This window comes from Bradyrhizobium sp. 62B (assembly GCF_030272265.2).
Lineage (GTDB): Bacteria > Pseudomonadota > Alphaproteobacteria > Rhizobiales > Xanthobacteraceae > Bradyrhizobium.
Window position 1 is genome coordinate 1,081,276 of record NZ_CP092841.2, and the last position, 224,476, is coordinate 1,305,751.

Consider the following 224,476-nt stretch of genomic DNA (forward strand, 5'->3'; position numbering starts at 1 on the left):
CTCGTCGACATCGACGATACACAGCTTCATTCCCGCGCGCGCAAAGGCGACGGCAGCGGCAAATCCGATGCCGGACGCGCCCCCGGTGATCACGGCAACATTGTCTTTGACGATGGCGGGATGGGGCATGGTGCGTCTCCGCAAGAGGGATTTGCGCGAGCTATAACATGGCGGCTGCGCGACCCTGCACAAGTCGGCATGGGAGGTCCTCGTTCCGCGCTGCCTTTACGCCTATCCGGCACCGCGGTATCCTTCGACGCAACGATCCCGCCCAGATCGAACCAATCAATCATTTGACAGGGAGTGCAGCCATGGCTGTGTCGCAGGCTATTCCGATCACGCGCCATCCGTTCGCCAACGGGTCCTACAAGCAGATGCTGATCGACGGGAAATGGGTCGACGCAGCCTCGGGCAAGCGCTTCGAGACGCGCAATCCCGCAACGGGCGAGCTGCTCGCAACCGTCGCCGAGGGTGACAAGGAAGACATCGATCGTGCGGTCGCCGCCGCCCGCCGTGCCTTCGAAGGTCCCTGGAGCAAGGTCAAGCCGTTCGAGCGGCAGAACCTGCTCCTCAAGCTTGCCGACCTCGTCGAGAAGAATTTTGACGAATTGTCGCAGCTCGACACGCTCGACATGGGCGCGCCGCTCAGCCGCACCCGTGCCTATCGTCTGCGCGCCGTCGGCATGCTGCGTTACTATGCCGGCCAGACCACCGCGATCCACGGCGAGACCATCGAGAATTCGCTGCCGGGCGAAATCTTCTCCTACACGCTGAAGGAGCCGATCGGCGTCGTCGGCGCCATCATTCCCTGGAACGGGCCGCTCACCGCGACGATCTGGAAGATCGGTCCCGCGATCGCGACCGGCTGCACCGTGGTGCTCAAGCCTGCGGAAGAGGCGCCGCTGACCTCGCTGCGCATCGCCGAGCTGGCGATGGAAGCCGGCATTCCCCCGGGCGTCGTCAACGTTGTGCCCGGCTATGGCGAGACCGCGGGTGCCGCGCTCGCCTCGCATCATGACGTCGACAAGGTCGCCTTCACGGGCTCGCACGTCACGGGCCAGTCGATCATCCGCGCCTCCGCCGGCAATCTCAAGCGCGTCTCGCTGGAGTTGGGTGGCAAATCACCGGACATCGTGTTTGCCGATGCCGATCTCGATGCCGCCGTGCCGGGTGCTGCGATGGCGGTGTTCGCCAATTCCGGCCAGATCTGCAGCGCTGGCACGCGTCTGTTCGTCGAGCAGGCGATCTACGAGGAGTTCGTCGGCCGCGTCGCCGAGTTCGGCAAGAAGCTGCAGGTCGGCAACGGTCTCGATCCCAACGTGCAGATCGGCCCGCTGGTCTCCGAGCAGCAGCTCGAGCGCGTCACCGGTTATCTCGACATCGGCCAGAAGGAAGGCGCACGCGCTCTCGCCGGCGGCGGCCGGGTGACTGAAGGCGCCCTGTCGAAAGGCTTCTTCGTCTCGCCGACGGTGTTCGCGGGCGTCCAGGACAACATGCGCATCGCGCAGGAGGAGATCTTTGGTCCCGTCATCTCCGCGATCGCGTTCAAGGACATGGACGAGCTGGTCAAGCGCGCCAACAACACCACCTTCGGCCTCGGTTCCGGCCTGTGGACCCGCGACGTCAGCAAGGCGCATGCGGTTGCAAAGTCAATGCGCGCAGGTTCAGTGTGGGTGAACTGCTACCAGGCGATGGACCCGGCCGTGCCGTTCGGCGGCTACAAGATGAGCGGCTACGGCCGCGAGTCCGGCAAGCAGCATGTCGAGGAATATCTCAACGTGAAGGCGGTCTGGATCAAGACGGCGTAAGGGCGCGCTCTCGCGTTCCGCGAGGGAGGATATCTGCTTGGGGGCGGTACCTTTTCCGGTGCCGCCCCTCGCACTATGATCTGCATTCTTTCATACACATCCGGGGCCAGCATGAAATTCGAAGCGTTGTTTAAGCCGTTGCAGGTCGGTCCGTACAAGCTTGCGCATCGCGTCGCGATGGCGCCGTTGACGCGCATGCGGGCCGAGCGCGAGAGCTTTTCGCCGCGGCCGCTCAACGCCGAATATTATGCCCAGCGCGCGACGCCCGGCGGCCTGCTCATCGCCGAAGCCTCGCCGGTGCTGTCGCACGGCCGCGGCAACCCGGCGACTCCAGGCATTTATTCGCAGGCGCAGATCGACGGCTGGCGCAAGGTGGTCGATGCGGTGCACGCCAAGGGCGGCATCATCTTCCTCCAGCTCTGGCATGTCGGCCGCGTCTCGCATTCCTCGTTCCATGGCGGCGAGCTGCCGGTTTCGGCTTCGGCGATCCCGATCAAGGCGGCCGGGATGAAGGCGATGACGGCCGACGGCAAGATCTCCGACTATGAGACGCCGCGCGCCCTGGAGACCGAGGAGGTCAAGGGGATTGTCGAGGCCTTCAGGCAAGGCGCGAAGAACGCGCTCGCCGCCGGTTTCGACGGTGTCGAGATCCACGGCGCCAACGGCTATTTGCTCGAGCAGTTCCTGCAGTCGCGCAGCAACCAGCGCACCGATCAATATGGCGGTTCGATCGAGAACCGCGCGCGGCTCTTGCTCGAGGTCACGCAGGCTGCGATCGACGTCTGCGGCGCGAACCGCGTCGCCGTGAGGCTCTCGCCCCACGGCATCGCCAATGATTCCGGCGAGCCGGATCCGATGCCGCTCTACACGCATGTGGTGAAGGCGCTCGACAAGCTTGGCCTCGCTTATCTGCATTTCATCGAGCCGCGCTCCAGCGGCGCGGGCCGTGCCGACGTCCATTGGGAGAACGTGCCGTCGGCCATGGTGCTATTCCGACCGCTCTACAGCGGCGTGCTGATGACCGCCGGCGGCTTTACCGGCGAGACCGCGAATGCCGCGATTGCCGACGGCCATGCGGACATCATCGCGTTCGGCCGCATCTTCATCTCCAATCCCGATCTGCCGCGGCGCCTCGCGCACGGCTACCCGATCACGCCGTACAACCGCGCGACGTTCTATGGCGGCGAGGAGAAGGGGTATACGGACTACCCTGTTTATGACGAGCTGACGCCGGCCTGACCAGTCATTCCTGGGCGACGCGAAGCGTCGAGCCCGGAATCCATCTCACGTCCTGGCTTGCTGTTCGATGGATTCCGGGCTCGCGACGTCGTCGTGCCCCGCAATGACAAGCGTATATCGCGTACATGACGACGGAGAGACGTCCATGGCCAAAGCCGCAGCCGCCGCAGGGATCGCCACCGGCCAATGTCTCTGCGGCAAGGTCAGCTTCGAGATCGACACCCCCGCGCGCTGGGCGTGGCACGATCATTCCGCCGCGAGCCGCCGTGCCCATGGCGCGGCCTATGCGACCTATGTCGGCAGCTGGAAGAAACGCTTTCGCATCACGTCAGGGAAAACGGCGCTGACGCGCTACGAGGACAAGGCGACCAAGACCACCCGCAGCTTCTGCTCGCATTGCGGCACGCCGATCGCCTATGAGCGTCCGCGCGGGCCGCATATGGTCAACATCCCCCGTGCTCTGTTCAGAGAACGCACCGGCCGGCAGCCGCTCTATCACATCGGGATCGAAGAGCTGCAGGAATGGGCCTATACCGGCGAGCCGCTGGTGCCGCTGAAGGGCTTTCCGGGCGTGGTCTGGCAGCGCTCGAAAAAGAAAAAGCGCGCGGGCGGCGAGGATCCGTTCGGGCTGGGGCGTGAGGAGATGTAGCGCGAGCCGCGTTCAGCTCTCGTGCCCCGGACGCAGCGCAGCGCCTCCCCGGCGATGCACAGCATCGTCTGGTGCGGTGATGCCCTGCTGAGCCGGGCCCATGCGTCGGCGAGCGCTGCGTGAATTTAGGTCCCGGCTCTGCGCCGCACCGCTGCGCGCTGCTTCGCGTCCGGGACACCAGAGCGTAGTTTGCCGCATTCACGCAACGCAGCCATGAGCGCGCTTCCTTGCGCGCCTCGCAAGAATTCGGCCATCATGCCTTCCGTCCTTGCGGCAACGTCCGCTCCTGGAGGAAACATGAAGAACAAGATCACCGGCCGCTCCGCCTTTCTCGCGCTGCTCAAGGACGAAGGCATCACGCATCTGTTCGGCAATCCCGGCACCACCGAGCTGCCGATCATGCATGCGCTGAAGGACCATCCCGACCTCACCTATGTGATGGCGATGCAGGAGAGCCTGGTGGTCGCGATCGCCGACGGCTACAGCCGGGCCTCCGGCAAGCTCGTCGCCTGCAACGTCCATGTCGCGCCCGGGCTTGGCAATGCCATGGGCTCGCTCTACAACGCCCAGTTCACGGGCACGCCGATGATCCTCACCGCGGGACAGCAGGAGCAGGGCCACGGCCTGATGGAGCCCGTATTGTACGGCCCGCTCGTACGCATGGCCGAGCCGCTGGTGAAATGGGCGGTCGAGGTGACGCGGCTGGAGGATCTGCCGCGCATCGTGCGCCGCGCCGCCAAGGTGGCGATGACGCCGCCGACCGGCCCGGTGTTCATCTCGCTGCCAGGCGACATTCTCAACAGCGAGGCCGGCATCGACCTCGGCCGCTCCACCCGCATCGATGCGCGCGTCAAGCCGTCGGACGAAGCGCTGAAAGCCTTTGCCGCGCGGCTGCTGAAGGCCGAGCGCCCCGTCATCGTCACCATGGACGAGGTGGTGAAGAGCGACGCGCTCAAGGAGGCGGCCGAACTCGCAGAGCTGCTCGGCGCTGCCGCCTACCAGTCCTCGACGCCCTACGGCTCGCACTTCCTCTCGGAGAGCCCGAGCTTCGTTGGCACGCTCGCGCGCGTGCAGAAGGTCGCGCGCGATACGCTGGCGCCTTACGACCTGCTGATCGCGCTCGGCGGCGATCCGCTGCGGATGTCGGTCTATAGCGAGGTCGATGCGCTGCCGGACGGGCTCGGCATCGTGCAGGTCGGCCTCGTCGATTGGGAGATCGCCAAGAATTACGGCGCCGAGATCGCGCTGAAGGCGGACCTGAAGGAGACGCTGCGCGCGCTGATCCCGGTGCTGAAGGAGATAGGCGGCGCGACGCTCACGGGCCGCGCCAAGCAGCGCCTCGCCGAGCTTGCGCCGAAGAACTGGACCGCACGCCGTGCCGCGCTGGTCGAGCAGATCGGCAAGAGCGCCGGCCGCAGCCCCATCGATCCGGACTTCCTCGTGCTGCAAATGGTCGAGGCCATGCCGGAGAATGCCATCCTGGTCGACGAAGGCCTCACCTCGAGCCGCCAGGTCACGGCGCTGCGGCCGCATCGCGACCGCTTCGGCTATCACGGCCTTGCCTCCGGCGGCATCGGCTGGGGCCTGCCGGCCTCCGTCGGCGCCAGCATCGCCAACCCGGATCGCCCCGTGGTGTGCTTCTCCGGCGACGGCAGCGCGATGTATTCGATCCAGTCGCTGTGGACGGCGGCGCATCACAAGCTGCCGCTCAACGTCGTCATCGCCAACAATGGCGGCTACCGTATCATCAAGCAGCGCCTGCTGGCCTTCCACGGCGACGACAATTATGTCGGCATGGATTTCGTCGATCCGCCCGTGGATTTCGCCGGTGTGGCGAAGGCGCTCGGCTGCGAGGCGATCAGGATCAGCGACCCCCGTGAGCTGAAGGCGACTTTGGCCTCGGCGTTTGGCCGGCCGGGGACGAAGCTGATCGAGGTGATGGTGGACGGGAAGGTGTAGCCCCTCTGCTCCGCTGTCGTCTCGGCGCCCGTGCGCAATTGCGTACTAGGCCGGGACGACATCGAGGGGGTGCGACACCGGGGGCCTACCCCTTCTTTCCCACCCGATATCCCGCCGCCGGATGCGGTGCATCGAGCCTCGCGCGGCCGCCGAAGAGTTTTTCCCGCAACGTGCCCTTCGTGTATTCCGACTTGTACCTTCCGCGCCGCGTCAGCTCCGGCACCAGCATGTCGGAGATGTCCTCGAAATCGCCGGGTGAGATCGCGAAGGCGACGTTGAGGCCGTCGACGTCGGTCTTCTCGAACCAGTCCTCGATCTTGTCGGCGACGCTTTCGGGCGTGCCGACCACGACCGGGCCGGCGCCGCCGATGCCGACATGCTCGATGACGTCGCGCACGGTCCAGACGCGGTCCGGATCGCCCCGCGTGACGTTGTCGAGGGCGCTGCGGCCGGCATCGTTCTGCACGTGACGCACCTGCTGGTCGAGCTCGTAGCCGGAGAAATCGATGCCGGTCCATCCCGACATCAGGGCGAGCGCGCCTTCCGGATTGATGTGCGAGCGGTAGTCGGCATATTTCGCCGCAGCTTCAGCCTCGGTATTGCCGAGGATGATCGTCATCATGTTGAACATCAAAATCTCCGCCGGGTTGCGGCCGAGTGCGGCGGCTTCCTGGCGGATCGCAGCGACGCGCGGCGCGATGATCTTGGCCGACGGTCCCGACATGAAGACGCATTCGGCGTGCTTGGCTGCGAACTGCCGGCCACGCGGCGAGGTGCCGGCCTGGTACAGCACCGGCGTGCGCTGCGGCGAGGGCTCGCTGAGATGGATGGTGTTGTTGATGCGGTAGTTCGCACTCTCATGATTGATGCGGTGAACCTTGCTCGGATCGGTGAAGATGCCGCGCTCGCGGTCGCGCAGCACGGCGTCGTCCTCCCAACTGCTTTCCCAGAGCTTGTAGACGACCTCCATATATTCGTCGGCGATGTCGTAGCGGTCGTCGTGCCCGGTCTGCTTGTCCTTGCCGGCGCCGCGCGCGGCACTGTCGAGATAGCCGGTGACGACGTTCCAGCCGATCCGCCCTTCAGTGAGGTGATCGAGCGTCGACATTCGCCGCGCGAACGGATAGGGCGGCTCGAACGACAGATTGCTCGTGACGCCGAAGCCGAGATTTTGCGTGACGGCCGCCATTGCCGAGAGCAGCAGCAGCGGCTCGTTCGACGGCGTCTGCGCTGCGTTGCGCAAGGCCGCGTCAGGGCTGTTGCCATAGACGTCGTAGACCCCGAGCACGTCGGCGAGGAACAGCCCGTCGAAACGGCCGCGCTCCAGAGTCTTGGCGAGATCGATCCAGTAGGGCAGGCGATTATATTCGGCGGTGCGGTCGCGCGGATGGGTCCAGAGGCCGGGTGACTGGTGTGCGACACAATTCATCGCAAATGCGTTGAGTCTGATCTCTTTGGCCATGCTGGCTCCCCGGCGCCCTGTACTGAGCGCTCTTCGAATGGTAGATGTGCGCCCCGAACTTGACGCTCAACTTGATGTCCTACTTGGCGAAGTTCTTGCATATCGCTTGCGCTTGGCAAGGCCAAAATCAGCGGCGCTGCTGCGCTTGGCAAGCCAATCCCGGGGATGCAAGGACGAAATCCCAAGAGAAGTGCAAGGGAAGTGCAAGAGAACGACAAGAGAAGTACAAGCCAACCGCAAGAACTATCCAAGTCCCCGCCACTTTCGAAGGCCAGCTCGTATCGGGTAAGGTCCTTCGCCTCAACGTCTCGAAAAGCAAGTCATGACCAGAGCCGACGCCATCGCCCGCGCCCGTGAGGATTTTACATCAGGCGCCTTCCTCGCCGAGCTCGACCGCCGCGTCGCCTTCAAGACCGAGAGCCAGAATCCGTCACGCGGCCCCGAGTTGCGTGCCTATCTGGAACAGGAGATGCAGCCGGCTTTTGCCGCGCTCGACTTCACCAGCCGCATCGTCGAATCCCCGAGCGGCAAGGCGCCGTTCCTGTTCGCCGAGCATCACGAGAGCGCCTCAGTGCCCACGGTGCTGGTCTATGGCCATGGCGACGTCGTCGATGGGATGGAAGGCGAGTGGCGCGACGGCCGCGATCCCTGGCGCACCACGGTTTCGGGTACGCGCCTTTATGGCCGCGGGACCGCCGACAACAAGGGTCAGCACAGCATCAACATGGCGGCACTCCGCGCGGTGCGCGATGCCCGCGGCGGCAAGCTCGCCTTCAATGCCAAGTTCATCGTGGAGATGGGCGAGGAGATCGGCTCGCCCGATCTCGGCAAGGTCTGCGATCTCAACCGTGACGCGCTCAAGGCCGATCTGTTCATGGCCTCCGATGGGCCGCGCCTGTCCGCGGAACGTCCGACGCTGTTCCTGGGCTGCCGCGGCGGCATCCGCATCCATCTGGATGTGAATTTGCGCGACGGCGGCCACCATTCCGGCAATTGGGGCGGCGTGCTGGCCAATCCCGCGACCATTCTGGTCAATGCGATCTCAACGCTGGTCGACGGTCACGGCCGCCTCCAGCTCGACGCCCTGAAGCCGCCGCGCCTCACCAACCAGATCCGCTCCTATCTCGCCGACGTGCAGGTGTTGCCGAGTGCGGACGAGCCCGCGCTGGCCGAGAACTGGGGCGAGGAAGGTCTTTCGGCCGCCGAACGGCTCTATGCCTGGAATACGCTGGAAGTGCTGGCGATGTCGTCGGGCAATATCGAGAAGCCGGCCAACGCCATTCCAGGCCACGCCAACGCCGTGCTGCAACTGCGGTTCGTGGTCGGCACCAAGATCGACGGCCTGATCGACGCGATCCGCGCCCATCTGGTCGAACACGGCTTTCCGATGGTCGAGGTGCGGGCGGCGCAGAGCTTTGCTGCATCGCGCACCGATTTCGACAGTCCCTGGATCAAATGGGCGGCGGATTCGGTGAAAGAGACCACCGGCAAGACGCCCGCGGTGCTGCCGAATTTCGGCGGCTCGCTGCCCAACGACGTATTTTCCGAGATCCTGGGCCTGCCGACGATCTGGGTCCCGCACTCCTATCCCGGCTGTTCCCAGCATGCGCCCAATGAGCACATCCTGCTGCCTCTGACCGAGGAGGCCTTGACGGTGATGGCCGGGCTGTTCTGGGATCTCGGCCAGTTGCCAGGACCCCTGGCAAAACCCCGCTAAACTGAGCCGTTAACCTGAGCCTCGATCTCGCCGAAAGTCACATTCTAATCCAAGCCGATTTGTGCTTGCATCCCGCACGCATCATCCTGAAAGGGGACAAAAAAGTGAAACATTTCCGTAGCATTGGGCTCGCGCTCGCCGCGACTTTCGCCGTCAGCCAGGCTGGGGCCCAGGAGCTGACCGGCACGCTGAAGAACATCAAGGACACCGGCGCCATCACGCTGGGCTTCCGCGACTCCTCGATCCCGTTCTCCTATCTGGATGACAACCAGAAGCCCGTCGGGTTCGCGATGGACATCTGCTACAAGATCGTCGACGCCGTGAAGAAGGAGCTCAAGCTCGACAAGCTCGAGGTCAAGCTCAACCCGGTGACCTCGGCGACCCGCATCCCGCTGATGGCCAACGGCACCATCGACCTCGAATGCGGCTCGACCACCAACAACGCCGAGCGCCAGAAGCAGGTCGCCTTCACCAACACCCACTATCTGACCGCCAGCCGCTACGTCTTCAAGAAGTCGAGCGGTCTGAAGTCGATCGACGACCTCAAGGGCAAGACGGTGGTCTCGACCGCGGGCACCACCAACATCAAGCAGCTCACCGAGGCCAACGTCGAGAAGAAGCTCAGCGCCAACATCATCCCGGCCAAAGACCACGCCGAGGCCTTCCTGATGGTCGAGACCGACCGCGCGGTCGCCTTCGTCATGGACGACATCCTGCTCGCGAGCCTCGTCGCCGGCTCGAAGTCGCCGGGCGACTACGAGATCTCCAAGGATGCGTTCTCCAAGCCGGAGCCCTACGGCATCATGCTGCGCAAGGACGACGCGGCCTTCAAGAAGGTCGTCGATGCCGCGACCGCGGCGCTCTACACCTCCGGCGAGGCGCAAAAGATCTACGACAAGTGGTTCACGCAGAAGATCCCGCCGAAGGGGCTGAATCTCAACACCCCGATCTCGGCCGAGCTGAAGAACGAGTTCGCCAAGCCGACGGATTCGCCCAATCCGGACGACTACAAGTAAGATAAAACCTCGATCTTTCGATCGGGATCATGTCCGGCCACTCTTGACACAGGGGTGGCCGGACATTTGCATAGGCGCCGGGACATCCATAACTGGCGCGTTCGCGCGGGGCGCTCATCACGGGCTTGATCGTCGGGGTGATGCGCACGCTGCTGTCGAAAGGCGCCAACTGGTTCGGCTTCTGTTACGTCGAACTCTTCTGCAACATGCCGCTGCTGGTGCTTGCAAGGGGAGCCTACTTCCATCCCAAGCACAACATGTCCCTCTGCGCCGTTCATACCGAGACCGACATCGCCGCTGCGCTCGAGGCCGCGGAGCACGGCCTTGCAACGGTGGCGGCACTTTGAGAGGTCGGCCGTCAGCTGATGCTGTTCAATGCACGGCCGATGGCAGCAAAGATATCGGCGATCTGTTCCTCGGTATTGATCAGGGGCGGCGCGCAGCGACCGGTACCTCTGTTGTGGCGCGCTCCTTTGATACAACGTTCATAATCAGGTCGTCATTTGAAAGGCCCTCGGGCGATCTCTACGGACAAGTCCCCGGCGCCGGCGTGCGCTTGAGCGCGCGGCCGCTGGCCGCCGTCGTCAGTTGGCCGTCCTGGATCGCCGGCGCGCCGTTGACCAATAGCGTGTGCACGCCGACGGTCAGCTCGCGCGGGCGCACATAGTCCGCCTTCGGCGCGTAGCGGGCCGGGTCGAACACCACGACATCGGCGAAATAGTCCGGCCGCAGATAGCCGCGGCGGTCGAGCTTGAAGATGTCGGCCGACAGCCCGGTGGACTGACGGATGAACGTCTTCAAATCGATGACCTGGCGCTCCCTGACGTAGACGGCGTATTTGCGCGGAAAGGTGGCGAATTGCCGGGGATGGCCGTCGGTGCCGTCGGAGCCGGTGACGACCCATGGCTGCTTCATCACGAGGTCGACATCGCTGTCGATCATGTTGAAGGAAGCGATCGAGTCGCGCGGGTTGGCGCGCAGGATGCGCACCGCGGCGTCGACCGGCTCGACCTTCCACGCCTCGGCCATTTCCGACAGCCGCTTTCCCGTCCATTCCCGATCGACGCTGGTCAGCAGGATCGAGTCCGCGCCGCCGCGGCGTCGCAAATTCTCCATCATCTCGTCGCGGATTTTCGCCATCTGTGCCGCATCGTCGAAACGTTTGATCATCGCCGCATAGCCGCCATCGACCGCCCAGCGCGGCACCAGCGCCGCATCGAGGCTCGTGCTCGACGCCAGCCACGGATATTGATCCGCCGTCACCTTCTGGCCCGCCGCGCGCGCCGCCTCGATCAGGCGGATCACTTCCGGCACTTGGCCCTGCAGGTCGACGCCGAGCGCCTTCAGATGCGCAAAATGCACCGGCATCTCCGCCTCACGGCCAATCTGGAGCACCTCCTTCGCGGAATTCATCAGACCAATGGAATACGAGCTCTCGTCGCGCTGGTGGGTGTCGTAGATGCCGCCGCGGCGCGCGGCTTCCTTCGCCACCGCCACCACTTCCTCGGTCCTGGCAAAACTCTGCGGAGCGTAGAACAGCCCGGCGGAAAGGCCGATGGCGCCTTCGCACATCGCTTTGGCAACCAGCGCCTTCATGCGTTCCAGTTCATCAGGCGAAGGCGCGCGGGCATCATGGCCCAGCACCGCCTCGCGGACCGCACCGAAGCCGACATAGCTGACGATGTTGGTGCCGACCTTTTGCGCCTCGAGCTCGGCCTGATCGGCCGCGACGTTGGGCGTACCCCTGCCGTCGACGCCGATGAAGATGGTCGAAACGCCCTGCATCAGCCATGGCGCATTCAGCCGCTTGGCCGCATCGCCCGATCGGATATAGCTTTCGGGATGGGTGTGGACGTCGATGAACCCGGGCGCGACGATCATGCCCTGTGCGTCGATGCTGGCCTTTGCCGCCGGCGCGCCGGCATGCGGGCCGACATAGACGATCCTGTCGCCGCTCACCGCGACGTCGCCGGCGAACGGAGCCTCGTCGGCGCCGGTGTAGATCGTCCCTCCGCTGATGAGGAGATCGGCCGTGCCGGCGGCGATGGCAGCGGTAGTCGGGACGAGACCAAAGCAAATGGCGGCAAGAAGGGCAGGCAGGCATTTCATCTGAAAAGTCTCCGTCATGCGAGCAGCAGGCTAGTTCGCGTTCTCCCGGCCATCCAATGCAAGCTTTGCATTGGAGGCGCATCTCCCGGGCACCCAAAAAGCTCTTCCTCGCCAACAAAGCCGACCCTTGCGCTCATGGGGGACCTGTTCTGGGATCTCGGCGAGAAAGGGAAACGTACCTGACAGAACCGTCACGCCGCGCGCCGCACCGCAAACGCGCCGGCTTCAATCGCCGCCGGCCTGCCGTCGATCAGGTCAGCGGTGAGGCGGGCGCTGCCGCAGGCCAGCGTCCAGCCGAGCATGCCGTGGCCCGAATTGATGAACAGCCCGGAGAGCGGCGACCACCCGATGATCGGCCGGCTATCGGGCGTCATTGGGCGTAGCCCGCACCATGGCTCGACGTCGCCGTCAGTCGCCATCCCCAGCATTTTCGCCGCCGCGCGGCGCAGGATGTCGAGACGGCCCGGATCGAGGCTTGCATCGTTGCCGTCGAGATCGGCGATCCCGGCAACCCGGATCGCCGTGCCTTCGTCGCGCGCGAGCGGCGCGAACACCAGCTTGCGTTCGAAGTCGGTGACGCTGTGGCGAAGCGCGCTGACTTCGCCCGCGGGCTGCAGCGTGATGCTGTAGCCCTTGACCGGGTAGATCGGCAGGTAGAATCCGCAAGCTCTTGCAAAGGCGCTCGAGGATGCTCCCATGCAGAGAACGAAGCGGTCAGCTTGCACGCGTCCCTTAGCGGTGTCCACGCCAACAAGACGGCCGCCGGACCGGACCGGTCCGGTCACGGGCGTGTCGAGCAGCCACTCGACATTGTTTCGCTGTGTCAGGCGGTCGGCAAGCGCGGCGCAGAACGCGGCGCAATCGCCGACCTGTTCGGAGGCGGTGAAAATGCCGCCGGCGAGTTCGCGTGCTCCGAGCTTGAGCGCGGGCTCCAGTGCGAGGCACTCGGCCGGCGTGAGCACCTGCTGCGCATTATCAGCACCGGCCTTGCCGGTGACGGCGCTTCGTGCGGCGTCGAATTCGCTGGGCGAACGGAACAGCACCAGCTTGCCGGCGGTTCGCAATCCAAACGCGAGATCGAGCGTCTGCGACAGGCGTGTCAATTCGTCCCGGCTGATGGCGGCAAGCGCGAGCTGCGCGGCAACGGTGTCGCGCACGGCGGCCGAGCGGCAGGCGAGCAGGAAGCGAACGCCCCAGGATATCAGATGCGGATCGAGGCCGGGGCGAATACGCATCGGCGAGTCTCTGGCGACCAGCAGCGAGGGCAGCTTCAACAGTGTCGCAGGCGATGCCAGCGGGGTCACGAAGGCATAGGACAGCTGGCCGCCGTTGGCGGCGCTGGCGTCGGCGCCGGTCTCGGCATGGCGGTCGACGATGATCACGTCATGTCCGGCCTCGCTGAGGCACCATGCCGTCGTCAGTCCGATGACGCCGGCGCCGAGGACACAGATTTTCATGTAAGGACTCATTCTGGACTGTCGCCCGATGCGGCAACAGAGCCGATCGGGACGAGGAGTGGCGTTGCGGCCGCCAACCTAGGGCGGCCTGATCGCCCCCGGCGATGCCATGTCTGCATCATGCAAAACTTGCATGATGGACCCCGCCGTAGCACGCTGAAGCAGTCGGGCGGCATCGGGCGAATGCGGATCGGCGCATGAAAGGCTGGGATTTGAAGGGGATTGGGCGGGAATCGGCGTCGGAAGGCCCTGATGCAAAGCTTGCATTGGTCGGGCCATATGCCGCTTCGCTAGGTTGCGCGCCATGGGGCAACCAATACCGTGGCAGCAAGCATGGCCGGTCGACGCGCGCCGTTCTGCGCCGTCGGGAGCAGGGTATCGCGGGGAACCCGCCGCAGCGTCCGGCATCAAGACAGGTCGCGTGATGGAACTGCGCTGGCTGCAGGATTTTCTGATGGTGGCCGAGACCGGCAACTTCACCCGTGCGGCCGAGCGGCGCAACACGTCGCAGGCGGCGTTCAGCCGCCGCATCAAGTCGCTGGAGGCCTGGCTCGGCTTCGATCTGATCGATCGCAGCGTCTATCCGACGCAATTGACGCCGCAAGGCGAGCGCTTTCGCGAGCATGCCGGGGAATTGCTGCGGCAGATGCTAGACAGCCGCGACGAGCTTGGCGGCAAGCCGCTGCGCTCGCATGAGCACATCAGGATCGCACTGCCGTTCGCCATGGCGACGGCGCAGCTGCCGCAGTGGTGGCAAGCCTGGTCCGCCGAGCGGCGCATGAGCTGTTCGGTCGTGGTCGGCAACATCCATGATCTCGTCACCTCGCTGGTGTCGGGCAACGCGGACCTGATGATCTGCTATCACCACGCTCAGCAGCCGATCCATCTCGATCCGGATCGCTACGAGCGCGTGAGCCTCGGCACCGAGTATTTGCGGCCCTATGTCAGCGAGGCGCTGGCCGCCAGGGGAGGCATATCGCTGCCGGGCAAGGCGTCGCATCCGGTGCCGCTGCTGATGTATTCGCCCGGTGTCTATTTCGCGCGCCTGGTCGATCTCATCCTGGAGAATGCCCCGATCACCGGCCAGCGGCTGATCGAAAGCGACATGTCCGATGTGCTATGCGAGATGGCGCTGGCCGGACGCGGCGTCGCCTGGCTTACGGAAGGTACCGCCGCGGCGCATGGCCACAAGGGATTGGCGGCCATCGGGGGCAACAAGTGGGCGTTGCCGCTATCTTTAGTCGCATTCAAGGACCGGACGAATAGCCAGCGATCGCTAAATCTCTTTTGGTCCGAATTGCGCAGGAATAATGCGGCCCATGCCGCAGACGGGCGTACGGGGAAGGTTGCGAAAGGACCGGTCAAATCGCCTGCCAGGCCTTCGAGATCGAGTCGCTGAAGTATCGTCAGTCAATAACCAAAAGAGGGAGAACTTCGTGAAATACCGTCGGATAAGCTTCTGTCTGCTTGCTGGCGCGTTGTCCGCCGGGCCGGCGATGGCCCAGGAACTCACGGGAACGCTGAAGAACATCAAGGACACGGGCGCCATCACGCTCGGCTTCCGCGACTCCTCGATCCCGTTCTCCTATCTGGATGACAACCAGAAGCCCGTCGGGTTCGCGATGGACATCTGCTACAAGATCGTCGACGCCGTGAAGAAGGAGCTCAAGCTCGACAAGCTCGAGGTCAAGCTCAACCCGGTGACCTCGGCGACCCGCATCCCGCTGATGGCCAACGGCACCATCGACCTCGAATGCGGCTCGACCACCAACAATGCCGAGCGCCAGAAGCAGGTCGCCTTCACCAACACCCACTATCTGACCGCCAGCCGCTACGTCTTCAAGAAGTCGAGCGGCCTGAAGTCGATCGACGACCTCAAGGGCAAGACGGTGGTCTCGACCGCCGGCACCACCAATATCAAGCAGCTCACCGAGGCCAACGTCGAGAAGAAGCTCAGCGCCAACATCATCCCGGCCAAGGACCACGCCGAGGCCTTCCTGATGGTCGAGACCGACCGCGCGGTCGCCTTCGTCATGGACGACATTTTGCTAGCGAGCCTCGTCGCTGGCTCGAAGAATCCGGATGACTATGCCATCTCCAAGGACGCGTTCTCCAAGCCGGAGCCCTACGGCATCATGCTGCGCAAGGATGACGTGGCCTTCAAGAAGGTGGTAGATGCTGCGACGGCTGCCCTCTACACCTCGGGCGAGGCCGAGAAGATCTACAACAAGTGGTTCACCCAGAAGGTCCCGCCGAAGGGGCTGAACCTCAACACGCCGATCTCGGCCGAGCTGAAGAACGAGTTCGCCAAGCCCTTGGACTCGCCGAACCCGGACGACTATAAGTAAGATAACTTCGATCTTTCGATAGGAATCATGTCCGGCCACTCTTGACACAGGGGTGGCCGGACATTTGCATAGGCGCCGGGACATCCATAACTGGCGCGTTCGCGCGGGGGACACGTGAACTATAACTGGAACTGGGGAATCTTTTTCCAGCCGAACCCGATGGGCACCGGCACCTATCTCGACATGCTCTTGTCGGGCCTGGTGCTGACCCTCAAGACCGCGGCGCTGGCCTGGGTCATCGCGCTGATCACCGGCTCGCTCGTCGGCGTGATGCGCACGCTGCCGTCGAAGGGGGCGAACTGGTTCGGCTTCGCCTACGTCGAATTCTTCCGCAACATGCCGCTGCTGGTGCAGCTTTTCCTGTGGTTCTTCGTGCTGCCGGAATTGTTGCCAAAAGGCGCCGGCACTTGGCTGAAGCAGCTGCCGAAGGCGCCGTTCTGGACGGCGGCAATCGGCATCGGCTTCTTCATGTCGGCGCGCGTCGCCGTGCAGCTGCAGGCCGGCATCGGTTCACTGCCGCGCGGGCAGAAGATGGCGGCAACGGCGCTGGGCCTGACCACCGCGCAGGGCTATCGCTACGTGCTGCTGCCGATGGCGTTCCGCATCATCCTGCCGCCGCTGACCTCCGAGTTTCTCAACACCATCAAGAACACGGCGGTCGCCATCACCATCGGTCTGCTCGAGCTGACCGGACAGGCGCGCTCGATGCAGGAATTCTCGTTCCAGGTGTTCGAGGCCTTCACCGCCGCGACGATCCTCTATCTCCTCGTCAATGCCGTTGTCGTGACCGCGATGCGCTTCCTCGAGCGCTGGGTCGCGATCCCCGGCTACATCACGGGGAAATAAGCGATGTTCGCCAATCTCGATTTCGACGTCATCCGCCGCGCGCTGCCTTACCTGTTCTACGAGGGCATGACGTTCACGCTGACGCTGACGGGCCTCGCGGCCCTCGGCGGCCTTATCTTCGGCACGGCGCTCGCCCTGATGCGGCTCTCCGGCTTCAAGATCCTTGGCCGCATCGCCGGGGTCTATGTCGACTTCATGCGCTCGCTGCCGCTGGTGCTGGTGATCTTCTGGTTCTACTTCCTGGTGCCCTATATCGGGCAGTGGGTGACCGGCGCCTCGCGTCCGATCAGCGTTGGCGCGTTCGCATCCTCGCTCATCACTTTCATCATGTTCGAGGCGGCGTATTTCTCCGAAATCATGCGCGCCGGCATCCAGTCGATCTCGCGCGGCCAGCCGTCCGCGGCCAGTGCGCTCGGACTGACCTACGCCCAGACCATGCGCTACGTCGTGCTGCCGCAGGCGTTTCGCAACATGCTGCCGGTGCTGATCACGCAGACCATCGTGCTGTTCCAGGACACCTCGCTGGTCTACGTCCTGTCGATCACGGACTTCCTGGGTGCGGCGAGCAAGGTGGCGCAGCGCGACGGGCGCCTCGTCGAAATGTACCTGTTCGCAGCCGTGGTCTACTTCACCATTTCCTGTATCGCGTCCTTCGGCGTCCGCCGCCTGCAGGCGCGCATCGCCATCATTCGCTAGGGCTCCCCGCTCATGATCGAAATCAGCCACGTCAACAAATGGTACACGCCGAGCTTCCAGGTGCTGACCGACTGCACGACCAGCGTCACCAAGGGCGAGGTCGTCGTGGTCTGCGGCCCCTCGGGCTCGGGCAAGTCGACCTTGATCAAATGCGTCAATGCGCTCGAGCCGTTCCAGAGCGGCGACATCAGCGTCGACGGCACCAAGGTCAATGATCCCAAGACCAATCTGCCGAAGCTGCGCTCGCGCGTCGGCATGGTGTTCCAGCATTTCGAGTTGTTCCCGCACCTCAAGATCATCGACAATCTCTGCCTCGCGCAGGAGAAGGTGTTGAACCGGTCGCGCGACAAGGCGATGGCGAAAGGCATGCAGCTGCTGGACCGCGTTGGCCTCAAGGAGCAGGCGCAAAAGTTTCCCGCGAATCTGTCAGGCGGCCAGCAGCAGCGTGTTGCGATCGCCCGTGCGCTCGCCATGGATCCGATCGTCATGCTGTTCGACGAACCGACCTCCGCGCTCGACCCGGAAATGGTCAGCGAGGTGCTTGACGTCATGGTGGACCTCGCTCATGAGGGCATGACCATGATGGTCGTCACCCACGAGATGGGCTTTGCCCGCAAGGTGGCCAATCGCGTGATCTTCATGGACCGCGGCGAGATCGTCGAGGACGCGGCAAAGGAAGACTTTTTCGGCAAGCCGCGCAGCGACCGCGCGCAGAAGTTCTTGTCGAAGATCCTGTCGCACTGACCGGTCGTCGTCCCGGGGCGCGCGAAGCGCGAACCCGGGATCCATCAGGCCGCGTACGCGTAGCGAGATGGATTCTCAGGTGCGCAATTGCGCACCATAGCTCGTTGCTTCGCAACGCCCCGGAAAGACGAATAGAGGGTGATCCGTCCTTCTAACTGGCGTATAAGCGCGCCAATTCCCCATTTCAGTCCCCAGGAGACCTGCCTTGGACCCGCTCGCCTACGTCAACGGCTCATTCGTCCCGCTCTCGGATGCCAAGATCTCGGTCCTCGATCGCGGCTTCCTGTTCGCCGACGGCATCTATGAGGTCTCGGCCGTGCTCGACGGCAAGCTGGTCGACAACGCCTCGCATCTGGCCCGCCTGGAGCGCTCGGTCGGCGAGATCAAGCTTAAGCTGCCGGAGACGGTCGAGCGCATCACCGAGCTGCAGAAGGAGCTGATCGCGCGCAACAAGCTCGTGAACGGTCTCGTCTATCTCCAGGTGACGCGCGGCGCCGACAAGGGCCGCGACTTTCCGTTTCCGAAGGGCGACGTCAAGTCGAGCCTTGTGATGTTCACCTCGGAGAAGGACATCATCAACGCCGCCGCGGCGAAGACGGGTATCAACGTCATTACGGTGCCGGACATCCGCTGGGAGCGCCGCGACATCAAGAGCGTGGCGCTGCTCGCGCAGGTCCTGGCCAAGCAGGCCGCCGCCGAGGCCGGCGCGGGCGAGGCCTGGATGCTGGAGGATGGATACGTCACCGAGGGCGGTTCGTCCTCGGCGTTCATCCTCACCAAGGACGACGTCATCGTGACCCGCAAGAACTCCAACGCGATCCTGCCGGGCTGCACCCGCAAGGCGGTGGTGGCGCTCGCCGAAGAGCGCCAGCTCCGCGTCGAGGAACGTTCGTTCACCGTCGCCGAAGCGCTCGCTGCGAAGGAAGCCTTTGTCACCTCGGCGTCACTGTTCGTCCAGCCGGTGGTTGCGATCGACGGCAAGAAAATCGGCGACGGCAAGCCGGGCCCGATGGCCACGCGCCTGCGCGAAATCTACGTGGAGTTCGCCAAGGCGACGGCGGTTTAGGCCGCATAGGCAGCTATCGTAGGGTGAGCAAAGCGAAGCGTGCCCACGCATTCTTGCGACCATGAAAAGATGGTGGGCACGTCGCAAGTGCGGCTTTGCCCACCTTACGGCACCTTCGCTGGGGCCTACGCCGCCGACGCCTTCACCTTCACCGGATGAACCGCGCGGAACGCGATCGCGATCCTGTTCCAGGCGTTGATGGCGCCGATCAGCATGGTCAGGTTCACCGTCTCCTCCTCGGAGAACTGCGCGCGGACCTGCTCGTAGACATCATCGGGCGCGTGGGTCTGCGAGATCAGCGTCACCGCGTCAGTCCAGGCCAACGCCGCGCGCTCGCGGTCGGAATAGAGCGGAGATTCGCGCCAGGCATCGAGCAGGTAGATGCGCTGCTCGGTCTCGCCGCGCTTGCGGGCGTCCTCGGTGTGCATGTTGATGCAGAAGGCGCAGCCGTTGATCTGCGAGGCCCGGATCTTGACCAGCTCGATCAGCGATTTCTCGAGACCGGTAGACTGGATCTGCTCCTCCAGTGCCATCAGCGCCTTCATCGTGTCAGGGGCGGCCTGATAGAAATTCATGCGGGGCTTCATGGTCGTTCTCCTTGCTGGTGGGGTTGACGTCAGTGGGCGCCGCCGGCCGAGGTCTGGCCGGGCTTCTTCAGGAAGAGGACGGCAACCAAAGCCACGATCAGCGCCATGCCGAGCAGATAGAAAGTGTCGCTGAAGGCGAGGATGTAAGCCTGCTTCTGCACGGTATGTCCGATCGCGACATAGGCGCGATGCGCGGCGTCCGCGTGGTCGAGGATGCCGTGATTGACGAAATATTGCGTCAATTGTTCCAGCCGCGTCCGCGTCGCCTGCTCGAACACCGACACCGATTGCGTCAACACGTTGGAGTGATATTGCTCGCGCTTGGTCAGCACCGTTTGCAGCAGCGCGATGCCGACGGCGCCGCCGAGATTGCGCATCATGTTGAACAGCCCGGAGGCCGATCCCGCATTCTCCGGCTCGATGCCCGCGGTTGCGACCGCCGACAGCGGTGCCATCACCAGCGCCTGGCCGATCGCGCGGACGACATTGGGCCACAGCAGCTGGTCGGCGGCATAGTCGCTGGTCATAGTGATGTTCATGAAGTTCGAGCCTGCGAACAGCACGAAGCCGATTCCGATCACGAGCCGCGCATCGAATTTCTGCATCAGGCGCGGCACCAGCGGGATCAGCACCAATTGCGGCAATCCGGTCCATGCCAGCACCATGCCGATCTGCTCGGCGTTGTAGCCCTGGATGCGCGCCAGATATTGCGGCAGGATGAACACCGAGCCGTACAGCGCAATACCCAGCAGAAAGTTCGCGAGCATGCCGAACGCGAAATTGCGGCGGACCAGCAGGCGCAGGTTGAGCAGCGGCTTCTTCACCGTCAACTCGATGACCAGGAAGGCGGTCAGTGCGACGGCCGCGATCACTGAGAGCTTGACGATGAAAGGTGAGCCGAACCAGTCGTCCTTGTTGCCTTCCTCCAGCACGGTCTGCAGCGCCGATAGCCCGATCGCCATGGTGATGATGCCGGCCCAGTCGCCCTCAGCGAGCAGCGACAGCTTCATCGGTTTGGCCTCGAGCGCGTACCAGAGCATGCCGACCATGACCGCACCGGGGACGAGGTTGACGTAGAAGATGTACTCCCAGCCGAAATTCTCGGTGAGATAGCCGCCGATCGTCGGGCCGATCGCGGGGGCGAACGTCGCGGACAGCGCGAACAGCGCCAGGCCCACCGGCTGTTTTGCGCGCGGCAGCAGCGTGATGATCAGCGTGAATGCCATCGGGATCAGAACGCCGCCGGTGAATCCCTGGACGGCACGCAGCACGATCATCTGCGACAGATCCTGTGCCAGCGCGCAGGCCGCCGACAGCAGGAGGAACAGGATCGCGTTGGTGAGAAGATAGATTCGGATCGAGAACACCTGCGCCAGCCAGCCGGACAGCGGGATCACCACGATCTCGGCGATCAGATAGGAGGTCGAGATCCAGCCGCCGTCGTCGATGCCGGCGCCGATGGCGCCCTGGATGTCCGCGAGCGAGGCGTTGACGATCTGGATGTTCAGCACCGCCATGAAGGCGCCGAGCGTGGCGCCAATCACCGCGATCCAGGTTCTTGCGGACACCGCCGGCGCGGCGGGCGCAGCGGGGGCGGAGAGGCCGGCAGCAGCGTCGACGGTCGGTTGTAGCGTGCTCATGGCTTCAACCCCCGTGCGCGCGGGAGGTGTTGTCGGCGAGGCGCTTGGCCGTTTCGCGCGCGGCCAGCACGGCCTGCTTGGTGTCCACGGTCGGCACCGCCGACATGCCCGGGCGCAGCAGGCCGGCGAGACTGTGGTCGTCGAGCACGATCTTCACGGGGACGCGCTGCACGATCTTGGTGAAATTGCCGGTGGCGTTGTCAGGCGGCAGCAGTGCGAATTCGAGCCCGCTTGCCGGCGACAGGCTGTCGACATGACCCCGCAGGGTCTTGTCGCGGAAGCTGTCGATGTGCAGTTCGACCGGCTGTCCCGGCCGCACATGCGTGAGCTGGGTCTCCTTGAAGTTCGCGATGACATAGACCGCGTCGAGCGGCACCACCGCCATCAATTGCGTACCGGCCTGGACGTATTGCCCAACTCGCAAGCTCCGGGCGCCGACCGTGCCATCAACCGGCGCGTTGATCTCGGTGTAGGACAGGTTCAGCGCCGCCTGCTGCGCGACCGCGCGGGCCCGCGCGAGCTGAGCGGTGGCCTGCGCGCGCTGGGTGGTGAGCACGTCGATCTTGCGCTGTGCGGCCAGAAGGCCGAATTTCGCGTGTTGCGCTTGCGCGCTGCTGGCGCGCAGCGCCGCGTCGGTCTGCTGCGCACGCTGGATCGTGCCGGACCCTGACTTCATCAGGTCGTCGTAGCGGGCGCGCTCCTCCTGCGCGAATTTCAGATTGGCGTCGGCCGCAGCGACATCCGCCGTGCTCTGCTCGATGACCGGTTGCTGCAGTTCGAGCTGGGCATCGATGTTGCGCACCGAGGCTTCGGCGGCGGCGACGTCGGCCTTGGCCTGGTCGAGCGCGGTCCTGAAGTCGCGGTCGTCGATCCTGGCCAGCGTCTGGCCCGCCCTGACCCTCTCGTTGTCGGCGACGAGCACCTTGGCGATGTAGCCGGAGACCTTCGGCGCGATGATCGTGGAATCCGCCTTCACATAGGCGTCGTCGGTGGATTCCAGGTAGCGGCCGGTTTTCAGGTAGTCGTAGCCGTAGTCGCCGGCGACCGCGACGCCGATCGCCAGCGCCAGGCCGATCGCCGCTCGCCTGATCGCCTGACGGGACGGGTGCAGGCTGATTTTTCCATTTGTTTCAGGGGCATAAGAAGCGTTCGACATGGCATCCTCGGATTTCCCGGACGCCCGTCTGAACGGTGCGCCGCTGGTATCTGCAAGATGTGCTGTCCCGTTCGTTGTGATAATCTCTGAATTTATGGAAGCATTATCCAGCAGGAACGGATAATCGGAGCCATGGATCGCTTCACCGGCCTTACTGCGTTCGTCCAAGTGGTTGAAAACGGCGGCTTTTCCGCCGCCGCTCGCCGGCTCAACATGTCGACGACCATGGTGAGCAACCACGTGCAGGCGCTGGAGGACCGGCTCGGCGTGCGCCTGCTCAACCGCACCACGCGGAAGGTGAGCCTCACCGAGATCGGGAAGGCCTATTACGACCGCTCGACCCAGATCCTGGCCGATCTCGAGCAGGCCGACGATATCGCGAGCGAATTGCAGTCGGTGCCCCGCGGCACGTTGCGCGTCCACGTCGCCACGCACATGGTGCCGTTCGTCGCGCCTGTCGTGGCGAAGCTCCTGTCGGCCTATCCGGAGCTCAAGATCGATCTGCGCATGGGCGAAGCCGAGATCGACCTCATCGAGGAAGGCTATGATGTCGCCTTGCGCATGACCTCGCCGCCCGATTCCAGCCTGATCGTCCGCAGCCTCGCGACCTGGCGCCATGTGCTGTGCTGCTCGCACGATTATCTCGAACGGCACGGTCGCGTGCAGAAGCTCGATGAGCTCAGCGCGCACAATTGCGGCCGTCATCTGAACTACCCGTTCGGCGACGATTGGCGCTTCCTTGATCGCAAGGGCACGCCGGCATCGGTGCGCGTCTCCGGCAGCTTCATCACCAACAGCGGCGAAGCGTTGCGGAAGGTGGCGCTGGAAGGCGCTGCGGTCTGCCTGATGGCCGGGTTTCTCGTTCGGGACGATCTCGAAGCCGGTCACCTCGTTCGGCTCTTGCCCGAATATCGGCCGGTCGAGATGTCGATGAACGCGGTCTATCCGCACCGCCATCATCTGTCGGCGAAGGTCAGGACCTTCATCGACATGCTCGTGCAGCACAGTGCCGAGCAACAGAAGCTGATCAATCCGTATTCCTGAGGCCGCTCACCGGCGACGCCTTGTCGCTGGGAAGTGAGTTGACATCGCCAAGGCATCTGGAAAAATACAACTTAAGATATGAGTGATCTATTTTGGCCGAGTTGGCTCGGCCCGATCCTGTTTCTTCGATGTGATGTTTTGCACATGCCGGCTTTCCGGCTCTGCTTCTCAAGCTCTGCTTTGCTCGGCGCATCGGCAGGCGGCAAGCCGATCGGCGTTCGATTGCGTGAGCTTCGCAGGGGTCGGCGGCATCATATTGCGGTGAAGCCGGACCTGGCCACATCTGAACCGGCAAACGCTGATCGGAGGCTTCAATGACCCTCGCCAGGACGGGATGGATTGCGACTTTGCTGCTCGGGCTCGTGGCGACGGGCGGTATGCAGCCTGCTCTTGCTGCGGCCGACGATGCGTGGCCGGTCACGAAGAGACTGCTCGGCGAGGACGGCGGCAAGTCCAAGGATGTCAGTGGCATCGCCTGCACAACCACGGAAGGGTTTCCCCGGTCATGCCTCGTCATCGACGACAATCTCCAGGACGCCCAGTTCATCGAATTGACCGACGGCGAGCTTGTGGCCCGCAGCCCGGTCAAATTGATCGACAACACGTTCGATGGCAAAGCACTCGAACTCGACGGCGAGGGCGTCGCCTTCTCCAAAGGGGAATATGAGTACTTTTACGTCATCGGCTCGCATGGGCATCCGCGGGACAAGAAGCACAAGCTCGATCCCAAGGCAGATGCCGCGAAGATTCAGGCGAAGATCGCCGCAAACAGCCAGATCGTCCGGTTTCGCACGACGGGAGCAGACGGCAATGTGTCGAGCCTCGAGCGTACGCCGCGGCTACGAGACGTGATCGCAAGCGATCCGGCTCTCCGCCCGTTCATGGACATGCGGCTGGAGGCCAACGGGCTCACGATCGAAGGCGTGGCGATCAAGGACGACCGGACCCTGCTGGCCGGGTTTCGGGGCCCCGTGCTGAACGGCAAATGCGCCGTCGTTCTGTCGGTCGAGCTGACTTCGTTGTTTGGCAAAGGAAATAGCACGGACCATCGCCTGTACCGGCTGCCGCTCGGCGACGGTCGTGGCGTGCGCGATCTCGCATCATTCGGGGACCGCATTCTTGTCTTGGCGGGTCCCGTTGCCGACGGACCCGGAGCCTATTCCGTTTATGCGTGGGACGGCACGTCGGAGTCCGTCGAGCTGCTCAAGGACTTGCCGTTCGATCCGGAGCGAAAGCCGGAGGGGCTTCTGCCGCTGGACAAGACGTCATCCGGATTGCGTGTCCTGATCATGTTCGACGGCGACAAGGAAGGCGCGCCCACCCCGATCGAAATATCGGGATCGGGCCCGCGATCTTCATCCTGTCCAGCCAGCTGAAGCCGCGCCCCTTGGTATTAGAGGTAGAGATCTCACCGGCGCCGCGTCAAGCAGTAGCACGCATCCTCGCCGGTGATGGCGTGTGGAGTTTGCCAAACAGCCGCTCGACCTCCGTCTTCGTCGTCCCGATCGCGCTGTCCTTGACCGGGCCATAACCGCGGATCTCCATCGGCGCCTTTGCAATGGCGACGAGATCCGGAAGACATGCCGCATCGAGCTCGGCGAGCATCCGTTTGATCAGATTTTCATACCACGCGATCAGCTCGCGCTCGGTACGCCGCTCCGCAGTATAACCGAACGGATCGAACGGCGTTCCGCGCAGCCCCTTCAAGCGCGCGAGCATGGCCAGCGGCATCTGGATCCACTGGCCGAACGCACGTTTGCGCGGACGTCCACGTGCGTCGCGCTTCGAGGGGAGGAATGGCGGGGCGAGGTGATATTGCACGCTGAAGCCGTCCTCAAATTCACGCTTGAGCTCGTCGAGGAAGCCGCTTTGCATGTGCAGCCGTGCCACCTCGTATTCGTCCTTGTAGGCCATCAGCTTGAACAGCGCGCGGGCGACGGCCTCGGTCAGGGCTTCGCTGTTCAGGGCAGCCTCGGCGCTGCGAACGCCGGCGATGGTCGTTCGGTAGCGTTCCGCATAGGCGCTGTCCTGATAGGCGGCGAGAAAGTCGGCGCGGCGCTCGATGATCTGGTCGAGCGTCTCGACCTCAGGCTGTTCGCTCGCCTTTGGCAGGAAGTCGGGATCGGAAGCGGCAATGCGGCCCCAGGCAAAGGCCTGCTTGTTGCGCTCGACCGCGACGCCGTTGAGCTCGATCGCGCGCAGCAGCGCCTGCAATGAAATCGGGACCAGGCCGCGCTGCCAGGCAAAGCCGAGCATGATGATATTGGCATAGACGGCATCGCCGAGCAGCCGTTCGGCCAGCGCGTTGGCATTGATCGTGCTGAGATTGTGCTCGCCGATGACCCGGCCAATCGCACGCAGGCGGGCGGCGGAGGCGAGATCTGCGTCGCGGAAGCGGACCACGTCGCCGGTCGGCATCTCCGCGGTGTTGACCGCGGCGCGCGTTCCTCGGCGATAGGTGCCCGATGCCTTTGGCGAAGAGCTGACGACGAGATCGCAGCCGATCAGCGCATCGGCCGCGCCCTGGTCGATGCGCACCTGGTGCAGGGCCTCGGGACTTGGTGCGAGGCGAATATAGCTCAGCACGGGCCCGAACTTCTGCGCAAAGCCGGTGAAGTCCAGCACCGAGACGCCACGGCGTTCGAGATGTGCGGCCATGCCGATCAGTGCGCCGACCGTGATCACGCCGGTACCGCCGACCCCGGTCACGAGCAGGTCGTAGGGACGGTCGAGCGTTGCGGTCGCGGGCAGGGGAAGCGTGGCCGCACGGCCGACCGCGTCGATCTGGCTCGCGGCCTTCTTCCGGCGCGTCGCGCCTTCGACAGTCACAAAACTTGGGCAGAAGCCGTTGAGGCAGGAAAAATCCTTGTTGCAGGACGACAGGTTGATCTGCCGCTTCCGGCCGAACGGCGTCTCCTTCGGCTCGACGCTGAGGCAGTTGGATTCCACCGAGCAGTCGCCGCAGCCCTCGCAGACGAGATCATTGATAAAGGCGAAGCGCTTGGGGTCGGCCATCGCGCCACGCTTGCGTCGGCGCCGCTTCTCGGTGGCGCAGGTCTGTTGATAGATCAGCACCGACACGCCGGGAATATCGCGCAGCTCGCGCTGCACGGCATCCATTTCCTCGCGCGGATGGATGGTGACGCCGGCTGGCAGGTCGGCGAGCGCAAACTGTGCGGGATCGTCCGACACCAGCGCGATGCGCGTCACGCCTTCGGCGCGAACGCTGTGCGCGATCGCATGCACGCTGACGGGACCGTCGACCGGCTGGCCGCCGGTCATCGCGACGGCATCGTTGAACAGGATCTTGTAGGTGATGTTGGCCTTGGCCGCGATTGCCTGCCGGATCGCCATCGAGCCGGAATGGTAGTAGGTGCCTTCGCCGAGGTTCTGGAAGATGTGCTTGCGGCCGGTGAACCGCGACGACGCCGCCCAGTTCACGCCTTCACCGCCCATCTGGATTAGCGACGAGGTCTCGCGGTCCATCCAGCTCGCCATGAAATGGCAGCCGATGCCGGCCAGCGCCTTCGATCCCTCGGGCACCTTCGTCGATGTGTTGTGCGGGCAGCCCGAGCAGAAATACGGCGTGCGCGTCGCGCCGGGGACGTTGATGGTGCGTGCCGCCTCCGGCATCAGCGCGGCGGCGCGTGCGGCAAGATTGAGACCGGGAAACATCGGGTCGAGCCGGCGCGCCAGGACGCCCGCCAGTGCGCGCGGCGACAATTCCCCGATCCAGGAGATCAGCCTAGCCCCGGTTTCGTCATGCTTGCCGACCATGCGCTCGGGCTTGCTGCCGGGGTAGTCGTAAAAATATTCCTTGAACTGGCTCTCGATGATGCCGCGCTTCTCCTCGACCACCAAAATCTCGCGCTTGCCTTTCACGAAGGCCATGGCGTCATGCAGCGCCAGCGGCCAGACCATGCCGACCTTGTAGATGTCGATACCGATGCTGCGGCAGGCGGCTTCATCGAGGCCCATCAGGCGCAGCGCTTCCATCAGGTCGAGATGCGCCTTGCCCGTGGTGACGATGCCGTAGGTCGCATCCTTGATGTCGTAGATGTGACGGTCGATCGGATTGGCCTTGGCGAAGGCGTAGACTGCGTGCTTCTTCGCCTCCAGCCGCTCCTCGATCTGCGGACCCGGCAGATCGGGCCAGCGGTAGTGCAGTCCATCAGGCGGCGGCGTGAAGTCAGGCGTGCGGAAGGCGCGCGGCGGGCGCAGCGCGACGGAGGCGCCTGATTCCACGATTTCCGAGATCGCCTTGAAGCCGACCCACATGCCGGAGAAGCGGCTCAGCGCGTAGCCATATTCACCAAACTCCAGATACTCGCTGACGCTGGCCGGATGCAGCGTCGGCATGAACCAGCTCATGAAGGCGACGTCGGATTGGTGCGGCATCGAGGAGGAAACGCAGCCATGGTCGTCGCCGGCAACGACCAGCACGCCGCCATGCGGCGAGGAGCCGTAGGCATTGCCGTGTTTCAGTGCATCGCCGGAACGATCGACGCCGGGGCCCTTGCCGTACCAGAGTCCGAACACGCCATCGACCTCGCGGTCGCCCTGCGTCTCCACCTGCTGCGAGCCGAGCACTGCGGTCGCCGCGAGATCCTCGTTCACGGCGGGCAGGAATTCGATGCGGTCCCGCTTGAGACGCTCCTGGATCCGCCACAGCTCGAGATCGACGCCGCCGAGCGGGGAGCCGCGATAGCCGGAGATGAAGCCGGCGGTGTTGAGCCCCGCGGCACGGTCGCGCCTGATCTGGTCGAGCGCGATGCGGACGATGCCCTGCGTGCCCGTGAGGAAGACGCGGCCCTCTTCGCGGTCGTAGCGGTCGGAAAGCTCATAGGTGTCGAGTGACGGAATGGCGTCCATGGCAGACCTCGCGCGGCACCCTGCCGGAATGGTGGAAGGGTATGCCCGGAGCGCTGGTAGTTCTTACCTATTTTCTCGAACGGGAGCCGATTTCTGGTAGAATTTCTCGTAACGTGGTGAAATCTGGTAGATTTAACTGAATTGGGAGAGCTCCATGATTGAAGACCAGGACACCCGGATTCTCGCTCATCTTCAGAAGGATGGTCGTGCCACCAACCAGCAACTGGCGGATGAGGTCGGCATGTCGACCTCGGCCTGCTGGCGCCGGGTCCGCGCGCTGGAGGAGGCCGGCGTCATCCAGGGCTATGCGGCGCTGGTCGCGCGCGAGCAGGCCGGCTTTGCGATGTCGGCCATCCTCCACGTCTCGCTGGAGCGGCATGACGCGAAGTTCGTCGACGAATTCGTCGCGCGGGTGACGAAGCGGCGCGAGGTGCTGGAGTGCTTCGCGACCACGGGCGACGCCGACTATCATCTGCGCGTCGTCGTGCAGGACATGGCGGCCTATAACCGCTTCCTCGACGAATTCATGTTTCGCATCCCCGGCATCCGCTATGTCCGCAGCAATGTGGTGCTGAAGGAGATCAAGTCGAGCGTGGCGCTGCCGTTTTGAAGGAGGTCTCGCAGGGTGGGCAAAGGCGCCCTTGCGCCGCGACCACGATCTCTTGACGCGTCGAAGAAAGGCGTGGGCAAGCTTCGCATTGCCTACCCTACGGCACCGTTGCTTACCGCTCCTCCCGCACAAATCGATTCCGCAACGTCCCGACGCCCGTGATGTCGATCTCCACGACATCGCCGTGCTTGATGTCCGGCGAGGCGCCGTCGGTGCCCATCCAGATCACATCGCCCGGCCACAAGGTAAAATACTTGGTCAGCTCGACCAGGAACGGCACCACGCCGAAGATCATGTCGCCGGTCACGAAGCGGTTGGTCTCCTTGCCGTTGACCCGAACCACCGTTTCCATCTTCGCGAGATCCGCCTCGGTCTCGATCCACGGGCCCATCGGCTTGAACGTGTCGGCGTTCTTCGAGCGCCACAGGCTGCGGTCGGCCTTCTGCCAGCTTCGCTCGCTGACGTCGTTGCCGATGGTGTAGCCGAACACGCAATCCATCGCGTTTTCTTCGGTGAGATGCTTCACCTTCTTGCCGATGACGACGACGAGCTCGCCTTCATAGTGGATCTTCTCCGTCGCAAAGGACGGGATCACCACGTCCTCGTCATGCGCGATCAGCGCATTCTGGGCGCGATAGCCGATCTCGGGGCGGTCTGGCACAGCCGGTACGGTGCCGGCCTTGTCGGCGGCCTCCTTCAGGTGCTTCAGATAGTTCAAGCCGACGCAATAGAAGGTGCGGGGGATCAGCGGCAGCTCGATCTTCACATCCGACAGCGCATGCGTGCGCGACGAGCGCTGCCATTCACCAAAGGGCTCGCCCTCGACCGCGACGACCTTGTCGCCCTCGATGATCCCCCACGAGGTCTTGCCCGCAGCCGTGAATTTCAACCAGCGCATGCTGTGTCCTCGTCGTTATTCTGCGGCATCGCGCGGCTGCACCTTCCAGGCGCCGGCCGCCGGCCGCTTCAGTCCGAGATTCTCCCGCAGCGTCTTGCCGCGATAATCCTTCTGGAACAGGCCGCGGCGCTGCAGCTCGGGCACGATATGCTGGACGAAATCGGCGTAGGAGCCAGGGACGTAGGTTGCCGCGATGACAAAGCCGTCGCAGCCGCGCTCGACGAACATTTCCTCGAATTTGTCCGCGATCTCCTTGGGGCCGCCGACCATCGCGTCCTGGACCTGGCCGCGGCCGGAGAAGGTGACGAAGTCGCGCGCGCTCGGATTGCTTTTGCCCGAAGCTTTCAGCACGCCGTCGCGGATGCCCAGAATGCCCTGCATGCTCTTCAGCTCGTCCGTCGTCAGCGGCTCGTCGAGATCCTTGGAGGCGAAATCATAGTTGAGGGCTTCGGCGAGCAACGACAGCGCATCGATCTGCAGCGGCAGCTTGTTGATCAGCGCCATCTTGTCCTCGGCCTCCGCCTTGGTCGCGGCGCAGACCGGCGTCGTCAGATTGCAAAGGAACATCTGGTCGGGGTCGCGGCCGGCCTTGGCGGCCTCGTTGCGCACGGCGGCATAGCCGTCCTTGGCGGCCTGAAGATTGCGCGCAGCAGTGAAGATGACTTCACCCCATCGCCCCGCAAAGCGCTGGCCACGGCCGGATGCGCCGGCCTGGATGATCACGGGGTGGCCTTGGCTCGAGCGCGGCACGGTGAACGGCCCGCGCGACTTGAAGGCCGGTCCCTTGTGGTCGAGCCGCTTCACCTTGGTCGGATCGGCAAAGCGGCCGGTCTTCTTGTCCATGATGAGCGCGCCGTCCTCCCAGGTGTCCCAATGACCGAGCACGACCTCCATGAACTCGTCGGCCTTGTCGTAGCGGGAATCATGTTCGGGATGGGAGTCGCGCCCCATGTTGAGGGCTTCGCCGTCGTTGAGCGAGGTCACGACGTTCCAGCCCGCGCGCCCGCCGGACATCAGGTCGAGCGTCGCGAACCGGCGCGCGACGTCGAACGGTTCGTAATAGGTGGTCGAGCAGGTCGCGCCCAAGCCGAGCTTCTCGGTGACCATGCCCATCGTGGTCAGCACGATCAGCGGATCCATCTTCACGCAGCGGATGCCGTATTCGACGGTGTGGGCGTGGTCGTTGCCATAGCGGTCCGGCATCGCCAGGCGATCGTCGAAGAAGGCCATGTGGAACTTGCCGGCTTCGAGAATTCTGGCGATCGCCTGATAATAGTCCGCCGACATGGAATCGTCGCGCGAGTCCGGATGCCGCCAGGAGCTCGGCAAATTGGTGCAGTTCTGCGCCTGGAGGAAGCCGACCAGGACCATCTGTCGATTCATGCTGCTGTTCTCCATTCCGTCAGGCCAGATCGAGCACAGTGTCGAGCCGGTAGTCCCGCGCCAGCGCTCGCAGCTTCTCCCAGGTGGCATCCTCGATCTCGATGCCGTCGCGCAGGCGCTGCTGCTCGCGCAGGCCCTCGATCTCGCCGGGATAGTAGACGCCCGTGCTGCCCTCGGACGGCGGCGTCGATTTCAGATAATGCGCGAACTCGGTGACCTCGCGCTTGAACTCCGCCAGTTGCCGGAACGCGGCGACGTTGAACACCGCCATGAAGCATCCGTCATTGTGCCGCCCCGTCGGCTCGACGCCGAAGCCGAGACCGGTCAGCAAGCCGCACAGCACCTCGACCATGGCGGCGAGGCCGCTGCCCTTGTAGCCTTCGGTGCCGCCGAGCGGCAGCAGTGCGCCGCCCTTGCGGTATTGCGTGGGATCGGTGGTGTGCCGTCCCTCGGCGTCGATGATCCATCCGTTTGGAATGTCCTCGCCGCGCGCGACCGCAAGCTGGATCTTGCCGGCCGCGACCGCCGAGGTCGCCATGTCCAGATAGAACGGCGCATCGAGATCGGACGGCACCGCGATCGAGATCGGGTTGGTGCCGAGCCGCGCCTCCTTGCCCCCGAACGGCGCCACGTGCTTCGGCGAGCGGCCGGAATCCGCCGTCGCGATCCCGATCATGCCTGCGCGCATCGCCATCAGGGGATAGGCGGCAAGGCGGCCGACATGGCTCTGCCGGAACACGGTGCACGCCGCGACGTTCGCCGTCTTGGCCTTCTCGATCGTCAGCGCCATCGCCTTGGCGTTGACGTGGAAGCCAAAACCCCAATGACCGTCGATCACGGTCGTGGTCGGCGATTCCTGGACGATGGTCCATTCGGCGCCGGGAACGATGTGGCCGGCCTTGATGCGGTCGATATAGGTGGGAATAGCGATGACGCCGTGGGAATCGTGGCCGGCGAGATTGGCGTTGACGCAACCGCTTGCGACGGCGTCCGCCTCTTCCTCGGAGGCTCCGGCGGCGCGGAGCAGGGCGGCGCTGACGCGCGTGAGGCGATCGGCCTTGACGATCGGCATGGCGTTCCCCGAGGTTCGTGCCCTTGGCGGGCGCTGGTTGTTAAGGCCATCGTCTCAAAGCGCGGCGGCGATATCAATCTCCCGTAAACCAATACAGGGCTGCAGATTCGTAAAGAGAACGCGCCTTTGGTCGAAGACCCGTCCCGCGCGGCGGTATTTTCGGCAGTTTGGCGCATCCCGTTCGCAGCTCGTTCACTTTGATTGACGGTTTGCGGCGCGCAATAACGACCACTTAGGCGATGGCCGTTCATAAAGTCACCCGGGAGAAACTGGCAGAATGCCCGGGAGCTGAGATCGTGCCGACGACACTCGCGCGCACCTTTGCGGCGTTGAGCGCCATCAACGAAGCGATTCTCTATGCGAAATCGCCGGACGAGCTGTACCAGAAGGTCTGCGACGCCGGGTTTTCGAGCGGGGACTTTTTGGCCGTGGCCGTGTTCCTGGCCGAACCGGACGGCCGTCTGTTGCAATTCGCCGCCGGCTGCGGCGACGACATCCCGCGCCTTCGCTCGATCGTCATCACGACGGAAGCCGGTACACCCGAGGGATCTGGGGTCGGTGGCGAGGCGTTTCGCGACCAGAAGCTGTGCGTCAGCAATGATTATCTGAACGATCCGCGCTCGCTGGCGTGGCGCGAGGGCGCGGCTTCGGCCGGCATCGGCGCGGCTGCCGCGCTGCCGCTGCTCTGCAACGGCAAGAGCGTCGGCGTGCTCTACGTGACCCGCCGCGAAGCCGGCTCGCTGAACGAGCAGATGGTGTCGCTGTTCGAGCGCATGTCGGCGAACATTTCCTATGCGCTGGATAATTTCGCGCGCGCGACCGCGCAGAAGACCACCGAGCGGGCTGCGCGGCGGCTCAATCGCATGTTCGGCGCGCTTAGCGCCACCAACGAAGCCATCCTGCGCGCCAAGACCGAGCAGGAGCTGTACCAGCTCGTATGCGACGCTTCCGTCCACGGCGGCAAGTCGCTGGCGACCATCGTGCTGCTCCGCGAGCCGGATTCCCACTGGATGAAGCCGGTCGCCGCCACTGGACAGAACCTGGAGCTCGTCACCCAGGCACGCTATTCAGTCGACCCGGATAATCCTTTTGGCAGAGGCATCTCAGGCGAGGTGTTCCGGACGCAGAAGGCCATCGTCGAGGACGACCTCGCCAGCCGCACCAGAGGCCCGCCCTGGGAGCAGGCTAACGTCAATACCGGCGTCGCCGCCTGCGTGGTCGCGCCCCTGGTCAAGCGCGGCGAAAGTGTCGGCGTGCTGTTGTTCTTCATCAGCCGCTCCTGGGCCAAGGACGAGGAGATCGTCGCGCTGCTGCTGCGCATGGCCGAGAACGTCTCGTTCGCCATCGAGAATTTCGGCCGGGAGTCCGAAAAGGCCCGCATCTCGGCGGAGGAGGAACGCCTGGCGCGCATGTATGCCGCGCTCAGCGCGACCAATGAAGCGATCATCCGGGCGACATCGCGGGCCGAGCTGTTCGATCTCGTCTGCGAAGCCTCGGTGCAAGGCGGCAAGTTCGGTTCGGCTACGATCGCGCTCGCTGAGCCTGCCTCCGAGCTGCTGCGCGTCGTCGCCTCCGCGGGACCGAATTCCGATGAGGTGCGCAGCCTGAAATTTGCGACGACGGACAAGGTGCCGGAAGGACGAGGCCTGACCGGCACGTGTTTCCGCACCGGAAAGCCGTGCCTGACCAACGACCTGCTGGCCGACGACCGCCTCAAGCCGTGGTACGACAGCGCGCGCCGCACCGGCGTCAAGTCCTCCGCGGCGCTGCCGTTGCTCAACGGTGATCATACCGAGGGCGTATTCCTGTTCAATTCCCTGGAGATCGGCACGTTCACGCCCGAGCTGGTCGAACTGCTGGAACGTCTTGCGCGCAACGTGTCATTCGCGATCGCAAATCTCGACCGCGCCGAGGAAAAAGCGAAGGCCGACAAGCAGCGAAACCGGCTGAGCGGCATGTTTGCGGCGTTGAGCGCCACCAACGAAGCCATCATGCGTGCCGAGACCCGCGAGGAGCTGTTCGACGTCGCATGCCAGGCAGCCGTGCTGGGCGACATGTTCGCCTCGGCGACGATTGGAATCATCGACGAGGCATCCGAACTGGTCCGGGTCGTCGCCGTGAAGGGGCGGCTCCAGGAGCGGATGGTCGGGCGCACCTGCGCGATCTCCGCAGATCACCCCGAGGGCCAGGGAATCATCGGAATCTCGCTGCGGACGTGCCGGCCGAGCGTCATCAACGACTATATGCACGACCCGCGCTCGGTACATTGGCGTTCCAAGGCCGTCGAGGACGGCACTCGTGCCGCTGCCAGCTTCCCGCTGCTGCGCGACGGCCGCAAGCCGATCGGCATCCTGCTCTTCCTCGCGCCGGAGGAGGACACATTCACGCCCGATCTGGTCGAGCTGCTGGCCCGTCTTGCAGAAAACGTCTCGTTCGCACTCGACAATTTCGAGCGTGCCGAGGAGAAGGCCCGCACCGAGGCGCAGAAGGAGCGCCTGAGGCGCATGTTCGCGGCGCTGAGCGCGACCAACGAGGCGATCATGCGGGCGAAGTCGCGCGCCGAGCTGTTCGATCTCGTGTGTCTTGCGGCCTCGAACGGTGCCAAGTTCACCTCGACCACCATCGCGCTGGCAAGGGCCGACAGCGATCAGCTGGAAATCGTGGCGAGCGCCGGCCCCTCCGCCGACACCACGCGCAACGTCCGCCTCTCCATCGACCCCGAGCGGCCCGAAGGACGCGGGATGAGCGGCACGGCGTTCCGTACGCGCCAGCCCTGCATCAGCAACGACTATCTCAACGACCAGCGCGTGAGCGCCTTCCACGCCGTCGTGCGCGGCGACGGCGCGCGCTCCGGCGCGGCATTTCCGCTCATCGTGCACGACCAGGCCGTCGGCGTCATGATCTACATGTCGACCGAGCCGGCGACTTTCACGATCGAGTTCGTCGAGCTGCTGCAGCGCCTCGCCGACAACGTCGCCTTCGCGGTGGAGAATTTCGATCGCGCCGACGCCAAGAACCAGGCGGACGAGCGGATCGAGTATCTCGCCTCGCATGACAGCCTGACCGACCTTCCGAATCGCGAGACTTTCAACGCGCTGCTGCGCCAGGCGATCGCCACGGCGGAGCGGCACGATCACCGCTTTGCCGTGCTGTTCATCGATCTCGACCGCTTCAAGGTCATCAACGATTCGCTGGGGCACGAGGCTGGCGATCTGCTCCTGCTCGAAGTAGCCAACCGCCTGCGCGGCGCGCTGCGGGCAAGCGACGTGGTGGCGCGGCTCGGCGGCGACGAATTCGTGGTGATCCTCGACCAGTGCGGCGAGATCGACGACGTTCAGCACATCGCGACCGAGCTCCTGGCCGCGCTCGCCCAGCCCATGGAACTGGCCGGGCACGAGTGCCACACCACGGCTTCGATCGGCATCGCGATGTATCCGGCCAACGGCTCCGACGCGCAGACGCTGACCAAGAACGCCGACATGGCGATGTATCTCGCCAAGGAAGACGGCAAGAACGGCTATCGCTTCTTCTCCAAGGAAGTGAAGACGCAGTCGATCGAGCGGCTGTCGCTGGAGAGCGCGCTGCGCCGGGCGCTGGAGCGCGGGCAGTTCTCGCTGAACTACCAGCCCAAGGTGGAGATGGAGACCGGCCAGATCACCGGTGTCGAAGCGCTGCTGCGCTGGAGCCATCCCGAGCTCGGCAACGTCTCGCCGGCGCAGTTCATTCCGCTTGCGGAGGAAACCGGGCTGATCGTGCCGATCGGCCGCTGGGTGCTCAACGAGGCCTGCGCGCAGGCCATGGCCTGGCAGCGCCGCGGCCTGCTGCCGTTGTCGATGGCGGTCAATTTGTCGCCGCGGCAGTTCGCCGACGAGCATCTGCTGCAGGACGTCGACGAGGCGCTGGCGGCCAGCGGCATGTCGCCGGTGCTGCTGCAGCTCGAAGTCACCGAGAGCATGATGATGCGCAATGTCGGCCGCGCGCTCAAGGTGCTCGACGCCATCCAGAGCCGAGGCATTCGCCTCGCCATCGACGATTTCGGCACCGGCTATTCGTCGATGTCGCTGATGAAGCACTTCCCGATCGACACCATCAAGATCGACCGTTCCTTCGTGCGGGACCTGCCGCAGGATTCGGAAGACCAGGCGATCGCACAGGCGATCATCAGCATGGGCAAGGCGCTCGGCATGACCGTCGTCGCCGAAGGCGTCGAGAACGCCGAGCAGGAGGCCTTCCTGCGCACCCATGGCTGCGACGAGATGCAGGGCTTCCTGATCTCGAAACCGGTACCGGCGCGCGAGATGGCCGAGCTGCTGCGGCCGATGGTGCTGCCGGTCGCCCCGCCGCTCCAGCCGGAGCCGGACGCCGTCGCCACGGAAGCCGTGGCGTCACGGCTGAAGCGCGCCGTCGTCTGACGGCTGCGGCTGCGTTGATTGCCTAACGCGGCCTGAACGGATGTGCCGTCTGGTGCCAGGCCCAGGCGGTTCGGATCACCGTAGCCAGGTCGGAATGGCGCGGCACGAAGTTCAGCACCTTTCGCGCGGCAGACGGATCTGCGACCAGATAGGTGGGATCGCCGGCGCGGCGCGGCTTGACGGTGTGCGGCACCTCGCGTCCGGTCTCCTGCCTGATGGCGTTGAGGATCTCGCGCACGGAGAAGCCGGCTCCGGTGCCGAGATTGAAGCTGCCGCCGGCATGTCCGCCTTCCAGAAGCTTCAGGGCCGCGACATGCGCCGCCGCAAGGTCGGTGACGTGAATGTAGTCGCGGATCGCGGTTCCGTCGGGCGTGTCGTAGTCGTCGCCGAACACTGCGAAGTCGACATGGCCCTGCAGCGCCATCATGGCGCGGGGGATGAGATGGGTTTCATTGTCGCGCAGCTCGCCGATGCCGCCGGCGGGATCGGCACCGCTGGCGTTGAAATAACGCAGGCAGAACGCGCCGAAGCCATAGGCAGAGCGGTAGTCGGCGAGCATCCGCTCGATCATCCACTTCGATGCGCCGTAGGGGTTGATCGGTGCGCAGGGAAAGTCTTCCGGCAGTTCCTTCGAATCGGCATTGCCGTAGACGGCGCCGGTTGAGGAGAACACGATGCGCTGGCAGCCTGCGTTGCGCATCGCCTGCAACAGCGACAGCGTTCCCTGCACATTGTTGACATAGTATTTCTGCGGATCGGTCATGGATTCGCCGACCAGGCTCGCCGCCGCGAAATGCATCACCGCCGTGATCTCGTGGTCGGCGAAGGCGCGTGCCAGCGCCGCGCCGTCGAGCAGATCGCCCGTGACCAGGGGGCCGGCAACGAAGCTGCGATGGCCTGTCGAGAGATTGTCATAAACGATGGGCTGATAGCCGGCGGCGGTCAATGCGCGGCAGGCATGCGAGCCAATGTAGCCCGCGCCCCCGGTGACGAGGACGGTCGGTCGGTCTGTCATGTCGTGTCTTCTGCTCTTCTCTTAGCGGAGGGGTCGTTTGCGGCTGAAGAGAAGATAGAGCGCGCGGGGGTTGGTGGTCAAATAGCGCCAGAACAGGCGCCGCGGCTCGAGCAAGGTGCGCCAGACCCATTCGAGTCCGATCTTCTGCATCCATTGCGGCGCGCGGGAACGGCTTCCTGACAGGAAGTTGAACAGCCCGCCCGATGTCTTGATAACGCCAACATTGGTGAGGTGCGGCGTGAATTCCTTCACGAATGCCTGCTCGTTGGGCACGCCCAACGCGACCCACAGATAATCAGGCGCAAGTGCGTTGATCTCATCGACCTTTGCGCGCAGCGCCTCGCCTCGCAGATAGCCGTGGCTGTACCCGACGATCCTGAGATTGGGATACATCTTCTGGACGTTCTCGACGGCCGCGGCGTTCTCCGCCTCGCTGGCGCCCAACATGTAGAAGGTGCGGCCGGCCGCTTCCGCCTTGCGCGCGACGACGTGGAACAGGTCCGTGGTGGCCACGCGCTCGGGCAGCGGAAACCAGGATTGCAGCTTCGAGGCGGCGACCAGCGGCTGACCGTCCGCATTGATCAGATCGGCGGCGCGGAACAGATGCTCGGTCTGCGGCTCGGTCGAGCAGCGCGCCAGCACCTCGCCATTGGCCGAGGTCAGGAACAGCGGACGGCCGATACGGTGATTGGGATCGGTCGCCTCGATCATGAAATCGGCGGTGGCTTCCAGGTCGAGCGCGGCCATGCGAAGCCCGCCGACGGTGATCCGCGGCACGTCGGCAGTCGCTGCCCGTCCATCGAGGTTGACGCGGCGCTCAAGCATATTGTCTGCCTCGCTGGCGCGTTTCGACTGAAGGGGTGAGCTCGTCGAGCACGACGCCGACGAGCTTGCGCTCGGCGCGGCCCAGCGCGCTCAGGACCTCTTCGAGGCTGTCGTTGATGTCGTGGCTGGTCGGCAGCACCGCCACCAGCGCGTCGGTGTCGTCGAGCAGCTTGCGGTCGCCGGCAACAAGCGGCATCGCGGGGCCGTCGAGGATCACGAGGTCGTAGCCGCCTGCGGCGCGCGCCTGCGCGATCGCCTTGCGGATCGCCTCGGCGGCCTTGCCGGCATCGTCCTCGCCGGCCGGCAGCACCGAAATGCCGTTGACCGTCTTGATCTCGCGTGCGGCCTTGCTGCCGATCGAGAGCCAGCCGAGCCTGCTCGGCTCGTTCTTGCCGGGGCGGCTGACCTTGTTCGAGAGCGCGTGGGTCTGATGGTCGGCGTCGATCATCAGCACGCGGGCTCCATCGCGCGCAGCCGCGAGTGCGAAGTTCAGCGCGCTCACGCTGCGTCCGGTGGTCTCGCCGGTGCCGACGAGCGCAATGACGGGCATCGCCTTGCCGCCGGCGCGGCGGGCCACGGCCGCGCGCATGTCGCGCCAGGCATTGAGCAGCTTCGTCAGGGGAAAGCCGGGCCGCAATGTCGGCCAGCCGAGCCGGGTGAGATCGACGCCGCCGCCGGTGGTGAGAATGGCGCCGAGCGTGTGAATGACGTCGGCCTCCTGCAGGCGCGCGATCAGCGGCTTTTCGATCAAGGGGCTTTCGACCATCGCGGGTTGCAGCGGTGGTGCGGCAAGTTCGGGCGGGAGCTGCGGGACTTCGGGGGCTCGCAACGCCGGCTCGGGCCGCGATGCTTCCAGCTCTCGTGCAACCTCGGGAACGCGGGTCTTCTCCGGCATCGGCTTGCGGTCGCGGCGGGCCGGCGCGGGCGCTGGCGCGGTTGCGCCGGCGAACAGCAACTCGGCCGCGACGAACCAGCTCGACGCCGCGAGCGCGCCGAAGATGAAGCCGATCATGGCGAACAGGCTCATCGCGGGCGGGAACGAGCGCCGCTGCGGCACTGTCGCCTCGCCGATGATTCGGGCCGCCGAGGTGTTCAGGCTCTCCTGCTCCTCGGTCTCGCGGGAGCGCTTGAGGAAGGACTGGTAGACGTCGCGGCTGGCATCGGCTTCGCGCTCGAGCTCGCGCAGGCGCACGGCGGCCTGACTGAGCTGGACGCTCTGCCGCTTCTGCGCCTCCAGCGCCCGGTTGAGCGAGGCTTCGAAGTCGCGGGCGCGCGTCAGATCGTTCTTGGCGGACTGGGCGAAGCGGTCGATCTCTTCGCTGATGGTACGCTTGAGGTCCTCGACCTGCTTCTCGGTCTGGCGCAGCGCCGGATGGCGTGGCCCGAGCTCACCAGCCTGCTCCGCGTATTTCTTGCGCGCATCGGCATATTGTGCGCGCAAATTCGCGATCGTCGGCGATTGCAGCGCTTCCGGAATCGCCCCGGCATCGGCGGCGGTGCGGCGGCTCGCCTCGATCTGGTCGAGCCGTGCCTGGGCATCCATCGTCGCCGCGCGGGCAGCGGACAGCCGCTGGTTGCTGGCGGAGAGCTGCTGGTCGCTGATCAGCGCATCCTGGGTGCCGACGAAATTGTTCTGGGCCTTGTAGGTGGCGAGCGCGGTCTCGGCGTTGCGCAGCCGCTCGCGCAGCTCCTTGAGGCGGCCGGAGAGATCGTTGGTGGCGCGCCGGGCGGCCGACGCCTGCGAATTGCGGGATTCCGTGAGGTAGGCGTTGGTCAGCGTGTTGGCGAGCATCGCCGCCTTCGCCGGATCCGTCGACCACACCTCGATGTCGACGATGAAGCTCTTCTCAGTCTTGCGGATCGTGATGTGACGGTTCAGCGCCTCGAGCGCCGCGAGCTGCACTTCGCTGTTGACCGCGGCGGAGGGCGGGGGAGACTGAAGGCCGATCAGGCCGAGCAGCGACGACATCAGGCTCTTGCCGTCGCCGCCGCCGAATTCCGGATCCTTGTCGAGACCAGCCTGTTGGATCACCTTGAGCAGGACGCTGTTGGCGGTGATCAGGCGCGCCTGGCTCTCCACCACCATGGACATGCCGGAGACGTCCTGCGCGCGCGGCGTGAGTTCACGGTCGACGAGCTGAAGCTCGCGCGGATCGACATAAAGCTGGGCGGTGGCGGTGTAGCGGGGCGTCAGGCTCTTGCCGATGGTGACGGCAAGCGTTGCGCCGAGCAGGGCAGCCGCGGCAATCGCGACCTTGCGCCGCCAGAGCAGATTGGCGAGCTCCAGCACGTTGAAGCCGGCCTGGGACTTCTGTTGCGGGGACTCGGGTCTCGCCCGATCTATCGGCTGGTTATAGTCAAGCATGATCCCCAGCTTCCATTCCAACTGCCGCAGGCTGAGGGGTTACTCTTCGCTCTACGCCATGCACCCGGGATATAGGTGCCCAATCAACGCAACTGGGAAAATTAACCATACTCATTGAGGGACTATTCACCGAAATGGCAAACAAAGCGTTTAAGCGCCTGCCACTCCGCGATGCGTCCTCGTGACGCCGGGGTCGCGAGGGCTCCCTGGACATTAACGGTTCGTTACCGCGCACGGCTCGGCTGCGGGTCTCCGCATGTCCTATGATGAGCCGCTTGCGCGCCATGATCGTCAGCTCTTGCGCAGGATGACGTGATAGTCGCCGCGGCGGACGTCGGTGCCGCGCGACAGCATGGTGTTCAGCAAGGCGGCGCCGGCGTCCACGAGGGCCGCGAACAGCGGCTTGCGCCGACGCATCTCGGGATAGCGCGGACTCTCGACCTCGCGGCGGTAGATCATCTCGAGGCCGTTGGCGGCCGCGAACGCCTCGAGCCGGGGCAGCGTCACCAGCGGATGGAAGAAGGTCGGGAACGGCGGCTCGCCCGGCAGACCGGCATCCTTGATGCCGCGAATGTGCCGGTAGAACCAGACGTGAAACCAGTGCGGCGAATATTTGGTGACGACGCCGGACAGCGAACGCGGATTGGGCGCGCCGATCAGGATCATGCCGCCGCGCTTGAGCGCATCGCGAAAGTTCAAGAGCGCGGCGTCGACATGGGGCAGATGCTCGATCACGTTGTAGCAGATCACGAGATCGAAGGTCTGCTGCGCGAAACGGTAGGTCTGGACGTCGCCGAGGATCGCCTCGTCCGCATAGCCGTTGTTGCGGACCTGGTCCTCGTCGATATCGACGACGGTGACCTTGCTGCGGCCGAGCAATTCCGGCGGCAGGACGCTGCACGAGCCGCCACCGGCTTCGTAGATGGCGAGTTGGCCTTTCGGCAACTCGCGACGCAGCAGGTCGTGAACGGTGAGCAGGCTGTCGCGGGCTTCGCCGGGGACGAGATCGTGCAGCGCCTGGACGGGTGCGGTGGCCGCGGGGATCTGGATCGCCGTGGCTGTCGCGAAATCGATCGTGGCTGGCTTGTTCATGTTTCTTGACCGCGCTTGTTCTATTCAAATTTACAGGAAAAATCTCGCATGCCCGAAGAGCAAATCTGATGCCGGGCGCTGTCACCGATCGCAGTGCTTAGGGTCCGGTTAATGCGCATGCGCATTAACTACGGTATTGTTCATGTTGGATGGCTGCAGTCGCATGGACCGCAAATTGCAGTATCACGTGCGCATGATTTCGCGGGAGAAACAGGCGAAAGCGGTTAAGCGCATGATGACGTCTGGGGACGGCCGGCAGATCGGCGCGAGGCCTCGGCCCGCGCCTTCGACTGGCTGCTCATTTTGGGACGCATCTGTCCCGCGGCGATGTGCCGTCGCAGGATGCGTGATCGACGCAGGGCTTTTTCAACACATCTCGGACATCTAAGACGTCATGACATTGATCCCGACAGACCTGTCCGCCACGCGCATCTCGGATGCCGTGCGCGATCCCAACCGGGAGATCGCGGCGAGCTCCCGCGTGATCGACCTGTCGGTCGGCATCGTCGTCTGTATTCCCTGCTTCCGCCGTCCGCAGCATTTGCGGCTGACGCTGGACTCGCTGGCGAACCAGCGGACCCCGCGTTCCTTTGCCGTCGTCATGGTCGAGAACGACGCTGCGCGGCGCGAAAGCGCGCCGGTCGCCGCGGAGTTTCTGGCCGCCGGCAGGCTCCAGGGTGTCTGCCTCGTCGAGAAACGGCAGGGCAATTGCCAGGCGATCAACGCTGCGTTCGAGACGGCGCAGGCGCTGTTTCCCGCCGCGACCCGTTTCCTGATGATCGACGACGACGAGATTGCATCACCCGACTGGCTCGAGCTGATGGTCCGCACGGCGGAGGCGACCGGCGCCGACGTGGTCGGCGGGCCGGTGCTGCCTGACTTCGAGGACGACAGCAAGCCCTGGCTGTCGCGTCACCCCGCCTTCGCTCCCGCCTACGACTATTCCGGCGCGGTGCCGTTGATCTATGGCTGCGGCAATTGCCTGATCACACGGTCCGTTTTCGAGCGGTTCGATCGTCCTGCCTTCGACCTGCGCTTCAACTTCCTCGGCGGCGGCGATTGCGACTTCTTCGTGCGCTGCCGCGACGCCGGCATGATGTTCCACTGGACGGCGGAGGCCGTCATCACCGAGACCGTGCCGCAAAGCCGCACCAGCCTCGGCTGGATCGCAAAGCGCGGCTTGCGCATCGGTGCGATCAATTACCGCGTGCAGTCCAAGGCGGCTCAAAGCGTCGGCGGCCGCGCGTGGGTTTTCGCGCAGATGCTGGGGCGGCTGCCGCTGTCGCTGGTGCGGTCCGCGCGCCTGCTGGCAACGTCGAAGGCCGTCGTCGCCATGCATCCAGCGCTGGTCGCGCTCGGCTCCATGCTCGCAGCGTTCGGCTTCGCGCCGAAGCCGTACGAGGCCTCCAAGATCGTGTCGTGACGGTCAGATGCCGAAGCGGGCGAGGGCGGTTCTTGCCGTGGCACGCGGCAGCGCCTTGAGCGAACGCCGGCCGATCATTCCGAGATAGCCCAGGGCCTGGCGATAGCGGCCGAAGCGAACCGCCTGCATCGCCGCATAGGTGATGAGATGAAGCTCGGCGGTGAGGCGCAGCCTGGGAGCCATGCCCTCGGGCAATCTGGCCAGGATCAACCCGTCGTCGAACACCCGCTCGACCGCCGGGAAGAAGTCCTTTGGCGTCCGGACCGCGGCGTTCATGGTGTTGGCGGTGTGCAGCCGATAATCGAGCAGCAGCTTTGGTGCGAATTCGAATTCGCCGATCGCGGCGAGGCGGCACCAGCAATGCCAGTCCTCGCAATATCGCAGCGACGTATCGAAGCCGCCGATGGCGCGGAAAGCTTCCGCGCGGGCGAGCGCGATGCCGCCGTTGACGATGAAATTGCCGGCCGCGAGCCGCGTCAGTACGTCGCCGGACGGCTTGCGGCGTCCCCTCAAGAGATCGCGCCGGCCGATCTGGCGTCCCTCATGGTCGATCGTATTGTAGTCGCCGTAGACGAGAACCGCGCGCGGCGCGCCGCGAGCCGCGGCCAGCAGCGAGGCCACCGCGCCGGGACGCAGCCGGTCGTCGGCATCGAGGAACAGCAGCCACTCGCCGCTTGCATGGCGCGCGCCGAGATTGCGCGCCGCCGATACGCCGGCGGAATCATTCGTCATCAGGCGCAGCCGCGGGTCGCGAATGGCGCGGACGATCGCGGTGGTGTCGTCGGTGGAACCATCGTCCACGACGATCACTTCGCTCACCTCACCCTGAGCCAAGGCACTGGCAAGGGTTTCGCCGATATAGGCCGCAACGTTCTTGGCGGGGATCACGACGGAGACCGAATGGGTCGAGCCCGACGGCAGCGGCTGGCGCACCGCTGGAACGATGCGTGTGGAGGCCGGCAAATCGAGAACGTCTTCGGCGGTGATCTGGGCCACGGCTCGCCTTTAAGAGTCTGTTAACCAGGGCGCATCTGCTGAGGGGATGATGCGGTCGATCGCAGCATTGGCTGCGTGCCAATGATACTCCGCATTGCGGCCGGATCGTCGCCGCGAAGGCGCGCGTCGGCGCGGTTTCGTCAATTAGCGTTAAGCCGCTGGCATTAAGCCTGTGGCAAATTCGGAAGAGTGCGACGGCCGGTCCCATGCGAGAATGCGCATCTGGCTGCCGCGGATGGATCCAGTGCCCGCAAAGACGTTCGAACACGACCCCGATGCGATGATCCTCAACCTCTTCTATGAGGACAAGGACGATCGCTGGTTTCCCGGCGACCGGCATCTGCGGCGCATGGCGCGCCGCTTGCTGCTCGGCGAGCCGCGCATGAGCGGCCAGCTGCGCGTGTTCCTCAATCTCTGTGCGGGGCTCGACCGCCTCGGCATCCGCTACCGTGTCAATGATTACGGCTACATCGCACAGCATCCGGAGGAGCTGGCCTGCATCATCGGCCGCACCTTCCTGCTCGACAAGTTCGCGTGGAAGAATCCGATCCTGCTCGGCGTCGCCGCCCACAATCATCCGCTCGACGATCCTGACCTGTTCAAGCGTCTGCCCGTGAAGAAGGTCGTGGTGCCCGGCCCCTGGTACGTCGACATGTACCGGCCGCATTGGCCCGACACCGAGGCCTGGCCGATCGGCATCGACACGGATCTGTGGGCGCCGGCGCACGCCTCCCAGAAGACCTTCGATGTGCTGATCTACGACAAGGTGCACTGGGACCGCGAGCGCTACGCACCGGAGCTGATCGAGCCCGTCCGCGCTCGCCTGCGAAAAGAGGGACGCTCCTTCACGGAGCTGCGTTACGGCGGCTACAAGGAAGAGGATTTTCAGGCCGCGCTGGCGGCCTCGCGCGCGATGATCTTCCTGTGCCAGAACGAAAGCCAGGGCATCGCCTATCAGCAGGCCCTGTCCTGCGGCGTGCCTGTGTTCGCCTGGGATCCGGGCGGACCGTGGCGAGACCCCGACTACTATCCGCATCGCGTGCAGTTCGCGCCCGTGTCGTCGGTGCCCTATTGGGACGACCGCTGCGGGGCCAAATTCGCGGACATCGCGGGGTTCGAGGCAGGCTGGGACAATTTCTGGGCCGGGTGCACCGCCGGCGCGTTCGATCCGCGCGGCTTTATCCTGGACAACCTCACGCTCGAGCAACGCGCGCTGCAATATTACGAAATCGCGCGAAGCATCGTGCGGCAGCCGGAGGGGCAGAGTTCCGGCGCGCCCGTTGACGGCCTCTCAGCGGAGCCGCGCCCCGAGCCAGAGCTTCACCGGCGTCACCAGATGTCTTGAACCATGGACCGCAGCGCCGCCGACATGAGCGACCTCGAGGCCCGATCGTTGGGCCGGATGCTGTGCGAGGGTCTTGCGCAGCTGAATGCCGTGCAGGCCGCGCGCTGTCTCGTCGCCGTCGCGTCGCTGCTACTGGTGCTGGTGACGCTCGATCCCTTCCCTGACCTGCGCAATGCCGATGTCACCACGATCGGCGGTGGACGAATGGCGCTGGCCTATCTGTCCTGGGGCCTCCTGGCCGCGGTTGCGGTGCTGTTCGTGGCGACCACGGATGGGCCGGCGTTGAAGAGCCTGGTGACGCCGCTTCATCTCTGTCTCGTCGGTTGGCTGCTGATCAACATCGTCCTGTCCGAGAGCCGCGGTGTGTCGATCCAGCGCTTCGCGCTTCTCGCAAGCGTGACGTCGCTCGCCATCCTGCTGCCGCTGCTGCCGCCGACGCAGCGCAGCTTCAATCTGTGCCTGGGTGCGGCCGCGCTGGTGCTGCTCGCGCTCTGCTATCTCGGCGTCCTCCTCGCGCCGCAATATTCGATCCACTCCGCGCTCGACATCGCCGAGCCGCAGCTCGCCGGCGACTGGCGCGGCAGCTTCGGCCACAAGAACGTCGCTTCGCCCGTGATGACCATCCTGGTCTATGTCGGCATCTATCTGTGTGCCGTGGGCTCGTTCGTGATGGGCCCGGCGATTGCGGCGCTCGCCGGCATCTTCCTGATCTTCACCGGCGGCAAGACCTCCTCGGTGCTCTGCCTTGCGATCTACGCGCTCGCGTCGCTGGCCTATGTCACGCCCGGCCTGTGGCTGAAGCGGATCATCTGCTTCGTGCCGCTGCTCGTGATGAACCTGCTGACGGTCGGCAGCGTGATGAGCCCCGCGCTCGGAGCGTTGACGCGGCTGCTGCCGCTCGATCCCACCTTCACCGGCCGCTCCGCGATCTGGGAGTTCGCGCTCGCGGCCGTCGCCGAGAAGCCGATCATCGGGCACGGCTACGCGGCTTTCTGGGACGACGTCACGGCCCGGCAGACCGCCCAGGGCGCCGAATGGGCGACGTCCGCGGCGCACAGCCACAACAGCTATCTCGACCTCGCGGTCACCATCGGCCTGCCGGGCCTGCTGCTGGTGATCCTCGTCTTCGTGCTCGCACCGCTCGGCAATTTCCAGTCAGCCCAGGCTCACAGCCGCAGTGGCGCGCTGGCCAAGCTGTTCCTGACCGTGTGGCTGTTCGGCCTGTATTACGGGGCGACCGAGACCTTCCTGCTCGAACGGCAGAATCCGATCTGGTTCATGTTCGTTCTGGCCGTGGCCGGCCTGCACTTCCTGGCGCGGTTCCAATGCGTCGCGCAGACGGAACCGGCGCAATGAGAGCTTTCGCGTCTGTCGGCAGTGGCGATAGCTTAACGATAAGCCGGTCTGCGACAAAACATGATCTATCCGGAAACACTCAGGAATCGTATGCCCCGCCGATGTCGGTTGTCGGCGTCGAGCAATTGGATGGTCTTGTGTCCGGCATCTCGGACATCGCGATCGATTTCGTGCGTGACTGGCGCCAGGCTGCGTCGCGCCTGACAGTCGGACATCGTACTGCCTTTCAGCATGGCTACTGGCTCGGTCCCTGGTACCAGGCGTTCGATGACGTCGCGCCGTTGATCGCCGTGATCTCCGATGCTGCTACCGGCAAGGCGATCGCGATGGTGCCGATGATCAGCCATGTCAGGCGCGGTATCCGCATCGTCGAATTCGCCGATCTCGGCGTCTCCGACAACAACGCGCCGATCCTGGCGTCCGATGTCGCGTTGGACGCTGCGGCGGCGCGTGCGATCAGCACGGCATTGGTCGAGGCGCTGTGCGCCTTGCCGGACCGCTTCGATCTGCTTCGGCTGAGGAAGATGCCGGCTCAAATCGGCGGCAAGCCGAATCCGCTGGTGTCACTCGGGCGGATCGGGTCCTCCTCGCTCAACGGCAATCTCGTGCTGATGGGGCACGACTACAGGGACTATCAGGCTTCGATCAAGCGCATGCAGATGCCGCGCTGCTGGCGCGTCTTCAGCCGGCACCCGGGCGCACGCTTCGAGATCGCCACGGATGTCGCGCGCGCACATGAACTGATGGATGTGATGGATGTCCAGCAGCAGGCGCGCATGCGCCGGCTCGGCTCGCGGTTCGTCCTCAACGACGAGACTCATGCGCGATTTTATCGCGAGATCGCGCGCCAGGGCGTTACGGAAGGCCATGCGGTCGTGTCGGCATTGGTCTGCGACGAGGGTATCGTCGGAACGTCGTTCGGCATCAGGCAAGGCGCGACCTATTACCTGCTGCGCATCAGTCACGCCGGCGATTCATGGTCGAGCTGCTCGCCGGGACTGCTCGTCACTGAGCGCACGATGGCGGCGCTGCATGCAGAGGGCGTGCGTCGCTTCGACCTCAGCATCGGCAATCAAGACTACAAGCGGCGCTTCGGCGCCGAGAGGGTGCCGCTGACGGACGTCAGCGTCGCGCTGTCCTGGCGGGGCTTGCCCTACGCCTGGCGCGACCACGCCGCGCAGGGCCTGCGCCGCTATCCCGCGGCCGCAGCCCTTGCCGCACGGGCCATGGGCAAAGGCATACGCTGAAGCGGCATTCCCGAAGGGGAATGCCGCGATCGCATCAGCCACAGCTCAACCATGAAGTTCAGCCGTGGAGTTCAGCCATGCAGCTTTTTGGCGGTCTCCGCGATCTGGCGGCCCTGGTAGCGCGCGCCGGCGAGCTCGTTGGCGCTGGGCTGGCGGCTGCCGTCGCCGCCGGTGATCGTGGTGGCGCCATAGGGCGCGCCGCCGGTCACCTCGTCGAGCTTCATCTGGCCGGCGAAGCCGTAATTCATGCCGACCACGACCATGCCGAAATGCAGCAAATTGGTGATGATCGAGAACAGCGTGGTCTCCTGGCCGCCATGCTGGGTCGCGGTCGCCGTGAAGGCGCCGCCGACCTTACCGTGCAGCGCGCCCTTGGCCCAGAGGCCGCCGGCCTGATCGAGGAAGTTTGCCATCTGCGAGGCCATGCGGCCGAAGCGGGTGCCGGTGCCGACGATGATCGCGTCGTAATTGGCGAGGTCCGCGATCTCAGCGATCGGGGCGGCCTGGTCGACCTTGTAATAGGAGGCTTTCGCGACCTCGGCCGGCACCAGCTCGGGCACGCGCTTGATGTCGACGCTCGCGCCGGCCTCGCGCGCGCCTTCGGCGACGGCGTTGGCCATCGCTTCGATATGGCCATAGGCGGAATAATACAGGACGAGAACTTTGGTCATGGTGGTCTCCGTTAGGGGGGATTGCAGTGGTTGGGGCCGTCATGCCCGGGCTCATCCCGGGCATCCACGTTCTTGCTTTCGGTGTGGAGAGGCGTGGATGGCCGGGACAAGCCCGGCCATGACGGTGAGAGTGGTTACGCCGCGTCGACGAGCACGAGCTCGGAATCTTCCAGCGCGGTGATCGTCAACCGCTCCTCGTCGCGGATCGCGGCGCCGTCGCGAGCGTTGACGCGCACGCCGTTGACCTCGACTGCGCCCGCCGCGGGCACCAGATAGAGGTGCCGCGACCTCTCGGGCGCATACTCCGCGCTCTCGCCGGCCTTCAGCGTGGTGGCGAGCACCCGTGCATCGGCGCGGATCGGCAGCGCGTCGGCATCACCCGCAACGCCGCTTGCGATGGTCACGAGCTTGCCGGAGCGGTCCGACTTCGGAAACGGCTTCGAGCCCCAGGTCGGCTGGCCGCCGCGCTGCGTCGGCTCGATCCAGATCTGGAAGATGCGCGTCCTGGTCGGCTCCAGATTGTACTCGGAGTGGCGGATGCCGCTGCCGGCGCTCATCACCTGCACGTCGCCCGCTTCAGTGCGGCCCTCGTTGCCGAGGCTGTCCTGATGGGTGATCGCGCCCTCGCGCACATAGGTGATGATTTCCATGTTGGCGTGGGGATGGGCGGGAAAGCCGGTGTTCGGCGCGATCTCGTCGTCGTTCCAGACGCGCAAGGCGCCGTGACCCATGTTGTTGGGGTCATAATGGCTGGCGAAGGAGAAATGATGCTTTGCTTTCAGCCAGCCATGGTCGGCGCCGCCGAGCTTGTCGAAAGGTCTGAGTTCGATCATCTGCGTGATTCCTTGAGTTGAACGGTCGGCGCCTTGCTCAGGCGCCGAACCCGCCGTCGACGTTGAGCACGGTGCCGGTGACGAAGGAGGCCTCGGGGCTTGCGAGGAAGACGATGCCGGCTGCAACTTCCTCGGGACGGCCGAAGCGTTGCAGCGCGTGCTGCTTGCGCTGGGTCTCGGCGAACTCGCCGCCGTCCTTCGGGTTCATGTCGGTGTCGATCGAGCCGGGCTGCACCACGTTGACCGTGATGCCGCGCGGGCCGAGGTCGCGGGCCGCGCCCTTGGTGTAGCCGACCACAGCGGCCTTGGTGGCGACGTAGTCGGCAAGGCCGGGAAACGAGGCGCGGTCGGCCAGCATCGATCCGACGGTGACGATGCGGCCGCCTTCACCCATCAATTGCGAGGCGGCGCGGATCGCCGCGATCACGCCATGCACGTTGATCTGATCCTGACGCGCCAGCGCATCCGTGTCGGCCTTGGCGTCGTCGATGGCCGCGCCGGCGGCGACGCCGGCATTGTTGACGAGGATGTCGAGATGGCCGAATTCCCTGGCGACGTCGTTGACGAGCTGCGTGACGTCCTTGGCCGAGGCCTGGTCGGCCCTGAAGGCGCGCGCCTTGACGCCCTTGGCCTTCAATTCAGCGACGACCGCTTCCGCCTTGTCCGGCGAGGCGACATAGCTGATGGCGACATCCGCGCCTTGGTCGGCGAGGGCGCGGGCGCTTGCCGCGCCGATGCCGCGCGAACCGCCGGTGACGAGGGCGACCTTGCCTGAGAGCTTCTTGGTCATTTGGATTTCTCCATTGCTTGGGTCTGCGATTGACCTCTTGGATAAGCCTCCGCCTGTGGTATAGAAATAGAAACTGTTGAAACGCATTGTTTCCATAAATAACCTAGGCGGATCGGTCCCATGGCAAAACTCCCGGATTTCGAGGCCCTTGCGATTTTCGCAAAAGTCGTGGAGTTGCGGTCGTTTGCGGGGGCCGCGAGCGAGCTTTCGATGTCCAAGGCGACCGTGTCCAAGGCGGTCACGCGCCTGGAGGAGCGGCTCGGCGCGCGCCTGTTCAACCGCACCTCGCGCCGGCTCGCGCTGACCGATGCCGGCCACAAGCTCGCCGAGCGCGCGACGCGTCTTCTGACGGATGGCGAGGCGGCGGAGAACGAGGCGCTGGCGCAATCGGTGGCGCCGCGCGGCCTGGTGCGGCTCGCCGTGCCCATGACTTTCGGCATCAAGGCGGTGGCGCCGCTGCTGCCGGAATTCTTCGCGGCCTATCCGGAAGTCTCGGTCGATCTGCATCTGAGCGATGCGACGATCGACCTGATCGGCGAGGGCTTCGACATGGCGGTGCGGATCGCGCGCCTGCCGGACTCCTCGCTGATCGCACGCCGGCTCTTCACCATGCCGCGCTTCACGGTGGCCGCACCGTCCTACCTGAAGAAGCATGGTCGCCCGACGCATCCGATGCATCTGGCCGAGCACAAATGCTTCAGCTACGCCTACATGTCGACGCCCAACATCTGGCATTACACCAATTCAGCCGGCGAGCAGGCCAGCGTGCGGCCGGGTGGCCAGCTCCGTGTCAACAACGGCGAAGCCGTGATGCCGTCATTGATCGCCGGCCTCGGTATTGCCGAGCTGCCCGAGTTCATCGTCGGCGAAGCGATCTCCTCAGGCGCCGTCGAAGTCATCCTGAAAGACTGGAAGCAGCCCGAAGGCGCCGTGCACCTGGTGACCCCGCCCGGCGGCCCGCGTCCCGCCCGCGTCGAAGCGCTCGGCGATTTCCTCGCGGCCCAGCTGCCGGGCACCTGCAAGCGGCGGCCGCGCGGCGTTCGACCTACGACACCTTCACGCCGTTGATCGCCACGATGCGCAGGCTCGGCTTCAGCGTCTCGTCGAGCTGGGTCTTCAATTCGTGGACGCGCGGGTCGCGCGATCGTGCGGCGCACACGCCGTATTGATGGACGGATTGCGTCAGGGCGCGCCGCGCTTCCGGTGTCCGCGTCAATTCGGGCTTTGAAAGCCGCAAAACGATCGCCGCGAGATTCACCAGCATCTCGTCGAGCGCGACGTCGATGGTCGCCAGATTCCGCATCGTTCACTCTCCTTGAGAGGCCAACAGCGGGTCCAGACATGCGTTCCAGGCGGAGGCGGGCATGGTGAACGCTTCGTAAACGTCTTGTTCTTGCCGCCTGGCGCGTTAGGCTGGCCGCGACATAAGAAAATCAGGGGGGAGGCCCATCATGGATCGACGCGATCTCTTGCGCGCCGTTGCGGCATTGCCGCTGTTGCGGGCGGCTCTGCCGGATCCGGCCTTCGCCCAGACCTATCCGGTGCGCAACATCACCCTGATCGTGCCGTTTCCGGCCGGAGGCCAAGCCGATCTTGCGGCGCGCCCGGTGGCGATGGCGCTGGAGCGGATTCTCGGCAAGCCCGTTATTGTCGACAACCGTGCCGGCGGCGGCGGCGGTTCGGTCGGCAATGCCGCGGCGGCGCGCGCCGAGCCCGACGGCTACACGCTCTTGATGACGCTGTCCTCGCTCGCGGTGCTGCCCGAGGCCGATCGGCTATTCGACCGTCCGGCCGCCTACGAGGTGTCGCAGTTCATGCCGATCGCGCGGGTGCTCGCCGATCCCACGCTGCTGGCGGTGCCGGCGTCCGCGCCGTGGAAGACGGCACAGGATTTCGTGGAGGACGCCAGGAAGCGTCCGGGCCAGATCACCTACGGCTCGTCAGGGCCTTACGGCACGCTGCATGTGGCGATGGAGATGTTCGCAAATAGCGCCGGCATCAAGCTGCTGCACGTGCCGTTCCGCGGCGCAGGTCCCGCGCTCACCGCGCTGCTCAGCGGCACCGTGCAGGCCATCGCCGCTGCACCCGGCACGCTGAAGCCGCAGGTCGACGACGGCAAGCTGCGCGTGCTCGGCAATTGCGGCGCGCAGCGCATCGCAAGCTTCCCCGACGTGCCGACTTTCCAGGAGCTCGGCTACAAGGACGTCGAGATGTACATCTGGGCCGGACTGTTCGCGCAGAGCGCTCTTCCCGCGCCGATTGCGAGCCGACTGCGCGAGGCAATGGCGCAGGTGATGACGAGCCCCGACGTGCTCAAGGCCTTTGAGACCTCGGGCAGTCTGGTCGCCTATCAGGATGCGCCCGCCTTCTCCGAATTCGTCGCGACCGACAGCACGCGGCTGATCGCGGCGGTGAAGAAGATCGGCAAGGTGGAGTAGGGCGCCCGTTCAGAACTCGCTGCGGACCACGCCTCGCAGCGTATGCCGGTCATATGTGACGTTTGGCGCACAAGCCGGTCTTGCAGTCGGCATCGACGATTCCTCATTCCAGCCCCATTGCTAGCGGGAAGCTTGCCGTGCTTCTTGGCGTGATGCGAAATGGCTTATGGCGAAAGGCGCAAGACGCTGGTGCGCTAGCCCTGTTGCGGCGGCGCCACGGACTGCGGCGCCAGGTGATCCCGCGGTTCCGGCCGGCATTTTCACATTTTGTTGTTGGGTCAGAACCGGCTGTCGCCTCATTGATTGATGAGAATTCGAGAGGATTGGGAAGGATCGGACATGCGAACAGAGCGGATAGCGCTGGGTGTCGTGCTCGCGATCGGCGGCATCGTTGCGCCGGGCGCAGCATTCGCCGAAGAATATCGCGGGACCATGGAACAACAGATGGCCTGCACACCGGATGTGTGGCGTTTGTGCAGCGATCAGATTCCGGACGTGAGCCGCATCACGGCCTGTCTGCAGCAGAACACACCGCAGCTCTCGAGCGGCTGTCGTGCCGTCTTCCAGTCCAACAACCAGATGCCGCCGCAGCAGCAGGTCCCGCGCAACCGCGTCGCACCGCCGCCGCGCTATAACAACGCGCCGCCGCCACCTTCACAGGTGCAACCGCGTCCTTATGACGACTATGACGATTAGGCGCTGTCGAGCGTAGGCTCTGTTGAGCGCGAGGTCCGGAGGGATGCCCGGCCGCAACTGCGGCCGTGCTGCTTCGTTCAGCGTTCTGTTCTGCTGTCCGATTCCGGTCGGTTTCCGAGCACCATCCGCATCACCACTCCGAACAGAATGGCGGCGACCGGCCAATGGAACCAGATCTTATGGCTGGTGAAAAGATTGATCACAATCAGGAAGGCCGAGACCGTGAGGGCCGCTGCAACCGGGCGGGGCACCCTTGTAAGCCATTCCGAGACGACATTCGTCGCCGAGGATGACACGCGCCGCTCGTCCATCCGCGGAGCACGCGCGCGCTCCGAGGACGGCGCGCTTGCCGCGATCGGGACGCTTCCCGGCTCGGCTGACTGGCGACCCAGGGTCAACCGATAGCTGGTCAAGGGAGCGATGTTCTTCATCGGGCGCTGGCCGAGGCAGTCGAAGCCGACGGACAATTTGTTGTAGACCTGATCGTAGACGGAGCTCGAGATCACGACGCCGCCGGGCTCGGCGAGCTCCTGCAGGCGCGATGCGATATTGACCCCGTCGCCATAGATGTCGGAGCCGTCCACCATGACGTCGCCGAGGTTGATGCCGATGCGAAACTGCATCGGGCTCGCCTGAGGCGTCTGCGAAGCCTGACTGGAGATCTCCTGCTGGATCTCGACCGCGCATTGCACGGCCTCGACGACGCTGGCGAACTCGGCGATCACGGCATCGCCCCAAGTATTGACGATGCGGCCGTCATGGCGCTCGACCAGGCGCGCAATGGCCGTGCGGTAGCGGCGGAGTGTCTCCAGCGTTCCGGCCTCGTCCGCTTCCATGAGACGAGAATAGCCGTACACGTCTGCGCACAGCACGGTGGTCAGTCGTCGTTTCACTTTGTCGTCGGTCATGGCCGCCATGCTAGCCTCCCTGACCGGCAAATGCATCAGGCATCGTGCAGGCCGCCTTACGGCCTGACCTCGCAGACATCGACCCATTCGGCGGCGGTGAGCTCGGCCATCCGCTCCGGCGTGATGCGCACCGCGCTATGGGTGGAGCCCGCGGCCGGCACCACCACGTCGAACGCCTTCAGCGAGACGTCGCAATAGACCGGCAGCGGCGCCTTCAGGCCAAATGGGCAGACGCCGCCGACCTCGTGGCCGGTGATGTCGGCGACCTCTTCCAGCCCAAGCATCTTCGGCTTGCCGCCGAACTGCGCCTTGACCTTCTTGTTGTCCATCCGCGAGGTGCCGGCGGCCACGATCAGGATCACGCGCTCGCCGACGCGCAAAGACAGCGTCTTGGCGATCATTCCGGGCTCGACGCCATAGGCTTCGGCGGCCAGCGGCACGGTGGCCGAGCTGATCGGCGATTCCATCACGGTGATATCAGGGGCTTTTTCGGCGAAGAAGGCGCGAACGGATTCCAGGCTCATTCACTTCTCATGGGCGGGCGGCGATCTCTAGGCAATCCCCGGCAGCTCGGACAGCGCGCGGACACGGTGGTCCGGTGCAAAGCCGAGCTCGTCCATCTGGGTGCGGATCGCCTTGAACATGGTGAGCGGTGCCACGACTTCGTTCTCGACGCAAGCCAGCGCCATCGCCTCGGGCGTCACCCTTTCGATCCAGGCGACCTTGAGCCCAAACGATTTTGCCCCCGCGACGTCCCACGGATTGGAGGACACGAACAGGACCTCATTCGGCGCGGTCCCGAGCTCCTCGCCGATCAGCCGATAGGCTTCCGGGCTCGGCTTGAAGATCTTCTTCGCATCGACGCTGATGGTGGCATCGAGCAGGCGGTCGAGCCCGGAATTGCGCACCAGCGCATTCAGCATGTCAGGACTGCCATTGGAGAGGATCGCAAGCCTGCGCGGCTTCAGCGCGGTGAGCGCTGCGGTCGCATCCGGATAAAGATCGAGGTGCAGATATTTCTCGATCACGCGCTCGAACGCCTCGCGCTCATAGGCGAGCCCGAGCACGCGCAGCGTATAGGCGAGGGAGTCGCGCGTCACGGCCGCGAAATCCTGGTAGCGTCCCATCAGCGAACGCAACCAGGTATATTCGAGCTGCTTGATGCGCCAGACCTGCGTGATGATCTCGCCATAGCCCGGAAACGTGTCCTCGGTGATCTCGGCCACCGACTGGATGTCATAGAGCGTTCCATAGGCGTCGAAGACGACGGCGTTGACGCTCATGGGGTGTCCTTCCGGATCGTTGCGGGCGCAGGGACTATATCCGGCAACGCGAGATCGATCCACCAAGCTAAAGCCTCACGACGACCTTGCCGAAATGGACGCCGCTGCGCAGATGCGCATAGGCTTCGGGGACCTCGTCGAACCCAAAGACTCGATCGATGACGGGATGAATCGCGTGTTCGGTCAAGAACCGGTTCATCGCCGTGAAATGGTCCAACGATCCGACCGTCACTCCGATGATGTCCGCATTCTCCCATTGCAGGCGCGACAGGTCGGGCTTGGGACCGAAGCCGGTCAAGACGCCGACCTGGACGATCTTGCCGCCCGAAGCGACCGATCGCAGCGACCGGTCGTAGGTGCCGGGACCGCCGAGTTCGAGAATATGACTGGCGCCTTCGCCGTGCGTCGCCTTCATCAGGGCGACGTCCCAGTCAGGCGTATCTCGGTAGTTGATGAGGATCGAGCCGCCGAGCGCCCTGGCACGTGCGAGCTTCTCGTCCGAGGACGAGATCACAATGGCGCGGGCGCCGAGCGCCGCTGCGAATTGAAGGCCGAACAAGGCGACACCGCCTGTTCCCTGCACCAGCAGCGTGTCGCCTTTGCCCATGCCGCCGCGTACGACGAGGCCGTGGAATGCCGTGACGCCCGCACAGGGCAAGGTCGCGGCTTCGACCGACGACAGATGCGGCGGCACGGCGACGAGCGCGTTTGCCGGCAGCACGACATACTCCGCCAGCATTCCGTCCGTCGCGTTGCCGCCGAGGGATGACGGGACATAGCTCGACTTGAACGGCCCGGAGATCCAGTCGCGAAAGAACGATGCGGCGACGCGGTCCCCGGGCCGCCATTGCACGACGTCGGAGCCGATGGCGTCGACAACGCCCGCGCCGTCGGAGAGCGGCACGCGGCCGTTGAGCTCGTTCTGGCCCGCGCGGTCGAGGGTGATGAGATCGCGATAGTTCAGACTCGCGGCTTCGACCCGGATGCGAACCTCGCCACTCGCGGGTTCGAGCTTGCTGACGTCGGCGCGCGCGAGGCGGCCGGCACCAGCATGGCTATTCAAATGATAGGCTTTCATCGTTGCGCCCTCTCAAGCGGCATTCACTTGGATGAGCCGACCCTGTAAGGTCTGACAGCGCTGTAAGGGTCAAGAGGTTTTCAGATGAAGATTGGCGAGCTGTCCCGAAGGACGGGAGTCAGCGTCCGAATGCTGCGCTACTACGAAGGGGAAGGGCTGCTGGCGCCGCAGCGAACCACCTCCGGCTATCGTGACTATGGTCCGGCGGAAGAGCAAACCGTGCGGCGGATCAAGATGCTTGGCGCGGCCGGCATGACGCTCGAAACCATCCAGCGCCTGCTGCCATGCGTGCGGAATAACGATCCGGCGTTCACGCCGTGCAACGAGCTACGCAAAATACTTGCCGAGCAAGTCGATCTGATCAATGAGCGCATCGAGACACTCAGCCAGAGCCGAACGATTCTGGCCGGTTATCTCGCAAGCGTGAACTGATCGGAACGCGTCAGCTTCCTGCTCGCTTTGCCGTCCAGCCCTCGCGCTCGGCGAACACCCGGCTGACCTCCGCCATGTGCTCCGTGCCCCACGTGCAGAGCGGCACGAGCGCCTGGGCGAGGCTATGGCCCAAAGGGGTGAGGCTGTAGTCCACCCGCGGCGGCACCTCCTTGTAGTCGGTGCGCTTCACGAGACCATCGGCCTCCAGCTCCTTCAATTGCTGGATAAGCACCTTGTCGCTGACGTCGCGTATGGCGCGGCGGAGCTCGCCATAGCGAGTCGGGCCGTCCTGGGCGACGAAGTACAGGATCAGCGGCTTCCACTTGCCGGAGACAACCCGCAGGGTCGCGTCCAGGCCGCAGGTGAAGCCGGGCAGGGTCGGCGTGCAGCTCTGGACCGGTGGTGACGTCGGCGCAGGCGGAGAAATCGAGTCTGACATTTTTTGGGTACTTACCAAAAGGTGCATACTTGTCGATAGGTGGGTACGCCGCCAGCTCAGTGCAACCTCAGTGAAGGAGCACATCATGAGCAGACTACAAGGCAAGACGGCAGTGGTGACCGGCGGCGGCACCGGCATCGGATTTGGCGCGGCGAAACGGTTCGTCGATGAAGGCGCGTTCGTCTACATTTTCGGGCGGCGGCAGGAGCAGCTCGATGCCGCCGTGGCGAGGCTCGGATCCTCGGCGCGCGCCGTCAGGGGTTCCGTGACGGATCTGTCCGATCTCGATCGGCTTTACGAGACGGTCAGGAAGGAACGAGGCACGCTCGACGTTCTCTTCGCCAATGCAGGAACCGGGCTGTTCGCGCCGCTCGGCGAGATCACGGTCGAGCATTACGATCATATCTTCGACGTCAACGTGAAAGGGCTGGTCTTCACCGTGCAGAAGGCCCTGCCGCTGATGAAGCAGGGCGCGTCGATCATCCTGACCGGTTCGAGCACGGGCGTCATGGGCACGCCGCAGTTCAGCATCTACAGCGCGACCAAGGCCGCGATCCGCAATCTCGCGCGCAGCTGGGCGCAGGACCTGCGCGGCACCGGCATCCGTGTCAATGTGCTGTCGCCGGGGCCGACCAAGACCGAGCTGGCACTCGAGATCGTCGGCGAGGAAGCGTTCGATGCACTCGGCAGCGCCACGCCGATCGGACGCGTCGGCGCCCCGAGCGAGACCGGCGCCGTGGCCGCGTTCCTGGCGTCCTCGGACAGCAGCTACATGACCGGCGGCGAGGTCTTCGTCGACGGAGGCCTGGCGCAAGTCTGAGATTTAGTCGAATGCCGCCCCAATGAAGGTGTGCTCCCTCCCCCGCTTGCGGGGGAGGGCTGGGGAGAGGGTGTCTCCACAGCGGGATAATCCCCTAGAGGAATGAACGCTCACCCGCGCCTTCGGCGCGACCTCTCCCGCTGGCGGGAGAGGTGCACCGAGCCCGCCTGCTTGATTCAACTCAAGCCCGCTTCGCCCTTCAGATCCCCAAGATCTTCCTTGCGTTCGCCTTCAGCACCTTCGGCCGGATCTCGTCGCGGATCTCGATCTTGGCGAAATCCGACAGCCAGCGGTCCGGCGTGATGACAGGCCAGTCCGAGCCGAACAGCATCTTGTCCTGCAGGATCGAGTTGATGTAGCGCACCAGGATCGGCGGGAAATACTTTGGCGACCAGCCCGAGAGGTCGATGTAGACGTTCGGCTTGTGGGTCGCGACCGACAGCGCCTCTTCCTGCCAGGGGAAGGAGGGGTGGGCGAGGATGATCTTGAGGTCGGGGAAATCGGCCGCGACGTCATCCATGTACATCGGGTTGGAATATTTCAGCCGCATGCCCATGCCGCCGGGCATGCCCGATCCGACCCCGGTCTGGCCGGTGTGAAACAGCGCGATCGCGCCGCCATTGTTGATCTCTTCGTAGAGCGGATAGGCCATGCGGTCGTTGGCGTAGAAGCCCTGCATGGTCGGATGGAATTTGAAGCCGCGCACGCCGTATTCCTCGATCAGCTTGCGCGCCTCGCGGGCCCCTAACTTGCCCTTGTGCGGGTCGATCGAGACGAAGGGGATCAGGACGTCGAGATGGTCGGAGGCGGCCTCGATCATCTCGTAATTGTTGTAGCGGCGGAAGCCGGTCTCGCGCTCGGCATCGACCGGGAAGATCACGGCGGCGATGTTCTTGGACCGATAGTAGGCCGCTGTCTCCGGCACCGTCGGCGGATGCTTGTTCGGCGACTTGAAGTATTCCGCCATCTGCGCCTGGAAATCGTCATAGCCGTCGTCGGGGTGGCAGCCGCAGGGCTCCTCGGCATGGGTGTGGATGTCGATGGCGACGACTTTGTCGATATCAGGCAGCTTCAGCTTCGGCATGGGTGTCCTCCCGGCGGGTTGCCAAATTGATTATATGATATAACGAAATTGGCAAGCATCAGTGGCGGCGAAATCGCTGTCCGCAAAAGTCCTTGGCTCGGTCGAGCCCGGACGGGCCAGATCGGGCCGATCCGGCCGCATCTACTGTGCATGGGGTTGTTTTCCAGAATTTGCCGGCTGGGAACGCGGCAGTTAACATTGACATGACCTCCCGCCATGCCTTAAGAACCGCCCCGTCCCGGGCGGTCGTCCGCCAGCGGGAAAAATCTCATTTTGCCACATTCGCGCGTGCCGCAACGGTAGTGCCGAACACGGCCTTTCGAACGTTCAGGATTCCGCCATGAAGGTCCGTAACTCGCTGAAATCGCTGCGCGGTCGCCATCGCGCCAACCGCCTGGTCCGCCGCAAGGGCCGGGTCTATGTGATTAACAAGGTGCAGCGCCGCTTCAAGGCTCGCCAGGGCTGATCAGCAAAGGCTGATATTGCCCTGCCGGACGCCTGACGCGCTCCGCAAGACCACGGCTCACTCGAGTTTGACGCCGCCTTTGCTTTGCAAGGGCGGCTTTGCGCGTTTAGACTTTCACCATGGCAGTGAGATTCCTTTTTGCGCGCACCCTGTGTCTGGCCCTCGTGTTGGGAACCGCTGGGCTCGCGCCGGCCTTGGCACAGCAGGCTGAACCCCCCGGCAAGCAGAAGAAGCTTCCCGAAGCGCCGGCCAAGCTGCCGAAGGTCGATCGCACCAAGAATCTGGATTTCCTGTTCGGCGCGCTGAAGGCGGCGCCCGACGAGGCCAGCGCCAAGCATGTCGAAGCGCGGATCTGGGCGATCTGGCTGCAGACGCCGAGCGACACCGCGTCCTTGCTGATGGCGCGCGCCAAGACCGCGGTCGACGCCAAGAAGATCGAGGTCGCGATCAAGCTCCTGGACTCTGTCATCAAGCTCAGGCCCGACTACATCGAGGCCTGGAACCGGCGCGCCACGCTCTACTACATGCAGAACGACTATGGCCGCTCGCTCGCGGATATCCAGCAGGTGCTGGTCCGGGAGCCGCGCCATTTCGGCGCGCTCGCAGGTCTCGGCATGATCATGCAGGAGGTCGGTGACGAGAAGCGCGCGCTCGACGCCTACCGCAAGGCGCTCGCCGTCAATCCGCATCTCGAGAAGATCCCCGACCAGGTCAAGGCGCTGACCGAGAAGGTCGAGGGACGCGACATCTAGCCGACAACTCGATCAGCTTTCGAGCGATTGCAGCCCGCATGGATTAACCACGATCGGAAGCGCGGCATCGTGAGCACTATTGCCGGCGCCGCCGCAGGCCTACCTGCATGGCAGGAGCGAAAGCCATGAAGCGTTTGATCTTTGCGGGGTGCTTGCTGCTGGCGTCGGGGACGGTGAGCTTCGCCGACGGACTGTTCTGGGTGGTCGGCAACCGCGCCACCGGAAAGTGCAACATCGTGACCAGCAATCCGGTCATCATCGGCGATATCTGGTTCGGCGACGGTCCCTACAAATCCAGGGCCGATGCCAAGCTTGCCCGTTCGACGATTCGCGTCTGTCCCGCGCTCACGCCGGACGAGGAAAAGGACGAGGACGGTACGAACTAGCCTGCAGCTGATGCAGGACGAGCTAATGCAAGACGCTGCCGCCGCGCTCGACGAGGCCGCGATCGGCGGCTGCGGCGTAAGCCTTTGCCAGCTCCGTCTCGAGATGCTCGTTGATCAGCAGCAGCGCCCGCACGGCACCGCGCAGGTCGCCGTTGCAGCTCGCGACGATTTCGTCGATCGCAGTGTCGTTTGATCTGAAGCTCATCGAAATTCCTCCGGTTCAAACCAGGACAATTTCTGCCGATCTTTCCCACATCCCCTGAGGCCTGCGAGGAGGATCGGCGCCCACCCGCGCCTAGATGGCGGAACCGACCATGGCGATTATAAGGAAGCCGCGATGACGGCCGCATGAAGCGTTCCGAGGCTTGCGTGTCCTCTTGGAATATTGTTGATTCCATTGAGTTTTTACGTTCCGCAATTATGCACATATCCACAGCCCCGGCATTTTCGGTGGACGCAACGAAAGCCGAGGCTGCGAAACTGCCACCCATCGGACCCGTAGCTGCCCTGTGCCCTGGATCTCTCGGATTCTCTCCATGATCGTGATGTCAGTCGTGACGGCGCTGGTTGTCCTGGCGCTGGTCACGCAGGCCGGAATCGTCGCCGTGCAGCGCGCCTTTCCGTCGCAGGGCGAGATGGTCGAGGTCGACGGCGCTGTGCTTCACGTCGTCGACATCGGCCCGCGCGATGCGGGGGTCCCGATCGTGATGCTGCACGGCGCAAGTGCCAATCTCGAAGCGATGCGGCGCCCGCTGGGCGACCTCCTTGCCAGGACCCATCGCGTCATCCTGGTGGATCGTCCCGGCCATGGCTGGAGCACGCGCGCGCGGCGCGAGGATTCCGCGCCGCAGGTCCAGGCGCGGATGATCGACGAGATGCTTGGCAAGCTCGGGATCGCGCGCGCGGTCTTCGTCGTGCATTCCTGGAGCGGCGCGCTGGGTGCGCGGCTTGCGCTCGATCATCCGACCCGCGTCGCCGGCCTCGTCATGCTTGCGCCCGTCACCCATCCCTGGCGCGGCGGCGTCGGCCGTTACAACGAGATCATCGCGACGCCGGTGATCGGGCCGCTGCTCGCCTACACGATCACTCTGCCGCTCGGGTATTTCCTCACTGACGCCGGTGCGCGCAGCGTGTTCCTGCCGCAGGTGATGCCTGATGGTTTCGTGCGGGAGTCCGCAACGCCCCTGCTGCTGCGCCCGCGCGAATTCATCGCCAACGCCTATGATCTGGTGACGCTGAAGCAAGCCGTCGCCGCGCAGGCTCCGCGCTATGGCGAGATCAAAGCCCCGGTCACCATCATCGCCGGCGAGCCCGACAAGACGGTGAGGACCGCCATCCACGCCCGCCCGTTCGCGGCCATGGTGCCGAATGCGAAGCTGATCGTGCTGCCCGATCTCGGCCACATGGTGCAGAACGCGGTGCCGGATCTGGTGAAGACGGAGATCGAGGCGTTGATCGGAAGAATCGTCCCGGCGCAAGCGGCGGCCGATTAGAGCGCTTTCGAGTGAACGCTGCTCCGCGCTGAGATCGTGGGCACGGCGCTTTGCGCCTTTGCTCACGCTACGGCACTGCAGCCGGGATGTGCACTGTATTATCGCGATGACGCCATGGAGAGCGGGCGCCAAAACAAAAAGCTGCAGCTTCGGTCCTGATTGGGTCAGAGCCCGAAGCTGCAGCGACTGTCTTTTGCAGGCTTACTGCTTGGTCTTCCCGTCCTTGTCGAACTGGGAGACGTAGGCCCAGAGATTGTTGATCTCGGTCTCGTTCTTGATGCCGGCGAACGCCATCTTGGTGCCGGGGATCTTGGCCTTGGGGTCCTTGATGTATTCCTTGAACACGGCCTCGTTCCAGGTGATGCCGGAATTCTTGTTCGCGTCCGAATAGCTGTAGCCTTCGACGGTGCCCGACTTGCGGCCGTTGAGGCCGTTGAGCTCGGGGCCGACCTTGTTCTTGGCGCCTTCGCCGATCGCGTGGCAGGCCAGGCATTTGTTGAACGATGTCTTGCCGGCCGCGACATCCTGCGCCATCGCGGCGGGTGCGGTGGCAATCATGGTGAGGATCGTCAGTGCGCCAAAGGTCAATTTTGTCATCGGATGCTCTTCGTCTCTTCCCTGGTGGGTCTGGCCTGGTCGGTCTCATGCCGGATCGGCAATCGCCCGACCTGCCGGTTTTGGCAGGCCTGCTCGGCTTGGACAAGCCACCAAACCATGACAGGTTTCATCATTTCCGACTTGTCCCAGAGCGAACTGGTGAAGGATCGTCGATCCGACTTTCGGATAGCCTACCCAAACAGGCGCGGACGTGATTGATTTGCTGAGACAAAATCGATCATGCGGCGTGAGCCGGAAGGATAAGTCATGGCCATTATGATGCCCGCGAGCGACCAGGCCGTGCTCGCGCGGCGCGCTGAGATCGTTGCCGCGCTGCGCGCAATCGTCCCCGGCGAGGGCGTGATCGATACGCCGGCCGAAATGCGGGCCTATGAATCCGACGGGCTCACGGCCTATCGGCAGCCGCCGATGGTCGTGGTGCTGCCCGAGACGACCGAGCAGGTCGCGCTCATCCTGAAATATTGTGCAGAGCAGAACATCAAGGTGGTGCCGCGCGGCTCCGGCACATCGCTGTCAGGCGGGGCCCTGCCGCTGGAAGACGGCGTGCTGCTCGGACTCGGCAAGTTCAAGCGCATCCGCGAGATCGATTTCGACAACCGCGTCGTCGTCACCGAGCCCGGCGTCACCAACCTCGCCATCAGCCAGGCGGTCGCTCATGCCGGCTTCTACTACGCGCCCGATCCGTCTTCGCAGATCGCCTGCTCGATCGGCGGCAATGTCGCGGAAAATTCCGGCGGCGTGCACTGCCTCAAATACGGCATGACCACCAACAACGTGCTCGGCTGCGAGATCGTGCTGATGAGCGGCGAGATCCTGCGCATCGGCGGCAAGGGGTGCGAGAATGCCGGCTACGACCTGATGGGGGTCATCACCGGCTCCGAAGGCCTGCTCGGTGTCATCACCGAGATCACGGTGCGCATCCTGCAGAAGCCGGAGACGGCGCGCGCGCTGATGGTCGGCTTTGCCGAGGTCGAGGCGGCCGGCGAGTGCGTGGCGCGCATCATCGGCGCCGGCATCATCCCCGGCGGCATGGAGATGATGGACAAGCCCGCGATCCACGCGGCCGAAGCCTTCGTGCATGCCGGCTATCCGCTCGACGTCGAGGCGCTGCTCATCATCGAGCTCGACGGTCCCAAGATCGAGGTCGACGAGTTGATCACGCGGGTCGAGACCATCGCGCGAGGCTGCGGCTCGGTGACGCTGCAGATTTCCAATTCGGAGGCCGAGCGCAACCTGTTCTGGGCCGGCCGCAAGGCCGCGTTTCCGGCGGTCGGCCGCATCTCGCCCGATTATCTCTGCATGGACGGCACCATTCCCCGCGGCGCGCTGCCGAAGGCGCTGGCGCGCATCCGTGAGCTCGGCGAAAAATACCAGCTCGGCTGTGCCAACGTGTTCCACGCCGGCGACGGCAATCTGCACCCGTTGATCCTCTACGATGCCAACAAGCCCGGCGAGATCGAGCGCGCCGAGGCGTTCGGCGCCGACATCCTGCGCGCCTGCGTCGAGTTCGGCGGCGTGCTCACCGGCGAGCACGGCGTCGGCATCGAGAAGCGCGACCTGATGCCCGACATGTTCAGCGAGATCGACCTCAACCAGCAGCAACGGCTGAAATGCGCTTTCGATTCCCAGGGCCTGCTCAATCCCGGAAAGGTATTTCCGACCCTGCATCGCTGCGCCGAGCTCGGCCGCATGCATGTCCATGCCGGCAAGCTCGCGTTTCCGGATCTGCCGCGGTTCTAGCGCGCGATGAGCGAATTCAGCGTCAGCTATCATATTCGCCTCAGCGAAAGCATTAATGCGCAGAAGCTGCTGCGCGAAGCCAAAGCCGCAGGCATCGTGTTTGGACCAGCGAATGGTTGGCTGACATTCGTTCCGTACGCTGGCTTGGCGGCGTACCGAAGTGCTGGTGAGGTGCGTTTTGCGGATTATCTTTCGAATCTCACTGGCCTTCCCGTCCTGTATTATTGCTCTTCCGAGGACCACGGTTGGAGCTTCGCACTCGCGGACAAGGAGCGCCCCCTGGTGCAGTTCGCGTGCTGGTGGGACCCGCAGCCGGCTGTCGAACGCGACCAGTTCGATCCGCTTGCGCTAACTCCCTTTGTCGCAACGGAGGCGCTCGAACCGCTACTCCGTCCGTTCAACAACGAGGAGGCGATGCGTGCGCGACCTGCCGATCGGTTCGGTGAGTTGCTCGGCCTTCCCGCGTATCAGTGGCTCTCTCCTGATCTGGCGCAGGACCACACACAGGACCTTTTGGACCGGGCCGGTCGCAAGCTCGGCACCAAGCCGGCCAGCGCGGCAGTGCGGTTCCAGCTTCCTCCGAACCGGAAGATCGCTTTCCCCGAGCCCGCTCCGACCGCGCGCGAGGCCCTGAACCTCATCACCCCGTTCATGGCGCAGTTCAAACCGCCATGGGGCCTGATGATGGTGACGACCTGGGGCTTCGACGTGCCCGAAGGTCGTGGCGTTTGGAAGGTCTGGTGGCGCTACGGTGACAGTGGCGACACAGTGACGGCGGTCCTCGCGAACGATGGCCGAGTATTGTTCAGCGCAGACTCCATACCGTCTTACGCGACCGACCGTATGGCGAAGGCAATTCACTTGCCAGAAAAGTGGCTCGACAGCCCCCACGTCACGGCGATCATGGCAGAATTGCCCATTCCCGACGGATTTGACGGAGGGCGTATGGGCTCCATGACTCTCAAATCGCTCAATGACTGTCTTCACTGGGAAATTGTGGTCGCTGGCAACCGGGGCCAAGTCGGATCGTCCTCGTTCTGGACCGTGTATGTCGACGCCGTCTCGGGAGAAGTCCTCGCTGAGGTTCACACTCGGAAGGTCGGCTTCCAGGAGACAGTTCGACAGCGGGTGCGGAAGGGAGATTGGACGCACGTGGATGCGTCCAGCCAATCGACAGCTTGAGGCAGGGCTCCCGATGCTGCAAATTTGCTTTTCATCCTAAACTTGGATACCGGCTCATCCGTGGATACGCTCAAGGTCAGAGACGCCAAAGACGTCGAAGAGGTGGTGCGCGCGGCGATTGCCAACGAGCAGCCGCTCGAGATCATCGGTCATGGCAGCAAGCGCAGCATCGGCCATGCGATGGCGACCAACGCGGTGCTCGACCTCTCCGCGCTGAATGCGATCACCTCCTATGAGCCGAACGAGCTCATCATCACCCTCCAGGCCGGCGCGCCGCTGGCCGACGTGCTGTCGCTGATCGATGCCAAGAACCAGCAATTCGCCTTCGAGCCGATGGACACGGCGCCGCTGCTCGGCATGCCGCCATCAGGCACCATCGGCGGCATGATCGCAGCCGGGCTCGCCGGTCCGCGCCGGATCAGGGCAGGCGGGGCGCGCGACCACCTCTTGGGGGCGCACGCCGTCTCCGGCTTCGGCGACAGCTTCAAGACCGGCGGCAAGGTGGTGAAGAATGTCACCGGCTACGACCTCTGCAAGCTCTTGGCGGGATCCTGGGGCACCTTGTCGGTCATGACCGAGGTCACGCTGAAGGTGATGCCGAAGCCCGAGGCGGAGCGGACGCTGCTGCTGCGCGGGCTCGACGATGCCATCGCCAACAAGGCCATGACCGCGGCGCTCGGCTCGCCCTTCGACGTCTCGGCTGCCGCGCATCTGCCGAAATCGGCGCTCCGGGCCGAGACCGAGGGGCTCGGCGACATCGCAGGCCAGGGCGAGGCGCTGACCATGCTGCGGCTCGAAGGCATCATGGCCTCCGCCGCCCATCGCGCCGGCTCGCTGCGTGAATTGCTGGCGCCGTTTGGCACCGCGACGCTGATCGAGGACGCGGCTTCCGCGGCGCTATGGGCCACGATCCGCGACGTGCTGCCGTTCGCGGCCAGCGGCGCGCTCGGCGCCTGGCCGGTCTGGCGGATCGTGTGTCCGCCGGCCTCCGGTGCGGTGCTCGGCACGCAATTGGCGCGCGAGACCGGGGGCGAGGTGATCTACGATTGGGGCGGCGGCCTGATCTGGGCCGCATTGCCGCCGAAGGATGACGCGCATGGCCCGATGGTGCGCGCGCGTGCCAATGCGCTCGGCGGGCACGCTACGCTGATCCGGGCGGTCGATGACGTCAGGCGCAATGTCGATGTGTTCCATCCGCAGGCGTCGGGTGTTGCCGCCCTGAGCGAGCGGGTCCGCGCCAGTTTCGATCCGAAGACCATCCTCAACCGGGGGCGGCTGACGCGGGGCGCCACGGCATGAAGACCGAATTCTCCCTGACGCAGCTCGCCGATCCCGACATTGCCGAGGCCGACAAGATCCTGCGCGCCTGCGTCCATTGCGGCTTCTGCACCGCGACCTGTCCGACCTATGTGCTGCTCGGCGACGAGCTCGATAGCCCGCGCGGCCGCATCTATCTGATCAAGGAGATGCTGGAGAAGGACCAGGCGCCGACGGCGGAAGTGGTCAAGCATGTCGACCGCTGCCTGTCGTGCCTGGCCTGCATGACGACCTGCCCCTCGGGGGTGAACTACATGCACCTCGTCGACCAGGCCCGGGTCAGAATCGAGCAGCGTTATCAGCGGCCGCTGACCGAGCGGCTGCTGCGTCAGGTGCTGGCCTTCGTGCTGCCGGACCCGCAGCGTTTTCGTATCAGCATGGTGCTGGCGCGGCTGGCCCGTCCGCTGGCCGTGTTCCTGCCGACGCCGCGACCCTCGGCTACGCCCGGCCTGATCCAGCGCATCAAGGCAATGCTGGCGCTGGCCCCTCAGCGCCTGCCCGCGCGGGGCGCCCTGCCGGGCAGCGTGTTCGCGGCGCGCGGCAAGAAGCGCGGCCGGGTCGCGCTGCTCCAGGGCTGCGCCCAGCAGGTGCTGGCGCCGCGCATCAACCAGGCCGCCATCAGCCTTCTCACCCGCCACGGCATCGAGGTCGTCCTGGTCAGGGACGAGCAGTGCTGCGGCGCGCTGACCCATCATCTCGGCAACGACCACGACGCCCTGGCCCGCGCCCGCGCCAATGTCACCGCCTGGCAAAAGGAAGCGGCAGGCGAGGGGCTCGACGCCATCCTCGTCACCACGTCCGGCTGCGGCACCGTGATCAAGGACTACGGCTATCTGCTGCGCGAGGACAAGGCGTTTGCGGCCGACGCGGCGAAGGTGTCCGCGCTCGCCAAGGACATCACCGAATACGTCGCCGGCCTCGGATTGGAATCGCCTGCGCGACAGGACAACATCGTCGTCGCCTATCACTCCGCATGTTCGTTGCAGCACGGGCAGAAAATCACGAGCCTTCCGAAAGAATTGCTTTCCAAGAATGGATTCGTGGTGAAAGATGTGCCGGAGAGCCATTTGTGTTGCGGTTCGGCGGGGACTTACAACATTCTCCAGCCCGAGCTTGCGGGCCGGTTGCGCGATCGCAAGGTCGCCAACATCGCGAGCGTCGAGCCGGACATGATTGCCGCGGGCAATATCGGCTGCATGGTGCAGATAGCCAGTGGCACGTCAGTTCCGGTCGTACACACGATTGAGCTTCTCGATTGGGCTACGGGCGGGTCGCGGCCGGCACTGAACGCGCAAGATTGAGCTTTCAGGGCCTGAACTTTCCTCCCGGGGTGACGACTGAAGACGCCCGATCGACCATTGTTCGGCGGCAACAGGAGGACCACGATGGCGAAAGCGAAGAAGAAGAAAAGCAAGAAGGCCAAAAAGGCCAAGAAGGTTGTAGCGGCGAAGAAGACCGCAAAGAAGGCAGCCAAGAAGTCCGCGAAGAAGTCTGCCAAAAAATCTGCCAAGAAATCTGCCAAGAAATCGAAGAAGGCTGCCCCCAAGAAAGCTGGGAAGAAGGCCGCCAAGAAGGCTCCGAAGAAGTCGGCCAAGAAGGCCGCCAAGAAGGCCGTGAAGAAAGCCGCCAGGCCGGCTGCACCGAAGAAGGCGGCACCGAAGAAGGCGAAGGCAGCTCCCGCGCCGAAGCCGTCAGCACCGCCGCCTGCTCCGGCTCCCGCGCCCGAGCCGGCAGCCGAGACAAGTTGGGCGATGCCTTCGTCTTCTGCGGAAGCGGCGCCGGCCGAGGGGCAGAGCTAGGTCCCAGCCAGAACGGCGATCGCCAACGGGAGGGCCGCTGCGGTGACGCTGCGGCCTTTTTGCATCGCCACGGGTTACCTCCGGAAGCCGCCCTTTCCGTTGCGTGGCTGATTCGTAGCCCGGCTGCCACGCTGGCTGCCTTACCCGTACTTGCACGGTCCCTCCGTGCATTTTGGAAGGCATATAATGTGATCGAGAAGACACACAGCCCGACAACCTTTCGTGGAATCGCCAAAACGCCCAAAAAGTCGGCAGATGCCCGTGATTTTTGCTTCACGGCCCACATCCCTCAATCCAAATTGTCGCGGTAACGCGATTTTGCGCGGGTCGTTCGCCCCGGGGGGCTTCCGGGATCCGACTGGGTAAGAACTGGTGATGGGGATCGAAATGAAGAAAGTAGCTTTGTTGGCAACGGCGCTGGCAATGGTGACGACGGGTTCGGCTTTCGCGGCAGACATGGCGGTGAAGGCCAAGAAGGCCCCGCCGGTAGTTGCTTTCGATCCGTGGGATGTCGCCTTCGGCGCCGCGATCATGAACGACTACGTCTTCCGCGGTATCACCCAGTCGAACCACAAGCCGTCGGTCGCTGCCTATTTCGAGCCGCGCTACAACGTCACCAAGGACTTCCAGCTCTATATCGGCGTGGCCGGTGAGAGCATCTCCTTCCCGAACCGCGCTGCAGCCGAGATCGACATTTACGGCGGTATCCGCCCGACCTTCGGCGCCTTCGCCTTCGATATCGGCGTCTGGGGTTACCTGTATCCGGGTGGGACCTGCTATTACGGCGCGCCCGTCGACACCGCTGGCAACGCGCTCAGCGCAGAGTGCGCCACCAACGCCCTGGTGAACGGCAACGTCATGAAGAAGGACGTCAGCTTCTTCGAAGTCTACGGCAAGGTGAATTACACCATCAACGACAACTGGAGCGTCGGCCTCAACGAGTACTATTCGCCGAACTTCCTCAACACCGGCGCTTGGGGCAACTACACCTCGGTCACCGCCAAGTGGACCGCGCCGAGCACGACCTTCGGCGCGAGCGGCGTCGGCATGTACGTGTCGGGTGAATTCGGCCGTCAGTGGTTCGGTACCTCCGATTCCTTCTACGGCACCGGCATCGCCAGCCCGCTGGGTGGCGGTCCGTTCCCGAACGGCATCAAATATGCCGACTACAACACCTGGAACATCGGCGTCGGCTTCACCTACAAGGTCGCGACGCTGGATCTTCGCTACTCCGACACCGATCTTTCGAAGGCGAACTGCAACGCCTTCACCAGCGACAACACCGCCACCTTCAGCGGCAGCTTCAGCAGCATCAATCCGTCGGGCGTCGGCTCCAAGTGGTGCGGTGCGACCGGCATTGCCAAGCTGTCTTTCGACCTGACGGCGATGACGAACCTGAAGTAAGCTTCGTCCCGAGACCATCTACCAGGGCGGCAGAGCAATCTGCCGCCCTTTTGTTTTGAGGGCGGGTGCTCAGCGCGCCGCGCTTGGCTCCCGGGCCGGCTCGCCGGCCTTGCCGAGGACGTGGATCTCGTCGTCCTGCACCAACGCCACCTTGCGGGTATGGAAGGCGTCCAGCGTCGAGCGGTGGCCGATCGAGACGATGGTGGCCTGTGGCAGCTTCTCCGTCAGCAGCCGATAGAGCCGGTCCTCGGATGGTTCGTCCAGCGAGGCGGTCGCCTCGTCGAGGAAGAGATAGTCCGGCCCATGCAGCAGGGCCCGGGCGAGCCCAAGGCGTTGCTGCTCGCCGAGCGACAATGTCCTGTTCCAGTGACCGTCCTCGTCGAGCCGCTCCGCCAGGCGCGGCATGCCGACCGCAACCAGGGCGTCGCGAATCTTCTCGGGCGCGATGGAGCCGTGCCCGGCCGGGTAGATGACGGCGTCGCCGAGCGGGCCGATCGGGAAATACGGCCGCTGCGGCAGCATCATCAGCTTCGCCTTCTCAGGAATGGCGATCGTTCCGGTGCCGAACGGCCAGATGCCGGCCATGGCCCGGAACAGTGTCGACTTGCCGGAGCCGGAGGGGCCGGTCACCAGCACCCGCTCCGAAGGCTGGATCGTGAAGCCGTCGGCTGCGACCAGAGGCGTGCCGTTCGGCAGCTTGACCAGCAATTGCTCAAGCGCGATCGCCTTGCCCTGCGATGGCGCGACGTCGATGGTCGGCTCGAGCGCCGCGCCGTGGGCGGCCGAACTGACCGACATCTCGAAGCCGTCGAGGCGGGCAATCACGGAACGCCACTCGGCGAGCGAGCGATAGGCGGTGACGAAGAAGGACAGCGCGTCCTGCACGCTGCCGAACGCCGAGCCGGTCTGCATCATGTCGCCGAGCTGGATGCGCTTGGCGAAATAGGCGGGCGCCACCATGACATAGGGAAATAATGTGGCAGCCTGGCTGTAGCTGGCCGTGAAGGCGGTCAGGCGCTTGGTCCGGCTCATGATGTCGTACCAATTGCCGATGACGAAGCCGAAGCGCTGCAGCAGACGCCCGCGCTCGGCGTTCTCGCCTTTCAGAAGGGCGATCTGCTCGGAATTCTCGCGGACGCGGATCAGGTTGAAGCGGAAATCGGCCTCGAAGCGCTGCTGCTCGAAGTTCAGATTGATGAGCGGGGCGCCGATCCAGTGCGTCAGCGCGGTACCGGCGATCGCATACGCCACTGCGGCCCAGACCAGAAAACCGGGGACGACGATATCGGTGCCGTAAATGTACAAGGGGGCCTTGTAGGACAGGCCCCAGAGGATGACGACGAAGGAGGCCAGCGTCACGACCGAGGACAGAAGGCCAAGGCCGATGGTCAGCGTCTGCTCGACGAAGGTCTTGACGTCCTCGGTGATGCGCTGGTCCGGATTGTCGGCGGCATCGCCCTTGAGCTGCATGCGGTAATGGGTGGCGCCGTCGAGCCATTCGCCGAGATAATGTTGCGTCAGCCATTGCCGCCAGCGGATCTGCAGCCACTGGTTCAAATAGAGCTTGTAGACGGCGAGCGCGACGAAGGTGAAGGCAAGGCCGAGGAAGATCCAGACCTCCTTGATGAACTCGGGCAGGTCGTAGGCTTGCAGCGCGCTGTAGAACCGGTTCTGCCATTGATTGAGCAGCACGTTGATCGCGACCAGGACCAGCTCCATGGCGACGACGACGGCGAGCAGGCCGCGGCCGGCCCATTTGTCCTCCGACCGGAAGTAAGGGACGGCGATTCGCCAGACGATCGCGAGCGTGGCGCTGATGTTCTTCACAGAGCGGGTCTCCTCGGGGGAATGTGGACAAGTGCCCGGAGCCAAGGACTTGAAGCCATGGCGAAAAGCGGCGCGCTTAGACTAAAGTCGCAAGGTCTGCAATTTGCGTTGTCTTGTCGCACCCGGCAACCCTAGCATGGTGCTCGACGGCGCGGAGTAGGGGTGCTCCGGGATTTCGCGAGCTTGTGAGCGGATGGGAACCGCCACATTCGCGAGGAATTCGCGTCCAGCTCGGGGGTTATCGCTTCAGCGTCAAGCAGGTTCGGCTCTCCACGCGGGCCGCCTGCCGCAAACATGCGTGGGGGAGGAAGACCATGTGGAATCAAATCTATGATCCCTTGCACAGCCCGGTGCTGTCGACGATTGCGGCAGCGGTGCCGGTCGTCACGCTGCTGGTCCTGATCGCGAGCGGCCGCGTCCAGGCGCATATCGCGGCGATCATCGCCGTGATCGTGGCCAATCTGATCACGATCTTCGTCTTCACCATGCCGGCCAACATGTCGATCCGGGCCTCGGTGCTCGGCATCGTCACCGGCTTCTTCCCCATCGGCTGGATCGTGCTCAACGTCATCTTCCTTTACCAGGTGACGGTGAGCACGGGACGCTTCGAATTGCTCAAGCGCGCCATCGGCGGCGTCACCGAGGACCGGCGGCTGCAATTGCTGCTGATCGCATTCTCCTTCGGCGCGTTCTTCGAGGGTGCCTCGGGCTTCGGCACGCCGGTCGCGATCACCGGTGCGGTTCTGATCGGCCTTGGCTTCTCGCCGCTCGCGGCGTCCGGCCTGTCGCTGATCGCCAACACCGCGCCGGTCGCCTATGGCGCGCTGGGCACGCCGATCCAGGGCCTCGCCTCGGTCACCGGGCTCGATCCCTACATTCTCGGCGCCATGGTCGGCCGGCAATTGCCGTTCTTCTCGCTGATCGTGCCGTTCTGGGTGGTGTGGGCGTTCGCGGGCTGGAAGGGCATGAAGGACGTCTGGCCGGCGATCCTCGTCACCGGCATCTCGTTCGCGGTCCCGCAATTCGTGATCTCGAACTACGTCAATCCCTGGATCGTCGACATCGGCGCCTCGCTGATCTCGATGGGCGCGTTGATCCTGTTCCTGAAGGTCTGGCAGCCCAGGCAGCTCTGGCTGTCGCCGGCGCTGCGCGGCCGCGATGAATCGGCGGCCACCATGGCGGCGGCGAAGCCGCTCGACAAGACGCCCCTGACGCAGAGCGAGGTGTTCAGTGCGCTGCTGCCGTGGATCATCGTCTGCATCGTGATGCTGATCTGGGGCAACGGCGCCTTCAAGACCTGGGCGAACTCGATCTTCGTCTGGAACTACCCCGTGCCCGAATTGCATCAGATGATCAACAAGATGCCGCCGGTGGCGCCGGGGCCGACCAAAGAGAGCGCGGTGTTCGGCTTCACCTATCTGTCGTTCACCGGCACGGGCATGCTGATCGCGGCGATCATCTCCGGTGTCCTGATGGGCGTCGGTCCCGGCCGGCTCTTGACGGAATACGGCCGCACCATCCGCCTGTGCGCGATCTCGCTGATCACGATCTCCGCGATGCTCGCGATCGGCACCTTGACGCGGCTCTCCGGCGTCGATGCGACGCTGGGTCTGGCGTTCGCCGCAACCGGCGTGCTCTATCCCTTCTTCGGCACGCTGCTCGGCTGGCTCGGCGTCGCCCTGACGGGATCGGACACGGCGTCCAACGTGCTGTTCGGAAACCTGCAGAAGATCACCTCCGAGCAGCTCGGCCTGTCGCCGGTGCTGATGGCGGCGGCGAACTCGTCCGGCGGCGTCATGGGCAAGATGATCGACGCGCAGTCGATCGTGGTCGCCTCCACCGCCACCAACTGGTACGGCCACGAGGGCACGATCCTGCGCTTCGTGTTCTGGCACTCGATCGTGCTGGCCTGCCTCGTCGGTGTGCTCGTGACGTTGCAGGCCTATGTCTATCCGTTCACGGCGCTGGTCCTGAAGTAACGGGCCACGTCCGGCTTCGACAAATCCCCGCGAGGTTCGCCCCCCGCGGGGATTTTTGCGTGCGGGCGAACCTTCTCAATGGGGCCGCCGTCTTATAGAAGGTGCCGCAAATCGGGTCGGACGAGAGGTCTCATGGTTTCGCTCAAGCAGATGGTGTGTGCGGCGGTTGCAATGCTCGCGATGTCCACGCTCGCGCGTGCCGAGGACGGCTTTCCGTTCGGCACCGAGATGACGCTGGAAGCGTTGCCGCAAGCAGGCTCCAAGCGGATTCCGAACATCGAGATCGGCGACCATGGCGAGGTCGTGCTTGAGCTCTGGTGCAAGGGCGGCAAGGGCCAGTTCTCGGTCGCCGGCAACACCGTGATCTTCGTGCCCGGGCAGATCCAGGATCGCTCCTGCCCGCCGGCGAGAGCCCAGGCCGACGACGAGCTCGTCGCGGCCCTCTCCAGTGTCGAGACCTGGAAGCGCCAGGGCGACGTGCTGACGCTGATCGGCCCGAAGTCGCTGCGCTTCAGGACGACGGGGAATTAACTCTCGCGAACGTTGCCCTCGTGTCCCGGACAAGGCGCAGCGCGCAAGCGATGCGCCGCAGAGCCGGGACCCAGACTTTCATCTGCGACTTTGCTTGTGGCTCTGGGCCCCGGCTCAGCAGCGCATCACTGAAGTGCTGCGCCGCGTCCGGGGCACGACAGCTCGGCCTATTTCCACACCGACTTGTCGGCGTCCCAGCGCTGGCCCCTGAGCTCCTTGGCGAGCGCCTCGATCGAACCGTTGTCGTCGGGCTGCTCGCCTTCCTCGTCCACCGAGGCGTCGTCGGAGAGATTGAGCTTAGGCCCGCTGCTCTCGTCGGCGGTCGTCGTCGCGGGGCTGCCGATCCAGAGCATGAGCTTGTCGGTGGTGCCCGGCTTGTCCGGCGAGACGAGGCCTGCGACCTCGATCGTGTCGGTCAGCTCGAGCGCGGGAAAATCCTGGTTCGGCCGCTTGAACACCAGCTTGAGCTTGCCGGTGGCGGGGTTGAAGCTTTGCGAGACCGGCTTTGCCGCGAGGGTTCGGCTCAGGACGCTCGCAACAGTGCTCGCGAGCTTGTTGCGGTTGATCTTGTCCCCCTCGCGCCACTCGGCCGCGGGAAAGCGGATCGTGCGGTCCATCTCGGTCATCCCGGCGGTCCAGCCAGCGGCGGTGACGCCTGGCGTCGCCTTGAACTTCGCCAGCAGCGCGCCGGCGCGCTCGGGATCGACCGACATGTTGATGGTCTGCTCGCCTGCGCGCAGCGCATCGCAGCCGACATTGAGGCTCGCCAGCGTCACCTCGACGTCCTGGCCCTTCAGGCTCTTCAGGAAGTCGGTTGCAGCGTCGAGCTTCACCTTGACCGCAATCGCCTCCGGCGAGACGTCGGTGAAATCCTTCGGCTGCGGCGTGATGCCGTCGTCGGAGGTCTGATTGTCCTGAAATTCCTTCTCGCTGAGATCGGAATTGTCGGGCGAGGTGACCTCGGTCACCACCTGGCCGATGCTGATCTGGCCGCGAAACTCGAAGGTGTCGCCGCTCTGCTTGCGCAGCAGCTTGACGCTGACGGGCGCCTTCTCGCCGACGCTCTGCGTGGTGCCGGTCAGGTTCTGGCCCGTGACCTGAAGATTGACGACGAAGCGGTCCTTGCGGTCGGAATTCTTCGCGATGGGGTAACAGACGTCGAGTACCGCCGCCGTGACCGTCTTGCCCTGGCGCGTCTCCTTCAGGATCACGTCGGCATTGCCGTCCATCAGCCCGTCGATCGAGGTGAAATAGCGCGTCTCCACGCCACCGGGCGCCGTGGCCTTGGGCGACAGCTTCATCTGGGCGGAGGCGACCTCCGGTGAAACTGCCAGCAGAACCGCCAACAGGGCTGTCGAACAAACCAGAAGCGCGCGCATCGACGACATCCTCGAGCAACGAGCATGATCCGGAAAAGTGTGAAGCGGTTTTCCGAAAAGATCATGCTCAAACAATAGAATCGGCGCCACCGTAGTGGGTTTTGGCCGTGGATTGAATTGGAAAGCGGTCCCCATCGTTCCCAAAAAGAAGGCCGCCCGGAGGCGGCCTTCGCAATCGTGTCAGGTGAAGTCGGCCTCAGAAGCCGCCCATACCGCCGCCGGCGGGCATGGCGGGCGCGGCTTCCTTCTTCGGCGACTCGGCGACCATGGCCTCGGTGGTCACCAGCAGACCGGCGATCGAGGCGGCGTCCTGCAGCGCGGTGCGCACCACCTTGGCCGGGTCGATGATGCCCTTCTCGACCATGTCGACATAGTCCTCGTTCTGGGCATCGAAGCCGAAGGTCTCGGACTTGTTCTCCAGGATCTTGCCGACCACGATCGAGCCTTCCACGCCGGCGTTCTCGGAGATCTGGCGGATCGGAGCTTCCAGCGCCTTCAGCACGATGTTGATGCCGGCCTGGACGTCGGCATTGGCGTTGCTGAGACGGCCGACCGCCTTCTTGGCGCGGAGCAGCGCGACGCCGCCGCCGGGGACGATGCCTTCCTGCACCGCGGCGCGGGTGGCGTTGAGCGCGTCCTCGACGCGGTCCTTCTTCTCCTTGACCTCGATCTCGGTCGCGCCGCCGACGCGGATCACCGCGACGCCGCCCGCGAGCTTGGCGAGGCGCTCCTGGAGCTTCTCGCGGTCATAGTCCGAGGTGGTCTCCTCGATCTGGGCCTTGATCTGGCCGACGCGGGCCTCGATCTCCGGCTTCTTGCCGGCACCCTTGACGATCGTGGTGTTCTCCTTGTCGATCACGACCTTGCCGGCGCGGCCCAGCATCTTGACCGTGACGTTCTCGAGCTTCATGCCGAGGTCTTCGGAGATGAGCTGGCCGCCAGTGAGGATCGCGAGGTCCTCGAGCATGGCTTTGCGGCGATCACCGAAGCCCGGCGCCTTCACCGCGGCCACCTTCAGGCCGCCACGGAGCCGGTTGACGACCAGGGTGGCCAGCGCCTCGCCCTCGACGTCCTCCGCGATGATGACGAGCGGCTTGCCCGACTGCACCACGGCTTCCAGCACCGGCAGCATGGCCTGCAGGCCCGAGAGCTTCTTCTCGTGCAGGAGGATGTAGGCGTCCTCGAGTTCGGCGGTCATCTTCTCGGGGTTGGTGACGAAGTAGGGGCTGAGATAGCCGCGGTCGAACTTCATGCCCTCGACGATGTCGACTTCGGTGTCGAGCGACTTGTTCTCTTCGACGGTGATGACGCCCTCGTTGCCGACCTTCTGCATCGCCTGGGCGATCATCTTGCCGATGGCGGCATCGCCATTGGCCGAGATGGTGCCGACCTGGGCGACCTCGGAGGAGGCGGCGACCGGCTTGGCGCGCTTCTCGATGTCCTTGATGACGGCTGCCACGGCGCTGTCGATGCCGCGCTTGAGGTCCATCGGGTTCATGCCGGCGGCAACCGCCTTGGCGCCCTCGCGCACGATGGCCTGGGCCAGCACGGTCGCGGTGGTGGTGCCGTCGCCGGCGAGGTCGTTGGTCTTGGAGGCGACCTCACGCACCATCTGGGCGCCCATGTTCTCGAACTTGTCCTCGAGCTCGATCTCCTTGGCGACGGTGACGCCGTCCTTGGTGATGCGGGGCGCGCCGAACGATTTCTCGATGACGACGTTGCGGCCCTTCGGGCCGAGCGTCACCTTGACGGCGTTGGCGAGAATGTCGACGCCGCGCAGCATGCGTTCGCGCGCGTCCCCGGAAAACTTGACGTCTTTGGCAGCCATGTCTGCAGTCCCTCGTGTTTCGTGATGTGTCTTGTTTTGTGCTGTCGGGCGGAATGATGGATGCCCGGACCGCCTGGATCCGGGCATCACATTCAGCGGCTGTTCAGGCGGATGGCCTTAGGCCAGAACGCCCATGATGTCCGACTCCTTCATGATCAGGAGGTCTTCGTTGTCGATCTTGACCTCGGTGCCCGACCACTTGCCGAACAGCACGCGGTCGCCGACCTTGAGGTCGATGGGGACCAGCTTGCCGGCCTCGTCACGGCCGCCGGGGCCGACGGCGACGATTTCGCCCTGGGACGGCTTTTCCTTGGCGGTGTCGGGAATGATGATGCCGCCCTTGGTCTTTTCCTCGGCGTCGATACGTTTGACCACGACACGGTCATGCAGCGGACGAAATTTGGATTTAGCCATGACGTTTCCCTTTGGAGGCTCGCTTCGGAAGGTGTGGAAGTGGGTGGGGCGGCGCTTCCGTCCGGCCCCTATCCCGAGGATCGAACGGCGCGCTTAGCAATCGGGCTTTCCGAGTGCTAATAGTGGGCCCGGAAATATGGCTTGGCCGCGATCCTGTCAAGCAAAGGTGGTTAAGCGGTTGTTGAGGCGGATATAGGATGTTGGCATTGGAAACTTGTTCGGGGCGCAGACGTATCAAAGGACGTCATTGCTCCGGCAGCTTTTTTGCGCTTGGCTGCGGGAGGGGTGCGGCCATGGTTTTGTCCGGGGGAATGCCATGATCAGTTCAGCTCACGCGCGCACGGTTGCCAATCTGGCGGCCGCCTCTTGTCTGGCGCTGCTGCTGGGCGCCTGCGGCGGCGGCATGAGCCTGCCGTCCTTCTCGTCGTCCTCGCCGCCGCCCGACGCCGAGCCGGGCGTTGCTCCCGAAATGCCTGCGACCATTCGCGCCGACGAGATCGTGGGCCGCTGGGGCCTGGCCTCGTTCCAGAACCCGGCCGACCGCGCCCGCACCGAGGCGGCCGCCCGGGCCCAGTGCAAGAACCCTTACGTGATCACCGCCGGTTCCTCCGGCGGCGTGATCATGCATCTGGCCGACCAGGCGACGCCGCAGGAGCTGCGGCTGAAGGGCTCGCCGAGCGGCAAGAACTACATCGGACCGGCGGGACCCACCCCCGGCGAGCAGGACCGCGAAATCGTCTCCTTCGACGGCCGCGTCCTGATCACCCGCTTCATCGACAAGGACGCCGCCACCCGCTACGGCAACATGGTCTACGTCCGCTGCGCGCCGAGAGCGTGATTTGCTCTTCCCCTCTCCTCTTGTGTGAGAGGGGGGATGTTGCTGGTGATACAGCCAAAACAAAAAACGCCGGCTCGCGCCGGCGTTTTGTTTTTTCCGTGGGTCCGCGTCCGTTCAGTCGAACAGCGCGTCGATGTCGTCCTGCGAGGCGTGGCCGACGTCGCCGGAGAGCTTCGGACCGTTGAGGAGCTTTTCGTCCTCGGTGCGATTGTCGACTGGGGCCGGCACATGCGACTTGATGGCGTCGACGCCGCCCCAGATGTCCATCATCGCATTGATATGCTGCTCGATGAACTTCATCGTGGTCATGACCTTGCTGATGCGCTGGCCGGTCAGGTCCTGGAAGTTGCAGGCTTCGAAGATCGAGATGACGCGTTCCTGGATGTCGTCGGCGAGCCGCTTCTGCTGGTCGATCGAATCCACCTTGGACATCGCGCTGGCGGCCTGGTCGATCGATTCCGCGGCTTCGAGGATCTGCTGGGTCGCCTGCTCGGTACCGCCGACCACCGCGCCGAGCTCGCCATTGACCTTGGCCATCTCGCCGCCGTCGAAGCTCTTGCCGTGCAGCGTCGCGATCTCGCGCTTGGTGCGATCGATGGCGTCGTGGATGAGGTCGAGTTCGACCTTCAGCTTCTCGCACTGTTCGATCTGCGCCCGATAGGTCTCGAGCATGGTGCGGGCTTCGGAAAGCTCGTGGGCGGTGGAGGCATCGATCGCCGCCATGGCCGCGCTGCCGGACAGCGGTGCCGCCACGACGCCCTTCGCCATCTGGGCGCGGATCGCACGTAGCTCGGCCATGATCTCGCTATGCATCGGGATTGCCTCTTCAGTTACGTCCAAAATCGGCATCTCGCCACCAGCGATATCCTCAACGCGAAAACGTTTGCGGTGAACAGCCATCAGGATACTCCCCCCACCTCACTCACGCGTCTTTGTAGACAGAAGCGATTTAACACGAAGTTCACAGCAGGAACTGTTGTGCGGGCTCGCGCGACGCCGTGCAAAGAAGCGATTAACCATGGCCGCGCCGCGTTCATCGAAAATAAACGCTGATCGCCAAATTGCCGTGCGCCTGACGACGTGGTGAATCCAAACCCGCGTTCCGTTTACCAAACAAAACGGCTTTTGCTTTTTATTGACCACGTCGCGGCGGCGGATCAGCCAGGCGCCTTCCACGACGCATGTGATCTAGACGAAACAGTACAGAGTACGTCGATGTTCAAGAAAATGCCTGTCGCGCTGCTCGCCAGCGCTTGCACCTTCATTGCCGGCGCGAACGACGCCAGCGCGTTTGACAACACCGTGCCGAACGATCCGCCCGCGGTGCTCTATGCGCCGCAGGTGCCGCCGGCGCCGGTGCGCGTCGCCTCCAATGCCAACATGGGCGGCGGCTTCATCGAGTTCCTGTTCGGCGATGGTCCCGGCCGCGGTCCGGCCTACGCGCCCGAGCGGCCGGTGTATCAGCAGCAGCCGGGTTATTACGATCAGCGCCGTCTGCCGCCGATGGGCGAGCCGCAGATGCAGGGCGGATATCAGCAAGGCGGATATCAGCAAGGCGCGCTGCAGCAGGACGCGGTCGATCCGCGGCAGCGTCAGTTCGATCCGAAATTCGAGAAACAACTCGTTGACTATAGCGGCAAGGAAACTCCCGGCACGATCGTGGTCGATACCCCGAACAAGTTCCTCTATCTCGTCGAGGGTAACGGTCGGGCGATGCGCTACGGCATCGGTGTCGGGCGCTCCGGTTTCACCTGGTCAGGCGTGAAGTCGATCACGGCCAAGCGCGAATGGCCGGACTGGACGCCGCCGGCGGAGATGATCGCCCGTCGCCCCGATTTGCCCCGGCACATGGAAGGCGGCCCCGAGAACCCGCTCGGCGCCCGCGCGATGTATCTGGGCTCGACGCTCTATCGCATCCACGGCTCCAACGAGCCCTGGACCATCGGCACCAACGTTTCCTCCGGCTGCATCCGCATGCGCAACGAGGACGTCATCGACCTCTATGGCCGTGTCAATGTCGGCACCAAGGTCGTGGTGATGTGATTCGTCTTTACCCTCTCCCCTTGTGGGAGAGGGTGGCTTCGCCGTAGGCGAAGCCGGGTGAGGGGTATCTATCCGCGAGTCCCACTCTCACGATTTGAGTTCGTGGATAGATACCCCTCATCCGGCGCTTCGCGCCACCTTCTCCCACAAGGGGAGAAGGAAGAATTCAGCGCAGAACGATGCAAATAGAACGGCCGCCTCAAGGGCGGCCGTTCTCGTTTGCAAAGGTTCGGACTGGCCTCACGCGTAGTCGCTGCCGCCATCGTCGTCGCCGCCGAAATCGCTGTCGTCGGCCATGTCCACATTGCCGTCGTCACGATTGTCTTCGTAGTTCTGATCGTTGTCGTCATTGCTCCGATCGTTCGACGCCTGGTCGAAGAAGCCCTGGCGGGAATCGCGGTTCGAGCCGATGTCGTCGAGACCGGCATCGCGCGCGAGCGAGCCGCCGGACTGGTCGCTGCCGCCCCAGGGGCTTCCACCAGCGCCGCGGTCACCGAGCGCAGCGCTATCGCCGAAACCTTGCTGGTGCGATCCGCCCATCATGCCGCGGATGCTGGAGAGCAACAGCGAGCCGCCGACGACGCCGGCCGCGGCCGCCGCCGCCGTGCCGAGGAACGAGCCGCCGCCACCGCCGACCGGCGGAGCGCCATAACCCTGGCCCGGACCTTGGCCGTAGGCCTGTCCATAAGGCGGCGGTGCGCCGTAGCCCGGCTGGCCCTGCTGCATCGCTCCGCCGGTGTTCCAGACCGGCCGCTGCTCACGCGGCGGCACGTTCGGAACCGAGCCGCGCGAGGGGCCTCCGCCGAACAGCGTGTCACGCATGGTGTCGAGGAAGCCGCCGGACTGCGCCTGCTCGGGTGCATGGGCCGCCTCCAGCTCCTGGATGCGGTTATGGGCGCGCTTCAATGCCTCGTCCTGCAACAGCGTGGTCTGGACCAGCGCATAGACCGCGCCGGGCGCCTTGCGCAGCCCATCGGAGATCGCGGCGATCGCGTCGGGATCGCGCGGTGCATTTTCCAGTTTCGAAAGCCGGTCGAACAGGTCGTCGACGAGCTGGCGTTCCTGCGGCGTCATGATCAATCTCCCTCGCGCAAAACAAGCGCGAGGCAGATGTAGGGTTCCATTGTGGCCCCAACAGTGCCGGCCGGATTAAATTTCGGTATGCGACAAGCTGCCTCTGCGGCTTGCTGTCCGCCGTTTTCACCCCAGCGTGGCGCCACTGTCCGCCAGCAGACGCGGGAAGGCGTCGCTCGCGAGATAGGCGTGCTCGCGTTCGCGGACATCCGTCATCGGATCGAGGCCGGCGAGGACGTCGTCGACGAAGCCGGGATGGCACATCACGAGGCCGCCATCCGGCAGACCTTCCAGGAACTGCCGCATCAGCTCGCCGAAATCGGTCGCCCGCGCGAAGTCATAGGCGCCGGCGAAGCCGGGATTGAAGCTGAGACCGGCGCTGCCGGCGCGGCGGCGGAATTGCGTGCTGAGCACATCGAGCACCAGGGCCTTGGGTGAGGCCAGCCGCTGCTTGAGCGGCAGGTCGCGGCCGCCCTGGCGCACCCAGGCGTTCGGCGCGCCATCGACGACAGCATCGACGAAGCCGTCGCGCACCTGCGGATAAAGCTGCACATGCTGGTGGCCGTCGACGAAATCGGGCGCACGGCCGAACGCCTCCGTGAAGGCGGCGAGCTGCGCCTTCACCTCGTTGCGGAAGAATTCGCGATCGAGCCGCCGCAAGACGCCCGCGCGCAACAGCTTCGGAAACGGCATGAACATGTCGCCGTCGAGCGGACGAAAATGCATGGTGAGGGGGCGGAACGGCGCCGACAGCGTCACGTGCAATCCGATCGCGCAGCGCGGGCTCGCTGCCGCGGACGCCTGGAGCGCTTCGATCTCGCTGCGCTCGATCGCCGGGCCCACCATCATCACCGAGGTGGCGTTGAGGCGGCCGCGTTCGATCAGGTCGCGGATGGCGCGGTTGACGCCCGGGCTGATGCCGTAATCGTCAGCGCAGAGCCAGATCCGCCGCAGGTCCGCGGCCTCGCTCATTCGGCCGCCGTCCTCTTCGCGGCGTCGTCAGCCTTGTCGGTTTCGAAGCGCTTGTCGCTGTGCTCGGCGACGAAGTAGATCGGGCGCGCCTTCAGCTCGGAGAGGATCTTGCCGATATATTCGCCGACGATGCCGATCATGATGAGCTGCACGCCGCCGATCGTCATCAGGCCGATCACGAGCGAAGGATAGCCGGGTACCTGCTTGCCGGTCGTGAGCACCTCCCAGAGGATCGACAGGCCGAACAGGAAGGCGCCTCCGGCGAGGATGACCCCGAGCAGGCTGGCGAAGCGCAGGGGCGCCACCGAAAACGAGGTCAGGCCCTCGATCGACAGGCCGAGCAGGCTTGCGGCGTTGAAGGTGGTGACGCCATGGGAGCGCGCCGCGGGCTCGTAATCCACGCGGATCTGGCGGAATCCGATCCAGCTGGCGAGGCCTTTGAAGAAGCGGTTGCGCTCGGGCAATTGCCTGAGGGCTGCGACCGCGCGCGGGGAGAGCAGGCGGAAATCGCCGGCGTCCTCGGGAATCTTCTGGCGTGCGCCCCAATTGATCAGCGCATAGAAGCCGTGCACGGCGACGCGGCGCAGGAAGGTCTCGTTGTCGCGATGCGCCTTGGCGGTATAGACGACGTCATAGCCGTCTTCGATCCAGTGCCGCACCAGCTGTTCGATCAGGGCCGGCGGATGCTGGCCGTCACCGTCCATGAACATGACGGCGCCGAGCCGGGCATGGTCGAGGCCGGCCATCAGCGCCGCCTCCTTGCCGAAATTGCGCGAGAGCGACACCACCTGGACGTCGATCGCATCTGCCGGCAGGCTGCGTGCGATCGCCAGCGTCGCATCCTTGCTGCCGTCGTCGACATAGACGATCTCGCAAGACAGCTGGTAGCGCTCCCGCAAAACTCTTGCGAGGTCGCAGACGCGCTGATGCAGGGCGCCGAGGCCCGCCGCCTCGTTGTAGACGGGGACGACGATCGACAGTCCCTTCGCGGCGGCGCTGGCCGCATTGGTCGTCATGCCTGATACGTCAGAGCCCAGCGTCATCGGTCGAGGTTCCAGAGGCGGTCTAAGTCATCTCAACAGCATATGGTAGCTGCCGTTTGCTGTCGCAAAGCTGAACGGAAAAGCCGAGCGGACCTGGGCTCACCGCCGCAGGAACGCTTCGAGCTTTGCGAACAGCGGGTTCTCGCGGTCGAACACGTAATCGAGCGAGACCACCGAGACGGTCTCGGCGCCATGCTCGCGCAGGAAGCTCGCCAGTGCATAGAGCTGCCCCGGTGGGCAGTGCAACGTCAGCATGCCTGACGAGGTCGGTCCGCCGAACGGGGCCTCGACGCCGAACCGGCTGTGGGCCTCGCCGAGCAGGGCGGCGTCGCATTGCCGGAAGCGGGTGCGGACCTCGCGGTATTTGTTGGCCCGCGCCCGTGCCGCGATGTGATCGAGGATCACGCGCGCCGTCTCGCGGGCCTGCGGCGACCAGTCCGCGTCCTTCGACGCCACGAGATTGGCCTGGCTGCGCAGGATCATGCCGTCGTCGAGCACCCGCAGGCCGTTGGCGGCGAGCGTCGCGCCGGTCGTCGTGATGTCGACGATCAGCTCGGCGCTGCCGGCCGCAGGTGCGCCTTCGGTCGCGCCTGCGCTCTCGACGATGCGGTAATCGGTGATGCCGTGGGTCTGGAAGAACGCCCGGGTGAGATTGACGAACTTGGTCGCGACCCGCATCCGCATGTGATGCTGCTCGCGGAAGCCGGTGGTGACGTCGTCGAGATCGGCCATGGTGCGGACGTCGATCCAGGCCTGCGGCACCGCGACGACGACGTCGGCATAGCCGAAGCCGAGGCCGTCGATCAGCGACACGCGGTTGTCGGCATCGGCGATGTTCTCGCGCACCAGGTCTTCACCGGTGACGCCGAGATGCGCGACGCCGCGCGACAATTGCGATGCGATCTCGCTCGCCGAGAGATAGGCGACCTCGACATTGTCGAGGCCGGCGATGGTGCCGCGGTAGTCGCGCGCGCCGCCGGCCTTCGACAGCTTCAGGCCCGCGCGGGCGAAGAAGGCTTCGGTGTTCTCCTGCAGGCGGCCCTTGGAGGGAACGGCCAGCACGAATGGCGCGCTCATGACTTAAGCTCCCACCTTGCGGCCGATCCTGGTCAGCGCATCCACCCAGACCGAGAAGCCGACCGCGGGAATGGGTTCAGACGATCCGAGCTGGGTCATCAGCCCGTCATAGCGACCGCCGGCGACCAGCGGCTCGGCGCCGTTGCCGCGGTGATGCAGCTCGAATTCGAACCCGGTGTAATAGTCGAGGCCGCGTCCGAACGCGGTCGAAAAGCGCGTCTGCTTCACGTCGATACCGCGCGCGGCCATGAAGCCGACCCGGCTTTCGAACTGGTCGATGGCCGCGGCAAGGTCGAGCTTGGCATCATTGGTGAGCGCGCGCAGCGCGGCGATGGAATCGTCGGGGCTGCCCGATATCGACAGGAAGCGCTTGAGCACGGTGATCGCTTCGCGCGACAACGCGCCGCCCTTCAGCGTCGATTGCTCGAGGAAGCGATCGGCGATCTCGGCGGTGGTGCGACCACCGACATTGGTGGTGCCGGCGATCGACATCAGATCGGTGACGAAGGCGAGCGCGGCCTTGCGGTCGGAGCCGGCGAGGGCTGCGAGCACGCCCTCATATTCGCTGCGGGTCGCGGTGGTCGCGGCCGCCAGCCGCTCCAGATCCTGCTCCAGGCTGATCTTGCGGTTGAAATCCTTGACCAGACGGCGGCGCCAGACCGGGTAGAGGTCGAGCGCGTCGAGCAGCGCGTTGAACAGCGCCACGTCACCGGTGCGGATCTCGACGTCGCGGACGCCGAAGGCCGCGGTCGCCTCCAGCGCCAGGGCCAGCGTCTCGGCATCGGCCGCGGCGCGGTCCTGGCGGCCGAACGATTCGATGCCGGCCTGCAGGAATTCGCTGGCCTGGCCGCTGCGGTAACGAAACACCGGGCCGAGATAGCTGAACCCGGCCGGCTGGCCGGCGCGGCTGGAGGCGAGGTAGTCGCGGGCGACCGGAATGGTCAGGTCCGGGCGCAGGCACAGCTCCTCGCCCGTGAGGTCCGTGGTCAGATACAGGCTCTTGCGGATGTCCTCGCCGGAGAGGTCGAGGAACGGCTCGGCCGGCTGCAGGATCGCCGGCTCGGCCCTGACATAGCCGGCCTGCGCGAACGACAAGAGCAGCGTATCCGCCCAGGCGGCGGAGCCGGCAGCATTTGAGGTGGCAGTCGCGGTCATGACAGAGGTCCATCTGTCCCGGTGGAACCGGGCAGGGCAAGGGGAAGGACAGGAATTGCGCAGGCCTTAGCATGGCCGATGCGCGGTTTCGACCTCCAAAGGATCAATCGCTTAACGGGGGATCAGCTGGACGTGGCTTCGGTGGTCCGGCCGCCCCAATCGCCCAGCACCGCCTGGACCAGCGCCAGCGCCGCCACGGCGGCCGTGTCGGCCCGCATGATCCGGGGACCCAGGGCCAGCCGGAGGATCTTGGGCTGCCGCAGCAGGAGAGCGCGCTCTTCCTCGGCGAAGCCCCCTTCGGGGCCGATCAGGACGTCGATACCCTGGGCGGCCTCGCGGGCGGCCTGCAGGCTCTGGACCGGGTTTTCGACTTCCGCGGCCTCATCGCAGAAGATCAGCAGCCGGTCGGCCGGGCGCTGGCTCAAAAAGCGCTCCAGGGCGACCGGTTCGGCGACGGTGGCGATGGTCAGGATACCGCACTGCTCGGCCGCCTCGACGACATTGGCCCGCATCCTCTCGGTATTGACCCGGGAGGCCTGGGTGAACCGGGTCAGCACCGGCTGCAGGGCGGCGGCGCCCATCTCGATGGCCTTCTGGACCATGTAATCGAGCCGGGCATGCTTCAGCGGGGCGAAGACGTAGGCGAGGTCGGCAAGCCGGTCCTGCGGCCGGGTCTGCTGGAGGATGACGAGGCCGTCCGGCCGCTTGCGGCCTTCAATGGCGGCCTGCCACTCGCCGTCGCGGCCGTTGAACGCCAAAACCTCGGCCCCGGCGGCGAGCCGCAGCACGTTGCCGAGATAATTGCTCTGGTCGCGGTCGAGCGCGACCCTGGCGTCCAGGGCCAGGGGGGCATCGACGAACAGGCGGGGAGCGCGAAAATCGTGGGCGGGCATCGTTCAAAAGTCCGATTTTGCGCCGTTATTAACCGAAAGCAGCCCTTCCGGGGGTAAATATTGCCGAACCGCTGCGTCGGCGCGCCGCGCTCTTGCCCTATTCGGCGGGTTGTTAAGCGCCGGCGGGAATCGTAAAATCGCGAGCACGCTGGTTGCGCTTCTGTTGGGAAGACGCTGGACCCCGTCAGCTCCTGCCGGAGAGAATTTCTTGATGATCCGTCGTTTGATGGTTCCGATCGCTGCGGCCATGGTCACCATGGTTGCCTCAGGTGCTTATGCGCAAAGCGCGTTCCCGGCGCCGCTGCCCAATCAGGCTCCCGCCAGTTCGGCGTTTCCGCCGGTGAACGGTGCGGCGCCGACCGCGTCGGTCGGTGCGGCTCCGCAATCGTCATTTCCCGTGAATGGCGCCGCCCCGATCGGTGGCGCTGGTGCTTTCAGCGCGGCGCCGCCGACGCAGGCCGGTCCCGGCGAGGACTGCATGAAGGCGTTCATGCCCCTGCGCGAAGAGGCCGAGAAGCGCGGCAAGCTGATCAAGGCCGCGAGCGACCGTCACGCGCCGCCGGACGAGGCCTGCAAGCTGATCCGCAATTTCAGCCAGGCTGAAACCAAGATGATCAAGTACATCGAGACCCACGCCGCCAAATGCGGAATCCCGCCGCAGGTCGGCGCGCAGATGAAGGACGGCCACAAGAACACCGAGGCCATGGCGACCAAGGTCTGCAACGTCGCGACGCAGATGCAGCAGCAGCAGGCGCGCCCCGCAGGCCCGTCGCTGAGCGAGGTGCTGGGCTCGGGCTCGGCGCCTGAGGCCAATGCCGGCAAGAAGGGCGGCAGCACCTTCGACACGCTCAACGGCAACGTCCTCACCCGATGAGCGACGCATCCGCCCGCGTTGCCGATTCCACCGGCAACTGGGTCGATACACGCGCGCCGCAATGGGCGCGGCCTTACCTCCGCTTGTCCCGCTTCGATCGTCCGATCGGCTCCTGGCTGTTGTTGATGCCCTGCTGGTGGTCGGCAGCGCTCGCGAGCGGCATGGCGCATGACGTCCGCGGCCTGCCGCTCACCATCGTCCTGTTCTTCATTGGTGCCTTCGCGATGCGCGGGGCGGGCTGCGCCTGGAACGACATCACCGATCGCGATCTCGACGACAAGGTCGAGCGCACCCGCTCGCGGCCGCTGCCCGCGGGACACATCACCGTGAAGCAGGCGCTGGCCTTCCTGGTCGCTCTGGCGCTGGTCGGGTTCGTCGTGCTGCTCCAGTTCAACCGCTTTGCCGTCATGACCGGCATCGCCTCGCTCCTGGTCGTCGCCATCTATCCCTTCATGAAGCGCGTCACGTGGTGGCCGCAGGTCTTTCTCGGGCTCGCCTTCTCCTGGGGCGCGCTGATGGGCTTCGCCGTCACCTTCGGACGCATCGACGTCACCGCGCTGGTGCTCTATGCCGGTTCGATCGCCTGGGTGATCGGCTATGACACGATCTATGCGCATCAGGACGCCGAGGACGACGCGCTGATCGGTGTCAAATCCACCGCGCGCCTGTTCGGCGCCCATACGCATCAGGCGCTGATCCTGTTCTATGGCGTCGCGGTAATGCTGATCGGCGTCGCGCTGGCCTCGGGCGATGCGCGCTGGCCGGCCTGGCTCGGACTCGCCGCCTTCGCCGCGCATCTGGCGTGGCAGATCATGCGCTTGCGGATCGACGATCCCGAATTGTGCCTGCGGCTGTTCAAGTCGAACAAATATGCGGGCCTGCTGCTGTTCGCGGGATTGCTCGCGGACGCGGCGATGCGGGCACAGCTCTCGTAGGATGCGTAGGGCGGATCAGCGAAGCGCAATCCGCCAATTTCTGTCCGAGTAGAACGCAAAGAGGTGGGTTACGCCTACGGCTAACCCGCCCTACGGCAATTGTGAATGCCGCTCAATTCCGCGCGATGATCTCGCGTTCTTCGCGATGAACGGTGAGTTCGCGCGCCATCGCAACGCGGCGGCGCATCAGGAATTTCGGACGGCGGGCGCGGATCGCATTGGCGCGGCGGCGGCGGGCGGCGGGCTTGCGCGCGCCTTCGTCGAGCTGCGGCAGCGCGAAGATCTCGCTCCAGATCGCCCAGGCCTCGTTGAGCTCGTCGCCCTCGGCCCCGACCAGCAGCGGCACGGACAACGAGGGATCGCGATGCACGAGGACGAGGGCCTGCGCCTCGTCATTGCCGCGCAGTGCGACGCCGGTGAAGTCGCTGACGCGGACGTTGATCGCCATCTGCATGCCGTGGACGGCACGGCGCAGCACGACACGTTCGCGATGAAGCTCGATCTGCCTCGTGTATCCGTCGGCGCGCGGATCATGCGCGTCGAAGCGGACCGGGAGGGAAAGAGGGTCGAGCCGCAGAGAGCGGCTCGACCCGGCGGGAGTGACCCCGCATGTTGCTGTTTGACGCCTCACGGCTTTCGTTCTCCCCGCCGGGATTATGTTCCCGGTCGATGCGAGGACCTTAGCGCGCGCTCTTCCGAAACCGCTTAAAAAGGCTGGTTAACCCACCGTCACTGCTCCTCATGATTGACAAGACCTTGGCACGCATGATTGACGAGACGTTGCGCCGATGGTGCGAATCTGAGCTTTTAGCGGGCTGAAAATGCTTGAAGTCCGCGCGATCAGGGCACATCTGTGGGTTCCGGTCCCGAACCCCCGCCCCAACAGGATTTCGTTCGTGAACTCTTCACCATCCGCAAGCTCGACCACAGCCAATCGCGACCTGTTCGACCAGTCCGCGCTCTCCGATCTCGCGCAGCGGCTGGTCGAGGCGGCCAGGCGCGCGGGCGCGGACGCGGCCGATGCGGTCGCCGTGCGCGGCGTCTCGCAGGGCGTCGAGGTGCGCGACGGACGCGTCGAGGAATCCGAGCGCTCCGAGGGCGACGATGTCGGCCTGCGCGTGCTGGTCGGCCAGCGCCAGGCGGTGGTCTCGACCAACGACGTCAGCGGCGATGCCGTCACCAAGCTTGCCGAACGCGCGGTCGCGATGGCGCGCGTGGCGCCCGACGACAAATATGTCGGTCTGGCCGATCCCGCGCTGCTCGCGCGCGACTTCCCCGATCTCGACCTGCTCGATCCCGACATTCCCGCGACCAGCGAGCTCGAGCGCCGCGCGCTCGCGGCCGAAGCCGCCGCGCTCGCCGTGAAGGGCGTCACGAAATCCGGCGGCGCGTCGGCCTCCGCCGGCATGGGCGGCATGGTGCTCGTCACCTCGACCGGCTTCCATGGCTCCTACTTGCGCTCCAGCCAGGGCATCTCCGCCACCGCCATCTCGGGCGAGGGCACCGGCATGGAGCGCGACTACGACTTCACCTCGGCGCCGCATGCCGCCGACCTCTTGTCACCGGAGGTGGTCGGCCGTTCCGCCGGCGAGCGCACCGTGGCGCGCTCCAACCCGCGCAAGGTCGAGACCTGCAAGGTGCCCGTGGTGTTCGATCCGCGCGTCGCCGGCTCGCTGGTCGGCCATGTCGTCGGTGCCATCAACGGCGCCTCGATCGCGCGCAAGACCAGCTTCCTGAAGGACAAGCTCGGCCAGCAGCTGTTTGCCAAGAACATCCGCATCATCGACGATCCCCTGCGCAAGCGCGGCCTGCGCTCGCAGACCTTCGACGCCGAGGGCGTCGCCGTGAAGAAGATCGCGCTGATCGACGAGGGCGTGCTGACGACCTGGCTGCTCGACTGCGCCACCGCGCGCGAGCTCGGCCTTTCCACCACCGGTCATGCCCATCGCGGCGTCTCCTCCTCGCCCTCGCCGGGCCCCTACAATCTGCATCTCGAACCCGGCACGCCGACGCCGGCCGAATTGATCTCAGACATCAAGCAGGGCTTCTACGTCACCGATCTGATCGGCTCGGGCGTTAACGGCGTCACCGGCGATTACAGCCGCGGCGCTTCCGGCTTCTGGATCGAGAATGGCGAGATCACCTATCCCGTCAGCGAGGTGACGATCGCCGGCCATCTGTTCGAGATCTTCAAGTCGATGCAGCCAGCGAACAATCTCGAATTCCGCTACGGCATCAATGCGCCGACGGTGCGCATCGAGGGCTTGACGCTTGGCGGACGCTGACGCGAACGACACGATCCTGACCCGCGATGCGGCGCTGCTGCAGGACACGGTGCGGGAAGCGGGCGCACTGGCGCAGTCGATGTTCCGCACCGAGCTGAAGAAGTGGATCAAGGGCGCATCCTCGCCGGTGTCGGAAGCCGACATCGCCGTCAACGATCTCCTCGAAACGCGCTTGCGCAGTGCGACGCCGGATTATGGCTGGCTCTCGGAGGAGAGCGCCGACGACGCAGCCCGGCTGTCGCGGCGGCTGACCTGGATCGTCGATCCCATCGACGGCACGCGCAACTACCTCAACGGCCATGACGATTGGTGCGTCAGCGTCGCGCTGGTCGAGGATGCAACGCCCGTGCTCGGTGCAGTGTTCGCGCCTGTGAGCGGCGAGTTCTTCTTCGCCGCGCGCGGACGCGGCACGACGCTCAACGACGTCCCGGTGCGGGCGACGGGCGGAGCCGAGCTGGACTTCGCCCGCGTCGCCGGGCCGAAACCCCTGGTCGAGCGCCTGAAGCCCTCACTCGGCGACATCCAGCTGCATCCGCGAATCGGCTCGCTGGCGCTGCGCCTGTGCCGGGTCGCCCATGGCGCGCTGGATGCGGCTTTTGCGGGCGGCAACAGCCATGATTGGGACCTTGCGGCGGCCGATTTGATCGTGCAGGAAGCCGATGGTAGGATGAGCGACCTCTCCGGAGAACCCATCCTCTATAACCGCCGGGAAGTGGCGCACGGGGTGCTGGTGGCAGCGGGGCGCGATCGTCATGCGGGCATTGTCGCGCATTTTCGAGATCGCCCCTTGGCCTGAAGCGCCCGTCGTCGTGCTCGTCGAACACTGCTTTGCCGGGCCGCCCGCTAGGAACAGAACTCATGCCAGATAGTGCCCAGCAACAACTGCTCCACCTCGTCATCGGCGGCGAGCTCGTCGATCTCGAGCAGAACGTCTTCAAGAATCTCGACGACGTCGAGATCGTCGGCCTCTACCCGAATTATGCGACCGCCCACGCCGCCTGGCGGGCCAAGGCGCAGAGCACGGTCGACAATGCGCAGATGCGCTATTTCATCGTCCATCTCCATCGGCTGCTCGACCCCAATCAAGAACCGGCACGTTGAAAAAACTGCTTCGCAATACGCTGCGAAGCAGCTGGTTTCAGCGTGCCGTCGGATTTCTGGCGGCCGAATATCTGCGTCTGGTCTGGCGCACCAACAAGTTCACGTTCGATCCGCCCGATGTCTATGACATCGTCGAGCCGCAGATCCCGGCGATCTTCGCCTTCTGGCACGGCCAGCATTTCCTCACGCCCTTCATCAAGAACAAGGACTCCTACCGGGCCAAGGTCCTGATCTCCCGGCACCGCGACGGCGAGTTCAACGCCATTGCGGTGGAGCGGCTCGGCATCGGCCTGATCCGCGGTTCCGGCGATCATGGCAGCGCCTTCCACCGCAAAGGCGGCGTCGGCGCCTTCAAGGAAATGGTGCGGACGCTGCAGGACGGTTGTAATGTCGCGCTGACCGCCGATGTCCCCAAGCGCGCGCGCGTGGCGGGACTCGGCATCATCATGCTGGCACGGGAATCCGGGCGGCCGATCATGCCTTTCGCGATGGCGACCAGCCGCTTCATCCGGCTGAAGAACTGGGACCGCACCACCATCAATCTGCCGTTCGGGCGGGGCGTCCTGGTCGGCATCAAGGAAATCCACGTGCCACCGGATGCGGATGCCAACACGATGGAAGCGCTGCGGCTGGAGCTGGAAGAGACCTTGAACGAGGCGACCCGGCGCGCCTATGCGCAACTCGGCCGTCCGGGGCCTCAAGATGCCTAAATCGCTGCCCATTGCGTTGCCGATCACGCTGCGGATGTACCGGCGCCTGGCCTCCGGCCTGGTGCCGCTGGCGCCCGCGCTGATCAAGCGGCGGCTGAAGCAGGGCAAGGAAGATCCCGCGCGCGTCGGCGAGCGGCGCGGTCTGTCGAGGGACGTGCGGCCGCACGGCCCGCTGGTCTGGATCCACGGCGCCAGCGTCGGCGAGGTGCTGGCGGCTGCCGCCTTGATCGAGCGCCTGCGCGATCTCAATCTGCGCATCCTGCTCACCTCGGGCACCGTCACCTCGGCCGCGGTGGTCGCCAAGCGCTTTCCGCCCGACGTCATCCATCAATATGTGCCGTATGATTCTCCGCGTTATGTCGCGCGTTTCCTCGATCACTGGAAGCCGTCGCTGGCGCTGTTCATCGAATCCGATCTGTGGCCGAACCTGATCCTCGCCGGCGCTGCGCGCCGCGTGCCGATGGTGCTGATCAACGGGCGGATGTCGCCGCGCTCCTTCCCGCGCTGGCGGCGCATGCACGGCACCATCTCGGCGCTGCTGTCGCGGTTCGACATTTGCCTGGCGCAGTCGAAGATCGATGCCGAACGCTTCGCCGCGCTCGGTGGCCGCGACGTCGCCACGACAGGGAATCTCAAGCTCGACGTGCCGGCGCCGCCGGCCGATCCCGCCAAGCTGGAGCGGCTGATGGCGATGACGCGCGGGCGGCCGATCATCGTCGCGGCCTCGACCCATCCGGGCGAGGACGAGATGCTGGTCGCCGCGCATCGCAGCCTCGTCGGCTTCTTCCCGCAGCTCCTCACCGTGATCGTGCCGCGGCATCCCGATCGCGGCTCCTCGATCGCTGGCCTGATCACGGCCTCCGGCCTGACGCCTGCCCTGCGGTCGCGCGAAGAACTGCCGGGCGCGACCACCGACATCTATGTGGCCGACACCATGGGCGAGCTCGGCCTGTTCTACCGCCTCTCGCCGATCGTGTTCATGGGCGGGTCGCTCATCCGCCACGGCGGACAGAATCCGATCGAGGCGATCAAGCTCGGCGCCGCCATCGTCCATGGTCCGCACGTCTTCAACTTCACCGATGTGTTCGAGGCGCTCGATGCGAGCGGTGCGGCGCGGCAGGCCGATAATCAGGAGGCGCTGGTCAAGCAGCTCGGCCAGCTGCTGGCCGATCCCGCCTTGCGCGAGACAATGCAGCGCGCCGGCAGCGGCGTGGTCGAGCGGCTCGGCGGCGCGCTGGATCGCACCATGACGGCACTCGAGCCCTATCTGCTGCAATTGCGCATCGAGATGGGGGCCGCCAATGCGTGAGCCGGCCTTCTGGTACCGGCCACGTTCTCTTCCGTCCTATGCGTTATGGCCGTTCGGCGCGCTCTACGGCGCGATCACCGAACGGCGCATGCTGCGCGAGGGCATGGATGCCGGCATCCCCGTGATCTGCGTCGGCAATTACCATGTCGGCGGCGCCGGCAAGACGCCGACCGTGCTGGCGCTGACGAAGCTGTTGCGCGGGCTCGGCGAAACGCCGGTGGTGCTCAGCCGCGGCTATGGCGGGCGCCTGAAAGGCCCCGTCATGGTCGGCCGCGACCGTCACACCGCCGCCGATGTCGGCGACGAGCCCTTGATGATGGCGCGCGAGGTCCCGGTCGTGGTCGCGCGCGACCGCGTCGACGGTGTTGCGCTGGCGAAGTCGCAAGGCGCCACCGTCATCCTGATGGACGACGGTTTCCAGAACCCGCGCCTGCTCAAGGATGCTTCGCTGATCGTGATCGACAGCGAGCGCGGCCTTGGTAACGGCCAGGTGTTCCCGGCAGGCCCGTTGCGCGCGCCGCTGCAGGCCCAGCTTGCACGCACCGACGTGCTGGTGCTGATCGGCGACGGCCGCGCCGCCAACGATGTCGCCGCCGAGCTCGCCAAGCGCAACAAGCCCGAGTTGCGCGCACGGTTGAAGCCGGATGCGGGCTCGCTCGCGCAACTGCTCGGCCGGAAGGTGTTCGCCTTCGCCGGCATCGGCGATCCCGAACGCTTCTTCCGGACCCTTCGCGCTGGCGGCATCGACGTCGCGCGCACGCGCGCCTTCGCCGATCATCACATGTTCTCGCGCGAGGAGATCGCAGCCCTCGCGGCGGAGGCCCTGCGCGAGCAGCTCACGCTGGTGACGACGGAAAAGGACCTTGCGCGCCTGCGCGGCCAGGATGGCGTGCCTGACGACATCGTGCCATTCGCCGTCCATCTCGAGTTCGACGATCCCGACGCGCTGCGGCAGTTGATCGGCGACCAGCTCTACAAGGCGCGCGAGCGAAGATTCGGCAGGCGATGATCTCCTAGGGAGGCAAGGCTATTCCGCGGAGATTGCGCCTCGCGCTTTCCAGCGCGAACGCAACGTGTGATGGCGAATGAATTGGCGCGATGCGATGTGTGAACCGAGCTGTCATGTCGCGGGGGCGACAAAGTCTCTTCCGCACGTCCGGGAGTTGATGTAGCCTTTCATGAGAGCCGTCACCGGGACGTGCCGAACTCCCGGAAATTATCGACGGCGTTTATGCCCACGGCGGGCAGTGTATCTTCATCATTTCAGGTGCGATGGCCGTAACGACCAGCTCGGAACGGCATGAAGAGGTATTGCTAAGAATTCAGAGGAGAACATGCCATGCATTTTTGCCTCACCGGACAATACACACCACGCGCGCTCAACGCTATCTTGGAAAATCCCACGACCAATCGCCAGGAGGCCGCCAGGAAGCTCATTGAAGCCGCCGGCGGAAAGCTGATTTCGATGTACAGCGTTGCGGCCGACGGCCCAGGCGTCCTGGTGATTTTCGATGTGCCTGATCCGGGCGTGGCTCCGGCCATTTCCGGACTGACCGTTACGGCAGGCACCCTGCAGAACGTGAAGCTGACCCGGTTGTTCACGCAGGACGAGATCAAGCAGGTCCGCCAGAACGCGGCGAAGCTGCGTGCTTCATATACTCCGCCAGGAGGCTGACTCCGGATCTCGAGCGTTGCCGCCGCAGGCGTTGCAGGCGGCGGCAACGCTCACATCAAGGGATCAATCACGTCTGCAAGCCGAAGGTCTGGCGTCTATCGACGGACGATGCAATACGATGCGTGCTGCGTCCGGTGCCATGGGTCAGATTGAACGTGCTTGCCAGCGGCCGCGGTTCTCCGCGGCGATCGTGCTTCAGCAGTCAGTGCTCACCACGCCCCAGCGGCCATCATTCCGATAATGGTCAGGCACGAGAGGCAGGCCACCATGACAGTATAGTATTCGGGTGTATTCATTGCAGGCTCCCAAACTGTTGCCAATTGCTTGGTCATTGCTACGCGGGAGAGGTTGCCCGTGGTCGGGCCGCTTCAGTGCGGCGCGCGGTAATCGGGTTTGCGATGTATGTCCATCTTGTCATCGTCCCCCCGATCTGCAGGATGATGATCCGCGTCCGGAGCCTGAGCGCGTTCAGTCGCGATCAGAAGCTGTTTCCGCATTTCAGCAAGACGGGCGCGACAATATTCACGATAGAGCAACTCTAATATGGCGGGCATGATCATCCCCATCGTTTGGCTTGATATTCCGCCGCGAATTTTCTTGGTGAACGTAGCCGTCCAGATGACGCTTCGATATGAGCCCGTTCACAGACTGCGCCAATTCCGAAGCTCAATGGTCGGTTGGTTGGCTTGATTGTCTGCGCGATAAAAGGAGCAGGGCCAGTTACCTAACATGCAACTATAGCAGCCCTCTGTTTCACCAAGACTTCGTCGAACAACTTAAGGGCGCCGAATCGCAACGAAGAATCCAACTACAGCGCGAAATGACTAACCACTGAGTGCGCGCACTGCTCGATGCAACGCGGAGCGGCGTGGCGGAGATCATCGGCGGTGAGGCTGGCAAATCACGCGCGCGCATATCGTCGCAATTGACACATCCTTATCGATGCTCGTGTCGACCTGGTTGCCGCACGCCGCCATTCAGCCGGCATTCATGGCCAGGCTCTTATCGATAGAGCTGCGTCCAAGGAGAGGTCAGATGAAATTGCGGTCCGCGCTTCTTACCGCCAGCCTCATGTGTCTGCCGGTGTTGCCCGCCCTCGCTCAGACATCCGCACCACCTGCCGCCGCTCCGACCGCCACCGTGCCGGTTCCCGCGACCAAGCGCGTGACGTGCCTTGCCACGACGGCGAGCCTGAAAGGGCAGGACAAGCGCGACCAGTTGCAGCTCTGTCTTGCGCAAGCGCGGGTCGACTGCCTGAAGCAGGCGATCGATCAGAAGATCGTCGGCGAATCCAGGAAGAGCGCGATCAAGACTTGCATGGGCGGCGATGCACCCGAGCCGCAATAGGCGAACGAGATTGACGACGGGATCACGAGTCCTGCGGTCTCGGCGCGCCGGGAAAATGCCGCTGCAGCACGGCGGCAGGCGTGGCGTAGGCCTCCTGCAGGTCGACGCTCCAGTATTTCAGCTCGTCGAGCGGAATCCGCGCGTCGGTGATGGCGCAGCGCACGAAGGTCCCCGGCGAGATCACGCGGAAATCGCCGTCGAGATATTGCACCTGGGCTTCGCCATGGCCCGAGGGGCCGAACTTGTTCAGCACGGTCGAAAGTCTCCGTGGAAGGCCGCCCTCGAGGAAACCCGTGGAGGGCACGATGTGTTGGCCGGGATGTAGCATAGATAGGGCGGCTTGTCCGCCCGGTAAACCCACCGGTTTGTGATGTTTTGCCGCCGTTTCCGCATGATAGTTCTGGCGCGAAGGATCGCTGGTTCCGGCAGCTCCCTATGGCAGAGTCCGATGCGCCTTCGACTGACCGCCCTGTTGTTGATGCTCGTGATGTCGGCCGCGCATGCCGCGCCGGCGCCGCTGGCAGTGGAGATTCCGCTGGCGTCGGGCGTCCTCCATGCGCAGCTCTACAAGCCCGAGGGAGCAGGCCCGTTTCCGACCGTGATCGCGCTGCACGGCTGCGGCGGGCTCGGCGGCCATTCCGATTCCATCCTGCCGCGCTATCGCGACTGGGCCGAGCGCCTGCTCAGGGCCGGCAACGCCGTGCTTTGGCCCGACAGCTACGGCTCGCGCGAGCTCGGCCCGCAATGCCGCGTCAAGGAGATGCACGTCAAGGCGCGGCGCGAGCGCGTCGCCGACATCGCGGCGAGCCGGGCCTGGCTGATGAAGCAGAGCTGGGTGGCGCGCGACCGCGTCAGCCTGATGGGCTGGGCCAATGGCGCGAGCGCGCTGCTCTGGGCCGTGCGTCCGCAGAGTGCCGCGCGTGATCTCGGTCCGGATTTCCGCGCTGCCGTCGCGTTCTATCCCGATTGCCGGATTTCCGCCGGCCTCGGCTGGAGCACGCGCGTGCCCACTTTGGTGCTGATCGGCGCCGATGACGACGTCTCGTCGCCGCCGGCCTGCCGCCAGATGGTGGAGGGCGCGCATGGCCGTAGCGCGCTCGCGCGTATCGTGGTCTATCCCGGCGCCTATCACGATTTCGACCGCGCCAACACGCCGCTGCACGCGGCTGGCAGCAACGATGCAGGCGCGCCCGAGCGCGGCCATCTCGGCACCAACGCGCAGGCGCGCGCGGAATCGCAGAAAGAGGTGACGCAGTGGCTGACGCGGTAATTTCGTAGCCCGGATGGAGCGCAGCGAAATCCGGGACAGTGCAACGTGGGGGCACGATCCCCGGATTGCGCTGCGCTCCATCCGGGCTACGCAACTGCACGCAGCTGCCGGCGCGCCATCTCGGCACCAACGCGCAGGCGCGCGCGGAGTCGTAGAGAGAGGTCGCGGAGTGGCTGGCGCGGTAATCTCGTAGCCCGGATGAAGCGCAGCGAAATCCGGGACAGTGCAACGTGGGGCACGATCCCCGGATTGCGCTACGCTCCATCCGGGCTACGGAACTGCACGCAGCTGCCGGCGCGGCCATCTCGGCACCAACGCAGAGGCGCGCGCGGAGTCGCAGAAAGAGGTGGCGGAGTGGCTGGCCCGGTAATCTCGTAGCCCGGATGGAGCGCAGCGAAATCCGGGACAGTGCAACGCGGGGCACGATCCCCGGATTGCGCTACGCTCCATCCGGGCTACGCAACTGCAAGCAGCTGCCGGCGCGGCCATCTCGGCACGAATGCAGAGGCGCGCGCGGAATCGAAGAAAGAGGTCGCGGAGTGGCTGGCGCGGTAATCTCGTAGCCCGGATGGAGCGCAGCGAAATCCGGGACAGTGCAACGTGGGGCACGATCCCCGGATTGCGCTGCGCTCCATCCGGGCTACGGCCCACGTGAAGCGGGGCCGCCCGGGGAACAACGTCAGGCGGACAGCCCCGCATCGACCACCGCCCTGCACTAGGAATGGCCGACCGGGAATCTACGGATCGCGCGTGCCAGCGGTTTCAGCGTGTGACGGCGCCTTAGTTCGACCACGATGTCGCTTAAACGAAAGTCCCATGCGCAACCGCATCACGCTCTTCTCCGCACTCGTCGCCTTCACCGTCGCGATCTTCCTGTACGAGGCCCACGCCGGCGCCCCCCAGCGCGCACCGGAGCATTGCGGCTTCTGGACCACGATCGACGCGGGATTGTCCTGCCGCTAGAGCTCGCCGTGTCCACGCGCGCCGCTATTGGCGGGGAATGACACTGCGTGTGAAGCGGTCATCGCCTCAGAACAGACTGCCCTGATCCACCGGCTTGGCCACGCGCTTCGGCGCGGGCTTTGCGTCCGCCGCGGCCGGCTTCGCTGGCGCCGGCGTGCGCTTGGCCGTCGGCACCGGCCGATCCGCATCCGCGGTCGCCGCCACACGTCCATCCGCGAACTCGATCTCGAGCCGCGCGTTCGGCCCGACGCTATCGGCCGCATGCAGCGGATGACCCGCCTCGTCCCGCACCAGCGCGAAGCCGCGTGCGAGCACGCTGCGATAGGACAAGGCCGACAGCAGCTTGCCGCTGTTCTCGACGCGGGCCTCCAGCCGCTGCAGCAGCGTGAGAAGCGCGCGGCCGGCGCGCTCGCTGAGGCGATGCGTGCGCTCGCGCTGGCGGGCGATCGCGTTGCGTTGCGCCTGCGCATTGGAGATTTTTGACGCGCGCAGGCGAACCTCGAGCCCGGCAAAGCGGTCGCGCCGCCGTCGCAGCAGCGAACGCGCGGAGAGGCCGAGCCGTTCGCCGCACACTGTCAGGCGGTGGTCGGCTTGCGAGATCTGGCCGTGCAGCACGCGCAGCGTCAGCTTCGAGCTCGCCGCGGTGAACCTGCGGAAATGCGCGTGCGTGTTGGCCTTGAGGCAGCGGGGCAGGGAGGCGCCCGCCGAATCCAGCCGTTGCCTGGGAATGGCGAGCAGATCGCCGGCCGCCGGCAGCGCGCGCGCGGCGGCGCGCAGCTCGCTGCGGCGGCTTTCCTGGGCGCGCTGCCATCTGGCGCGGGTGCGGCGTCCGAGATCGGCGACCTCGACGAACAGATCGCTGCGCACCGGCACCGCCATCTCGGCGGCCGCCGTCGGCGTCGGCGCGCGCTTGTCGGCGACGAAGTCGATGAGCGTGATGTCGGTCTCGTGCCCCACCGCCGAGATCAGCGGGATCATGCTCTCGGCTGCCGCGCGCACCACGATCTCCTCGTTGAACGACCAGAGATCCTCTAGCGAGCCGCCGCCGCGCGCGACGATCAACACATCAGGCCGCGGAATCCTGCCGCCCTCAGGCAGCGCATTGAAGCCGCGGATCGCGGCCGCGACCTGCTCGGCCGAGCCTTCGCCCTGCACCTTCACCGGCCACACCAGCACGCGGCGGGGGAAGCGGTCCTCCAGCCGATGCAGGATGTCGCGGATCACGGCGCCGGTCGGCGAGGTGACGACGCCGATCACCTCCGGCAGCCAGGGCAGGAGCTGCTTGCGCGCCTCGTCGAACAATCCTTCGGCGGCGAGCTTCTTCTTGCGCTCCTCCATCAGCGCCATCAGCGCGCCGATGCCGGCCGGCTCCAGCGCCTCGATCACGATCTGGTACTTCGAGGAGCCCGGATAGGTCGTGAGCTTGCCGGTGGCGATGACCTCCAGCCCCTCCTGGGGCTTGAAGCGCATCCGTCCGTGCACGCCCTTCCAGATCACCGCCTCGATCTTGGCGCTCTCGTCCTTCAGCGCGAAATAGCAATGGCCGGAGGAATGGGCGCCGCGGAAGCCGGAGATCTCGCCGCGGACCCGGACATGGCCATAGGTGTCCTCCACGGTCCGCTTCAGGGACTGCGAAAGCTCGGAAACGGTGAATTCAGGCGCGTTGTGAAGTGGTTCCGCAGGCGGCATTGAGCAAACGATTCGGCATTTTGGGGTCAGATCGGACGTTAAGGCTTTTCGTCGGCAAGCGCGAATCTTGCCGCCGTCATTCCGGGGCGGCGCGAAGCGACGAGCCCGGAATCCATCGTGCCACCAACGCCGCTGCTTGATGGATTCCGGGGGGCTGGCCGGACTATTTCATGCTGTTCTACGTCCTCGCGGGCCTCTGGTTCGGCACTGCCTTCGGCCTGATCATCGACGGCCTCTGGATGCGGCGGATCTGATGGCCGAACTCGACGACATCATCCACCAGCCGCTGCGGCTGAAGATCATGGCGGCGCTGAACGCGTTGCCGGCGACCGCGGGACTGGAGTTCGCGCGCCTGAAGAGGCTGACCGACGCCACCGACGGCAATCTCGGCGCGCATATCGAGACGCTGGCGAGGCCGGTTATGTGTCGGTGGAGAAGGCGTTCTTGGGGAAGAAGCCACAGACGACGGTGACCGCCAAAGCAACCGGCCTCGGCGCCTTCGCGCGGCATGTGGCGACGTTGCAGGAGATTATTGCGGGGAAGCAGGGGTAGCGCTGCGATCCCGATTATTGCGCCCTCGCGCCTTGCGGGAGAGGGTGGCGAGGACGGAACACACGGGCTCACTCGGGCAAGTGGTTCTGGCCCCCAATCCCACTTCCGGTTGAGTTTGCGGACGCAGACGCGCGGGCGCGCGCTAGAAGCTCGAATTGACTTGCGAGATTTGTTTGACCTCGCCCGAGGGCACAAAAATAAACTTCTTGTCGTGAATGATGATAAATCCACTCGACGAAGCTCGGACAATCCGTGCCTCAGGGTACTCAGCGTCCTTTGTCTGGAACTTTTAAACTTGTCTTGAGTAGAGTGCTTCGTGTTGGGCGAACGTTGCGCCTATCCAAAGAGTTGTGAGCAGAGCCGCCCCGATGGGTGTAGCCAAGACTGTCCATGATTTCTTTTGCTGCCATATGATGTAAGCGCCTATCGTTCCGATGAGCGAGGCAAACGAGAAGCAAATGGCAAACAGCGTCATTAGCGAAAGAAATTTGTCGGTGAGGAATAGCCCAACCGCAAAGAAGACCATGACGATGCCGAAGACAATTTTCCCCGCTCTGGTAAACTTTGTCATGGCATCCGGCTGCTTTGCAGCCTGTCGCAGTTGTTCGATGAAATCTAATGGAAAGAAGGCGAGCGCAGGTATGGCAAAGCAAAGCACGAGGCCCACCGGGTAGACGAAATTGGTTAGGTCCATCACGCCGATGAAGTGATAGCCGATGAGGGTAAAGTACCCCATGTTGAAGACTGACACGACCGCCACGGCACAAAGCGTGATGAAGGGCCAGTACTTCGTAACATTGTCTAGCATCGGATCGATCTCCCTTAAAATTCCGGCAACCCGATGCCTTTCGCTACCACTACGGTGACAGTGCACAAAATGGTATCAATTGTGTTGGCTTAGAAAAATGCACTGTCACCGTAGTGCAGGGTATTCACATTGTTGGACGCGATGTTGGCCGTTTTGTTGGCTGGCCTTGCAACCGTCAATGACGGCCTGTTCATCTAGATGGATAGTCCGTTGGACGCTTAAATTCCTGCATTGCCACCCGACCCGTCACGATCTTGGATCGTCGGCCTAAGGCCGCCTGGAGCCTCTTCAGGCCCCTTTGAACAAATTCCTCGATTGTCTTGAGCCATGCGCTTGATCCGATCGTGTCGTAGTAGGTTTGGTCATTCGGAACACGGAAATTCATTGCGTCGAATTGGTATCGCAGGTCGACCGGAGCGATATTGCATTTGGCTATCGCCGTTGCCCGCCCCTCATTCAGCTCAATCCCTCTTAAGGCGGCCTTTTGTAGCCGATCGATGTCGTGAGAGTATCGACGAATGCTATCGACGAGAGGCTTGCCCGCTAACGTATATGGAGATCGCAAACAAAGGGTGGCCTTCAGCAGAGCTTCCAGCGCCATCCTCAGATCAACATAAGCCTTGGCCCGTCTGCTCTTGATTCCTTGATAATCGACTTCCTGCGAATAAAAGGTAACGCGATAGCGATGCAGGAAATCGACTGCGTCATCGGCGTAATTGCCCGCCAGTTCGAGACGCATCGGGAACGTGCGCTTCTCGGGGAAGCTCTTCATCATCAGGGCGGCGTCCCTGGGACGGCTGATCTCATTGCGCAACGGATCCAGGTTCTCCGGCTCTCCTGGCCTCCGCTTGTCGCGGAGAGAAATGTCAAATCCCTTCCTCAGGCAAAACAGAGCAAAAGAGCGCGCGACATCGGGGCCCGTAAAATGAAACTGCAACTCGCCAGATTGGACCTCGCACCAGCGGTCGCTGGCGCCGGCATAGTGCCTTGCCACACCGTAGAGCCTTCGGAACGCGGCGGTGTCAGTTTTTGCGGTCACGAGCCAAGGACACTGTCTCGGCTCGGCCTTCGAAACGGCCGGCGCAACCGACGAACCCACAAACGCCCTCTTCGTCTTTTTCGCCTTTTTCCTTTTGCGGCTCATGGTCCTGCCTGGCGCCCCATTGCCGTTCCCACGCGCTCGGTTGGCGGAGGGGATGGTAGTTGGAACGCCTGCGGCTTCGGTTGAGCCTTCGCGACTAGATGTGTTGGGCGGCCCCGCATTCGCATTCCACTCTTGCCGTTCCATCCTTCGCGTAGGCCAATTCAACATAATAGGCTCGATCTCCGCACTCGTTGCATTCGACCGAGCCTAGTTCAGTATAGCAGGCTTCGCAAACTGTCGACGTGACGGCTCGCACGCCACATGCAGGGCAGGTGGGCAGCCATTGGGAGCCATACTTCTCACCAAGAAACAACGCGACGAAGTCGTTGTACTCCTGATGCTTAGTATAACGAATTGCAGCAACTACATCGCTTTCAACGGGCCAACTTTGCCATGGCACCATATCTGCCGCAGTCTCGCCTCTGAAACGTTCGATATATTTAAGCATTCCAACCATGCACATCGCCGCGACGGACACGTCCATAGCATCGTCCGCGATGCGATGCATAAGTTGATGACGTATCTCCGAGACTTTGCCCATCAGGACAAGCAGCTGACGCTCAGCTGGACTTAAACCCGCATCAAGCTGCGGGCTCCGTAACTCGCTCAGAGTTTGGCTAAGTGAGGGAAACCATCTTGGTGTCCGGTTCAACAGCCGATTGCCTGGTTCAAGTGCAATAAGCCGCATGTTGCAGATGCACTCGGCAGCGTGGTTGACGCTGAGCACTATCCACTTATCGTGATGACTGCGATTAGTACGTGTTTGCCCGCGCTCAAAGAAATGATCGAGTGCATGTATAATGGAGTCTCGGGCGTTGACCCAAAGACCTTCTGAAATCGCTTCCATCTCGTACAGCCGGCTCACGCTGCTACCGTACTCCTCTGGAGCTTCTCTTTTAACTTGATCTAATGTCCTGCCGCGAGTCCTGCTACGGCAAGTCAATTACTTGATGCAGATTAGTGACGCGGTAGCCGGCGGGCCGGCCGCCGGAAAGCTGGACGTTCACGTCAACGATGAAGCCCTTTTTGTAGACGTTGTCGTCTGCTTCTCGGACCTCGTGCTTGATCCGCTGTTCGGCCAGCTCCGATGCATAGATCAGTGGCAGATCGCGTGGCGAAATATCCTCGATTGCGACACGCTCGCCGGTTCGCTTACCCATCGCGGTGTCTTTGACGTTGGATTGCTTGAACGTCATCAGCACGCGCTGATGATCTGCGGTCGTTAAAGACGATTCGAGTTGCAGTTTCTGGTCTTCGATCTGTCGCTGCGCCTCTCTCGCCTGCGAAGTGTCGAACGACAAAGCAGCTCGGACCTTTTTCTTGCCGTCCTCGAAGACGACGGCCTTCAATGTCGCGTGCCCGTTTGGATCGTTGGCAATGGCGACGACCGATCCCATGAAGTCCTTAAGGTCGGAGCGGGTAGCCTCAGATTCCTTCGTGCCGCCGAGATATTTGCCGAGCACGGCGCCGTAGTTGCGCACGAATTTCTCGACGATCTGAATTTGCTCGATCACGTTGACGACCGCGCTCAATCCCTGCACCGCCCAGGGGAGCAGATCGGCCTCGATGGAGCCAGCGCGGACCTCGCGCACGTAGATCTTGGCGTCGCCCGCCAGTTCGGGATAGTCGGACCGCACAAACTTTTCGTACTGGCTCGCGATGGAGGAAAAAGCAGAGACAAAATCACCTAATTCAATCGGCAGCTTGGTTTCAATGTTCAGAACGATGTGGGGTAACGCATCCGGTTTGCGCCGCACCATGAAGTCGATTTCCCCTTAAGGAATGCCCGATCGCGTTATACCCGCAACACGTGTGAAAGGCTATCATCTATGATCGTCTCAGAGTGCGCAGTATGCGCCACAAAACGCGCAAGCTTCGTTTCGGGAAGCTCGTTCGAAGCAAGCCCTGATTTAGCGTTTCGTGCCACCTCCACGATGGGGAGAGGGGCAAAAGCGGAGCGGCCGCGGAAGATGGGGTTGAATGGCCCCCCCTTGAGCCCCACCCCGATTCGTGCGACCTCCGGCCCCCAGCAAAACCCCTCATTCTGAGCCCTCGATGCACATTCTCCTCCTCGGTTCCGGCGGTCGCGAACATGCCCTGGCATGGAAGATCGCAGCCTCCCCCCTGGTGACCAAATTCTGGTGCGCGCCCGGCAATGCCGGGATCGCGAAGGAGGCGGAATGCGTGGCGCTCGACGTCGCCGACCATGGCGCGGTGATCGATTTCTGCAAGGCGAACAAGGTCGAGCTCGTCGTGGTCGGGCCGGAGACGCCGCTGGCGGCCGGCATCGTCGATGATCTCACCGCGGCCGGCATCAAGGCGTTCGGGCCGAGCAAGGCGGCCGCGCAGCTCGAAAGCTCCAAGGGCTTCACCAAGGCGGTGTGCACCGAGTTCGGCATTCCCACGGGTGCCTACAAGCGCTTCACCAACGCCAAGGACGCGCGCGACTACGTCACCAGCCAGGGCGCGCCGATCGTGGTGAAGGCCGACGGGCTTGCCGCGGGCAAGGGCGTCGTCGTCGCCAAGACCGTGCGCGAGGCCGAGGACGCCATCGCCATGATGTTCGAGGGCGCCTTTGGCGAGGCCGGCGCGGAGGTCGTGATCGAGGAGTTTCTGCCCGGCCGCGAGATCAGCTTCTTCGCGCTGTGCGACGGCGAGACCGCGATCCCGCTGGCGTCCGCGCAGGACCACAAGCGCGTGTTCGACCACGATGTCGGCCCGAACACCGGCGGCATGGGCGCCTATTCGCCGACGCCGCTGGTGACGCCTGCCATCCACGACGCGATCATGGCGAAGATCATCCTGCCGACGGTCGCCGGCATGAAGCAGCGCGGCACGCCGTTCCGCGGCATCCTCTATGCCGGGATCATGCTGACGACGCAGGGCCCAAAACTGTTCGAGTTCAACGTCCGCTTCGGCGACCCGGAGTGCCAGGTGCTGATGCTGCGCATGATGTCGGATATCGTGCCGGCGCTCCTTGCATCATGTGATGGCCAGCTGAAGAATTTCGATCTGCGCTGGCACAAGGAAGCCGCGATCACCGTGGTGATGGCGGCACAAGGCTATCCCGGCGACTACCAGAAGGGCACGCGCATCGAGGGGCTCGATGACGCAGCTGGGGTGGACAATGTCGAGATCTTCCACGCGGGGACGGTGGCCAAGGACGGTGCGATCCTCGCCAATGGCGGCCGCGTGCTCAATGTCTGTGCGCTGGGTGCGACCGTGACCGAAGCGCAAGGCCGCGCCTACCAGGCCGTCGACCGCATCCGCTGGCCGGAAGGCTTCTGCCGCCGCGACATCGGTTGGCAGGCGGTGGAGGCGGAGAAGGCCAAAGGCTGAGACGCCGCTGACAGGCCCGAGCTCGCGATCCCCTAGGGCGCGCCAAGGCCGGAATCGCGCATTGTTGTCACCGCGCCGCCACATCGACATTCCAGAATGTGCAATCGGCTGTTGGGGTTAGGTACCCCGCAGATAATACCGCTACTGTGCATGGGGTTGTTTTTCGACTTTCTTGTTTGTCGGGACGACCTCCAGGCTGACCAACCAAGGATGCAACAAGATGTCCGATCTCGCCGACCTCTATCCGGGTTTTGCCTCCGAATGGATCGATACCTCGTTCGGCCGCATCTTCGCCCGCGTCGGCGGCAGCGGCCCGCCGCTGCTGCTCCTGCACGGCTTCTCCGAGACCAACGTGATGTGGCACCAGGTGGCGCCTGAGCTCGCCGAGGCCTTCACGCTGATCATCGCCGACCTGCCGGGCTACGGCTGGTCCGACATGCCCGAGAGCGACGCGCTGCACATCCCCTACAGCAAGCGCGCGATGGCCAAGGCGATGGTGGAAGTGATGGAGCGGCTCGGCCACGTCCACTTCGCGCTCGCCGGCCACGACCGCGGTGGCCGGGTCTCCTATCGGCTCGCGCTCGATCACCCCGGCCGGCTGTCGAAGCTCGCGGTGCTCGATATCCTGCCGACCTATAATTACTGGGAGCGGATGAACCGCGCCTATGCGCTGAAGATCTATCACTGGACCTTCCTGGCGCAGCCCTATCCGCTGCCGGAGACGCTGATCTCAGGGCAGGGCGAGTTCTTCCTGCGCTTCAAGATGGCGAGCCAGACCAGGTCGAAGACGCTGGACGCGATCGACCCGCGCGCGCTCGAGCATTACCTCGCCCCGTTCCGCGATCCCGCCCGCATCCATGCGATGTGCGAGGACTACCGCGCCGGCGCCTATTTCGACTACGACCTCGACAAGGCCGATTTCGAGGCCGGCAAGAAGATCACGGTCCCGATGCTGGCGCTGTGGGGCAATGCCGGCGTGGCGCAGGCCGCCGCGACGCCGCTCGATATCTGGCGGCAATGGGCGACGAATGTGGAGGGCATGCCGGTGGAGTCCGGGCACTTCCTCACCGAGGAGAATCCGGACGTGACGGCGAGGGCGCTGCGGGAGTTCTTTGTGGGCGATTAGCGCCGCTCCCGAAAGAACTCCTTCAGCAGCCGGGCCGCCTCGCTCTCGCCGACGCCGGAATAGACGTCCGGCGCATGGTGGCAGGTCGGCGAGGCAAAGAACCGCACGCCGGATTCGACCGCGCCGCCCTTGGGGTCGGCGGCGCCGTAATAGAGCCGCCGGACCCTTGCAAACGAGATCGCGCCCGCACACATGGTGCAGGGCTCCAGCGTCACGTAGAGGTCGCAGTCGACGAGGCGCTCGCTGCCGATCTTTTTCGCGGCCTCGCGCAGCGCCACGATCTCGGCATGGGCCGTCGGGTCGTAATCGGTCAGCGTCCGGTTCGCCGCGGTGGCGATGACCTCGTCATTGCGGACCACGACGCATCCAACAGGAACTTCGCCCGCCTTTCCGGCACTTTCGGCCGTTTTGAGCGCCAAATCCATGAAAGAGGGGGCTTTCAAGCCTCGTATCATCGCCAGAAACCTGCTAGTAGCTGCGCCTTCAGCAGAAGTGCTTAACCGAAATTGCCTGAGCATGCGGCTCGGAACGAGCGCGCACAATGCTCAACGGCCACCCCCTCGAGTGAGATTATCCATGCCTCGCGACAGCGACAAAGACAACGATTCCCGCGGCCGGCGAGGCCCGCCCAAAGGCGGCCGCAGCGGCAAGGCGCGCGGCCCCGAGAAGAAGTTCGCCAAGCGCGGTTTCGAGGGCAAGAGCGCGGGAAAGAGCGAGGGCAGGGCCGACCGCGACAGCCGCCCGCCCCGTGGCGATCGCGACAGCCGTCCACCGCGCGGGGATCGCGAGAACCGTCCGTTCCGCCGCCGTGAGGAGGGCGATGCCCCGCGCCGCGATTTTTCCGACCGTCCGCGCTTCAAGCGCGACGATCGCGGCAGTGAAGCCCGCGGCGAGCGCAGCTTCAAGCCGCGCGGCGACCGTCCGTTTTCCGATCGCTCCTCGCGCGATGGCGAGAAGCGCCCCTTCAAGCCGCGTGGCGATCGTCCGTCCTATGGCCGTGACGACCGTCCGCCGCGCCGGGACCGCGACGATGCCCGTCCGGCCGGCCGCTCGAGCGACAGGAAGTTCGGCGACAAGAAGCCCTATGCGCCGCGTGGCGACCGTCCCGAGCGCCCGTTCGACGGCGAGCGGAAGTTTTCGCGCGGGGGTGATCGCGGTGGTGGTCCGCGGGATCGCGGCGAGCGCAGCGATTCCAAGCCCTGGCAGAAGCGTGACGCGGTTCCGCGCGGCGACCGGCCGCCGCGCAAGGATTTTGGCAAGGGTCCGCGCAAGGATTTCGGCGACCGTGATCGCGGCCAGGACAAGCCCTGGCAGAAGCGCGACGATCGGCAAGGCGGCGGCGATGATCGTCCGCGGTTCTCGCGTTCGCGCGACGATCGCGCGTCGGGCGATCGCCCGTTCCGCGAGCGGCCCAAATTCGACCGGCCGCGCGAGGATCGTCCAAAATTCGATCGGCCCCGACGTGAGGGCGACGGCGACCGCGGCGGGCGCGGTGGTGACCGGCCGAAATTCAATCGTCCGCGCGAGCGGTCGGAAGGCCGTTCCGATTGGCACGAGCATCCGCGCAGCGAAGGCCGTTTCGGCGATCGCCCGCGCCGCGAAAACGAGGACGAGAGCCGGATCTTCGAGAAACGTCCGGCCTTCGGCGGCCGTGGTGCCTATCGCGAGCGCGATCGTGATTTCGACCGGCGGCCGCGCCGGGACGAAGAGCCGAAGCCGAAGAAGGCCGGCGAGCGTATCGCCAAGGCGCTGGCACGCGCAGGCCTCGCGTCGCGCCGCGACGCCGAGGAAATGGTCACGCAGGGCCGCGTCACGGTCAATGGCCGCGTCATCAACTCGCCTGCGCTCGACATCACCAAGAACGATGTCGTCCTGGTCGACGGCAAGCCGTTGCCGGAGCGCGAGCGCACGCGGCTGTTTCTGTATCACAAGCCGCGCGGACTGATGACCACGCATGACGATCCCGAGGGGCGTCCGACCGTGTTCGACAATCTGCCGGAAGGCCTGCCGCGGCTGATCAGCGTCGGCCGGCTCGACTTCAACACCGAAGGCCTCCTGCTGCTCACCAATGACGGCGGTCTCGCGCGCACGCTCGAATTGCCGGATACCGGCTGGCTGCGCCGCTACCGCGTTCGCGCCCACGGCGACGTCACCCAGGCCCAGCTCGACGAGCTCAAGAACGGCATCGAGGTCGAGGGCGTCAAATACGGTCCGATCGAGGCGACGCTGGAGCGTGATCAGGGCGCCAATGTCTGGCTGGTGTTCGCGATCCGCGAAGGCAAGAACCGCGAGGTGCGCAACGTCTGCGCCCATCTCGGGCTCGAGGTGAACCGGCTGATCCGCGTCTCCTACGGACCGTTCCAGCTCGGCGAGGTGCCCGAAGGCCAGGTCGAGGAGATCCGTTCGCGCGTGCTGCGCGAGCAGCTCGGCGACAAGGTGATCGAGAAGTCGGGCGCGCAGTTCGACGTGCCCTCGAAATCCGCAAGCGTCGATGACGCACCGAGCGAGAAGAAGCCCGTCAGCAAGCGCGCCGTGATCAACGACCGCAAGGGCCGCCGCGTGCTGGTGCAGCGCACCGGCAGCGAAGAGGCGCGCGAGCGCAACGAGGAAGAGGCGAGCGGCTACGGCCCGCCGCGCCGTCCCAAGCGCGGCTATCACGGCAAGCGCGACCTGACGCCGCGGGAGGACTAGCTTGCGCGTCGTCGGCGGTCGTTTGAAGGGGCGTAATCTGGCCTCACCGTCCTCGCGCGACATCCGCCCCACGGCGGACCGGTTGCGCGAGTCCGTGTTCAACATCCTCGTGCATGCCTATGACGATCCGATCGAGGACGCGCGCGTGCTCGATCTGTTCGCCGGCACCGGCGCGCTCGGCATCGAGGCCTCGTCGCGCGGGGCGAAGTTCACGCTGTTCGTCGACAACGGCGCGGAAGCGCGGGCGCTGCTGCGCAACAACGTCGAGTCACTCGGCTTGGGTGGCGTCACAAAAGTCTATCGCCGCGACGCGACCGATCTCGGGCCTGCGCATCCCGTCGAGCCGTTCTCGCTGGTGTTTCTCGATCCGCCCTATGGCAAGGGCTTTGCGGAGAAGGCGCTGGCATCCTTGCGCGATGGCGGCTGGCTGACACCGGGCGCGCTGCTGGTGGTGGAAGAGGCCAAGGCCGCGCAGTTCGCGACACCGGACGGCTTTGAGGAGCTGGAGCGGCGGGCGTATGACGACACCGAGTTCGTGTTTTTGCGTAGAGCGGATTAGCGAAGCGTAATCCGCCATCGTCCCAGAGATGCAGAAGAGGCGGGTTACGCTACGCTAACCCGCCCTACGGCACCGTCACTGCGGCACCGTCACCTCCGCCCGAACAGCTTCTCCACATCGCTCAGCTTCAGCTCAACGTAAGTCGGCCGACCGTGATTGCACTGGCCGGAGTTCGGCGTGTCCTCCATCTCGCGGAGCAGGGCGTTCATCTCCTCCGGACGCAGCCTTCGGCCGGCGCGCACCGAGCCGTGGCAGGCCATGGTCGCCGCGACGTGCATCAGGCGGCGTTCGAGAGGAAGCGCCTCGTCCCATTCGGCCATGTGCTCGGAGAGATCGCGCAGCAATCCGCCCGCGTTGGTCTTGCCAAGCAGCGAGGGCGTCTCGCGCACCGCGACAGCGCCGGGGCCAAAGGATTCGATGGCGAGGCCGAACGAGGCGAGCTCCTCGCTGCGCTCCAGGAGGCGCTCGACCGTCGCCTCGTCCATCTCGACGATCTCGGGGATCAAGAGGATCTGCCGCTGCACGCCGTTCGCGGCCAGCGACGCCTTCAGCCGCTCATAGACAATGCGCTCATGCGCGGCATGCTGGTCGACGATGATCAGGCCGTCGCGGGTCTGCGAGACGATATAGGTCTCGTGGATCTGCGTGCGCGCCGCGCCGAGCGGGCGGTCGACGAGGTCGCTCGCCGGCTGCGTCTCGATCCGCACGTCCGCGCTGGGCGCCCCGACGTCGAAGGCGGCCTGTGCCCGCTCGGCAAAGGCGGGCGCGGCGGCGCCTTCGAATGACGGCATCGGTGCCACCGGAGCGGAGGGCGAGGCGCGCCAGTCCCAGCTCGCCGGGCGCTGTGGCGTGAAGGCGGGCCGGAACGAAGACAACGCGCTCTCGCCGCTGTTGGCGGCGGTGCGACGTCCCTCGCGCGCGAGACCTTCCTTCAGCCCGTGCACGATCAGTGCGCGGACGAGTCCGGCATTGCGGAAGCGCACCTCGGTCTTGGCCGGATGCACGTTGGCATCGACCTCGCGCGGGTCGAGCGTGACGAACAGCGCCAGCACCGGATGGCGGTCGCGCGGCAGATAGTCGGCATAGGCCCCGCGCACTGCCCCTAAGATCAGCTTGTCGCGCACGGGGCGGCCGTTGACGAAGAGATATTGCCCGAGCGCATTGGCCTTGGTCAGCGCCGGTGCCGCGGCATAGCCGGCGACGACGACGCCGTCGCGCTCGGCATGGACCTCGAAGGCATGGCTGCGGAACTCCGCGCCCAGGATGTCGCCGAGCCGCGTCAGCCGTCCGGCGGCGCCGGGCAGCGCCGCGGCCCAGGTCACCGGCGCGCGCTCCTCGCCCGCCAGCGTGAAGGCGATATCGGGCCGCGCCATCGCGAGGCGCCGCACCACTTCGCGGATCGCCTCGGCCTCGGTGCGGTCGGTCTTCAGAAACTTCAGCCGCGCCGGTGTTGCATAGAAGAGGTCGCCCACCTCGACGCGGGTGCCATGGGCCAGCGCCGCCGGCATGATCTCGGATTTCTCGCCGCCCTCGACTGTCAGCGCCCAGGCGTGGGGTTCGCTCGCATGCCGCGTGGTGATGGAGAGCCGCGCGACGGAGCCGATCGAGGGCAGCGCCTCGCCGCGGAAGCCGAGCGTGCGGATCTGCAAGAGATCCTCGTCGTCGAGCTTGGAGGTCGCATGGCGCTCGACCGCGAGCGCGAGGTCTTTCGCGGTCATGCCGCCGCCGTCGTCGGTGATGCCGATTCGCCGCCGTCCGCCGCCGTCGGTGAAGACGTCGATCCGGCTCGCGCCGGCATCGATCGCGTTCTCGACCAGTTCCTTGACCACGCTCGCGGGCCGCTCGACCACCTCGCCGGCGGCGATGCGGTTGACGACCTGTTCTGGCAATTGGCGGACGGGCATGGGTTCACTCGGCGAATGTCCCAGTGTAACGCCGACCCGCAACAAATGCATGGGGAAGGTCGCGCTTCCCACACACCAGATGTGGGAAATCCAAGCCTCGGGCAGCTCCGGCGCAATCCGACGTGCGTACTCGGGCGCCGCATATAAGGAGCGCAATTCCGCGAAACCGCCGCGAAATCCCTAAACGATCAACACACCAGACGGTTTGCATCGCGGGTACGCCGTTCGCATACTTTGCGCGATGTGATGGTCCGGTCCGGAGGAGCGGCGTGGAGAATCGCCGAGCCATTCATCGCGCGAAAATCCAGGAGAAATGGATGAAGTTGGTGAAGACCTCGATGATCGCATGCGCTGTGTCGGCTCTCATTGCGACGCCCGTTCTCGCGCAGAGCGCGCCTCCGACCGCCAAGCCAGGCGGCACCGTGCAAAGCAAACCCATGCAAGGCAGCACGATGGGCAGCGGCGACGACGAGATGAATGCTCAGCCGGGCGCCGCGGGCGAGAAGACCGGCATGAAGTCGACCAAGGGCACCAAAGGTACGGTCGGCACCACGGGCAGCGCTGCGCACAAGGGAACCGCCGACGATGCGGCGACGGGTGGCGCAGCTCCATCCAAGCGTTACTGATCCCGCCGGTGAAGTGGCAAAACTCCGGCCGCCTCGCGGCCGGAGTTTTTTCGGCTGCGCCTGCTAATCGTCGAAGCTCCGGCCGCGTCCGGCCTTGACGTCGCTGCGGCGCTTCTTGCCGTCGAGCCGGCGTTGCTTGGACCCGAAAGTCGGCTTTGTCGCGCGCCGCGGCTTCGGCCGCACCATCGCCTCGCTCAGGATCTCGACCAGCCGATCGATGGCGTCCTGTCGATTGCGCTCCTGGGTGCGGAAGCGCTGGGCGTGGATCACGATCACGCCGTCCTTGGTCATGCGCTGGCCGGCGATGCGGGCGAGCCGGATCGCCGCGTCCTCCGGGATCGTCACCTTGCGCGTGTCGAAGCGCAGCTGGGCCGAGGTCGAGACCTTGTTGACGTTCTGCCCGCCCGGGCCGGAGGCGCGGACAAAGCCGATCTCGATGTCGTCCTCGTCGATGACGAGATCGCGGGATATCCGCAGCATGATGGCACCATCTGTGATGTCCGGACATATCGCGGACGTCAGATTTCGGCAATGGTGCATGCTGAAACGCAAATGGCCGGGGCGAGCCCGGCCATTGCAGTCGACGTTGGAGGTCTCAGTTCGACTTCGTCGCCGGAGCGGCCGGCTGTGCCGCGGCCTGCGGGGCGCGGCCGACGACGACGGTCAGGAGGCCCTGGCCCCAGAGGCGCTTGGCGGCGGCCTTGGCGTCGTCCAGCGTCACGGCGTCGACGATGGCGTTGCGCTTCTCGATATAGTCGATCGGCAGCTTGTCCTGCTGGTACTGCAGCAGCGCCTGCGCCAGCTTGGACGAGGTGTCGAGCGCCAGCATCTGCGAGCCCTTGAGGTAGGACTTGGCCTCGTCGAGCTCCTTCTGCGTGGGGCCTTCCTCGGCAATGCGGCGGACTTCCTTGTCGATGGCCTCGATCGTGTCGTTGGCACGGTCGGCGCGCGTGCCGGTATTGCCGATGAACAATGCCGAATGCTGCATCCAGAGTAGCGATTCGAACACGGAATAGGCGAGGCCGCGCTTCTCGCGGACCTCGCGATAGAGGCGCGAGGACAATCCACCGCCGCCGAGGATGTGGTTGACGACATAGGCGGCCATGAAGTTGGGATCGCTGCGCTTCACCCCGGGACCGCCGAAGGTGATCACGGTCTGTGGCACGTCGAGGGTCACGAAGACACGTTGCGGCGGCTTTGCGGCCTCGACGTCGGGGACCGGCGTGAGATTGGCCTTGGCGGGGAGGCTGCCGAAGGTGTGGTCGAGCAGCTTGCCGAGGGTTGCCGGATCGACGTCGCCGACGACTGCGATCTTGAGCCCATCCTTGGCAAGCACCCGGCCGACATAGTCCTTCATGTCGGCGACCGTGATGGTCGGCACGCTGTCGAGGTTGCCGTTGCTCTGCCGGCCGTAGGGATGATCGCCGAAGGCGACCTCGAGGAATTTGCGGCTCGCCAGCGAGGTCGGGTTGGTGGTCTCGCGGCGCAGGCCGGAGATGACCTGCGAGCGGATGCGCTCGACATCGGCGGTGTCGAAATGCGGCGAGGTCAGCGCGCTGCGCAAGAGGTCGAAGGCCTCGTCCTTGTTGTCACGCAGCATGCGCAGGCTGCCGCGGAAGGTGTCGCGGGTGGCGCTGAAGGAGAGCTCGATGGCGCGGCGGTCGAGCCGCTCGTGGAAGGTCTTGGAATCGAGGTCGCCGGAGCCTTCGTCGAGCAGATCGCCGACCAGATTGGCGACACCCGGCTTGTCCTTGGGATCCTGCGCCGAGCCGCCGGCAAAGGAATATTCCATGGCGATCAGCGGCACGGTCGCGTCCTGCACGAACCAGGCTTCGATGCCGCCCGGCGAGGTCAGGTGCTGGATCTTGGCAGCGGCCAGCGACGGCGTCACCGCGGCAAGCGCGAGTGCCGCGCCGGTGGCGAGAGAGAATGCAATGCGTCGAAGGAAGGGATAGGTCACGAACGCTTCTCCTCGCGCTTGGTCGTCGCGGTGTCCTTGATCAGATAGCCCGTGACCGAGCGCTTCTTCTCGAGCCATTTCTGCGCGACGGCACGGACTTGCTCGGCGGTGACCGCGCGGATGCGGTCGGGCCAGCTCCTGATGTCCTCGATCGACAGGCCCGTGGTCAGCGCGCCGCCATACCAGCGTGCCAGCACCGCCTGGTTGTCCTGGGCGTAGATCGCTTCCGCGATGAGCTGGGTCTTCACACGCTCAAGGTCCTCGGCGCGGATCGGGTTTTGCGCGACGTTGGCGATGACGCCGTCGACCGCCTGCTCGACGTCGGCGAAGCTGACGCCGGGCTTCGGCGCCGCCGAGATCGCGAACTGGGTCGGGTCGAGCGAGATGCTCGAATAGCTGGCATTGGCGGAGACCGCGAGCGGCTTGTCGACGACGAGCGCGCGGTAGAGATAGGAATTGCTGCCGCTGCCCATCAGCTGCGCCAGCACGTCGAGGGCCGCGCTCTCACCGGCCGCGGCCGTGGTCGCCGAGGGCACGAGATAATAGCGGCGCATGCTCGGCTGCTCGACGCGCGGGTCGGCCAGCGTGACGGTGCGCGGCGCAGCGGGCTCCGGCTCCTGCGGGCGGACACGCCGCGCCGGGATCGCAGGCTGCGCCGGGATCGAGCCGAAATTGCGCTCGACCAGCGGGCGGATGTCGGCGGCCTCGACGTCGCCGGCGATCACCAGGATCGCGTTGTTCGGCGCATAGAAACGGCGGTAGAAAGCAAGCGCGTCCTCGCGATCGAGCTTCTCGATCTCCTGATGCCAGCCGATCACCGGACGGCCGTAGGGATGATTGAGATAGAGCGCGGCCATGATCTGCTCGTTCAGCCGCGCGTCCGGATTGTTGGCGACGCGCATGTTGTATTCTTCGAGCACCACGTCGCGCTCGGGCAGCACGTTCTCGTCCTTGAGGATCAGGCCGGTCATACGGTCGGCCTCGAACTCCATCATGGTCGGCAGCTGCTCTTTCGGCACACGCTGGTAGTAATTGGTGTAGTCGACCGAGGTCGAAGCGTTCTCGTTGCCGCCGACGCGGAGCACGGTCTGGGAGAATTCGCCGACGGGATGCTTCGAGGTGCCCTTGAACATCAAATGCTCGAGGAAGTGCGCGAGCCCGGACTTGCCCGGCGTCTCGTCGGCCGAGCCGACCTTGTACCAGATCATCTCAGTGACGACGGGGGTGCGGTGATCGGGAATCACCACGACCTGCATGCCGTTGGGAAGCGTGAAGCTGGCGGGCGGGGTGGATGTGACCGTGGTCTGGGCGAGGGCCGCGCCCGCTGTCAGGACACTGGTCGAAAGCAGCGCGGCAAGGAGGCAGGCAGCCGATCGGTTTGCGGACATCATGATCCCTAGTGAAAGGCCGAGTCCGGATGTCCGGCTCGAAAGGCACGGCATGGTACACCGTGCGGCTGAGGCTTCGCGTCACGAAGCAGAGAACTCAACGCGGTGGCAAGTTACTGATAGGCAATTTATGGACTGCGGCCGGCGTGCATGACACGCCGGCTCCGGGGCCGCTTCTATGAGACAGGAACGCTATTGTTCCTTGTCCTTGCCCGACATGATGTCGAAATAGGTCCGCCGTGTCTTGTCCGGTCCGGCGCCATAGGCATAGTTCGGCGAAGGCGTCTGATAGCCCGCGGGCGGCTCGACCAGCGACTGGCGCGGCGGTTCGCTGGTGAATTTCTTCTCTTCGGTGGCGTTGCCGCCCTTCATCATATTCCACAGGCCGCCGGAGAAGCCGAGCTCGGCGGGGCTGAGCGACGGATTGCCGTTGGTGCCCGGCTGGATCGGATCATTGCTGGTCCGGGGGGCGGCGGCGACCTGGCCGGCCTTCATCTCGGCGGGCGTCAGCTGTCGGGCGGCCTGCCAGTTCTCGGTTTCCTTGGTCGCCTTCCTGCGCGCGGCGATGGCTTCCTTGCGGCGCTTTTCCTCGGGATCCTTGGGCCAGTTCGGCGCAGCCTTGGCTTCGGTCGCAGGCGGCGGCAGATCGAGCTTGGGCGGCACGACCAGCGGCGAGCGCTCGCGGTATTCGATGCCCTTCTTCTCCATGCTCTTGGCGCCGATGCCGGACATCAGATTGTCGATGATCTTCTCTTCGAAGGTCATGCCGTCATCTTCATCGTCGTCGTCACCGGCGCGGGCCGCACCAGCCGACATGACGACGAGACCGACGCCGAGTACGGCAGCGGACAATTTCAACGCCTGCCAGAACCCCGATTGGGGGTCTCGAACCATCGAACCGCTGGTCTTCGAGCTGCGCATTACTGTACCTGTTCCATATTGTGGCAGATTGCCGCTCAAACGCGGCCGACCCCTCGCAAAAGCCGGGTTCCACCTGCCGGTCCGTATCGGCCGGGATCAGGGCGCTTTTGCGGCGGGTACCCCCAGGAAGGAATCATACAATAGCCCCGCCACCCCAGCAACGATCGCCACGTCCGCGAGGTTAAACACATACCAATTATAGGTATTTCCGCCGATCTCGATGTGGAACAGCGCGAAATCGACCACTGCGCCATAGGCCAGGCGGTCGATGCCGTTGCCGATGGCGCCGCCGATGATCAGCCCCAGGGCGACGGTCGCAAGCCGGGTTTGCGAACGGGCCATCCAGATCGCCAGGGCGACCACGGCGATGACCTTGACGGCCATCAGCGCGAGCTGCGCGGCCTGGCCGTCGTTCTGCAGCCAGCCGAAGCTGATGCCGATATTCCAGGCCAGCACCAAATCGAAGAACGGCGTCACCTTCACGACCCCGCGGCGGGCGAGGTCGAACCCGTTCAGCAGCCAGAGCTTCGAGGCCTGGTCGGCCACGAGGGTCGCCAATGCCGCGAGGATGCCGGCGCCGAGCGGGGACATGGCCGGAATCAGACCGCTACCCCCAACGCCTTCCATTCGCGCAACGCCTTGGCATCGCGCGGGGTGACGTCGGGATATTCAGCGTCTTCGCCCACCATCGGGGAGATCTTCCAGGAGCGGGCGCATTTGGTGCCGACCGCCTTCTCCACCACGACCGCGACACCGGGCACGGCGTCGAGACGGAACGCCGAAGCCGGCGCCTCGCCCTCGCGCACCTCGTAATTCGAGGTGATGCAGACTTCAGCCAGATCGATGTCGAACAGCGTCGCCAGCATCGCGCGGTCCGCGACATAGATCACGGGCGATGCCTCCAGCGACGAGCCGATGTTCTTGGCGGCGCGTTCGAGCTCGAGCGCGCCGGTGACGACGCGGCGGACGTTGCGGATCGTCTCCCACTTCGCGGCGAGCTTGTCGTCGCGGAAGCCTTCGAGATCCGTCGGGAACAGCGTCAGGTGCACCGACGGTTCGGCGCCGGGGCGGTACATGCGCCAGGCTTCCTCCGCGGTGAAGCTCAGGACCGGCGCCAGCCATTTCAGGATCGAGGTGCACAACAGGTCGATCGTGGTCAGCGCCGCCTTGCGCGTCAGCGAGGACGGCGGATCGCAATACAGCGTGTCCTTGCGGATGTCGAAATAGAACGCGGAGAGCTCGCTGTTGAGGAAGGCGGAGAGGGTCGCGACCACGGTCTTGTAGTCGAACTCCCGATAGGCCTTGTCGACGGCGGCCGCGCGCATCGCCAGCTCGTGCAGCATCAGCCGCTCGAGCTCGGGCATGTCGGCGGGCGCGACGGCCTCAGCCGGCTTGTAATGATGCAGCGTACCGAGCATCCAGCGCACGGTGTTGCGCAGCTTGCGGTAGGTCTCGACCGTGTTCTTCAGGATCTCGGGGCCGATGCGCTGGTCGTCGGTGTAGTCGCAGGACGCGACCCAGAGCCGGAGGATGTCGGCGCCGGATTCCTTAATGACCGCCTGCGGCTCGATGGTGTTGCCGAGCGACTTCGACATCTTGCGGCCGTCCTCGGCCTGGGTGAAGCCGTGGGTCAGCACGATGTCGTAGGGTGCGCGGCCGCGCGTGCCGCAGCTTTCCAGCAGCGAGGAGTGGAACCAGCCGCGATGCTGGTCCGAGCCTTCCAGGTACATCACCGTGTCGGTGCCGCCGTCGACCTTGCGCTTGATGCCGGCGAGCCCGGGAAACTGCACGGGGTCTTCGAGCACGAAGGCGTGGGTCGAGCCGGAATCGAACCAGACGTCGAGAATGTCGTCGACCTTCTGCCAATCCTCGCTCGCGCGGGATCCCAGGAAGCGCTCGCGCGCCCCCGTCGCGTACCAGGCGTCGGCGCCTTCCTTCTCGAAGGTTTCGCCGATGCGGGCGTTGACCGCCTCGTCCTGCAGGATCTCGGCGGAGCCGTCGCCCTTCTCGCGCACGAACGCGGCGATCGGCACGCCCCAGGCGCGCTGGCGCGAGATCACCCAATCGGGCCGCGCCTCGATCATGCCGTTGATGCGGTTCTCGCCCGACGGCGGCACCCATTGCGTCACCGAGATCGCGTGTAGCGCGCGGGCGCGCAGCGTGTCGCCGCTCTTGGCCTTGCCGCTCTGCGCCACGTCCTTGTCCATGGCGATGAACCATTGCGGCGTGTTGCGGAAGATCACCGGCTTCTTGGAGCGCCAGGAGTGCGGGTATTGATGCTTGAGCCGGCCGCGGGCAAGCAGCATGCCGCGTTCGACGAGCGCCTTGATCACGGCCTCGTTGGCATCGCCCTTCTCGCCCTTGTCGTTGATGACACGCTTGCCGGCGAAGCCCGGCGCGTGATCGGTGTAGGCGCCATTCTCGTCGACGGTGTAGGGGATCGCCGTGTTGATGCCGCGCGCATCGAGGTCGCGCGCCTGCGCCATCCAGGCATCGAAGTCCTCGCGGCCATGGCCGGGCGCGGTGTGCACGAAGCCGGTACCGGTGTCGTCGGTGACGTGGTCGCCGGGCAGCAGCGGCACGATGAAGTCGTAGCCGCCGGCAAGCCCCTTGAGCGGATGGGCGCATTCGATCGCGTCCATGGTGTCGCCGGGGACGTCGCGGACCTTCTCGTAAGCAGTCACGCGCGCCTGCTTGAAGACCTCTTCGGCCAGTGCGTCGGCGAGGATCAGGAGATCGCCGGTCTTGGTCCAATTGTCGGCGGGCGCGTCCGTCACCTTGTACAGGCCGTAGGCGATCTTCGGCGAGAACGAGATGGCGCGGTTGCCGGGCAGCGTCCAGGGCGTGGTGGTCCAGATCACGACGCTTGCGGCGGCGAGTGCACCGTGCGCGGGGGAGGTGACCGGGAATTTCACCCACACCGTATCGGAGGTGTAGTCCTCGTACTCGACCTCGGCTTCGGCCAGCGCGGTCTTCTCGACCACGCTCCACATCACCGGCTTGGAGCCGCGATAGAGCGTGCCGTTGGCGGCGAACTTCATCAGCTCGCGCGCGATCTGGGCCTCGGCCGGGAAGCTCATGGTGGCGTAGGGATGGTCCCAGTCGCCGATGACGCCGAGGCGCTTGAATTCCTCGCGTTGCACGCCGAGCCAATGCGTGGCGTAGGCGCGGCACTCCCGGCGGAAATCGATCATCGCGGCACTGTCGCGGAAGTCGGGCTTCTGCTTGCCCTTCTTGCGATAGTGCTCCTCCTCGACCTTCCACTCGATCGGCAGGCCGTGGCAGTCCCAGCCGGGCACGTAGTTGGAGTCGAAGCCGAGCATCTGCTGGCTCTTGGTGACGAGATCCTTGAGGATCTTGTTCAGCGCCGTGCCGATATGGATGTTGCCGTTGGCATAGGGCGGGCCGTCGTGCAGCACGAATTTGGCGCGGCCCTTCGCGGTTTCGCGCAGCTTCTCGTAGAGGCCGATCTCGTACCAGCGCTTGAGGATCTCCGGCTCGCGCTGCGGCAGGCCGGCGCGCATCGGGAATTCGGTCTGCGGCAGGAACAGGGTCTTCGAATAGTCTTTGGTGTCGGACTTTTGCGGCTTTTCGGACATGGGGCTGACTGGCTCGGAATGGCGCGGGAACGGATGGCGATGCGGAATCGCGGGGGTGAAACGACCAAAATCCCGGTCTTGCGCCGAGCCTTTGGGCTCAGGCGGAAGCCGGGCCGCTAATCCCTATGATGCGCCGCGCAAACATGGGCTCTCCATAGCAGGGGGCCAAAGGAAGCGCAAAGGTTCGGGAAAGGCCGGGATCAGCCCTCAATCGAGGGCGCCGAGCCGCGGAAACGCGTCCGGAGCGGCGGCCAGGATGGCGCGGGCGCGGGCGGAATCGTCGTCCATCTGCCGGATCAGGGCCTCGATACCCTCGAATTTCAGCTCCTCGCGGATGAAGCCGATGAAGGCGCAGTCCAGCACCTGCCCGTAGAGGTCGCCCTTGAAGTCGAACAGGAAGATTTCCAGCAGCGGGGCACCGTTGTCGAAGGTCGGGCGGCGGCCGAAGCTGGCGACCCCGTCGAGCCGCTCGGTGCCGCGGCCGACCCGCACCGCATAGATGCCGTGCTTCAGCCCGCAATTGGCGTCCAGGCGGATATTGGCGGTGGGGTAGCCGAGATCGCGGCCGCGCTTCTCGCCGTGGATCACCTCGCCGGTGATGAACCAGGGCGCGCTCAGCATGGTGGTGGCCTCGTCGAGCTGGCCTTCGGCGAGGGCGATCCGGATCGCGCTGGAGGACACCGGCCGCTCGTCGATGTCGACATGCGGCTGCACGTCGACCTCGATGCCGAGCCGGGGCGCCTCGTTGACCAGCAGGCTGGGCGAACCGACGCGTCCCTTGCCGAAATGGAAGTCGTAGCCGACCGCGATCCCGCTGACGCCGAGCCGCCCGATCAGGTCATGGTGAATGAAATCTTGCGCGCTGGTCCCGGCGCGCGCCTTGTCGAAGGTCATGACCACGGCGCCGGCAAGCCCGGTGCCGGCCAGGAGCCGCAGCTTGGCCCGTTCGTCCGTCAGGCGGAACTGCGGGGTGTTGGGGCTGAAAAACCGCCTTGGATGCGGCTCGAAGGTCAGCGCCAGCGCAGGACGGCCATGCGCCCGGCCCATTTCCAGGGCGGCGGCGATCACGGCGCGGTGACCGAGATGGACCCCGTCGAAATTGCCCATGGCGACCACGGCGCCCCTCGGAATCGCGGAGTCCGGCGTGGTGTCGCGGATAACGTTAAAATGCGGGGCCATCAGGGGAATTCTCGAACCGGCGGGACCGTCCGGGACCGTGGCGCGACGGGCCCGATGAAGTCAAGCGGAAGGCGGCGGGGCGTATCGAACCCAATTTCAGTTCTTTCGGGGCGCCCCCAATTAACGCGCTGTTTAACGCCTTGGTGCTAGTCCTTGCATCTGGAACAGGCGGGCCCCGGCCCGGCAGGTCCGATCGTAATATTCCTGGGTATGCGTTGGGGGAGTCGAGATGGCGGTTGATTTGTCGATGCCGGTTCTGGTGGTGGATGACTACAGCACCATGATCCGTATCATCCGGAATCTGCTGAAGCAGCTTGGCTTCGAGAACATCGACGATGCCAGCGACGGTTCGGCAGCGCTGAACAAGATGCGCGGCAAGAAGTACGGGCTCGTGATCTCCGATTGGAACATGGAGCCGATGACGGGTTACGACCTGTTGCGCGAAGTGCGCGCGGATCCGAATCTCGCCACCACGCCCTTCATCATGATCACGGCCGAATCCAAGACCGAGAACGTGATCGCGGCCAAGAAGGCCGGCGTGAACAACTACATCGTCAAGCCGTTCAATGCGGCGACGCTGAAGACCAAGATCGAGGCGGTCTTCCCGGACATGGCGAGCGCGTAAGGCGCTTCGAAGCCATCAGGTGATTCGGAAAAGCCCGGGCTGGTCCCGGGCTTTTTGCGTTGGGATCGTCATACCGGAGCGGTGCGCGAGCACCGAGCTATGGTGCGCAATTGCGCACCTGAGAATCCCGAGATCCCCCGATGCGCAATTGCGTATCTGAGGTCTGGTCCTTCGGACCATCCCGGGATGACGGCTAGATCGTCACCACTTCAATTCGCGCATCAAGGCCTTAGGCGGGTGGCCGAACAATTCCATCACCGATGCCGGGTCGAGCTGGTCGAGGCCCTCGAACTCCTCGGCATGGATGCCGCGGGTCACGAACAGGCAGTCGATGCCGAACTCGCGCGCGCCGGTTAAGTCGGTGCGGACGGAATCGCCGATCGCCAGCACCTTTTTCCGGTCGATCGGGTGGCCCTGGCGTTCGCCGGCGAGCGCCATGGCGCGCTCGTAGATCGGCCGGTGCGGCTTGCCGTAGAAGATCACCTCGCCGCCGAGCTCCCGGTAGAGCTCCGCGATGGCGCCGGCGCAGTAGATCAGCCGGTCGCCGCGTTCCACCACGATGTCGGGGTTGGCGCAGACCAGCGTCAGCTTGCGCTCGCGGGCCTTCAGCATCATGCCGCGATAGTCTTCCGCCGTCTCGGTCTCGTCGTCATAGAGGCCGGTGCAGACGATGTAATCGGCTTCCTCCAGCGGAGCGGTCTTTGCATCGAGGCCGCGATAGATCGAGTTGTCGCGCTCGGGCCCGAGCCAGAACATCTTGCGGCCGGGATGCTCGGCGACATAGAGCCGCGTCAGGTCGCCCGAAGACACGATGGCGTCGTAGGTCTCGTCGGCGACGCCGAGCTTGCGCAATTGCCGCTGCACGCTGTCGGCCGGCCGCGGTGCGTTGGTGATCAGGATCACCGTACCGCCGCGGCTGCGATAAGTGTGCAAGGCTTCGCAGGCTTCGGGGAAGGATTCGAGGCCGTTATGGACGACGCCCCAGATGTCGCTCAGCACGACGTCGACGCCGCCCACGAGCTCACGCAGGCTTTCGGCGAAATGCAGCGTGGTCATGATGCGCGGGGCCGATCAGATGCGGCGCGCAAGCGCGGCGTTGCCGGTGATGCGTTGGGCCGCAGAAGCGGCTGACGTCGTGCCAGATTGCGTGCCTTGGCTGGGGGAAGCGGAGCCATTGGATCCCTGAATGTCCTGGTTCGGCGAGGCCCCGCCGGTAGCAGATGCCCCCTCCGGCCGCAATGGCCGGGGCGGCGCGAACAGGAAGCCCTGGCCGAACCGCACGTCGTAATCGAGCAGGTCCACGACCGCGCGCTCGCCTTCGATCCTTTCGGCGATCAGGTCGATGCCGAAGCGGCCGAGCAGGTCGGAGAGGTCGGATGGATGGATGTCCGAGGCCGAAGCCTGCCTGGGGTCGAGCAGCAGCGTCGCCGGCACCTTGATGAACCGCACCCCGCGATCGGCCAGCTCGCGCGGCTCGATCCTGAGATCCGTGACGTGGTCGATCGAGAAGCGGAAGCCGCGCTGGGCCAGCGCCGCGAGATTCTCGGTCTCGGCCGGGCCGAGATTGCGGAACGTCGATTGCTTGAACTCCAGCACCAGCGAGGGCGCCAGCGCCCGGTTGGCTTCGAGGAAGTCGAGGCATTGTGCGAAGGTGGTGGAATTGCCGAGCGTGGACGCGGCGACGTTGCAGAACACGCCGACCTCCTTGTTGCGCACCATCAGGCGCCGCAGCACCTGCACACAGCGCAGCATCACCATGTTGTCGATGCGCCCGATCAGCCCGGAGGCCTCCGCGATGCTGATGAACTCCTCGGCTGCGATCAGCTGGTCGCGTTCGTCGCGCAGGCGCGTCACCGCCTCGTAGAACCGCACCTTGCGCTGCGGCAACGTCACCATCGGCTGCAGGAAGATGTCGATGCGGTTCTCGTCGATGGCGTTGCGCAGCGTCGCCAGCAATTGAGTCTGGTTGCGCCCACCTGCCGTCTGAACCGGGCTGGAGCTCGGGGGCTGGACCGCCGGCGCCGGCCGCGGCTGCGCCAGCGCAGGCGGCGGAGCTGCGGGAAGCGGGGGAGGAGCGGCTGGCTGCTCCTCGAACGGCGCAACCAGGTCGATCGGCGCCTCCGGCTCGGACTTGAACTCGGATCTGGCGACCGGGGCGGGCGCCGGCGCGCTGCCGGCCAGCATGTCCTCATGGGCCGACACGGTGGTGGCGAGCTGTCTGACCAACCCGCCGAGCTCGTTGATCTCGCCGACCACCGACTGGATGCGGTCGGAGTTGGTCGAATTGGACGAGGCGATGCGGCCCTCGATCGCGGCGAGCCGCCGGCCGAACTCGGCCACCTGGCGGGCGAGGTCGGCCGTGCCGCGCGACAGGTCGGCGATCTGGCCGCCGACGTCGCTGCGGTCACGCAGCCGCATCGACACCGCATTGTAGAGGATCAGGAAGGTCAGCGCGGTCAGCGCCACGATCGCGGATTCGGTTCCGCTGATGCCGGCGACGGCGTAGAGGACAAGCCCGAGCGAGGCCGCGACCAGAACCATGCAGATGGCGATGAAGATCGTCGAAATGCGAATCATGCCGCGCGTTACGCCTTTAAGAGCTGTCTGCCTTACCCGGGAAAACACGGGTCGCCGTGCGATCCCGTCACGCCTCGTGCTTCCCCAAGCCGCGCAACCTTAACATCATTGTTGATTCGAGGGGATAGCGCCTCGGGCCTGCAAGTTCAGGCCCGTCGGGGAGTCAAGACGGCGCGGCGGCGCCGACGGTGTCGGCCGAGACGGCGTCGCGGCTGCCGAGCGGCTTGGCTGGCCCCTCGGTCGTGTCTTTCAGCGTCTGCCGCTCGATCTCCGAATTGAGCTCGGCGCCGAACATGATGACGATCGCCGACATCCACATCCACGTCATCAGGCCGATCGCTGCGCCGAGCGAGCCGTAGGTCGCATTGTAATTGGCGAATTCCGAGAGATACCAGGACAGCAGCGCCGAACCGGCGATCCAGAGGATCGCCGCGGCCACGGCGCCGAGGCTCAGCCATTGCCAGCGCGGCGCATCGCGGCTCGGCGCGAAGCGGTAAAGGATCGCGAGCGCCACGAGCAGGATGAGGAACATCAGCGGCCATCGTGCCAGCGCCACGATCAGCTTGCTTTCGGGCGCCATGCCGAGATGATTGAGCGCCAGCGGGAAGGCGACGACAACTCCGACCATCAGCAGCAGCGCCACGATGCCGCCGACCGTAAAGGCGAGCGACACCATGTTGAGCTTGATGAAGCCGCGCTTCTCGCGCTCCTCATAGGCGACATTGAGGGCATCGAAGATCGCCTTGACGCCGGCATTGGCGCTCCAGATCGCCAGCAGGAGGCCGAACAGGAAGGTGACACCGAGCGTCGTGTTGCCATGCGACACCACGCGGGCCACCTGGTCCTCGACAATCTGGAACGAGCCTTCGGGCAGCATCGTCGCAAGCGTGTGCAGATTGGCGCTGATCGTCGCGGGATCGGCGAACAGGCCGTAGGAGGAAACCAGCGCCGTCACCGCCGGAAAGATCGCGAGCAGCCCGAAGAAGACGACACCGCCTGCAGTCGCAAGCAGGCGATCCTCGTCGACGCGCTGATAGGTTCGCCAGAAGATGTCCTTCCAGCCGGCCCAGGGGATTGCGAACGGGCTCTTCGCATGGCGGCCGCGGCCGGGCTGCACGGCGGCGCGCGCCGGGTGCGTCTCTGGTGAGTTTGCCTCGCCCTTGCGGTGGTCCTGCGGCGGGCCGGACCGGAGCAGGTCAGAGTCCTGGAAGTAGCGCTCAGCCGTCAGCACGAAGACGGCCGTCGCCGCCACCAGCAGCCAGGAGTCGATCTGCTCGGAGCGCCGCACCAGCATCAGGCATCCAATCTATGACCGTGACGCCTGCGCCGCGCCGCCGTGAATCCCGCCAATCCAATCGCCGCGAGCATCAGACCGAGCTGCACGGGGCGGTTGGTATACGCCGGCCGAGCGCTTGCACCATGGCGGCGCTCGCCGGGCGCGAGCGGCGCAAGGGGAATTGTGGTGGCGACCTCTTTGACGGCCTGCTTGACCGTTCCGCGCGGAATCCGCGGCGTCGCGATGGCAACGCGCAACCGGCTGGTAAGTGGCACGATCGGCCTGGCCTTGCGCTTCATCTGCGCCATCGCCACCCCGGCGCAGACCGCCGCCAGCACCAGCAGCACGCCCGCGACGGCACCGAAACCCCAGAACTGCCCGTAGGTGATGGCGATCCAGCGGTACAGGGCGATCAGCCCGACGAAGAATGCCGCGATGGCGAACAGGCCCGCGACCGCGAACAGCCCGCCAGCCATTGCGTAGGATGTCACCTTGCCGGTGGCCTGGCTGGTCTGGTCACGCAGATAGGATTGCGCGGCGCGTTTGACGTGATTGAGCTTGAGCGCCATGCCGGCGCGCAGCAATTCGCCCGATGGCGCGAGCATCTGGACATCCTCCGAGAGCGAGAAAATTCGTTCGGGGGATGAACGTGGCCGAATTTGACTTGTTCCGACGGAGCTCCGTCCGTCCTGATGAATCAGCCGAGATCGGCGGCCGCGATCCAGAACACCTCGCCCTCGGACTCCTCGGTGTCGAGCCAGAGCAGCGGCAGTTCCGGAAAGGCCTCGTCGACCAAGTCCCGGCCACGGCCGATCTCGCAGATCAGCCCGCCGTCCGGCGTCAGGTGATCCGGCGCCTCGCGCAGGATCCGGCGCACCACGTCGAGGCCGTCGGCGCCGCCGTCGAAGGCGAGTTTTGGCTCGGCCCGGCATTCCGGCGGCAATGCCGCCATGCCTTCGGCATCGACGTAAGGCGGGTTGGTGATGATCAGATCGTATCTGTTGTTGCCGAGTGGGGCGAACAGGTCGCCGCGATACAGGCTGACCCGGTCCTCGAGCCCATACTCGCCGACATTGCGGGCGGCAACCTCGAGCGCGCCCTTGGAGATGTCGACGGCGTCGACCATGGCGTTCGGAAAGTGATGTGCGGCGAGGATGGCGAGGCATCCCGATCCCGTGCAGAGATCGAGCACGCGCTCGACTTCCGTGGGATCGTCGATCAGAGATCCGGCAGCGCCTTCGTTGCCGAAATGCGAATCCAGGAGCTCACCGATGAAGGAGCGCGGAACGATGACCCGCTCGTCGACATAGAAGGGCAGGCCGCGCATGTAGATCTTGTTGACGAGATAGGCGGCCGGTTTGCGCGTGGTGATCCGCTGGTGGATCAGATCGAGGACGGTCTTGCCCTCGGCAGCCGTGACGCGGGCGTGGGCAAAGGCTTCGAACTGCTCGGGATCGAGATGCAGCGCTTCGCCGACCAGGAACGCGGCTTCGGCCACCGGGTCGGTCGTGCCGTGGGCAAAGGCGAGTTCGGCCTCGACAAAGCGGCTCACGGCATAGCGGACGAAATCGAACAGCGTGACAAGCTCGCCGGGTCCCACTTTCGCGAGCTTCGGCGTAGCGCGGCCGCGCGCGGTCTTTTTTGCAGCTCTTGCCATCAGGATTTGGTCCAGCGTGCGGCGGCCTCGTCGTCACGGGCCTGGGCCTCGACCCAGCCGGTGCCGGAGGCGCTCTCTTCCTTCTTCCAGAACGGTGCGCTGGTCTTGAGGTAGTCCATCAGGAACTCGGCCGCCTGGAACGCGGCCTGGCGATGCTGCGAGGCGGTCAGCACCAGCACGATGTTCTGGCCCGGCATGAAGCGGCCGACGCGGTGGATCACGGTGACGCCGTTGAGCGGCCAGCGCGATGTGGCCTCGTCGGCGTGGCGCCTGATCTCTTCTTCGGCCATCCCCGGGTAATGTTCGAGCGTCAGCGCCGCGACCCTGGCGCTGTCGTCGTCGGCGCGGCAGATGCCGGAGAAGCTCACGACCGCACCGATATCGGTGCGGCTCTTGGTCAGGATCGCGATCTCGCGCGCAATGTCGAAATCGTCTTCCTGAATACGGATAGTGACGGGGCAGCTGGCGACAGGGGACGTCATGGTCTAGCCGCCGGTCATCGGCGGGAAGAACGCGATCTCGCGGGCGCCCGCGATCGCGGCATCCGATTTGACGTGGGTGTGATCAATCGCGGTGCGGATCACCTTCGGCTTCTCGAACGCGTAGGCATAGGCCTCGCTCTGGCCGGACAGCCAGGCGATCAGCTCCTCGACGGTGCGCACGGTCGCCGGCGGCTCGATGGTCTCCTCCGCCTTGCCGACGCGCTCGCGCACCCAGGCGAAATACTTCACCTTCATCCCTCGTCCTCCTTGATGAGGTGATGGATGCCGGCGCGGAAATAATCGTAGCCGGTGTAGATGGTCACGATCGCCGAGGCCCAGAGCAGCGCGAGGCCAAGCATCGAGACGACGGGCACCACCTCGTCGCCGGCGGGGCCGGCAAGGAGGAACCCGATCGCGACCAGCTGGACCGTGGTCTTCCACTTCGCAAGCTTGGTCACGGGCACGCTGACGCGGAGCGCGGCGAGATATTCGCGCAGGCCCGAGACCAGGATCTCGCGGCACAGGATCACGATGGCGGCCCACAGCGACCAGCCGTGGATGATGCCGTCGGCCGCCAGCATCAAGAGGCACGAGGCGACCAGGAGCTTGTCGGCGATCGGATCGAGCATCCGGCCGAAGGCCGATTGCTGATTCCAGATTCGCGCATAATAGCCGTCAAGGTAATCGGTCACCGCGGCGGCGATGAAGATGGCGACCGCGACCCAGCGCAGCCACAGCGGCTGATCCAGGATCGACTGCGCATAGATGCATCCGACCACGACCGGGATCGCGGCGATCCGGCCATAAGTCAGGATGTTCGGGAGGGACATCGCGCGGCTGGTGGTCCCTCGTGTCGTGGCGATGTTCATTCGTCCTACCAATACCGCTCAAGCCTGAAGGTCAACCGTTCCGCTCCCCAGATGGGGTGCGGGGTGCGACGACCATATGACCGCAGCCCCTTTAGTTCATCCCGGCTGGGGATGGAAATAGTCGAAAATTCTGCGAGCGCTCTCGGCGCTGACCCCCGGAACCTTGCCGAGATCGGCGATCGAGGCGCGTTCGATCTCCTTCAGGGTGCCGAAATGATGCAGCAAGGCTCGTTTGCGTGACGGGCCGATGCCCGGAATCTCCTGCAAACCGGCCTCGCGGATGTCCTTCTTGCGCAGCTTGCGGTGCGAGCCGATGACGAAGCGGTGGGCCTCGTCGCGCAGGCGCTGGATGAAATACAGAACGGGGTCGCGCGGCTCCAGCTTGATGGCTTCGCGCTCCGGCATGAACAGGGTCTCGCGGCCCGCATCCCGGTCCGGCCCCTTGGCGACCGACATCAGCGACACCTGGGTCAGGCCGAGATTGGCGAAGATCTCGCGGACGGCGTTGAGCTGGCCACGGCCGCCGTCGATGATCACGAGGTCAGGCCATTGCGGGAAATCGTCGTCCTTGGCCTTGGTGCCGGCGTCCTCGGGCGGATTGATCAGGCGCTTGAAGCGCCGCTCGAGGACCTCGCGCATCATGGCGAAGTCGTCGCCGGGCGTGATGCCTTCCGACTTGATGTTGAACTTGCGGTACTGGTTCTTCACGAAACCATCGGGGCCAGCGACGATCATGGCGCCGACCGCGTTGGTGCCCTGGATGTGGCTGTTGTCGTACACCTCGATGCGCTTGGGCGAATGTGGCAGGCTCAGCGTCGCGGCCATGGCGTCGAGCAGGCGGCTTTGCGTGGCGGTGTCGGCGAGCTTGCGGCCGAGCGCCTCGCGCGCATTGGTCAGGGCGTGAGCGACCAGCTCCTTCTTCTCGCCGCGCTTGGGTGCGGCGACCTCGACCTTGTGGCCGGCCTTGATCGCCAGCGCGTTGGCGAGCAGCTCGCTCTCCTCGATCTCGTGCGAGAGCAGGATGTTTCTCGGCGGCGGCTTGTCGTCGTAGAACTGGGCGAGGAAGGAGCCGAGCACCTCTTCGGGGGTGAACGACTTCTCCGCGCGCGGGAAATAGGCGCGGTTGCCCCAGTTCTGGCCGGTGCGGAAGAAGAACACTTCGACGCAGGAGAATCCGCCTTCCTGGTGGATGGCGAACACGTCGGCTTCCTCGACCGTGCGCGGATTGATGCCCTGCTGCGACTGGATCGCCGACAGCGCGGCGAGGCGGTCGCGGTACAGCGCGGCGCGCTCGAACTCGAGCTCACCGGACGCCTTCTCCATCTCGCCGGCAAGCTCCTGCTTCACCGCATGGCTCTTGCCGGACAGGAAGTCGCTCGCCTCGCGCACCAGCGTCGTATAGCCGCCGAAATCGATCTCGCGGGTGCAGGGACCAGCGCAGCGGCGGATCTGGTAGAGCAGGCAGGGCCGGGTGCGGCTCTCGAAGAAGGAATCGGTGCAGGAGCGGATCAGGAACGCGCGCTGCAAGGCCGTGATGGTGCGGTTGACCGCGCCGGCGGAGGCGAACGGGCCGAAATAGCGGCCGGGCCGGCTCTGCGCGCCGCGATGTTTCAGGATCTGCGGCGCCCAATGGTCGCCGGTGATCAGGATATAGGGGAACGACTTGTCGTCGCGCAGCTGCACGTTGAAGCGCGGACGCAGCTGCTTGATCAGGTTGGCTTCCAGCAGCAGCGCTTCGGTCTCGGTGTTGGTCGAGACGATCTCCACCGTCACGGTGGCGGCGATCATGCGCAGGATGCGCGCCGGCTGCGGCGCGCTCTGGCGCGCATAGTTCGACAGGCGCTTTTTGACGTTCTTGGCCTTGCCGACATAGAGCACGTCGGCATTGGCGCTGAGCATGCGATAGACCCCGGGCGAGGTCGGGGCGAGGCGGACCGCGCGCTCGATCGCCTCGTGACCGGTCGCCAGCGGCTCCTCGCCGACCGCGCCGCTCTCTTCGAGGATGTCGGGCAGCCGCGCCTCGTCCTCGTCGTCACCGCCGGTCGTCGCGGGATCGAGGTCGGGCGGCGTGTCGCTCGCGGCAGTCGGGGGCGGTTTGCGCGCGCGGTCGTCCGGATTGTCGGGGGAATCGTGAACCATGGGGCGAATTTAGGCGCTGGGGGTGCCGATTTGAAGTTCCGGCCGTGCGGCACGCACAGGACGGCGGCGCGGTTCCCGGTAACGCTTCCTTAAGGGTGTTAAGCGCGCGGTAACCCAGCTTAACAGCCCTTTAACTTAAAACTCTCGATAAATCTTACGCGAAAAGATGGTGGTTCCGTAACCATGCGGTTTGCCTCGCGCGGGGTGCGCGGGCGCCGCACCGGCGACGGCAGTTGCGTTGGAGTTAAGTGATGAGGGGGCTCATTTTGGGCGCGGCCGCGTTGGTCGCAGCCGGCTGGACAGCTTCGGCAGAGGCCGCGGATTTCAATTACGGCCAGCGTGCGCCCTATACCGTCAACCAGCCGCTCAATGCGTATAGCTGGGCAGGTCCCTATCTCGGCGGCAACATCGGCTACGAATGGGGCTCGGTCGACAACAATCCCTCAAAGCCGTCGGGCTTCGTCGGCGGCGTGCAGGCCGGCTACAATTTCCAGAACGGCCCGTTCGTGTTCGGCGTCGAGGGCGATATCCAGGCGGCCGGTGCCGACGATACCTTCGCCCCGTGGAAATTCTCCAATCCGTGGTTTGGCACCCTGCGCGGCCGCGCGGGCTATGCCTTCAACAACGTGCTGTTCTACGGCACCGCCGGTCTCGCCTTCGGCGAGCTGCGCGCGCAGACCTTCGGCTGGTCGGAATCGCACACCACCGCGGGCTGGACCATCGGTGCCGGCGCAGAAGTCGGCCTTGCTCCGAACTGGAGCGCCAAGCTCGAATATCTCTATATCGACCTGTCGACCAGTCAGTTCGCAATTACGGGCGTGTCAAACGGCTATAGCGCCAGCGTTGTTCGCGCAGGCGTGAATTATCGCTTCTGATAGCTGAAGAAGAAAATACCGGACAACAACTCCCGGCCGCTCGCGGCCGGGATTTTTTTCGCCAAGTATTTTTACGCCAAGTATTTTCGCGAAGTATTTTCGCGAAGTATTTTGCGTCAGGCCCGCTAGGAGAGAATGACCAGGTTGACCGCCTTCGGTCCCTTCCCCTTCTTGTCCGGCTCGACTTCGAAAGTAATGCGCTGTCCTTCCGCAAGGTCCTTCAGTCCGGCCCGCTCCACAGCAGTAATATGCACGAAGACGTCGCGGCCGCCGTCGTCAGGCTTGATGAAACCGTAGCCGCGTTCGCCGTTGAAAAACTTAACCGTTCCCGTCATGGCCATCGGGAAACTCCCCCTCATTGCTCCTCCGCCGCGACGCAGACTCACGTCGCGACATGACCGGGCAATACGAAGCCCGGGAGAGCTGGCCATCCTTGGGCGGACCGTAAGCGGTCCGGCCGGATCTTTCTTAGGCCTTCACTCCGCCGCAACCATTCGCGGAAGCGGAACGTAAAGCCAGTCACGGAAACAGCATAATACGGTTCTCTGCAGATTGACTACCGCTCCTGCATATTTTTCCCAAGAATGCCGGAGTGTTACGGTCTCTCCTTAAGGCTTGGGGATTAAGGCTTGGGGACCTCCAATCGGAATCTGGCAGCACCGCCCTGGCCGAGCGGTATTTCCAACTCGGGCAGGATGGTCTTCAGCTCGCCCTGCAGCGTGTAGGGCGGATTGACGATCAGCAGCCCGGTGGAGGCGAGCGCTCCGCCATCGAGCTGGGGCGCGACGCTGAATTCGAGGCGCAGGCATTTTCCCGGTGGTTTTGCTGCGGCTGCGAGCCGGGCGACCGTTTGGGCCAGCGCGTCGGTGGCACGCCGGCTCTTGGCCGGATACCAGATGAGATAGATGCCGGTCGGCCATTTCACGAAGGCGGCGGCGAAGGCTTCGCCCAGCCGCTCGAACTCGTCCTTGGCTTCGAAGGGCGGATCGATCAGCACGAGGCCGCGCCGCTCCTTTGGCGGCACGAAGGCCGGCAGAGCCACCCAGCCGTCGAGATCGACCACGCGGGCCTGTTCGTCGCGGCGCAGCGCGTCGATCAGTGCCTTGCGCGCCTTCGGCTCGAGCTCGCAGGCGACCAGCCGGTCCTGCGGCCTCAGCAGACCGCGCGCGATCAACGGCGAGCCCGGATAGGTTTTGAGCTCGCCCTTCGGGTTGAAAGCGCGGACGATGTCGAGATAGGGCTTGGCCAGCGCCGCGCTCTCGTTCGACAGCCGGGCCTGCATCAGCCGCGCGATGCCGGTCAGCCATTCGCCGCTGCGGCGCGCCTCGTCGCTGTCGAGATCGTAGAGGCCGGCCCCGGCATGAGTGTCGATGACGCGGAACGCCCCCGGCTTATCCTGCAGATAGGTGACGATGCGCGCCAGCACGATGTGCTTGATGACATCGGAGAAGCTGCCGGCGTGGAAGGCGTGGCGGTAATTCATGGGGGTAGGACTACGCCACGTGACGGCTCGAGCAAAGAGGCACAATCACGTGTCCTGGACGCGGTGCAGCGTGTAACGCTGCGCCGCCGAGCCGGGGCCGGTTTCTTGCGCGAGCCTCGGCCTCAACCACCCCTGATCGGCGGCATCGTCACCTGATCGCGGCGGCAGGCGCGGCGGTCGGTTTCCTCGCAGGTACGGAATTGCAGGTCCTTGCTGAGGCAGATGCGCACCTCGGAGAGCCGAGTGCGGTTACAGGTGACCGAGACGGCGGCATTGCTCAGGCCAGGATTGGCCTTGATGAAGGCCTCCTCGACCTCAGCCGGCGCCACGGACTTGGCCTGCGACAGATCGAGATATTCGGCCGGAATCTTGATCGCGGCGCGCGCTTTGCGGATCGTCTCGAAATAGCTGCGGCCCTCGAGGCCCGAGCAGGTGCCGTGCTTGTCCCATTCGTTGAAGATCAGCCCCGGCGCCGGCATCAGGTCGAGCATCGAGGAGACGATGTTGCGGTTCAGCCGCGGCGCGGGCCGCTGGCAATATTCCGGGAAGCCGTTCTCATATTGCGGCCACAGCCCATGCACCACGAAGGCATAGGGCCGTCCGCCGCACTGGATCTGGGAGCGGCCGCCACGCTCGGCCGCCTCCTCGCAGAACGAGGGCGACCATGACAGCGACAGCACATAGAAATCGAACTCGCCGGGCGCGTTCTGCCGTTTGTCCTGGGCCTTTGCGTCGCCGGCGAACGAGGCGAGGCTAGCCGCGAGGATCAGGGAAAGGGCCAGCGAGATCACGAGGCGGGAGAACGAATGCAATCTGGAATGAAACATGGCAACGCCCCTCAACTAGACTGTGCAGGAAGCCTAGCAGGCGAAAAGAACATTTCAAGAACAAAATTCAGGCGGCCGCCATTTGGCGGCTGACAGCGCCCGAATCAGGGCGCCTCGAGCTCAAGGCCTGGCGGCGCGGCAGGCCGGATTATAGGCCCAGTTGCGATCGACCCCGACCACGCACCATTCGACGCCGTTGCCGTAGCTGGCGAACCCGCCGTCCTCGATGATCGAGAAGTGCACCTTGCGCACCTTGCCGTCGGTGAGCATGGCCTCTCCGCTGCAATAGCGGCGCGGAATGTTGTCGGACTGCCAGGGCCGGTACGCGGTCTCGTGCACGGCGGAGAAGCCGGTGATCTTCAGCGAAGAATTCCAGAAGGTATATTCCTTCTCCGCGAACTCGCGCTGGATCCTCGGCAGAGCCCAGTCGCAATTGGCGACGTTGCCGTCATAGCGGGGTCCGCTCAGCCAGAAATTCAGCTCCAGCGGATTGGCGGCCCTGGCCTCGCCGAGCGTCACCGCCCCGAACATGAGGCCGAGCAGAGCGGCAAAGCGGAGCGATTTCAGGGAGGGGGCGCGCATGGTCAATCCGGACAGCTAAGGTCTTGCGAAGGTCGGACGGTGCCGTGAAGGCCGGGGGAGGTCAAGTGCAGCGCGGCAACACTTCGCCAGGAGTTGACCACAACATCGTGGTCGGCAGGGCTTCGGTTCTTTCCACTTCCATCCCGGCACCGTAAACTGGGGGCCAGCCAATTGGAGTGACGGGAATGCGAATCATTGCGGCCGCGGGTCTTCTCGCCAGCCTGGTTGTCTCGGGTATGACGGCGAGCCAGTCGGCGCGCGCCGACATCGTGCCGCCGTTCAAGGGCAATGACACCGGCGGGATCATCGCCTATTCGATGGCCACCCAGGTCGATGCACGTCAGGTCGCGGTCGATCACTGCGCGCGCTACCGCAAGGTGGTCAAATTCCTCAGCGTGCAGGCCTATGAGGGCGGCTACATCTCGTTCTCCTGCCGCTGGGTGCCCTATGGCGCCGCCGAGCAGCCGATCCGCACGCTCTACTGAGGCGTTGTCGTAACGCCGCAATCCAATAAGCCGGGAGCTTCTCGCATGACGCGCAAACTCGCTTTGCTCGGCTCGACGCTTTGTCTCGTGGTGTCGGCGGGGATTGCCAGCGCCGACGATCTGCCGGTGCGCAAGGCCGGTCTCTGGGAATTGAAGATGGTCCGCACCGGCGGGCCGGTGCCTGAGATGACCATGCAGCACTGCACCGACGAGACCGTCGACAAGGAGATGAACAACAACGTCTCGCCGATGGCCAAGCAGGTCTGCGCCAAGCAGGAGATCAAGAAGACCGCCACCGGCTATGTCAGCGATTCCGAGTGCAGCATTGCAGGCATCAGCACGACCTCGCATGCCGAGATCACGGGCGATTTCAATTCGGCCTATACGGTGAAGACCACCTCGCACGCGCAGGGCGGCGGCGCCGGTGCCGCGGGCCGCGACACCTCGATGACTCTCGAGGCGAAATGGCTCGGCGCCTGCAAGCCGGAGCAGAAGCCCGGCGACATCGTGATGCCCGGCGGCTTCAAGATGAACGTGCGCGACATGGACAAGCTGAAGGCGCTGCTGCCGAAGTAGGCGACGGCTATCTCAATACCAGCGCCAACGGACCGTCCTTGGCCGCCAGAGCCGACCAGCCCGGCTTGGCTCCAACTTCCAGGCTCGCGAAGTGGTCATCGCGTAAAAGGACTTTTGCGACGAGAAGTCCGCGAGCTTCATCCCACGCGACGTTGAAATCGTGAGCCGAGCCGGGAAACGAGAAGCGTGAGCCTTGGCTGACGAACGACGCAGGATTGGCGAACGGTAGGTTCGCGGGGTCGTGCCACTCGGGTTCCACCGGGGTTGGGCAACGATTATAGAGCCACACGTCGCTACAAATCTTCTCGTCCTTGCCGAGCATGTAGGCATAAGCGACCCTGCCATCATCCTCGATGATGACCGTGCTCTCATCGAATGGTGAGACGAATCTGGCTACGAATCCGTCCTTGCTACTCATAGTTTTTCTAACTCCGCAGGATTGGCGCGCTCGTAGTTGCGCTGCCTTTCGCTACACCGGAATCCGCACGCTCGCCCTCAAGCCGCCCATCGGGCTGTCGCCGAGCGTGATGTCGCCACCGTGGGAGCGGGCGATGTCGCGGGCGATGGCAAGGCCGAGGCCGGTGCCGCCTTCGTCCTGGTTGCGGGCATTGTCCAGCCGCAGGAACGGCTTGAACACTTCTTCGCGCAAATGCGTGGGAATGCCGGGTCCGTCGTCGTCGACCGTCACGGTCAAATAACGGTGATCGCGCTGGCCGGTGATGGCGATGCTCTTGCCGTAGCGTGCCGCGTTGGTGACGAGGTTGGCGAGGCAGCGCTTGAACGAGGCCGGCTTCACGGTGACGACCGGCAGGCCATGGAAGGCGACGGTCGCGGCATGGCCATGGCGCTCGGCATCGCCGCGCAGCTCCTCGAGCGCCTGCGCCATGTCGGTCGGCTGCGATTGCTCACCGGAATCGCCGCGCGCAAAGGCGAGGTAATCCTCCAGCATCATCGACATCTCGTCGACGTCCTTGCGCATGCCCTCGAGCTCGGGGCTGTCGCCGATCAGCGCCAGCTCGAGCTTGAAGCGGGTCAGGATGGTGCGCAGATCGTGGCTGACGCCGGCGAGCATCGCGGTGCGCTGCTCCATCGTGCGCTCGATGCGCGATTTCATCTCGAGGAAGGCGACGGAGGCGCGCCGCACCTCGCGCGCGCCGCGCGGGCGGAAGTTCGGCGCCTCGCGGCCCTTGCCGAAACTTTCGGCAGCGTCGGCAAGCCGCAGGATCGGCTTGATCTGGTTGCGCAGGAACAGCACCGCGACGATCAGCAGGATCGAGGAGGTGCCGACCATCCAGAACAGGAAGATCTCCGAGTTTGAGGCATAGGCAGCGCTGCGCTGCGCGAACACGCGCATCACGGCATCGTCGAGCTGGATGCGGATCTCGACCAAATTGGAGCGGCCGACCGTGTCGATCCAGAACGAGCGGCCGATCTGGCGGCCGAGCTGCACCGACAGCGTCTGGTCGAGCAGCGAGAAGAACGGCTTCGGTCCCGGCGGCGGCATGTCGCCGGCGGGCAGGAAGTCGACCACGAGGCCGAGCCGCTGCTGCGCGATGCGGCGGATCTCGGTCCGGTCCTTGTCCTGGGGGTAGCCCTTGTAGACGTCGATCAGTGCGGCGATGTCCTGCACCACCGCGGCCGACAACCGGCGCGTCACCGTGTTCCAGTGCCGCTCCATGAACACGAAGGCGACGACCGATTGCAGCACCACCATCGGCACGATCATGATGAGGAGCGCGCGGGCGTAGAGGCCGGTCGGCATCCAGCCCTTGAACGCGTTGCCCATCCAGCCATTGGCCGCCGAAACGCGGCCGGCGGCGCTCTTCAGAAGCGTCAGGCCGGTGTCGATCGTGCTCATCTGGCGCGCTTCACTTGATTTATGGCGAGGCCACCAGGCGGTAGCCGATGCCGCGTACCGCCTGGAGGAACAGCGGATTGGCGGGGTCGGTCTCGATCTTGCGCCTGAGGCGGTTGATCTGCACGTCGACGGCGCGCTCGTTGACGCTGCCATTGCCGGTCAGCGCGCTGCGCGGCACGGTCTCGCCCGGCGTCTCCGAGAGAATGCGCAGCATCTCGCGCTCGCGGTCGGTGAGGTGGATGACCTCCTCGCCCTGGCGCAGCTCGCCGCGATCGAGATGGTAGATGTAGGGACCAAAGGCGATCTTCTCGATCGTCGTGGCCTGCGGCGGCGGCGCGGCGCGCTTGAGGATGTTGTTGATGCGCAGCGCAAGCTCGCGCGGCTCGAACGGTTTTGCCACATAGTCGTCGGCGCCGATCTGCAGGCCCTCGATGCGGGCCTCCGCTTCATGGCGCGCCGTCAGCATCACGATCGGCACCGAGGAGGAGGTCCGGATGAAGCGCGCGAGATCGAAGCCGGTCTCGCCGGGCATCATGACGTCGAGGATCAGCAAGTCGAAATGCAGACCCAGCAATTTCGACCGTGCATCGCCGGCGCTGGCGGCCGTGGTGACGCGGTAGCCCTCGCCGGCAAGGAAGCGCGAGAGCAGATCGCGGATGCGGCGGTCGTCGTCGACGAGCAACAGATGCGGAGCATCGTCGGCCGGGCGCGCCGGTGCGCGGGCGAGAGTGGCGGCGAGCGTCACGGTTACTCCTTGGCGTCTTGGTTGACGGAGGCGAAGATCGTCTCGAGCACCTTGTCCGGATCGTCCCGATCGATCATCGCTCGCAGGAAGCGCTTGACCGTCTCGGCATCCTGCGGGCTCATCTCGGCGAGCGCCTTGGTGATCCGCGTGGTCTGCAGACCCGCGAGCTTCTGCACCAGCGCCTCGCCCTTCGGCGTCGCGTAGAGCAGGCGCTGGCGGCGGTCGTTGTCGCCGGTCTTCTGCACGATGTAGCCCTCGTCCAGGAGCTGCTTGAGCACGCGGCCGAGTGACTGTTTTGTGATGCGCAGGACGTCGAGCAGATCGGCGACCTTGAGACCAGGATAGCGGTAGACGAAGTGCATGACCCGGTGATGGGCCCGCCCGAAGCCGAAAGCCTCCAGCTCCTGGTCGGGATCGCCGACGAAGTCGCGATAGGCGAAGAACAGCAGCTCGATGATATCCCAGCGCAAATTGCCTCCATCGCCTGCGGCCGGCCGAGGCTCGGCGGCGTCTTGAGAGGGACTCGCGAAATTTATGTCAGGCATATTGACGTATCTTGGGTTCAATGTTACAAAACCATCAACCCGCACGAAATTTTAGATCGTTTCGCGGCGGGCGGCGTCGATGCAGGGACGGCGGAAAGAGCCGGACAGGCGACGACAGCCGGATCAGATCTACCGTGCGATTGTCGAGCGGCATTTCGGCAAAACATACTGGACTTCCGTCTCGCGCAAAAGCATGTCCTGCCCGACATGCTGGCCACGGGAAACCGGCCGTAACAAGGCTGGCGGTGGTCCGGCCAGAAACCAATCGAGCCAGCTGGCCCCGGAGCGGGGCGGGCGGGCGCCAGAACAGCGCCGATACCGGCAGCGGGAGCCAAGGACATGAGCATGACATTCGACATCCAGCCCGCCACCAATCCGACGTCCGAGAAGGACCGCGTCGCCAAGCTGGTGGACCCCGGCTTTGGCCGGGTCTTCACCGATCACATGGCGATCGTCCGCTACAACCAGGCCAAGGGCGGCTGGTACGAGGCGAAGATCGAGGCGCGCGCCAACTTCCAGATGGATCCGGCCGGCGCCGTCCTGCACTACGCGCAGGAGATTTTTGAAGGCCTGAAGGCCTACAAGCGCGACGACGGCGGCGTGAACCTGTTCCGTCCCGACGCCAATGCGCGGCGCTTCAGGGACTCGGCCGACCGCATGGCGATGGCGCAGCTGCCCGAGGACGTCTTCATCGAGGCGGTCGAGCAGCTCGTGCGGATCGACCGCGCCTGGATGCCGGGCGGCGAGGGCAGCCTTTACCTGCGGCCCTTCATGATCGCGAGCGAGACCTTCCTCGGCGTCAAGCCGTCGTCCGAATACATCTTCTCGGTCATCGCTTCGCCGGTCGGCTCCTATTTCAAGGGCGGTCCCGCGCCGGTCTCGATCTGGGTGTCGGAGAACTATACGCGCGCGGCCGTCGGCGGCACCGGCGCCGTCAAATGCGGCGGCAATTATGCCGCGAGCCTGCGCGCGCAAGCCGAAGCGATCCAGCATGGCTGCGACCAGGTCGTCTTCCTCGACGCGATCGAGCGCCGCTATATCGAGGAGCTCGGCGGCATGAACGTGTTCTTCGTGTTCGACGACGGGTCGCTGTCGACGCCGCCGCTCGGCACCATCCTGCCCGGCATCACCCGCGATTCCATCATCACGCTGGCCAAGGACGCCGGCAAGACCGTGCGCGAGGAGCCGTATTCGCTCGACCAGTGGCGCAAGGACGCGGCGAGCGGCAAGCTGAAGGAGGCCTTTGCCTGCGGCACCGCCGCCGTCATCTCGCCGATCGGCAAGGTGCGCTCGGTGAGCGGCGATTTCGAGATCTCGGGCGGCGCCGCCGGCCCCGTCGCCATGGGCCTGCGCAAGCAGCTCGTCGACATCCAGTACGGCCGCACCAACGATCCGCACAACTGGATCCGCAAGGTGTTTTGAGGTCTCGTGTCCCGGACGCGCAAAGCGCGAGCCGGCAACTGTTATGTTGGTCTGGTGTACAGGTACGGCTTTCGATCGCGCATGATGGCGTTGAGGACCGTCAACAGCTTCCTGGCAACGGCAATGAGAGCGAGCTTGGCAGGTTTACCGGCCTGTCGCAGTCGAGCGTAGAAGGCCTTGAATGGATCGGCCCGGCGGACCGCATTGAGAGCGGCCATGTAGAGGGCATCGCGGACGCGCTTTCGGCCCCCGACGATCTTCCGCTTGCCGCGGTAAGCGCCGCTGTCGACGTTGAAGGGAGCCAGGCCGGCGAGCGCGGCCACCTGCTTCGGTCCCACTTTTCCGAGTTCCGGCATCTGCGCGATCAGCTGCATGCAGGTTACGGGGCCCACGCCGGGAAGTGACCGCATCAACTGCGCATCATCGGAGACCTCCGGCTCAGTCTTGATCAGCGCGCTAATATCGGCCTCGATTTCGGCGATCTCATTGTCGAGGACTTCAATGAGCCGACCGATGCGATCGGCCATGGCGCGGTCCTCGGCCTCGCTGCGCCTGTTCTTCTCCTGGGCACGCATGAGAACCAGTTGATCCCGCCGTTTTGCAAGCCCCGCCAGGGCATTGCGGGCAGGATTGGCAGCCTGCTCAGCGGCAGGCTGCATGGCCCGGGCAAAGCTCGCCAGCATCCGGGCATCGATCGGGTCGGTCTTGGCGAGCTGGCCGCTGGCGCGCGCAAAGTCCCGGGCCCGGGCCGGGTTGATCCGGGCAAAGCGGATGCCGGCCTGGCTGAGCGCCTCACGAAGCTCAAGGTCATAGACGCCCGTGGCTTCAAAGACGACCAGCACATCGCATCGCCAACGCGCCGCGATCTGTGTGATGGCCTGCGGCGCGTTGGCGATGCGCTCCGGCACGCCCAGGCTCTCATCGAAGATATCGAGATATCGTTTGGAGACGTCGATTCCGACGTAACGAGGGCGTATGATCATGGTGCCTGTCCCTGTGATGCGAGGTCTGTTGGCGCAGCCTCGTGCAACTGTTCAGGTTGATAGATGGAACGGGCGGGAGACCGAGCCGGCTCACGGCGTCAAGCGCCAAGGACCCAACGGCTTCCCGCCCACTCCACCATGACAGAATTTCGATACACAGGGACCCAGAGTGCCAGTGGCTGGACCCCGGATCAGCAGCGCACCACGCCGCCAAGAGGCGCCGCGCTGCGCAGCATCCGGGGAACGCTGCTGCCGTTTAGCGCCATGAACGCCCTGCCACGATCCCGCGACAAAGTCCGGATACAACGAGCATCTCGGACATCGCGATCATGGCAACCAAACTCTCCCAACCCGTGAAATGGGTCGTTCTCGCCGCCATCACCGGCGTCTCCGTCTTCGGCATCCTGACCATCGGTCCGACGCACGAGGTCGTCGCGCACGACCGCTCGCCGATCGTCGACGTGCGCACCAGCGATCCCGAGATGAATGCGGCGATCGCGCGGGCCCGCGGCACGCTGCCGACCTTCTGGGCGTCCTACGAGGCGCCGAAGTCGTCGGAGACCGGGCACGCCTTGAAGGTGCGCTTTTCGACCCGCAAGGGCGGCGAGCACATCTGGATCGGCGAGGTGAAGAAGCAGCCCGGCGGGACCTATTCAGGCCTGTTCGCCAACGAACCGCGCGACCTGCCGGGCAAGCACGCCGGCGATAAGGTTTCGTTCGGCGAAGCCGACATCTCGGACTGGATGTTCATGCGCAACGGCAAGATCGTCGGCGGCGAAACCATCAAGCCGACGCTGAAGTCGCTGCCGAAGGCGGATGCCGATGCCCTGCGGGCGCGGATGGAGCAGCCGTAGGTTCTCTTCTTCCTTCTCCCCTTGTGGGAGAAAAGGTGGCGCGAAGCGCCGGATGAGGGGCTATCTCCGCGAATCTCATCGTGAGATTTTCTCGCGCGGATAGAGACCCCTCACCCGTCTCGCCGCTTCGCGGCGAGCCACCCTCTCCCACAAGGGGAGAGGGAAAAGGCACCAGTTGCCGCCTCGCGCCCCGGCTGGTAAACGCCGCGCATGGCCGAGAAACCCAAAAAACCCCAGAAACTGAAGGCGCGCCTGCCGCGCGGGCTCGAGGATCGCGACCCCTCAGCGATCCGGGCGACGCGCGAGATGGTCGAGAAGATCCGCGCCGTCTACGAGCTCTACGGTTTCGAGCCGGTGGAGACGCCGGCGATGGAATATACCGACGCGCTCGGCAAGTTCCTGCCCGACCAGGACCGTCCGAACGAGGGCGTGTTCTCGTTCCAGGACGACGACGAGCAGTGGATCAGCCTGCGCTACGACCTGACAGCGCCGCTCGCGCGCTACGTCGGCGAGCGCTACGGCACCGACGCGCTGGTCTTGCCCTATCGCAGCTACCGCGTCGGCTATGTCTTCCGTAACGAGAAGCCCGGCCCCGGCCGCTTCCGTCAGTTCATGCAGTTCGATGCCGACACGGTGGGATCGGCGACGCCGGCGGCGGACGCCGAGATCTGCATGATGGCGGCGGACACGATGGAGGCGCTCGGCATCGCGCGCGGCCAGTATGTGGTGAAGGTGAACAACCGAAAAGTGCTCGACGGCGTTCTGGAAGCCATCGGGCTCGCCGGCGAAGAGAACGCCGGCCGCAGGCTGACGGTGTTGCGCGCGATCGACAAGCTCGACAAGTTTTCCGCCGACGAGGTGCGCAAGCTGCTCGGTCCCGGACGATGGGACGGCGGCGAAGAAGGCAAGGGCGACTTCACCAAGGGCGCCAATCTGAGCGAAGCCGAAGCTGACGTCGTTCTCGCCATCACCAAACCGCGCGAGGATTGGAAAGAGGCGATTGCCGCCGCAGAAACCTACCTCGCCAAAAGCCAGGTCGGTCAGGCCGGCGTGAGCGAGCTGGAAGAGATTGCCAAGCTGGTGACCGCGTCGGGTTACGGTGCGGACCGCATCAAGATCGATCCCTCCGTCGTGCGTGGCCTCGAATATTACACCGGCCCGGTCTACGAGGTCGAACTGCTGCTTGAGACCAAGGACGAGAAGGGCCGCCCGGTGCGCTTTGGCTCGGTCGGCGGCGGCGGGCGATACGACGGTCTCGTCTCGCGCTTCCGCGGCGAGCCGGTGCCGGCCACCGGATTCTCGATCGGTGTGTCCAGGCTTCAAGCCGCGCTGACGCTGCTCGGCAAGCTCGACACCAAGCCGGACTTCGGCCCCGTCGTCGTCACCGTGTTCGACCGCGACCGCGTCGCCGACTACCAGAAGATGGTGGCGTCGTTGCGCAACGCCGGCATCCGGGCCGAGCTCTATCTCGGCAATCCCAAGAACATGGGCAACCAGCTCAAATATGCCGACCGTCGCAACTCGCCTTGCGTGATCATCCAGGGCTCCGACGAGAAGGCGCGCGGCGAACTGCAGATCAAGGATTTGATCGAAGGCGCCAAGGCGGCCGCCGCGATTGCGTCCAACCAGGAATGGCGCGAGAGCCGGCCGGCGCAGTTCTCGTGCAGCGAAGCCGATCTCGTTGCGAAGGTGCGCGAGGTTTTGGCCCGCCATGACGTAAAGTGGGGATAGCCATTCCGAGAGGCCGTCGTGCCCGGGCTTGTCCCGGGCAGCCACGTCTTGTTTGATGGCGACCGTCAATGGCCGGCGTCCGGCCGCAAGGGAGAGACAAATGCCTGAGATCACCGTCAGCATGGCCGAAGGCCGCACCGACGAGCAGAAGGCCGGCATGATGCGCGACATCACGCAGGCGCTGGTGAAGAATCTCGGCGTCGATGCCGATGCCGTCGTCATCCAGATCAACGAAGCCCCGCTCCGTCACAAGATGAAGGGCGGCAAGACCTTCGTGGAGCGCGCGGCGGCGGCGAAGAAGTGACGCGTTAGCGTCATTCCGGGGCGCGCGAAGCGCGAACCCGGACTCTCGTGCCGCAAACTTCTGGATTCCGGGATCGGCGCTACGCGCCGCCCCGGAATGACGAGCAAGCCCCATGGACGCACGCGATTTCATCACGATCGGCATGAGCGCCGAGCGCACGCTGGTGGTGCCGGCCGAGCGCACGGTCGGGCATTTCGTGCCCGGCATGCCCATGGTCTACGCGACGCCGATGATGATCCTGGAAATGGAGATGACGGCGGGCGATGCGATCCGCGCCGCGCTTCAGCCGGGCTGGGTCACCGTCGGGACCGAGGTCGATATCCGCCATCTCGCAGCCGCCCTCGTCGGCGCGACGGTACGGACCAATGCGAAGGTCGTCGCGGTGGAGCGCCGCGTCATCCGCTTCGAGGTCGAGGCCTTCGAGGGCACGCGCAAGCTCGGCGAGGGCCGCCACGCGCGCGGGCTGGTCAATGTCGAGATGTTCAACAAGCGGCTTGGCGCGTAGCGCTGCGGCCGGGCGCCACCTCGCTCAACCTGCCTAACGTGCCGTCGAAGAGGCATAGAACGCTTCCTGCTCCCTGCGGATGCGCACGGCAGGCAGCGTCTCGTCGATTGCCACGTCGGCCCAGGTGATGCAGGCGTCCTTGGCAACCGCTCTGGTCAATCGCACATTGTGCGCAAGTCCGAGCGGCAGATAGCCCTTAGCAAGCGACGTGCCGGCCGGCGTCAGCTTGCCAAAGACGGTGTAGCCGCCTTCTCCGTCGAGCGTATCCCCCGCGCGCAGCTCCTTCTTGGCCGTCGCGGCAACATCGGCGTTGAACGTTGTCGCGACCCCCGTCGCCTCCTTGCGCAGAGCGATCGAGGCCACCGAAATTCCAAGCTCCAGACCGATGAGGTGCCACTTCTTGTACGAGCTCATGTAACGGCCGCTCGGGTCAGTGACGACGCTGTATTCCTTGAAACAGTTGCGGATGTACTCGCTGTCGCCTTCGAAGCAGACCCAGACGCCCTTGCGGATATCGTTGGGGATCGGTTTGCCCTCGGCCGTCAGGCAGGACACGACTTCGACCTGGCCCTTGGATTCCAGCACGCCGCCCTCGGAGCGAGGGCGCATCAGCGTCGGGATGTCGTCGACCGAACCCGGCGGGAATGCGAGGCCTTGCGAGGGCGCCTCCAGCCCGGTTGCGTTCGCGATCGCGGCGGATTCGATCGCCGGCTTGGAGCCGTCGAGGAACGCGTTGAACATTTTTGGATTCATGCCGCCGTGCGCAGCTTGCTCGGCAGTGAGGCCCCAGTGATCCCAGACCGTTTCGGGGGTCGACTCCCGGTAGTGCGGTAGCCACTTGTGGCCGCGGCCCGCTGCGACGACCGGGAAACCGCAAGCCCTTGCCCAATCGACGAGGTCGCAGGCGAGCGCCGGCTGTCGCCATAGGCGAGGCTGTAGATCACCCCGGCCTGCCTCGCTCGTTGTGCGAGGATTGGTCCGCAGAATGCGTCGGCCTCGACCGTCACGTTGATGACAGGTTTGCCGGCAGAAAAGGCGCCAAGGCAGTGTTCCACCGCCGCCACGGGATTGCCGGTGCACTCGGCGATCACCTCCACGGCTTCGCACTTCACCAACGCTTCCCAGTCGTCGGTCAGAAAGGTCGTACCGTTCTTGAGGGCATCCTCAAGCGAGAGCGCGGCGAATTGCTCCGGGCGCCAGCCAACCCGGTTCAGGTTCTCGCGAGCAAGCGACGGTGACAGGTCCGCAATGCCGACGAGATGGACGCCCGGTGTGCGCAAAACCTGATGAAGGTACATTGCACCGAATTTGCCCGCTCCGATCAGTCCGATTCTGATCGGGCGCCCGCTGGCGTGTCGTTCGAGAAGTTTCGCGTACAGGTTCACGATCGCTCTCCCTTTCGGCAACAGCCGAGCTCGCTTCGCATCGGTCCGCCCAAGTCGGCCCCAAGCACTCCCTGCCTACTTCGCCAATTCCCTCGACCGCTGCGTCGCCGCGGCGATCGCGCGGATCATGAGATCGCGCAGGCCCGGTTCGCCCATCAGCACACTGAGCGCTGCCGCGGTGGTGCCGCCGGGCGAGGTGACGTTCTGGCGCAGCGTGCTCGAAGGCAGCTCCGACTGGTGCAGCAATTCGCCGGAGCCGGTGACGGTTTCGCGCGCGAGCTTGGTCGCCAGCGCCTCGGGCAGCCCGGCCTCGACGCCGGCGCGGGCGAGCTCCTCGGCGAGCAGGAACACATAGGCGGGGCCTGAGCCGGAGACGGCGGTCACCGCGTCCATCAGCCCTTCATCCTCGACCCATTCGACCGCGCCGGTGGCGCGCAGCAGCGCGTCGGCCACGGCGCGCTGCGCGGTGCTGACGTTGTTCGCTGCGACGGCTACGGTGATGCCGCGGCCGATCGCGGCCGGCGTGTTCGGCATCGCGCGCACGACGGCGCCGCCGCAGATGTCCTGGAGCGCAGCGATCGTGGTTCCCGCCATGATCGAGACCACGGAGGTCCTGTCCGAGACGAACGATTTCAGCCTCGCACCGGCCTCGCGGAACATCTGCGGCTTCACCGCGACGACCAGCGTCTCGACCCGGCCGACCGTGGCTGCGTCGGGATTGAGCGCGACGCCCCTGGTGGCAAGTGCGGTGATCTCAGGCGAGATGTGCGGATCGATCACCGCGACGCGGCGCGGGTCGAGCCCACCCGCGAGCCATCCGGTCAGCATCGCGCCGCCCATCTTGCCGGCGCCGGCGAGCAGGATGGTGCCGGTGATGTTTTGGAGTGTGCTGTTGTCTGCCACTGTGCTCACCATCAACAAAGGTGTCGTCCCTGCCTGGTGCGCAATTGCGCACGGGCGCAGGGACCCCCGCGCGAGCACTTGCTCGTCGCGTTACCACAGGCGGTTCTAGTGGATGGAGGGCAGAGCAACAAGCCGCGTGCCCAAGGATGAATCACGCGGGATGGTTCCTGGATCTGCGCTTCGCTCGTCCGGGGCGACAGCGGAGAGGAGTTGAGCCCTACGCCTCTCCGACCGTATCGAACATCGCGGCGTCCATCGCCTCGGTCGTGGACTTGCCCGCCCACACCACGAACTGGAACGCCGGGAAATAGCGCTCGCAGGCGTGGATGGCGCCGGCGAGCATGGCTTCGCATTGCGCGGTCGAGGCGGTGAGGCCGCCCGGCAGCACCAGGGCCTGGCGGTGCATCACCATGCCGGTGCTGGTCCACAGGTCGAAATGGCCGACCCATAGCTGCTCGTTGACGGCGGCGACGAGCCGCTGCACCTCGCCGCGCCGCGCGAGCGGAATCTTCATGTCGAACGCGCAGGCCAGATGCAGCGCCTCGATCTCGCCCATCCAGGTGAAGGAGAGCTGGTAGTCGGTCCATTGTCCCTTCGAGACAATCGTGAGTTCGTCTTCGCCGGAGCGTTCGAACGGCCAGTTGTTGCTGGCAGCGATGTCCTCGACCACCGCGAGCGGATGGCTTTTGGAATCGATGGTGCTTTCGAGCAGGGACATGCCGTCTCGACCTCTTGCCTTCTTGTTGTCTTTGATACGCACGCGGTTGGGCCCGGCGCGCGCTCCCTAGACGCTACCGCGATCCCTGGAGTCGCTCTCGCGATCCTCGGATCAGCGCGGGCCTTTCGCGGATCAAGTGATGTGATTTGCGGAATCTGCGCAACGGGGTCCCGAGTCCGTCCACAAGCCAGGACTCGTTCGTCCACAGCTCATCTCCGCCACAATTCTTAACGCCGGAAGTCGCTGGTCACGAGCGAGGAGAACAAATCAGAATCAAACACGCAGGGGCGCCAATCGTTAATTCCGTCCCGCGGGGCCGGACCGCCAAGAGGACCCCAACGCCGGCATGGGACCATGCGATTTGCCCATGCGGAACATACTTGCCGCGCCGCCGCGCCGGCGGCATATTTCCGGACAGGCCGTTCATTCCGGACGGCCGATGTTCTCAGGGCGGGGTGAAAGTCCCCACCGGCGGTAAGGGCCGAAAGGCCTAAGCCCGCGAGCGCCTTCCGCGAGGGGTATCCCGAACGGAAGGGTCAGCAGATTCGGTGCAACTCCGAAGCCGACGGTTAAAGTCCGGATGAAAGAGAACGGTCGGTGGCAGACGCATCGCAAGGTGCGGCTGTTTGTCGTTCCGTGTGCCCTGATTCTGGTCCTCGAGAAGGAAAGCCATGAATCAGATGTTGCAAGATCCCCAAGTCGAAGCTTCCCAAGTCGAAACTTCCCAAGTCGAAACTGAAGTCCCCCATCCGCCGGTTCCGCAAGGACCTGCGGCCGAGCACCCGCGCTTCGCCAAACCGCAGCGGGTGGCGTTCGTGCAGGCCTGCTGGCACCGCGACGTGGTCGAGGAGGCCCGCATCGCCTTCATGAAGGAGGCCGCGGCGCGGCACCTCACCCATGTCGACGTGTTCGAGGTGCCGGGCTCCTTCGAGATCCCGCTGCATGCGCAGGTCCTCGCCAAGACGCGGCGCTATACCGCGATCGTCGCGGCCGGCCTCGTCGTCGACGGCGGCATCTATCGCCACGAATTCGTCGCCGACACCGTGATCAAGGCGCTGATGGATGTGCAGCTCCGCACCGAGGTGCCGGTGTTCTCGGCCGTGCTGACGCCGCAGCAATTCCACGAGACCGAGGTGCACTACGACTTCTTCCGCAGGCACTTTGCCATCAAGGGTGTCGAGGTGGCGGCCGCCTGCGCGGAGACGCTGCTCGGCCTCGAACGCCTGCGCGGCCAGGTCGCGGCGGGGATCGTGGGGTAGGTCTGGTCAATCCGGGGCGCGCGCGGCGTGAACCCGGAATCCATTTATCGAAACGGATCGCTGCAAGATGGATTCCGGGTTCGGCGCTACGCGCCGCCCCGGAATGACGGTGTCAGTCGAACAGGCTCGACACCGACTCTTCCGCCGCCGTGCGCGCGATCGCGTCGGAGATCAGGCTGGCGATCGGCAGCGTGCGGATGTTCGGCGCCTTGGTCACCGCCTCGGTCGGCAGGATCGAGTCGGTGATCACGAGCTCCTTCAGCTTGGAGTTCGTGATGCGGGCGGCCGCGCCGCCGGAGAGCACGCCGTGGGTGATGTAGGCGTAGACGTCCTTGGCGCCCTTGGCGATCAGCGCGTCTGCCGCGTTCACCAGCGTGCCGCCGGAGTCCACGATGTCGTCGATCAGGATGCAGGTGTAGCCGGCGACGTCGCCGATCACGTTCATGACCTCGGACTCGCCCGCACGTTCACGGCGCTTGTCGACGATCGCGAGCGGGGTGTTGATGCGCTTGGCAAGGCCGCGCGCGCGCGCCACGCCGCCGACGTCAGGCGAGATCACCATCGTCTTGGAGAGGTCGAACTTGTCCTTGATGTCGCGCACCATCAGCGGCGCCGCGTAGAGGTTGTCGGTCGGGATGTCGAAGAAGCCCTGGATCTGGCCGGCGTGCAGGTCCAGCGTCATGACACGGTCGACACCGGCCTGCGTGATCAGATTGGCGACGAGCTTGGCCGAGATCGGCGTGCGCGAGCCCGATTTGCGGTCCTGCCGCGCGTAGCCGAAATAGGGCAGCACCGCGGTGATGCGGCGCGCCGAGGAACGGCGCAGCGCGTCGGTGATGATCAGCAATTCCATCAGATGGTCGTTCGCGGGGAACGAGGTCGACTGGATGATGAAGGCATCCGAGCCGCGGACGTTCTCCTGGATCTCGACGAAGATCTCCATGTCGGCGAAGCGCCGCACCACCGCCTTGGTCAGCGGCAGGTCGAGGCCTTGCGCGATCGCCTGCGCAAGAGCCGGATTGGAGTTGCCGGCGACGAGCTTGATGGAGCCGTTTTTGGCCGACATGGACGCTTCCTCCCGCGCTTTGCTGGATACGACGTTCAACATCTCAGATCCCACTGGAAGCACGGTTACAACGGGCGAGGAAATATCAGGCGGGAGGCTGCAATGGCAACCCGGGATGATACGTTTTCCCTTCGAAAATCCTGAGTCGGGCCAACGGCTTGGCCGCAACTTGAGGCCGTGGTTTAGCGGGGGTTATCGCTCGGCATAGCCGAGCGCCGAGCTCGGCATCTCGGGCGCCGGGACGTCCTTGATCACGCTCGCCACCGCCGGTCCCCGCAAGCCTGGAGCCGGGCTGGAGCCATCCGGAGTCCCGTTGATCATGTTGGAAAGTCCGCTGAATCCGGCCTGGGCGATCTTCCGCAGTACGAGGTCGTCGGCGGCGTTCCAGGGATCGCGGCCGCCCCTGGCCGAGGTCGGTTCCTCGCCGGAGAGGCGCAGCGCGCGCTGCTGGTTGGCGTCATAGACGTCCCAGACCCAGGCGATCACGGTCTTGCCGCGGACGACCTGGGCCGACAGATAGCTGCGCACGCGGTAGGCGGCCGTCCCCTCGCGGGAGACGACGGACAGGCTGCGCAGCTTGGATTCGCTGTCGAGCACGCCGACCATGCGGTCGAATACAGGCGGCGGCGGGCCGTCGATGGATTCGAAGGCGACCGTCGCGCCCGAGCCGGTGCTCGGCGCCATCGCATAGGAGTTGGCGGCGCCGCCGCCACCGCCGGCGCAGCCGCCAAGCGCGGTCGCAGCCGCCAGCAGCATGACCGCCAGCACGCGCGAACCCGCACGGCCCAGGATGAATGACGCGTCCCTCATTATGGAGGGCAGCGATATCGTTAAAATCGATTAAGGTCTAGGGCAGGGGCGACACAACTCACTGCCGTCGCGTCAATGCACCCGTCATTCCGGGTTCGATCCTGCCGACCGCCCCGGAATGACGATCGTAAAGGTTGCTCTTGTGTTCACCCTTCCAGCGCGATCGCGTGGACGTGGCGGCCGTAATCCGGCTCCTTGCGATGCACCGAGCGGCGATAGCTGAAGAAGCGCTCGTCGGCATAGGTGTCGAGACCGAGATCGTCGATCATCAGGATGCCGGCGGTGTCGAGCCGCCTGCGGATGAAGCCGGCGAGATCGAACATCGCGTGTCCCTCGCGCACCGAGGGGATGAAGAACATGGCGTTGTCCGCATCCGCCTCGATGAAGCGCGCCACGAACTCGTTGCCGACCTCGTAACTGTCCTGGCGGATCAAGGGGCCGATCGCGGCGATGATGCCGCCGCGCGTGGCGCCGAGCTTCTCCATCGCGGTGATCGTCGCCTCCAGCACGCCGGTGAGCGCGCCCTTCCAGCCGGCATGCGCGCCACCGATCACGCGCGCATTGGGATCGACGAACAGCACCGGTCCGCAATCGGCGGTGGAAACGCCGAGCGCAATGCCGGGCGTTTTCGTCACGAGCGCATCGCCCTTCGGTCGCGGTCCGCTCGGCCATGGTGTCTCGGCCACGAGCACGTCGGGCGAGTGGATCTGGTGCAGGCTGATGAAGCGGTCCGCGGCGACGCCGACATGCTCGGCCATGCGGCGGCGGTTCTCTGCGACCAGGTCCTGATCGTCGTTGGAGCCGAGCCCGCCGTTCAGCGCGGCGTAGATGCCGCTTGAGACGCCGCCTTCACGGGTGAAGAAGGCATGGCGCAGGCCGGGCACCGCGGCGAGCAGCGAGGAAGTGACCGTCATCAATCGTCTCCGGCCTGTTCGAGATCGCTCAGGCCGGCAATGCCCGTCAGCCGCGGCTCGGAGATGCCGAGCACCTTGAACATCGAGCCCATGCCGCTGCGCCCGGTGTCCGTCAGGCGCTTGAGCGCGATCGAAATGTCGGTGCCCACTTCCGGTGTTGCCTTCTGCATCAGGGCGGCGGCCCTCGTATCGATGCCGATCCGCTTCAGGAAGTCGCCTTGCGTCACCGGTCCGTGCACGCGGGCGCCGACATCCTCGGCCGCGCGCGCCAGCGCCTGGAAGTCGACATGGGCGGTGACGTCGGCCAGGCCCGGCGCCTTCAGGGGATCGGCGAAGGTGTGGCGTGCAATCGCCTGGAAGGTGTCGCCGGCATCGCTGCGCAAATGGCCGTAGTCGATGATCAGGGCCGCGCCGTCCTGGTCGCGCACGCGCGTGGCGAGCTTCATGATCTCGCCGTCGGGCCGCCATTCGAACACGGCGCCGACAGGCGCGGCGCGCACCAGGGGCGGCAGCAGCACGTCGAAGCGCGGCGTCGGCTCCGGCGCCGCGCCGAATTGAAGCTTTCCGTTGGGATCGATCTCGATCACGCGCTCGTGCCAGCCGTTCTCGAGGCGGACCATCTGGTGGATCGGCAGCACGTCGAAATATTCGTTGGCGAGGATGATGCTCGGTCCCTCAGGCACGTCGTCGATGCTGTCGTGCCAGGTGATGTTGCGCACGGCGGACAGCGTCGCACCCTGCCGCTCGCGCAGCACGGGATTGACCTCGACCATGTGGATGTGGAGCGCCTGGTAGAGCGGCGGCAGCACGCGCAGTGCACGCAGCGCATCCGCCATCATGGTGCCGCGGCCGGGGCCGAGCTCGATCAGCCGCAAGAATTGCGGCGAGCCCATCTGCTTCCACACCGAGGCCGTCCACAGGCCCAAGAGCTCGCCGAACATCTGGCTGACCTCGGGCGCGGTGGTGAAGTCGCCCTCACGTCCGAGCGGATCGCGCGAGAGGTAATAGCCATAGCGCGGATGCATCAGGCACAGTTCCATGTAGCGCCAGACCGGCATGGGGCCCGAGGCTTTGATCAGTGCCTTGATCTCGTTGAGTAAGGGCTGGTCGGTCACGGCCATCTTCTCGAAATGAATTAACGAATAGCCTCAATGGGCTTCGGCGCACCGCGCCTGACTGCCAATACAATAAGGACGAGGCCGACGATAAGCATCGGGATCGACAGCAGCATGCCCATGGTTAATCCGCCCCAGAGGAAGCCGAGCTGGGCGTCGGGTTCGCGGAAATGCTCGCCGATGATCCGGGTCAGGCCGTAGATCAGGATGAAGCTGCCGAGGATCATGCCGGGCCGCTTCAGCGCGCCAAGGCGGATCATGATCGCAAGCACCGTGAACAGCAGGATGCCTTCCATGCCGGCCTCGTAGAGCTGGCTCGGATGTCGCGGCAACTGGGTCGGATCGTTGGGAAAGATCATCGCCCAGGGCAGGCTCGCATCGGTGGCGCGGCCCCACAGCTCGCCGTTGATGAAATTGGCGAGCCGCCCGAGCAGCAGCCCGACCGGGGCGACAGCAGTCGTGATATCGCCGAGCGACAGGATCGGAATCTTGTTGCGGTAGGCGAACCACATCACCGCGACGACGCAGCCGAGGAAGCCGCCATGGAAGGACATGCCGCCCTCCCACAATCTGAAGATCGCCGCGGGATGGTCGATGAAGAAGGGAAGGTTGTAGAACAGCACGTAGCCGGTGCGGCCTCCGAGAATGATGCCGAGCGTGACCCAGAGGATGAAGTCGTCGACCTGGAGCAGCGAGATCGGCGCGGGGCCGCCCCACAGGCGTTCGTTCTTCAGCAGCGAACGCGCATAGAGCCAGCCGAACACGATGCCGCAGATATAGGCGAGCGCATACCAGCGGATCGCGAACGGACCAATCTCGAGCGCGATCGGCTTGAAGGCGGGGAAGTCGATGAGCAAAAAGGGCATCGCGCCTTCTATACCTAGACGAGATTGCGGCGATAGAGCGCCAGCAGACGCTCCCAATGCCGCTCTGCAGCGTCGCGGTCATAGACCGGGCGCTTGGGGAAGGCGAAGCCGTGATGCGTGCCGGGATAGATCTCGACCTCGGCTTTCGCGCCTCTCATGCCCTCTTTGACCTTCTCGATGATCTCCGGCGGCGCATAGACGTCGGTCTCCGCGCAGCCGAAATAGAGTTCGGCCTTGGTCTTGCTTGCGGCGAGATGCGGGCTGTCGTCCTGATCGGTTGCGAGCTGCACGCCGTAGATCGAGGCGGCCGCTTTGACATTCGCAGGGAAATGCGTCGCGGCGTTGATGGCGTAGCGGCCGCTCATGCAGTAGCCGACGGTGCCGACCAGCTTGGTGTTCGCTTCCGCCTGGCCCTCGGCATAGGTGAGCAGCGCTCGCGTGTCGTCCATAATCATGGGAATCGTGAGCGAGCCCATCAGCTGGAACATGCGCTTTCGCTCCGGCGCGTTCGGGTCGGCCGGCAGCGCACCGAGCTCCATCACGCCGGAGCGGTAGTACAGGTTCGGCAGCATCACGTAATAGCCGGACGTCGCGAGCCGGCGTGCCATGTCGCGCAGCTCTTCGCGGATCGCCGGCGCATCCATGTAGAACAGGATGACCGGAAACGGCCCGCCGCGTTCGGGATGGCTGATGAAGGTTGCGGTGTGGCCGTCCTTGGTGGGGATCGCGATCTGCTGGTCGATCATCTGTTTGATCTTTTACTTGCGCCTTGTGATTCTTCTTATGCAGGGACGTCGAATACGATTGCAAGGAAACCGGGTCATGACAAGGATACCGCCGATGGGCACTTGAACGGCCTCGCGCGGATTGCCATTGTCTTTCCGAGCGTTCGCGTGAAGTTTATCTGAGCTGCCAGGAGGCCGAAATGACCCAGACCAACAACCGGTTTTTCGACGAGATCGGCCGCCTGATGAACGATGCCGCAGGCGCCGCCCAGGGCGTCAAGCGCGAGTTCGACACGGTGATGCGGACCCAAGCCGAGAAATTCCTGCGCGACATGGATCTGGTCAAGCGCGAGGAGTTCGAGGCGGTCAAGGACATGGCGCGCCTGGCGCGTGAGGAGAACGAGGCGCTGAAGGCACGCATCGCGGCGCTGGAGGCGAAGCTGGGGGGCGCGCCGACGTCCTGACCGGCGTCGTTCCGGGGCGGTCCGCAGGACCGAACCCGGAACCTCGAGATTCTCAGGTGCGCAATTGCGCACCATTGTTCGGCCGCTGCCGCGATCGCCCCGGAATGACGGCAGATCCGGGACCTTCCGCCAGCCCATTCTCCTTGTCATTTCCGCATCTTCCGGGTAAAAGCCCGCCAAGTTCGTGGCCCCCGCACCCCTGGAGGCTTGCTGCGAGCTATGCCATGGGCCGCGCTGCGGCCCATTAACTTTTGCAAAAACAAGGACTTAACGACATGGCGACGACCGTCAAGGAATTGAAGGCGACCGCACGTCCGAAGAGCGGCAAGGGGGCCGCCCGGGCTGAGCGTCGCGCCGGGCGCGTGCCCGGAGTGATCTATGGCAACAACCAGCCCCCCGTCACGATCTCGATCGAAGATCGCGAACTGCGCCAGCGCATCCTCGCCGGCCGGTTCCTGACCACGCTGGTGGACATCGATCTCGAGGGCAAGAAGCACCGCGTGATTCCGCGCGACTATCACCTCGATCCGGTCAAGGACTTCCCGATCCATGTCGACTTCATGCGGCTCGGCGAAGGCGCCACCATCCGCATCAGCGTGCCGCTGCATGTCGTGAAGGCGGAAACCTCCCCGGGCGTGAAGCGCGGCGGTACCGTCAACATCGTCGCCCACGCGATCGAGCTCGAATGCGGCGTCGAGAGCATTCCGCAGTACATCGAGGCCGATGTCGGCGCGCTGGAAATCGGTCACTCGCTGCATCTGGCGGACGTCAAGCTGCCGGCCGGCGTGAAGGCGCTGACCCGCGAGGACGCGACCCTCGTCACCATCGTGCCGCCGTCCGGCTACGCCGAAGAGCAGAAGGCCGCGGCTGCGGCTGCTGCTCCTGGCGCTGCTGCGGCTGCTCCGGCGGCTGGCGCTGCGGCTCCGGCTGCGGGTGCTGCTGCACCGGCTGCTGCTGCCAAGGCTCCCGCCGGCGGCGACAAGAAGAAGTAATCTCTCGAAAGAGCCGGCGCGCGGTCCCTGATCGCGCGCTGGCTGAGGGGCGCGCCGCGTCATGCGACTCTTTGTTGGGCTCGGCAATCCCGGCGCGAAATACGCACGTCACCGGCACAATATCGGCTTCATGGCGGTCGACGAGATCGCGCGCCGTCACAGCTTTGCGCCGTGGCGCCGCCGCTTTCAGGGCGAGACCTCGGAAGGCACGCTCGGCACGGAGCGCGTGATCCTGCTCAAGCCGACGACCTACATGAACGAGTCCGGCCGCGCCGTGCAGGAAGCTGCAAGCTTCTTCAAGATCGCGCCTGGCGACGTCACCGTGTTCCATGACGAACTCGAGCTGCCGCCGGGCAAGGTGCGGGTGAAGATCGGCGGCGGCATCGCCGGCCACAACGGCCTGCGCTCGATCTCGGCGCATATCGGCAACGATTATCGCCGTGTACGCCTCGGCATCGGTCATCCCGGCGTCAAGGAATTGGTGCACGGCCACGTGCTGTCGGACTTCGCCAAGGCCGACAATGACTGGGTGGCGACGCTGTGCGAGGCGGTGGCCGAGCACGCAGGCCTGGTCGCCAAGGGCACGGACGCGACCTTCGCCAACCGGGTGCATCTTGCGATGCAGGCGAAGGGATTTTTGACCAAGGACGACAACGGCAAGGAATAACGCTCGTGGGATTCAAATGCGGGATTGTCGGGTTGCCCAATGTCGGCAAGTCGACCTTGTTCAATGCGCTGACCGAGACGGCCGCGGCGCAGGCCGCGAACTATCCGTTCTGCACCATCGAGCCGAATGTCGGCGAGGTCGCCGTGCCTGATCCCAGGCTCGACAAGCTCGCGGCGATCGCCAAGTCGGGCCAGATCATTCCGACCCGGCTGACCTTCGTCGACATCGCGGGCCTCGTGCGCGGCGCCTCCAAAGGCGAAGGCCTCGGCAACCAATTCCTGGCCAACATCCGCGAGGTCGATGCCATCGCGCATGTGGTGCGCTGCTTCGAGGATTCCGACATCACCCATGTCGAGGGCAAGATCGCCCCGCTCGCCGACATCGAGACCATCGAGACCGAGCTGATGCTCGCCGATCTCGACAGCCTCGAGAAGCGCGTCGACAACCTCACCAAGAAGGCCAAGGGCAACGACAAGGACGCCAAGGAGCAACTCGACCTCGTCAACCGCACCTTGGTGCTGCTGCGCGAGGGCAAGCCCGCACGTCTCGTCGAGCGCAAGGCGGAGGAGGAACGTGCTTTCGGGATGCTCGGCCTGCTGTCGTCCAAGCCCGTGCTCTATGTCTGCAACGTCGAGGAAGGCTCGGCCGCCACAGGCAATTCGTTCTCGAAAGCCGTGCAGGACCAGGCCGCCAAGGAAGGCGCGGTCGCCGTCGTCATCTCCGCCAAGATCGAATCCGAGATCGCAACGATCTCGCGTGACGAGCGTGCCGACTTCCTGGAGACGCTGGGTCTGGAGGAAGCCGGCCTCGATCGCCTGATCCGCGCCGGCTACACGCTGCTCGACCTCATCACCTATTTCACGGTCGGCCCGAAGGAAGCGCGCGCCTGGACCATCCATCGCGGCACCAAGGCCCCGGGCGCGGCGGGTGTGATCCACACCGACTTCGAGAAGGGCTTTATCCGCGCCGAGACCATTGCCTATGAGGATTACGTCGCGCTCGGCGGCGAAGCCGGCGCCCGCGATGCCGGCAAGCTCCGGCTCGAAGGCAAGGAATACGTCGTCGCCGACGGCGACGTGATGCATTTCAGGTTCAATACGTAAGAGGCGCTCTCGTGCCCCGGACGCATCGCAGCGCTTCTTCAGCGGTGCGCTGCAGAGCCGGGCCCGAGGAGCCTTGATTGCGGATGCATGGGTCCCGGCTCTGCGTCGCGTCATTTCATGCCGCGCCGCGTCCGGAACACGAGAGCCTCAACGCATCCCGCCGCCCTGGTCGCGGATCGCGCCGAGATGCTCGTTGATGCGGAAGACGATCAGGATCAGCTCGGCGACGATGCGCGAGAACACGATGCCGACGACGACGCTCGCGATCGACGACAGCAGCACCAGGAAGCCGCCGAACGGGCTGATCGCCATCGCAGCCAGGCCGGAGAAGATGCCGGAGAGACCGAACAGGCAGATCAGCGCGATCACCAGCCAATAGAAGGTCTTGATGATCGTCGGCGTGATGAAGCGGTCCCACTGAAACAGGTCGCTGAATGAAAACATTGCTCTCCCCAGGGCATTGGGCCTTGGTAAATGGATCTCGGTCCTCGGTCGATCCGACTCGGATCAACGCCGCCACCCGGTATGTAGCACGAGCCATGCGGGCCGGCGGGTTGAGATTGCCGCAAAGTGCGGCCACAATCTGTCATTCCCGCAAAGCTTTCCCGAGATGACCCTGACCTTCGAAGATTTCCCGCCCGGCCGGTTCGGCACGTTCGGCCCGCGCCACGTCACCCGCGACGAGATTTTGGCCTTTGCCGCCGAGTTCGATCCGCAGCCCATGCATCTGGACGAGGAGGCCGCCAGCAAAAGCATGCTGCGCGGCCTGTCCGGCTCGGGCTGGCACCTCTGCTCGCTGATGATGCGGATGATGGCCGACGGTTTCATTACCCGCGCCGCATCGCTGGGATCTCCCGGCGTCGACGAGGTGCGCTGGCTGTCGCCGCTGCGGCCCGGCGACGATCTCACGCTCGAGGTCGACGTGCTGGAGGCGCGCACGTCCAAGAGCCGCCCCGAGCTCGGCATCGTCAAGTTCAAATGCACCGCGCGCAACGCCAAGGGTGAGGCGCTCGCCGAGATGACCTCGCCGATCCTGATCAAGCGGCGCGAGGGAGCGGCCTGATGCGGTTCTTCGACGACATCGAGATCGGTCAGCGCCGCGAGATCGGCACCTATACGTTCACGGCCGAAGCCATCAAGACATTCGCCGCCAAGTTCGATCCGCAGCGTTTTCATCTCGACGAGGAGGAGGGCAAGAACTCGCTGTTCGGCGGGCTCGCCGCGTCGGGCTGGCATGTCGGTTCGGCCTGCATGAGCCTGCTTGTCGCTGACGGCCAGCGTCTGGCGCGCGAGGCCGCCTCGCGCGGCGAGGAGGTCGCGGTGTGGGGCCCATCGCCGGGCTTTCGCGACCTGCGCTGGATCAGGCCGGTGCTCGCCGGCGATACCGTCGGTTACGTCAATGTCGTGATCGACAAGCGCACGTCTGCCTCGCGCCCCGGCTGGGGCATCCTCACCGCCCGCACCACCGGCACCAACCAGCGCGGTGAGGACGTCTATTCCATCACGGCCTCGGCCTTCGTGCCGATGCGTGCGAAGAGCGCTTAGACCTGTTCCAAGATGAACGGTCCAAATCCGTGGGCGAGTGTTGCCCGCGCGCTATGGACGCGATTCCGGGCGGCTGCCATAAGCCTGCGCAACATGGTTACCGCGAAGCAGTTTGGCGGAACCACTCAGGTGCTAACTAATTATGAACCTGTCGCTGTCTATTTGAAACGAATTGGGCAGACGACAGGGGACGAGAACCATGGCTGATCGCGGCGCACTCAAGTTTGTTGGATTTATCTTCGCGACCGCGACGCTGGCCGTCATGCTGGTCGCCGGCATGGTGGTGAAGGGCTACGCCGATGGCGCCTACACCCTGGAAGCCTCGGCCGTCGACGCGAGCCGGTAAGAGTTCGTTAAGTTTTCGCGGCCGGCATCCGGCCGCCGCACTCAGCGGCTATAGACGAACGCCAATATGGCGATCGCAACCGCCAGCAGCCCGACAAAGCGCAGCATGATCGTGCCGAATTGATTCGGCGCGGGCCGCAACGGGATCGGGTCCGTGGTGTCGGGCCGAATGCTTTCCATGTGAAATGTCCCCCAGGCCCGGCCGAAGAGGCCATGGCGCCTGGCATTGGTCGCCAGGGAAGGGATGGGGGTTCAAAGGTGAACGCTCGTGTCCCGGACGCGCTGCAGCGTGCAACGCTGCTGCGCAGAGGCGGGACCCATCTCGCCGCTCATGCGCCGGACCATGGGCCCCGGCTCTGCGGCGCGTCACTACGTGCCGCACCGCGTCCGGGGCACGAGACCGCCAGAATCAAGACCGCCGCGCTCCTTGCGGAACGCGGCGGTTCGGTGATGCTGGGTCGGCGTGGTCAGCTGTTGCGCAGGCCGTCGGCGGCGCGCTTCCACTGCGCGACATTGTCGGCGATCATGCGGGTAGACTTCATCGCGGCCTGGCTGAGCTGGGCATAGCCGGAGATCTCGCGCTGGACGCGCTGGCCTTCGGCATGGAGCAGATCGCGCAGGCTCTCGAGCTCGGAGATCAGGTTCTCGATCTCGGCGAGCGAGGTGCCGGCGACGCGCTGGATCAGCGAGTTGACGTTGTTGACGGTGGCTTCCGCGCTCGGGTCGAGCGGCGGTGCGTCGGTGGTGGTCGACGCCGGACGGCGCAGATAGGCGATGTCGTTGCGAACGAAGTCGCGGATGCCGGCCTCGACTTCCGTCACGGCGGCGAGGTTGGTGTCGACCGTCTCGGTCTCGGTGCCTTCGATCTTTTCCGGGCGCATGGCGTTCATCGTTGTTCCCCTGTTCGCGTTGAGTGCAGCGCGAGTGTCCCCCGCACGACGAATTCGGTCAGCCCGACTAGGGCGTCGGAATTTGACCGCAACTTGGCCGAGATACGGCAAGGGCGGACGATTCGGGGGCTTTGCCGTGGCGTATGGTTAGGAGAGTGTGAACGCCGCAATGCGCCTTCGGGACGCGGGAGGGCGCCGAGGTCGCTACCAGCTCTTCTTGAATCCAGCCGACACGCTCTTGTTGATCGCGCCTTGCGAGGTCTCGCCGACCGAGCCGGAGACGGTGACGTTGTCGAACAGCTTTTGCTCGGCGCCGACCTTGCGCAGCCATTTGTCGTCGGTGGTCGACAGCGTCTGGCCGGCGGTGATGCTGGTGCCGGTGTCGGTGAGGGTGACCTTGGCGGACTGGTCGGTTTCGTAATTGCGGGTGACGTGGCCGCCGATGCCGGGCACCGCGCTGGTGCCCTGCTGGTTGACGCTGTAGCCGTTCTGCAGCGTCAGCGAGGTGTCGCCCGACAATGGCACCGATTTGGTCAGCGAGGCCCCGAGCTTGCTCTGTTCCGAGGCGGGATTGACGCGGGCTTCCACCGCGGTCTTGTCCCAGATCACACCCGCGCCGGGCGCGGTTGCCGTCGCCCAGGCGCTGCCCGAGGATTGCGGCAGGCTGCCGCCGTTGGTGGCCTTCTGTGCCAGCAGCTCGGACATGGTTCGCGGCTCGCTGGTCTCCGTCATGTCCGCGCCGATCCGCGTATCCCAGAACGAGAACACGGACTGCTTCACCGTCACCGCCGACGAGCCGTTGGCATTGGCATTCGACGACCAGTCCAGCCCGTCCTTGGCAGCGGCCTGGGCGCGCTTCTTGGCGGCCATGGGGTCGATGCCGGTGCCGGCATCGACCGCCAGCTGGCTCCAGTCGAGCTTGTCGACGTCGATGCCTTTGAGCACGTCGGGGTCGTTGACGTCGGGGGCCTCCGCAACGGCCTCGGTCTCGGCCTCGTCGTCAGGCGCGGCCGCGGGGGGTGAGAAGGGCGGAATGATCTGCGCCGAGACTGTCAGCACCGAGCCCAGAATGAACGCGGCCGCCAGCACTGGCAGCCGGGTCCAGCCGAAACCTGTCGAGAATTCCATCGTCCTGCCCGCGAACCCCAGCGCATGCTGTCCGAGAATATATATCGGCCGTCAGCAAAGACCATGCGCCATTCCGCGCGCAAAATGCTGATCCATCGCTGCGAAATTGTGGCGGCATTTCAGGGCAGCGAACCAACGGGCCGCGCGACAGGCGCGCCCGATCACAAGCGTCTCGATGCGACGGCATCCGGCGGGGCTGGAGGCCAGAACGTCGCAGCCGGCATCTTGATCGGTCCCGAAATGGGGCCCGTTGGTATCCCCTCAGAAGCGCGATGATCCTCATCGCGCTTCAGGTTGTTGTTGCATGCGTCAGCCGACGCGGGTCATCTTCGGCAGATGAATGGCGCGGCCGAGTGCCTGCTCGACCAGGTCGAACGTGTCGATCAGGACGCGCATGCTGACGAGCTTGCCCGCCCTGAACTGGGCGAACTGCGCGACCCGCAAGCTGATCGGCTTGTTCGAATCCAGCGCCGTCAGCGAGTAGCGCACCATCGAGGCGGCGGAATCGACGCCGAGCATGATGCTCTCGCGGTCGAAGCGGCGGACTTGGAAATTGTCGGCGAGCTGGCGGATGACGTCGAGCACGGCGTCCCTGCCCTGGCGCGCGCCGAGGAACGGAAACATGTCGATCGGGCCGTAGAGCGCCCACTCGACGTCGTCGTCGATCAGGGCTTCTATGTCCTGGAAATGCCGGTCGTTGATCGCGCGGTGCAACGCGCGCGAGAAACGCCAGAGGCTATGCTCTGTCATTTTGGGCAGTCCTGAAGCTGGCTTGCGAAAAAAACGGAAAACAACCCCATGCGCAGTCAGGCGCCGGGGGGCTCAAATCGTTTGTACACGAACAAAATAGGACGTTTTGGCCAAAACGCAATTCACGTTTTCGCAATGCACAATTGATTGCGAAATGTGAGATTTGCAACAGGACCACGTAATTTTCCGGGGTTGGGCGCGAGCCCCAGTGGGGTCCTCGCGCCGAGACGAGGCTTAATCCGTCCGCGCGCCGGTGATCAACGGCCCGATTTCGCGCTCCAGCACCTGCTGCACCAGATCGTAGGAATCGATGATCTCGCGAATCTCCGCCACCAGCCCGCCGCGGAAGGTGTAGAACACGGCCATGTCGAATTGCACGATGCGGTCATTGCTGCGCTTTTTGAAATAGGCCTGCATGTAGGTCGCGACCGCTTCACCCTCGGCCAGGATGTGCGGCGCCTTGTAGCGGATCTCCGAATAGCGCGACCAGACCGTCTGCCAGAGTTCACGCAGCTCGGCCTTGCCGTGGCGCGGCACCAGATGCGGCAGCACGTCGATCGGCGCATGGGTGAGGAAGTCGACGTCGTCGGTGCAGCAGGACAGCGCGGCTTCGATATCGCCACGCGCGAAGGCGTCGAGCAGATGCAGCACGCGTTGCCTGTTCAGCGATTCAACCGTCATGCTGCTCCCGCCCTCGTCGGCCGTGGATTGCAAACGCTACCGCGGGCCTCGCGGGTCCATCAATCCGCAAAAACACAGGGTGCTTGCCAACTATGACGCGCGAGCGCCATGCCGCGTTCATGGGGTGCAAGCGCGGGCGACGCTGCTGGCTTGGTACGGCTTTTCGAATGGCGATGACGCCGCATGCTTACCTGCGAGGCGCGCCTTGCTCAGATGCTGGAACCCGGACCCGCCCGCAATCGTTGAAGGTCCGACATCGCATCTGGAGACATCGATCCATGAAATCGCCGCTTCTCACCGTGACCGCCGCACTGCTCATGCTTGGCGCGACCTCCGCGGCCAATGCCAAGGGCTGCATCAAGGGCGCCATCGTCGGGGGTGTCGCCGGTCACTATGCCGGCCATCACGGCGTGCTGGGCGCCGCCGCCGGCTGCCTCTACGGCCGGCACCACGCCAAGGAACAGGAGAAGCAGCGGCAGCAGCAGCAGAGCCAGATGAACGGGCAGGGGAAGCTGTAGTCGTTCCGGGACGCCGCGAAGCCGCGAACCCGGCGCCATCCTGCCCCTTGGGCCGGTCCCAAATAGGCGCGTGACCCATCTCACATCACGCCCGTCCCGGCGCAGCTATCGTCATCCCAATGTCATCAGGGAGACGTGCCATGGCTGCCATCGCCACCGTCAGAAAGTCCCGCTTGCACAACGCGATCGAAGGCCTCGCGCTGACCGCGATCCTGCAGAGCTTCCCGACCTTCGCCGCCGCCGCCTTCCTGCTCAAGCTCTGCGGCAACCACGATCTCGTCGGCGATCCCGGCGTCGCCATCTTCGTCGCGATCGCCTCGCTCGCCCACGCGATGTTCGCGGTGAGCTTCGGCCCGAGCTTCCCGGCGTTCTTCAAGACCGTCTACGAGCCGAAATTCTTCGAGGCCCAACTGTCGCTGTCCGACAAGATCACGGCCTGGCGCACCCAGCCCGTCGCCTCGCTGCAGCTGGTGACGATCGTGCTGCTGCTGTCAGTGATGGCGGTGGTGATGGCGAGCGTGGGGTGAGACCTCTCGTCATTCCGGGGCGCCGCAAAGCGGCGAGCTATGATGCGCAATTGCGCATCTGAGAATCCATAACCCCGAACGGAAATGAACAGCGACGCCGCCCCTACCGCTTCTTCCACCCACCCCGGCGCCCCGGCATCCCGCCCGTCGACTTCGGCGCCGGCCCGAACTCCGGCCCCGACTGCCTGGAATCTGTCGGCTGGATGATCCGGCTCTCGCCGCCGAACGGCTTTGACGGCAAGGCGCGGCCTTCGCGGTAAGGCAGCGATTCCGGGCCGTGCATTTCGTCGAGATGCGGCTTGTGCACGCGGGAGCCCTTGCCGCCGCCGGCCTTGAGCGCGGTTGCGGCGCTCTTGTTCTTCATGGCGCTGACCGGCAGGTTCGCCGAGTCGCCGTACTTCCTGGTGCCGGCATAGGCGCCGGCCTTGCCCGTGACCGCTCGCTGTTTTGCGGTGGGGTCGTCGACCACGGCCAGCTCGGTGGCGCGCAGGCGTTTGACTTCGTCGCGCAGGCGCGCGGCTTCCTCGAAGTTCAGATCGGCCGCGGCCTCGCGCATCCGCGTTTCCAAATCGCCCAGCACGGCTTCGAAATTGTGGCCGATCGAGATGACGTCGTCGGTCATGTCGTGGCCGCCGACCTCCACCAGCACGTGATCGCGCTCGTAGACGGAGTTGAGGATGTCGCCGATCTGCTTCTTGACGCTCTCCGGCGTGATGCCGTTGGCGGTATTGTATTCGACCTGCTTCTCGCGGCGGCGGTTGGTCTCGGCGATGGCGCGCTCCATCGAGCCCGTCATCTGGTCGGCATAGAGGATCACCTTGCCGTCGACGTTGCGCGCGGCGCGGCCGATGGTCTGGATCAGCGAGGTCTCGCTGCGCAGAAAACCTTCCTTGTCGGCGTCGAGAATGGCGACCAGCGCGCATTCGGGAATGTCGAGGCCTTCGCGCAACAGGTTGATGCCGACCAGCGCGTCGAAGGCGCCGAGGCGAAGATCGCGGATGATCTCGATGCGCTCGATGGTGTCGATGTCCGAGTGCATGTAGCGGACACGAATGCCCTGCTCGTGCAGATATTCGGTGAGGTCCTCCGCCATGCGTTTTGTGAGAACCGTGATCAGCGAGCGATAGCCGGCCTGCGCGGTGGCACGCACCTCGCCGACGAGATCGTCGACCTGGGTGCGGGCCGGACGGATATCGACGGGCGGATCGATCAAGCCCGTCGGGCGGATGACCTGCTCGACGAATACGCCGCCGCTCTCGTTCAGTTCCCAGCCGCTCGGCGTCGCCGACACCGCGACGGTCTGAGGCCGCATCATGTCCCACTCCTCGAAGCGGAGCGGGCGATTGTCCATGCAGGAGGGCAGGCGGAAGCCATACTCGGCCAGCGTCGCCTTGCGGCGGAAGTCGCCGCGGAACATGGCGCCGATCTGCGGGATGGTGACGTGGCTTTCGTCGGCGAAGATCAGCGCGTTGTCGGGCACGTATTCGAACAGCGTCGGCGGCGGCTCGCCGGGGCGGCGCCCGGTGAGGTAGCGCGAATAGTTTTCGATGCCGGCGCAGCTTCCCGTCGCCTCCATCATCTCGAGGTCGAAGGTGGTACGCTGCTCCAGCCGCTGCGCTTCCAAGAGGCGGCCCTGGTTGTTGAGCTGGTCGAGCCGCTGCTTCAGCTCTGATTTGATCGACTTGATCGCCTGCACCAGCGTCGGGCGCGGCGTCACATAGTGCGAATTGGCGTACATCTTGATGAATTCGAGCTCGTCCTGCTTGTGGCCGGTGAGCGGATCGAATTCCTCGATGGTCTCGATGGTGTCGCCGAACAAATTCACCCGCCAGGCGCGGTCCTCATAGTGCGCCGGGAAGATGTCGATGACGTCGCCCCGGACACGGAAGGTGCCGCGGGTGAAATCGGCCTGGGTGCGCTTGTATTGCAGCGCGACGAGGTCGGCGATGAGCTGGCGCTGGTCGATGCGCTCGCCCTTCTTCAGCGCGAAGGTCATCGCGGTGTAGGTCTCGACCGAGCCGATACCGTAGATGCAGGACACCGAGGCGACGATGATGACGTCGTCGCGTTCGAGCAGCGCGCGCGTCGCCGAGTGGCGCATGCGGTCGATCTGCTCGTTGATCGATGAGTCCTTTTCTATGTAGGTGTCCGTGCGAGGGACATACGCCTCTGGCTGATAGTAGTCGTAATAGCTGACAAAATACTCGACCGCGTTGTCAGGGAAGAAGTTCTTGAACTCGCCGTAGAGCTGGGCGGCGAGCGTCTTGTTCGGCGCCAGGATCAGCGCCGGGCGCTGCGTCTTCTCGATCACCTGCGCCATGGTGTAGGTCTTGCCCGAGCCGGTGACGCCGAGCAGCACCTGGGTGCGGTCGTTGCGCTGGACGCCTTCGACCAGTTCCGCGATCGCGGTGGGCTGGTCGCCCTTGGGCTGATAGTGCGACTTGATCTCGAAGCGCACGCCGCCTTCGGACTTTTCCGGGCGCGGCGGCCGGTGCGGCGTCCACACCTTGGTGGAGCCGTCGTTCTTGCGGAACTCAGGCCGGCCCTCGCGGATCAGCGATTCCAGCGCATCGGCGGTCGCCTTGACGCCGAGCGCTTCCATCTTGCTGCGCGGCGGCCGCGCCAGCGCCTCGGCATCGTCCTCCTCGGTCGGCAGGCCAAGCTGCCGCGCCAGTTCCGGATCGAGCGTCGGGATCGTGGCCGCGGTGCCGTAATTGGCCTGCGGCGCCTCGTCGAAACCCTCGGTCGACGCCCGGGCGCCTGGCGGCTGCGGATTGGGCCGCAGCGGCATCGGGCGCGCCGCATCCTGCGGAAACTCCTTCGGCGTCGAAGCCCGCGCGCGATGCGCGGCGGCCTCGCCCCCGGATCGCCGGTCGCGCGAATTATCCGGCGGCGGCTGCAGCCCGGTGCCGGATCCCAGCCCGGCATCGCCGCGGTTGATCGCGGGATTGAGCAATTCGGCCAGCGCCGGCCCGATCGGCTGCACGTCAGGGCGGTGCGCCTTCGAGTTCGGGGTCTTGGTCTTGGGGGATTTGCCGGATTTTTCGGAGGATGCAGGTTTCTTCGCCATGAGGCGAATATGGGACGAGTCAGTCGCGCAATAAAGGGCGAATGCCGCCCGCTATGCAGGCTGCTGACAGCAGGTTGGCAGCAGGGTAGGGCCTCACGCCGCCGGCGGCGCACCCTCGTCGTCCTCGCCCGCCTGATTTGGCGTGAGGATGTCGAGATGGATGCCGCCGCAATCGGTGCAGCGCATGGTCCAGTACTCGCTTCCGGCGCGCCCTCCGATCACGCGAAGCACGGCGAGATCGCCGTCGCATTCCGGGCAATTCGACAGCACCGTGCGGCTGTAGATCCTCGGCCGCGACGCATCCTCGAATTCGATGACTGACATGACCGGTTGCCCCCTTTTGCGCTGGTGCTGTCCCTGCTTCGCTTGCCGTCCTGCCCGTCTATTCGTCGTCGCTGTCGGTCCGCCGGCGGAAGCGGTCGATGTGGTGCTTGGCGTCGGCGATCGCGGCGTTCTGATCGGGCCAGGCAAAACCGACTTCCATGGCCGGAAACAGTACGCCGTCGATGGCGAGGGGGCTGAGATCGGCGCGGCGGATGCGGGCGTGCCAGAGGCCTTTGCCGGCCTCGAAGGATTCGATGTCAAAACCGTCGTAGAGCGTCGTCATGGTCGTCCCCGAAGTGTTCCGTACGTGTCTTGTTGGAGAGTCAGGGGACCACGTTTGCAGAGTTCGGGATGTGAAGCCGTTCACAAGCGGCCGGCTTTTTTGCTCTCGCGTCAGTTCCGCGCGGCCGTACGGCCGATCCGCTTCACCGGCCGGGCGGCGGGTTCCGCCGCCGCGCGCATGATCCAGCGGCGGAACGCGGCGAAGTCGCGCTGCTCGGTCTGGAAGCTGCGATAGAGCAGGTACCAGCGCATGCCCTTGGGCACCGATAGGTCGAACGGTGCGACCAGCCGGCCGGCGGCGAGGTCGTCGTCGATATAGGGGCGGATGCCCATGGCGATGCCGAGCCCGTCGGCGGCGGCCTGCAGCGCCTGGCCGTAGAACTGGAACTCGGGCCCGCGCGCGCTGACCCGCGCAACGCCCGCGGCCTTCAGCCAGATCGGCCAGTCTTCAGGTGAATGCGCGACGCGGATCAGGCTTGGGCCTTTCAGGTCGGCCGGGCGCTTCAGGCCGCTCGCCAGGCGGGGCACGCAGACCGGCGTGAGGTCGCCGGCGAACAGCGGCTCGGCGACGAGGCCGGGCCAGTCGCCGGTGCCAAGCTTGATGCCGCAGCTCCAGTCCTCGCCGAACGGCACCGCCGCGCCGCCCGTGGTGAAGCGCACCTCGATATCGGGCTCCTCGCTGCGGAATTCCGACAGGCGCGGGATCAGCCAGCGCATCGCAAAGGTGTGGCCGACGCCGATGGTGAGCACGCGGACGCTTGCGGGCGCCGTCACCTGCGCGGTGAGGCTGGCCAGTGCGTCGAAGATCGGCGTCAGCCCGCTTTGATAGGCGCGGCCGGCCTGCGTCAGCACCAGGCGATTGGCCTTGCGCTCGAACAGCGCGACGCCGAGCCGCTCCTCCAGCAGATGCACCATGCGGCTGACGGCGGCCGCAGACACGCTCAGCTCGAGCCCGGCCGCGGCAAAGCTGCCGGTCCGCGCCGCCGCCTCGAATGCCTTGATGCCGTTGAGAAACAGCAGCCGCCGCAAATGCAGACCCCTACGCCAGACCCTCAGGAAAGCTGAGGCCAGGGCAAGATAACTCAGTTTGCGCGGCGGCGGCAAGCGAGGCAGGTTTTGCGATGTAGATTTGGGCTGATTTGTTGAACGCGGGCGCGGCTTTTTTGCTTTTCCCCGCAAGCGGGCGGGCAAAATCGGCATCTCGCATCCCTTACCTGCCGGCAGGAGAACCTCACGTGACGCCCATCATGATCGCTGCCCTCGGATTGCTGATGGTCGCCACCGCGTTCCTGTCGGGGCTGTTCGGCATGGCGGGCGGGCTGATCCTGATCGGCGTGCTCTTGGCCCTGATGCCGCTGCCGACCGCGATGGTGCTGCACGCGATCACGCAGATGGCCTCGAACGGCTGGCGCGCGTTCCTGTGGCGGGCGCATATCCGCTGGCGGCCGGTTGCGAACTACATGGTCGGCGCTGCCGTCGCGCTCGCGGCCTGGTCGCTCACCCGCTACGTGCCCGACAAGCCGATGGCGCTGCTGCTGCTCGGCATCACTCCGTTCATGGCGCGGCTGCTGCCCGCCAACATCAAGCCGGATCCCGACAGGCTTTGGCAGGGCACGGTCTACGGCACGATCTGCATGGGCCTGATGCTGATGACGGGCGTCTCCGGCCCGCTGCTCGACACCTTCTTCCTTGGCGGCAATTTCGGCCGGCGCGAGAAGGTGGCGACGAAAGCGATGTGCCAGCTCGTCAGCCATTTCACCAAGCTGATCTATTTCGGCGGCATCATCGATCAGGCCGCAAGCCTCGATCCCGTGCTCGCCGGCGTTGCGATCGCAGCCTCGATGCTCGGCACCACGCTGGCGCGGCGAATCCTGGAAGCCATGACCGACCAGCAATTCGTGGCCTGGTCGAACAAGCTGATCACCACCATTGCCTGCTACTACATCGCCTATGGCGGCTGGCTGTTGCTGCGTGCGCCGGTGCTGGCCGCCTTCGACAAGGGAGGTTTGCAATGAGCGAAACTGCCGATCCGCTGGTGCTGGACTTCGTCGAATGGGTCGCGCGCGAGCCGCGCGCCTATGCCGAGGTGGTCGCGACCTGGAAAACCTCGTGTCCGCGCCTCACCATCTGGGAAGACGCCAGCGAGCGCGGGCTTGTTACGCGTGAGACACTGCCAGGCCTCGGGCTCGTCATCGCGGTGACGGAGCATGGCGAGAGGTTGCTGCGCACCAACGGGCGGTGACCGGCACTTCCTCCACATCGTCATTGCGAGCGCCGGCGAAGCAATCCAGGATGTCTTTCGCGGCGGCAGTCTGGATTGCTTCGCTGCGCTCGCAATGACGGAACAGCATATGTCGCTCAAACTCTACGAACTCGTCGGCACCGACCCCTCGCGCCCGTTCAGCCCGTATTGCTGGCGCACGCGGATGGCGCTGGCGCACAAGGGCCTGTCGGCGGAATCGCTTCCCTGGCGCTTCACCGAGAAGAGCGCGCTTGCGCCGCACGGCTCGGAAAAGGTCCCGGTGCTGCTGCATGACGACAAGCCCGTGGTCGATTCCTGGACGATCGCGAATTATCTCGAAGACACTTTCCCGGGCCGTCCGTCGCTGTTCGGCGGCGAGGGCGGCCGTGCCATGGCGCGCATGATCAACGCCTTCGGCGACATCGCCATCGTCGGCGGAATCTTCCCGCTGATCGTCGCCGATATCCCGAACAATCTCGCCGAAATCGACGCCGCCTATTTCCGCAAATCGCGCGAGGCGCGCTTTGGCGGCAAGAGCCTGGAAGAGGTGATGGCGAGCCGCGACACCGGCGTGGTCACGTTCCGCAAGTCGCTCGAGGTGATGCGACAGACCCTGAAGAAGCAGCCCTATCTCGGCGGCGAGGCGCCGAACTACGCCGACTACATCGTGTTCGGCGGTTTCCAATGGGCGCGCGTGGTGAGCCCGTTCAAGCTGCTGGAGGCGGACGATCCGGTCTACGCCTGGCGGGAAAAATTGCTCGACGCATTCGACGGCATGGCGCGGAAGTCGCCGGGGCATCAAGTGTAGGGCGCGATATCTCCTCGGGTCGTCCCCGCGAACCCGGGGGACCCATACCGCGTGATCTATCGAGTGTGGGTGGTCGCAGCACCGAAACGACGGGCCTTCGCCAAATTTCTTCCTGTGGTTATGGGTCCTGGCGTTCGCCGGGACGACACCGAGAGTGTGGCAAGGGTTCTGACATCACCCACGGTGTTGCACCCTATCCGCTGCGCTCACTGACTCCGCCGCCGCTTTCCTCAGACACTCGCGGCACAGGCAGTCCTCGCCCTCGACCGGCATCGGCAGCTTTGCTGTTTCCTCCGCGCACCAGCAATTGCCCGAGAGATCGCAGCCGAACTCGGCGCCGCAGCGTGAGCAGGTCAGGCGGCGCGGTTCCGGGGCCGAGGTTTCTTGCGGATTTGTCATGATTTGCGTCGAAGCTTCGCCGTGATTTTCATGTCGGGTTCATCGGTCGTTGCGGTATATTAGGCGTCGCGCGCGGACTCGGAAAGCGGCTCCCGGCACGCCAAGGACAAATCGATGGCCCGCGATTCGCAAGCCGCGCTCGTTGCGCTCAACCGTTTTGGCTTCGGTGCCCGCGGCGGCGCCTCGGGCGATCTGATCAACGCAAGCTCAGATCCGCGCGGCTTCGTGAAGGCGGACCTTGCGCGGCCCAGCAGCGTGCTGCTGGAGGCGCCCGGCCTGCAATCGACGCAGCAACTCGGGAAGGCCGTGTTCGCCTATCAGGATCAGGTCAAGCAGGCGCGCGAGGCGGCGAAGGCTGCCACACCTGCCGACACGCCGGCCGAACAGAAGCCTGCGCTCCGCCGCAATCTCTCGCTGAACGCGACCGCGACCGAGATCGCCGGCCAGATGACGGATGGCAAACCGTCCGACAATGCAGCGAAGCCCGAGACGATGCAGCCGGGCGTTGCCGCGCCGGCCGCAAAGCCCGCGCCGCAGCCGCTCAACGTGATCCAGAAGGCCTTCCGCGCTGAAGCGCTGGCGCGGCTGCAGCGCGCGACGCTGACCACGTGCGGCTTCACCGAGCGCCTCGTCGTGTTCTGGTCCAACCATTTCTGCATCTCCGCGAGCAAGGGCGAGCTGGCGCGGATCTGGGCCGGCGCGTTCGAGCGCGAGGCGATCAGGCCGCACGTGCTCGGACGCTTCGCCGACATGCTGAGAGCGGTCGAGCAGCACCCGGCGATGCTGTTCTTCCTCGACAACCAGCAATCGCTCGGCCCGGATTCGCGCGCGGGGCAAAACCGCAAGCGCGGTCTGAACGAGAATCTCGCGCGCGAGATCATGGAGCTGCATACGCTCGGCGTCGGCGGCGGTTATACGCAGGACGACGTCACCTCGCTCGCGCGCATCATCACGGGCTGGACCTTCGCCGGCAGGCAAGGGCAGTTGGGCCCTCCCGGCTCCTTCGTGTTCAACGCCAATGCGCATCAGCCCGGGCCGCAAACGCTGCTTGGCAAGACTTACGAGCCAGCGGGACTCGCGCAGGGCGAGGCCGCGCTCGCCGACATCGCGCGGCATCCGTCCGCCGCGAATTTCATCGCCACCAAATTCGTCCGCCACTTCGTGGCCGACGATCCGCCGCCGGCGCTGGTTGCGCGGCTGCGCGATGTCTTCGTCAAGACCGACGGCGATCTCAAGGCGATGGCGACCACGCTGGTCGATTCCGATGAAGCGTGGAAAGCGCCGCTGACCAAGATGCGCAGCCCTTACGATTTCCTCGTCGCGAGCGGCCGGCTGCTCGCGCGCGTGCCGGAGGATCCCGGCGCCTACCTCAACAATCTCAATCTGCTGGGCCAGCCGCTGTGGTCGCCGGCAGGGCCAAACGGTTTCCCGGACACCAGCGCGGCCTGGGCTGCGCCGGAAGGGATGAAGCTCAGGCTCGATATCGCCGCGCAGATGGGCGCGCGGCTCGGCAACAACATCGATCCGCTCGACCTGCTGGAGTTCGCGGCGGCCGATGCGGCCTCGATCGAGACGCGCAGAACCATCGAGCGTGCGGAGTCGCGGCAGCAGGCGCTCGCGCTGCTCCTGATGTCGCCGGAAATGCAGAGGAGATGATGATGATCCACTGCGTCGAGAACCGGCTCCTCACCTCGCGCCGCGGTCTTTTGCTCGGCGGCGCCTCGTTCGCGGCCTGGGCCTATTTGCCGAAATTCGCACGCGCGGCCGATGGGCGCGATCCGCGCCTGGTCGTGGTGATCCTGCGCGGTGCGCTCGACGGGCTTGCGACCGTCGCGCCGATCGGTGACCCCGATTATGCCGGCCTGCACGGCTCGATCGCGCTCGCCGCGGATGGCGCCCATCCCGCGATCATGCTCGATTCCTTCTTCGCGTTGCATCCGGCGATGCCGGAATTTTCGCGCATGTACCGCGACAAGCATGCCGCGGTGATCCATGCGGTGGCGACGCCCTATCGCGACCGCTCGCATTTCGACGGACAGGACGTGCTCGAAAGCGGCTATGCCGGGCCGGGCCGCGTCCAGTCCGGCTGGCTCAACCGCGCGCTGGAAGCGCTGCCGCGCGGCGAGCGGGTGTCGAGCGGTCTTGCGGTCGGGCCCACGACGCCGCTGGTGCTGCGCGGCAATGCGCCGACCGTCGGCTGGGCGCCGGTGGCGCTGCCGCAGGCGGATGACGACACCGCGATGCGCCTCGTCGATCTCTACCGTCACCGCGACCCCGCGCTGGCGACGGCGCTGTCGCAAGGGTTGCAGCTCGAGAAGGCCGCGAGCGGCGACGACATGAAGCGCAAGCCCGGTAACGCCGTCGCACAAATGCGCCAGGTGGCACGCGGCGCCGCAAAACTGATGGCGGCGGACGACGGCCCGCGCATCGCCGCGCTCGCCTTCGACGGCTGGGACACGCATGCCAATGAAGGCGGCCCGGTCGGCCGTCTCGCCTTCCTGCTCAGCGGGCTCGACGGCGCGCTCGCCGAATTCGAAAGCGGCCTCAGCGAGCGCTGGCGCGACACCGTCGTCGTCGTCGCCACCGAATTCGGCCGCACCGCGCGCATCAACGGCACCGACGGCACCGATCACGGCACTGGCACGATCGCACTGCTCGCTGGCGGCGCCGTGAAGGGCGGCCGCGTCATCTCGGACTGGCCGGGCCTCAAGCTCGCCAACCTCCACGAAGGCCGCGACCTCAAGCCCACCGCCGATCTGCGCTCGGTGATCAAGGGCGTGCTGCAGGATCAGTTCGGGCTGTCGGACCGCGTGCTGGCGGAGACGGTATTCCCTGATAGCGCCAGCGCGAAGCCTATGAAGGGGCTGGTTGCTTAACCCACAAGCGCCGTCATTCCGGGGCGCGCGCCTTGCGGCGCATCCCGGAATGACGAGATAATGGGCCGAGCATCAGGAGAATCCCCATGTACATCGCCATGAACCGCTTCCGCGTCGCCAAAGGCTCCGAGGCCGCTTTCGAGCAGGTCTGGCTCACGCGCGACACGCATCTGGACAAGGTGCCGGGCTTCGTCGAATTCCATCTGCTGCGCGGGCCGGAAGCCGAGGACCACACGCTCTACGCCTCGCATACGGTGTGGACGAACTACGCGGCGTTCGAGGCCTGGACCAAGTCGGAGGCGTTTCGCGCGGCGCATGCGCGGGCTGGTGACACCAAGCCGGCCTATCTCGGTCATCCCCAGTTCGAAGGTTTCGAGGTGATGCAGACGGTCGGACGCGGCGCCAAATAGCGCCGCGCCTCGGAGATCTGCGCCGAAAATCAGCCCAGCGTGATCTTGTCGATCTCCGCCATGTCCTCGGCGCTGAGCTTCCAGGCGATCGCCTTCACGTTCTGCTCGATCTGCTCGACACGGGTGGCGCCGGCGATCACGCTCGACACCTGCGGGCGCGCGGCAAGCCAGGAGAAGGCGAGCTCGAGCATGCTGTGGCCGCGTGCTTTGGCAAAGGCCTGGAGCTTCTCGACCATGTCCTCGTTGCGCGGCGTGACGTAGCGGTCGCGCAGCCGCGGCGTCTGGCCGAAGCGGGTGTCGCCGGGCGCGGCCTCGCCCTTCCTGTATTTGCCGGTGAGGAGTCCGCTCGCGAGTGGAAAGAACGGCAACAGGCCGAGCTGGTATTCGGTCGCGGCCGGCAGCAGATCCTTCTCGATGTCGCGCATGACGAGGGAATATTCGTCCTGGCAGGAGACGAAGCGGCTCACGTTCATCGCGCGGGCGACGTACTCCGCTTCCGCGATGCGCCAAGCCGGAAAGTTGGAATTGCCGATGTAGCGCACCTTGCCCTGGCGGACGAGATCGTCGAGTGCGCGCAGGCTCTCCTCGATCGGCGTCAGCGGATCGTAATCGTGCTGTTGATAGAGATCGATGTAGTCGGTCTTCAGCCGTTTCAGGCTCGCTTCCACGGCCGCCATGATGTAGCGGCGCGAGGCGCCCTGCTTGGTGCCGTCTTCCGCCATGGGCTTGGCGTATTTCGTCGCCAGCACGATGTCCTTGCGGCGATCGCCCAGGACCGCGCCGAGCACCGTCTCCGAGCCTCCCATGTTCGAATAGATGTCGGCGGTGTCGAACAGCGTGATGCCGAGGTCGAGCGCGCGATGGATGACCTTGCGGGAGGTCTCCAGGTCCGTGCGCTGCCCGAAATTGTTGCAGCCGAGCCCGACCGCGGACACGCGAAGGCCGGAGGCGCCGAGATTGCGAATTTCCATGGAATATCCTGTCAGCGATGAGGGCGGCATTCTGACCACCGTGCGCCGCAGCAGCAAGGCGCGCGCCGCGCTGCTGCCATGCCGGCAGGGCGGACAAAAAAACGCGGCCCCAGTCAGACGCGGCGACTGACGGGGACCGCTTTGGGGCGCTTGATCGGTGACGGGGGGCCTGATCAGACGCAGGTGCAGCCTAGTCCCGCTATGTTACGCGCGGGTGACAGCGGGAGTTATCCACAGGATGCGCGCGGGGATCAAAACAGCTTGCGATAGACGATGAAGCCGGAGCGTTCGGCGACCTTGTCGTACAGGCGCTGCGCCGTGAGGTTGGTCTCGTGCGTCTGCCAATAGACGCGTGGCGATCCCGCCAGTTTCGCCCGCTCGTACACCCCATGGATCAGCGCCGCGCCGACGCCCTTGCCGCGCGCGGCCTCGAGCGTGAACAGATCCTGCAGATAGCAGGACGGCTCGATCACGGTGGTGCTGCGATGAAACAGATAGTTCGTCATGCCGAGCAGCTTGCCCTCGCTCTCGGCGACGAGGCCGTGCACCGGCTCATAGGCATCGAAGAAGCGCTGCCATGTCATGCGCGTGATCTCGGGTGCAAGCGCGGTCGGGCCGGAGCGGCCGTAGAAGGCATTGTAGCCGTCCCACAGCGGCAGCCATTGATCATAGTCCTGCTTGGTGACGGAGCGAACGGTGAGCGACATGTGGATTTCCGCGATCTCGGTGCTGCACGACGAAATGATGTCCTTCATACGTGATGATCGCATTGCCGATCAATCGCGCCGTGACATCACTCCGCGACGCGAAGATACCGGATCAGCCCGCGGCCCGCGGGGTCGCGCAGCGAGCGGTAGTAGTCGGCGCTTGAAGGCGCGTCGGTGTGACGCACGAGGTCGGTCACCGGGGTGTAGCTGAGCATCCGTCCGCCGTCCGGCAGCGCGGCGCAGACGAAGCGCAGCACCTCGCCGGTGCGCAGGGCGATGTTGATCGGCGTGGCATCGCCGGTCCGCACCATCTCCATGCGCTGCGCGATGAAGGTGCCCAGTTCGTCTTCGGGCAGCTCGAACGCGCCGGTGTCGCGGCCGTGATACATCAGCGCGATGAAAGGCGGCTTGCCGTCGGCGATCTCGTCCGGCAACGCGAAATAGTCGCGAAACGCGCGGTTGATGAACTCGGCCCGTGTCTCGGCATCGAGCAGCACGATGCCGATATCGACCTGGTCGAGCGCGGCCGACAGCCGCGCGGCGGTGGCGTGGCTGCGGCGCTCGGCCGCGAAGGTGCCGAGCAGCCGCTCCCGCATCAGGCCGGTGACGCCGGCGGTGCCGGCAGCGGTGATGGCCAGCAGGCCGAGCTGGACCAGATCGGCGAAAGAGGGGGACACGCCGTGGCGGCTGATCAGGAACAGAGTCGCACCGATCACCCCGATGGTTGCGCTTGTGACGGCGGAGGCGAGGCCCGACAACGCGCCGGCGAGCGCCACGATGCCGACGAGCAGCGGCACTGGCGAGGGCATGGGGATCACGCGATCGAGGAGCATCGTCAGCAGCAGAGTTGCTGCCGTCAGTACCGGACCGGAGATGGCACGCCATCCGAACCGCATGGACCAGTCTCGCTCCTCCCGAACGAGGTAAGACCGCAACTCTGACTGATCGTTGCGCCATTGCGATGCGCTTTTGCGCGGCGTGCTTAAGGCGCGCCTGCGTGCAAGCCTAAGGCTTTCGGATGATTTTAAACCAAGTGCGCGTGCTTGAGGGGCTGTCGCAGCGCCGGCGCATTCAGCGTCGAAATGCCCGGGCCCTTGCGCGTGACGACAATCAACAGGGACGCCGCGACCAGAATGGCCGCAGTCAGTGTGATTGCAACGACTACCACAGGTGATTTCATCGACGTCCTGTCGCGATGCCGGCCGACGCGGGGCATGCGGCGCCTTGAAGGCTGGTCCGGGATGAAACGGGAATCAGACCGGCAGACCCATCGCCATGGTTGCCTTGGTCGACAGCACCGTCAGGGTGACGATCAGGCACAGCGAGAGCGCGGCGACGGCGAGCGAGGCCGCGACCGCGTTGGTCAGCCGGGAAGACGCGACGGTAGCGGGATGGCCCTGAAAGCCTGCCGTGCCGAACGCCCGTGTCATTGGTCTAAATCCTTCAACACGCGAGCGAATCACCCGCGACTTTCCAGAATTTCCCAGTTTCAACCGGCAACATTGCGGCGGCTACCACGCTGAAAATGGCCAGAATGCGGCAAATGTTACCTTTATACCCGCTATTCCCCATAACGGGGCGCGGTCCGGGTCATGCGCCGGCAGCGATGCTCGCGGGGTCGTCGATGTCGGCCGGCCGCCAGTCCATCGCCACGAAGCCGGGCGCGGCTTCCACCCGCTGCAGCCAGTCCCGGATCGCCGGGAAGGTCTGGAGGTCGAAGTCGCAGCGGTCGGCCAGATGGGTGTAGCCGTACAGCGCGATGTCGGCGACCGTGAGCTGGCGCGCGGCGAAATAGGCGTTGGTCTTCAGGTGGTTCTCCATCACCTGCAGCGCGGCATAGCCGCGCTCCATCCAGTCCTCCAGCGAATGGGTCTGCAGGTCGCGGCCGCCCTTGACCAGAGACAGCCAGAAATAGGCGGCGCCGATATTCGGCTCGAGCGCGTGCTGCTCGAAGAACATCCATTGCAGCGCCTCGGCGCGGTCGATGCGATTCTCGGGCGCGAGCGGGGTGCCGACGGCGACGTACCAAAGGATGGCGTTGGACTCGGCCAGATAACGGTCGCCGCCGACCTCGAGCAGCGGCACCTGTCCCGACGGATTCTTGCTCAGAAAATCCGGCGTGCGACTCTCGCCCCGCAGAATGTCCACCTCAATCGCTTCGTAGGGCACGTTGAGCAGCGCCAGCGCAAGGCGGACCTTGTAGCTGTTGCCCGAGCGTTGCATCGAATAGAGCTTGTACATTCCAGGAGTTCGATTCCGAGGACGGGAAGACGCGGCGCTCGCTGCCCCGCAGCGCGGCTAAACAATGATGCCGATGCGAATCCGCCGCAAGAGCCAGCCAATAGAAAAACTCGAAAACCCTACCGCATTGCAATGCGGCGGAAGATCATTTCTGCGCGACGCTGCAAATCAGTTCACGCTTGCGTCAACGAGCGGACGTATCGCGGCATGCGTTTGTGTGAAGACCTGACAGCAGGCTGACGGCAGTAAGACGGCCGCTCAAATCTGCACGTCGTCATGGCCGGGCTTGACCCGTCCGTTCGCGTCTTAACTGCGGCACAAGAGCGTGGGTGCCCGGGACCGGGCTACTCCAAAGCTACGCCGGGTACTCGATGTCGGGCCGGCGAAGCTTCAGCGAAGACGGCAAGCGCGGGCATGATGCCCCCTGATGTTGAGACCGTTGAGCGCGTAAAATTGCTCCGAGGACAAGGCTTGCCGGATATGAGGGGTTTGCGCGGCAAGTTTGCGGAAAATTGCCGGTATGCGCGGCTTGACCGCGCCAAATTCGTAAACTTTTGCGGGATCGGGCCGAAGTTTCTTGCGGTGCAGCGGCTCACGTTTTAGGGTGGCTGCATTCCCACAATCGGAGTCGTGAGACGAAAGGTTTCACGACGCTTGTCAGGAGATGACGATGTCCTTCCTTGCCGCTGCGCTCGACCGTGTGAAGCCGTCCGCGACCATCGCGGTCACGGATAAAGCACGTGCGCTGAAAGCGGCGGGCCGCAACGTCATCGGCCTCGGTGCCGGCGAGCCCGACTTCGACACGCCCGCCAACATCAAGCTGGCGGCGATCCGCGCCATCGAAGCCGGCAAAACCAAATACACCGCGGTCGACGGCATTCCCGAGCTGAAGGAGGCGATCATCGCCAAGTTTCAGCGCGAGAACGGCGTCACCTACAAGCCGAACCAGATCATCGTCGGCACCGGCGGCAAGCAGGTGCTGTACAACGCGCTGATGGCCACCATCAATCCGGGCGACGAGGTGATCATTCCCGCGCCGTATTGGGTCAGCTACCCCGAAATGGTGGCGCTCGCAGGTGGCGAGCCGGTGCCGGTGGTCTGCACCGCCGCGACCGGTTTCAAGCTCCAGGCCGAGGCGCTCGACCGCGCCATCACGCCGAAGACCAAATGGGTCATCCTGTGCTCGCCGTCGAACCCGACCGGCGCGGCCTACACGAAGTCCGAGCTGAAGGCGCTCACCGACGTGCTGGTCAAGCATCCCCACGTCTGGGTGATGACCGACGACATGTACGAGCACCTCGTCTATGACGATTTCCAGTTCACCACGGTCGCGCAAGTGGAGCCGAAACTCTACGACCGCACCCTCACCGTGAACGGCGTGTCGAAGGCCTATTGCATGACCGGCTGGCGTATCGGCTATGCCGGCGGCCCCGCGCAGTTGATCAAGGCGATGTCGACGATCCAGTCGCAGTCGACCTCGAACCCGTCCTCGATCGCGCAATGGGCCGCGGTGGAAGCGCTGAACGGTCCGCAGGACTTCATCCCCGCCAACAACAAGGTGTTCAAGGAGCGGCGCGACCTCGTCGTCTCCATGCTCAACCAGGCCAAGGGGATCGAGTGCCCGCGTCCCGAGGGCGCCTTCTACGTCTATCCATCCTGCGCCGGCACGATCGGCAAGACCGCGCCGTCGGGCAAGGTCATCGCCAACGACGAGGACTTCGTCACCGAGCTGCTGGAGACCGAAGGCGTCGCGGTGGTGCAGGGTTCGGCCTTTGGCCTTGGACCTGCGTTCCGCATCTCCTATGCGACCAAGACCTCGGATCTCGAAGACGCCTGCAAGCGCATCCAGCGCTTCTGTGGCAATCTGCGCTAAGCGGCAAGCCGAGTTCTCTCCGCGCGTCGGGAATCGTAGGGTAGGCAAAGGCGCACTTGCGCCGTGCCCACCACTCCGTCGATCGCGAAAAATGCGTGGGCACGCTTCGCTTTGCCCACCCTGCGACCTCTGCGAAAGGGCCCGCCATTGGCGGGCCCTTTCCTTGTTTGCAGGCCAATCGCCGTGCACAATCTGGCACGACCACGGCTCTTGTGGCATAGACGCGCAACGCGGGTGGGGCGCTCTCTCTGCTCGCATCACATCATCGCCGGAGATATGTCATGCGTCGTTCGTTCATCTTCGCTGGGCTCGCCGCTGCCAGCCTCGTTGCCTCCAGCGTCGGCAGCAGCGCGCAGCAGCGGATGGCGCGGGTCGGCGTGCTCGAATGCCGCGGCGGCGCCAGCGTCGGCTTCATCGTGGGATCGGTGACCCATCTCGGCTGCGTGCTGCGCGCCGACGGCCTGCCCGACGATCGCTACGTCGCCACGATCCGGAAAGTGGGTCTCGACATCGGCATCACCCAGGAGACGGCTTTGGCGTGGGGCGTGTTCGCACCGGTCGACCGGCTCGGCCCGGGCGACCTCTCCGGCAATTATGCCGGCGCGCAGGGCAGCGCCTCGGTCGGTGTCGGCCTGGGGGGCAACGTGCTGGTCGGCGGCTCCAACAATTCGATCGCGCTGCAGCCGCTCAGCGTGCAAGGCCAGGTCGGTCTCAACGTCGCCGCAGGCCTCGAGAGCCTGGAACTTCGCCCGGGCCGCTAACGATTTGCGGACGAACTCTCGTTCCACCTCTCCCTTTGGCGAGGTGGAACGCCGAGCCGACAAGCCGTGGAATTATAAGACTTGATCTAACTGACGACGCACCGCAGCGACGTTTGACGCTTGCCAAATCTCGGCGACGGGCAGAGCATCTGCGTTTGCCGACCCAATCATGGGCCGAGCTCCACACCAAGGAGGCGGCGAATGGGACAAGACGTCAGAAGTCCCCGAGGTCCACGGTGCATCGCGCTGGTGGGCCCTTTCCAAAGCGGTAAAACCACACTTCTCGAAGCAATACTGGCGCGAACGGGCGCAATCCCGCGCGCCGGCAGTGTCGATGCCGGAACTTCCGTCGGCGACGCCACGCCAGAGGCCCGTCATCACAAGATGACCGTCGGGCTGACTGCCGCCACCACGAGTTTCATGGGCGACAGCTACACCTTCCTCGATTGTCCCGGTTCCGTCGAATTCGCCCATGACATGCGCGCCGCGTTGCCCGCGGTCGACGCGGCGATCGTGGTCTGCGAGGCCGACGAGAAGAAGCTGCCGCAGCTCCAGATCATCCTGCGCGAGCTGGAGGAGCTGAAGATCCCGCGTTTCCTGTTCCTCAACAAGATCGACCGCGCGAGCCAGCGTATCCGCGAGTCGCTCGCGATGCTGCAGCCCGCCTCGCGCGTGCCGCTGGTGCTGCGCCAGATCCCGATCTGGAAGGACGACCTGATCGAGGGCTTCGTCGATCTCGCGCTGGAGCGCGCCTTCGTCTATCGCGAGCACAGAGCCTCCGAAGTGGTCGCGCTCGAAGGCGGCGATCTCGATCGCGAGAAGGAAGCCCGCTTCTCGATGCTGGAGAAGCTCGCCGATCACGACGATGCGCTGATGGAGCAGCTGCTCGAAGACATCCAGCCGCCGCGCGATGCCGTGTTCGACGATCTCGCCCGCGAGTTGCGCGACGGGCTGATCTGTCCCGTGCTGCTGGGCGCCGCCGCGCGCGAGAACGGCGTGCTGCGCCTGATGAAGGCGCTGCGTCACGAGGCGCCGGGCATCGCTGAGACCGCAAAGCGTCTCGGTGTGCCCGAAACCAAGGATGCGCTCGGCTACGTCTTCAAGACGCTGCATTCGCAGCATGGCGGAAAGCTGTCGCTGACCCGGCTGCTTGCCGGCCATCTCGACGACGGTGCGACGCTGCAATCCGCCTCCGGCGGCTCAGGACGCATCTCCGGCATCCTCGCCGTCAACGGCGCCTACGACACCAAGCGTGCCGCGGCGGAGGCCGGCGACACCGTGGCGCTCGCCAAGCTCGATCCCGTCAAGACCGGCGACACGGTCTCGAACGGCAAGGCTCCGCCGGCCGCGCTGGCCGTCACGGAGCCGACGCCGCCGGTGCTTGCGATCTCGATCGCCGCCACCGACCGCAAGGACGACGTCAAGCTCGGCCAGGCGCTGGCGCGGCTGCACGAGGAGGATCCCTCGCTCATCGTCGTGCAGAACGCCCAGACCCACGACACCGTCTTGTGGGGGCAGGGCGAGATGCATCTGCGCGTCGCCAGCGAGCGGCTGCGCGACCGCTTCGGTATCAAGCTCACCTCGCATCCGCCCGGGATTGGCTACCAGGAGACCATCCGCAAGCCGATCACCCAGCGCGGGCGCCACAAGAAGCAGTCCGGCGGCCACGGCCAGTTCGGCGACGTCGTGCTCGACATCAAGCCGCTGCCGCGCGGCGACGGCTTCAAATTCACCGAGAAGGTGGTGGGTGGCGCCGTGCCGCGCAACTACATCGGCGCGGTGGAGGAAGGCGTCGTCGACGGATTGGCGCGCGGTCCGCTCGGCTTCCCCGTCACCGACGTGCAGGTGACGCTGACCGACGGCTCCTATCACAGCGTCGACTCCTCCGACCTCGCCTTCCGCACGGCGGCGCGGATCGGGCTCAACGAAGGCCTGCCGCAATGCCAGCCCGTGCTGCTGGAGCCGATCCACGTGGTCGAGATCGTCTGCCCGACCGAGGCCACCGCCAAGATCAATGCGATCCTGTCGGCGCGGCGCGGCCAGATCCTCGGCTTCGACACCCGAGACGGCTGGAGCGGCTGGGACTGCGTCCGCGCCATGATGCCGGAAGCCGAGATCGGCGAGCTCATCGTCGAGCTGCGTTCGGCAACGGCAGGTGCGGGCAGCTTCACGCGCCAGTTCGACCACATGGCCGAAGTCACCGGCCGTGCCGCCGACCAGATCATCGCCGCGCATCAGCACGCGGCGTGAGCTGTCGAGACGCAACTCTCTCCGCGCCCGCGGGGGGAGGCTGCGATGATCCCTGCAGCGTGTCCCGGACGCGCTGCAATGCGCAGCATTGCTGCGCAGAGCCGGGACCCAGAAAGCCACGGAGTTCGCCGCTGCTTGGGTCCCGGCTCTGCAGCGCATCATTTCGTGCTGCGCTGCGTCCGGGACACGAGAGCGGTGTTTCCACGCACAACTGCATCACCGACGCGGCCCTTGCGCTTACCGCGGAATGATGTATTTTACATCATTGTATATGTATCAGATATCATTTATACGTGCTGGTAAGTGAGGCCGAGGTGATTACGTCGTTCCAGATGCGGGCAGCCCGCGCGCTGCTTGGCATTGACCAGAAAACCTTGGCCGAGCTTGCCGGCGTGTCATTGCCGACCATCCAGCGGATGGAGGCCTCGACCGGCAACGTGCGTGGCGTGGTCGAGACCCTGATCAAGGTGGTTGAGGCGTTCGACCGGGCCGGCGTCGAGCTGATCGGCGAGCAGGTCCGCAGCGACAGCGGCGGGCGTGGCGTTCGCCTGAAGGAGCCCGGGCCGCCGCGCCGCGTCGGAGCATGATCAGCCGGTGATCGTGCCCGGGATCAAAATGGGCTAGCGCATCGTCGCACCTCGGCAACACGGGACGCACGATGCTTCGGAGCATCGTGGGGCACTTTGCTGATGAGCATCACAAGCGATCACACGAGCCGGCTGCACCAGCTGCGTCGGCCGAGCTTTGCCGAACTCTATCTGCCGAAGCTCGTCACCGTTTGGCGTGAAGGCTACGGGCTCGAGGATTTCCGCGCCGACGTCTTTGCAGGCCTGACGGTTGCGATCGTGGCGCTGCCGCTGTCGATGGCGATCGCGATCGCCTCGGGCGTGACGCCGGACCGCGGCCTCTACACCGCGGTCGTCGGCGGCTTCATTGCCTCGCTGCTCGGCGGCAGCCGGTTCCAGATCGGCGGACCTGCCGGCGCGTTTATCGTCCTGGTCGCGGCGACGGCGGAGCGCCATGGCGTCGACGGCGTCATCCTCGCCACTCTGATGGCGGGCCTGTTCCTGATCGCCGCGGGCCTGCTCAGGGTCGGGACCTACATCAAGTTCATTCCCTATCCGGTGACGGTCGGCTTCACCGCCGGCATCGCCGTGATCATCTTCGCCAGCCAGCTCCGCGATCTCTCCGGCATCACGCTCGCGGGCAAGGAGCCCAGCGAATTCGTCCCGAAACTCCTGGCGCTTGCCGGCGGCCTCAACACCGTCAATCCGTCCGCCGTCGCAGTCGCCGTCGTCAGCATCGCCATCATCGCGGCCTTGCGGATCTGGCGGCCGTCCTGGCCGGGGATCCTGATCGCGGTGGTGTTCGCGGCCGTCATCTGTGCGGTGTTCGCGCTGCCGGTCGAGACCATCGGCTCGCGCTTCGGCGGCATTCCGCGCGAATTGCCCTTGCCGGCGTTGCCGGCGTTCTCGCTCGCGAAGGCGACCGCCGTGCTGCCGGACGCGATCGCGTTCGCGCTGCTGGCTGCCATCGAATCGCTGCTGTCCGCGGTGGTCGCCGACGGCATGACCGGGCGTCGTCACCGCTCCAATTGCGAGTTGGTGGCGCAAGGCGCGGCCAATATCGGCTCGGCGCTGTTCGGCGGCATCTGCGTCACCGGGCTGATCGCGCGTACCGCCACCAACATCCGCGCCGGCGCTCGCGGGCCGCTCGCGGGCATGCTGCATGCGGTCTTCCTGCTGCTGTTCATGCTGATCGCGGCGCCGCTGGCCAGCTACATCCCGCTCGCCGCGCTCGCTTCGGTGCTGGTCGTGGTGGCCTGGACCATGGCGGAGAAGCATGAGTTCGGCACGTTGCTGCGCTCGTCCTGGGGCGATGCCGTCGTGCTGCTCGCGACCTTCCTGCTGACGGTCTTCCGCGACCTGACGGAAGGCATCCTGGTCGGCTTCGCGCTCGGCGCGGTGCTGTTCATCCATCGCATGGCGGAGATGACGGGCATCGAGGAACGCTCGCCGCTGGTCGCGGCCGATCGTCCCGACGACGGCAATGGCGAGCGCGTGCCCTACAATCCCGCGCTGGCGGTCGATCGTGACGTGCTGGTCTATCGCATCACCGGCGCGTTCTTCTTCGGCGCGGCCTCCGCCATCGGAAGCGTGCTCGACGAGGTCGCCGACAAGCGCAAGGCCTTCGTGGTCGATTTCGCCGCAGTGCCGTTCCTGGATTCGACGGCCGCCAACGTGCTCGGCCGCGTCGCCGCCAAGGCGCACCGTCAGGGCATAAAGCTGTTCATCACGGGGGCCTCGCCCGCGGTCCGCCGCGCGCTGCTCACCCATGGCGTGACGCCGCCGCGCGCGCGCTATCGCACGAGCCTCGAGCGCGCGATCGCCGACATCAAGGGCGGCGCAAGCGAGGAGGCTGCGGCGGGCTGAGGGGGCCGTTCTCCAGCCGCCACCGCCGCGCCCGCGCGCTTGACAGAGCGGGCGTGACGCGAAATGGATCGCCTCGGGAAGACGACTCCGAGGGAAAGATGACCGCGCTCAAGACGCCTGCAGCCTGTCTGATCGGATGGCCGGCCGCGCATTCGCGCTCGCCGCTGATCCATCATTACTGGCTGCGCACGCTGGGCATCGAAGGCGGCTACGTCATCGAGGCGGTGCCGCCCGAGGACCTCAGGGATTTCGTGCTGCGGCTGTCGTTGCGCGGCTTCGTCGGCGCCAACGTCACCATCCCGCACAAGGAGGGCGTGCTGGCGCTGTCGGTGCCCGATGCCCGCGCCAAGGCCGTGGGCGCGGCCAACACGCTGTGGTTTGCCGATGGCGAGCTGCGCGCGACCAATACCGACGTCGAAGGTTTCATCGGCAATCTCGACGCCAGCGCGCCCGGCTGGGACGCGGCCGAGGAGGCGCTGGTGCTGGGCGCCGGCGGTTCCTCGCGGGCGGTCGTGTTCGGGCTGCTCGAACGCGGCATCAAGCGCGTGCATCTCGCCAACCGCACCATCGCGCGGGCCGAGGCGCTGGCAAGCCAGTTTGGGCCGCACGTGCACCCCGTGGCATGGGACGCGATCAACGACGTCCTGCCGCGCGCAAAACTTCTCGTGAACACGACCTCGCTCGGCATGCACGGCCAGCCGTCGCTCAAGGTCGATGTCACACGCCTGTCGCCGGCGGCAGTGGTTGCCGATCTCGTCTATGTTCCGCTGGTGACGCCGCTGCTCGCCGCCGCGACGGCGCGGGGTCTGAGGACCGCCGACGGGCTCGGCATGCTCCTGCATCAGGCGGTGCGCGGCTTCGAGCTGTGGTTCGGCCGGCGGCCGGAGGTCACGGCGGAGCTGCGCGCATTGGTCGAGGCCGATCTCACAAAGACTTGAGAGAATAGCGCAGGTCTTCCGGAGTTCTCCATTCGTGGGGACAATCGGAGACCGTCATGTCTGTTCAACGTGCAACTTTCACACGTCCGCTGATCGCCGTCGCGATGGTGGCTCTGTCAATCGGCTGCGCAATCGCGCAGCAGGCGCCGACGGTGCGCATCCGCGGCACCATCGAGAGCGTCGACGGCAACACGCTGGCCATCAAGACGCGCGAAGGCAGCGACGTGAAGGTGAAGATGACCGACAATGTCGCGGTGTTCGCCGTGGTAAAGACGCAGCTGTCCGAGATCAAGGAAGGTTCCTATATCGGCGTTACCGGCCTGCCCGAGCCCGACGGCACCCAGAAGGCGATCGCGGTGCACATCTTCCCGGAGAACCAGCGCGGCGCCGCCGAAGGCTTTCGCCCGTGGGACGCCCGCGCCAACTCGACCATGACCAACGCCACCGTGGCGCAGACGGTGAAGGGCACCGACGGCCAGAACATTACGGTCAAATACAAGGACGGCGAGAAGAAGGTCGTGGTGCCGCCGGACACGCCGATCGTCACCTTCGTCGCCGGCGACAAGTCGGAAGTGAAGCCGGGCGCCAAGCTGATCATCTTCGGCGCGGCGAAGAAGGACGACGGCTCGCTGGAAGCGAACCGGGTGAATGTGGGGCGGGACGGAATTACGCCGCCGATGTGAGGACCAGGCACCGAACCCGTAGAGTGGGTTAGGCGCAGCCGTAACCCACCCTACGGCACCGCACTCGCGGCTACACCGCGATGATATGATCGTCGATCTCGTCGATCCGGTTGACGCCGCACAGGCCCATGGTGGTGAGCAGCTCCTTCTGGATGATGTCGATGGCCTTGGCGACGCCGGCCTGGCCGCCGGCTCCCAAGCCATAGGCATAGGCACGGCCGAGCATGCAGGATTTTGCGCCGAGGGCGAGTGCGCGCATCACGTCCTGGCCGGAGCGGATGCCGCCGTCGAACATGATCTCCATCTTGTCACCGACGGCGTCCGCGATCTCCGGCAGCACCTCGATCGAGGACGGCGCGCCGTCGAGCTGACGGCCGCCATGGTTGGAGACGACGAGAGCCTGCGCGCCGGTCTTGGCGGCTTCCTCGGCGTCCTCGACGTCGAGGATGCCCTTGATGATCAGCTTGCCCGGCCAGATGCTGCGGACCCACTCGACGTCCTTCCAGCTCAGCGAGGTGTCGAATTGCGACGCCGTCCATTCGGCGAGGCGGTTGAGATCCTCGGTGTTCTTCACGTGGCCGGCGATGTTGCCGAAGGTGCGGCGCTTGCCCTGCAGCACGCCGGAGACCCAGGCGGGCTTGCTGGCGAAATCCAAAAGCTTCGACAGCGACCATTCCGGCGGCACCGTCATGCCGTTCTTGATGTCGGCGTGGCGCTGGCCGATCACCTGCAGGTCCACGGTCAACACCAGCGCGCTGCACTTGGCCGCGATCGCGCGCTGGATCAATTCCTTGATGAAGCCGCGGTCCTTCATGACGTAGAGCTGGAACCAGAACGGCTTCTCGACGCTGGCGGCGATGTCCTCGATCGAGCAGATCGACATGGTCGATTGCGTGAACGGGATACCCGCGGCCTGCGCCGCGCGGCAGGCGTGGATCTCGCCGTCGCCATGCTGCATGCCGAGCAGGCCGACGGGCGCCAGCATCAGCGGCATGGTCGAGGGCTCGCCGAGGATGGTGGTCGAGGTGTCGCGCTTGGAGACGTCGACCAGGATACGCTGGCGGAACTTGATCGCCTGCATGTCCTCGCGGTTGGCGCGCAGCGTCTCCTCGGCATAGGAGCCGCGGTCGCAATAGTCGAAGAACGCCTTCGGCACGCGGCGCTTATGCAGGGCGCGAAGATCGTCGATACAGGTAATATGCTTCATGCTCGTGTCCCCAGGCCCGTCTTGTCTCAAGAGTTCTTGTCTCAAGAGACTTGCATCAGAACATTTCGAGGTCATCTAGCATGGTTGGATGCACAGCCAAATCGTTTGCAGAACGTTTTGCAGGAGAGCGCCATGACGAGGCCGCACGCCGCGCCGTCCCCGGAAGAGATCAAGGAAAAGCATGATCTGGAGGAAGCCCTGGAAGAGGGGCTGGAAGAGACCTTTCCGGGGTCCGATCCCGTCAACGTCACCCAGCCGGCGCCGAGCCGCGGCGACAGCCATGTGAAGCGGAGCAGCTAGGGCAGGTTCCGCCCGACTCCGGCGCTAGGGCAGGAAATGAAGCGTTAACAACATCTTATCTGAATGGCGGCCGGCCCGGTTCCGTAATGATTCATCATATTTTTTGAAGCCAAGTTAGCCGCGCAGGCATTATAAGACCCCAGCAAATCAGGGATGCGGGGTCTGTTCGGGCACCCCGTGGTTGTCTCAGGGGAGTCCCTGATTGTTGCGTTGGGGGACGATATGAGCCGCAAATATTTCGGGACGGACGGGATCCGGGGCCGCGCCAACGGACTGATCACGCCGGAGCTCGCGCTCAAGGTCGGCCAGGCCGCAGGCCTTGCGTTTCAGCGCGGTGACCACCGCCACCGTGTCGTGATCGGCAAGGACACCCGCCTCTCCGGTTACATGATCGAATACGCGATGGTCGCCGGCTTCACCTCGGTCGGAATGGACGTGCTGCTGGTCGGCCCGATGCCGACGCCGGCGGTCGCCATGCTGACCAAGTCGATGCGCGCCGATCTCGGCGTCATGATCTCGGCGTCGCACAATCTGTTCGAGGACAACGGCATCAAGCTGTTCGGCCCGCAGGGCTTCAAGCTCTCCGACGACGTCGAGCGGCAGATCGAGCAGCTGCTCGACGAGCCCATCGACAAGCGGCTCGCACAGAGCGCGAGCCTGGGGCGCGCCCGCCGCATCGACGGCGTGCATGACCGCTACATCGAATTCGCCAAGCGCACGCTGCCGCGCGACCTTTCGCTCGACGGCCTGCGCGTCGTGATCGATTGCGCCAACGGCGCCGCCTACAAGGTGGTGCCGGAAGCGCTGTGGGAGCTGGGCGCGGACGTCGTGCCGATCGGCGTCGAGCCCGATGGCTTCAACATCAACAAGGATTGCGGTTCGACCTCGCCGGAGGCGCTGTCGCGGAAGGTGCGCGAGATGCGCGCCGACATCGGCATCGCGCTCGACGGTGACGCCGATCGCGTCATCCTGGTCGACGAGCGCGGCCATGTCGTCGACGGCGACCAGCTGCTGGCGGTGATCGCGCAGAGCTGGAAGGAAGACGGCCGGCTGTCGCGGCCCGGCATCGTCGCCACCGTGATGTCCAATCTCGGCCTCGAGCGCTTCCTGAAAGGGCAGGGGCTCGATCTCGTCCGCACGCCGGTCGGCGACCGCTACGTGCTCGAGCAGATGTTGAACGGCGGCTACAATCTCGGCGGCGAGCAGTCCGGCCACATCATCCTGTCCGACTACGCCACCACCGGCGACGGCTTCGTGGCGGCGTTGCAGGTGCTGGCCGTGGTGCAGAAGCTGCGCCGCCCCGTATCCGAGGTCTGCCACCGCTTCGATCCGCTGCCGCAGATCCTCAAGAACGTCCGCCACAAGGGCGGCAAGCCGCTCGACGATACCGATGTGAAGTCGGCGATCTCCGACGGCGAGAAGCGGCTCAACGGCCACGGCCGCCTCTTGATCCGCTCCTCCGGCACCGAGCCCGTGATCCGCGTGATGGGCGAGGGCGAGGACCGCATCCTGGTCGAGGACGTCGTCGACACCATCGTTACGGCGCTGGGCCAGGCGGCGGCGTAAGACTTTCTTACCCTCCTCCAGGGGAGGGTAAGCGACGAGAGCACCCGCGCATCCCAGCCATTTGCGATTGACGCTGGTTCCGCATCCGCTTGCATCGTAATGAGCGGATGCGGCGGTTCGCCGCGCCTGCCGGGATCGCTGCATTGAACAAGCCTGTCGTCGTCTCAGAGGAAACGCTGACCGAACCCGTCGTCGTCGCTGACGTCGCACCCGGCGCCAAGTCAGCTGCCAAGGCGGCAGGGCCGGCCTACATCGTGCTCGCCGGCATCAGCGTCTCGCACTTCCTCAACGACACCATGCAGTCGCTGATCGCCTCGGTGTATCCGATCCTGAAGGACACCTACGCGCTCGATTTCGCGCAGATCGGCATGATCACGCTGGCGTTCCAGTTCACCGCCTCGCTGCTGCAGCCCGTGGTCGGGCACTACACCGACAAGAAGGCACAGCCTTACTCGCTGGCGATCGGCATGGCCTCGACCTTCTTCGGCCTGCTGCTGCTCAGCGTCGCGCAGCAATATCTCGTCATCCTCGTCGCGGCGGCCTTCGTCGGTCTCGGCTCGGCGGTGTTTCACCCGGAGTCCGCGCGGATCGCGCGGCTCGCCTCCGGCGGCCGCTACGGCTTTGCGCAATCGGTGTTCCAGCTCGGCGGCAGCTTCGGCACCTCGATGGGGCCGGTGCTGGCGGCGCTGATCGTGGTGCCGTTCGGGCAGGGCAGCATCGCCTGGTTCTCCTCGATCGCATTCCTCGCGATCCTCATCCTCTGGCGTATCGGCCGCTGGTACGCGCCGCAGATCAAGGCCAAGAAGACGGCTGCCGTTCAGGCTCATCCGGACGCGCCGAGCTCGCGCCGCGTCGTCGTCGCACTGCTCGTGCTGGTCGCGCTGCTGTTCTCGAAGCAGCTCTACGTCTCGAGCCTGTCCAGCTATTACATTTTCTATCTGATCGACCGCTTCGGCGTGTCGACGCAGGCCGCGCAGATCTACCTCTTCATCTTCCTCGCGGCGAATGCGGTCGGCGCATTTCTCGGCGGGCCCTTGGGTGACCGCTTCGGCCGCAAGATCGTGATCTGGATTTCGATCCTGGGCGCGCTGCCGTTCACGCTGGCGCTGCCCTATGCCGGGCTCCATGCGAGCGCAGTGCTGTCGGTCATCATCGGCCTCATTATCTCCTCGACGACGTCGTCGATCATCGTGTTCGCGCAAGAGCTGGTGCCGCACCGTTTCGGCATGATCTCCGGCGTGTTCTTCGGCGTCGCCTTCGGCATCGGGGGCCTCGGGGCCGCCGTGCTCGGCAAGCTCGCCGACCACACCTCGATCGAGTTCGTCTATCAGGTCTGCGCTTATCTGCCGGCTATCGGCCTGCTTGCGGTGTTCCTGCCCAAGCTGCCGCGGCACACGCGTTAACACTTCCTCTCTCGCTGCAGCGCACTTTCACGGATCGTTAGCAATTGCGGCCGAGGCGTCGCAATTGATGCGGCATTCCTGCAACGCTCACGCGCCGCGCGCGCGAGCAGTCAGAAAAAATCAACCTTAAAAATTAGGGTTAAGTGGCGCTTAAACATTTGCTGGCATCGTCCGCTCCGTGAGTTTCCAGAACGTGAGGCCTGCGTATTTGCCTCACCGGCCAAAAGGACGAAGCCAATGCGTAGCGTTAAGTCTCTCCTTGCCGCGGGTGCGGCAACCCTGATCTCGTCGATGGCGTTCGCCGCCGATATGCCGATCGCGGCGCCCCCTCCCATGTACGCGCCGCCGGCTCCGCCCGCCGACTTCGGAGGCTGGTATCTGCGCGGCGACATCGGCTTCAGCAATCAGAAGACCAGTGATCTCCACTACGGTCGCGAGTCCGCCTATTCGCAGCTCACGTCGTTCGATCAGAAGACGTCGTTCGATACCGCCGGCATCTACGGCGTGGGCGTGGGCTACCGGTTCAACAACTGGTTCCGCGCCGACGTGACCGGACAATACCGCGGCAATTCGAATTTCAAGGGCACGGATCGTTTCACGGGCACCGCGGGCGGTCTTGCCTATAACGGGATCGACAACTACAGCGCCAGCAAGTCCGAATGGCTGGTCCTGGCCAACGCGTATGTCGATCTTGGTACGTGGTGGTGCATCACGCCGTTCGTCGGCGCCGGCGTCGGCGGCGCGCGGGTCTCGATCTCGAACTTCACCGACACGGGCACCAACAGCCTGCCGTTCTCCACCACGAGCTTCGCCACGGCTCCGACGAGCTCGAAGTGGAATTTCGCATGGGCGGCTCATGCGGGTCTTGCCTACAAGGTCAATCCGAACCTGGTCCTCGAACTGGCCTACAGCTATGTCGATCTGGGCCCGGGCCAGACCGGTATCCTGTCGGATTACACCGGAGCGACGACCAACAACGTCTTCAAGTTCAAGGATATCACTTCGCACGACCTCAAGCTCGGCGTGCGCTGGAATCTCGACAGCCCGCCGGTCTACGCGCCGCCGCCGCTCGTCACCAAGGGCTGATCGCAAGCTTTCTCGCTGACAAGCCTCATCGGTTAAACTCTCTTAACGGCGCGGGATCATCCCGCGCCGTTTTGCTTTGCGTATTTTTCATGGCGAGCGGCGGCGAAGGCGGCTTACGCAACCATTGGTTAAGGTTAACAGGCGATGATCATCGCAACAGTTCGAGTCCGATGGAGCGTGGTGATGCGTAGGCTTTTGTTGGCTGCGGTGATGTTGGGGACGGTGTCAGCCGCGCACGCGGCCGACATGCCTGATCTGCCGATCCTGCGCGGCAGCTTCACCGACGGTCTGACGAGATCCGCCGTCAACTGGCAGGGCTTCTACGTCGGCGGCCAGGCCGGCTATGGCTCGTCCGACGAGAATTTCAACGGGTCGACCAGCAATATGATGGCCGCGCTGCTCGCGGACACCCTGATCGAACAGGAGATGGGCGTCTCGCAATGGAATCTCGGGCTGGGTAAGGCCTCGCAGCGCAGCAGTGGATATGGTGCTTTCGGTGGGTACAATGCCCAGTGGGACGACGTCGTGATCGGCCTCGAGGCCAGTTACCTGCACGGCAAGTTCGGAGGATCGACCACCGCTAGCGAAGCACGCAGCAACCAACTGTCCGATGGCAACGTGCACAGCGTGACAGCGAGCTCCACGGCGTCGATCGCAATCAAGGACATGGCAACGTTTCGCGGAAGGGCCGGATATGCGTGGGGATGCTTCCTGCCTTACGTGTTCGGTGGGCTCGCGCTCGGCAATGCTGACATCGTCCGCACGGTGAGTGTTCAGGACTACGTAACGCCTGCCGGCGTTCTGCAGGGGCCGATCTCCTCGAGCGAGGCGCAGCACAATCATCTGGTCTACGGCTACAGCGGCGGTCTCGGGGTGGACATCAACCTCGTCGGCGGTCTCTTCATGCGAGCCGAGTGGGAATACCTGCGCTTCACGGCCCAGGTCGACACCAGCATCAACACCGTCCGCGCCGGCCTCGGCTACAAGTTCTGAGGCGCCGCGCCGCGGTTGACAGCTCCGCTCCGTCCTGATGCTCTGTGCCCCAAAACGGGGCAGCAGCGATGAAGGTCTACGGCGACAGCAATTCCGGAAACTGTCTGAAGGTGAAGTGGGTCTGCGATCATCTCGCATTGCCCTATCGTTGGATCGAAATCGACACGCGCAAGGGCGAGACGCGCACCCCGCAATTCCTTGCGATGAACGGCGCCGGCCAGGTGCCCGCTGTGGCATTCGACGACGGCCGCACGCTGGCGCAGTCCAACGCCATCATCCGCTATCTCGCCCGCGACAGCGTGCTGGTTCCGCGCGACGCCTTTACAGCCGCGAAGATGGACGAATGGCTGTTCTGGGAACAGTACAGCCACGAGCCCTATGTCGCGGTGTGCCGCTTCCTCCTCTTCTATCTCGGCAAGGACGTCTCCGAGCTCGATCCCGACAAGGTCAAGCGCGGCTATACGGCGCTCGACCGCATGCAGCAGCATCTTTCGGCCAATCGCTTTTTCGCAGGTCACTCGGTTTCGCTCGCCGACGTCTCGCTCCTCGCCTATACCCGCGTGGCGCATGAGGGCGGCTTCGATCTCGGCCGCCATGCTTCCGTCCGCCGCTGGATCGGCGAGGTTGAAGCGTTTCTCGGTCTTCCGCCGGCGCGCTGAGGTTGGAGTTGCCTGACATGAACGCCGCATCCGTCTCCATTCGCCTCGCGTGCCGCGACGACGTTCCCGCCATCGTGGCGATGCTGGCCGACGATCATCTCGGCCGCGCGCGCGAGCGCGTGGAGGATCCGCTGCCCGCCGCCTATTACGATGCCTTCGCGCGGGTCGAGCGCGATCCTAATCTCACGCTCGTGGTGGCCGAGAGCGAGGGCAGGGTGGTCGGCTGCCTGCAACTCGCGATCCTGCCGGGCATCAGCTCGCAAGGCGGCAGCCGCGGCCTGCTCGAAGACGTGCGCGTTGCCACTGATTGTCGCAGCCGCGGCATCGGCGAGCAGCTGGTGCAATGGGCGGTGACGGAAGCAAAGGCACGCGGCTGCAATCTGGTCGAATTGCTGACCCACCATACGCGAACCGACGCGCAGCGCTTCTACACGCGGCTCGGATTCACGGCGAGCCATGTTGGTATGACTGTCCGCTTTTGAGGCAGCACAAGCGTTGTCGCGCGAAGTGGATATCGGTTCGTGGAAGGAGAACGTGTCGATCAGGAAATCCACAGCCCCCTTGCGATGTATCGGAATGGGCCTGCGGCCGCATGCGTTGCTTGATCAGCAGAATCGGATCGCACCTTCGTTCATCTTAAGGGCTGATAAACTACCCGTCCTTCGTTCATGTTCCCACTGGAACGAACGGTGCTACGCAGCGTCAGAAACCGGGCTCGGTCGGTTCGGGGATTTCGATGACAAGCTATTCAATCATCAAGGTCGGCAACGACTATGTCGTGCAGGCCAACGACAAATGCATTTTGAAAGTCGGCAGCCGCCGCCGGGCCGCGCAATTGATCAGCGAAGCCACGGGCTTGCTGAATGCGCTGGCGGTCGTGCAATCCCCTGATATCTCAGCGGAAGCGCCTTCACTCCAGCGTGAGACGCCGGAACTTCCTTGACTGCCCTTCCCGATTCCCGTATCAGCCGCGGCGGGACACCTCCCCCCAACGGGAGGCTTACTATCTGGAAGGGTAGATTTATGACTGTAGCGAAGCCCGCTTCGCGGCCCAACGTGCCGCATTTCTCCTCCGGCCCCTGCGCCAAGCGCCCCGGCTGGAACGCCCAAAATCTCAAGGACGCAGCGCTCGGCCGCTCGCATCGCGCGAAGGTCGGCAAGACCAAGCTCAAGCTCGCGATCGATCTGACGCGCGAGGTGCTCGAGGTGCCCGCCGATTACCGCATCGGCATCGTGCCGGCCTCCGATACCGGCGCGGTCGAGATGGCGCTGTGGTCGCTGCTGGGTGCGCGGCCCGTCACCACGCTCGCCTGGGAATCCTTCGGCGAGGGCTGGGTCAGCGACATCGTCAAGGAATTGAAGCTCAAGGACGTCACCAAGCTGAACGCAGCCTATGGTGAAATCCCCGATCTCTCCAAGGTCGATCCGAAGTCCGACGTCGTCTTCACCTGGAACGGCACCACCTCAGGCGTGCGCGTGCCGAACGCCGATTGGATCAGCGCGACCCGCGAGGGCCTCACCATTTGCGACGCGACGTCTGCAGCGTTCGCGCAGCCGCTCGACTGGGCCAAGCTCGACGTCGTCACCTTCTCCTGGCAGAAGGCGCTCGGCGGTGAAGCCGCGCACGGCATGCTGATCCTGTCGCCCCGCGCGGTGGAACGGCTCGAGACCTACAAGCCGGCCTGGCCGCTGCCGAAGATCTTCCGCATGACCAAGGGCGGCAAGATCAACGAAGGTATCTTCGTCGGCGAGACCATCAACACGCCGTCGATGCTCTGCGTCGAGGATTATCTCGACGCGCTGACCTGGGCCAAGTCGATCGGCGGCCTCAAGGCGCTGATCGCGCGTGCCGACGCCAACACCAAGGTGCTCGCCGACTGGAAGGCGAAAACACCCTGGATCGACTTCCTGGCCAAGGACGCGGCGATCCGCTCCAACACCTCGGTGTGCCTCAAGTTCACCGATCCCGCGATCACCTCGCTGTCCGAGGATGCGCAGGCCGACTTCTCCAAGAAGCTGGTTGCGCTGATCGAGAAGGATGGCGCCGGTTACGACTTCGCCTATTACCGCGATGCCCCGGCGGGCCTGCGTATCTGGTGCGGAGCCACCGTCGAAGCCAAGGACGTCGAGCTGCTGACGCAGTGGATCGACTGGGCCTTCGCCGAGACCAAGGCCGCGCTCGCCAAGGCGGCGTAAGCAGGCTTCGCTCGTCGCATTATCTCATCTCGTCATGGCCGGGCTCGACCCGGCCATCCATCAATCAAGGCAGATGGATCCGCGGGTTTCTAGCGCCAAGACGTGCTTCGCGCTTCAGCCCTACGGATGACGTTCCGTAAATGCAGCTCGCACCACGGATCATCCCATGACCAAACCCAAAGTTCTCATTTCCGACGCGCTCTCTCCCGCCGCCGTTCAGATCTTCAAAGACCGCGGCGTCGAGGTCGACTTCCAGCCCAACCTCGGCAAGGACAAGGACAAGCTCGCCGAGATCATCGGCAATTACGACGGCCTCGCGATCCGTTCGGCGACCAAGGCGACCGCCAAGATCCTGGAGAAGGCGACCAACCTCAAGGTGATCGGCCGCGCCGGCATCGGCGTCGACAACGTCGAGATCCCGGCCGCCACGGCCAAGGGCATCATCGTGATGAACACGCCGTTCGGCAATTCGATCACGACCGCCGAGCACGCCATCACCCTGATGCTGGCGCTCGCCCGCGAGATTCCGCAGGCCGATGCCTCCACCCAGGCCGGCAAGTGGGAGAAGAACCGCTTCATGGGCGTCGAGATCACCGGCAAGGTGCTCGGCGTCGTCGGCTGCGGGAATATCGGTTCGATCGTCGCCGACCGCGCGCTCGGCCTGCGCATGAAAGTGGTCGCGTTCGACCCCTTCCTGTCGCCGGAGCGCGCCAAGGACATCGGCGTCGAGAAGGTCGAGCTCGACGATCTGCTCAAGCGCGCCGACTTCATCACGCTGCACACACCGCTGACCGAGAAGACCAAGAACATCATCGACGCGGCCGCGATCGCCAAGATGAAGAAGGGCGTGCGCCTGATCAATTGCGCCCGCGGCGGTCTGGTCGACGAGCAGGCGGTGGTCGATGCGCTCAATTCCAAGCACATCGCCGGCGCCGCCTTCGACGTCTTCGTCGAGGAGCCCGCGAACAAGAACGTGCTGTTCGGCCATCCCAACGTGATCTGCACGCCGCATCTCGGCGCCTCCACCACCGAAGCGCAGGAGAACGTCGCGCTGCAGGTCGCCGAGCAGATGTCGGATTATCTGCTCACCGGCGCGATCTCGAACGCGGTCAACTTCCCCTCGATCACGGCGGAAGAAGCGCCGAAGCTGAAGCCGTTCATCTCGCTCGCCGAGAAGCTCGGCTCGTTCGCGGGCCAGCTTACCGAGAGCGGCATTCTCAAGGTCGAGATCACCTATGAGGGCCATGTCGCCGAGATGAAGATCAAGGCGATCACCTCGGCCGTGCTGTCGGGCCTGCTGCGCCCGATGCTGGGCGAGGTCAACGTCGTGTCCGCGCCCGTCGTCGCCAAGGAGCGCGGCATGGTGGTGGACGAGATCGTGCGCGCCGCCCAGAGCGACTATGAGAGCCTGATCACCGTCACCGTCACCACCGAGCGGCAGGAGCGGTCGGTCTCGGGCACCGTCTATGCCGACGGCAAGCCGCGCCTCGTCGACATCAAGGGCATCCGGGTCGACGCCGAATTCGGCAAGTCGATGATCTACGTGACCAACGAGGACAAGCCGGGCTTCATCGGCAAGTTCGCGAGCCTGCTCGGCGATGCCAAGCTCAACATCGCCACCTTCCATCTCGGCCGCGTCGCGCCCGGCAGCGATGCCATCGCGCTGGTCGAGGTCGACGGCGCGGTGCCGGCGGACCTGCTCGCCAAGGTGCAGGCGCTGCCGCAGGTCAAGCAGGCCAAGGCGCTGACGTTCTGATACTCGGTCATTCCGGGTTCGGCTCTTCGAGCCGCCCCGGAATGACGAACAACATATATTCCGACCCGCGGAACAACGCCGCCTCCATCATCTGGAGGCGGCGTTTTATTTCTCCCGCAGCCTGCCGACTTTGTGTACCAATGGCGTCCAGGACGCTTCGTACCAATCGTTCGACAAGGGAGAAAACAATGCGTGAAGCCGTCATCGTTTCCTACGCGCGCACGGGCCTCGCAAAATCCGGCCGCGGCGGGTTCAACATTACGCCGCCGATGTCGCTCGCGGCGCACGCCATCCACCACGCGGTCGACCGCGCCGGCGTCGACAAGGACTACGTCGAGGATTGCTATCTCGGCAATTGCGCCCATGGCGCGCCGAACATCGGCCGCCAGGCCGCGCTGCTCGCCGGCATGCCGAAGACCACCGCCGGCGTCTCGGTGAACCGCTTCTGCTCCTCGGGGCTGCAGACCATCGCGATGGCCGCCAACTCGATCCGCTCCGACGGTGCCGACTGCATCGTCGCCGGCGGCGTCGAGAGCATCTCGATGCCCGGCGGCGGCACGCCGAAGGAATCGATCGATCCTGAATTGCTCAAGGTCGCCCCCGATATCTTCATGGCGATGATCGACACCGCCGACATCGTCGCCGAGCGCTACAAGCTCAGCCGCGAATACCAGGACGAGTTCTCGCTGGAATCGCAGCGCCGCATGGCGGCGGCCCAGCAGGCGAACAAGTTCAAGGACGAGATCGTCCCGATGAAGACCAAGATGAAGGTCGTCGATAAGCAGACCAAGGCCGAGTCGATCGTCGATTACGTCGTCGATCGCGACGAGTGCAACCGGCCCGAGACCACGATGGAAGGCCTTGCCAAGCTCGAGCCAGTGAAGGGGCCCGGCAAGTTCGTCACCGCCGGCAATGCCAGCCAGCTCTCCGACGGCGCCGCCGCCGTGGTGCTGATGGAAGCCAAGGACGCCGAGAAGCGCGGCCTGAAGCCGCTCGGCCGCTTCGTCGCCTGGGCCACCGCCGGCTGCGAGCCCGACGAGATGGGCATCGGCCCGGTGTTCGCGATTCCGAAGCTGCTCAAGCGCACCGGCCTCAAGATCGACGACATCGACCTGTGGGAGCTCAATGAGGCCTTCGCCAGCCAGTGCCTGTATTGCCGCGACCAGCTCGGCATCGATCCCGCCAAGTACAACGTCAACGGCGGCTCGATCGCGATCGGCCATCCCTTCGGCATGACCGGCGCCCGTCTCACCGGCCATCTGCTGCAGGAAGGCGCGCGCCGCAAGGCCAAGTGGGGCGTGGTGACGATGTGCATCGGCGGCGGCCAGGGCGGCGCCGGCCTGTTCGAGATTTACAGCTGATCCGTAAGCGACGACCTCAATATTCCACGCACGGCGCCGCGAGGCGCCGTGTTTCGTTTTCGGAACTGATTTGTGCACTCAACCGTGCACAAAGGCGAGTGCTGCAATAAATACACGTATTTGTACGTGCCCGCAAATTAACGGAAGGTTTGATGCCTTAGCGCTTCATCAACCGTATCTGTCACCATCGGGTCTTTCGTCAGATGCGGCTTCTCTCTCTTCGTCTCACCCACAAGATCACCGCGATCGGCGTGATCGGCGTCATTGGCGTCGTCCTGATCGGCGGCATTCACCTCTATGGTGAGAAAGCGATGGCCGTCTATCGCAACGCCGCCGAAGAGGCGCGCACGGTGTTCGAGCTGAACAACAGGATCGCGGTCGAGCTGTTGGAAGCGCGCCGGGCCGAAAAGGATTTCCTGCTGCGCAGCGATCCAGCCAGGGCCCAGCGCCAGGCCGAGATCAGCCGGCAGGTGGCGCTCGACATCGACACGCTTCGCGGCAGGATCTCCGGCCTCGGCAAGCCCGAGCTGGCGCAAAAGATCGACGCGATGAACGCATCGCTGAAGACCTACCAGGCGCGCTTTGCCGCGGTGGTCGAGGAACGGCAGCGGCTCGGCCTCGACGAGAAATCCGGGCTCGAAGGACGCCTGCGCGCCTCCGTGCACGGCATCGAGAGCCAGGTCGACCAGCTGCAGGACTCCTCTCTCAAGGTGATCATGCTGATGATGCGCCGGCACGAGAAGGATTTCATGCTGCGGCGCGACGCCAGATATGGCGATGACATCAAGAAGCGTGGGACCGAATTTTTGGCCGCTCTCAACGCCAGCGCCATTCCTGACCACGCGAAAGCCGAGCTTCGCCAGAAGCTCGCCGATTACCAGCGCGATTTCTCCGCCTGGATGGAGACCGCGCTGAAGCTCGCGGCCGAGCTGAAGGCGATGTCCGAAGCCTTCTCCGCGGTCGAGCCCGTCATCGAGCACATCTCGAAGTCGGTCGACCAGATTCGCATCGAGGCCGACCGGCTGAACGAGGCCGAGCGTACCGGCATCCAGTTCTGGATTGCGGTCGCGATCGCGCTGATCGCATCCGCCGTGCTCGGCCTCGGCATCTTCATCGGCCGCTCGGTGTCGAAGCCGCTGACCGCGATGCGCGCGGCGATGATCGAGCTCGCCAACGGCAATTTCGCCATCGTGCTGCCCGGGCTCGGCCGTCCCGACGAGATCGGCGAGATCGCGCAGGCCGTCGAGACGTTCAAGATCAATGCCGAGCGCAAGGCGAAGGAAGAGGCGGAAGAGAAGATCAGGCAGGACAAGCTCGCCGCCGAGCGCCGCCGCGCCGACATGATCCGGATGGCCGACGATTTCGAAGGCGCCGTCGGCGAGATCGTCGAGACCGTATCGTCCGCCGCCAACGAGCTCGAGGCTTCGGCCACGTCTCTGACCACGACGGCCGGCCGGTCGAGCGAGCTTGCTACGCTGGTCGAGGCGGCGTCCGAAGAGGCTGCGACCAACGTTCAGTCGGTGGCGTCCGCGGCGGAAGAGCTCACCGCCTCCGTCAACGAGATCAGCCGCCAGGTGCAGGCCTCCGCCCGCATGGCCGGCGAGGCCGTCAGCCAGGCCGGGCAGACCAACGACCGTGTCAGCGAATTGTCGAAGGCGGCCGCACGCATCGGCGACGTGGTCGAGTTGATCAACGCCATTGCGGGCCAGACCAATCTGTTGGCGCTGAACGCCACCATCGAGGCCGCGCGCGCCGGCGAAGCCGGCCGCGGCTTTGCCGTGGTGGCCTCGGAAGTGAAGGCGCTCGCCGAGCAGACCGCGAAGGCGACCGGCGACATCGGCCAGCAGATCTCGAGCATCCAGGTCGCAACGCAGGATTCCGTCGGCGCGATCAAGACCATCGGCGGCACCATCGAGCGGCTGTCCGAAATCTCATCCACCATCGCGGCCGCGGTGGAAGAGCAGGGCGCTGCGACCAGCGAGATCTCGCGCAACGTCCAGAACGCCGCCGCCGGCACCACGCAGGTCAGCGCCAACATCTCCAGCGTGCGCCAGGGCGCGACCGAGACGGGCTCTGCCTCCTCGCAGGTGCTGTCCGCGGCGCAGTCGCTGTCGAACGACAGCAACCGGCTGAAGATCGAGGTCAGCAGGTTCCTGGAGACGGTGCGCGCGGCGTGAGCTAAGGGGCGCGCTGCCTCTTCGCTACGCTCGCAATGACGGTGGGCGCCTCACGCCCCCGCCAGCGCCGGTGCGAACACGACTTCGATCAGCGTGCCGTGGCCCGCGCTCTTGATGTTGAAGCGGGCGCGGTTGGCTTCGACCAGGGCCTTGGTCAGCGACAGGTTCAGCGCCGCATTGTCCGCGGCATCGCCGGGCGGCGGGGTGCGGAACGGCTCCATGGCGGCGGCGACCTCGCGCTCGGAAAGGCCATGGCCGGTGTCGCGGATGCGCAGCGCGATCTCGCCGCGGTCGGTCGTGGCGGTCGAGACGATGACCTGGCCGCCGGCACTGGCGAGCCGGATCGAGTTCGAGATCAGATTCATGGTGATCTGCCGCATCGCGCGCGCATCGACATGCACCTGCGGCAGCGCATGTGCCAGCGAGGTCCGGATGATGATGCGCTCGCGATTGGCCTGCGGCTGCATCACCGTCACGCAGGCTTCGACGAGGTCGTTGAGGTTGAGGTTGGCGAAGTTGAGGTCGAGCTTGCCGGTCTCGATCCGCGACAGCTCCAGCAAATCGTCGATGATCGCGATGACGCGCTCGCCGGAGGCGCGGATGTCCTTCATGTATTCGCCGTAGCGCTCGTTGCCGAGCGTGCCGAAGCGCTCGGAGATCATCACCTCGGCAAAGCCGATGATGGCGTTGAGCGGCGTGCGGATCTCGTGGCTGATCCGCGCCAGCATGTCGGCCTTGGCGTTGGCCGCACCGTGGACGAGGCGGCGCGCCTGCGTCAGCTCGCTTTCGCCCTGCTTGCTCTGGCTGAGGTCGCGGAACACGGCGAAGAAGTTCGGCCCGTCCGGCCGCGTGCGGCCCATGATCATCGCGAGCGGAATGACGCCGCCCTTCTTCTCGCGGCCCAGCACCTCGCGGCCGTGGTCGAGCAGGCTCGCAATGTCCTGGCTCTTGAGGCTTTCGAGATAGTCGACGACGATCTGCTGGCTCTCGGGCGCGAACAGCGTCACAAGGTTCTGCTCGAGCAGCGCCTCGCCGTCATAGCCGAACAGCGCTTCCGCGCTGCGGTTGCAGGCGTGGATGTTGCCTTCGGCATCGAACATGACGATGCCCTCGGCCGTGGTGTCGAGGATCGCGGCGAGATCCTCCGCCTCGGCTTCGCCGACCGCGGGCTCGAGCTCGGGCGCGTAAGGGAAGGACTCCGGGACGATGGCTTCGGCGACGACACTCTCTGCGATCCCGGCGGCGGGGGCGGGCGCCGCCTGCGGCAGCGCGCAGATCAGCGCATGCGCGCTCTCGCCGTCCCAGTCGATCGTGTGCAGATGCGCTTGCGTGGTCGGAAGCGGCGCTTCGCCGTTCGCGACCGTCGCGCTGATCGCAACCGGCGTGCCGGCCTGCGAGGTGCTGCTCGCCGGGGACACGCCAGGCTCGACATAGAGCGCATCCAGCCCGCCGGCATCTTCCAGCGCATGGAGGTCGGCATAGCCGATGCGCGCGAGAAACGCGGGGTTGGCGTAGAGCAGGCGGTCGAGCCGGTAGATCAGGATGCCGCTCGGCAACAGGTCGAGCAGCGTGCGGTCGCGCGCGCTCATCCCGCGCGGCGGCGGCGCGGGCTCGGTCAGCCATTCGGCCGCGGGTGGCGGCGCGGGCTCCGGCGCCGGCGCTTCAGCAGTGATCTCCGCCACGGGCTCGGACGCTTCCGCGATCGCCTCGCGCTCGCGCTCCAGCCGCTCGGACAATTGCCGGGCGAGCTCGTTGAACGCGCTGTTCTCGACCGGCGTCAGCGTCGGCGACGATCGCGCATCGCCGGCCAGACGGAACGGCACGACATTGGGAGGGGTTTCCAAGGAAGTCTCGACTGGCGTTTCCACTGGGATGTCCGGATCTCTTGGCTGTGAATTCGCGTCGCTGGTGGGTTCGGTGTGTTCGGCTTCGGCGGTCGGCTCGGGCTCGGGCGGCTCGATCGGCGGAGGCGGCACCTCCGCCACCGGCTCGGGCTCGTCCACCGGCTCCGGCTCGACCACCTCAGCGCTCAGGCCGTGCTGCGCCGGCGGCTCGCTCAGCCGCTCGAAGCGCCTGAGCGCATCGAGCCGGTTGAGAGCGTCGAGATCGCGGCAGACGCCAAAGCCCTTGAAGCCCGCGAACTCGCGCGCGGCATCGTAAGTCGGCAGGCCCGCCAGCTCGACCGGCAGAAGCGCGCCGCCGTCGGCCGGCCAGTTCAACGTGATCCCGGCCCAGGTGTCGTGGCTCGCCAGCGCCTGTGCGACGCGCCCCTGCGGGTCGAGCGCGAATGTGTCCGCGATCTCGTGCCAGGGACGGCCGAAGCCCCCGGCGGTGCGCGCGCCGATCAGGCGGATGAATTCGTCGGAGAGCAGCACAAAGCGGCCCTCGGCATCCGTCTGCCAGAGGAAGCGCAGCGGATGCTGACGCGGTGCGGGCGGCTCTTGACCCGACAAGTCTTGACCCGGCGGCGGCTCGACCATGGAGGACGTGATCGGCGCAGCCTGCGGCGACACCATGGCTTCCGGTGGGTTTTCAACCGGAGTCTTTGCCGCGATGTCGGCCGCCTGGTCGGCCACGTCATGCACCGGATCTCGATCGGTCTGTTCGACCGCGTCCTCAATCGTCACCTGCGGTTCGGGTGCGGTCTCGTTTGCCGTGGGCGCCTCGACCGGCTCGGCGAACGCATCGAACAAGGCGATCCCCGCCGAGACGTCCTGCGATGGCGGCGGCTCGCTCGGCATGGACGCCGCGTCTTGCGCGGGTTCGACCGGCGCCTCGCGCGTGCTCTCCGCCGTGCTCTCGGGCACGGGCTCGGCAGGCCTCTGCTCCGCAGTCCTCGCTTGCGCCGCGGCCGTCGGCTCGATCAGCGCGACCAGGCCGACATCGGCGCCGCGGCCGACCCGTTGCAGCACCATGTGGCCGATCCCGATCGGCGTCTCGACGCGGCCGTCGCGCAGCGCATCGCTGCGCGCCTGCTCGAGGCCGGCCTCACCGAGATCGCGAAAGCCGAGCAGGGCGCGGGCGGCTGCGCTGGCGCCGACGAACAGGCCGTCGGGCGCGAACGCCGCCATCGGCATGTCGGCGCCTTCCACCAGGCGATGCAGCCGCTCGATCAGCGGCATGCTGCGCAGGCTCGGGTCCATCGCGGTGACGAGCACCGCATGGCTGCCGTCGGCAAATTCGAGCCGGGCGCAGGCGCAGGTCATCAGCGTGCCGAGCTTGGCGCCGAAGCCGCGCAGGCGTTCGAGCCGCACGCCGCCGTTCGCCGGGAGCTGGCGCGCGAGCCTGACGATCTGACGGCGATGGGGGTCGGCAGGGCCGAACGCCTTGTCCGCGAGAGCCGCGCTATGTGCCGCGCCGAACAGCCTTGCGCCGACCGGATTGGCCCACAGCACGCGCGCGCCGTCAGTCGACCACAGCCAGGCCGGCAAAGGGGAGGTCGCATGCACGGCCAGCCGCGGATCGCCCACCCCTCGCAACTGGAAATCCGAACTCGTCATCCGACTGGCTTTAAGTCTCACGCTGGCAGCTGGCGGCTGCCGGAATGGCAGCCTTAAGAAAGGGTTAGTATCGCGCGCACCCGCCCGCAGGTCCACGGCCCCGCCTCTGGGACGACCCCCAAAGCCGCGATAACCTTAATCCCGCCAACCCCGCAAGCCGCCGCCCGTTTCATCCAAGGGATTCGGAGGGAGAGAGGGTCGGCTTCTTACCCTCCCCTGGAGGGGAAGGGCCGGCTCGCAGCGCGCCAGCGATGTGAGCCGGGGTGGGGTGATCCCTCCACTCGGGCAGTGTGCGAGGTGGAAGGACCGTCACCCCACCTCGGTTCGCATTGCGCTTTGCTTCATGCGAACCGATCCACCCCCTCCAGGGGAGGATGAGACACCGTTGATGCCGCACGACGGCGGCACCCACTTCAACCCCCGGTTCCCCCATACCGGAACCTCACCCTCCCCGAGATTAAATTTGCGCGCCGCACCCTCGGGACGCGTTGCGCTGCACAATGTTGACACGATAGGCTGCAATATTACGGGGGCTGGGCGAGCCATCTCGTTGTTTCGCGTTTCCAGTCTTCGTTCCCGCCAGTCTTCAAAGCAGAGACAAGGCCCCGGTTGGCCGGCGGGCGCGCCAGAAGGCTCACTCCATTTTTTCATTATCGTGAGGGACGACCATGACAGGTGCGACTGATCCGTTTTCTGCCTCGATCATTCCGTTCGAGGTTCCCGAGCAGATGCGAGCGTTCGCCGAAAAGGGCGTGTCGCAGGCCCGCGAAAACTACGCCAAGTTTAAGGACGCGGCCGAGACCCATAACGGCACCGTCGAGGCCGTGTTCACCTCGGCCTCCAAGGGCGCCAGCGAGTACAATGCCAAGCTGGTCGAGTTCATGAAGGCCAACACCAGCGCGCATCTGGACTTCGCCCAGGAGCTGTTCAGCGTGAAGTCGCCGTCGGATGCGTTCGCGCTGTGGACCAACCATTCCCGCAAGCAGCTCGAGGCCTTCCAGTCCCAGGCCAAGGAGCTGGCCGAGCTCGCCCAGCGCGTCGCCGCCGAGACCGCCGAGCCGATCAAGGCCTCTGCCTCGAAGTACATGCCGCCCGCCGCCTGAGCGCCGACGCAGGTTTGAATCGAGAGAACCCGGGCCGAAACGCCCGGGTTTTTCTTTCTTCGCCTCTCCCGCTTGCTGGAAGGTCGTCATGCCCGGGCTTGCCCCGGGCATCCACGTTCTTGGTGCCGCGGGAAAGGCGTCGATGGCCGGGACAAGCCCGGCGATGACGATGTGGGAGCTTGAGCGCCCGAAGCGCCAGCATCACGTGGGGTGCCGTACTGGAGAAGCCGCACAACACTCCAATGCGCGCCATCGCGGCCGATTTTACGGCCCCGAACGCAATTTCACCCGGTTTTTCACCCCAATGCGGCCTTGCCAAACCGGGCCGTTGCACCTAGTTTCCGCCCCGTCCAGCCCCCCTTGGTCGACGGCCTTTTCAGGCACCCCTTGAGGGCGGCTCGCCAGGATGCAGTTGTAGCTCAGTTGGTTAGAGCGCCTGTCTGTGGAACAGGAGGTCGGTGGTTCGAGCCCACCCAACTGTACCAGCGGGTGCCAACGATTAAGCAGACACCACCAGGGGGCGGCCACACCAGCGTCCTAGCGTCTTAAGCATTCTCGGATTGGTGGCGTTCAGACGCGGCTGTTGTCGTGTGACTAGACACCGTTGTCATACGTTCTCGCAGTCGGGGGCTATGCTATTTTACGGTGACAATGCACCAAATCAGCAATGCCGATCAAAGCCTATCATGCACAGTCACCGTCCCTCGCGGTTCGCAATGCGATAGAGCCAAAGACGTTCATGGACAAGCAAGCCGGGCGGAAAAGATCGTGAGTTTCTTCGAGCGTCTCAAGACAGCAGCATCCGCTGAGTGGCGGGCCTACACCGAGCATCCCTTTACGAACGGATTGGCGGACGGTTCGCTCCCTGAAGCCGCGTTTCGTCACTACCTCGTTCAGGATTACCTGTTTCTCATCGAGTTTGCCCGCGCCTACGCGCTCGCGGTCTACAAGTCGCCTGGGCTTGCCGACATGCGTGAAGCCGCGGCCGGCCTGTCGGCCATCCTCGATGTCGAGATGAGCCTGCATGTAAAACTCTGTGCCGATTGGGGTCTGTCCCCGGCCGACCTTGAACAGGCCCCTCCGGCGGCCGAGATGCTGGCCTATACGCGCTACGTGCTCGACGCTGGGATGCGCGGCGATCTGCTGGCGCTCAAGGTAGCGCTTGCACCTTGCGTGATCGGGTACGCGGAGATCGCAACGCGGCTCGCTGCGCGCCCCGGTGCAGACGCCGCGACGAATGCCTATCGCGTCTGGATCGCTGAGTACGCCGGCGCGCCGTACCAGGAGGTTGCTGCCAAGGCGCGGGCGCATCTGGATCATCTCGCCGATCGCTACGCCACGCAGGCCCGCGAGGCCGAGCTGATCGCGATCTTCAAGGAAGCCACCCGGCTCGAGGCGGACTTTTGGGAGATGGGCTGGCGCGTGGGCCGGCGCACTCAATAGCGCTTTCGGCAGTCATCAAGATGATGGCGACAGTGCACGCAGGCACGCGCCTTACCCAATCATCGCCTTGATCTGTGCCGTATCCGCAAACTCGATCAGCTCTACAATCTTGCCGTCCTGAATTCTGAACAGATCCAAGATCTCGGTGCTGACTGTCTTCCCGGTTGGATGGTATCGCGCGTTGACGCGGCAATGGACGGCGACGCGATCTCCGTCGACCAGCTCGGCCAGGATCTCGCGGCCTTCGAAGCCGAAGCCGGCGGTCAACTGAGTGAAACCTGCGTGCAGGGTCGGGTGGCCCTGCAGGCTTCCTGCCAGTTCGAGTGCGCCCTTGTTGCCCATCAATGTGAATGCGCCCTCGGGATGAAAAGCCGTCACCAGGCTATCGGTGTTGCCGCTGTCGCGCGCGGCGTAGGCGGCCTTGATCAATGCGAGCATCTCTTCGCGTTGTGCCATGTCAGCCTCCCTGCAAGACGTATCAGGGCAGCCTAGCGACCTTTGCGTGTAAAGGCAAAATGATCGGGATAATGGTGCAGGTGCTCAGCGCGCCACCACCCACACCACCACCGGCAACGTCACAGCCGCCAGCAGCGTGCCCAGCGCCACCGCGCCCGAGACCGGGTTCACCAGCCGCTGATACTGCACCGCGAAGATGTAGGCGTTGGCGCCGGTCGGCATCGCCGCGAACAGCACGACGACGCCGGCGGCGATTGGCGGCAGGTCGAGCAGTCGTGTGAGCACAAAGGCGGCGGCCGGCATTGCGGCGAGCTTCAGTGCGCACATCACCAGGATGCTCAGCTTCTCGCCCTTTACCTCGAAGCGAAACAAATTGATGCCGAGCGCGATCAGCGCCGTCGGCGAGCCCGCTTGCGCGAGCAGCTCGATAGTGCGGTCGACGACGGGGGTGAGGCCGAGGCCGGTGAAACGCCAGATGACGCCGAAGCCGATCGCCAGCATCAGGGGGTTGCGGGCGAGGTCGGTGAGCACGGGGCGGATCACCGACAGCGCCGAGCCGGTGCGTTTCCGGCTGACCAGCTCCATCTGCAGGATGCCGCAGAGCCAGAGCAGCGGCGTGTTCACCGACAGGATCAGCGCCATCGGCCCCGCCGCCTCGTTGCCGAGCGCGGAGAGCACGAGGGGAATGCCGAGCATCACGATGTTGCCGTACACCGAGCCGATCGCGAACACGACGCCGTCCTCGCGGTCCTCACGCCGCGCGCGGATGAGCGCGGAGATCAGAAGCGCCGCGATCCAGGTCAGGGCGAGCGCGCCGTAATAGGCGCCCCACATCCTGTAGGGGCTGACATCGGGGAATTCCGAGACGACGATGGTGCGGAACAGCAGGGCGGGGATCGCGATGCTGAAGGCGAATTCGCTGATGCCCTTGTGCGCGCTTTCCGAGACGAAGCGAAACAGCACCGCGGCATAGCCGGCGGCGATCAGCGCAAACACCGGAGCGACGATCAGCAGTGTGGCCATGCGCGCCTACGATCCCAGTTCGATGATCCCGCGCGCGATCTGCACATTGGGAGTAGCCAATCATTCCTGCCTTCCAGCGTCTCCGCCGCTGATGACGATGATAGTGCTCGATGATGGCGAGAGTTGACAGGAACTCCCGCAACGCGAGTGCAAAATAGCGGCAAGGCTGACCAAAGACAATTTTGTGCACCGCCACCGTAATCGATTTCATACTCAGAAATCCGGTGACAGTCTTGGGAGGGCGGCCGGATCGCAATTGCCGAAGGGCAATCTCGTGTAACCTGCAGCTTCATTTAACCTAATGTATTCTCTGATCGATTGGGAACCCATGGCCCTTGCCGCCGACCGTCTCCTCCCTGCCATCGAAGCGATCTACGATGCCGCGGCGAGCCCATCACTTTGGCCATCCGCTCTTGGCAAGATCGCCGACTGCTTCGATGACACCGGCGCGATCCTGCAGTGGCGAAGGGACGATGGGGCGTTCGGAGCCATCGCCTCCGAACGCCTCGCGCCTGCGCTCGCCGACTATGGGGCGCGTTGGGCGCAGCATGATTTCAAGGCCGAACGTTGCGTTTCGTCCGGCCTTTACGTCAGCGGCGAGCCCTTCACCGATCGACACATCGGCCCGATCGACGACGCCTACCTCAACCATCCCTTCAGCAAGGAATTCCTTGCAAGGCATGGTTTGGGCTGGTTCGGATCGATCGGGGTGTCACCCGACGCACGGATCCTCGTGGCGCTCAGCGTGCAGCGAGCCTTCGCCAAGCCGCAGTTCTCCGACGCCGAACTGGACCTGATAGCGACGCTCGGGCGCCATGCCGAGAAATCGTTGCGGCTGTCGATCCGGCTGCTTGATACCGAACTGGCCAATCTGGGCCTTGGCGACGCCCTCGCGCGGATCGGCATCGGCGTGTTCGCGCTGGACTCGTCGGCCCGTGTGCTGTTCGCCAATCCGGTCGGGGAGAGCCTTCTCGGAGAGGTGTTCGACCTCGTGAACGATCGCCTGCGTGTTCGCATGGCAGCGAGCCGGGCGCCGTTCGAGACCGCGATGACGCAAACGCTTCGCGCCGAGGCGCGCGATCTGCTGGCCAAGCCGAGACCCATTCTCGTCGAGGCGAGCGCAACTGGCCGGCGTTTCGTCATCTACCTCCTGCCGATCACCGCCGGCGCACACCCGGAGAGTCATTTTCTGACCCGCACGCGAGCGATCGTGCTCGCGATCGAGTTGAAATCTGCCGAGCCGCCGGATCCCGCCATCGTGCGGGACATCCTGGGCTTGACGCTCGGGGAAGCCAGGATCGCCTCGCTGGTGGGGTCGGGCGTTCCGCCGAAACAAGCTGCGGGGCGGCTTGGGATTGCCGAAGAGACGGCGCGCAATGTGCTGAAGCGCGTATTTCAGAAGCTCGGCATATCCAGGCAGAGCGAACTCGCAGCGCTGCTTGGCCGGCTCGTGTTGCGCGGGCCCTGAACCGCCGGCCTTTGGAGGATCGGCGTCGGGAACGGCTTTCAATCGCCGCTACGATCCCAGTCCGATGATGCGGCGCGCCATGCGCACATTGGCATAGTCGATCATCTTGCCGTCCAGCGTCACCGCGCCCTGGCCGTTCGCCTCCGCCTGCTCCATGGCCTCGACGATCCGCCGCGCCTGCGCCAGCTCCGCGGCCGTCGGCATGAACGCGCGCCGCGTCGGCTCGATCTGGTCGGGGTGGATGACCTGCTTGCCGTCGAAGCCCATCGCCGCGGCCTTCTGCGCGCTGCTTTCCGTCAGCCTCGCGTCGCGGAACGCGCCGCAGGGGCCGTCGATGGCGATCAGGCCGCGCGCGCGGGCGGCCACCAGCAGGCGCATCATGGGATAGGCGAACAGGTCGAGCGGCGCGGTGGCATAGCCGCTGTTCGCCGATCCGACATGGCGGTAGCCGTCCGGCGGCACGCCGATGTCGGAGGAGCGCGCGCCGATGGAAGCGGCGAAATCGCCGACGCCGAGATGCAGTGCGGCGACGCTGGCGTGGCACGCGGTGAGCGCGTCGACATTGACGAGGCCGAGCGCGGTCTCGATCAGCAAGTCCAGCGCGACCGGTTCGGCGCGATCGGGCGCGGCCGCGCGCAGCTGATCGGCGATCGCAACGATGTCGCTCGGGTTCTCGGCCTTCGGCACGATCAAGGCATCGAGCCGCGGCAGCGCCGCCAGCGCGCGGAGCTCATCGCCGATGAACGGGCTGTCGACGGCGTTGATCCTGACAGTCACGCGCTTGCTGCCCCAGTCGAGCGCGGCGAGCGATTGCACGGCTTCGCCCAGGGCAAGGCTCTTCTCGGACGGCGGCACCGCGTCCTCGAGGTCCATGAACACCGCATCCGCCATGGAGCTGGCTGCCTTGGCGACGAGACGGGCGCGATGCGCGGGGACGGCGAGGGTGGCCCGCACGGGCTGCTGATGCGCCATCGTCACGCGTCCTTCTCGAGGCCAAGTTCGCTGATGATGGCCTCGTTGTGCTGCCCCACATCGGGCACCGGATCCATCCGCGGCGTGAGGCCCGGAATGGTCAGCGCGGGCAGGAAGCTCATCACCGGCCCGCAGGGCGACCCCACGCTTTGCACGCGTGAGCGCGCGTGGAGCTGCTCATGCGCCAGGAACGCCTCGACCGAGTTCAGATGCGCGTTGGCGACCCCGGCCTCATCCAGCAGCCGCAGCACCTCTTCCCCGGTCATGGACGCAAAGCGCTGCTCGATATGGGCCTGCAGCTCGTCGCGGTTCTGCATGCGCAGCGGATTGGTGCGGAAGCGCGGGTCGTCGGCTAATGCGGCATCGCCGAGCACGATGCGGCAGAGCGAGCGCCATTCCCGGTCGTTCTGGATGCCAAAGAAGACGGTCGTGCCGTCGCCGATACGGAACGGGCCGTAGGGCGCGATCGTGGCGTGCCTTGCGCCGGTGCGCGGCAGCGGCCGGCCGGTACTCTGCGTGTAGAAGGCGGGATAGCTCATCCAGTCCGTGATGGAATCGAACAGCGAGGCCTGGAAGGCCGTGCCCTTGCCGGTCCGCTCGCGGCGGTACAGCGCCATCAGGACGCCGTTGAGGATGTACATGCCGGTGGCGATGTCGACCACGGACAGCCCGACCTTGGCCGGCTCCGCCTCGGTGCCGTTGATCGCGAGCACGCCGGCCTCGCACTGCACCAAGAGGTCATAGGCCTTCTTGTCGCTGTAGGGACCGCCGGTGCCATAGCCCGAGACGTCGCAGGCGATGATGCGCGGATGCTTTTTGAGGAGCGACGCCGCATCGAGGCCGAGTCTTTCAGCCGCGCCCGGCGCGAGGTTCTGGATGAATACATCGGCCTGCGGCAGCAGGGCGTCGAGCACCTTGCGGCCGTCCTCGCTCTTGATGTCGATGGCAAGGCTCTCCTTGGAGCGGTTGGTCCAGACGAACTGGCTCGACATCCCGTTCATCACATGGTCGTAGTCCCTGCAGAAATCGCCCGCGCCCGGCCGCTCGATCTTGATGACCCGCGCGCCCCAGTCCGCCAAATGACGGCTCGCCAGCGGCGCCGCGATCGCCTGCTCGAGCGAGACCACCGTGACGCCCGACAGCGGCAGCTCCGCCTCATTCCCCTCCATGTGACTTCTCCTCACGTGCGCTTGTCGACCGGCGCAGGAGACAAGCCGGCCACCCCACGCGCATCTTCTTGGATGTGACATGATGCCCCTGTTTTGCCCGGCAAGTCAAACGTGGCTTCGTTTAATCCTAAAAATTGCTGAGGGATTGCCGGCACTTGGCTACTGTGCATGGGGTTGTTTTCGCGTTTTTTGGGGTTGGCCTTCAGGAACCGTCGATTGCTGGTGCCAGGCTGTCCGCCTGTTGCCGAGACCGCACAGCTCCGACCTTTCGCATCTCCCATCGGTTGCCAACCAACCGCGGTTCACCCACTATCCGCTTCCTATTCGACCTGTGGGGGACGAGATGCCGGCGCTTCGCTTCAAGACATCCTTGGCTGCTGCAACCCTCGGGATGGCCCTGGCCGTGCTGGTCCAGCCCGGTGCCGGCTTCGCCTACACCCAGGAGGAGCAGCAGGCCTGCACGCCGGATGCGATGCGGCTGTGCGGCGACTTCGTGCCGAACGTCGATGCCATCACCGCTTGCATGATCAAGAAGAAGGCGCAGCTCTCGCCGCAATGCGCGGTGTTCTTCCGCCGCGGACCGGAGCCGGGCGAGCAGCGCGCCGGCAGGCCGACCAACATCGCGCCCAAAACGGCGAAGAAGACCACCAAGCCGGCGAGCAAGAAGAAGAAGACCAGCGACGGCTGAGCGCGGGGGGCCTGCGTTCCTCTTTCGAAACCTCGTAAGGTAACGGACTCCTTTTGTTCGCGCAGACTGGCGCGAGGCTTGCGGCGTTGACGGACAGGCGCAACGGAAAAGAGTCGGGTGCCGCTCTGCGCGGCGAGGTTGCATCCGGTTTTCTGCCGAACGACTGCTCAAAAAGCGCACACAAGCCTGGATGCACTGCGTTTCATTTCAGTTCGTGTCGCGCCTTGCACATCGCAGTGTGACTCAAAAGCCAGCACGCCTTGTTATTTCGTGACCGCCGCGCAACTCTCGATAAATTTATCTTTCACGAATCAGCGCAGTGATTCATTTTCGCAGCCTGGGGTCAATCTGGAGGCCGAAGGTATGAACGTTATTGTTTTTGCATCGCGTAAAGGCGGCTCGGGCAAGAGTACCCTCGCCGCACATCTTGCCGCACAGATCAAGGCGAGCAAGCAGGTCATGCTCGTGGACGCGGACCCGCAGGGCTCGCTGACGCTGTGGCACAAGCTGCGCGGCACCAACGAGCCGCCGATCAAGGCGGCCGTGAACTCCGTCAGCGGCATCGTCTCCGCCGCCAAGCGCGACGGTTATGAATGGGTGTTGATCGACACGCCGCCGAACCTGTCGGCCGTCGTCGACGACGCGATCAAGAACGCCACCATGGTGGTGATTCCCGCCCGTCCCGGCGTGTTCGACGTCAACGCGGTGCAGGAGACCATCCAGATGTGCCGCGCCGCGCGCAAGCCCTATGCGGTCGTGCTCAACGGTGCGCCGGCCAAGCGCGACGAAGCCGAAAGCCCGATCGTCACCATCGCCCGCGAAGCCCTGGCGAAATTCCGTGCGCCGGTGTGGGGCGGCCAGATCACCAACCGTTCGGATCTCCTGATGGCGTTGAGCCATGGCGAGGGCGCGCGGGAGTATCAGGCCGAGAGCCGTGCGGCCCAGGAAATCGCAAGGCTGTGGGCGGCAATCGAGCGTTCAGTGAAGGCCATTCGCGGCACGGCGTCGGCATCCGGCGCAATGCACAAGCAGGCAGCCTAATTTTTCATAAATCATTCCCCGGACGACAAACGCGCGGACGCCCGCGCGTTTTGCGTTTCTGGATGATGGTACGTCATGCCGGGACAAGCCCGGTCATGGCGACGAGGAAGGAAAGCTGAACTGCAAGCCGAAGCTTACGCCACCATCAGCATGTAGAACACAATGACCGGCGACAGCGTCAGGATCACCGACCAGATGCCGACGGCCCAGAGAATGTCCTCGGTGGTGAAACCCTGCTCGGTGGACAGCTTCTCGTAATCAGCGTCGAAATGCGACGCCATTTCATTATGACTATTCACAAACGCCCCCGCGATTTCTTCGCTTATGGGCGTGGACGATACCCGGGATGTTTTAAAATTCCGGCTTGCAGGCTGCCACGTATTTGAACACAGCTCTGCCCTTCGGATTAACCATCCGGGCTCGTCTGTGTCAGCCGACCAGCCAGACCCGAAACAGCAGCGCCGGCATCAGGCCGAGCATCACCGCCCAGAACCCGAACGACGACACGACGAGAATTCCCTGCAAAAGATCGGCCGGCGCGAACTGGCTCGCGGCCGTCGGCCGTGTGCGATGCCCCATGGTCATTCCCCCTGTGAGAAGCCTTTCGAGGCCTACGATAGGCACCAGAGCGTAAACGAGGCGTGGATGCGCAATGCCGCGGACGCGAAGGCTGTTCGCGCGATGTTAACCACGGGGCGGTCTCTCACCACGGTCATTCCGGGTTCGCGACCTCGTCGCGCCCGGAATGACATGCGAAAGCAGTGACGAGCCGCTACGCCGCGACCTTCGTCCGCCGCTCGATCTCGCGATCGATCGTCGCCGCGAGCTCGCTGCTGACCTCCACCATCGGCAGGCGCACTTCGGGGCTGTCGATCAGGCCGCAGCGCCACAGCCAGTACTTCGCCGGCGCCGGGCTCGGTTCGGTGAACAACAGGCGCGTCAGCTCGGCGACCTCCTGCCAGCGTGCCAGTGCCGCGTCGTGATGGCCGCGCTTCAGTTCGGCATGGACGGCCGCAAAGGTCGCGGTCTCGACATGGGCGGACAGCACGATGCCGCCGTCGGCGCCGTCGGTGAGCGCCTCGAAATAGTTCGCGTCCTCGCCGGTGAGCACGCGAAACTGCTTTGGGCGATCGCGCAGCAGCGCGATGGATTGCTCGCGGCTCGCGCCGCAATCCTTCAGGCCGACGATGTTCCTGTGCTCGGCGAGCCGCAGCATGGTCTGGTTGGTGATGTTCACCGAGGTGCGATAGGGAATGTTGTAGAGCGCGAGCGGCCAGGCGGCGTGATCGGCGAGCGTCTCGAAATGCGCCAGCAATCCGCGCTGCGAGGGCCGCACATAATAGGGGCTCGCGATCAGATAGCCGTCGATCGGCCAGTCCGCGGTCTCGTCGAGACGCTCCTGCAGCCGCGCGGTGTCGGCGCCCGACAGCCCGAGGCAGATCGGCAACGTGCGCCGGCCGGCCGCCATTTCGTCGCGCACGATGGCGACCAGACGTTCGAGCTCGGCCTCGCGCAGCGTCATGCCTTCGCCGGAGGTCGCCCCCAAAATAAGGCCGTCGATGCCTTGCCCGGCGTAGTGCCGCGTCAGCCGCCGCAGCGAGCGCTCGTCGAGCGCCCCATCGCGAAACGGCGTCACCAGCGGCAGCCACAGCCCGTGCAATTGTTCCTGTAGACCAGTCATGTTTCCATCTCCTTCTCGGGAAAAACCTGAGACGGAGGGCACATGAAAAAACCCCGTCCAGGCGGCGGGGTTTTCGAAGATTTGCAGCGATGACGAAGCTTAGCTAGCGCGCGCAAACATCCGAGGCCCCGGAATGGGGGCCTTTTTTCGAGGCGATCGCCTTGAACGAGATTGCGCACGACTTCGTGATCATTTGCAAATGATGCGGGGTATGCGCGGAACTGTCAATACACGCAAAGGGCGAACGCCGATTTGGCAGAAAAAAAGCCGGGCCCAAAGAGCCCGGCTTAAGGTATTGGCCACGTGAGGCCGACACAATCACCTTCCAAGAGGGATTACTGAACTCCCGCGCCACTGGAGGAGGGGGACAAATGCGCAACGCGAAGGCTCAGCGTGCAAACAGTATGGGCTTGACGAGCGGCCTGCAGCAACAGCCGAGGCCGCATGTCAGTCATGCGGAAATCAGGACGGCCAGCGCTGCGCCTTGCTGACCACGAAGTCGCGGAACACCTGCACGCGCGCGACGGTCTTCAATTCCTCGGGATAGACGAAGTAGGTGTCGAGCTGGATCGAGTCGGACTCGCCGAACAGCTGCACGAGTTTGCTCTGTTCCTCGACGAGGTAGTCGGGCAGCGCGGCGATGCCGAGACCCTGCTGACAGGCGCGCACGAGACCGAGGATGTTATTCACTCGGAAATAGGCTTCGCGCGGACCGGAGCCGTTGCGGCCGGCTTCGACCAGCCAGTTGCGGTTCTGCAGGTGCGGCGCGAAGTTGCCGTCCGAGAGCGTGATGATGCGGTGGGAGTCGAGCTCCTCCAGCGTGCGCGGCGTGCCGAAGCGCTTGATGTATTCCGGCGAGCAATAGGCGTGGAAGCCCATCGCGAACAGCTTGCGCTGGATCAGATCCGGCTGCGTCGGCTTGCGGGTGCGGATCGCGACATCCGCCTCGCGCATCGACAGGTCGAGCTCCTCGTCGGTGACGATCAGGGAGATCCGGATCTCCGGATAGAGCGCGGTGAATTCGCCGAGCCGCGGGATCAGCCAGTTGATGCCGACGCCGGGCGTGGTGGTGATCTTGAGGTCGCCGCTCGGCCGCTCGCGGCTGTCGGTGAGCTTCGCGCGCGCCGCCTGCAGCTGCATGAACACGTCATGCGCGGTGCGGAACAGCAGGTCACCCTGCTCGGTGAGGATCAGGCCGCGGGCGTGGCGGTGGAACAGCGAGACCGAAAGCTCCTGCTCCAGCGCCGAGACCTGGCGTGACACCGCCGATTGCGACAGGCCGAGCTGCTCGCCGGCATGCGTGAAGCTGCCCGCTTCCGCCGCTGCGTGAAACACCTTCAGCTTGTCCCAGTCCATATCCGTAAATCCGTCGCGTGTTCGAGGCATGATCGTTATTCCGCTGCCGCGCGCTCGCTGGCGCGCAGGGCCAAGAAACGTTCGGCCTCGAGCGCTGCCATGCATCCGAGGCCTGCGGCCGTCACGGCCTGGCGATAAGTCTCGTCGGCGACGTCGCCGGCGGCGAACAGGCCGGGCACCGAGGTGGCGGTCGAGTTCGGGGCGGTCTCGACGTAACCCGACGGTTTCAGCTTGATCTGGTCTTTCACGAGCTCGGTCGCCGGCGCATGGCCGATGGCGATGAAGACGCCGTCGGTCTTCACGTCCGTCAGCGCGCCGGTCTTGACGTTCTTCAGGCGCACATGGGTGACCTTGTTCGGGTTCTCGGTGCCGCAGATCTCGTCCACGGCCGAGTCCCAGATCACCCTGATCTTCGGATGCTTGAACAGGCGCTCCTGCAGGATCCGCTCGGCGCGGAAATGATCGCGGCGATGTACGATGGTGACCTGCGAGGCATGGTTGGTGAGGTACAGGGCTTCCTCGACCGCGGTATTGCCGCCGCCGACCACCACGACCTCCTTGTTGCGGTAGAAGAAGCCGTCGCAGGTGGCGCAGGCCGACACACCGCCGCCCTGGAATTTTACTTCCGACGGCAGCCCGAGCCAGCGCGCCTGCGCGCCAGTGGCGAGAATGACGGCGTCGGCGAGATAGACGTCGCCGGAATCGCAGGTGAGGCGGAACGGCCGCTGCGCCGTATCCAGCTTGATGACCAGGTCGGTGACGATCTTGGTGCCGACATGGACTGCCTGCTTCTCCATCTGCTCCATCAGCCAGGGGCCCTGGATCACGTCGGCAAAGCCCGGATAGTTCTCGACATCGGTCGTGATGGTGAGCTGGCCGCCAGGCTGGATGCCTTGGATCAGGATCGGCTCGAGCATCGCGCGCGCGGCGTAGATCGCGGCGGTGTAACCGGCGGGGCCGGAGCCGATAATGACGACCTTTGCATGAACAGGAGCGGACATTTCGATGGACGCCTTTCACGGGGGATCTGCAGCGCGGGCGCGGAACATGCCGGGAGGCGTCGCGGAGGCGCTGAAATATCAGAGCTAATCTAAGCGTTCTGGTGAGCTATGCAAGAATTGCATTCCCTGTCGGCGGATTTTTCCAACAGGGAACAAAAGTCGATTGCGGTGCACGCGCAATAAAATTGCGCTGGCCGTCCAGACTGGGTATGAGGATTGCGATAAGCCCACCAATACCGCCGTTAAAGGCCAGGAGTTCCAATCACGTGTCGCGGAACCTAGACGAGATCGACCTGAAAATTCTCACCGAGATTCAGGCCGACGGTCGAATCACGAATGTCGAGCTGGCCAAGCGCGTCGGCATCTCGCCGCCGCCCTGCCTGCGCCGCGTCCGGGCGCTGGAGGAAGAGGGTTATATCCACGGCTATCGCGGCCTGCTCGACGCCCGCAAGCTTGGCTTCGACGTGACCGTGTTTGCCGCCGTGCACCTGTCCAGCCAGGCCGAGGCCGATTTGCGCGCCTTTGAGGAATTCGTCCGCGCCGAGCCGCTGGTTCGCGAATGCTGGATGCTGTCGGGCGAGGTTGATTTCATCCTCAAATGTGTCGCCCCCGACATGGCGACCTTTCAGGATTTCGTCACCCATCTCACGGCCGCGCCGCATGTGCGGAATGTGCGGACCTCGCTGGTGCTGCATAATTCGAAATACGAGGCCGCCGTGCCGCTCGAGGTGAAGGGGCGGAGGTAGAGCGCCGCTCTCGTGCCCCGGACGCAGCGCAGTGCCACTTCGGCGGTGCGCGCTGCAGAGCCGGGACACGAGGGTGGTGGGTGTCGCTGCTGCGCACTCCGTCATTGCGAGCGTAGCGAAGCAATCCAGAGTCTTTCCGCAGCAGCAGTCTGGATTGCTTCGTCGCGTTGCGCCTCGCAATGACGACAAGTTACAGCGAGGCTCGGCTCACTCAACAACACGCCGAAACAAGAAGGCCGCGCATCGCGCGGCCTTCTCGGAACGGCGTCGTTTGCAGCGGCAAATCCTTACCGCCACTCCACCTTGGTGATCTCATAGGCCTTGGCGCCGCCGGGGGCGTTGACCTCGACGGTCGAGCCCTTCTTCTTGCCGATCAGCGCGCGGGCCAGCGGCGAGGTGATGGAGATGCGGCCTTTCTTGGCGTCGGCCTCGACCTCGCCGACGATCTGCCACACCGCCTTCTTCTCGGTGTCCTCGTCGACCAAAGTCACGGTGGCGCCGAACTTGATGGTGTCGCCGGAGAGCTTCGAGATGTCGATGATGTCGGCGCGCGCAAGCTTGTCCTCGAGCTCGGCGATGCGGCCCTCATTGTGGGACTGCTCTTCCTTCGCGGCATGATATTCCGCGTTCTCCGACAGGTCTCCGTGCGAGCGCGCTTCCGCGATATGCTCGATGATCCGCGGACGATCTTCCGACTGGCGCTTCTTCAATTCTTCCCCGAGCGCGACAAAGCCGGCCTGGGTCATCGGAACCTTTTCCATCTCTTCTCTCGTCCTTCAGCTGCGCGCCTCACAAAGACCGCGGGGCGCGGCAACCTTGATTCGTCGATATTCCCGGGGCTGAACACGCGCCCGCCGGGAGTTTATGTGGGTCTGGCGCCGGAACAGAACAACCGCATGGCCGGATCAGTTCCTCCGGCCATTGTGGCTTCATTGCCAATCACTTAGCGGCGGTTTCACCGCCGCTAGCGATCAGGTTTCCGAAAAGTAGCTCTGCAGGGTACGAACCTCAAGGTCCCCGCCCAGATAGGCGCGGATGCCCTGCGCGGCCGCCACGGCCCCGGAAAGAGTGGTGTAATACGGCACTTTATGCAAGAGGGCCGCGCGCCGCAGCGAACGGCTGTCGGCCAGCGCCTGCGGGCCTTCCGTGGTGTTGAAGACGAGCTGGACGTCGCCATTAGTGATGGCGTCGACGATGTGCGGCCGTCCTTCCAGCACCTTGTTCACCTTCTCGGTCGGGATGCCCTGATCGGTCAGGAAGCGCTGCGTGCCGGAGGTCGCCAGCACCTTGAAGCCGAGCGAATGCAGTTCGCGCACGGCTTCCGCGATACGCGTCTTGTCGCTTTCACGCACCGAGACGAACACCGTGCCCTTGCGCGGTACTCGCGTGCCGCCTCCGAGCTGGCTCTTGGCGAAGGCCACCTCGAAGTTGCGGTCGATGCCCATGACCTCGCCGGTCGAGCGCATCTCGGGGCCGAGCACCGTGTCGACGCCGGGGAAGCGCGCGAAGGGGAAGACCGATTCCTTGACGCCGACGTGCTTGAGCTTCGCCTTCTTCAGCTTGAAATCGGCGAGCTTCTCACCGGCCATGACGCGCGCGGCGATCTTGGCGACCGGCGTGCCGACCACCTTGGCGACGAAGGGCACGGTGCGCGAGGCGCGCGGGTTGACTTCGAGCACGTAGATCTCGCCGTCCTTGATGGCGTATTGCACGTTCATCAGGCCGACGACGTCGAGGCCGAGCGCGAGCTCGCGGGTCTGCCGCTCCAGCTCCTCGATCATCTTCCCATCGAGCGAGTGCGGCGGCAGCGAGCAGGCGCTGTCGCCGGAATGGATGCCGGCTTCCTCGATGTGCTCCATGATGCCGACGATGAAGGTGTCCTTGCCGTCGCAGAGGCAATCGACGTCGATCTCGGTGGCGTCGGACAGATAGCGGTCGAACAGCAGCGGGTTCTTGCCGAGCACGGTGTTGATCTGCCCGGTCTTGTCGTTCGGATA

At 65.1% G+C, this 224,476-nt stretch carries 220 protein-coding genes, 1 tRNA gene, 2 pseudogenes and 1 riboswitch (2 of these 224 running past the window's edge); of the genes and pseudogenes, 111 read left to right on the top strand and 112 right to left on the bottom strand.

All coding sequences use genetic code 11. The features are described 5' to 3' along the window. Positions 1 to 129: the 5' end (the start) of an SDR family oxidoreductase gene (locus ML401_RS05130; protein ID WP_285810346.1), read on the bottom strand. Its footprint begins 717 nt before the window's first position; only the first 129 of its 846 coding nucleotides appear in the window; the start codon lies at positions 127 to 129; its stop codon lies off the left edge, out of view. A 182-nt stretch (positions 130 to 311) separates the two neighbouring features. Between ML401_RS05130 and ML401_RS05135 the strand changes: the two genes are divergently transcribed. The 4 genes from ML401_RS05135 to ML401_RS05150 all read left to right on the top strand — a co-directional run bounded on the left by ML401_RS05135 (position 312) and on the right by ML401_RS05150 (position 5,655). Then, on the top strand, positions 312 to 1,808 hold the full coding sequence (locus tag ML401_RS05135; protein ID WP_285810347.1) for an aldehyde dehydrogenase family protein: 1,497 nt from the start codon (positions 312 to 314) through the stop codon (positions 1,806 to 1,808). Positions 1,809 to 1,919: 111 nt separating this feature from the next. Then, positions 1,920 to 3,047: an alkene reductase gene (locus tag ML401_RS05140; RefSeq protein WP_285810348.1), complete on the top strand. Its 1,128-nt coding sequence runs from the start codon at positions 1,920 to 1,922 to the stop codon at positions 3,045 to 3,047. Between the two features lie 145 nt (positions 3,048 to 3,192). Continuing rightward, a complete protein-coding gene (locus ML401_RS05145; RefSeq protein ID WP_285810349.1) occupies positions 3,193 to 3,696 on the top strand; it encodes a GFA family protein in 504 nt (167 codons plus the stop codon). 297 nt (positions 3,697 to 3,993) lie between these two features. After that, complete coding sequence (locus ML401_RS05150; protein ID WP_212065974.1) at positions 3,994 to 5,655, top strand: thiamine pyrophosphate-binding protein; 1,662 nt, start codon at positions 3,994 to 3,996, stop codon at positions 5,653 to 5,655. Positions 5,656 to 5,740: 85 nt separating this feature from the next. Here ML401_RS05150 and ML401_RS05155 read toward each other — a convergent pair whose 3' ends face one another. Beyond that, entirely contained in the window at positions 5,741 to 7,117 is a 1,377-nt protein-coding gene (locus ML401_RS05155) for an LLM class flavin-dependent oxidoreductase (protein WP_285810350.1), read from the bottom strand. A gap of 322 nt (positions 7,118 to 7,439) precedes the next feature. On the opposite strand from ML401_RS05155, the gene ML401_RS05160 reads away from it, so the two are divergent. The 3 genes from ML401_RS05160 (at position 7,440) to ML401_RS05170 (ending at position 10,197) form a co-directional block, all read left to right on the top strand. Then, positions 7,440 to 8,834: a M20 family metallopeptidase gene (locus ML401_RS05160; RefSeq protein WP_285810352.1), complete on the top strand. Its 1,395-nt coding sequence runs from the start codon at positions 7,440 to 7,442 to the stop codon at positions 8,832 to 8,834. A 104-nt stretch (positions 8,835 to 8,938) separates the two neighbouring features. After that, a complete protein-coding gene (locus ML401_RS05165) occupies positions 8,939 to 9,850 on the top strand; it encodes an amino acid ABC transporter substrate-binding protein (RefSeq protein ID WP_194405972.1) in 912 nt (303 codons plus the stop codon). A gap of 140 nt (positions 9,851 to 9,990) precedes the next feature. Then, complete coding sequence (locus ML401_RS05170) at positions 9,991 to 10,197, top strand: hypothetical protein (RefSeq protein WP_376717343.1); 207 nt, start codon at positions 9,991 to 9,993, stop codon at positions 10,195 to 10,197. A 178-nt stretch (positions 10,198 to 10,375) separates the two neighbouring features. Here the strand turns inward: ML401_RS05170 and ML401_RS05175 are convergent, their stop codons facing one another. Together ML401_RS05175 and ML401_RS05180 are read right to left on the bottom strand one after the other, a co-directional pair. Next, positions 10,376 to 11,959 (bottom strand): amidohydrolase family protein, encoded by a 1,584-nt coding sequence (locus ML401_RS05175; protein ID WP_285810354.1) that lies wholly within the window; start codon positions 11,957 to 11,959, stop codon positions 10,376 to 10,378. Between the two features lie 191 nt (positions 11,960 to 12,150). After that, the gene (locus ML401_RS05180; RefSeq protein WP_285810356.1) at positions 12,151 to 13,416 is read right to left on the bottom strand and encodes a D-amino acid dehydrogenase; all 1,266 of its coding nucleotides are present in this window, start codon (positions 13,414 to 13,416) and stop codon (positions 12,151 to 12,153) included. Positions 13,417 to 13,840: 424 nt separating this feature from the next. On the opposite strand from ML401_RS05180, the gene ML401_RS05185 reads away from it, so the two are divergent. From ML401_RS05185 to ML401_RS05210, 6 genes are all read left to right on the top strand, one after another. Further along, positions 13,841 to 14,815, top strand: a complete 975-nt coding sequence (locus ML401_RS05185) for a LysR family transcriptional regulator (protein ID WP_285812630.1) — start codon at positions 13,841 to 13,843, stop codon at positions 14,813 to 14,815. A 97-nt stretch (positions 14,816 to 14,912) separates the two neighbouring features. Then, positions 14,913 to 15,764 (top strand): amino acid ABC transporter substrate-binding protein, encoded by an 852-nt coding sequence (locus ML401_RS05190; RefSeq protein ID WP_285812631.1) that lies wholly within the window; start codon positions 14,913 to 14,915, stop codon positions 15,762 to 15,764. A gap of 114 nt (positions 15,765 to 15,878) precedes the next feature. Beyond that, positions 15,879 to 16,610 (top strand): amino acid ABC transporter permease, encoded by a 732-nt coding sequence (locus tag ML401_RS05195; RefSeq protein WP_285810358.1) that lies wholly within the window; start codon positions 15,879 to 15,881, stop codon positions 16,608 to 16,610. A 3-nt stretch (positions 16,611 to 16,613) separates the two neighbouring features. Next, positions 16,614 to 17,306, top strand: coding sequence for an amino acid ABC transporter permease (locus ML401_RS05200; RefSeq protein ID WP_194405976.1), 693 nt, complete (start codon positions 16,614 to 16,616; stop codon positions 17,304 to 17,306). A 12-nt stretch (positions 17,307 to 17,318) separates the two neighbouring features. Continuing rightward, positions 17,319 to 18,050 (top strand): amino acid ABC transporter ATP-binding protein, encoded by a 732-nt coding sequence (locus ML401_RS05205; RefSeq protein ID WP_259215680.1) that lies wholly within the window; start codon positions 17,319 to 17,321, stop codon positions 18,048 to 18,050. A gap of 205 nt (positions 18,051 to 18,255) precedes the next feature. Then, on the top strand, positions 18,256 to 19,116 hold the full coding sequence (locus ML401_RS05210; RefSeq protein ID WP_285810361.1) for a D-amino-acid transaminase: 861 nt from the start codon (positions 18,256 to 18,258) through the stop codon (positions 19,114 to 19,116). A gap of 125 nt (positions 19,117 to 19,241) precedes the next feature. Here ML401_RS05210 and ML401_RS05215 read toward each other — a convergent pair whose 3' ends face one another. Genes ML401_RS05215 through ML401_RS05225 form a run of 3 tightly spaced genes read right to left on the bottom strand, consistent with a single transcriptional unit; the run spans position 19,242 to position 22,499 of the window. Continuing rightward, the gene (locus ML401_RS05215) at positions 19,242 to 19,703 is read right to left on the bottom strand and encodes a carboxymuconolactone decarboxylase family protein (protein WP_285810364.1); all 462 of its coding nucleotides are present in this window, start codon (positions 19,701 to 19,703) and stop codon (positions 19,242 to 19,244) included. A 29-nt stretch (positions 19,704 to 19,732) separates the two neighbouring features. After that, the gene (locus tag ML401_RS05220; RefSeq protein ID WP_285810366.1) at positions 19,733 to 21,343 is read right to left on the bottom strand and encodes an MDR family MFS transporter; all 1,611 of its coding nucleotides are present in this window, start codon (positions 21,341 to 21,343) and stop codon (positions 19,733 to 19,735) included. Between the two features lie 4 nt (positions 21,344 to 21,347). Further along, complete coding sequence (locus ML401_RS05225) at positions 21,348 to 22,499, bottom strand: HlyD family secretion protein (RefSeq protein WP_285810367.1); 1,152 nt, start codon at positions 22,497 to 22,499, stop codon at positions 21,348 to 21,350. A gap of 132 nt (positions 22,500 to 22,631) precedes the next feature. Here ML401_RS05225 and ML401_RS05230 point away from each other — a divergent pair, with 132 nt between their 5' ends. Both ML401_RS05230 and ML401_RS05235 read left to right on the top strand, forming a co-directional pair. Continuing rightward, positions 22,632 to 23,543: a LysR family transcriptional regulator gene (locus tag ML401_RS05230; RefSeq protein ID WP_194405981.1), complete on the top strand. Its 912-nt coding sequence runs from the start codon at positions 22,632 to 22,634 to the stop codon at positions 23,541 to 23,543. A gap of 314 nt (positions 23,544 to 23,857) precedes the next feature. Then, positions 23,858 to 24,919 carry a DUF3616 domain-containing protein gene (locus ML401_RS05235; protein ID WP_285810368.1) on the top strand — a complete coding sequence of 354 codons (1,062 nt, stop codon included), beginning with the start codon at positions 23,858 to 23,860 and terminating at the stop codon, positions 24,917 to 24,919. 46 nt (positions 24,920 to 24,965) lie between these two features. On the opposite strand, the gene ML401_RS05240 is transcribed toward ML401_RS05235, so the two are convergent. Next, the gene (locus ML401_RS05240) at positions 24,966 to 28,415 is read right to left on the bottom strand and encodes an indolepyruvate ferredoxin oxidoreductase family protein (protein WP_285810370.1); all 3,450 of its coding nucleotides are present in this window, start codon (positions 28,413 to 28,415) and stop codon (positions 24,966 to 24,968) included. 154 nt (positions 28,416 to 28,569) lie between these two features. Here ML401_RS05240 and ML401_RS05245 point away from each other — a divergent pair, with 154 nt between their 5' ends. Beyond that, a complete protein-coding gene (locus tag ML401_RS05245) occupies positions 28,570 to 29,025 on the top strand; it encodes an Lrp/AsnC family transcriptional regulator (protein ID WP_212067928.1) in 456 nt (151 codons plus the stop codon). 112 nt (positions 29,026 to 29,137) lie between these two features. On the opposite strand, the gene ML401_RS05250 is transcribed toward ML401_RS05245, so the two are convergent. From ML401_RS05250 to ML401_RS05260, 3 genes are read right to left on the bottom strand one after another with little or no spacing between them, the layout of a single operon-like run. Further along, on the bottom strand, positions 29,138 to 29,923 hold the full coding sequence (locus ML401_RS05250) for a fumarylacetoacetate hydrolase family protein (protein ID WP_285810373.1): 786 nt from the start codon (positions 29,921 to 29,923) through the stop codon (positions 29,138 to 29,140). Positions 29,924 to 29,938: 15 nt separating this feature from the next. Continuing rightward, positions 29,939 to 31,306 carry an LLM class flavin-dependent oxidoreductase gene (locus ML401_RS05255; RefSeq protein ID WP_212067930.1) on the bottom strand — a complete coding sequence of 456 codons (1,368 nt, stop codon included), beginning with the start codon at positions 31,304 to 31,306 and terminating at the stop codon, positions 29,939 to 29,941. Between the two features lie 19 nt (positions 31,307 to 31,325). Next, positions 31,326 to 32,378 (bottom strand): Ldh family oxidoreductase, encoded by a 1,053-nt coding sequence (locus tag ML401_RS05260; protein WP_285810375.1) that lies wholly within the window; start codon positions 32,376 to 32,378, stop codon positions 31,326 to 31,328. Positions 32,379 to 32,674: 296 nt separating this feature from the next. On the opposite strand from ML401_RS05260, the gene ML401_RS05265 reads away from it, so the two are divergent. After that, on the top strand, positions 32,675 to 36,790 hold the full coding sequence (locus ML401_RS05265; RefSeq protein ID WP_285810376.1) for a GAF domain-containing protein: 4,116 nt from the start codon (positions 32,675 to 32,677) through the stop codon (positions 36,788 to 36,790). Between the two features lie 22 nt (positions 36,791 to 36,812). Here the strand turns inward: ML401_RS05265 and galE are convergent, their stop codons facing one another. The 4 genes from galE to ML401_RS05285 form a co-directional block, all read right to left on the bottom strand. Next, the gene (gene galE, locus ML401_RS05270; RefSeq protein WP_211418565.1) at positions 36,813 to 37,805 is read right to left on the bottom strand and encodes a UDP-glucose 4-epimerase GalE; all 993 of its coding nucleotides are present in this window, start codon (positions 37,803 to 37,805) and stop codon (positions 36,813 to 36,815) included. 21 nt (positions 37,806 to 37,826) lie between these two features. Further along, entirely contained in the window at positions 37,827 to 38,630 is an 804-nt protein-coding gene (locus ML401_RS05275) for a WecB/TagA/CpsF family glycosyltransferase (RefSeq protein WP_194405990.1), read from the bottom strand. Beyond that, positions 38,623 to 40,995, bottom strand: coding sequence for an exopolysaccharide transport family protein (locus tag ML401_RS05280; RefSeq protein ID WP_285810380.1), 2,373 nt, complete (start codon positions 40,993 to 40,995; stop codon positions 38,623 to 38,625). The genes ML401_RS05275 and ML401_RS05280 overlap by 8 nt, the downstream gene beginning before the upstream one ends. Positions 40,996 to 41,286: 291 nt before the next feature. After that, on the bottom strand, positions 41,287 to 42,087 hold the full coding sequence (locus ML401_RS05285; protein WP_211418563.1) for a bifunctional 2-polyprenyl-6-hydroxyphenol methylase/3-demethylubiquinol 3-O-methyltransferase UbiG: 801 nt from the start codon (positions 42,085 to 42,087) through the stop codon (positions 41,287 to 41,289). Positions 42,088 to 42,481: 394 nt separating this feature from the next. Between ML401_RS05285 and ML401_RS05290 the strand changes: the two genes are divergently transcribed. Next, complete coding sequence (locus tag ML401_RS05290; RefSeq protein ID WP_211418562.1) at positions 42,482 to 43,510, top strand: glycosyltransferase family 2 protein; 1,029 nt, start codon at positions 42,482 to 42,484, stop codon at positions 43,508 to 43,510. A gap of 3 nt (positions 43,511 to 43,513) precedes the next feature. Here ML401_RS05290 and ML401_RS05295 read toward each other — a convergent pair whose 3' ends face one another. After that, positions 43,514 to 44,506, bottom strand: coding sequence for a glycosyltransferase (locus ML401_RS05295; protein ID WP_259215717.1), 993 nt, complete (start codon positions 44,504 to 44,506; stop codon positions 43,514 to 43,516). A gap of 244 nt (positions 44,507 to 44,750) precedes the next feature. Between ML401_RS05295 and ML401_RS05300 the strand changes: the two genes are divergently transcribed. The 3 genes from ML401_RS05300 to ML401_RS05310 all read left to right on the top strand — a co-directional run bounded on the left by ML401_RS05300 (position 44,751) and on the right by ML401_RS05310 (position 48,454). Further along, a complete protein-coding gene (locus tag ML401_RS05300) occupies positions 44,751 to 45,851 on the top strand; it encodes a glycosyltransferase (RefSeq protein ID WP_285810382.1) in 1,101 nt (366 codons plus the stop codon). 3 nt (positions 45,852 to 45,854) lie between these two features. After that, positions 45,855 to 47,207 carry an O-antigen ligase gene (locus ML401_RS05305; protein ID WP_285810384.1) on the top strand — a complete coding sequence of 451 codons (1,353 nt, stop codon included), beginning with the start codon at positions 45,855 to 45,857 and terminating at the stop codon, positions 47,205 to 47,207. Between the two features lie 101 nt (positions 47,208 to 47,308). Further along, positions 47,309 to 48,454 (top strand): GNAT family N-acetyltransferase, encoded by a 1,146-nt coding sequence (locus ML401_RS05310; RefSeq protein WP_285810385.1) that lies wholly within the window; start codon positions 47,309 to 47,311, stop codon positions 48,452 to 48,454. A gap of 71 nt (positions 48,455 to 48,525) precedes the next feature. Here ML401_RS05310 and wrbA read toward each other — a convergent pair whose 3' ends face one another. From wrbA to ML401_RS05325, 3 genes are all read right to left on the bottom strand, one after another. Next, a complete protein-coding gene (wrbA, locus tag ML401_RS05315) occupies positions 48,526 to 49,125 on the bottom strand; it encodes an NAD(P)H:quinone oxidoreductase (RefSeq protein ID WP_285810387.1) in 600 nt (199 codons plus the stop codon). A gap of 134 nt (positions 49,126 to 49,259) precedes the next feature. Then, a complete protein-coding gene (locus ML401_RS05320) occupies positions 49,260 to 49,958 on the bottom strand; it encodes a pirin family protein (protein WP_212067941.1) in 699 nt (232 codons plus the stop codon). Positions 49,959 to 49,995: 37 nt separating this feature from the next. Next, complete coding sequence (locus tag ML401_RS05325; RefSeq protein ID WP_285810388.1) at positions 49,996 to 50,748, bottom strand: SDR family NAD(P)-dependent oxidoreductase; 753 nt, start codon at positions 50,746 to 50,748, stop codon at positions 49,996 to 49,998. 120 nt (positions 50,749 to 50,868) lie between these two features. On the opposite strand from ML401_RS05325, the gene ML401_RS05330 reads away from it, so the two are divergent. After that, a complete protein-coding gene (locus ML401_RS05330) occupies positions 50,869 to 51,816 on the top strand; it encodes a LysR family transcriptional regulator (RefSeq protein ID WP_259215739.1) in 948 nt (315 codons plus the stop codon). On the opposite strand, the gene ML401_RS05335 is transcribed toward ML401_RS05330, so the two are convergent. After that, entirely contained in the window at positions 51,794 to 52,051 is a 258-nt protein-coding gene (locus ML401_RS05335) for a hypothetical protein (protein WP_211418555.1), read from the bottom strand. The two genes, ML401_RS05330 and ML401_RS05335, sit on opposite strands and share 23 nt — an antisense overlap. A 148-nt stretch (positions 52,052 to 52,199) precedes the next feature. On the opposite strand from ML401_RS05335, the gene ML401_RS05340 reads away from it, so the two are divergent. After that, entirely contained in the window at positions 52,200 to 53,186 is a 987-nt protein-coding gene (locus tag ML401_RS05340; RefSeq protein WP_285810391.1) for a tripartite tricarboxylate transporter substrate binding protein, read from the top strand. Positions 53,187 to 53,525: 339 nt separating this feature from the next. Continuing rightward, positions 53,526 to 53,882: a hypothetical protein gene (locus ML401_RS05345; RefSeq protein WP_211418553.1), complete on the top strand. Its 357-nt coding sequence runs from the start codon at positions 53,526 to 53,528 to the stop codon at positions 53,880 to 53,882. Between the two features lie 77 nt (positions 53,883 to 53,959). On the opposite strand, the gene ML401_RS05350 is transcribed toward ML401_RS05345, so the two are convergent. The 4 genes from ML401_RS05350 to ML401_RS05365 form a co-directional block, all read right to left on the bottom strand. Beyond that, on the bottom strand, positions 53,960 to 54,790 hold the full coding sequence (locus tag ML401_RS05350; protein ID WP_285812632.1) for an adenylate/guanylate cyclase domain-containing protein: 831 nt from the start codon (positions 54,788 to 54,790) through the stop codon (positions 53,960 to 53,962). A 56-nt stretch (positions 54,791 to 54,846) separates the two neighbouring features. Further along, the gene (locus tag ML401_RS05355) at positions 54,847 to 55,314 is read right to left on the bottom strand and encodes a YbaK/EbsC family protein (protein WP_211418551.1); all 468 of its coding nucleotides are present in this window, start codon (positions 55,312 to 55,314) and stop codon (positions 54,847 to 54,849) included. A gap of 27 nt (positions 55,315 to 55,341) precedes the next feature. Continuing rightward, positions 55,342 to 56,073, bottom strand: coding sequence for a haloacid dehalogenase type II (locus tag ML401_RS05360; RefSeq protein ID WP_285810393.1), 732 nt, complete (start codon positions 56,071 to 56,073; stop codon positions 55,342 to 55,344). Between the two features lie 67 nt (positions 56,074 to 56,140). Then, complete coding sequence (locus tag ML401_RS05365; RefSeq protein WP_285810395.1) at positions 56,141 to 57,151, bottom strand: NAD(P)-dependent alcohol dehydrogenase; 1,011 nt, start codon at positions 57,149 to 57,151, stop codon at positions 56,141 to 56,143. Between the two features lie 84 nt (positions 57,152 to 57,235). On the opposite strand from ML401_RS05365, the gene ML401_RS05370 reads away from it, so the two are divergent. Further along, entirely contained in the window at positions 57,236 to 57,583 is a 348-nt protein-coding gene (locus tag ML401_RS05370; RefSeq protein WP_194406008.1) for a MerR family transcriptional regulator, read from the top strand. A 10-nt stretch (positions 57,584 to 57,593) separates the two neighbouring features. Here ML401_RS05370 and ML401_RS05375 read toward each other — a convergent pair whose 3' ends face one another. Further along, positions 57,594 to 57,959 carry a helix-turn-helix domain-containing protein gene (locus tag ML401_RS05375; RefSeq protein WP_211418849.1) on the bottom strand — a complete coding sequence of 122 codons (366 nt, stop codon included), beginning with the start codon at positions 57,957 to 57,959 and terminating at the stop codon, positions 57,594 to 57,596. 148 nt (positions 57,960 to 58,107) lie between these two features. On the opposite strand from ML401_RS05375, the gene ML401_RS05380 reads away from it, so the two are divergent. After that, positions 58,108 to 58,842, top strand: coding sequence for an SDR family NAD(P)-dependent oxidoreductase (locus ML401_RS05380; protein ID WP_211418548.1), 735 nt, complete (start codon positions 58,108 to 58,110; stop codon positions 58,840 to 58,842). A gap of 199 nt (positions 58,843 to 59,041) precedes the next feature. Here the strand turns inward: ML401_RS05380 and ML401_RS05385 are convergent, their stop codons facing one another. Next, complete coding sequence (locus ML401_RS05385; RefSeq protein ID WP_063197425.1) at positions 59,042 to 59,926, bottom strand: amidohydrolase family protein; 885 nt, start codon at positions 59,924 to 59,926, stop codon at positions 59,042 to 59,044. Positions 59,927 to 60,266: 340 nt separating this feature from the next. Here ML401_RS05385 and ykgO point away from each other — a divergent pair, with 340 nt between their 5' ends. From ykgO to ML401_RS05400, 3 genes are all read left to right on the top strand, one after another. Then, positions 60,267 to 60,392, top strand: a complete 126-nt coding sequence (ykgO, locus tag ML401_RS05390; RefSeq protein ID WP_006611362.1) for a type B 50S ribosomal protein L36 — start codon at positions 60,267 to 60,269, stop codon at positions 60,390 to 60,392. A gap of 119 nt (positions 60,393 to 60,511) precedes the next feature. Beyond that, the gene (locus ML401_RS05395) at positions 60,512 to 61,144 is read left to right on the top strand and encodes a tetratricopeptide repeat protein (protein ID WP_211418547.1); all 633 of its coding nucleotides are present in this window, start codon (positions 60,512 to 60,514) and stop codon (positions 61,142 to 61,144) included. Between the two features lie 125 nt (positions 61,145 to 61,269). Next, positions 61,270 to 61,530, top strand: a complete 261-nt coding sequence (locus tag ML401_RS05400) for a hypothetical protein (protein ID WP_194406012.1) — start codon at positions 61,270 to 61,272, stop codon at positions 61,528 to 61,530. 22 nt (positions 61,531 to 61,552) lie between these two features. Here ML401_RS05400 and ML401_RS05405 read toward each other — a convergent pair whose 3' ends face one another. Further along, positions 61,553 to 61,735 (bottom strand): hypothetical protein, encoded by a 183-nt coding sequence (locus ML401_RS05405; protein ID WP_194406013.1) that lies wholly within the window; start codon positions 61,733 to 61,735, stop codon positions 61,553 to 61,555. Positions 61,736 to 62,066: 331 nt separating this feature from the next. Here ML401_RS05405 and ML401_RS05410 point away from each other — a divergent pair, with 331 nt between their 5' ends. Then, entirely contained in the window at positions 62,067 to 63,023 is a 957-nt protein-coding gene (locus ML401_RS05410) for an alpha/beta fold hydrolase (protein ID WP_285810483.1), read from the top strand. A 201-nt stretch (positions 63,024 to 63,224) separates the two neighbouring features. Here the strand turns inward: ML401_RS05410 and cycA are convergent, their stop codons facing one another. Beyond that, on the bottom strand, positions 63,225 to 63,620 hold the full coding sequence (gene cycA, locus ML401_RS05415; RefSeq protein WP_194406015.1) for a cytochrome c-550 CycA: 396 nt from the start codon (positions 63,618 to 63,620) through the stop codon (positions 63,225 to 63,227). A gap of 267 nt (positions 63,621 to 63,887) precedes the next feature. Between cycA and ML401_RS05420 the strand changes: the two genes are divergently transcribed. The 6 genes from ML401_RS05420 (at position 63,888) to ML401_RS05445 (ending at position 71,083) form a co-directional block, all read left to right on the top strand. After that, positions 63,888 to 65,381, top strand: a complete 1,494-nt coding sequence (locus tag ML401_RS05420) for an FAD-linked oxidase C-terminal domain-containing protein (RefSeq protein WP_194406016.1) — start codon at positions 63,888 to 63,890, stop codon at positions 65,379 to 65,381. Between the two features lie 6 nt (positions 65,382 to 65,387). Continuing rightward, complete coding sequence (locus tag ML401_RS05425; protein ID WP_285810484.1) at positions 65,388 to 66,563, top strand: hypothetical protein; 1,176 nt, start codon at positions 65,388 to 65,390, stop codon at positions 66,561 to 66,563. Positions 66,564 to 66,623: 60 nt separating this feature from the next. Beyond that, complete coding sequence (locus ML401_RS05430) at positions 66,624 to 67,862, top strand: FAD-binding protein (protein WP_285810485.1); 1,239 nt, start codon at positions 66,624 to 66,626, stop codon at positions 67,860 to 67,862. Beyond that, a complete protein-coding gene (gene glcF / locus ML401_RS05435; RefSeq protein WP_211418543.1) occupies positions 67,859 to 69,181 on the top strand; it encodes a glycolate oxidase subunit GlcF in 1,323 nt (440 codons plus the stop codon). Before ML401_RS05430 ends, glcF begins: the two co-directional genes overlap by 4 nt. Further along, positions 69,178 to 69,990, top strand: a complete 813-nt coding sequence (locus ML401_RS05440) for a hypothetical protein (RefSeq protein WP_211418542.1) — start codon at positions 69,178 to 69,180, stop codon at positions 69,988 to 69,990. The genes glcF and ML401_RS05440 overlap by 4 nt, the downstream gene beginning before the upstream one ends. 76 nt (positions 69,991 to 70,066) lie before the next feature. Then, positions 70,067 to 71,083 (top strand): TorF family putative porin, encoded by a 1,017-nt coding sequence (locus ML401_RS05445; RefSeq protein WP_194406020.1) that lies wholly within the window; start codon positions 70,067 to 70,069, stop codon positions 71,081 to 71,083. A gap of 69 nt (positions 71,084 to 71,152) precedes the next feature. Here the strand turns inward: ML401_RS05445 and ML401_RS05450 are convergent, their stop codons facing one another. Beyond that, positions 71,153 to 72,910 (bottom strand): ABC transporter ATP-binding protein/permease, encoded by a 1,758-nt coding sequence (locus ML401_RS05450; protein ID WP_211418541.1) that lies wholly within the window; start codon positions 72,908 to 72,910, stop codon positions 71,153 to 71,155. 314 nt (positions 72,911 to 73,224) lie between these two features. On the opposite strand from ML401_RS05450, the gene ML401_RS05455 reads away from it, so the two are divergent. Further along, on the top strand, positions 73,225 to 74,889 hold the full coding sequence (locus ML401_RS05455; RefSeq protein ID WP_211418540.1) for an L-lactate permease: 1,665 nt from the start codon (positions 73,225 to 73,227) through the stop codon (positions 74,887 to 74,889). A gap of 132 nt (positions 74,890 to 75,021) precedes the next feature. Continuing rightward, on the top strand, positions 75,022 to 75,420 hold the full coding sequence (locus tag ML401_RS05460) for an META domain-containing protein (protein ID WP_212067953.1): 399 nt from the start codon (positions 75,022 to 75,024) through the stop codon (positions 75,418 to 75,420). A gap of 167 nt (positions 75,421 to 75,587) precedes the next feature. On the opposite strand, the gene ML401_RS05465 is transcribed toward ML401_RS05460, so the two are convergent. From ML401_RS05465 to groES, 3 genes are all read right to left on the bottom strand, one after another. Then, positions 75,588 to 76,799: a hypothetical protein gene (locus ML401_RS05465; protein ID WP_285810486.1), complete on the bottom strand. Its 1,212-nt coding sequence runs from the start codon at positions 76,797 to 76,799 to the stop codon at positions 75,588 to 75,590. Positions 76,800 to 76,995: 196 nt separating this feature from the next. Then, positions 76,996 to 78,627 carry a chaperonin GroEL gene (gene groL, locus ML401_RS05470; protein WP_211418537.1) on the bottom strand — a complete coding sequence of 544 codons (1,632 nt, stop codon included), beginning with the start codon at positions 78,625 to 78,627 and terminating at the stop codon, positions 76,996 to 76,998. Positions 78,628 to 78,744: 117 nt separating this feature from the next. Further along, positions 78,745 to 79,041: a co-chaperone GroES gene (gene groES / locus ML401_RS05475; protein WP_097657489.1), complete on the bottom strand. Its 297-nt coding sequence runs from the start codon at positions 79,039 to 79,041 to the stop codon at positions 78,745 to 78,747. Between the two features lie 316 nt (positions 79,042 to 79,357). On the opposite strand from groES, the gene ML401_RS05480 reads away from it, so the two are divergent. Continuing rightward, positions 79,358 to 79,879 (top strand): hypothetical protein, encoded by a 522-nt coding sequence (locus ML401_RS05480; RefSeq protein ID WP_063197393.1) that lies wholly within the window; start codon positions 79,358 to 79,360, stop codon positions 79,877 to 79,879. Positions 79,880 to 79,993: 114 nt separating this feature from the next. Here ML401_RS05480 and ML401_RS05485 read toward each other — a convergent pair whose 3' ends face one another. After that, positions 79,994 to 80,779, bottom strand: a complete 786-nt coding sequence (locus ML401_RS05485; RefSeq protein WP_194406026.1) for a protein phosphatase CheZ — start codon at positions 80,777 to 80,779, stop codon at positions 79,994 to 79,996. A 315-nt stretch (positions 80,780 to 81,094) separates the two neighbouring features. Here ML401_RS05485 and ML401_RS05490 point away from each other — a divergent pair, with 315 nt between their 5' ends. After that, complete coding sequence (locus tag ML401_RS05490) at positions 81,095 to 81,922, top strand: L,D-transpeptidase (RefSeq protein ID WP_285810487.1); 828 nt, start codon at positions 81,095 to 81,097, stop codon at positions 81,920 to 81,922. A 240-nt stretch (positions 81,923 to 82,162) separates the two neighbouring features. On the opposite strand, the gene ML401_RS05495 is transcribed toward ML401_RS05490, so the two are convergent. The 6 genes from ML401_RS05495 to ML401_RS05520 all read right to left on the bottom strand — a co-directional run bounded on the left by ML401_RS05495 (position 82,163) and on the right by ML401_RS05520 (position 88,136). Beyond that, positions 82,163 to 82,996, bottom strand: a complete 834-nt coding sequence (locus ML401_RS05495; protein ID WP_285810488.1) for a DUF2076 domain-containing protein — start codon at positions 82,994 to 82,996, stop codon at positions 82,163 to 82,165. A gap of 126 nt (positions 82,997 to 83,122) precedes the next feature. Next, positions 83,123 to 83,968 (bottom strand): ChbG/HpnK family deacetylase, encoded by an 846-nt coding sequence (locus ML401_RS05500; protein ID WP_285810489.1) that lies wholly within the window; start codon positions 83,966 to 83,968, stop codon positions 83,123 to 83,125. Then, positions 83,965 to 85,011 carry a glycosyltransferase family 2 protein gene (locus ML401_RS05505; protein ID WP_259215810.1) on the bottom strand — a complete coding sequence of 349 codons (1,047 nt, stop codon included), beginning with the start codon at positions 85,009 to 85,011 and terminating at the stop codon, positions 83,965 to 83,967. The genes ML401_RS05500 and ML401_RS05505 overlap by 4 nt, the downstream gene beginning before the upstream one ends. 99 nt (positions 85,012 to 85,110) lie before the next feature. Beyond that, entirely contained in the window at positions 85,111 to 86,088 is a 978-nt protein-coding gene (gene hisG, locus ML401_RS05510) for an ATP phosphoribosyltransferase (RefSeq protein ID WP_211418532.1), read from the bottom strand. 3 nt (positions 86,089 to 86,091) lie between these two features. Beyond that, the gene (locus ML401_RS05515) at positions 86,092 to 87,243 is read right to left on the bottom strand and encodes an ATP phosphoribosyltransferase regulatory subunit (protein ID WP_211418531.1); all 1,152 of its coding nucleotides are present in this window, start codon (positions 87,241 to 87,243) and stop codon (positions 86,092 to 86,094) included. Between the two features lie 122 nt (positions 87,244 to 87,365). Beyond that, positions 87,366 to 88,136, bottom strand: coding sequence for a 16S rRNA (uracil(1498)-N(3))-methyltransferase (locus tag ML401_RS05520; protein WP_285810490.1), 771 nt, complete (start codon positions 88,134 to 88,136; stop codon positions 87,366 to 87,368). Positions 88,137 to 88,347: 211 nt separating this feature from the next. Here ML401_RS05520 and ML401_RS05525 point away from each other — a divergent pair, with 211 nt between their 5' ends. Next, positions 88,348 to 89,010 carry a hypothetical protein gene (locus ML401_RS05525; RefSeq protein WP_285810491.1) on the top strand — a complete coding sequence of 221 codons (663 nt, stop codon included), beginning with the start codon at positions 88,348 to 88,350 and terminating at the stop codon, positions 89,008 to 89,010. Further along, a complete protein-coding gene (ubiA, locus tag ML401_RS05530; protein ID WP_285810492.1) occupies positions 89,007 to 89,945 on the top strand; it encodes a 4-hydroxybenzoate octaprenyltransferase in 939 nt (312 codons plus the stop codon). The genes ML401_RS05525 and ubiA overlap by 4 nt, the downstream gene beginning before the upstream one ends. Positions 89,946 to 90,057: 112 nt before the next feature. Here the strand turns inward: ubiA and ML401_RS05535 are convergent, their stop codons facing one another. Beyond that, on the bottom strand, positions 90,058 to 90,576 hold the full coding sequence (locus ML401_RS05535) for a DUF6101 family protein (RefSeq protein ID WP_285810493.1): 519 nt from the start codon (positions 90,574 to 90,576) through the stop codon (positions 90,058 to 90,060). A 265-nt stretch (positions 90,577 to 90,841) separates the two neighbouring features. Between ML401_RS05535 and ML401_RS05540 the strand changes: the two genes are divergently transcribed. From ML401_RS05540 to ML401_RS05575, 8 genes are all read left to right on the top strand, one after another. Then, complete coding sequence (locus tag ML401_RS05540; protein ID WP_211418527.1) at positions 90,842 to 92,230, top strand: TldD/PmbA family protein; 1,389 nt, start codon at positions 90,842 to 90,844, stop codon at positions 92,228 to 92,230. Continuing rightward, positions 92,217 to 93,026: a 3'(2'),5'-bisphosphate nucleotidase CysQ gene (locus ML401_RS05545; protein ID WP_194406038.1), complete on the top strand. Its 810-nt coding sequence runs from the start codon at positions 92,217 to 92,219 to the stop codon at positions 93,024 to 93,026. Before ML401_RS05540 ends, ML401_RS05545 begins: the two co-directional genes overlap by 14 nt. Positions 93,027 to 93,088: 62 nt before the next feature. Continuing rightward, positions 93,089 to 93,331 carry a DUF4170 domain-containing protein gene (locus ML401_RS05550; RefSeq protein ID WP_194406039.1) on the top strand — a complete coding sequence of 81 codons (243 nt, stop codon included), beginning with the start codon at positions 93,089 to 93,091 and terminating at the stop codon, positions 93,329 to 93,331. Further along, entirely contained in the window at positions 93,328 to 94,041 is a 714-nt protein-coding gene (locus tag ML401_RS05555) for a lysophospholipid acyltransferase family protein (RefSeq protein ID WP_285810494.1), read from the top strand. The genes ML401_RS05550 and ML401_RS05555 overlap by 4 nt, the downstream gene beginning before the upstream one ends. Next, positions 94,004 to 95,350, top strand: a complete 1,347-nt coding sequence (locus tag ML401_RS05560; protein ID WP_285810495.1) for a 3-deoxy-D-manno-octulosonic acid transferase — start codon at positions 94,004 to 94,006, stop codon at positions 95,348 to 95,350. The genes ML401_RS05555 and ML401_RS05560 overlap by 38 nt, the downstream gene beginning before the upstream one ends. Beyond that, entirely contained in the window at positions 95,343 to 96,359 is a 1,017-nt protein-coding gene (lpxK, locus tag ML401_RS05565; RefSeq protein WP_285810496.1) for a tetraacyldisaccharide 4'-kinase, read from the top strand. Before ML401_RS05560 ends, lpxK begins: the two co-directional genes overlap by 8 nt. A 330-nt stretch (positions 96,360 to 96,689) precedes the next feature. After that, positions 96,690 to 97,025, top strand: a complete 336-nt coding sequence (locus tag ML401_RS05570; RefSeq protein ID WP_194406043.1) for a GYD domain-containing protein — start codon at positions 96,690 to 96,692, stop codon at positions 97,023 to 97,025. 1,035 nt (positions 97,026 to 98,060) lie between these two features. After that, positions 98,061 to 98,372: a hypothetical protein gene (locus ML401_RS05575; RefSeq protein WP_212067966.1), complete on the top strand. Its 312-nt coding sequence runs from the start codon at positions 98,061 to 98,063 to the stop codon at positions 98,370 to 98,372. Between the two features lie 22 nt (positions 98,373 to 98,394). On the opposite strand, the gene ML401_RS05580 is transcribed toward ML401_RS05575, so the two are convergent. Continuing rightward, positions 98,395 to 98,625 carry a DUF2093 domain-containing protein gene (locus ML401_RS05580; RefSeq protein ID WP_211418521.1) on the bottom strand — a complete coding sequence of 77 codons (231 nt, stop codon included), beginning with the start codon at positions 98,623 to 98,625 and terminating at the stop codon, positions 98,395 to 98,397. Positions 98,626 to 98,820: 195 nt separating this feature from the next. On the opposite strand from ML401_RS05580, the gene ML401_RS05585 reads away from it, so the two are divergent. Further along, positions 98,821 to 99,642, top strand: coding sequence for a dienelactone hydrolase family protein (locus ML401_RS05585; protein ID WP_285810498.1), 822 nt, complete (start codon positions 98,821 to 98,823; stop codon positions 99,640 to 99,642). An 816-nt stretch (positions 99,643 to 100,458) separates the two neighbouring features. Continuing rightward, a complete protein-coding gene (locus ML401_RS05590) occupies positions 100,459 to 100,605 on the top strand; it encodes a hypothetical protein (protein ID WP_194406047.1) in 147 nt (48 codons plus the stop codon). A gap of 66 nt (positions 100,606 to 100,671) precedes the next feature. Here ML401_RS05590 and xseA read toward each other — a convergent pair whose 3' ends face one another. Next, positions 100,672 to 102,294 carry an exodeoxyribonuclease VII large subunit gene (xseA, locus tag ML401_RS05595; protein WP_285810500.1) on the bottom strand — a complete coding sequence of 541 codons (1,623 nt, stop codon included), beginning with the start codon at positions 102,292 to 102,294 and terminating at the stop codon, positions 100,672 to 100,674. A 253-nt stretch (positions 102,295 to 102,547) separates the two neighbouring features. On the opposite strand from xseA, the pseudogene ML401_RS05600 reads away from it, so the two are divergent. After that, positions 102,548 to 102,846 (top strand): annotated as a pseudogene (locus ML401_RS05600) (transcriptional regulator). A gap of 289 nt (positions 102,847 to 103,135) precedes the next feature. On the opposite strand, the gene ML401_RS05605 reads toward ML401_RS05600, so the two are convergent. The 4 genes from ML401_RS05605 to ML401_RS05620 form a co-directional block, all read right to left on the bottom strand. Further along, on the bottom strand, positions 103,136 to 103,654 hold the full coding sequence (locus tag ML401_RS05605; protein ID WP_285810502.1) for a hypothetical protein: 519 nt from the start codon (positions 103,652 to 103,654) through the stop codon (positions 103,136 to 103,138). 190 nt (positions 103,655 to 103,844) lie between these two features. Next, positions 103,845 to 104,798 carry a hypothetical protein gene (locus ML401_RS05610; protein WP_285810503.1) on the bottom strand — a complete coding sequence of 318 codons (954 nt, stop codon included), beginning with the start codon at positions 104,796 to 104,798 and terminating at the stop codon, positions 103,845 to 103,847. Positions 104,799 to 104,892: 94 nt separating this feature from the next. After that, positions 104,893 to 105,663 (bottom strand): hypothetical protein, encoded by a 771-nt coding sequence (locus ML401_RS05615; RefSeq protein ID WP_285810505.1) that lies wholly within the window; start codon positions 105,661 to 105,663, stop codon positions 104,893 to 104,895. Positions 105,664 to 105,727: 64 nt separating this feature from the next. After that, positions 105,728 to 106,558, bottom strand: a complete 831-nt coding sequence (locus tag ML401_RS05620; protein WP_285810506.1) for a hypothetical protein — start codon at positions 106,556 to 106,558, stop codon at positions 105,728 to 105,730. Positions 106,559 to 106,853: 295 nt separating this feature from the next. Between ML401_RS05620 and purD the strand changes: the two genes are divergently transcribed. Continuing rightward, entirely contained in the window at positions 106,854 to 108,137 is a 1,284-nt protein-coding gene (gene purD, locus ML401_RS05625) for a phosphoribosylamine--glycine ligase (protein ID WP_285810508.1), read from the top strand. Between the two features lie 220 nt (positions 108,138 to 108,357). Further along, complete coding sequence (locus ML401_RS05630; protein WP_285810510.1) at positions 108,358 to 109,263, top strand: alpha/beta fold hydrolase; 906 nt, start codon at positions 108,358 to 108,360, stop codon at positions 109,261 to 109,263. On the opposite strand, the gene ML401_RS05635 is transcribed toward ML401_RS05630, so the two are convergent. Continuing rightward, positions 109,260 to 109,718, bottom strand: coding sequence for a nucleoside deaminase (locus ML401_RS05635; protein WP_194406059.1), 459 nt, complete (start codon positions 109,716 to 109,718; stop codon positions 109,260 to 109,262). The two genes, ML401_RS05630 and ML401_RS05635, sit on opposite strands and share 4 nt — an antisense overlap. 121 nt (positions 109,719 to 109,839) lie before the next feature. Between ML401_RS05635 and ML401_RS05640 the strand changes: the two genes are divergently transcribed. Further along, complete coding sequence (locus ML401_RS05640; RefSeq protein ID WP_285810512.1) at positions 109,840 to 111,954, top strand: pseudouridine synthase; 2,115 nt, start codon at positions 109,840 to 109,842, stop codon at positions 111,952 to 111,954. A gap of 1 nt (position 111,955) precedes the next feature. Further along, the gene (rsmD, locus tag ML401_RS05645; protein WP_194406061.1) at positions 111,956 to 112,513 is read left to right on the top strand and encodes a 16S rRNA (guanine(966)-N(2))-methyltransferase RsmD; all 558 of its coding nucleotides are present in this window, start codon (positions 111,956 to 111,958) and stop codon (positions 112,511 to 112,513) included. Positions 112,514 to 112,602: 89 nt separating this feature from the next. On the opposite strand, the gene mutL is transcribed toward rsmD, so the two are convergent. Beyond that, entirely contained in the window at positions 112,603 to 114,417 is a 1,815-nt protein-coding gene (gene mutL, locus ML401_RS05650; RefSeq protein ID WP_194406062.1) for a DNA mismatch repair endonuclease MutL, read from the bottom strand. Positions 114,418 to 114,734: 317 nt separating this feature from the next. On the opposite strand from mutL, the gene ML401_RS05655 reads away from it, so the two are divergent. Then, the gene (locus tag ML401_RS05655; protein WP_211418510.1) at positions 114,735 to 115,043 is read left to right on the top strand and encodes a hypothetical protein; all 309 of its coding nucleotides are present in this window, start codon (positions 114,735 to 114,737) and stop codon (positions 115,041 to 115,043) included. Between the two features lie 63 nt (positions 115,044 to 115,106). Here the strand turns inward: ML401_RS05655 and arfB are convergent, their stop codons facing one another. The 7 genes from arfB to ML401_RS05690 all read right to left on the bottom strand — a co-directional run bounded on the left by arfB (position 115,107) and on the right by ML401_RS05690 (position 124,090). Then, positions 115,107 to 115,523: an alternative ribosome rescue aminoacyl-tRNA hydrolase ArfB gene (gene arfB / locus ML401_RS05660; protein ID WP_285810516.1), complete on the bottom strand. Its 417-nt coding sequence runs from the start codon at positions 115,521 to 115,523 to the stop codon at positions 115,107 to 115,109. Positions 115,524 to 115,638: 115 nt separating this feature from the next. Beyond that, positions 115,639 to 117,003: a pitrilysin family protein gene (locus ML401_RS05665; RefSeq protein ID WP_285810518.1), complete on the bottom strand. Its 1,365-nt coding sequence runs from the start codon at positions 117,001 to 117,003 to the stop codon at positions 115,639 to 115,641. Next, on the bottom strand, positions 117,000 to 118,394 hold the full coding sequence (locus ML401_RS05670; protein ID WP_376717344.1) for a M16 family metallopeptidase: 1,395 nt from the start codon (positions 118,392 to 118,394) through the stop codon (positions 117,000 to 117,002). Before ML401_RS05670 ends, ML401_RS05665 begins: the two co-directional genes overlap by 4 nt. 189 nt (positions 118,395 to 118,583) lie before the next feature. Then, positions 118,584 to 119,312: a hypothetical protein gene (locus ML401_RS05675; RefSeq protein WP_194406071.1), complete on the bottom strand. Its 729-nt coding sequence runs from the start codon at positions 119,310 to 119,312 to the stop codon at positions 118,584 to 118,586. A 96-nt stretch (positions 119,313 to 119,408) separates the two neighbouring features. Continuing rightward, positions 119,409 to 119,903 carry a signal peptidase II gene (lspA, locus tag ML401_RS05680; RefSeq protein WP_194406072.1) on the bottom strand — a complete coding sequence of 165 codons (495 nt, stop codon included), beginning with the start codon at positions 119,901 to 119,903 and terminating at the stop codon, positions 119,409 to 119,411. 8 nt (positions 119,904 to 119,911) lie between these two features. Continuing rightward, a complete protein-coding gene (ileS, locus tag ML401_RS05685; protein ID WP_285810521.1) occupies positions 119,912 to 122,911 on the bottom strand; it encodes an isoleucine--tRNA ligase in 3,000 nt (999 codons plus the stop codon). Between the two features lie 207 nt (positions 122,912 to 123,118). Then, complete coding sequence (locus tag ML401_RS05690) at positions 123,119 to 124,090, bottom strand: bifunctional riboflavin kinase/FAD synthetase (RefSeq protein WP_285810523.1); 972 nt, start codon at positions 124,088 to 124,090, stop codon at positions 123,119 to 123,121. A gap of 229 nt (positions 124,091 to 124,319) precedes the next feature. On the opposite strand from ML401_RS05690, the gene ML401_RS05695 reads away from it, so the two are divergent. Further along, complete coding sequence (locus ML401_RS05695) at positions 124,320 to 124,715, top strand: response regulator (protein ID WP_008567674.1); 396 nt, start codon at positions 124,320 to 124,322, stop codon at positions 124,713 to 124,715. 201 nt (positions 124,716 to 124,916) lie between these two features. Here the strand turns inward: ML401_RS05695 and ML401_RS05700 are convergent, their stop codons facing one another. The 9 genes from ML401_RS05700 to uvrC form a co-directional block, all read right to left on the bottom strand. Continuing rightward, entirely contained in the window at positions 124,917 to 125,771 is an 855-nt protein-coding gene (locus ML401_RS05700) for a TIGR01459 family HAD-type hydrolase (RefSeq protein ID WP_028140142.1), read from the bottom strand. A 15-nt stretch (positions 125,772 to 125,786) separates the two neighbouring features. Beyond that, entirely contained in the window at positions 125,787 to 127,292 is a 1,506-nt protein-coding gene (locus ML401_RS05705; RefSeq protein WP_285810538.1) for an EAL domain-containing protein, read from the bottom strand. Positions 127,293 to 127,455: 163 nt separating this feature from the next. Further along, positions 127,456 to 128,586, bottom strand: a complete 1,131-nt coding sequence (locus ML401_RS05710) for a YihY/virulence factor BrkB family protein (protein WP_285810540.1) — start codon at positions 128,584 to 128,586, stop codon at positions 127,456 to 127,458. Next, positions 128,586 to 129,173, bottom strand: a complete 588-nt coding sequence (locus ML401_RS05715) for a phage holin family protein (RefSeq protein ID WP_285810542.1) — start codon at positions 129,171 to 129,173, stop codon at positions 128,586 to 128,588. The genes ML401_RS05710 and ML401_RS05715 overlap by 1 nt, the downstream gene beginning before the upstream one ends. 92 nt (positions 129,174 to 129,265) lie before the next feature. Next, on the bottom strand, positions 129,266 to 130,225 hold the full coding sequence (gene prmB / locus ML401_RS05720) for a 50S ribosomal protein L3 N(5)-glutamine methyltransferase (RefSeq protein ID WP_285810544.1): 960 nt from the start codon (positions 130,223 to 130,225) through the stop codon (positions 129,266 to 129,268). Further along, positions 130,225 to 130,707: a molybdenum cofactor biosynthesis protein MoaE gene (locus ML401_RS05725; RefSeq protein ID WP_212067983.1), complete on the bottom strand. Its 483-nt coding sequence runs from the start codon at positions 130,705 to 130,707 to the stop codon at positions 130,225 to 130,227. The genes prmB and ML401_RS05725 overlap by 1 nt, the downstream gene beginning before the upstream one ends. A 3-nt stretch (positions 130,708 to 130,710) precedes the next feature. Beyond that, complete coding sequence (gene moaD / locus ML401_RS05730; RefSeq protein WP_194406080.1) at positions 130,711 to 130,962, bottom strand: molybdopterin converting factor subunit 1; 252 nt, start codon at positions 130,960 to 130,962, stop codon at positions 130,711 to 130,713. Beyond that, positions 130,959 to 131,576, bottom strand: a complete 618-nt coding sequence (pgsA, locus tag ML401_RS05735) for a CDP-diacylglycerol--glycerol-3-phosphate 3-phosphatidyltransferase (RefSeq protein ID WP_194406081.1) — start codon at positions 131,574 to 131,576, stop codon at positions 130,959 to 130,961. The genes moaD and pgsA overlap by 4 nt, the downstream gene beginning before the upstream one ends. Before the next feature lie 96 nt (positions 131,577 to 131,672). Next, a complete protein-coding gene (gene uvrC, locus ML401_RS05740; protein WP_211418499.1) occupies positions 131,673 to 133,715 on the bottom strand; it encodes an excinuclease ABC subunit UvrC in 2,043 nt (680 codons plus the stop codon). A gap of 251 nt (positions 133,716 to 133,966) precedes the next feature. On the opposite strand from uvrC, the gene ML401_RS05745 reads away from it, so the two are divergent. Continuing rightward, positions 133,967 to 134,590, top strand: a complete 624-nt coding sequence (locus tag ML401_RS05745) for an outer membrane protein (protein ID WP_211418498.1) — start codon at positions 133,967 to 133,969, stop codon at positions 134,588 to 134,590. A 125-nt stretch (positions 134,591 to 134,715) separates the two neighbouring features. Here ML401_RS05745 and ML401_RS05750 read toward each other — a convergent pair whose 3' ends face one another. From ML401_RS05750 to ML401_RS05765, 4 genes are all read right to left on the bottom strand, one after another. After that, entirely contained in the window at positions 134,716 to 134,931 is a 216-nt protein-coding gene (locus ML401_RS05750) for a cold-shock protein (protein ID WP_008544396.1), read from the bottom strand. A 281-nt stretch (positions 134,932 to 135,212) separates the two neighbouring features. Then, on the bottom strand, positions 135,213 to 136,073 hold the full coding sequence (locus tag ML401_RS05755; protein WP_194406084.1) for a 23S rRNA (adenine(2030)-N(6))-methyltransferase RlmJ: 861 nt from the start codon (positions 136,071 to 136,073) through the stop codon (positions 135,213 to 135,215). A gap of 122 nt (positions 136,074 to 136,195) precedes the next feature. Beyond that, complete coding sequence (locus tag ML401_RS05760) at positions 136,196 to 136,900, bottom strand: ribonuclease T2 (protein ID WP_211418496.1); 705 nt, start codon at positions 136,898 to 136,900, stop codon at positions 136,196 to 136,198. A gap of 120 nt (positions 136,901 to 137,020) precedes the next feature. Continuing rightward, positions 137,021 to 137,482, bottom strand: a complete 462-nt coding sequence (locus tag ML401_RS05765) for a hypothetical protein (RefSeq protein ID WP_285810553.1) — start codon at positions 137,480 to 137,482, stop codon at positions 137,021 to 137,023. A 185-nt stretch (positions 137,483 to 137,667) separates the two neighbouring features. On the opposite strand from ML401_RS05765, the gene ML401_RS05770 reads away from it, so the two are divergent. Both ML401_RS05770 and ML401_RS05775 read left to right on the top strand, forming a co-directional pair. Further along, positions 137,668 to 137,967: a hypothetical protein gene (locus ML401_RS05770; protein ID WP_194406087.1), complete on the top strand. Its 300-nt coding sequence runs from the start codon at positions 137,668 to 137,670 to the stop codon at positions 137,965 to 137,967. A gap of 45 nt (positions 137,968 to 138,012) precedes the next feature. Next, positions 138,013 to 138,543 (top strand): DUF3617 family protein, encoded by a 531-nt coding sequence (locus ML401_RS05775; RefSeq protein ID WP_285810554.1) that lies wholly within the window; start codon positions 138,013 to 138,015, stop codon positions 138,541 to 138,543. A gap of 7 nt (positions 138,544 to 138,550) precedes the next feature. On the opposite strand, the gene ML401_RS05780 is transcribed toward ML401_RS05775, so the two are convergent. From ML401_RS05780 to ML401_RS05795, 4 genes are read right to left on the bottom strand one after another with little or no spacing between them, the layout of a single operon-like run. Beyond that, entirely contained in the window at positions 138,551 to 138,961 is a 411-nt protein-coding gene (locus tag ML401_RS05780; protein WP_285810556.1) for a hypothetical protein, read from the bottom strand. A gap of 51 nt (positions 138,962 to 139,012) precedes the next feature. Further along, the gene (locus ML401_RS05785) at positions 139,013 to 140,401 is read right to left on the bottom strand and encodes an ATP-binding protein (RefSeq protein WP_194406089.1); all 1,389 of its coding nucleotides are present in this window, start codon (positions 140,399 to 140,401) and stop codon (positions 139,013 to 139,015) included. Between the two features lie 19 nt (positions 140,402 to 140,420). Beyond that, a complete protein-coding gene (locus ML401_RS05790) occupies positions 140,421 to 141,146 on the bottom strand; it encodes a response regulator (protein WP_194406090.1) in 726 nt (241 codons plus the stop codon). Positions 141,147 to 141,148: 2 nt separating this feature from the next. Then, on the bottom strand, positions 141,149 to 141,691 hold the full coding sequence (locus tag ML401_RS05795; protein WP_211418493.1) for a MarR family winged helix-turn-helix transcriptional regulator: 543 nt from the start codon (positions 141,689 to 141,691) through the stop codon (positions 141,149 to 141,151). 339 nt (positions 141,692 to 142,030) lie between these two features. Between ML401_RS05795 and ML401_RS05800 the strand changes: the two genes are divergently transcribed. Next, on the top strand, positions 142,031 to 143,113 hold the full coding sequence (locus ML401_RS05800; protein WP_285810558.1) for a branched-chain amino acid aminotransferase: 1,083 nt from the start codon (positions 142,031 to 142,033) through the stop codon (positions 143,111 to 143,113). Positions 143,114 to 143,154: 41 nt separating this feature from the next. Here the strand turns inward: ML401_RS05800 and ML401_RS05805 are convergent, their stop codons facing one another. Continuing rightward, positions 143,155 to 144,021, bottom strand: a complete 867-nt coding sequence (locus ML401_RS05805; protein ID WP_376717324.1) for an IS110 family transposase — start codon at positions 144,019 to 144,021, stop codon at positions 143,155 to 143,157. Between the two features lie 404 nt (positions 144,022 to 144,425). Here ML401_RS05805 and ML401_RS05810 point away from each other — a divergent pair, with 404 nt between their 5' ends. From ML401_RS05810 to ML401_RS05825, 4 genes are all read left to right on the top strand, one after another. After that, positions 144,426 to 144,950, top strand: a complete 525-nt coding sequence (locus ML401_RS05810) for a YegJ family protein (RefSeq protein ID WP_285810560.1) — start codon at positions 144,426 to 144,428, stop codon at positions 144,948 to 144,950. A 210-nt stretch (positions 144,951 to 145,160) separates the two neighbouring features. After that, positions 145,161 to 146,681 (top strand): histidine--tRNA ligase, encoded by a 1,521-nt coding sequence (gene hisS / locus ML401_RS05815; RefSeq protein WP_285810562.1) that lies wholly within the window; start codon positions 145,161 to 145,163, stop codon positions 146,679 to 146,681. Positions 146,682 to 146,736: 55 nt separating this feature from the next. Then, positions 146,737 to 146,985 carry a 4-oxalocrotonate tautomerase family protein gene (locus ML401_RS05820; RefSeq protein WP_259215989.1) on the top strand — a complete coding sequence of 83 codons (249 nt, stop codon included), beginning with the start codon at positions 146,737 to 146,739 and terminating at the stop codon, positions 146,983 to 146,985. Between the two features lie 112 nt (positions 146,986 to 147,097). Continuing rightward, complete coding sequence (locus tag ML401_RS05825) at positions 147,098 to 147,490, top strand: thioesterase family protein (RefSeq protein WP_212067993.1); 393 nt, start codon at positions 147,098 to 147,100, stop codon at positions 147,488 to 147,490. Between the two features lie 33 nt (positions 147,491 to 147,523). Here the strand turns inward: ML401_RS05825 and ML401_RS05830 are convergent. From ML401_RS05830 to ML401_RS05840, 3 genes and pseudogenes are all read right to left on the bottom strand, one after another. Next, positions 147,524 to 148,875: pseudogene (locus ML401_RS05830) on the bottom strand (NAD(P)H-dependent oxidoreductase). 75 nt (positions 148,876 to 148,950) lie between these two features. After that, entirely contained in the window at positions 148,951 to 149,790 is an 840-nt protein-coding gene (gene proC / locus ML401_RS05835) for a pyrroline-5-carboxylate reductase (RefSeq protein ID WP_212068120.1), read from the bottom strand. A 205-nt stretch (positions 149,791 to 149,995) separates the two neighbouring features. Next, positions 149,996 to 150,496: a YbjN domain-containing protein gene (locus tag ML401_RS05840; protein WP_194406097.1), complete on the bottom strand. Its 501-nt coding sequence runs from the start codon at positions 150,494 to 150,496 to the stop codon at positions 149,996 to 149,998. A gap of 437 nt (positions 150,497 to 150,933) precedes the next feature. Next, positions 150,934 to 151,092: riboswitch (FMN riboswitch) on the top strand. 75 nt (positions 151,093 to 151,167) lie between these two features. Between ML401_RS05840 and ML401_RS05845 the strand changes: the two genes are divergently transcribed. Then, positions 151,168 to 151,755 (top strand): 6,7-dimethyl-8-ribityllumazine synthase, encoded by a 588-nt coding sequence (locus ML401_RS05845; protein ID WP_211418487.1) that lies wholly within the window; start codon positions 151,168 to 151,170, stop codon positions 151,753 to 151,755. Between the two features lie 112 nt (positions 151,756 to 151,867). Here the strand turns inward: ML401_RS05845 and ML401_RS05850 are convergent, their stop codons facing one another. The 6 genes from ML401_RS05850 to ML401_RS05875 form a co-directional block, all read right to left on the bottom strand. Continuing rightward, positions 151,868 to 152,821, bottom strand: coding sequence for a ribose-phosphate pyrophosphokinase (locus tag ML401_RS05850; protein WP_194406099.1), 954 nt, complete (start codon positions 152,819 to 152,821; stop codon positions 151,868 to 151,870). Between the two features lie 192 nt (positions 152,822 to 153,013). Then, the gene (locus ML401_RS05855; RefSeq protein ID WP_212067995.1) at positions 153,014 to 153,631 is read right to left on the bottom strand and encodes a hypothetical protein; all 618 of its coding nucleotides are present in this window, start codon (positions 153,629 to 153,631) and stop codon (positions 153,014 to 153,016) included. Between the two features lie 146 nt (positions 153,632 to 153,777). After that, positions 153,778 to 154,545 (bottom strand): peptidoglycan editing factor PgeF, encoded by a 768-nt coding sequence (pgeF, locus tag ML401_RS05860; RefSeq protein ID WP_285810568.1) that lies wholly within the window; start codon positions 154,543 to 154,545, stop codon positions 153,778 to 153,780. Further along, positions 154,545 to 155,660: a class I SAM-dependent methyltransferase gene (locus tag ML401_RS05865; protein WP_194406102.1), complete on the bottom strand. Its 1,116-nt coding sequence runs from the start codon at positions 155,658 to 155,660 to the stop codon at positions 154,545 to 154,547. Before ML401_RS05865 ends, pgeF begins: the two co-directional genes overlap by 1 nt. A gap of 20 nt (positions 155,661 to 155,680) precedes the next feature. After that, the gene (gene lgt / locus ML401_RS05870; RefSeq protein ID WP_194406103.1) at positions 155,681 to 156,526 is read right to left on the bottom strand and encodes a prolipoprotein diacylglyceryl transferase; all 846 of its coding nucleotides are present in this window, start codon (positions 156,524 to 156,526) and stop codon (positions 155,681 to 155,683) included. 14 nt (positions 156,527 to 156,540) lie between these two features. Continuing rightward, positions 156,541 to 157,272 (bottom strand): dienelactone hydrolase family protein, encoded by a 732-nt coding sequence (locus ML401_RS05875; protein WP_285810570.1) that lies wholly within the window; start codon positions 157,270 to 157,272, stop codon positions 156,541 to 156,543. 179 nt (positions 157,273 to 157,451) lie between these two features. On the opposite strand from ML401_RS05875, the gene ML401_RS05880 reads away from it, so the two are divergent. The 4 genes from ML401_RS05880 (at position 157,452) to ychF (ending at position 160,477) form a co-directional block, all read left to right on the top strand. Then, on the top strand, positions 157,452 to 157,715 hold the full coding sequence (locus tag ML401_RS05880) for an accessory factor UbiK family protein (RefSeq protein WP_211418482.1): 264 nt from the start codon (positions 157,452 to 157,454) through the stop codon (positions 157,713 to 157,715). Between the two features lie 275 nt (positions 157,716 to 157,990). Then, on the top strand, positions 157,991 to 158,707 hold the full coding sequence (locus tag ML401_RS05885; RefSeq protein WP_194406106.1) for a 50S ribosomal protein L25/general stress protein Ctc: 717 nt from the start codon (positions 157,991 to 157,993) through the stop codon (positions 158,705 to 158,707). A 61-nt stretch (positions 158,708 to 158,768) separates the two neighbouring features. Further along, complete coding sequence (gene pth, locus ML401_RS05890; RefSeq protein ID WP_259216039.1) at positions 158,769 to 159,374, top strand: aminoacyl-tRNA hydrolase; 606 nt, start codon at positions 158,769 to 158,771, stop codon at positions 159,372 to 159,374. A gap of 5 nt (positions 159,375 to 159,379) precedes the next feature. Continuing rightward, entirely contained in the window at positions 159,380 to 160,477 is a 1,098-nt protein-coding gene (gene ychF, locus ML401_RS05895; RefSeq protein ID WP_211418480.1) for a redox-regulated ATPase YchF, read from the top strand. A 147-nt stretch (positions 160,478 to 160,624) separates the two neighbouring features. Here the strand turns inward: ychF and ML401_RS05900 are convergent, their stop codons facing one another. Further along, positions 160,625 to 160,921, bottom strand: a complete 297-nt coding sequence (locus ML401_RS05900) for a DUF4282 domain-containing protein (RefSeq protein ID WP_018648333.1) — start codon at positions 160,919 to 160,921, stop codon at positions 160,625 to 160,627. A 166-nt stretch (positions 160,922 to 161,087) separates the two neighbouring features. On the opposite strand from ML401_RS05900, the gene ML401_RS05905 reads away from it, so the two are divergent. The 3 genes from ML401_RS05905 (at position 161,088) to ML401_RS05915 (ending at position 162,368) form a co-directional block, all read left to right on the top strand. Next, positions 161,088 to 161,540 carry a MaoC family dehydratase gene (locus ML401_RS05905; RefSeq protein ID WP_211418479.1) on the top strand — a complete coding sequence of 151 codons (453 nt, stop codon included), beginning with the start codon at positions 161,088 to 161,090 and terminating at the stop codon, positions 161,538 to 161,540. Further along, positions 161,540 to 162,022, top strand: coding sequence for a MaoC family dehydratase (locus tag ML401_RS05910; protein WP_194406110.1), 483 nt, complete (start codon positions 161,540 to 161,542; stop codon positions 162,020 to 162,022). Before ML401_RS05905 ends, ML401_RS05910 begins: the two co-directional genes overlap by 1 nt. 199 nt (positions 162,023 to 162,221) lie before the next feature. Further along, a complete protein-coding gene (locus tag ML401_RS05915) occupies positions 162,222 to 162,368 on the top strand; it encodes a hypothetical protein (RefSeq protein WP_018318322.1) in 147 nt (48 codons plus the stop codon). Between the two features lie 41 nt (positions 162,369 to 162,409). Here the strand turns inward: ML401_RS05915 and ML401_RS05920 are convergent, their stop codons facing one another. The 3 genes from ML401_RS05920 to ML401_RS05930 form a co-directional block, all read right to left on the bottom strand. Next, on the bottom strand, positions 162,410 to 162,547 hold the full coding sequence (locus ML401_RS05920) for a hypothetical protein (protein WP_007614812.1): 138 nt from the start codon (positions 162,545 to 162,547) through the stop codon (positions 162,410 to 162,412). A gap of 287 nt (positions 162,548 to 162,834) precedes the next feature. After that, positions 162,835 to 163,257 carry a hypothetical protein gene (locus ML401_RS05925; protein ID WP_194406111.1) on the bottom strand — a complete coding sequence of 141 codons (423 nt, stop codon included), beginning with the start codon at positions 163,255 to 163,257 and terminating at the stop codon, positions 162,835 to 162,837. Between the two features lie 204 nt (positions 163,258 to 163,461). Continuing rightward, entirely contained in the window at positions 163,462 to 164,385 is a 924-nt protein-coding gene (locus ML401_RS05930) for a hypothetical protein (RefSeq protein WP_285810590.1), read from the bottom strand. Between the two features lie 24 nt (positions 164,386 to 164,409). Here ML401_RS05930 and ML401_RS05935 point away from each other — a divergent pair, with 24 nt between their 5' ends. Next, positions 164,410 to 164,661: a hypothetical protein gene (locus tag ML401_RS05935; protein WP_259216050.1), complete on the top strand. Its 252-nt coding sequence runs from the start codon at positions 164,410 to 164,412 to the stop codon at positions 164,659 to 164,661. Between the two features lie 33 nt (positions 164,662 to 164,694). On the opposite strand, the gene ML401_RS05940 is transcribed toward ML401_RS05935, so the two are convergent. Next, entirely contained in the window at positions 164,695 to 165,135 is a 441-nt protein-coding gene (locus ML401_RS05940) for a nuclear transport factor 2 family protein (RefSeq protein ID WP_211418477.1), read from the bottom strand. Positions 165,136 to 165,369: 234 nt separating this feature from the next. Further along, complete coding sequence (locus tag ML401_RS05945; protein ID WP_285810594.1) at positions 165,370 to 165,816, bottom strand: nuclear transport factor 2 family protein; 447 nt, start codon at positions 165,814 to 165,816, stop codon at positions 165,370 to 165,372. 278 nt (positions 165,817 to 166,094) lie between these two features. Here ML401_RS05945 and ML401_RS05950 point away from each other — a divergent pair, with 278 nt between their 5' ends. After that, a complete protein-coding gene (locus ML401_RS05950) occupies positions 166,095 to 166,334 on the top strand; it encodes a hypothetical protein (protein ID WP_285810595.1) in 240 nt (79 codons plus the stop codon). Positions 166,335 to 166,474: 140 nt separating this feature from the next. Next, the gene (locus ML401_RS05955) at positions 166,475 to 166,861 is read left to right on the top strand and encodes a hypothetical protein (RefSeq protein WP_285810597.1); all 387 of its coding nucleotides are present in this window, start codon (positions 166,475 to 166,477) and stop codon (positions 166,859 to 166,861) included. A gap of 103 nt (positions 166,862 to 166,964) precedes the next feature. Here ML401_RS05955 and uvrB read toward each other — a convergent pair whose 3' ends face one another. From uvrB to ML401_RS05980, 5 genes are all read right to left on the bottom strand, one after another. Further along, positions 166,965 to 169,931 carry an excinuclease ABC subunit UvrB gene (gene uvrB / locus ML401_RS05960; protein WP_211418473.1) on the bottom strand — a complete coding sequence of 989 codons (2,967 nt, stop codon included), beginning with the start codon at positions 169,929 to 169,931 and terminating at the stop codon, positions 166,965 to 166,967. A gap of 93 nt (positions 169,932 to 170,024) precedes the next feature. Then, a complete protein-coding gene (locus tag ML401_RS05965) occupies positions 170,025 to 170,255 on the bottom strand; it encodes a hypothetical protein (RefSeq protein WP_259216057.1) in 231 nt (76 codons plus the stop codon). A 58-nt stretch (positions 170,256 to 170,313) separates the two neighbouring features. Continuing rightward, complete coding sequence (locus ML401_RS05970) at positions 170,314 to 170,538, bottom strand: hypothetical protein (RefSeq protein WP_028134417.1); 225 nt, start codon at positions 170,536 to 170,538, stop codon at positions 170,314 to 170,316. A 110-nt stretch (positions 170,539 to 170,648) separates the two neighbouring features. Further along, a complete protein-coding gene (locus ML401_RS05975; protein ID WP_285810601.1) occupies positions 170,649 to 171,566 on the bottom strand; it encodes a LysR substrate-binding domain-containing protein in 918 nt (305 codons plus the stop codon). A gap of 10 nt (positions 171,567 to 171,576) precedes the next feature. Continuing rightward, positions 171,577 to 171,744, bottom strand: coding sequence for a hypothetical protein (locus ML401_RS05980; protein WP_285810603.1), 168 nt, complete (start codon positions 171,742 to 171,744; stop codon positions 171,577 to 171,579). Positions 171,745 to 171,772: 28 nt separating this feature from the next. On the opposite strand from ML401_RS05980, the gene ML401_RS05985 reads away from it, so the two are divergent. The 3 genes from ML401_RS05985 (at position 171,773) to ML401_RS05995 (ending at position 173,587) form a co-directional block, all read left to right on the top strand. Next, positions 171,773 to 172,552, top strand: coding sequence for a sulfite exporter TauE/SafE family protein (locus tag ML401_RS05985; RefSeq protein ID WP_194406122.1), 780 nt, complete (start codon positions 171,773 to 171,775; stop codon positions 172,550 to 172,552). Then, positions 172,549 to 172,779 carry a hypothetical protein gene (locus tag ML401_RS05990; RefSeq protein ID WP_194406123.1) on the top strand — a complete coding sequence of 77 codons (231 nt, stop codon included), beginning with the start codon at positions 172,549 to 172,551 and terminating at the stop codon, positions 172,777 to 172,779. The genes ML401_RS05985 and ML401_RS05990 overlap by 4 nt, the downstream gene beginning before the upstream one ends. Before the next feature lie 109 nt (positions 172,780 to 172,888). Next, the gene (locus ML401_RS05995; protein ID WP_285810606.1) at positions 172,889 to 173,587 is read left to right on the top strand and encodes a glutathione S-transferase family protein; all 699 of its coding nucleotides are present in this window, start codon (positions 172,889 to 172,891) and stop codon (positions 173,585 to 173,587) included. A gap of 174 nt (positions 173,588 to 173,761) precedes the next feature. Here ML401_RS05995 and ML401_RS06000 read toward each other — a convergent pair whose 3' ends face one another. Continuing rightward, on the bottom strand, positions 173,762 to 173,986 hold the full coding sequence (locus ML401_RS06000) for a cysteine-rich CWC family protein (protein ID WP_285810608.1): 225 nt from the start codon (positions 173,984 to 173,986) through the stop codon (positions 173,762 to 173,764). Positions 173,987 to 174,100: 114 nt separating this feature from the next. On the opposite strand from ML401_RS06000, the gene ML401_RS06005 reads away from it, so the two are divergent. The 3 genes from ML401_RS06005 (at position 174,101) to ML401_RS06015 (ending at position 177,272) form a co-directional block, all read left to right on the top strand. Continuing rightward, a complete protein-coding gene (locus tag ML401_RS06005) occupies positions 174,101 to 175,642 on the top strand; it encodes a DUF1800 family protein (RefSeq protein WP_285810610.1) in 1,542 nt (513 codons plus the stop codon). 2 nt (positions 175,643 to 175,644) lie between these two features. Next, positions 175,645 to 176,862: a DUF1501 domain-containing protein gene (locus ML401_RS06010; RefSeq protein ID WP_285812634.1), complete on the top strand. Its 1,218-nt coding sequence runs from the start codon at positions 175,645 to 175,647 to the stop codon at positions 176,860 to 176,862. 86 nt (positions 176,863 to 176,948) lie between these two features. Continuing rightward, on the top strand, positions 176,949 to 177,272 hold the full coding sequence (locus ML401_RS06015) for an antibiotic biosynthesis monooxygenase (RefSeq protein ID WP_194406127.1): 324 nt from the start codon (positions 176,949 to 176,951) through the stop codon (positions 177,270 to 177,272). A gap of 29 nt (positions 177,273 to 177,301) precedes the next feature. On the opposite strand, the gene ML401_RS06020 is transcribed toward ML401_RS06015, so the two are convergent. Beyond that, entirely contained in the window at positions 177,302 to 178,243 is a 942-nt protein-coding gene (locus ML401_RS06020) for an aldo/keto reductase (RefSeq protein ID WP_285810613.1), read from the bottom strand. On the opposite strand from ML401_RS06020, the gene ML401_RS06025 reads away from it, so the two are divergent. Continuing rightward, positions 178,242 to 178,373 (top strand): hypothetical protein, encoded by a 132-nt coding sequence (locus ML401_RS06025; protein WP_259216075.1) that lies wholly within the window; start codon positions 178,242 to 178,244, stop codon positions 178,371 to 178,373. The two genes, ML401_RS06020 and ML401_RS06025, sit on opposite strands and share 2 nt — an antisense overlap. Positions 178,374 to 178,494: 121 nt before the next feature. On the opposite strand, the gene ML401_RS06030 is transcribed toward ML401_RS06025, so the two are convergent. From ML401_RS06030 to ML401_RS06045, 4 genes are all read right to left on the bottom strand, one after another. Then, the gene (locus tag ML401_RS06030) at positions 178,495 to 178,950 is read right to left on the bottom strand and encodes a GNAT family N-acetyltransferase (RefSeq protein ID WP_285812635.1); all 456 of its coding nucleotides are present in this window, start codon (positions 178,948 to 178,950) and stop codon (positions 178,495 to 178,497) included. An 86-nt stretch (positions 178,951 to 179,036) separates the two neighbouring features. After that, a complete protein-coding gene (locus ML401_RS06035; protein ID WP_285810615.1) occupies positions 179,037 to 179,846 on the bottom strand; it encodes a PAS-domain containing protein in 810 nt (269 codons plus the stop codon). A gap of 357 nt (positions 179,847 to 180,203) precedes the next feature. Further along, positions 180,204 to 180,380: a hypothetical protein gene (locus ML401_RS06040; RefSeq protein ID WP_194406130.1), complete on the bottom strand. Its 177-nt coding sequence runs from the start codon at positions 180,378 to 180,380 to the stop codon at positions 180,204 to 180,206. Between the two features lie 160 nt (positions 180,381 to 180,540). Then, complete coding sequence (locus ML401_RS06045) at positions 180,541 to 181,191, bottom strand: glutathione S-transferase family protein (RefSeq protein WP_211418466.1); 651 nt, start codon at positions 181,189 to 181,191, stop codon at positions 180,541 to 180,543. A gap of 670 nt (positions 181,192 to 181,861) precedes the next feature. Between ML401_RS06045 and ML401_RS06050 the strand changes: the two genes are divergently transcribed. From ML401_RS06050 to ML401_RS06080, 7 genes are all read left to right on the top strand, one after another. Continuing rightward, positions 181,862 to 183,064 carry a pyridoxal phosphate-dependent aminotransferase gene (locus ML401_RS06050; RefSeq protein WP_285810618.1) on the top strand — a complete coding sequence of 401 codons (1,203 nt, stop codon included), beginning with the start codon at positions 181,862 to 181,864 and terminating at the stop codon, positions 183,062 to 183,064. A 281-nt stretch (positions 183,065 to 183,345) separates the two neighbouring features. After that, positions 183,346 to 183,825, top strand: coding sequence for a DUF992 domain-containing protein (locus ML401_RS06055; protein ID WP_212068006.1), 480 nt, complete (start codon positions 183,346 to 183,348; stop codon positions 183,823 to 183,825). Between the two features lie 201 nt (positions 183,826 to 184,026). Then, on the top strand, positions 184,027 to 186,075 hold the full coding sequence (locus ML401_RS06060; RefSeq protein ID WP_212068007.1) for an elongation factor G: 2,049 nt from the start codon (positions 184,027 to 184,029) through the stop codon (positions 186,073 to 186,075). Positions 186,076 to 186,389: 314 nt separating this feature from the next. Continuing rightward, positions 186,390 to 186,662, top strand: a complete 273-nt coding sequence (locus ML401_RS06065) for a helix-turn-helix domain-containing protein (RefSeq protein ID WP_026201995.1) — start codon at positions 186,390 to 186,392, stop codon at positions 186,660 to 186,662. Between the two features lie 102 nt (positions 186,663 to 186,764). Next, on the top strand, positions 186,765 to 188,507 hold the full coding sequence (locus ML401_RS06070) for a SulP family inorganic anion transporter (protein ID WP_285810623.1): 1,743 nt from the start codon (positions 186,765 to 186,767) through the stop codon (positions 188,505 to 188,507). Positions 188,508 to 188,605: 98 nt separating this feature from the next. Beyond that, complete coding sequence (locus ML401_RS06075; protein ID WP_285810625.1) at positions 188,606 to 189,445, top strand: shikimate dehydrogenase; 840 nt, start codon at positions 188,606 to 188,608, stop codon at positions 189,443 to 189,445. Positions 189,446 to 189,549: 104 nt separating this feature from the next. Then, positions 189,550 to 190,128 carry a hypothetical protein gene (locus ML401_RS06080; protein WP_211418845.1) on the top strand — a complete coding sequence of 193 codons (579 nt, stop codon included), beginning with the start codon at positions 189,550 to 189,552 and terminating at the stop codon, positions 190,126 to 190,128. 70 nt (positions 190,129 to 190,198) lie between these two features. Here ML401_RS06080 and ML401_RS06085 read toward each other — a convergent pair whose 3' ends face one another. Beyond that, on the bottom strand, positions 190,199 to 191,335 hold the full coding sequence (locus ML401_RS06085; protein ID WP_212068010.1) for an alpha-hydroxy acid oxidase: 1,137 nt from the start codon (positions 191,333 to 191,335) through the stop codon (positions 190,199 to 190,201). A 132-nt stretch (positions 191,336 to 191,467) separates the two neighbouring features. On the opposite strand from ML401_RS06085, the gene ML401_RS06090 reads away from it, so the two are divergent. The 12 genes from ML401_RS06090 to ML401_RS06145 all read left to right on the top strand — a co-directional run bounded on the left by ML401_RS06090 (position 191,468) and on the right by ML401_RS06145 (position 204,832). After that, positions 191,468 to 191,635, top strand: coding sequence for a hypothetical protein (locus ML401_RS06090; protein ID WP_194406138.1), 168 nt, complete (start codon positions 191,468 to 191,470; stop codon positions 191,633 to 191,635). A gap of 222 nt (positions 191,636 to 191,857) precedes the next feature. Next, the gene (gene glmM, locus ML401_RS06095; RefSeq protein ID WP_194406139.1) at positions 191,858 to 193,201 is read left to right on the top strand and encodes a phosphoglucosamine mutase; all 1,344 of its coding nucleotides are present in this window, start codon (positions 191,858 to 191,860) and stop codon (positions 193,199 to 193,201) included. 143 nt (positions 193,202 to 193,344) lie between these two features. Next, complete coding sequence (locus ML401_RS06100) at positions 193,345 to 194,604, top strand: MFS transporter (RefSeq protein WP_285810629.1); 1,260 nt, start codon at positions 193,345 to 193,347, stop codon at positions 194,602 to 194,604. Between the two features lie 237 nt (positions 194,605 to 194,841). Next, entirely contained in the window at positions 194,842 to 195,690 is an 849-nt protein-coding gene (locus tag ML401_RS06105; RefSeq protein WP_249132076.1) for an outer membrane protein, read from the top strand. A 183-nt stretch (positions 195,691 to 195,873) separates the two neighbouring features. Then, positions 195,874 to 196,683, top strand: coding sequence for an outer membrane protein (locus ML401_RS06110; RefSeq protein ID WP_285810631.1), 810 nt, complete (start codon positions 195,874 to 195,876; stop codon positions 196,681 to 196,683). A 68-nt stretch (positions 196,684 to 196,751) separates the two neighbouring features. Next, positions 196,752 to 197,342, top strand: coding sequence for a glutathione S-transferase family protein (locus ML401_RS06115; RefSeq protein ID WP_285810633.1), 591 nt, complete (start codon positions 196,752 to 196,754; stop codon positions 197,340 to 197,342). A 17-nt stretch (positions 197,343 to 197,359) separates the two neighbouring features. Further along, on the top strand, positions 197,360 to 197,824 hold the full coding sequence (locus tag ML401_RS06120) for a GNAT family N-acetyltransferase (protein WP_285810635.1): 465 nt from the start codon (positions 197,360 to 197,362) through the stop codon (positions 197,822 to 197,824). Between the two features lie 254 nt (positions 197,825 to 198,078). Next, on the top strand, positions 198,079 to 198,285 hold the full coding sequence (locus tag ML401_RS06125) for a hypothetical protein (protein WP_285810637.1): 207 nt from the start codon (positions 198,079 to 198,081) through the stop codon (positions 198,283 to 198,285). Between the two features lie 80 nt (positions 198,286 to 198,365). Then, positions 198,366 to 199,538 carry a phosphoserine transaminase gene (locus tag ML401_RS06130; RefSeq protein WP_285810638.1) on the top strand — a complete coding sequence of 391 codons (1,173 nt, stop codon included), beginning with the start codon at positions 198,366 to 198,368 and terminating at the stop codon, positions 199,536 to 199,538. 166 nt (positions 199,539 to 199,704) lie between these two features. Next, positions 199,705 to 201,294, top strand: coding sequence for a phosphoglycerate dehydrogenase (serA, locus tag ML401_RS06135; RefSeq protein ID WP_285810639.1), 1,590 nt, complete (start codon positions 199,705 to 199,707; stop codon positions 201,292 to 201,294). A 188-nt stretch (positions 201,295 to 201,482) separates the two neighbouring features. Continuing rightward, on the top strand, positions 201,483 to 202,655 hold the full coding sequence (locus ML401_RS06140; RefSeq protein ID WP_212068017.1) for a thiolase family protein: 1,173 nt from the start codon (positions 201,483 to 201,485) through the stop codon (positions 202,653 to 202,655). Between the two features lie 203 nt (positions 202,656 to 202,858). Further along, complete coding sequence (locus tag ML401_RS06145; RefSeq protein ID WP_285810645.1) at positions 202,859 to 204,832, top strand: methyl-accepting chemotaxis protein; 1,974 nt, start codon at positions 202,859 to 202,861, stop codon at positions 204,830 to 204,832. A gap of 50 nt (positions 204,833 to 204,882) precedes the next feature. Here ML401_RS06145 and ML401_RS06150 read toward each other — a convergent pair whose 3' ends face one another. Next, positions 204,883 to 208,332 (bottom strand): PAS domain-containing protein, encoded by a 3,450-nt coding sequence (locus ML401_RS06150; protein ID WP_285810648.1) that lies wholly within the window; start codon positions 208,330 to 208,332, stop codon positions 204,883 to 204,885. 668 nt (positions 208,333 to 209,000) lie between these two features. On the opposite strand from ML401_RS06150, the gene ML401_RS06155 reads away from it, so the two are divergent. The 3 genes from ML401_RS06155 to tenA all read left to right on the top strand — a co-directional run bounded on the left by ML401_RS06155 (position 209,001) and on the right by tenA (position 210,878). Further along, the gene (locus tag ML401_RS06155; RefSeq protein ID WP_211418453.1) at positions 209,001 to 209,435 is read left to right on the top strand and encodes a phasin; all 435 of its coding nucleotides are present in this window, start codon (positions 209,001 to 209,003) and stop codon (positions 209,433 to 209,435) included. 408 nt (positions 209,436 to 209,843) lie between these two features. Continuing rightward, positions 209,844 to 209,920, top strand: a tRNA-His gene (locus ML401_RS06160). Between the two features lie 283 nt (positions 209,921 to 210,203). Continuing rightward, a complete protein-coding gene (gene tenA, locus ML401_RS06165) occupies positions 210,204 to 210,878 on the top strand; it encodes a thiaminase II (RefSeq protein WP_285810652.1) in 675 nt (224 codons plus the stop codon). Positions 210,879 to 210,929: 51 nt separating this feature from the next. On the opposite strand, the gene ML401_RS06170 is transcribed toward tenA, so the two are convergent. Both ML401_RS06170 and ML401_RS06175 read right to left on the bottom strand, forming a co-directional pair. Continuing rightward, entirely contained in the window at positions 210,930 to 211,334 is a 405-nt protein-coding gene (locus ML401_RS06170; RefSeq protein ID WP_285810654.1) for a nuclear transport factor 2 family protein, read from the bottom strand. Between the two features lie 84 nt (positions 211,335 to 211,418). Beyond that, on the bottom strand, positions 211,419 to 212,357 hold the full coding sequence (locus ML401_RS06175; RefSeq protein WP_211418450.1) for an AEC family transporter: 939 nt from the start codon (positions 212,355 to 212,357) through the stop codon (positions 211,419 to 211,421). Between the two features lie 328 nt (positions 212,358 to 212,685). Between ML401_RS06175 and ML401_RS06180 the strand changes: the two genes are divergently transcribed. Further along, the gene (locus ML401_RS06180) at positions 212,686 to 213,825 is read left to right on the top strand and encodes a helix-turn-helix transcriptional regulator (protein ID WP_285810657.1); all 1,140 of its coding nucleotides are present in this window, start codon (positions 212,686 to 212,688) and stop codon (positions 213,823 to 213,825) included. 48 nt (positions 213,826 to 213,873) lie between these two features. Here the strand turns inward: ML401_RS06180 and ML401_RS06185 are convergent, their stop codons facing one another. Both ML401_RS06185 and ML401_RS06190 read right to left on the bottom strand, forming a co-directional pair. Then, positions 213,874 to 214,797: a CoA ester lyase gene (locus tag ML401_RS06185; RefSeq protein WP_285810659.1), complete on the bottom strand. Its 924-nt coding sequence runs from the start codon at positions 214,795 to 214,797 to the stop codon at positions 213,874 to 213,876. 2 nt (positions 214,798 to 214,799) lie between these two features. Then, on the bottom strand, positions 214,800 to 215,966 hold the full coding sequence (locus tag ML401_RS06190) for a CaiB/BaiF CoA-transferase family protein (RefSeq protein WP_285810660.1): 1,167 nt from the start codon (positions 215,964 to 215,966) through the stop codon (positions 214,800 to 214,802). Between the two features lie 343 nt (positions 215,967 to 216,309). Between ML401_RS06190 and ML401_RS06195 the strand changes: the two genes are divergently transcribed. After that, positions 216,310 to 216,654 (top strand): hypothetical protein, encoded by a 345-nt coding sequence (locus ML401_RS06195; RefSeq protein WP_285810662.1) that lies wholly within the window; start codon positions 216,310 to 216,312, stop codon positions 216,652 to 216,654. Positions 216,655 to 217,017: 363 nt separating this feature from the next. Continuing rightward, positions 217,018 to 217,695 (top strand): ParA family protein, encoded by a 678-nt coding sequence (locus tag ML401_RS06200; RefSeq protein WP_025032179.1) that lies wholly within the window; start codon positions 217,018 to 217,020, stop codon positions 217,693 to 217,695. 134 nt (positions 217,696 to 217,829) lie between these two features. Here the strand turns inward: ML401_RS06200 and ML401_RS06205 are convergent, their stop codons facing one another. The 5 genes from ML401_RS06205 to trxB form a co-directional block, all read right to left on the bottom strand. Beyond that, on the bottom strand, positions 217,830 to 217,994 hold the full coding sequence (locus ML401_RS06205) for a hypothetical protein (RefSeq protein WP_313754214.1): 165 nt from the start codon (positions 217,992 to 217,994) through the stop codon (positions 217,830 to 217,832). Between the two features lie 130 nt (positions 217,995 to 218,124). After that, positions 218,125 to 218,274 carry a hypothetical protein gene (locus ML401_RS06210; RefSeq protein WP_194406162.1) on the bottom strand — a complete coding sequence of 50 codons (150 nt, stop codon included), beginning with the start codon at positions 218,272 to 218,274 and terminating at the stop codon, positions 218,125 to 218,127. 193 nt (positions 218,275 to 218,467) lie between these two features. Then, a complete protein-coding gene (locus tag ML401_RS06215; protein ID WP_285810671.1) occupies positions 218,468 to 219,376 on the bottom strand; it encodes a 4-hydroxy-tetrahydrodipicolinate synthase in 909 nt (302 codons plus the stop codon). Between the two features lie 462 nt (positions 219,377 to 219,838). After that, complete coding sequence (locus ML401_RS06220) at positions 219,839 to 220,762, bottom strand: LysR family transcriptional regulator (protein ID WP_026201990.1); 924 nt, start codon at positions 220,760 to 220,762, stop codon at positions 219,839 to 219,841. A 5-nt stretch (positions 220,763 to 220,767) separates the two neighbouring features. Then, a complete protein-coding gene (gene trxB / locus ML401_RS06225; protein ID WP_211418443.1) occupies positions 220,768 to 221,733 on the bottom strand; it encodes a thioredoxin-disulfide reductase in 966 nt (321 codons plus the stop codon). Between the two features lie 266 nt (positions 221,734 to 221,999). On the opposite strand from trxB, the gene ML401_RS06230 reads away from it, so the two are divergent. After that, positions 222,000 to 222,479 (top strand): Lrp/AsnC family transcriptional regulator, encoded by a 480-nt coding sequence (locus ML401_RS06230; RefSeq protein ID WP_008135853.1) that lies wholly within the window; start codon positions 222,000 to 222,002, stop codon positions 222,477 to 222,479. 287 nt (positions 222,480 to 222,766) lie between these two features. Here the strand turns inward: ML401_RS06230 and greA are convergent, their stop codons facing one another. Then, positions 222,767 to 223,240, bottom strand: a complete 474-nt coding sequence (gene greA, locus ML401_RS06235) for a transcription elongation factor GreA (protein WP_097657627.1) — start codon at positions 223,238 to 223,240, stop codon at positions 222,767 to 222,769. A 210-nt stretch (positions 223,241 to 223,450) separates the two neighbouring features. Further along, a protein-coding gene (gene carB, locus ML401_RS06240) for a carbamoyl-phosphate synthase large subunit (RefSeq protein WP_285810678.1) crosses the window boundary here: on the bottom strand, positions 223,451 to 224,476 show its final stretch. The gene runs 2,439 nt beyond the window's last position; only the last 1,026 of its 3,465 coding nucleotides appear in the window; its start codon lies beyond the right edge, outside the window; its stop codon occupies positions 223,451 to 223,453.

Coding starts and splice junctions, on each gene's coding strand:
- ML401_RS05135 (WP_285810347.1), top strand. CDS start 312: ATGGCTGTGTCGCAGGCTATTCCGATCACGCGCCATCCGTTCGCCAAC.
- ML401_RS05140 (WP_285810348.1), top strand. CDS start 1,920: ATGAAATTCGAAGCGTTGTTTAAGCCGTTGCAGGTCGGTCCGTACAAG.
- ML401_RS05145 (WP_285810349.1), top strand. CDS start 3,193: ATGGCCAAAGCCGCAGCCGCCGCAGGGATCGCCACCGGCCAATGTCTC.
- ML401_RS05150 (WP_212065974.1), top strand. CDS start 3,994: ATGAAGAACAAGATCACCGGCCGCTCCGCCTTTCTCGCGCTGCTCAAG.
- ML401_RS05155 (WP_285810350.1), bottom strand. CDS start 7,117: ATGGCCAAAGAGATCAGACTCAACGCATTTGCGATGAATTGTGTCGCA.
- ML401_RS05160 (WP_285810352.1), top strand. CDS start 7,440: ATGACCAGAGCCGACGCCATCGCCCGCGCCCGTGAGGATTTTACATCA.
- ML401_RS05170 (WP_376717343.1), top strand. CDS start 9,991: ATGCGCACGCTGCTGTCGAAAGGCGCCAACTGGTTCGGCTTCTGTTAC.
- ML401_RS05175 (WP_285810354.1), bottom strand. CDS start 11,959: ATGAAATGCCTGCCTGCCCTTCTTGCCGCCATTTGCTTTGGTCTCGTC.
- ML401_RS05180 (WP_285810356.1), bottom strand. CDS start 13,416: ATGAAAATCTGTGTCCTCGGCGCCGGCGTCATCGGACTGACGACGGCA.
- ML401_RS05185 (WP_285812630.1), top strand. CDS start 13,841: ATGGAACTGCGCTGGCTGCAGGATTTTCTGATGGTGGCCGAGACCGGC.
- ML401_RS05190 (WP_285812631.1), top strand. CDS start 14,913: ATGGCCCAGGAACTCACGGGAACGCTGAAGAACATCAAGGACACGGGC.
- ML401_RS05200 (WP_194405976.1), top strand. CDS start 16,614: ATGTTCGCCAATCTCGATTTCGACGTCATCCGCCGCGCGCTGCCTTAC.
- ML401_RS05205 (WP_259215680.1), top strand. CDS start 17,319: ATGATCGAAATCAGCCACGTCAACAAATGGTACACGCCGAGCTTCCAG.
- ML401_RS05215 (WP_285810364.1), bottom strand. CDS start 19,703: ATGAAGCCCCGCATGAATTTCTATCAGGCCGCCCCTGACACGATGAAG.
- ML401_RS05220 (WP_285810366.1), bottom strand. CDS start 21,343: ATGAGCACGCTACAACCGACCGTCGACGCTGCTGCCGGCCTCTCCGCC.
- ML401_RS05225 (WP_285810367.1), bottom strand. CDS start 22,499: ATGTCGAACGCTTCTTATGCCCCTGAAACAAATGGAAAAATCAGCCTG.
- ML401_RS05230 (WP_194405981.1), top strand. CDS start 22,632: ATGGATCGCTTCACCGGCCTTACTGCGTTCGTCCAAGTGGTTGAAAAC.
- ML401_RS05235 (WP_285810368.1), top strand. CDS start 23,858: ATGACCCTCGCCAGGACGGGATGGATTGCGACTTTGCTGCTCGGGCTC.
- ML401_RS05240 (WP_285810370.1), bottom strand. CDS start 28,415: ATGGACGCCATTCCGTCACTCGACACCTATGAGCTTTCCGACCGCTAC.
- ML401_RS05245 (WP_212067928.1), top strand. CDS start 28,570: ATGATTGAAGACCAGGACACCCGGATTCTCGCTCATCTTCAGAAGGAT.
- ML401_RS05250 (WP_285810373.1), bottom strand. CDS start 29,923: ATGCGCTGGTTGAAATTCACGGCTGCGGGCAAGACCTCGTGGGGGATC.
- ML401_RS05255 (WP_212067930.1), bottom strand. CDS start 31,306: ATGAATCGACAGATGGTCCTGGTCGGCTTCCTCCAGGCGCAGAACTGC.
- ML401_RS05260 (WP_285810375.1), bottom strand. CDS start 32,378: ATGCCGATCGTCAAGGCCGATCGCCTCACGCGCGTCAGCGCCGCCCTG.
- galE (WP_211418565.1), bottom strand. CDS start 37,805: ATGACAGACCGACCGACCGTCCTCGTCACCGGGGGCGCGGGCTACATT.
- ML401_RS05275 (WP_194405990.1), bottom strand. CDS start 38,630: ATGCTTGAGCGCCGCGTCAACCTCGATGGACGGGCAGCGACTGCCGAC.
- ML401_RS05280 (WP_285810380.1), bottom strand. CDS start 40,995: ATGCTTGACTATAACCAGCCGATAGATCGGGCGAGACCCGAGTCCCCG.
- ML401_RS05285 (WP_211418563.1), bottom strand. CDS start 42,087: ATGAACAAGCCAGCCACGATCGATTTCGCGACAGCCACGGCGATCCAG.
- ML401_RS05290 (WP_211418562.1), top strand. CDS start 42,482: ATGACATTGATCCCGACAGACCTGTCCGCCACGCGCATCTCGGATGCC.
- ML401_RS05305 (WP_285810384.1), top strand. CDS start 45,855: ATGGACCGCAGCGCCGCCGACATGAGCGACCTCGAGGCCCGATCGTTG.
- ML401_RS05310 (WP_285810385.1), top strand. CDS start 47,309: ATGTCGGTTGTCGGCGTCGAGCAATTGGATGGTCTTGTGTCCGGCATC.
- wrbA (WP_285810387.1), bottom strand. CDS start 49,125: ATGACCAAAGTTCTCGTCCTGTATTATTCCGCCTATGGCCATATCGAA.
- ML401_RS05320 (WP_212067941.1), bottom strand. CDS start 49,958: ATGATCGAACTCAGACCTTTCGACAAGCTCGGCGGCGCCGACCATGGC.
- ML401_RS05325 (WP_285810388.1), bottom strand. CDS start 50,748: ATGACCAAGAAGCTCTCAGGCAAGGTCGCCCTCGTCACCGGCGGTTCG.
- ML401_RS05330 (WP_259215739.1), top strand. CDS start 50,869: ATGGCAAAACTCCCGGATTTCGAGGCCCTTGCGATTTTCGCAAAAGTC.
- ML401_RS05335 (WP_211418555.1), bottom strand. CDS start 52,051: ATGCGGAATCTGGCGACCATCGACGTCGCGCTCGACGAGATGCTGGTG.
- ML401_RS05340 (WP_285810391.1), top strand. CDS start 52,200: ATGGATCGACGCGATCTCTTGCGCGCCGTTGCGGCATTGCCGCTGTTG.
- ML401_RS05345 (WP_211418553.1), top strand. CDS start 53,526: ATGCGAACAGAGCGGATAGCGCTGGGTGTCGTGCTCGCGATCGGCGGC.
- ML401_RS05350 (WP_285812632.1), bottom strand. CDS start 54,790: ATGACCGACGACAAAGTGAAACGACGACTGACCACCGTGCTGTGCGCA.
- ML401_RS05355 (WP_211418551.1), bottom strand. CDS start 55,314: ATGAGCCTGGAATCCGTTCGCGCCTTCTTCGCCGAAAAAGCCCCTGAT.
- ML401_RS05360 (WP_285810393.1), bottom strand. CDS start 56,073: ATGAGCGTCAACGCCGTCGTCTTCGACGCCTATGGAACGCTCTATGAC.
- ML401_RS05365 (WP_285810395.1), bottom strand. CDS start 57,151: ATGAAAGCCTATCATTTGAATAGCCATGCTGGTGCCGGCCGCCTCGCG.
- ML401_RS05370 (WP_194406008.1), top strand. CDS start 57,236: ATGAAGATTGGCGAGCTGTCCCGAAGGACGGGAGTCAGCGTCCGAATG.
- ML401_RS05380 (WP_211418548.1), top strand. CDS start 58,108: ATGAGCAGACTACAAGGCAAGACGGCAGTGGTGACCGGCGGCGGCACC.
- ML401_RS05385 (WP_063197425.1), bottom strand. CDS start 59,926: ATGCCGAAGCTGAAGCTGCCTGATATCGACAAAGTCGTCGCCATCGAC.
- ykgO (WP_006611362.1), top strand. CDS start 60,267: ATGAAGGTCCGTAACTCGCTGAAATCGCTGCGCGGTCGCCATCGCGCC.
- ML401_RS05395 (WP_211418547.1), top strand. CDS start 60,512: ATGGCAGTGAGATTCCTTTTTGCGCGCACCCTGTGTCTGGCCCTCGTG.
- ML401_RS05400 (WP_194406012.1), top strand. CDS start 61,270: ATGAAGCGTTTGATCTTTGCGGGGTGCTTGCTGCTGGCGTCGGGGACG.
- ML401_RS05405 (WP_194406013.1), bottom strand. CDS start 61,735: ATGAGCTTCAGATCAAACGACACTGCGATCGACGAAATCGTCGCGAGC.
- ML401_RS05410 (WP_285810483.1), top strand. CDS start 62,067: ATGATCGTGATGTCAGTCGTGACGGCGCTGGTTGTCCTGGCGCTGGTC.
- cycA (WP_194406015.1), bottom strand. CDS start 63,620: ATGACAAAATTGACCTTTGGCGCACTGACGATCCTCACCATGATTGCC.
- ML401_RS05420 (WP_194406016.1), top strand. CDS start 63,888: ATGGCCATTATGATGCCCGCGAGCGACCAGGCCGTGCTCGCGCGGCGC.
- ML401_RS05425 (WP_285810484.1), top strand. CDS start 65,388: ATGAGCGAATTCAGCGTCAGCTATCATATTCGCCTCAGCGAAAGCATT.
- glcF (WP_211418543.1), top strand. CDS start 67,859: ATGAAGACCGAATTCTCCCTGACGCAGCTCGCCGATCCCGACATTGCC.
- ML401_RS05445 (WP_194406020.1), top strand. CDS start 70,067: ATGAAGAAAGTAGCTTTGTTGGCAACGGCGCTGGCAATGGTGACGACG.
- ML401_RS05455 (WP_211418540.1), top strand. CDS start 73,225: ATGTGGAATCAAATCTATGATCCCTTGCACAGCCCGGTGCTGTCGACG.
- ML401_RS05460 (WP_212067953.1), top strand. CDS start 75,022: ATGGTTTCGCTCAAGCAGATGGTGTGTGCGGCGGTTGCAATGCTCGCG.
- ML401_RS05465 (WP_285810486.1), bottom strand. CDS start 76,799: ATGCGCGCGCTTCTGGTTTGTTCGACAGCCCTGTTGGCGGTTCTGCTG.
- groL (WP_211418537.1), bottom strand. CDS start 78,627: ATGGCTGCCAAAGACGTCAAGTTTTCCGGGGACGCGCGCGAACGCATG.
- groES (WP_097657489.1), bottom strand. CDS start 79,041: ATGGCTAAATCCAAATTTCGTCCGCTGCATGACCGTGTCGTGGTCAAA.
- ML401_RS05480 (WP_063197393.1), top strand. CDS start 79,358: ATGATCAGTTCAGCTCACGCGCGCACGGTTGCCAATCTGGCGGCCGCC.
- ML401_RS05485 (WP_194406026.1), bottom strand. CDS start 80,779: ATGGCTGTTCACCGCAAACGTTTTCGCGTTGAGGATATCGCTGGTGGC.
- ML401_RS05490 (WP_285810487.1), top strand. CDS start 81,095: ATGTTCAAGAAAATGCCTGTCGCGCTGCTCGCCAGCGCTTGCACCTTC.
- ML401_RS05495 (WP_285810488.1), bottom strand. CDS start 82,996: ATGACGCCGCAGGAACGCCAGCTCGTCGACGACCTGTTCGACCGGCTT.
- ML401_RS05500 (WP_285810489.1), bottom strand. CDS start 83,968: ATGAGCGAGGCCGCGGACCTGCGGCGGATCTGGCTCTGCGCTGACGAT.
- ML401_RS05505 (WP_259215810.1), bottom strand. CDS start 85,011: ATGACGCTGGGCTCTGACGTATCAGGCATGACGACCAATGCGGCCAGC.
- hisG (WP_211418532.1), bottom strand. CDS start 86,088: ATGAGCGCGCCATTCGTGCTGGCCGTTCCCTCCAAGGGCCGCCTGCAG.
- ML401_RS05515 (WP_211418531.1), bottom strand. CDS start 87,243: ATGACCGCGACTGCCACCTCAAATGCTGCCGGCTCCGCCGCCTGGGCG.
- ML401_RS05520 (WP_285810490.1), bottom strand. CDS start 88,136: ATGCCCGCCCACGATTTTCGCGCTCCCCGCCTGTTCGTCGATGCCCCC.
- ML401_RS05525 (WP_285810491.1), top strand. CDS start 88,348: ATGATCCGTCGTTTGATGGTTCCGATCGCTGCGGCCATGGTCACCATG.
- ubiA (WP_285810492.1), top strand. CDS start 89,007: ATGAGCGACGCATCCGCCCGCGTTGCCGATTCCACCGGCAACTGGGTC.
- ML401_RS05550 (WP_194406039.1), top strand. CDS start 93,089: ATGCCAGATAGTGCCCAGCAACAACTGCTCCACCTCGTCATCGGCGGC.
- ML401_RS05560 (WP_285810495.1), top strand. CDS start 94,004: ATGCGCAACTCGGCCGTCCGGGGCCTCAAGATGCCTAAATCGCTGCCC.
- lpxK (WP_285810496.1), top strand. CDS start 95,343: ATGCGTGAGCCGGCCTTCTGGTACCGGCCACGTTCTCTTCCGTCCTAT.
- ML401_RS05570 (WP_194406043.1), top strand. CDS start 96,690: ATGCATTTTTGCCTCACCGGACAATACACACCACGCGCGCTCAACGCT.
- ML401_RS05575 (WP_212067966.1), top strand. CDS start 98,061: ATGAAATTGCGGTCCGCGCTTCTTACCGCCAGCCTCATGTGTCTGCCG.
- ML401_RS05585 (WP_285810498.1), top strand. CDS start 98,821: ATGCGCCTTCGACTGACCGCCCTGTTGTTGATGCTCGTGATGTCGGCC.
- ML401_RS05590 (WP_194406047.1), top strand. CDS start 100,459: ATGCGCAACCGCATCACGCTCTTCTCCGCACTCGTCGCCTTCACCGTC.
- xseA (WP_285810500.1), bottom strand. CDS start 102,294: ATGCCGCCTGCGGAACCACTTCACAACGCGCCTGAATTCACCGTTTCC.
- ML401_RS05605 (WP_285810502.1), bottom strand. CDS start 103,654: ATGCTAGACAATGTTACGAAGTACTGGCCCTTCATCACGCTTTGTGCC.
- ML401_RS05610 (WP_285810503.1), bottom strand. CDS start 104,798: ATGAGCCGCAAAAGGAAAAAGGCGAAAAAGACGAAGAGGGCGTTTGTG.
- ML401_RS05620 (WP_285810506.1), bottom strand. CDS start 106,558: ATGGTGCGGCGCAAACCGGATGCGTTACCCCACATCGTTCTGAACATT.
- purD (WP_285810508.1), top strand. CDS start 106,854: ATGCACATTCTCCTCCTCGGTTCCGGCGGTCGCGAACATGCCCTGGCA.
- ML401_RS05630 (WP_285810510.1), top strand. CDS start 108,358: ATGTCCGATCTCGCCGACCTCTATCCGGGTTTTGCCTCCGAATGGATC.
- ML401_RS05635 (WP_194406059.1), bottom strand. CDS start 109,718: ATGATACGAGGCTTGAAAGCCCCCTCTTTCATGGATTTGGCGCTCAAA.
- ML401_RS05640 (WP_285810512.1), top strand. CDS start 109,840: ATGCCTCGCGACAGCGACAAAGACAACGATTCCCGCGGCCGGCGAGGC.
- mutL (WP_194406062.1), bottom strand. CDS start 114,417: ATGCCCGTCCGCCAATTGCCAGAACAGGTCGTCAACCGCATCGCCGCC.
- ML401_RS05655 (WP_211418510.1), top strand. CDS start 114,735: ATGAAGTTGGTGAAGACCTCGATGATCGCATGCGCTGTGTCGGCTCTC.
- arfB (WP_285810516.1), bottom strand. CDS start 115,523: ATGCTGCGGATATCCCGCGATCTCGTCATCGACGAGGACGACATCGAG.
- ML401_RS05670 (WP_376717344.1), bottom strand. CDS start 118,394: ATGATGTCCGCAAACCGATCGGCTGCCTGCCTCCTTGCCGCGCTGCTT.
- ML401_RS05675 (WP_194406071.1), bottom strand. CDS start 119,312: ATGCGCAGCTCGAAGACCAGCGGTTCGATGGTTCGAGACCCCCAATCG.
- lspA (WP_194406072.1), bottom strand. CDS start 119,903: ATGTCCCCGCTCGGCGCCGGCATCCTCGCGGCATTGGCGACCCTCGTG.
- ileS (WP_285810521.1), bottom strand. CDS start 122,911: ATGTCCGAAAAGCCGCAAAAGTCCGACACCAAAGACTATTCGAAGACC.
- ML401_RS05690 (WP_285810523.1), bottom strand. CDS start 124,090: ATGGCCCCGCATTTTAACGTTATCCGCGACACCACGCCGGACTCCGCG.
- ML401_RS05695 (WP_008567674.1), top strand. CDS start 124,320: ATGGCGGTTGATTTGTCGATGCCGGTTCTGGTGGTGGATGACTACAGC.
- ML401_RS05700 (WP_028140142.1), bottom strand. CDS start 125,771: ATGACCACGCTGCATTTCGCCGAAAGCCTGCGTGAGCTCGTGGGCGGC.
- ML401_RS05705 (WP_285810538.1), bottom strand. CDS start 127,292: ATGATTCGCATTTCGACGATCTTCATCGCCATCTGCATGGTTCTGGTC.
- ML401_RS05710 (WP_285810540.1), bottom strand. CDS start 128,586: ATGCTGGTGCGGCGCTCCGAGCAGATCGACTCCTGGCTGCTGGTGGCG.
- ML401_RS05715 (WP_285810542.1), bottom strand. CDS start 129,173: ATGCTCGCGCCATCGGGCGAATTGCTGCGCGCCGGCATGGCGCTCAAG.
- prmB (WP_285810544.1), bottom strand. CDS start 130,225: ATGGCAAGAGCTGCAAAAAAGACCGCGCGCGGCCGCGCTACGCCGAAG.
- ML401_RS05725 (WP_212067983.1), bottom strand. CDS start 130,707: ATGACGTCCCCTGTCGCCAGCTGCCCCGTCACTATCCGTATTCAGGAA.
- moaD (WP_194406080.1), bottom strand. CDS start 130,962: ATGAAGGTGAAGTATTTCGCCTGGGTGCGCGAGCGCGTCGGCAAGGCG.
- pgsA (WP_194406081.1), bottom strand. CDS start 131,576: ATGAACATCGCCACGACACGAGGGACCACCAGCCGCGCGATGTCCCTC.
- uvrC (WP_211418499.1), bottom strand. CDS start 133,715: ATGGTTCACGATTCCCCCGACAATCCGGACGACCGCGCGCGCAAACCG.
- ML401_RS05745 (WP_211418498.1), top strand. CDS start 133,967: ATGAGGGGGCTCATTTTGGGCGCGGCCGCGTTGGTCGCAGCCGGCTGG.
- ML401_RS05750 (WP_008544396.1), bottom strand. CDS start 134,931: ATGGCCATGACGGGAACGGTTAAGTTTTTCAACGGCGAACGCGGCTAC.
- ML401_RS05755 (WP_194406084.1), bottom strand. CDS start 136,073: ATGAATTACCGCCACGCCTTCCACGCCGGCAGCTTCTCCGATGTCATC.
- ML401_RS05760 (WP_211418496.1), bottom strand. CDS start 136,900: ATGTTTCATTCCAGATTGCATTCGTTCTCCCGCCTCGTGATCTCGCTG.
- ML401_RS05765 (WP_285810553.1), bottom strand. CDS start 137,482: ATGCGCGCCCCCTCCCTGAAATCGCTCCGCTTTGCCGCTCTGCTCGGC.
- ML401_RS05770 (WP_194406087.1), top strand. CDS start 137,668: ATGCGAATCATTGCGGCCGCGGGTCTTCTCGCCAGCCTGGTTGTCTCG.
- ML401_RS05775 (WP_285810554.1), top strand. CDS start 138,013: ATGACGCGCAAACTCGCTTTGCTCGGCTCGACGCTTTGTCTCGTGGTG.
- ML401_RS05780 (WP_285810556.1), bottom strand. CDS start 138,961: ATGAGTAGCAAGGACGGATTCGTAGCCAGATTCGTCTCACCATTCGAT.
- ML401_RS05785 (WP_194406089.1), bottom strand. CDS start 140,401: ATGAGCACGATCGACACCGGCCTGACGCTTCTGAAGAGCGCCGCCGGC.
- ML401_RS05795 (WP_211418493.1), bottom strand. CDS start 141,691: ATGCCTGACATAAATTTCGCGAGTCCCTCTCAAGACGCCGCCGAGCCT.
- ML401_RS05800 (WP_285810558.1), top strand. CDS start 142,031: ATGAGCATGACATTCGACATCCAGCCCGCCACCAATCCGACGTCCGAG.
- ML401_RS05810 (WP_285810560.1), top strand. CDS start 144,426: ATGGCAACCAAACTCTCCCAACCCGTGAAATGGGTCGTTCTCGCCGCC.
- hisS (WP_285810562.1), top strand. CDS start 145,161: ATGGCCGAGAAACCCAAAAAACCCCAGAAACTGAAGGCGCGCCTGCCG.
- ML401_RS05820 (WP_259215989.1), top strand. CDS start 146,737: ATGGCGACCGTCAATGGCCGGCGTCCGGCCGCAAGGGAGAGACAAATG.
- ML401_RS05825 (WP_212067993.1), top strand. CDS start 147,098: ATGGACGCACGCGATTTCATCACGATCGGCATGAGCGCCGAGCGCACG.
- proC (WP_212068120.1), bottom strand. CDS start 149,790: ATGGTGAGCACAGTGGCAGACAACAGCACACTCCAAAACATCACCGGC.
- ML401_RS05840 (WP_194406097.1), bottom strand. CDS start 150,496: ATGTCCCTGCTCGAAAGCACCATCGATTCCAAAAGCCATCCGCTCGCG.
- ML401_RS05845 (WP_211418487.1), top strand. CDS start 151,168: ATGAATCAGATGTTGCAAGATCCCCAAGTCGAAGCTTCCCAAGTCGAA.
- ML401_RS05850 (WP_194406099.1), bottom strand. CDS start 152,821: ATGTCGGCCAAAAACGGCTCCATCAAGCTCGTCGCCGGCAACTCCAAT.
- ML401_RS05855 (WP_212067995.1), bottom strand. CDS start 153,631: ATGAGGGACGCGTCATTCATCCTGGGCCGTGCGGGTTCGCGCGTGCTG.
- pgeF (WP_285810568.1), bottom strand. CDS start 154,545: ATGACGGTCACTTCCTCGCTGCTCGCCGCGGTGCCCGGCCTGCGCCAT.
- lgt (WP_194406103.1), bottom strand. CDS start 156,526: ATGCCCTTTTTGCTCATCGACTTCCCCGCCTTCAAGCCGATCGCGCTC.
- ML401_RS05875 (WP_285810570.1), bottom strand. CDS start 157,272: ATGATCGACCAGCAGATCGCGATCCCCACCAAGGACGGCCACACCGCA.
- ML401_RS05880 (WP_211418482.1), top strand. CDS start 157,452: ATGACCCAGACCAACAACCGGTTTTTCGACGAGATCGGCCGCCTGATG.
- ML401_RS05885 (WP_194406106.1), top strand. CDS start 157,991: ATGGCGACGACCGTCAAGGAATTGAAGGCGACCGCACGTCCGAAGAGC.
- pth (WP_259216039.1), top strand. CDS start 158,769: ATGCGACTCTTTGTTGGGCTCGGCAATCCCGGCGCGAAATACGCACGT.
- ML401_RS05900 (WP_018648333.1), bottom strand. CDS start 160,921: ATGTTTTCATTCAGCGACCTGTTTCAGTGGGACCGCTTCATCACGCCG.
- ML401_RS05905 (WP_211418479.1), top strand. CDS start 161,088: ATGACCCTGACCTTCGAAGATTTCCCGCCCGGCCGGTTCGGCACGTTC.
- ML401_RS05910 (WP_194406110.1), top strand. CDS start 161,540: ATGCGGTTCTTCGACGACATCGAGATCGGTCAGCGCCGCGAGATCGGC.
- ML401_RS05915 (WP_018318322.1), top strand. CDS start 162,222: ATGGCTGATCGCGGCGCACTCAAGTTTGTTGGATTTATCTTCGCGACC.
- ML401_RS05920 (WP_007614812.1), bottom strand. CDS start 162,547: ATGGAAAGCATTCGGCCCGACACCACGGACCCGATCCCGTTGCGGCCC.
- ML401_RS05925 (WP_194406111.1), bottom strand. CDS start 163,257: ATGAACGCCATGCGCCCGGAAAAGATCGAAGGCACCGAGACCGAGACG.
- ML401_RS05930 (WP_285810590.1), bottom strand. CDS start 164,385: ATGGAATTCTCGACAGGTTTCGGCTGGACCCGGCTGCCAGTGCTGGCG.
- ML401_RS05935 (WP_259216050.1), top strand. CDS start 164,410: ATGCTGTCCGAGAATATATATCGGCCGTCAGCAAAGACCATGCGCCAT.
- ML401_RS05940 (WP_211418477.1), bottom strand. CDS start 165,135: ATGACAGAGCATAGCCTCTGGCGTTTCTCGCGCGCGTTGCACCGCGCG.
- ML401_RS05945 (WP_285810594.1), bottom strand. CDS start 165,816: ATGACGGTTGAATCGCTGAACAGGCAACGCGTGCTGCATCTGCTCGAC.
- ML401_RS05950 (WP_285810595.1), top strand. CDS start 166,095: ATGAAATCGCCGCTTCTCACCGTGACCGCCGCACTGCTCATGCTTGGC.
- ML401_RS05955 (WP_285810597.1), top strand. CDS start 166,475: ATGGCTGCCATCGCCACCGTCAGAAAGTCCCGCTTGCACAACGCGATC.
- uvrB (WP_211418473.1), bottom strand. CDS start 169,931: ATGGCGAAGAAACCTGCATCCTCCGAAAAATCCGGCAAATCCCCCAAG.
- ML401_RS05965 (WP_259216057.1), bottom strand. CDS start 170,255: ATGTCAGTCATCGAATTCGAGGATGCGTCGCGGCCGAGGATCTACAGC.
- ML401_RS05970 (WP_028134417.1), bottom strand. CDS start 170,538: ATGACGACGCTCTACGACGGTTTTGACATCGAATCCTTCGAGGCCGGC.
- ML401_RS05980 (WP_285810603.1), bottom strand. CDS start 171,744: ATGCGAGATGCCGATTTTGCCCGCCCGCTTGCGGGGAAAAGCAAAAAA.
- ML401_RS05990 (WP_194406123.1), top strand. CDS start 172,549: ATGAGCGAAACTGCCGATCCGCTGGTGCTGGACTTCGTCGAATGGGTC.
- ML401_RS05995 (WP_285810606.1), top strand. CDS start 172,889: ATGTCGCTCAAACTCTACGAACTCGTCGGCACCGACCCCTCGCGCCCG.
- ML401_RS06000 (WP_285810608.1), bottom strand. CDS start 173,986: ATGACAAATCCGCAAGAAACCTCGGCCCCGGAACCGCGCCGCCTGACC.
- ML401_RS06005 (WP_285810610.1), top strand. CDS start 174,101: ATGGCCCGCGATTCGCAAGCCGCGCTCGTTGCGCTCAACCGTTTTGGC.
- ML401_RS06010 (WP_285812634.1), top strand. CDS start 175,645: ATGATCCACTGCGTCGAGAACCGGCTCCTCACCTCGCGCCGCGGTCTT.
- ML401_RS06015 (WP_194406127.1), top strand. CDS start 176,949: ATGTACATCGCCATGAACCGCTTCCGCGTCGCCAAAGGCTCCGAGGCC.
- ML401_RS06025 (WP_259216075.1), top strand. CDS start 178,242: ATGGAATATCCTGTCAGCGATGAGGGCGGCATTCTGACCACCGTGCGC.
- ML401_RS06020 (WP_285810613.1), bottom strand. CDS start 178,243: ATGGAAATTCGCAATCTCGGCGCCTCCGGCCTTCGCGTGTCCGCGGTC.
- ML401_RS06030 (WP_285812635.1), bottom strand. CDS start 178,950: ATGTCGCTCACCGTTCGCTCCGTCACCAAGCAGGACTATGATCAATGG.
- ML401_RS06035 (WP_285810615.1), bottom strand. CDS start 179,846: ATGCGGTTCGGATGGCGTGCCATCTCCGGTCCGGTACTGACGGCAGCA.
- ML401_RS06040 (WP_194406130.1), bottom strand. CDS start 180,380: ATGACACGGGCGTTCGGCACGGCAGGCTTTCAGGGCCATCCCGCTACC.
- ML401_RS06045 (WP_211418466.1), bottom strand. CDS start 181,191: ATGTACAAGCTCTATTCGATGCAACGCTCGGGCAACAGCTACAAGGTC.
- ML401_RS06050 (WP_285810618.1), top strand. CDS start 181,862: ATGTCCTTCCTTGCCGCTGCGCTCGACCGTGTGAAGCCGTCCGCGACC.
- ML401_RS06055 (WP_212068006.1), top strand. CDS start 183,346: ATGCGTCGTTCGTTCATCTTCGCTGGGCTCGCCGCTGCCAGCCTCGTT.
- ML401_RS06060 (WP_212068007.1), top strand. CDS start 184,027: ATGGGACAAGACGTCAGAAGTCCCCGAGGTCCACGGTGCATCGCGCTG.
- ML401_RS06070 (WP_285810623.1), top strand. CDS start 186,765: ATGAGCATCACAAGCGATCACACGAGCCGGCTGCACCAGCTGCGTCGG.
- ML401_RS06075 (WP_285810625.1), top strand. CDS start 188,606: ATGACCGCGCTCAAGACGCCTGCAGCCTGTCTGATCGGATGGCCGGCC.
- ML401_RS06080 (WP_211418845.1), top strand. CDS start 189,550: ATGGTGGCTCTGTCAATCGGCTGCGCAATCGCGCAGCAGGCGCCGACG.
- ML401_RS06085 (WP_212068010.1), bottom strand. CDS start 191,335: ATGAAGCATATTACCTGTATCGACGATCTTCGCGCCCTGCATAAGCGC.
- ML401_RS06090 (WP_194406138.1), top strand. CDS start 191,468: ATGACGAGGCCGCACGCCGCGCCGTCCCCGGAAGAGATCAAGGAAAAG.
- glmM (WP_194406139.1), top strand. CDS start 191,858: ATGAGCCGCAAATATTTCGGGACGGACGGGATCCGGGGCCGCGCCAAC.
- ML401_RS06105 (WP_249132076.1), top strand. CDS start 194,842: ATGCGTAGCGTTAAGTCTCTCCTTGCCGCGGGTGCGGCAACCCTGATC.
- ML401_RS06110 (WP_285810631.1), top strand. CDS start 195,874: ATGCGTAGGCTTTTGTTGGCTGCGGTGATGTTGGGGACGGTGTCAGCC.
- ML401_RS06115 (WP_285810633.1), top strand. CDS start 196,752: ATGAAGGTCTACGGCGACAGCAATTCCGGAAACTGTCTGAAGGTGAAG.
- ML401_RS06120 (WP_285810635.1), top strand. CDS start 197,360: ATGAACGCCGCATCCGTCTCCATTCGCCTCGCGTGCCGCGACGACGTT.
- ML401_RS06125 (WP_285810637.1), top strand. CDS start 198,079: ATGACAAGCTATTCAATCATCAAGGTCGGCAACGACTATGTCGTGCAG.
- ML401_RS06130 (WP_285810638.1), top strand. CDS start 198,366: ATGACTGTAGCGAAGCCCGCTTCGCGGCCCAACGTGCCGCATTTCTCC.
- serA (WP_285810639.1), top strand. CDS start 199,705: ATGACCAAACCCAAAGTTCTCATTTCCGACGCGCTCTCTCCCGCCGCC.
- ML401_RS06140 (WP_212068017.1), top strand. CDS start 201,483: ATGCGTGAAGCCGTCATCGTTTCCTACGCGCGCACGGGCCTCGCAAAA.
- ML401_RS06145 (WP_285810645.1), top strand. CDS start 202,859: ATGCGGCTTCTCTCTCTTCGTCTCACCCACAAGATCACCGCGATCGGC.
- ML401_RS06150 (WP_285810648.1), bottom strand. CDS start 208,332: ATGACGAGTTCGGATTTCCAGTTGCGAGGGGTGGGCGATCCGCGGCTG.
- ML401_RS06155 (WP_211418453.1), top strand. CDS start 209,001: ATGACAGGTGCGACTGATCCGTTTTCTGCCTCGATCATTCCGTTCGAG.
- ML401_RS06170 (WP_285810654.1), bottom strand. CDS start 211,334: ATGGCACAACGCGAAGAGATGCTCGCATTGATCAAGGCCGCCTACGCC.
- ML401_RS06175 (WP_211418450.1), bottom strand. CDS start 212,357: ATGGCCACACTGCTGATCGTCGCTCCGGTGTTTGCGCTGATCGCCGCC.
- ML401_RS06180 (WP_285810657.1), top strand. CDS start 212,686: ATGGCCCTTGCCGCCGACCGTCTCCTCCCTGCCATCGAAGCGATCTAC.
- ML401_RS06185 (WP_285810659.1), bottom strand. CDS start 214,797: ATGGCGCATCAGCAGCCCGTGCGGGCCACCCTCGCCGTCCCCGCGCAT.
- ML401_RS06190 (WP_285810660.1), bottom strand. CDS start 215,966: ATGGAGGGGAATGAGGCGGAGCTGCCGCTGTCGGGCGTCACGGTGGTC.
- ML401_RS06195 (WP_285810662.1), top strand. CDS start 216,310: ATGCCGGCGCTTCGCTTCAAGACATCCTTGGCTGCTGCAACCCTCGGG.
- ML401_RS06200 (WP_025032179.1), top strand. CDS start 217,018: ATGAACGTTATTGTTTTTGCATCGCGTAAAGGCGGCTCGGGCAAGAGT.
- ML401_RS06210 (WP_194406162.1), bottom strand. CDS start 218,274: ATGGGGCATCGCACACGGCCGACGGCCGCGAGCCAGTTCGCGCCGGCC.
- ML401_RS06215 (WP_285810671.1), bottom strand. CDS start 219,376: ATGACTGGTCTACAGGAACAATTGCACGGGCTGTGGCTGCCGCTGGTG.
- ML401_RS06220 (WP_026201990.1), bottom strand. CDS start 220,762: ATGCCTCGAACACGCGACGGATTTACGGATATGGACTGGGACAAGCTG.
- trxB (WP_211418443.1), bottom strand. CDS start 221,733: ATGTCCGCTCCTGTTCATGCAAAGGTCGTCATTATCGGCTCCGGCCCC.
- greA (WP_097657627.1), bottom strand. CDS start 223,240: ATGGAAAAGGTTCCGATGACCCAGGCCGGCTTTGTCGCGCTCGGGGAA.